This window comes from Sorangium sp. So ce693 (assembly GCF_051521375.1).
GTDB classification, from domain to species: domain Bacteria; phylum Myxococcota_A; class Polyangia; order Polyangiales; family Polyangiaceae; genus Sorangium; species Sorangium atrum.
In genome coordinates this window covers 11712293-11942978 of sequence record NZ_CP150347.1, presented here as the reverse complement: position 1 = coordinate 11942978, position 230686 = coordinate 11712293, and the positions used below count along the sequence as shown (strand labels likewise).

Annotated in this window: 152 protein-coding genes, 1 tRNA gene and 5 pseudogenes (2 of these 158 cut by a window edge); 79 read left to right on the top strand and 79 right to left on the bottom strand. The window is 70.0% G+C overall.

The features are described from left to right. The 10 genes and pseudogenes from WMF14_RS44545 to WMF14_RS44500 form a co-directional block, all read left to right on the top strand. On the top strand, positions 1 to 818 hold the 3' portion of the coding sequence (locus tag WMF14_RS44545) for a cyclic peptide export ABC transporter (RefSeq protein WP_437796541.1). The gene continues 979 nt to the left of window position 1, outside the view; 818 of the gene's 1797 nt are visible here — the last part of the coding sequence; the start codon falls outside the window, past its left edge; it ends in the stop codon at positions 816 to 818. Next, a complete protein-coding gene (locus WMF14_RS44540; protein ID WP_437796539.1) occupies positions 815 to 3199 on the top strand; it encodes a penicillin acylase family protein in 2385 nt (794 codons plus the stop codon). The genes WMF14_RS44545 and WMF14_RS44540 overlap by 4 nt, the downstream gene beginning before the upstream one ends. Positions 3200 to 3231: 32 nt before the next feature. Then, positions 3232 to 3453, top strand: coding sequence for an MbtH family protein (locus WMF14_RS44535; protein ID WP_437796537.1), 222 nt, complete (start codon positions 3232 to 3234; stop codon positions 3451 to 3453). Continuing rightward, on the top strand, positions 3450 to 4484 hold the full coding sequence (locus WMF14_RS44530) for a TauD/TfdA family dioxygenase (protein ID WP_437796535.1): 1035 nt from the start codon (positions 3450 to 3452) through the stop codon (positions 4482 to 4484). Before WMF14_RS44535 ends, WMF14_RS44530 begins: the two co-directional genes overlap by 4 nt. Before the next feature lie 9 nt (positions 4485 to 4493). Beyond that, a pseudogene (locus tag WMF14_RS44525) lies at positions 4494 to 12194 on the top strand (amino acid adenylation domain-containing protein); the annotation flags it as partial. After that, positions 12180 to 18557, top strand: coding sequence for an amino acid adenylation domain-containing protein (locus tag WMF14_RS44520; protein ID WP_437804407.1), 6378 nt, complete (start codon positions 12180 to 12182; stop codon positions 18555 to 18557). The pseudogene WMF14_RS44525 and the gene WMF14_RS44520, both read left to right, overlap by 15 nt. Positions 18558 to 18561: 4 nt before the next feature. Beyond that, on the top strand, positions 18562 to 26661 hold the full coding sequence (locus WMF14_RS44515) for an amino acid adenylation domain-containing protein (RefSeq protein WP_437796533.1): 8100 nt from the start codon (positions 18562 to 18564) through the stop codon (positions 26659 to 26661). 50 nt (positions 26662 to 26711) lie between these two features. Beyond that, positions 26712 to 30668 carry a non-ribosomal peptide synthetase gene (locus WMF14_RS44510; RefSeq protein ID WP_437796531.1) on the top strand — a complete coding sequence of 1319 codons (3957 nt, stop codon included), beginning with the start codon at positions 26712 to 26714 and terminating at the stop codon, positions 30666 to 30668. Next, positions 30665 to 31717 carry a TauD/TfdA family dioxygenase gene (locus WMF14_RS44505; RefSeq protein WP_437796529.1) on the top strand — a complete coding sequence of 351 codons (1053 nt, stop codon included), beginning with the start codon at positions 30665 to 30667 and terminating at the stop codon, positions 31715 to 31717. The genes WMF14_RS44510 and WMF14_RS44505 overlap by 4 nt, the downstream gene beginning before the upstream one ends. Positions 31718 to 31814: 97 nt before the next feature. Beyond that, complete coding sequence (locus tag WMF14_RS44500; protein ID WP_437804405.1) at positions 31815 to 33263, top strand: diaminobutyrate--2-oxoglutarate transaminase; 1449 nt, start codon at positions 31815 to 31817, stop codon at positions 33261 to 33263. A 218-nt stretch (positions 33264 to 33481) separates the two neighbouring features. Here WMF14_RS44500 and asnB read toward each other — a convergent pair whose 3' ends face one another. After that, positions 33482 to 35155: an asparagine synthase B gene (gene asnB / locus WMF14_RS44495; RefSeq protein WP_437796527.1), complete on the bottom strand. Its 1674-nt coding sequence runs from the start codon at positions 35153 to 35155 to the stop codon at positions 33482 to 33484. 485 nt (positions 35156 to 35640) lie between these two features. Between asnB and WMF14_RS44490 the strand changes: the two are divergent. Next, a pseudogene (locus WMF14_RS44490) lies at positions 35641 to 35792 on the top strand (diaminobutyrate--2-oxoglutarate transaminase); the annotation flags it as partial. Positions 35793 to 35915: 123 nt separating this feature from the next. On the opposite strand, the gene WMF14_RS44485 reads toward WMF14_RS44490, so the two are convergent. From WMF14_RS44485 to WMF14_RS44475, 3 genes are all read right to left on the bottom strand, one after another. After that, positions 35916 to 36812 (bottom strand): hypothetical protein, encoded by an 897-nt coding sequence (locus WMF14_RS44485; RefSeq protein ID WP_437796525.1) that lies wholly within the window; start codon positions 36810 to 36812, stop codon positions 35916 to 35918. 261 nt (positions 36813 to 37073) lie between these two features. Then, positions 37074 to 37556 carry a nucleoside 2-deoxyribosyltransferase domain-containing protein gene (locus WMF14_RS44480; RefSeq protein ID WP_437796523.1) on the bottom strand — a complete coding sequence of 161 codons (483 nt, stop codon included), beginning with the start codon at positions 37554 to 37556 and terminating at the stop codon, positions 37074 to 37076. Positions 37557 to 37640: 84 nt separating this feature from the next. Further along, on the bottom strand, positions 37641 to 38312 hold the full coding sequence (locus WMF14_RS44475) for an RNA polymerase sigma factor (protein WP_437796521.1): 672 nt from the start codon (positions 38310 to 38312) through the stop codon (positions 37641 to 37643). A gap of 112 nt (positions 38313 to 38424) precedes the next feature. Here WMF14_RS44475 and WMF14_RS44470 point away from each other — a divergent pair, with 112 nt between their 5' ends. Continuing rightward, positions 38425 to 39588 carry a hypothetical protein gene (locus WMF14_RS44470; protein WP_437796519.1) on the top strand — a complete coding sequence of 388 codons (1164 nt, stop codon included), beginning with the start codon at positions 38425 to 38427 and terminating at the stop codon, positions 39586 to 39588. Between the two features lie 63 nt (positions 39589 to 39651). Here WMF14_RS44470 and WMF14_RS44465 read toward each other — a convergent pair whose 3' ends face one another. Both WMF14_RS44465 and WMF14_RS44460 read right to left on the bottom strand, forming a co-directional pair. Then, positions 39652 to 42837, bottom strand: a complete 3186-nt coding sequence (locus tag WMF14_RS44465) for an efflux RND transporter permease subunit (RefSeq protein ID WP_437796517.1) — start codon at positions 42835 to 42837, stop codon at positions 39652 to 39654. A 7-nt stretch (positions 42838 to 42844) separates the two neighbouring features. Further along, positions 42845 to 43933, bottom strand: a complete 1089-nt coding sequence (locus WMF14_RS44460) for an efflux RND transporter periplasmic adaptor subunit (protein ID WP_437796515.1) — start codon at positions 43931 to 43933, stop codon at positions 42845 to 42847. Between the two features lie 315 nt (positions 43934 to 44248). On the opposite strand from WMF14_RS44460, the gene WMF14_RS44455 reads away from it, so the two are divergent. Next, a complete protein-coding gene (locus WMF14_RS44455; protein WP_437796513.1) occupies positions 44249 to 44881 on the top strand; it encodes a TetR/AcrR family transcriptional regulator in 633 nt (210 codons plus the stop codon). 297 nt (positions 44882 to 45178) lie between these two features. Next, positions 45179 to 46417, top strand: a complete 1239-nt coding sequence (zigA, locus tag WMF14_RS44450; RefSeq protein WP_437796511.1) for a zinc metallochaperone GTPase ZigA — start codon at positions 45179 to 45181, stop codon at positions 46415 to 46417. 98 nt (positions 46418 to 46515) lie between these two features. Here the strand turns inward: zigA and rpmG are convergent. Together rpmG and WMF14_RS44440 are read right to left on the bottom strand one after the other, a co-directional pair. After that, positions 46516 to 46656: pseudogene (rpmG, locus tag WMF14_RS44445) on the bottom strand (50S ribosomal protein L33); the annotation flags it as partial. Beyond that, positions 46608 to 46802 carry a hypothetical protein gene (locus WMF14_RS44440; RefSeq protein ID WP_437804459.1) on the bottom strand — a complete coding sequence of 65 codons (195 nt, stop codon included), beginning with the start codon at positions 46800 to 46802 and terminating at the stop codon, positions 46608 to 46610. The gene WMF14_RS44440 and the pseudogene rpmG, both read right to left, overlap by 49 nt. A 142-nt stretch (positions 46803 to 46944) precedes the next feature. Between WMF14_RS44440 and WMF14_RS44435 the strand changes: the two genes are divergently transcribed. From WMF14_RS44435 to WMF14_RS44420, 4 genes are all read left to right on the top strand, one after another. Further along, positions 46945 to 47811: a fumarylacetoacetate hydrolase family protein gene (locus WMF14_RS44435; RefSeq protein WP_437796509.1), complete on the top strand. Its 867-nt coding sequence runs from the start codon at positions 46945 to 46947 to the stop codon at positions 47809 to 47811. Positions 47812 to 47822: 11 nt separating this feature from the next. Continuing rightward, positions 47823 to 49328, top strand: coding sequence for an aldehyde dehydrogenase (NADP(+)) (locus tag WMF14_RS44430; RefSeq protein ID WP_437796507.1), 1506 nt, complete (start codon positions 47823 to 47825; stop codon positions 49326 to 49328). Next, a complete protein-coding gene (locus WMF14_RS44425) occupies positions 49325 to 51265 on the top strand; it encodes a YjhG/YagF family D-xylonate dehydratase (RefSeq protein WP_437796505.1) in 1941 nt (646 codons plus the stop codon). The genes WMF14_RS44430 and WMF14_RS44425 overlap by 4 nt, the downstream gene beginning before the upstream one ends. A gap of 466 nt (positions 51266 to 51731) precedes the next feature. Further along, positions 51732 to 54689, top strand: coding sequence for a sugar-binding protein (locus WMF14_RS44420; protein ID WP_437796503.1), 2958 nt, complete (start codon positions 51732 to 51734; stop codon positions 54687 to 54689). Here WMF14_RS44420 and WMF14_RS44415 read toward each other — a convergent pair. Next, positions 54677 to 54835 (bottom strand): annotated as a pseudogene (locus WMF14_RS44415) (SMP-30/gluconolactonase/LRE family protein); the annotation flags it as partial. The gene WMF14_RS44420 and the pseudogene WMF14_RS44415 overlap by 13 nt on opposite strands. Before the next feature lie 457 nt (positions 54836 to 55292). On the opposite strand from WMF14_RS44415, the gene WMF14_RS44410 reads away from it, so the two are divergent. From WMF14_RS44410 to WMF14_RS44395, 4 genes are read left to right on the top strand one after another with little or no spacing between them, the layout of a single operon-like run. Next, positions 55293 to 56489, top strand: a complete 1197-nt coding sequence (locus WMF14_RS44410; protein WP_437331230.1) for a sugar ABC transporter substrate-binding protein — start codon at positions 55293 to 55295, stop codon at positions 56487 to 56489. Positions 56490 to 56545: 56 nt separating this feature from the next. Continuing rightward, a complete protein-coding gene (locus WMF14_RS44405; protein ID WP_437796502.1) occupies positions 56546 to 58114 on the top strand; it encodes a sugar ABC transporter ATP-binding protein in 1569 nt (522 codons plus the stop codon). Continuing rightward, positions 58111 to 59166, top strand: coding sequence for an ABC transporter permease (locus WMF14_RS44400; protein ID WP_437796500.1), 1056 nt, complete (start codon positions 58111 to 58113; stop codon positions 59164 to 59166). The genes WMF14_RS44405 and WMF14_RS44400 overlap by 4 nt, the downstream gene beginning before the upstream one ends. Before the next feature lie 5 nt (positions 59167 to 59171). Next, positions 59172 to 60140, top strand: coding sequence for an ABC transporter permease (locus WMF14_RS44395; RefSeq protein ID WP_437796498.1), 969 nt, complete (start codon positions 59172 to 59174; stop codon positions 60138 to 60140). Here the strand turns inward: WMF14_RS44395 and WMF14_RS44390 are convergent, their stop codons facing one another. The 4 genes from WMF14_RS44390 to WMF14_RS44375 form a co-directional block, all read right to left on the bottom strand. Further along, positions 60141 to 61061 (bottom strand): SMP-30/gluconolactonase/LRE family protein, encoded by a 921-nt coding sequence (locus tag WMF14_RS44390; RefSeq protein ID WP_437796496.1) that lies wholly within the window; start codon positions 61059 to 61061, stop codon positions 60141 to 60143. A 149-nt stretch (positions 61062 to 61210) separates the two neighbouring features. Next, positions 61211 to 62110 carry a M20/M25/M40 family metallo-hydrolase gene (locus WMF14_RS44385; protein ID WP_437796494.1) on the bottom strand — a complete coding sequence of 300 codons (900 nt, stop codon included), beginning with the start codon at positions 62108 to 62110 and terminating at the stop codon, positions 61211 to 61213. Between the two features lie 103 nt (positions 62111 to 62213). Next, positions 62214 to 64718 carry a GH25 family lysozyme gene (locus tag WMF14_RS44380; protein WP_437796492.1) on the bottom strand — a complete coding sequence of 835 codons (2505 nt, stop codon included), beginning with the start codon at positions 64716 to 64718 and terminating at the stop codon, positions 62214 to 62216. A 433-nt stretch (positions 64719 to 65151) separates the two neighbouring features. Next, positions 65152 to 69408 (bottom strand): DEAD/DEAH box helicase family protein, encoded by a 4257-nt coding sequence (locus WMF14_RS44375; protein WP_437796490.1) that lies wholly within the window; start codon positions 69406 to 69408, stop codon positions 65152 to 65154. A gap of 195 nt (positions 69409 to 69603) precedes the next feature. Here WMF14_RS44375 and WMF14_RS44370 point away from each other — a divergent pair, with 195 nt between their 5' ends. Further along, on the top strand, positions 69604 to 70587 hold the full coding sequence (locus WMF14_RS44370) for a hypothetical protein (RefSeq protein ID WP_437796488.1): 984 nt from the start codon (positions 69604 to 69606) through the stop codon (positions 70585 to 70587). 371 nt (positions 70588 to 70958) lie between these two features. Here the strand turns inward: WMF14_RS44370 and WMF14_RS44365 are convergent, their stop codons facing one another. The 4 genes from WMF14_RS44365 to WMF14_RS44350 all read right to left on the bottom strand — a co-directional run bounded on the left by WMF14_RS44365 (position 70959) and on the right by WMF14_RS44350 (position 74216). Further along, positions 70959 to 71744: a hypothetical protein gene (locus WMF14_RS44365; RefSeq protein WP_437796486.1), complete on the bottom strand. Its 786-nt coding sequence runs from the start codon at positions 71742 to 71744 to the stop codon at positions 70959 to 70961. A gap of 158 nt (positions 71745 to 71902) precedes the next feature. After that, positions 71903 to 72769 (bottom strand): tyrosine-type recombinase/integrase, encoded by an 867-nt coding sequence (locus WMF14_RS44360; RefSeq protein ID WP_437796484.1) that lies wholly within the window; start codon positions 72767 to 72769, stop codon positions 71903 to 71905. Then, on the bottom strand, positions 72748 to 73299 hold the full coding sequence (locus WMF14_RS44355) for a helix-turn-helix domain-containing protein (protein ID WP_437796481.1): 552 nt from the start codon (positions 73297 to 73299) through the stop codon (positions 72748 to 72750). Before WMF14_RS44355 ends, WMF14_RS44360 begins: the two co-directional genes overlap by 22 nt. A 5-nt stretch (positions 73300 to 73304) precedes the next feature. Further along, positions 73305 to 74216: a DUF7227 family protein gene (locus WMF14_RS44350; RefSeq protein WP_437796479.1), complete on the bottom strand. Its 912-nt coding sequence runs from the start codon at positions 74214 to 74216 to the stop codon at positions 73305 to 73307. A 136-nt stretch (positions 74217 to 74352) separates the two neighbouring features. Between WMF14_RS44350 and WMF14_RS44345 the strand changes: the two genes are divergently transcribed. The 3 genes from WMF14_RS44345 (at position 74353) to WMF14_RS44335 (ending at position 78366) form a co-directional block, all read left to right on the top strand. Continuing rightward, positions 74353 to 75411: a hypothetical protein gene (locus WMF14_RS44345; RefSeq protein WP_437796477.1), complete on the top strand. Its 1059-nt coding sequence runs from the start codon at positions 74353 to 74355 to the stop codon at positions 75409 to 75411. Between the two features lie 345 nt (positions 75412 to 75756). Continuing rightward, entirely contained in the window at positions 75757 to 76869 is a 1113-nt protein-coding gene (locus WMF14_RS44340; protein ID WP_437796476.1) for a hypothetical protein, read from the top strand. Between the two features lie 483 nt (positions 76870 to 77352). Then, positions 77353 to 78366, top strand: coding sequence for a hypothetical protein (locus WMF14_RS44335; protein WP_437796474.1), 1014 nt, complete (start codon positions 77353 to 77355; stop codon positions 78364 to 78366). 859 nt (positions 78367 to 79225) lie between these two features. On the opposite strand, the gene WMF14_RS44330 is transcribed toward WMF14_RS44335, so the two are convergent. Further along, complete coding sequence (locus WMF14_RS44330; RefSeq protein WP_437796472.1) at positions 79226 to 82096, bottom strand: VapE domain-containing protein; 2871 nt, start codon at positions 82094 to 82096, stop codon at positions 79226 to 79228. Between the two features lie 327 nt (positions 82097 to 82423). After that, positions 82424 to 82627 (bottom strand): hypothetical protein, encoded by a 204-nt coding sequence (locus tag WMF14_RS44325; RefSeq protein WP_437796470.1) that lies wholly within the window; start codon positions 82625 to 82627, stop codon positions 82424 to 82426. A gap of 749 nt (positions 82628 to 83376) precedes the next feature. Between WMF14_RS44325 and WMF14_RS44320 the strand changes: the two genes are divergently transcribed. Next, positions 83377 to 83670: a hypothetical protein gene (locus WMF14_RS44320; protein ID WP_437796468.1), complete on the top strand. Its 294-nt coding sequence runs from the start codon at positions 83377 to 83379 to the stop codon at positions 83668 to 83670. Between the two features lie 15 nt (positions 83671 to 83685). On the opposite strand, the gene WMF14_RS44315 is transcribed toward WMF14_RS44320, so the two are convergent. Continuing rightward, the gene (locus WMF14_RS44315) at positions 83686 to 84546 is read right to left on the bottom strand and encodes a hypothetical protein (protein WP_437796467.1); all 861 of its coding nucleotides are present in this window, start codon (positions 84544 to 84546) and stop codon (positions 83686 to 83688) included. Positions 84547 to 84897: 351 nt separating this feature from the next. Between WMF14_RS44315 and WMF14_RS44310 the strand changes: the two genes are divergently transcribed. From WMF14_RS44310 to WMF14_RS44300, 3 genes are read left to right on the top strand one after another with little or no spacing between them, the layout of a single operon-like run. Then, on the top strand, positions 84898 to 85044 hold the full coding sequence (locus WMF14_RS44310; protein WP_437796465.1) for a ribbon-helix-helix protein, CopG family: 147 nt from the start codon (positions 84898 to 84900) through the stop codon (positions 85042 to 85044). A gap of 2 nt (positions 85045 to 85046) precedes the next feature. Further along, positions 85047 to 85184, top strand: coding sequence for a hypothetical protein (locus tag WMF14_RS44305; protein WP_437796463.1), 138 nt, complete (start codon positions 85047 to 85049; stop codon positions 85182 to 85184). An 11-nt stretch (positions 85185 to 85195) separates the two neighbouring features. Beyond that, complete coding sequence (locus WMF14_RS44300) at positions 85196 to 86491, top strand: hypothetical protein (protein ID WP_437796461.1); 1296 nt, start codon at positions 85196 to 85198, stop codon at positions 86489 to 86491. Positions 86492 to 86541: 50 nt separating this feature from the next. Here WMF14_RS44300 and WMF14_RS44295 read toward each other — a convergent pair whose 3' ends face one another. Both WMF14_RS44295 and WMF14_RS44290 read right to left on the bottom strand, forming a co-directional pair. Beyond that, on the bottom strand, positions 86542 to 87189 hold the full coding sequence (locus tag WMF14_RS44295) for a hypothetical protein (protein WP_437796459.1): 648 nt from the start codon (positions 87187 to 87189) through the stop codon (positions 86542 to 86544). Positions 87190 to 87240: 51 nt separating this feature from the next. Then, positions 87241 to 88356: a hypothetical protein gene (locus tag WMF14_RS44290; RefSeq protein WP_437796457.1), complete on the bottom strand. Its 1116-nt coding sequence runs from the start codon at positions 88354 to 88356 to the stop codon at positions 87241 to 87243. 130 nt (positions 88357 to 88486) lie between these two features. On the opposite strand from WMF14_RS44290, the gene WMF14_RS44285 reads away from it, so the two are divergent. The 5 genes from WMF14_RS44285 (at position 88487) to WMF14_RS44265 (ending at position 93781) form a co-directional block, all read left to right on the top strand. After that, entirely contained in the window at positions 88487 to 88846 is a 360-nt protein-coding gene (locus WMF14_RS44285) for a helix-turn-helix domain-containing protein (RefSeq protein WP_437796455.1), read from the top strand. Between the two features lie 512 nt (positions 88847 to 89358). Then, on the top strand, positions 89359 to 89481 hold the full coding sequence (locus WMF14_RS44280; RefSeq protein ID WP_437796453.1) for a hypothetical protein: 123 nt from the start codon (positions 89359 to 89361) through the stop codon (positions 89479 to 89481). 156 nt (positions 89482 to 89637) lie between these two features. Then, positions 89638 to 90495 carry a hypothetical protein gene (locus WMF14_RS44275; RefSeq protein WP_437796451.1) on the top strand — a complete coding sequence of 286 codons (858 nt, stop codon included), beginning with the start codon at positions 89638 to 89640 and terminating at the stop codon, positions 90493 to 90495. Positions 90496 to 90893: 398 nt separating this feature from the next. Further along, on the top strand, positions 90894 to 93302 hold the full coding sequence (locus WMF14_RS44270) for a hypothetical protein (protein ID WP_437796449.1): 2409 nt from the start codon (positions 90894 to 90896) through the stop codon (positions 93300 to 93302). Positions 93303 to 93304: 2 nt separating this feature from the next. Beyond that, positions 93305 to 93781: a hypothetical protein gene (locus tag WMF14_RS44265; protein WP_437796447.1), complete on the top strand. Its 477-nt coding sequence runs from the start codon at positions 93305 to 93307 to the stop codon at positions 93779 to 93781. 650 nt (positions 93782 to 94431) lie between these two features. On the opposite strand, the gene WMF14_RS44260 is transcribed toward WMF14_RS44265, so the two are convergent. The 32 genes and pseudogenes from WMF14_RS44260 to WMF14_RS44105 all read right to left on the bottom strand — a co-directional run bounded on the left by WMF14_RS44260 (position 94432) and on the right by WMF14_RS44105 (position 134903). Then, on the bottom strand, positions 94432 to 94722 hold the full coding sequence (locus WMF14_RS44260) for an ATP-binding protein (RefSeq protein WP_437796445.1): 291 nt from the start codon (positions 94720 to 94722) through the stop codon (positions 94432 to 94434). A 214-nt stretch (positions 94723 to 94936) separates the two neighbouring features. Next, positions 94937 to 95035 (bottom strand): annotated as a pseudogene (locus WMF14_RS44255) (DNA sulfur modification protein DndB); the annotation flags it as partial. A gap of 130 nt (positions 95036 to 95165) precedes the next feature. Continuing rightward, positions 95166 to 95399 (bottom strand): hypothetical protein, encoded by a 234-nt coding sequence (locus tag WMF14_RS44250; RefSeq protein ID WP_437796444.1) that lies wholly within the window; start codon positions 95397 to 95399, stop codon positions 95166 to 95168. Then, positions 95396 to 95695 (bottom strand): hypothetical protein, encoded by a 300-nt coding sequence (locus WMF14_RS44245; protein WP_437796443.1) that lies wholly within the window; start codon positions 95693 to 95695, stop codon positions 95396 to 95398. Before WMF14_RS44245 ends, WMF14_RS44250 begins: the two co-directional genes overlap by 4 nt. Further along, complete coding sequence (locus WMF14_RS44240) at positions 95692 to 96180, bottom strand: DUF6884 domain-containing protein (RefSeq protein ID WP_437796442.1); 489 nt, start codon at positions 96178 to 96180, stop codon at positions 95692 to 95694. The genes WMF14_RS44245 and WMF14_RS44240 overlap by 4 nt, the downstream gene beginning before the upstream one ends. 82 nt (positions 96181 to 96262) lie before the next feature. Then, a complete protein-coding gene (locus tag WMF14_RS44235) occupies positions 96263 to 96478 on the bottom strand; it encodes a hypothetical protein (protein WP_437796441.1) in 216 nt (71 codons plus the stop codon). Beyond that, positions 96475 to 97155, bottom strand: coding sequence for a hypothetical protein (locus WMF14_RS44230; RefSeq protein ID WP_437796440.1), 681 nt, complete (start codon positions 97153 to 97155; stop codon positions 96475 to 96477). The genes WMF14_RS44235 and WMF14_RS44230 overlap by 4 nt, the downstream gene beginning before the upstream one ends. 138 nt (positions 97156 to 97293) lie before the next feature. Then, the gene (locus tag WMF14_RS44225; protein WP_437796439.1) at positions 97294 to 98859 is read right to left on the bottom strand and encodes a YifB family Mg chelatase-like AAA ATPase; all 1566 of its coding nucleotides are present in this window, start codon (positions 98857 to 98859) and stop codon (positions 97294 to 97296) included. Between the two features lie 153 nt (positions 98860 to 99012). Beyond that, entirely contained in the window at positions 99013 to 99171 is a 159-nt protein-coding gene (locus WMF14_RS44220) for a hypothetical protein (RefSeq protein ID WP_437796438.1), read from the bottom strand. Between the two features lie 1556 nt (positions 99172 to 100727). After that, a complete protein-coding gene (locus WMF14_RS44215) occupies positions 100728 to 100976 on the bottom strand; it encodes a hypothetical protein (protein ID WP_437796437.1) in 249 nt (82 codons plus the stop codon). A gap of 4 nt (positions 100977 to 100980) precedes the next feature. Then, a complete protein-coding gene (locus WMF14_RS44210; RefSeq protein WP_437796436.1) occupies positions 100981 to 108078 on the bottom strand; it encodes a SpvB/TcaC N-terminal domain-containing protein in 7098 nt (2365 codons plus the stop codon). 9 nt (positions 108079 to 108087) lie between these two features. Then, on the bottom strand, positions 108088 to 117102 hold the full coding sequence (locus WMF14_RS44205; RefSeq protein ID WP_437796435.1) for a neuraminidase-like domain-containing protein: 9015 nt from the start codon (positions 117100 to 117102) through the stop codon (positions 108088 to 108090). Positions 117103 to 118419: 1317 nt separating this feature from the next. Further along, positions 118420 to 118746 carry a hypothetical protein gene (locus tag WMF14_RS44200; RefSeq protein ID WP_437796434.1) on the bottom strand — a complete coding sequence of 109 codons (327 nt, stop codon included), beginning with the start codon at positions 118744 to 118746 and terminating at the stop codon, positions 118420 to 118422. Positions 118747 to 118820: 74 nt separating this feature from the next. Further along, a complete protein-coding gene (locus WMF14_RS44195) occupies positions 118821 to 119942 on the bottom strand; it encodes an AAA family ATPase (protein ID WP_437796433.1) in 1122 nt (373 codons plus the stop codon). 210 nt (positions 119943 to 120152) lie between these two features. Then, positions 120153 to 121184, bottom strand: coding sequence for a recombinase RecA (recA, locus tag WMF14_RS44190; protein ID WP_437796432.1), 1032 nt, complete (start codon positions 121182 to 121184; stop codon positions 120153 to 120155). Positions 121185 to 121281: 97 nt separating this feature from the next. Next, a complete protein-coding gene (locus tag WMF14_RS44185) occupies positions 121282 to 121563 on the bottom strand; it encodes a hypothetical protein (protein WP_437796431.1) in 282 nt (93 codons plus the stop codon). Continuing rightward, the gene (locus WMF14_RS44180) at positions 121560 to 121976 is read right to left on the bottom strand and encodes a hypothetical protein (RefSeq protein WP_437796430.1); all 417 of its coding nucleotides are present in this window, start codon (positions 121974 to 121976) and stop codon (positions 121560 to 121562) included. Before WMF14_RS44180 ends, WMF14_RS44185 begins: the two co-directional genes overlap by 4 nt. Next, positions 121973 to 122473: an RNA polymerase sigma factor gene (locus WMF14_RS44175; RefSeq protein ID WP_437796429.1), complete on the bottom strand. Its 501-nt coding sequence runs from the start codon at positions 122471 to 122473 to the stop codon at positions 121973 to 121975. Before WMF14_RS44175 ends, WMF14_RS44180 begins: the two co-directional genes overlap by 4 nt. 590 nt (positions 122474 to 123063) lie before the next feature. After that, on the bottom strand, positions 123064 to 123453 hold the full coding sequence (locus WMF14_RS44170) for a DUF6573 family protein (RefSeq protein ID WP_437796428.1): 390 nt from the start codon (positions 123451 to 123453) through the stop codon (positions 123064 to 123066). A 21-nt stretch (positions 123454 to 123474) separates the two neighbouring features. After that, on the bottom strand, positions 123475 to 124644 hold the full coding sequence (locus WMF14_RS44165; protein WP_437796427.1) for a vWA domain-containing protein: 1170 nt from the start codon (positions 124642 to 124644) through the stop codon (positions 123475 to 123477). Positions 124645 to 124653: 9 nt separating this feature from the next. Next, a complete protein-coding gene (locus WMF14_RS44160; protein ID WP_437796426.1) occupies positions 124654 to 125772 on the bottom strand; it encodes an AAA family ATPase in 1119 nt (372 codons plus the stop codon). Positions 125773 to 125901: 129 nt separating this feature from the next. After that, complete coding sequence (locus WMF14_RS44155) at positions 125902 to 126840, bottom strand: hypothetical protein (RefSeq protein WP_437796425.1); 939 nt, start codon at positions 126838 to 126840, stop codon at positions 125902 to 125904. 125 nt (positions 126841 to 126965) lie between these two features. Continuing rightward, positions 126966 to 127703, bottom strand: a complete 738-nt coding sequence (locus WMF14_RS44150; protein WP_437796424.1) for a hypothetical protein — start codon at positions 127701 to 127703, stop codon at positions 126966 to 126968. Continuing rightward, positions 127687 to 127974 (bottom strand): hypothetical protein, encoded by a 288-nt coding sequence (locus WMF14_RS44145; RefSeq protein ID WP_437796423.1) that lies wholly within the window; start codon positions 127972 to 127974, stop codon positions 127687 to 127689. Before WMF14_RS44145 ends, WMF14_RS44150 begins: the two co-directional genes overlap by 17 nt. A gap of 162 nt (positions 127975 to 128136) precedes the next feature. After that, the gene (locus tag WMF14_RS44140) at positions 128137 to 128736 is read right to left on the bottom strand and encodes a JAB domain-containing protein (RefSeq protein WP_437796422.1); all 600 of its coding nucleotides are present in this window, start codon (positions 128734 to 128736) and stop codon (positions 128137 to 128139) included. A 28-nt stretch (positions 128737 to 128764) separates the two neighbouring features. Next, positions 128765 to 129115: a hypothetical protein gene (locus WMF14_RS44135; RefSeq protein WP_437796421.1), complete on the bottom strand. Its 351-nt coding sequence runs from the start codon at positions 129113 to 129115 to the stop codon at positions 128765 to 128767. Continuing rightward, entirely contained in the window at positions 129112 to 129261 is a 150-nt protein-coding gene (locus WMF14_RS44130; RefSeq protein WP_437778940.1) for a hypothetical protein, read from the bottom strand. Before WMF14_RS44130 ends, WMF14_RS44135 begins: the two co-directional genes overlap by 4 nt. Positions 129262 to 129862: 601 nt before the next feature. Continuing rightward, on the bottom strand, positions 129863 to 130012 hold the full coding sequence (locus WMF14_RS44125) for a hypothetical protein (RefSeq protein ID WP_437796420.1): 150 nt from the start codon (positions 130010 to 130012) through the stop codon (positions 129863 to 129865). A gap of 570 nt (positions 130013 to 130582) precedes the next feature. After that, entirely contained in the window at positions 130583 to 132931 is a 2349-nt protein-coding gene (locus WMF14_RS44120) for a hypothetical protein (RefSeq protein ID WP_437796419.1), read from the bottom strand. Further along, entirely contained in the window at positions 132928 to 133476 is a 549-nt protein-coding gene (locus WMF14_RS44115) for a hypothetical protein (protein WP_437796418.1), read from the bottom strand. The genes WMF14_RS44120 and WMF14_RS44115 overlap by 4 nt, the downstream gene beginning before the upstream one ends. Next, positions 133473 to 134657 carry a dsDNA nuclease domain-containing protein gene (locus tag WMF14_RS44110; RefSeq protein ID WP_437796417.1) on the bottom strand — a complete coding sequence of 395 codons (1185 nt, stop codon included), beginning with the start codon at positions 134655 to 134657 and terminating at the stop codon, positions 133473 to 133475. Before WMF14_RS44110 ends, WMF14_RS44115 begins: the two co-directional genes overlap by 4 nt. Positions 134658 to 134726: 69 nt before the next feature. Further along, on the bottom strand, positions 134727 to 134903 hold the full coding sequence (locus tag WMF14_RS44105; RefSeq protein ID WP_437796416.1) for a helix-turn-helix domain-containing protein: 177 nt from the start codon (positions 134901 to 134903) through the stop codon (positions 134727 to 134729). Between the two features lie 51 nt (positions 134904 to 134954). Between WMF14_RS44105 and brxE the strand changes: the two genes are divergently transcribed. The 9 genes from brxE to WMF14_RS44060 all read left to right on the top strand — a co-directional run bounded on the left by brxE (position 134955) and on the right by WMF14_RS44060 (position 152586). Next, entirely contained in the window at positions 134955 to 135521 is a 567-nt protein-coding gene (gene brxE / locus WMF14_RS44100) for a BREX-6 system BrxE protein (RefSeq protein ID WP_437796415.1), read from the top strand. A 21-nt stretch (positions 135522 to 135542) separates the two neighbouring features. After that, complete coding sequence (locus WMF14_RS44095) at positions 135543 to 136322, top strand: DUF1819 domain-containing protein (RefSeq protein WP_437796414.1); 780 nt, start codon at positions 135543 to 135545, stop codon at positions 136320 to 136322. After that, complete coding sequence (locus WMF14_RS44090; RefSeq protein ID WP_437796413.1) at positions 136319 to 136960, top strand: BREX protein BrxB domain-containing protein; 642 nt, start codon at positions 136319 to 136321, stop codon at positions 136958 to 136960. The genes WMF14_RS44095 and WMF14_RS44090 overlap by 4 nt, the downstream gene beginning before the upstream one ends. Before the next feature lie 8 nt (positions 136961 to 136968). Next, positions 136969 to 140592 carry a BREX system P-loop protein BrxC gene (gene brxC, locus WMF14_RS44085; RefSeq protein WP_437796412.1) on the top strand — a complete coding sequence of 1208 codons (3624 nt, stop codon included), beginning with the start codon at positions 136969 to 136971 and terminating at the stop codon, positions 140590 to 140592. A 3-nt stretch (positions 140593 to 140595) separates the two neighbouring features. Then, entirely contained in the window at positions 140596 to 142542 is a 1947-nt protein-coding gene (locus WMF14_RS44080) for a hypothetical protein (protein WP_437796411.1), read from the top strand. Beyond that, positions 142535 to 146254: an Eco57I restriction-modification methylase domain-containing protein gene (locus WMF14_RS44075; protein WP_437796410.1), complete on the top strand. Its 3720-nt coding sequence runs from the start codon at positions 142535 to 142537 to the stop codon at positions 146252 to 146254. The genes WMF14_RS44080 and WMF14_RS44075 overlap by 8 nt, the downstream gene beginning before the upstream one ends. 66 nt (positions 146255 to 146320) lie before the next feature. Continuing rightward, positions 146321 to 149173 carry a BREX-6 system phosphatase PglZ gene (pglZ, locus tag WMF14_RS44070; RefSeq protein ID WP_437796409.1) on the top strand — a complete coding sequence of 951 codons (2853 nt, stop codon included), beginning with the start codon at positions 146321 to 146323 and terminating at the stop codon, positions 149171 to 149173. Then, on the top strand, positions 149170 to 150480 hold the full coding sequence (brxD, locus tag WMF14_RS44065) for a BREX system ATP-binding protein BrxD (protein ID WP_437796408.1): 1311 nt from the start codon (positions 149170 to 149172) through the stop codon (positions 150478 to 150480). Before pglZ ends, brxD begins: the two co-directional genes overlap by 4 nt. A gap of 3 nt (positions 150481 to 150483) precedes the next feature. Further along, positions 150484 to 152586 (top strand): DEAD/DEAH box helicase, encoded by a 2103-nt coding sequence (locus tag WMF14_RS44060; protein WP_437796407.1) that lies wholly within the window; start codon positions 150484 to 150486, stop codon positions 152584 to 152586. Between the two features lie 369 nt (positions 152587 to 152955). On the opposite strand, the gene WMF14_RS44055 is transcribed toward WMF14_RS44060, so the two are convergent. The 4 genes from WMF14_RS44055 to rpe all read right to left on the bottom strand — a co-directional run bounded on the left by WMF14_RS44055 (position 152956) and on the right by rpe (position 156128). Further along, entirely contained in the window at positions 152956 to 153174 is a 219-nt protein-coding gene (locus WMF14_RS44055) for a hypothetical protein (RefSeq protein WP_437796406.1), read from the bottom strand. 411 nt (positions 153175 to 153585) lie between these two features. Continuing rightward, positions 153586 to 153672 (bottom strand) — tRNA-Ser (locus WMF14_RS44050). Between the two features lie 150 nt (positions 153673 to 153822). Beyond that, the gene (locus WMF14_RS44045; protein ID WP_437796405.1) at positions 153823 to 155418 is read right to left on the bottom strand and encodes a hypothetical protein; all 1596 of its coding nucleotides are present in this window, start codon (positions 155416 to 155418) and stop codon (positions 153823 to 153825) included. Beyond that, positions 155415 to 156128, bottom strand: a complete 714-nt coding sequence (gene rpe / locus WMF14_RS44040) for a ribulose-phosphate 3-epimerase (protein ID WP_437796404.1) — start codon at positions 156126 to 156128, stop codon at positions 155415 to 155417. Before rpe ends, WMF14_RS44045 begins: the two co-directional genes overlap by 4 nt. Positions 156129 to 156304: 176 nt before the next feature. Between rpe and WMF14_RS44035 the strand changes: the two genes are divergently transcribed. Beyond that, entirely contained in the window at positions 156305 to 156739 is a 435-nt protein-coding gene (locus tag WMF14_RS44035; protein WP_012240797.1) for a GNAT family N-acetyltransferase, read from the top strand. 184 nt (positions 156740 to 156923) lie between these two features. Next, positions 156924 to 157427, top strand: coding sequence for a cyclic nucleotide-binding domain-containing protein (locus WMF14_RS44030; RefSeq protein ID WP_272101903.1), 504 nt, complete (start codon positions 156924 to 156926; stop codon positions 157425 to 157427). 694 nt (positions 157428 to 158121) lie between these two features. On the opposite strand, the gene WMF14_RS44025 is transcribed toward WMF14_RS44030, so the two are convergent. Further along, positions 158122 to 158526, bottom strand: a complete 405-nt coding sequence (locus tag WMF14_RS44025; RefSeq protein ID WP_437796403.1) for a hypothetical protein — start codon at positions 158524 to 158526, stop codon at positions 158122 to 158124. A 218-nt stretch (positions 158527 to 158744) separates the two neighbouring features. Here WMF14_RS44025 and WMF14_RS44020 point away from each other — a divergent pair, with 218 nt between their 5' ends. The 3 genes from WMF14_RS44020 to WMF14_RS44010 are packed head-to-tail and all read left to right on the top strand — an operon-like array spanning position 158745 to position 161406. Then, positions 158745 to 159440: a YggS family pyridoxal phosphate-dependent enzyme gene (locus WMF14_RS44020; RefSeq protein WP_437796402.1), complete on the top strand. Its 696-nt coding sequence runs from the start codon at positions 158745 to 158747 to the stop codon at positions 159438 to 159440. After that, positions 159437 to 160021 carry a TlpA family protein disulfide reductase gene (locus tag WMF14_RS44015; protein WP_437796401.1) on the top strand — a complete coding sequence of 195 codons (585 nt, stop codon included), beginning with the start codon at positions 159437 to 159439 and terminating at the stop codon, positions 160019 to 160021. The genes WMF14_RS44020 and WMF14_RS44015 overlap by 4 nt, the downstream gene beginning before the upstream one ends. Further along, positions 160018 to 161406: a replication-associated recombination protein A gene (locus tag WMF14_RS44010; RefSeq protein ID WP_437796400.1), complete on the top strand. Its 1389-nt coding sequence runs from the start codon at positions 160018 to 160020 to the stop codon at positions 161404 to 161406. Before WMF14_RS44015 ends, WMF14_RS44010 begins: the two co-directional genes overlap by 4 nt. A 29-nt stretch (positions 161407 to 161435) precedes the next feature. Here WMF14_RS44010 and WMF14_RS44005 read toward each other — a convergent pair whose 3' ends face one another. Both WMF14_RS44005 and hpt read right to left on the bottom strand, forming a co-directional pair. Continuing rightward, complete coding sequence (locus WMF14_RS44005; RefSeq protein ID WP_272101909.1) at positions 161436 to 161768, bottom strand: tetratricopeptide repeat protein; 333 nt, start codon at positions 161766 to 161768, stop codon at positions 161436 to 161438. After that, positions 161765 to 162286 (bottom strand): hypoxanthine phosphoribosyltransferase, encoded by a 522-nt coding sequence (hpt, locus tag WMF14_RS44000; RefSeq protein ID WP_157907284.1) that lies wholly within the window; start codon positions 162284 to 162286, stop codon positions 161765 to 161767. Before hpt ends, WMF14_RS44005 begins: the two co-directional genes overlap by 4 nt. 162 nt (positions 162287 to 162448) lie before the next feature. Between hpt and WMF14_RS43995 the strand changes: the two genes are divergently transcribed. Then, entirely contained in the window at positions 162449 to 162895 is a 447-nt protein-coding gene (locus tag WMF14_RS43995) for an acyl-CoA thioesterase (RefSeq protein WP_437796399.1), read from the top strand. A 46-nt stretch (positions 162896 to 162941) separates the two neighbouring features. Here the strand turns inward: WMF14_RS43995 and WMF14_RS43990 are convergent, their stop codons facing one another. After that, complete coding sequence (locus WMF14_RS43990) at positions 162942 to 164240, bottom strand: hypothetical protein (protein WP_437796398.1); 1299 nt, start codon at positions 164238 to 164240, stop codon at positions 162942 to 162944. Continuing rightward, the gene (locus WMF14_RS43985; protein WP_272101912.1) at positions 164237 to 164992 is read right to left on the bottom strand and encodes an HAD family hydrolase; all 756 of its coding nucleotides are present in this window, start codon (positions 164990 to 164992) and stop codon (positions 164237 to 164239) included. The genes WMF14_RS43990 and WMF14_RS43985 overlap by 4 nt, the downstream gene beginning before the upstream one ends. A 217-nt stretch (positions 164993 to 165209) precedes the next feature. On the opposite strand from WMF14_RS43985, the gene WMF14_RS43980 reads away from it, so the two are divergent. Next, positions 165210 to 165602, top strand: a complete 393-nt coding sequence (locus WMF14_RS43980; protein WP_437796397.1) for a hypothetical protein — start codon at positions 165210 to 165212, stop codon at positions 165600 to 165602. A gap of 30 nt (positions 165603 to 165632) precedes the next feature. Here WMF14_RS43980 and WMF14_RS43975 read toward each other — a convergent pair whose 3' ends face one another. Together WMF14_RS43975 and WMF14_RS43970 are read right to left on the bottom strand one after the other, a co-directional pair. Beyond that, on the bottom strand, positions 165633 to 168608 hold the full coding sequence (locus WMF14_RS43975; RefSeq protein ID WP_437796396.1) for a carboxypeptidase regulatory-like domain-containing protein: 2976 nt from the start codon (positions 168606 to 168608) through the stop codon (positions 165633 to 165635). A gap of 108 nt (positions 168609 to 168716) precedes the next feature. Then, positions 168717 to 169979: a LeuA family protein gene (locus WMF14_RS43970; protein ID WP_437796395.1), complete on the bottom strand. Its 1263-nt coding sequence runs from the start codon at positions 169977 to 169979 to the stop codon at positions 168717 to 168719. Between the two features lie 178 nt (positions 169980 to 170157). On the opposite strand from WMF14_RS43970, the gene WMF14_RS43965 reads away from it, so the two are divergent. From WMF14_RS43965 to WMF14_RS43940, 6 genes are all read left to right on the top strand, one after another. After that, positions 170158 to 172452 (top strand): heme lyase CcmF/NrfE family subunit, encoded by a 2295-nt coding sequence (locus WMF14_RS43965; protein WP_437796394.1) that lies wholly within the window; start codon positions 170158 to 170160, stop codon positions 172450 to 172452. Beyond that, entirely contained in the window at positions 172449 to 173021 is a 573-nt protein-coding gene (locus tag WMF14_RS43960) for a cytochrome c-type biogenesis protein (protein WP_437796393.1), read from the top strand. The genes WMF14_RS43965 and WMF14_RS43960 overlap by 4 nt, the downstream gene beginning before the upstream one ends. Next, on the top strand, positions 173018 to 173893 hold the full coding sequence (locus WMF14_RS43955) for a hypothetical protein (protein ID WP_437796392.1): 876 nt from the start codon (positions 173018 to 173020) through the stop codon (positions 173891 to 173893). The genes WMF14_RS43960 and WMF14_RS43955 overlap by 4 nt, the downstream gene beginning before the upstream one ends. Next, positions 173890 to 175527, top strand: a complete 1638-nt coding sequence (locus tag WMF14_RS43950) for a carboxypeptidase-like regulatory domain-containing protein (RefSeq protein ID WP_437796391.1) — start codon at positions 173890 to 173892, stop codon at positions 175525 to 175527. Before WMF14_RS43955 ends, WMF14_RS43950 begins: the two co-directional genes overlap by 4 nt. A 30-nt stretch (positions 175528 to 175557) precedes the next feature. Further along, complete coding sequence (locus tag WMF14_RS43945) at positions 175558 to 176430, top strand: formylglycine-generating enzyme family protein (protein ID WP_437796390.1); 873 nt, start codon at positions 175558 to 175560, stop codon at positions 176428 to 176430. 150 nt (positions 176431 to 176580) lie between these two features. Continuing rightward, on the top strand, positions 176581 to 177822 hold the full coding sequence (locus WMF14_RS43940) for a CinA family nicotinamide mononucleotide deamidase-related protein (RefSeq protein ID WP_272101921.1): 1242 nt from the start codon (positions 176581 to 176583) through the stop codon (positions 177820 to 177822). A 39-nt stretch (positions 177823 to 177861) separates the two neighbouring features. On the opposite strand, the gene clpB is transcribed toward WMF14_RS43940, so the two are convergent. The 4 genes from clpB to dnaN all read right to left on the bottom strand — a co-directional run bounded on the left by clpB (position 177862) and on the right by dnaN (position 185989). After that, on the bottom strand, positions 177862 to 180471 hold the full coding sequence (clpB, locus tag WMF14_RS43935) for an ATP-dependent chaperone ClpB (protein ID WP_437796389.1): 2610 nt from the start codon (positions 180469 to 180471) through the stop codon (positions 177862 to 177864). A gap of 267 nt (positions 180472 to 180738) precedes the next feature. Next, positions 180739 to 183237: a DNA topoisomerase (ATP-hydrolyzing) subunit B gene (gyrB, locus tag WMF14_RS43930; RefSeq protein WP_437796388.1), complete on the bottom strand. Its 2499-nt coding sequence runs from the start codon at positions 183235 to 183237 to the stop codon at positions 180739 to 180741. 464 nt (positions 183238 to 183701) lie between these two features. Then, positions 183702 to 184862 carry a DNA replication/repair protein RecF gene (gene recF, locus WMF14_RS43925; RefSeq protein ID WP_437796387.1) on the bottom strand — a complete coding sequence of 387 codons (1161 nt, stop codon included), beginning with the start codon at positions 184860 to 184862 and terminating at the stop codon, positions 183702 to 183704. Continuing rightward, positions 184859 to 185989 carry a DNA polymerase III subunit beta gene (gene dnaN, locus WMF14_RS43920; RefSeq protein ID WP_272101925.1) on the bottom strand — a complete coding sequence of 377 codons (1131 nt, stop codon included), beginning with the start codon at positions 185987 to 185989 and terminating at the stop codon, positions 184859 to 184861. Before dnaN ends, recF begins: the two co-directional genes overlap by 4 nt. 754 nt (positions 185990 to 186743) lie before the next feature. Here dnaN and WMF14_RS43915 point away from each other — a divergent pair. Beyond that, on the top strand, positions 186744 to 188096 hold the full coding sequence (locus WMF14_RS43915; protein ID WP_437796386.1) for a serine/threonine-protein kinase: 1353 nt from the start codon (positions 186744 to 186746) through the stop codon (positions 188094 to 188096). Between the two features lie 24 nt (positions 188097 to 188120). Further along, a complete protein-coding gene (locus WMF14_RS43910) occupies positions 188121 to 188777 on the top strand; it encodes an ABC transporter ATP-binding protein (RefSeq protein ID WP_437796385.1) in 657 nt (218 codons plus the stop codon). 147 nt (positions 188778 to 188924) lie between these two features. Here the strand turns inward: WMF14_RS43910 and bioD are convergent, their stop codons facing one another. The 3 genes from bioD to zapA form a co-directional block, all read right to left on the bottom strand. Continuing rightward, complete coding sequence (gene bioD, locus WMF14_RS43905) at positions 188925 to 189575, bottom strand: ATP-dependent dethiobiotin synthetase BioD (protein WP_437796384.1); 651 nt, start codon at positions 189573 to 189575, stop codon at positions 188925 to 188927. 44 nt (positions 189576 to 189619) lie between these two features. Continuing rightward, complete coding sequence (locus tag WMF14_RS43900) at positions 189620 to 190774, bottom strand: aminotransferase class I/II-fold pyridoxal phosphate-dependent enzyme (RefSeq protein ID WP_437796383.1); 1155 nt, start codon at positions 190772 to 190774, stop codon at positions 189620 to 189622. Positions 190775 to 190851: 77 nt separating this feature from the next. Then, positions 190852 to 191181, bottom strand: a complete 330-nt coding sequence (gene zapA / locus WMF14_RS43895; RefSeq protein WP_437796382.1) for a cell division protein ZapA — start codon at positions 191179 to 191181, stop codon at positions 190852 to 190854. Positions 191182 to 191387: 206 nt separating this feature from the next. Between zapA and WMF14_RS43890 the strand changes: the two genes are divergently transcribed. After that, positions 191388 to 192002: a hypothetical protein gene (locus WMF14_RS43890; RefSeq protein WP_272101931.1), complete on the top strand. Its 615-nt coding sequence runs from the start codon at positions 191388 to 191390 to the stop codon at positions 192000 to 192002. 34 nt (positions 192003 to 192036) lie between these two features. Here the strand turns inward: WMF14_RS43890 and WMF14_RS43885 are convergent, their stop codons facing one another. Beyond that, on the bottom strand, positions 192037 to 192792 hold the full coding sequence (locus tag WMF14_RS43885) for a hypothetical protein (protein ID WP_437796381.1): 756 nt from the start codon (positions 192790 to 192792) through the stop codon (positions 192037 to 192039). Positions 192793 to 193051: 259 nt separating this feature from the next. Between WMF14_RS43885 and WMF14_RS43880 the strand changes: the two genes are divergently transcribed. From WMF14_RS43880 to WMF14_RS43840, 9 genes are all read left to right on the top strand, one after another. Continuing rightward, positions 193052 to 193390, top strand: a complete 339-nt coding sequence (locus tag WMF14_RS43880) for a DUF167 domain-containing protein (RefSeq protein WP_272101933.1) — start codon at positions 193052 to 193054, stop codon at positions 193388 to 193390. Continuing rightward, the gene (dapF, locus tag WMF14_RS43875) at positions 193387 to 194184 is read left to right on the top strand and encodes a diaminopimelate epimerase (RefSeq protein WP_272101934.1); all 798 of its coding nucleotides are present in this window, start codon (positions 193387 to 193389) and stop codon (positions 194182 to 194184) included. The genes WMF14_RS43880 and dapF overlap by 4 nt, the downstream gene beginning before the upstream one ends. Further along, a complete protein-coding gene (locus WMF14_RS43870) occupies positions 194181 to 196067 on the top strand; it encodes a diguanylate cyclase domain-containing protein (protein WP_272101935.1) in 1887 nt (628 codons plus the stop codon). Before dapF ends, WMF14_RS43870 begins: the two co-directional genes overlap by 4 nt. A 31-nt stretch (positions 196068 to 196098) precedes the next feature. Further along, on the top strand, positions 196099 to 197739 hold the full coding sequence (locus WMF14_RS43865) for a DUF4388 domain-containing protein (RefSeq protein WP_437796380.1): 1641 nt from the start codon (positions 196099 to 196101) through the stop codon (positions 197737 to 197739). Positions 197740 to 197895: 156 nt separating this feature from the next. Beyond that, entirely contained in the window at positions 197896 to 199008 is a 1113-nt protein-coding gene (gene ald, locus WMF14_RS43860) for an alanine dehydrogenase (protein WP_437796379.1), read from the top strand. Positions 199009 to 199024: 16 nt separating this feature from the next. Continuing rightward, positions 199025 to 200116, top strand: a complete 1092-nt coding sequence (locus tag WMF14_RS43855) for an isocitrate/isopropylmalate dehydrogenase family protein (RefSeq protein WP_437796378.1) — start codon at positions 199025 to 199027, stop codon at positions 200114 to 200116. A gap of 112 nt (positions 200117 to 200228) precedes the next feature. Then, positions 200229 to 203933: a response regulator gene (locus tag WMF14_RS43850; protein ID WP_437796377.1), complete on the top strand. Its 3705-nt coding sequence runs from the start codon at positions 200229 to 200231 to the stop codon at positions 203931 to 203933. Between the two features lie 111 nt (positions 203934 to 204044). After that, a complete protein-coding gene (locus tag WMF14_RS43845; RefSeq protein ID WP_437796376.1) occupies positions 204045 to 206354 on the top strand; it encodes a sulfatase-like hydrolase/transferase in 2310 nt (769 codons plus the stop codon). A 355-nt stretch (positions 206355 to 206709) separates the two neighbouring features. Further along, positions 206710 to 207471 carry a hemerythrin domain-containing protein gene (locus WMF14_RS43840; RefSeq protein WP_437796375.1) on the top strand — a complete coding sequence of 254 codons (762 nt, stop codon included), beginning with the start codon at positions 206710 to 206712 and terminating at the stop codon, positions 207469 to 207471. A 36-nt stretch (positions 207472 to 207507) separates the two neighbouring features. Here the strand turns inward: WMF14_RS43840 and WMF14_RS43835 are convergent, their stop codons facing one another. Beyond that, positions 207508 to 208353: an SOS response-associated peptidase gene (locus tag WMF14_RS43835; RefSeq protein WP_437796374.1), complete on the bottom strand. Its 846-nt coding sequence runs from the start codon at positions 208351 to 208353 to the stop codon at positions 207508 to 207510. A gap of 61 nt (positions 208354 to 208414) precedes the next feature. Between WMF14_RS43835 and acnA the strand changes: the two genes are divergently transcribed. The 5 genes from acnA to WMF14_RS43810 all read left to right on the top strand — a co-directional run bounded on the left by acnA (position 208415) and on the right by WMF14_RS43810 (position 216442). Beyond that, complete coding sequence (gene acnA / locus WMF14_RS43830) at positions 208415 to 211168, top strand: aconitate hydratase AcnA (protein ID WP_437796373.1); 2754 nt, start codon at positions 208415 to 208417, stop codon at positions 211166 to 211168. Between the two features lie 119 nt (positions 211169 to 211287). Further along, entirely contained in the window at positions 211288 to 212589 is a 1302-nt protein-coding gene (gene serS, locus WMF14_RS43825) for a serine--tRNA ligase (protein ID WP_437796372.1), read from the top strand. Between the two features lie 5 nt (positions 212590 to 212594). Continuing rightward, on the top strand, positions 212595 to 214793 hold the full coding sequence (locus WMF14_RS43820) for an ATP-binding protein (protein ID WP_437796371.1): 2199 nt from the start codon (positions 212595 to 212597) through the stop codon (positions 214791 to 214793). Positions 214794 to 214813: 20 nt separating this feature from the next. Then, positions 214814 to 215842: a hypothetical protein gene (locus WMF14_RS43815; RefSeq protein ID WP_272101946.1), complete on the top strand. Its 1029-nt coding sequence runs from the start codon at positions 214814 to 214816 to the stop codon at positions 215840 to 215842. Positions 215843 to 215992: 150 nt separating this feature from the next. After that, the gene (locus WMF14_RS43810; RefSeq protein WP_437796370.1) at positions 215993 to 216442 is read left to right on the top strand and encodes a universal stress protein; all 450 of its coding nucleotides are present in this window, start codon (positions 215993 to 215995) and stop codon (positions 216440 to 216442) included. Positions 216443 to 216458: 16 nt separating this feature from the next. On the opposite strand, the gene WMF14_RS43805 is transcribed toward WMF14_RS43810, so the two are convergent. Further along, positions 216459 to 217004, bottom strand: coding sequence for a chalcone isomerase family protein (locus WMF14_RS43805; RefSeq protein ID WP_437796369.1), 546 nt, complete (start codon positions 217002 to 217004; stop codon positions 216459 to 216461). A gap of 394 nt (positions 217005 to 217398) precedes the next feature. On the opposite strand from WMF14_RS43805, the gene WMF14_RS43800 reads away from it, so the two are divergent. From WMF14_RS43800 to WMF14_RS43790, 3 genes are all read left to right on the top strand, one after another. Then, positions 217399 to 218937 (top strand): vWA domain-containing protein, encoded by a 1539-nt coding sequence (locus WMF14_RS43800; RefSeq protein ID WP_437796368.1) that lies wholly within the window; start codon positions 217399 to 217401, stop codon positions 218935 to 218937. Between the two features lie 464 nt (positions 218938 to 219401). Continuing rightward, the gene (locus WMF14_RS43795) at positions 219402 to 220598 is read left to right on the top strand and encodes an aminotransferase class V-fold PLP-dependent enzyme (RefSeq protein WP_437796367.1); all 1197 of its coding nucleotides are present in this window, start codon (positions 219402 to 219404) and stop codon (positions 220596 to 220598) included. A 742-nt stretch (positions 220599 to 221340) separates the two neighbouring features. Beyond that, complete coding sequence (locus WMF14_RS43790) at positions 221341 to 222165, top strand: hypothetical protein (protein ID WP_437796366.1); 825 nt, start codon at positions 221341 to 221343, stop codon at positions 222163 to 222165. Positions 222166 to 222407: 242 nt separating this feature from the next. On the opposite strand, the gene WMF14_RS43785 is transcribed toward WMF14_RS43790, so the two are convergent. Continuing rightward, the gene (locus WMF14_RS43785) at positions 222408 to 222728 is read right to left on the bottom strand and encodes a hypothetical protein (RefSeq protein ID WP_272101952.1); all 321 of its coding nucleotides are present in this window, start codon (positions 222726 to 222728) and stop codon (positions 222408 to 222410) included. Between the two features lie 1582 nt (positions 222729 to 224310). Between WMF14_RS43785 and WMF14_RS43780 the strand changes: the two genes are divergently transcribed. After that, positions 224311 to 225951: a thiamine pyrophosphate-binding protein gene (locus tag WMF14_RS43780; RefSeq protein WP_437796365.1), complete on the top strand. Its 1641-nt coding sequence runs from the start codon at positions 224311 to 224313 to the stop codon at positions 225949 to 225951. A gap of 5 nt (positions 225952 to 225956) precedes the next feature. After that, positions 225957 to 226478, top strand: a complete 522-nt coding sequence (locus WMF14_RS43775; RefSeq protein WP_272101954.1) for a M17 family peptidase N-terminal domain-containing protein — start codon at positions 225957 to 225959, stop codon at positions 226476 to 226478. 26 nt (positions 226479 to 226504) lie between these two features. Here the strand turns inward: WMF14_RS43775 and WMF14_RS43770 are convergent, their stop codons facing one another. From WMF14_RS43770 to WMF14_RS43760, 3 genes are all read right to left on the bottom strand, one after another. After that, positions 226505 to 228571: an ATP-binding protein gene (locus WMF14_RS43770; RefSeq protein ID WP_272101955.1), complete on the bottom strand. Its 2067-nt coding sequence runs from the start codon at positions 228569 to 228571 to the stop codon at positions 226505 to 226507. A 551-nt stretch (positions 228572 to 229122) separates the two neighbouring features. Next, the gene (locus WMF14_RS43765; protein ID WP_437796364.1) at positions 229123 to 229935 is read right to left on the bottom strand and encodes a hypothetical protein; all 813 of its coding nucleotides are present in this window, start codon (positions 229933 to 229935) and stop codon (positions 229123 to 229125) included. A 62-nt stretch (positions 229936 to 229997) separates the two neighbouring features. After that, a protein-coding gene (locus WMF14_RS43760) for an AAA family ATPase (protein WP_437796363.1) crosses the window boundary here: on the bottom strand, positions 229998 to 230686 show its end. 1675 nt of this gene lie beyond the right edge of the window; only the last 689 of its 2364 coding nucleotides appear in the window; the start codon falls outside the window, past its right edge; the stop codon is at positions 229998 to 230000.

Genomic DNA, 230686 nt, shown 5'->3' with positions numbered 1-230686 from the left:
AGCGCATCGAGCTGGCCGGCGTCACGCACCGCTATTACCGGGAGAAGGAAGAGGGCAGCTTCCAGCTCGGGCCCATCGATCTGGCGTTCCGGCCCGGCGAGATCGTGTACCTCGTCGGCGGCAACGGCAGCGGCAAGACGACGCTGTCCCTCCTGCTGCTCGGGCTCTACGCGCCGGAGTCCGGCGAGATCCGGCTCGACGGCGCGGTCGTCGACGACGCGAGCCGCGATCGGTATCGACAGCTCTTCTCGGTCGTCTTCGCGGACTTCCACCTCTTCGAGCACCTGCTCGGCCTGAACGGCCCCGACCTCGACGAGCGCGCCCGGCGCCACCTCGAGCGGCTGCAGCTCGATCACCGGGTGCGCGTCGAGCAGGGCGCCCTCCGCGTGACCGGGCTGTCGCAGGGGCAGCGCAAGCGCCTCGCCCTCATCACCGCCTACCTCGAGGACCGGCCGTTCTACGTGTTCGACGAGTGGGCGTCCGACCAGGATCCCCAGTTCCGGAAGTTCTTCTACACGGAGCTGCTCCCCGAGCTCCGGGCGAGGGGCAAGACCGCCCTCGTCATCACGCACGACGACCAGTACTTCGCGCTCGCGGATCGCTGCCTGCGGCTCGACTTCGGCCGCCTGTCGGAGCTGCCCGCGACCGCCGCCGAGCCGCGATCGGCGCCGAGAGAGCACGCCGCGAGCCCCCGCGCCGACGAGGGCGGTCGGGCCCGCTCGGCGCAGATCCACCGCCTCCCCGTCGAGCGGCAGGCCGCGCTGGAGCCCAGCGCCAACGGCCATGAGGCCATCAGAGCAACGGAGCATGAAGCATGAAGCGTGACATTCGATCACTCCTCGCCTCGGCGCTCGTCTCGCTGGCGGCCGCCGGCTGCGCGGAGAGAGCCCCGGGCGTGACCCGAGCCCCGGCGCAGCGCGCCGGCAACGCGACGACGCTGTCCGGCCTGGAGGACACCGTCACCGTCACGTCCGATCGGCTGGGGATCCCCACGATCCGCGCCGCCTCCCGGCAGGACGCGCTCCGCGCCCTCGGCCTGATCACGGCGCGCGACAGGATGTTCCAGATGGACCTGCTCCGCCGCAGCAGCGGCGGGCGGCTCGCGGAGATCCTCGGGCGCGGCCTGCTGGAGGCCGATACCCGGCAGCGCCAGTTCGGCGTCCCGCAGGCCGCGGCGGCGATCCTCGCGCGCCTGCCGGAGAGCCAGCGCGCCGCGCTCGACGCGTACGCCGAGGGCGTCAACGCGTACCTCCGGAGCGCAGAGGCGCTGCCCGTCGAGTTCCAGAAGCTGGGCTATCGGCCCGAGCCGTGGCGCCCCGAGGACAGCGTCCTCGTCGTGCTGGGGATGTTCAACGCCCTCAGCGAGAGCGAGGACATCGAGCGGACGCAAACGGTCCTGACACAGAGCCTCCCGAAGGGCGTGATGCCCTTCCTGCTCGAGAGCGTCGACCCGTACACGAGGTCGCTGCTCGGCGCGCAGGCCGCCGCGCCTCCGCCGCTGCCGGCCGAGGCGCTGCGAGCGCTGGTGGCGCAGGGCCGGAATCAGCGCCCGCCGAGCCGACGCGTGCTCAGCGAGGACGCCGGCGAGGCGCCGATCGGGTCGAACGGCTGGGCGGTGGCCGGCAAGAGGACGCGGGACGGCCGCGCCATCCTCGCCAACGACATGCACCTCCAGCTCGGCGTGCCCAACATCTGGTATCGCGCCGAGCTCCGCTACGGCGAGCGCGAGGTCGCGGGCGTTGTGCTGCCCGGCGTGCCCGTGGTCATCGTGGGGACGAACCGCCATGTCGCCTGGGGGCTGACAAGCCTCCTCGGCGACGTGATGGACCTCGTGCGGCTCGAGACCCTCCCCGAGCGCCCGGGCGAGTACCGGACGCCCTCCGGGTGGAATCGGTTCGACGTCGCGCAGGAGACGATCAAGGTCCGCGGCGAGCCCGACGCGAGCGTCACCGTCCGCAGCACGATCTGGGGGCCCGTCGCGGCGCGGCCGCTCCTCGGAGCGCCGGTCGCGATCCGCTGGACGGCGCTCGATCCCGAGGGGGTCGACATCGGGCTCCTCGAGATGGATCGGGTCCGGAGCGTCGACGATGCCGTCGCCGTGATGAGCGCCGCCGGCGGGCCCGGGTGCAACGTCCTCTTGGCCGATCGAGCCGGCCGCGTGGCGTGGACGGTGACAGGGCGCATGCCCCGGCGCCGCGGGTTCGACGGCTCGGTCAGCGTCTCCTGGGCCGACGGGCGCGCCGGCTGGGACGGCTACCTGGCCCCCGCCACGTTGCCGCGCATCGTCGATCCGCCGTCGGGGTTCATCGTCAACGCCAACCACCGCATGCCGCTCGGCGAGGGCGCGCCGGTGCTCGGCCACGACTACGTGAACGGCTACCGCGCCTACCGCATCACCGAGCGCCTGCGCGAGGCGCGCCAGGTCGCCGAGGCGGACCTGTTCCAGCTGCAGCTCGATACGCGGGCCGAGTTCTTCGCCTTCTACCGCGACCTCGCGCTGCGCGCGCTCACCGGAGAGGCCCTGTCGAAGCGGCCGGCGCTCGCCGAGGCGCGGCGCGCGGTGGCCGCGTGGGACGGCCGGGCGGACGTGTCCAGCGTCGGGCTGCCGCTCCTCGTGCGGTTCCGGCGCGTCCTGGCCGACGACGTGTTCGCCGCGTGGCTCGGCCCGAACCGCGCCGCGGAGCCGGACCTCGAGCTCGCGCTGCCCGACATCGACACGCCCCTCCAGCGCGTCCTCGACACGCACGCGCGCTCGGCCGATCTGGCGCCGGCGCCGGCGGGCGGATGGGACGCGTTCGTCCTCGCGGCGCTGGAGAAGGCCGTGACCGCCGTGAAGCAGGAGAACGGCGGGCGGCCCCTCGACCAGCTCGAGTGGGGCGCGGTGAGCCGGGTGCGGATCGCGCACCCGCTCGGCGCGAGCCCGGAGCTCGCCGCGCTCCTCAACATGCCCGACGAGCCGCTCGCGGGGTGCGGCTTCTGCGTGCGCCTGGCGGTCCACGCGGTCGCCGCGAGCGAGCGGCTCGTCGTCTCGCCGGGCCACGAGCAGGACGGCATCCTGCACATGCCGGCCGGCCAGTCGGGCGATCCGCGGTCGCCCCACTACCGCGATCAGCAGCGCGCCTGGGTCGACGGGCGCCCGCTGCCGCTCCTGGCGGGGCCGGCCGAACACACGATCACGCTCGTTCCCGAGCGCCGCTGACGTCATCACCGCATCTCGAAACGGAGGAGTCCATGGCCAACGATGAACGCGAAGACAACACCATTTACAAAGTCGTCGTGAACCACGAGGAGCAGTACTCGATATGGCCCGAGTACCGCGAACCCCCCCTCGGGTGGCGCGACGCGGGCAAGACCGGCACGAAGGCCGAGTGCCTCGATCACATCAAGGAGGTCTGGACCGACATGCGGCCGCTCAGCCTGCGCAAGCAGATGGAGGAGGGCCGGCCGTCGTGACCGCCTCGAGCGCTCTGTCACAGGGCGAGGCGCCCGAGGGCGCGGCGCGGAGCGAGGCGGCAGGCCTGTCGCGATCGTTCTTCCCGGGAAGCGCCCTGCCGCTCGTCGTGAGCCCGCTCGGCCGCGGCGACGCGGCGAGCGTGCCCGCGCTCGCCGCGTCCATCCGGGCGTGCGCGGAAGAGGAGCTGATCCGGCACGGCGCGGTGCTGTTCCGCGGCTTTCCTGTCCGATCGATCGCCGACTTCCACGCCTTCGTCCGGCTCGTGACGCCGGAGCTCCTCGATTACACGTTCGGGTCGACGCCGCGCTCCCACGTGCAGGACAGGATCTACACGTCGACGGAGTACCCCGCTCACCAGCACATCCCCCTTCACAACGAGCAGTCGTACACGCTCGACTGGCCGCTCAAGATCTGGTTTCACTGCGCGCAGGCCGCGCCCGAGGGGGGGAGCACGCCTATCGCGGACAGCCGCGAGGTCTTCCGTCGCATCCCGGCCCCGATTCGGGAGCGGTTCGCGGCGAAGAAGGTGATGTACGTCCGCAACTACGGGAACGGCCTGGACCTGCCGTGGCAGAAGGTCTTTGGCACGGACGACCGGGCCGAGGTCGAGCGCTTCTGCCAGGCGGCAGGCATCGAGTGCGCGTGGAAGGCCGACGGCGAGCTGCGCACACGCCAGGTGTGCCAGGCCGTGGCCGCCCACCCGCGCACCGGAGAGCAGGTGTGGTTCAACCAGGCTCACCTGTTCCACGTCTCCAACCTGGACCCGGCCGCGCGGGAGGCGCTCCTCTCGATCTTCGCCGAGGAAGACCTGCCCCGCAACGCCATGTATGGAGACGGATCGCCCATCGAGGGCGCCGCGCTCGACGAGATCCGCGAGGTGTACAGGCAGCTCGCCGTGGAGTTCGCCTGGCGAGAGGGGGACGTGCTCCTCGCGGACAACATGCTGATCGCCCACGGGCGCGCGCCCTACCGCGGCCCGCGCAAGGTCCTTGTAGCCATGGCCGAGCCGTACCGGGCCAAAGCCTCCTGAGGTTCTTTCATGCGTGAGGATGTCTTCGTTTTTCCGATGAGCTTCGTCCAGGAGCGGCTGTGGTTCCTCGCCCAGCTCGAGCCGGAGAGCGCCTCTTACAACCTGGCCACCGCCGTGCGGCTCGCCGGGTCGCTCGACGTCTCCCTGGTGGAGCGGTGCGTCTCAGAGATCGTGCGCCGGCACGAGGTCCTGCGCACGACGTTCGACGTCGTCGACGGCCTGCCCTCGCAGATCGTCCACGCCGACGGGGCGCCGCGGATCGAGCGGATCGACCTCGGCGCGCTGCCAGCGGCGCAGCGGGACGCCGAGGTCCGGCGGCTGATCGAGCGCGAGGCGCGGCGGCCGTTCGACACGGCGAGCGGACCGCTCCTCCGGCTCACGCTCCTGCGGCTCGGATCGGAAGAACACATCCTCCTGTGGGTCGTGCATCACCTCGTCTTCGACGGGTGGTCCACGAGCCTCGTCCTCACGGAGTTCGCCGCGCTGTACACGGCGTTCTCCGCGGGCCGGCCCGCCGCGCTCGCCGACCTGCCGCTGCAGTACGCGGATTTCGCGCACTGGCAGCGCGAGCGCGTGGAAGGCGGGCTGCTCGAGGCCCAGGTGGCCTACTGGAAGAGGCAGCTCGATGGGCAACCTGGGCTGCTGGAGCTGCCCGCGGATCGCCCGCGGCCCGCGATCCAGCGGTTCCGGGGAGCGCGGCATTTCTTCCGGGTGCCGGGCGCGCTCGCCGGGGCGCTCGGGGCCCTCGCGCGGCGCGAGGAGACGACGCTGTTCGCGGTGCTGATGGCGGGGTTCCAGGCCCTCCTCGCCCGCCGCGCGGGGACATTCGATATCAGCGTGGGCACGCCGGTGACGAACCGGAGCCGGGCCGAGCTGGAAGGGCTGGTCGGCTGCTTCGCCAACACCGCCGTTGTCCGCGCCGACCTCTCCGGGGATCCGCCGTTCGCGGCGCTGCTCGCCCGGGTCACGGGGGCCGTGCGCGGGGCGCAGGCGCACCAGGAGGTGCCGTTCGATCAGGTGGTGGAGGCCGTGAGCCCGGTCCGGGACCTGAGCCACGCGCCGCTCTGCCAGGTGATGTTCGCGCTCCAGCCGGCGCGGCGGCAGCCCTTCGCGATACCGGGCATCGAGGTGCGCCTGCTCGATCTGGACGTGGGCGGCGCCCAGTTCGATCTCTCGCTCAACCTCGCGCCCGACGAGGACGGGCTGGCAGGCGCCCTCGAATACGACACGGACCTGTTCGACGCGGGCACGATCGCGCGGACGGCCGATGAGCTGCTGCGCCTGCTGGCAGGCGCGGCGGCGAGCTCCGCGACGCGCCTGTCGGAGCTGCCGCTGCTTGCGGCCGAAGAGCGGCGGCAGGTGCTCGAGTGGGGCACGGCGGGGGCGATCGGAGAGACGCCGCGCGCCGCGCACCGGAGGTTCGAGGAGCAGGCCGCGCGGGCGCCCGGGGCGACGGCCGTCGTCCACGAGGCGCAGCAGATCACGTACGGCGAGCTGGATCGGAGAGCCAACCAGCTGGCGCAGCTCCTCCGGCGGCGCGGGGTGGGGCCGGAGGTCCGCGTGGGCATCTGCCTGCCGCGGTCGATCGGGAGGATCGCTGCCGTGCTCGGCGTGCTGAAGGCGGGCGGCGCGTTCGTCCCGCTCGACCCCGATCTCCCCCGGGCGCGGATCGCCGAGGCGATCGGCGGCGCCGGGATCCGCGTGATGATCGCGCAGGGCGACGCGGCGGCCGAGCCGCCCCCCGGCGTCGACGTTGTCCACCTGGACGCGGCCTGGACGTGCGTGCTCCACGAGCCGTCCACACCGCCGGCCGGCGAGCCGGCGCCCGAGCAGGCGGCGTGCGTGCGCACGACCTCCGGCGCGGCGGGGACGCCCGAGAGCGTCGTTGTGCCGCACCGGGCGATCGCGGGCTTCGCCGATGGCGCGGCGGCGGCCTACGAGATCTCGCAGGGCGACCGGGTGCTGGAGCTCGCGTCGCCGAGCCTCGACGCGGGCGCGGTGGAGATGTTCGCGTGCCTCGCGCGGGGCGCGACGCTCGTGCTGCCCACAGAGGCGGCGCTCGAGTCGGCGTCCGGGCTCATTTCGGCGTGCGGAGCGTCGGGCGTGACCGTGGCGGTGCTGCCGACCCTCGTCTGGCACCGCGTCGTCGCGGGGCTCGACGAGGGCCTGGCGCTGCCGTCGTGCCTCCGGCAGGTCGTCCTCACCGGCGAGGCAGCCTTGCCCGCGCGCGTGCGCGCCTTCCGGGCGTCGCCGGGGGCCGCGCGGGTCCGGTTGCTGAACGCCTACGGCGCGACCGAGACCACGGCGACGGCGGTGGCGTGTGATCTGACGGCCGCGGACCCGCGCGACGGGTGGGCGGTCGCCGTCGGCCGGCCGCTCGCGGGCGCGCGGGCCCACGTGCTCGACCCCGCCGGTCAGCCGGTGCCGGCCGGCGTCGTCGGAGAGCTGTACCTCGGAGGCCAGGGCCTCGCGCGCGGGTACCTGGGGCGCCCGGATCTGACCGCGGAGCGCTTCGTCCCCGATCCCTTCGCCGATCAGCCGGGAGAGCGGCTGTACCGCACCGGGGACCGGGCGCGGTGGCGGGCCGACGGGCAGCTCGAGCTCGCCGGCCGCGTGGATCACCAGGTGAACCTGCGCGGCTTCCGGATCGACCCCGGGGCGGTCGAGGCGCGCCTCGCCGAGCTGCCCGGGGTGCGCGAGGCGGTCGTGATCGCGCGGCAGGACCGGCCGGAGGAGCGACGGCTCGTGGCGTACGTCGCGACCGGCGCGGACGCGGCGCCGGAAGAGCTGCGGCGCGCGCTGAAGGAGCGGCTGCCGGACTACATGGCGCCCTCGGCGCTCGTGGCGCTGAAGGAGCTGCCCCGCACGCCGCGCGGCAAGATCGACAGGCGCGCGCTGCCGGCGCCGATCGAGGAGAGCGGCCAGGCCACGACGCCGCGCACGGAGGCCGAAGCGACGCTCGCGGGGATCTGGGCGGAGCTCCTGGGAAGGCAGGCCGTCGGGGTCCAGGAGAACTTCTTCGAGCTGGGCGGCGACTCGATCCTCGCGCTCCAGGTCGTCTCACGCGCGCGGGCCGCGGGCCTCTCGCTCACGCCCCGGCAGGTCTTCCAGCACCAGACGATCGCCGGTCTGGCCGCGGTCGCGGCGTCGGGCTCGGCGCCGGCCGCGGACGCGCAGCTCGCGATGCCGCTCCCCGGCGACGCGCCGCTCACGCCCGTCCAGCGCTGGTTCTTCGAGCTCGGCGGGCCGAACCCGCACCACTGGAACCAGACGGTGCTGCTCGAGCTGCGGCGGCGGGTCTCGGTCGAGGCGCTCACGGCCGCGATCGAGGCGGCGGTCGAGCACCACGGCGCGCTCCGGCTGCGGTTCACGCGCGAGGAGGGCGGGTGGAGCCAGTACTTCGCGGACTCGCCCCCCGCGGCGGTCGCGCGGGTCGATCTCTCGGACCTGCCCGCCGAGGCGCAGCCCGCGGCGCTGGCCAGCGCCGCAGCGGAGCACCAGGCGCGCCTCCATCTGGCCGACGGGCCGGTCCTCTGCGCTGTGCTGTTCGATCTGGGCCCGGAGCGCCCCGGCCGGCTCCTGCTGGTCGCCCATCACCTCGTGATCGACGCTGTCTCGTGGCGGATCCTGATCGAGGATCTCCAGACCGCCTGCCAGCAGCACGAGCGTGGCGAAGCGATCCGGCTCCCAGAGGAGATCGTCTCGTTCGGTGAATGGGCCTGGCGCCTGTTCACGCAGGCCCAGTCCGAGGAGGTGACCCGACAGGCGGAGGCGTGGCTCGCCGCGAGCCGCCCCGCGAGGGCGCTGCCCGCCGACGATCCGGCCGGCGCGTCGCTCGAAGCGGACACCGTGTCGCTGACGCGGTTCCTCGACGCCGAGGAGACGCGCGCGCTGCTGCAAGCCGCGCCTGCGTACCGGCTCCGCGTGGACGAGGTGCTGCTCGCGGCGTTCGCCGGAGCGCTCGCGCAGTGGACGGGCGATCCCGCGGTGCTCGTCGATCTGGAGGGGCACGGGCGCGACGCGCTCGACGACCTGGATCTCTCCCGCACGGTGGGGTGGTTCACGAGCATCTACCCCGTCCGGCTGGAGATCCCGGCCGGCGCGGCGCCCGAGCGCGCGCTCAAGGCGCTGAAGGAGCAGCTCCGCGCGGCCCCGCAGGGCGGCGCCACGTACGGGATGCTCCGGTACCTGAGCGAGGACGCGCAGGCGGCGCGGCTCCGGGAGCGCGCCGCGGCGCAGGTGCGCTTCAACTACCTCGGGCGGTGGGACGATCTCTTCGCGTCGAGCCCGCTGTTCGCGCATGCGGAAGGCTACGTCGGGCGCAACCAGGATCCGCGCGCGCCGCGGGGCTACGAGCTGGAGGTCGACGCGGCCATCGTCGACGGGCGCCTCCGGATGATGTGGAGCACCAGCGGCGCCCGCTATCGGCCCGAGACGGTGGCGCGCGTCTTCGAGGACTTCGCGGCGCGGCTGCGCGCCCTCGTCGCGCGCGGCGTCGGCCCCGACGCCGGCGGCTACACCCCCTCGGACTTCCCCCTCGCGCGGCTCGATCAGGCGAGGCTGGACCGCCTGCTGGGGCCTGGCCACGACGTCGAGGACGTCTATCCTCTGAGCCCGCTCCAGCAAGGGCTGCTGTTCCATAGCCTGTGGGAGCCGGGCTCCGGCGTTTACGTCGAGCAGGTGACGTGCAGGCTGGAGGGGGCGCTCGACGTCGACGCGTTCCGCGAGGCCTGGCAGGCCGTGGCCCTGCACCACGGCGTCCTGCGCACGACCTTCGCGTGGGAAGGCGCCGACGAGCCGCTCCAGGTCGTGCGGCGCGGGGCGGCTGTGGCGGTCGAGATCGAGGACTGGCGCGGCGCGCGCGACGCTGGCGCCGAGGCGCAGCGGGCGCGCCTGGAGGCCCGGATCGAAGCGGATCGCGCGAGGGGCTTCGATCTCGCCCGGGGCCCGCTGATGCGCGTCGCCCTCCTGCGCGTGGCGGACGACGCCTACCAGTTCCTCTGGAGCCACCATCACCTCCTCCTCGACGGGTGGGCGGCGTCCCTCGTCCTGCAGGACGCCTTCGCCGCGTACGACGCCCTGCGCGCCGGCCGGCCGGCCGCGCTGTCGCCTCGCCCGCGTTATCGCGAGTACATCGGCTGGCTGCGCGAGCGGGACGCGAGCGCCGACGAGGGGTTCTGGCGGGGCGCGCTCGCGGGCTTCAGCGCGGCGACACCGCTCCCCCTGGAGCGCGTTCCGCCGACGGATGACGCGAGCGGCCACGGGGCGACGATCGTGTCGCTGCCGGAGCCGGTCACGGCGCGCCTCCAGCGCTTCGCGCAGCAGCACCGCGTGACGTTGAGCACGCTGGTCCAGGCCGCCTGGGCGCTCCTGCTCAGCCGAGCTGCCCGCACCGACGACGTTGTCTTCGGCGTCACGGTCGCCGGGCGGTCGGCCCCGCTCGCCGGGATCGACGCCATGGTGGGGATCTTCATCAACACGCTGCCGCTGCGCGTGGCCGTTCCGCAGGCGGCGACCGTCGCCGACTGGCTGCGCGATCTCCTGAGGACGACCACCGATCTCGGCCCGCACGAGCACACGCCGCTGGCCCAGGCGCGGGGCTTCAGCGCGGTTCCGGCGGGACAACCGCTCTTCGAGAGCCTCGTCGTCTTCGAGAACTATCCGACCGATCCTCGGACCCAGCAGGGGTTGCCCGGGCTCGCGGTCCGCGACGTCGCGTTCTCGGACCAGACGAACTACCCGCTCACCCTGGCCGCCCTGCCGGGGGCTCAGCTCCAGCTGCGCCTCTCCTACGATCGGCGGCGGTTCGACGAGGAGGTCGCCTCACGACTCCTCGGCTTCGTGGAGGTGGCGCTCCGGCAGATCGTCAGCCGCCCCGAGGCGCGGGTCGGAGAGCTGTCGCTCGTCGGCGAGCTGGAGTCGAGGCGCGTCGTGACGGCGTGGAACGCGACCGAGCGCGCGTATCCGGGCGAGCTGCACGTCCACGAGCTCTTCGAGGCGCAGGCGGCGCAGACGCCCGACGCGGTGGCCGTGATCTTCGGTGAGCGGCGGCTCAGCTATCGAGAGCTCAACGCGCGCGCCAACCGGGTGGCGCACGCGCTCAGGAAGCGCGGCGTGGAGCCGGACGTGCTCGTCGCCATCGCCGCGGAGCGCTCCGTCGAGCTGGTCGTCGGGCTGCTCGGCATCCTGAAGGCCGGCGGGGCGTACGTGCCCATCGATCCCGATTACCCCGCCGATCGGATCGCCTACATGCTCGAGGACGCGGCCGCGCCGGTCCTTCTGAGCCAGTGGCCCGTGGCCTCGCGCCTGCCGCCCCACCGCGCCCAGGTGCTGTGCCTGGACGTGGATCGCGCCAAGATCGACAAGGAGCCTGCCCAGAACCCCGCGGTGGCCGTCTCGCCGGACAACCTCGCTTACACCATCTACACATCGGGCTCGACAGGCAGGCCCAAGGGCGCCGGCAACAGCCACCGTGGCCTGCTCAACCGGCTCCAGTGGATGCAGGAGCGCTACGGCCTCACCCCGCAAGATCGGGTGTTGCAGAAGACGCCCTTCAGCTTCGATGTCTCGGTCTGGGAGTTCTTCTGGCCCTTGATGATCGGCGCCGGCCTCGTCGTCGCGAGGCCGGGCGATCACCGCGACGGCGATCGGCTCGTCGAGCTGATCACGCGGAACGGCGTCACCACGCTGCACTTCGTCCCGCCCATGCTCCAGGCGTTCCTGGAGACGCCTGACGTGGCCTCGTGCACGTCGCTGCGCCGGGTCATCTGCAGCGGCGAGGCGCTGCCGGCGGAGCTCGCGCGGCGGTGCTTCGAGCGGCTGCCGGACGCCGAGATCCACAACCTCTACGGGCCCACCGAGGCGTCGATCGACGTCACCTTCTGGGCCTGCCAGCGAGACGACACCTCCGCCTCGGTGCCGATCGGGTACCCCATCGCCAACACGCAGATTTACCTGCTCGACCGCCAGGGCCAGCCCGTGCCCGCCGGCGTCGCCGGCGAGCTCCACATCGGCGGCGTCGGCCTCGCCCGCGGCTATCACCGGCGTCCTGACCTGACCGCGGAGCGCTTCGTGCCCGATCCGTTCGGCTCCGCCCCCGGAGGGCGGCTGTACAGGACAGGCGATCTCGCGCGCCACAGGCCCGACGGAGCCATCGAGTTCCTCGGCCGCCTCGATCACCAGGTCAAGATCCGCGGCCTGCGCATCGAGCTCGGCGAGATCGAGGCGCGCCTGCTCCAGCACCCCGGCGTCGGCGAGGCCGTCGTCCTCGCCCGGAGCGAGGCCCACGGCGGAAAGCGCCTCGTCGCCTACGTCGCGGGCCGCGACGGCGCGGCGCTCGATCCGCAGTCGCTCCGCGCCTGGCTCGCCGAGGCCCTCCCGGCCTACATGGTGCCCGCGCCCATCCTCGTGCTCGAGCGGCTGCCGCTGTCGCCCAACGGCAAGGTCGACCGGCGCGCCCTCCCCTCCCCCGAGCAGCTCGAGGCGCCGGCCCATCGCCCCCACGTCGCGCCGCGGACCGAGCCGGAGCGCTTCCTCGCGGAGGTCTGGGCCGAGGTGCTGCGCCGCGAGCAGGTCGGCGTCGAGGACGACTTCTTCGAGCTCGGCGGGGACTCCATCGTCACGCTGCAGATCATCGCGCGCGCCGCGCAGCGCGGGCTGCGGCTGACGCCCAAGCAGATCTTCACGCGCCGCACGATCGCCGCGCTCGCCGGCGATCTCGCCGCGGCGCCGGCCGCGCCCCTGCCGCCCGCCCCGCCCGTCGAGATCGCGCCGTTCAGCCTCGCCCGGCTGGAGCGGGCGCAGCTCGACGCGTTGCTGCAGGCCGACGACGGCATCGAGGACGTCGTCCCCGCGTCCCCGGTGCAGCAGGGCATGCTCTTCCACTCGCTCCTCACGCCGGAGGACAGCCCGTACTTCAACCAGATCGTCTGCCGGTTCACGCAGGGCCTCGACGTCGAGGCCTTCTCGCGGGCCTTCGAGGTCCTCAGCGCGCGCCACGCCATCCTGCGGACGGGCTTCGTCACCGGCGTCGAGGAGCCGCACCAGGTCGTGCGGCGCGCCGCGCGCTTGCCCATCGAGGTCCTCGACTGGCGGGAGGTCCCGGAGGCCGAGCAGGCGGCGGCGCTCGAGCGCTTCCTCCGGGACGATCGCCGGCGGGGCCTCCGCTTCGAGGAGCCGCCGCTCCTGCGGGTCTCGGTGCTGCGCCTCCCGGAGCGCGTCGACCAGATCGTCTGGAGCGTCCACCACGCGCTGCTCGACGGCTGGTGTCAGGGGCTGATCCTGAAGGAGTGGCTGACCTATTACGACGAGGCGCGCCGCGGCGCGCTGCGCGCGCGGGAAGAAGCGCCGCCCTACGCGCGCTACGTCGCATGGCTCGAGCGGCAGGACATGGCGGCCGCCGAGGCCTTCTTCCGGGCTCACCTGAAGGGGCTGACCGCGCCGACTCCGCTGCCGGAGCGCGACGAGGCCGAGGCGGCGCCGGGCTTCCGCGAGCGCCACGCGCGGCTCTCGCCGGACGCGACGAGGGCGCTCCAGGGCTTCGCGCAGGCGCAGGGGGTGACGCTCAACACCGCCGTGCAGGCCGCGTGGGCGCTGCTCCTGGCCCGTTATAGCGGCGAGCCGGACGTGCTCTTCGGCGTCACCGTGGCCGGCCGCCCCGCCGACCTGCCCGAGGCCGGCTCCATCATGGGCGCGTTCATCAACTCGCTCCCGCTGCGCCTCCGCGTCGCCCCGGAGATGCGGCTCGGGGCGTGGCTCCGCCAGATCCAGGAGCTCAACCTCGAGCTGCGCCAGTTCGAGTACAGCCCGCTGGCGCAGGTGCAGCAGTGGAGCGACGTGGAGCGAGGGGCGCCGCTCTTCGAGTCGCTGCTCGTCTTCCAGAACTTCCCCATCGACGACGCCGTCGACGAGCACAGGAAGGCCCTCGGGATCGAGGTGAGCACGGCGGAGGCCTGGACGAACTACCCGCTCACCGTCTACGTGACCCCGGGGCGCGAGCTCTCGCTCTTGCTCTCGTTCGACGGGCGGCGCCTCGACGACGGCTCGGTCGCCCGCATGGCCGCGGCCCTGTGCGCGCTGCTCGAGCGCATGGCGGCCCAGCCCGGGGCGCGGCTCGCCGAGCTCGCGCTCCCCGACGACCCGGAGCTCTTGCGGTTCATCGCGGAGCGGAACGCGACGCGGCGGGACTACCGGTCCAGGCCGTGCCTGCCGAAGCTGCTCGCGGAGCAAGCCGCGCGGACGCCGGACGCCGTCGCGGTGACGTGCGGGCACGACCAGCTGACCTACGGCGAGCTGAACGCCCGCGCCAACCGGCTGGCCCACCACCTGCGCCAGCAGGGGGTCGGCCCGGGGACGCTGGTGGGCCTGTGCGTCGAGCGCTCGCTGGAGATGCTCGTGGGAGCGCTGGGCATCCTGAAGTCGGGCGGGGCGTACGTCCCGCTCGACCCGGCTTATCCGCGCGAGCGGCTCCGCGCCATGCTGGAGGACTCCCGCCTGCCGCTCCTGCTCACGCAGGAACGCCTGCTGCCGGCGCTGCCTGGCACCGGCGCCGGCGCCGGCGCGCGCGCGATCTGCCTCGATCGGGACTGGCCCGCCATCGCCGGCGCGCCGGCTCACGATCCGGCGCCGCGCGCGGGCGAGGAAGACCTCGCGTACGTCATCTACACGTCGGGCTCCACGGGTCGGCCCAAGGGGGTCATGGTCCGCCACGGGGGCGTCGCCAACTTCCTCCTGTCGATGCAGGAGCTGCTGGCGCCGCCGGCGGGCTTCGTGCTGCTCGCCACCACGTCCATCTCGTTCGATATCGCGGTGCTCGAGCTGTTCCTGCCGCTCCTGTCGGGCGGGCGCGTGGTGCTCGCCCACCGCGAGGACGTGGCCGACGGCGAGCGCCTCGCCGCGCTGCTCGGCGCGTCCGGCGCCACGTGGATGCAGGCCACGCCGACGGGCTGGAAGATGCTGCTCGACAGCGGCAGCCCGCGGCTCGCCGGCGTCACCGTCCTCTGCGGCGGAGAGGCGTTCCCGCGGGAGCTCGCGCGCAGGTTCCTCGACGCGGGCGTGTCGCCCTGGAACCTCTACGGACCGACGGAGACGACCGTCTGGTCGAGCCTCCACCGCGTGACGGCCGACGGGTTGATCCCGCTCGGGAGCCCGGTCGACAACACCGAGATCCACGTGCTCGATCGGCAGCTCTCGCCCGCGCCTTTCGGCGTGGCGGGCGAGGTCTACATCGGGGGCGCCGGCCTCGCGCGCGGGTACCTCGATCGGCCCGATCTGACGGCCGAGCGCTTCGTCCCGGACCCCTTCAGCCGGGAGCCCGGCCGCCGGCTCTACAGGACCGGCGACCTGGCGCGGCTCCGGCGCGACGGCGCGATCGAGTTCCTCGGGCGGGCCGATCATCAGCTCAAGATCCGCGGCCACCGGATCGAGCCAGGCGAGATCGAGGCGCAGCTGCGGGCGCACCCGGGCGTGCGCGACGCGGTGGTCGTGGCCCTCGAGGACGCGGGGCTCCTCCGCCTCGTCGCGTACGTCGTGCCGGCGCGCGGCGCGACGCTCACAGCGGACGGGCTGCGCGCATCGCTCCGGGAGCGGCTGCCCGAGCCCATGGTGCCCTCGGCGTACGTGTGGCTCGACGAGCTGCCGCTCACCCCGAACGGCAAGCTGAACCGGAAGGCCCTGCCCGCCCCGGGGCTCGCCTCCCGCGAGCAGGCCGGGAAGCCCCGCACCGCGACGGAGGAGGCCGTGGCCGCGATCTGGGCCGAGGTGCTCGGCCTCGAGGCGGTGGGCGTGGACGAGACCTTCTTCGAGATCGGCGGCAACTCGCTCCTGGCGACGCGCGTGATCGCCCGCGTCCGCGCCGCGTTCCAGGTGGAGCTGCCGCTCAGATCGGCCTTCGATCACCCGACCGCGGCGCGGCTCGCCCGCGCCGTGGACGACGCCGTCGGGCGGCGGCAGGGCGTGACGCTGCCGCCGATCACCCCGCAGCCCGAGGACGGCGCGCCGCCGCTCTCGTTCTCCCAGCAGCGCCTGTGGTTCCTGGCCCAGCTCGAGCCCACGGCGGCCTCGTACAACATCCCGGCGGCCGTGCGCCTCGTCGGGCCGCTCGACGTGGACCGGCTGCAGCGCGCGTTCGAGGCGGTGGTCCGCCGTCACGCGTCGATGCGCACGACGTTCGCGGAGATCGACGGCCAGCCGGCGATGATCGTCCGCGCGGAGCAGCCCGTCGCGATCGCGATCGTCGACCTCCGCGCCGCGCCCGGAGCGGATCGCGAGGCGCAGGCGCAGCGCGCGCTCGAGGCGGAGGCGAGCCGCGCCTTCGATCTGGTCGAGGGGCCGCTGTTCCGGATCACGCTGCTCCGCCTCGGCGAGCGCGAGCACGCGCTGCTCGTGGTCCTCCACCACATCGTGTCGGACGGGTGGTCCTTGAACCTCCTCGTCGACGAGGTGATGGAGCTCTACGCCGCCGACGCGGCGGGCCGCGCCGCGGCGCTCCCGTCGCTGCCTGTCCAGTACGCCGACTACGCCCGGTGGCAGCGCGCGTGGCTCGCCGGATCGGCGCTCGACCAGCAGCTCGCGTACTGGCGGCGGCGGCTCGGCGCGGAGCCGCCGGTGCTTCGGCTGCCCACGGATCTGCCGCGGCCCCCGGCGCGCTCGTACCGGGGCGCTCGCCACGCCTTCACGCTCCCGGGCGAGCTCTCGGCGGCGCTCGGCGCCCTCGCGCGCGGCCAGGGGGTCACCTCGTTCATGCTGCTCCTGGCCGCGTTCGAGGTGCTGATCGCGCGCTACAGCGGGCAGACGGACCTCTGCATCGGGACGCCGATCGCGGGCCGCACCCGCGTGGAGGTCGAGGGGCTCATCGGGCTCTTCGTCAACACGCTCGTCCTGCGGGCGGACGTCGGCGGAGATCCGAGCTTCCCCGAGCTGCTCGCGCGCGTCCGCGAGGAGGTGCTGGCGGCGCAGGCGCACCAGGACCTGCCGTTCGAGCAGCTCGTCCAGGCGCTCCGGCCCGCGCGGGACCTCGGCCACACGCCGCTGTTCCAGGTGATGTTCTCGCTCCAGGACGACCCGCGGGGCGCGCCGCCGCTCGACGACCTCGAGATCCGACGGCTCGACGTCGATCCCGGCAGCGCCCAGTTCGACCTCTCGCTCCACATGGCGGCGACGCCGGAGGGGCTGCGCGGCTCGTTCGAGTACAGCACCGATCTCTTCGAGGAGCGCTCGATCCGCCGCATGGCGGACGACCTCCTCACGCTGCTGGCGGGGATCGCCGCCCGGCCGACCTCCCGGCTCGGCGAGCTGCCGCTGCCGGAGCCGCGCGTCCCGGCGCACCCGGAGCCGCTCGAGGCCGCGCGCCAAGACGACGCCGCCGGCGCGGTCGGCGCAGCGGCGGACGCGGCGCCCGTCACCGCCGTCGAGTCGCGGCTCGCGGAGATCTGGGCCGCGGTGCTGGGCCGCGAGCGCGTCGGCCGCCACGACAACTTCTTCGAGCTGGGAGGCGACTCGATCCTGAGCCTTCAGGTCGTCTCCCGCGCGAAGCAGGCGGGCCTGCGCCTGACCGCCCGCCAGATGTTCCAGCACCAGACCCTCGCCGCGCTGGCGGCCGCCGCGGGCCTCGCCACGGACGCCGCTCGGGCGCCGGAACCGGACGAGGAGGGCGCGGCGGCGGGCGACGTCCCGCTGACGCCGATCCAGCGGCGGTTCTTCGCGCGCAACCTGCCGAACCCGCACCACTGGAACCAGGCGCTCCTGCTCGCCGTCGCCGAGCCGCTCGAGTGGCCGGCGCTGGAGGCCGCCGTGCAGGCGCTCCTCCGTCACCACGGCGCGCTGCGGCTGCGCTACGTGCCCGAGGAGCGCGGCTTCCGCCAGACGCTCGCGCCCTCCCACGAGCCCGCCGCCGTCGTCCACCAGACGGACCTCACCGGCGTGCCCGAGGCCGAGCAGCCGGCGGCGATCGAGGAGCACGCGTCCCGGTGGCAGGCCAGCCTGGACCTGACCGCTGGGCCGCTCCTGCGCGTCGTCGGCTTCGAGCTCGGCGCCGGCAGGCCGGGGCGGCTGCTGCTCGTCGCGCACCACCTGGTCGTCGACGGCGTGTCGTGGCGCGTCCTGCTCGAGGATCTGGAGGCTGCCTACGATCAGGCCCGCCGCGGGGCGCCGCCGCAGCTGCCCGACAGGACCACCTCCTTCGCGCGGTGGGCGGCGCGCCTCGACGCGGCGGCCCGGGACGCCGCCCTCCAGGAAGAGGCGGCCTTCTGGCTCGGTCTTCCCTGGGATCGCCTCGCGCCGCTGCCGGTCGACGAGCCGGCGGGGGATCGCGCGGAGACGGCCATGGCCACGCTCAAGATGGGCCTGAGCGGGCCGGAGACGCGGTCGCTCCTGGAAGCCGTGTCGGAGGCCTACCGGACGCGCATCGACGAGTTCTTGCTGGCCGGGCTGGCCCTCGCCCTCCAGCGGTGGACCGGCCAGCGGCTCTCGGCGATCGACGTCGAGGGCCACGGGCGCGAGGCGCTCGACGGGGAGGACCTCGACCTGTCGCGCACCGTCGGCTGGTTCACGAGCGTCTACCCGGTGCTGCTCGAGATCGCGCCGGGCGCTGCGCCGGGCGTGGTGCTGAAGGCGGTGAAGGAGCAGCTCCGCCGCGTCCCGCGGCGCGGCCTCCCCTACGGCGCGGTGCGGGAGCTCGGGACCGGGGCGATCGCGGATCGGCTGCGCCGCCTGCCCGCGCCCGGGGTCGGGTTCAACTACCTGGGGCAGTGGGACCAGGTGGTCGGCGCCGGCGCGCGGTTCTCGCTGGCCGCGGAGTCGCCCGGCGCCCAGCACGACCCGCGCAGCCCGCTCGCGTACGAGATCGAGATCGACGCGGCGGTGTACGACGGCCGGCTCGAGGCGACCTTCCGCTACAGCGCCGCGCGGTACCGGGAGGAGACGATCGCGGCGGTCAGCGCGCTGTGGCGCGACGCGCTGAGAGAGCTGATCGCGCACTGCCTGTCACCCGACGCCGGCGGCTACACGCCGTCGGACTTCACCGACGTCGCGCTCGCGGCGGATGAGCTGGACTCCATCCTGGAAGCCTTGGACTGACGCCATGACGAACAAGAAGAAAGACGTTGAGTCGATTCACTACCTCTCCCCGCTCCAGCAGGGATTGCTCTTTCACGCGGTCTCGGACCGCGCCGCGGACCCGTACTTCGTCCAGACGGCGTTCCTCCTGGAAGGGCGGCTCGACGTGGACGCGTTCGAGCGCGCCTGGCAGGCGCTCGCGGAGCGGCACCCGATCCTGCGCACCGCGTTCGTCTGGGAGGGCGTCGCGCGGCCCGTGCAGGTCGTCCGCCCGCGGGCGGCGATCCCGCTCGCGCGCCACGACCTCCGCGGGCTCGCCGCGTGCGAGAGGGAGCAGGCCTTCGTCGAGCTCATGGCCGCGGACCGGCGCGCCGGCTTCGACCTGCTGAAGGCGCCCCTCATGCGGCTCACGGTGGTCCAGGTCGAGGAGGAGGCGTTCTATTTCGTCAACAGCCATCACCACCTCTTGCTGGACGGGTGGAGCCTCGCCCTCTTGCTGAGAGAGGCGCTGTTCGTCTACAAGGCATTCGCGCAGGGCGCGGCGCCCGAGCTGCCGCGGGCGCGCCCGTACCGCGAGTACCTCGCGTGGGTGCAGGCCCAGGACGAAGGCGCCGCGGAGCGCTTCTTCCGCGGCGCGCTCGCCGGGTTCCGGGCGCCCACGCCGATCCCCCTGGAGGCTGCGCCGGCGGCGGCCGCGGCGGGCGCCGATGCGTTCCCCTTCGCCGAGCAGCTCCTGCGCTTCTCGCGGGCGGAGACGGAGGCGCTCGCGGCCTGCGCGCGCCGCCTGCGCGTCACGCTGAACACCCTCGTGCAGGGCGCGTGGGCTCTCCTGCTCTCCCGGCACAGCGGCGAGCCCGACGTCGTCTTCGGCGCCACGGTGTCGGGTCGGCCGCCGGAGCTCCCCGGCGCCGAGGCCATCGTCGGCGTGCTGATCAACACGCTGCCGGTGCGGGTCCGCGTGGACGAGCACGAGCCGCTCGCCCTCTGGCTCTCGCGGCTGCAGGACAGGAACAGCGAGCTGCGCCAGCACGAGTGGGCCCCGCTGTCCGACGTCCAGCGCTGGAGCGAGGTGCCGGGCGGGCGCTCCCTCTTCGACACGATCGTCGTCTTCGACAGCTACCCCGAGGAGGACGTGAGCGGCGTGCCCCTGGACGTCCGCGCCAGCGTCCTGCCCCGCCCCGGCGGCGGGCGCGTCGGCGACGCCCTGCTTACCGCCGGGCGCAACAACTACCCGGTGTCGCTCATCGTCGATCCGTCGCGCGAGCTCGGGCTCATCCTCTGCTACGAGCGCCGCCGCCTCACGCACGAGGCCGCGGCCAGCCTGCTCGGCCAGTGCCGGGCGCTGCTCGAGGCGATGGCGGCGCGGCCGCAGGCCCGCCTGGCCGAGCTGCCCCTCGTGGGCGCCGCCGAGCGGCGCCGCCTGCTCACCGAGTGGAACGCGACGGCCACGGCCTCCCCGCCGGCGGCCTGCGTCCACGAGCTCTTCGAGGCGCACGCCGCCGCGCGCCCCGACGCGCTCGCTGTCGCCTGCGAGGAGACGGCGCTGACCTACGGGGAGCTCGACCGGAGGACGAACCAGCTGGCGTGGAGGCTGCGGGCGCTCGGCGTCGGGCCCGAGGACCGGGTCGTCCTGTGCATCGAGCGCTCGGCCGAGATGATCCTCGCGCTGCTCGGCGCGCTCAAGGCCGGCGCCGCGTACGTGCCCGTCGACCCGAAGTTCCCGCGCGAGCGGCTCCGCGCCGTCGTGGAGGACAGCGGCGCGCGCGTCGTGATCACGCAGGAGCGGTGGGCCGGCGCGTTCGACGGGCCGGGGCCCGCGCTGCTCTTCCTGGACCGCGACGCGGGCGCCCTCGCGGCCGAGCCCGACGCGCCGATCGGCCGGACGGCGAGGCCCGAGAACCTCGCCTACCTCATCTACACCTCGGGCTCGACGGGGCGCCCGAAGGGCGTGGCCGTCGAGCACCGCCACCTCGTGAACTACGTGCGCGGCGTGCTCGCGCGGCTCCCCCTCGCCGAGGGCGGCGGCATGGCGCTCGTCTCGACCGTGGCCGCGGACCTCGGGCACACGTCGCTCTTCGGCGCGCTCTGCTCGGGCCGCGCGCTGCACGTCCTGTCCGAGGCGCGGATCTTCGATCCCGACGCGACAGCCGAGTACATGAGCCGCCACGGGGTCGAGGCGCTCAAGATCGTCCCGAGCCACCTCGCCGCGCTCCTCGAAGCCGCGCGGCCCGAGCGCGTGCTGCCGGCGCGCTGCCTCGTTGTCGGCGGAGAGGCCTCGAGCTGGGAGCTCATCGAGCGGATCCGGGCGCTCGCGCCGGGCTGCACCGTCGTGAACCACTACGGTCCCACCGAGACGACCGTTGGCTCGCTCACCTGGCAGATCGACCCCGCGGACGGCCGCTCCGGGGCGACCGTGCCCATAGGCCGGCCGCTCCCCAACACGCAGGCATATGTCCTTGGTGTAAATTTTGAGCCGATGCCGGTGGGCGTGCCCGGGGAGCTCTACCTGGGCGGGGCTGGCGTGACGCGCGGCTACCACGCTCGCCCCGAGCTGACGGCGGAGCGCTTCGTCCCGGATCCGTTCGGCGGCGTCCCTGGGGGCCGGCTGTACCGCACCGGGGATCGGGCGCGCCTCCTTGCGAACGGCGCGATCGAGTTCCTCGGGCGCACCGATCACCAGATCAAGCTGCGCGGCCACCGCGTGGAGCTGGGCGAGATCGAGGCGCGGCTGCGGGAGCAGCCCGAGGTGCGCGAGGCGGTCGTGGCGGCGCGGGACGGCGGCGGCGCCGTGCGCCTCGTGGCCTACGTGGTCGGCCGGGAGGCGGCGGCGCTCGACGCTGCGGCGCTCCGCGGCCGGCTCGCGCAGCAGCTGCCCGACTTCATGGTGCCCGCCGTGATCGTGCCGCTGCCGGCGCTGCCGCTCACCGCGAACGGCAAGATCGACCGCGCGGCGCTGCCCGAGCCGGAGCGCGCCGGCGCGCAGGAGGCGAGCGGCTTTGTCGCGCCCCGGAACGAGGTCGAGGCCACGCTCGCGCAGATCTGGGCCGACATCCTGCGCGTGGAGCGGGTCGGCATCCACGACAACTTCTTCGCCCTCGGCGGCGACTCCATCCGGAGCCTCCAGGTCATCGCGCGCGCCAACCAGCGCGGCATCAAGCTGAGCCCGAAGGCCCTGTTCGACCACCCCACGGTGGCCGGCGCCGCGGCCGTCGCGGTCTCCACCGCGACCCCGGAGAAGGCTGCCGTTGCCCCGGAGAAGGCGCCCGCACGCCCGGGGAACGCGGGTGGGCCGCAGGGAGAGCAGCGCGAGGCGACGCCCTCCATGTCGACGTCAACGTCGCCGTCGCAGACAACCTCTCTGCCAACATCGCAGTTCCCGCTGAGCGGCCTCACCGACGACGAGATCGCGCGCTGCCTGCCGGACGCGTCGGGGCTCGATGACGTCTACCCGCTCTCGCCGATGCAGGAGGGCATGCTCTTCCACACCCTCCTGAACCCGGGCTCCGGCATCTACCTGATGCAGCAGCACTATGTGTGGCACGGCGCGCTCGACGCCGATCTTATCGTCGAGGCCTGGCAGCGGGTGGTGGCGCGGCACCCCATCCTGAGGACCTCCTTCGCCTGGAAGGACCTCGAGCGGCCGGTCCAGGTCGTCCACCGCCATATCGACCTCTCCGAGGTCATCCACGTCCTCGACTGGCGCGATCAGACCGAGGCCGAGCAGGAGAAGCGCCTCGCCGAGGCGCTCGAGGCCGAGCTCGCCGCCGGGCTCGACATGACCCGCGCGCCGCTGATGCGGATCCGGCTGATCCGGATGAAGGACGACGCGTATCGCATCGTCCGGAGCTTCCACCACATCCTCACGGACGACTGGTGCTTCTCCGTGATGATGATGGAGTGCCTGTCGTATTACGAGGCCTTGAGCGAGGGCCGCTCGCTGGAGCTGCCCCAGCCGCGCCCGTACCGCGACTACATCGCCTGGCTCGCGCAACAGGACCTCTCGGCGGCCGAGCGGTTCTGGCGCGAGGAGCTCCGCGGCTTCGCGGAGCCGACGCCCCTCGGCGTGGAGCGCGCCGCCGAAGGCGGCGCGGCGCCGCTCGCCGGGGCCGGCATCAGCGACGAGCACGTCGAGCTGCCCCCGGCCGTGAGCGAGGCGCTCCTCCGCCTCTCGCACCAGCACGGGCTGACGCCCAACACCCTCGTGCAAGGGGCCTGGGCGCTCCTCCTGAGCCGCTACAGCGGCCAGCGCGACGTCGTGTTCGGCGTGACCGTGGCGGGCCGACCGACCGATCTGCCCGGCGTGGAGACGATCGTGGGGCTGTTCATCAACAGCCTTCCGCTCCGCGTCCACGTGTCGCCCGAGCAGCCGCTCCTCCCGTGGCTCAAGGGCCTCCTCGCCCACAACTACCGTATCCGCGAGTTCGAGTACCCGCCGCTCGTGCACATCCAGCGGTGGAGCGAGCTCCCCAAGGGACAGGCGCTGTTCAACAGCCTGCTCGTCTTCGAGAACGCGCCGAAAGATCCCCGCCTCGGGGAGCAGGTCGGCGCCGTCCGCCTCTCGTACGAGCAGGACCGGGTCCACACGAACTACCCGATGACGGTCGTGGCGTACCCGGGCGAGACGCTGGGGATCCGGCTCTCGTACGACCGGCGCTGGTTCGAGCGCGACGCCGTCGCGCGGATGCTGGGCCACCTGGTCCAGCTGCTGTCGGAGATGGCCGCCCGCCCGGAGGCCCGGCTTGGCGACCTCGCGCTCCTCGGCGAGCGCGAGCGCCGGCAGCTGCTGCGGGAGTGGAACGACACGACGAGCGCGGAGCCCGCCGCGCCGGGCTACGTGGCGCTCTTCGAGGCCCAGGCGCGGAGGACGCCGGATGCGGACGCGGTGACGTGCCGCGGGCGCCGGCTCACCTACGCGGCCCTGAACCGCGCCGCGAACCACGTGGCCCACGCGCTGCGGGCCCAGGGCGTCGGTCCGGACACGATCGTCGCCGTGCTGGAGTCGCGCGACATCGAGCTGGTCGTCGCGCTGCTCGGCGTGCTCAAGGCCGGCGGCGCGTACCTCCCGCTCGACCCCCACCAGCCGGAGCAGCGCATCGCCGGCGTCGTCGAGGCCAGCCGCGCGCCCGTGGTCGTGACCTCGGACGCGTGGGTCCCGCGGCTCGGGAAGGCGCTCGCGCACCTGCCGGAGGCGGCGCGGCCGCGGTTCGTGACGCGCGAGCGGCTCGCCGCGCAGCGCGGGCCTGCGCGCGTGCCCGTCGACGACCTCCCGCAGCTCGCCGGCCCCGGTCACCTCGCGTACGTGATCACCACGAGCGGATCGACCGGCGTGCCGAAGGGCGCGATGGTCGAGCACGCGGGGATGCTCAACAACGTGTGGGGCAAGATCCCCGCGCTGGAGCTCGGCCCCTCGGACGTGATCGGCCAGACAGCGTCCCAGTGCTTCGACATCTCGGTGTGGCAGCTCCTGACGGCGCTGCTCTGCGGCGGCCGCGTGCACATCGTCCCCGACGAGATCGTGGGCGATCCACAGCGCCTGCTGGAGGAGGCCGAGGCGCAGGGGATCACGGTCCTCGAGCTGGTCCCGTCGCTGCTCGCGGAGCTCGTCTCCGCGGACGCCGACGCGCCGCGCCTCCCGCGCCTCCGGTGGATGCTGCCCACCGGCGAGGCGCTCACGCCCGACCTCTCCCGCCGATGGTTCGCGCGGTACCCCCGCGTCCCCCTGATGAACGCCTACGGCCCGGCCGAGTGCGCCGACGACGTGGCGCTCCACGCGATCACGGCGGCCCCCGGGCCCGAGGTCGTCCACATGCCCATCGGCCGGCCCGTGCCCAACGTGAGGCTCCACGTCGTGACGGGCGGCGATCTCGCGCCCGTCGGCGTGACCGGCGAGATCTGCGTCGCGGGCATCGGCGTGGGGCGCGGCTACCTGAACGACCCCGCCAGGACCGCCGAGGTGTTCGTGCCCGATCCGTTCGGCGGCGCGCCGGGCGCGCGCATGTACCGCACGGGCGATCTCGGCCGGCGCCTCGCGGACGGCGCCCTCGAGTTCTCGGGGCGGCGGGATCACCAGGTGAAGATCCGCGGCTTCCGCATCGAGCTCGGGGAGATCGAGGCGCGCCTCGCGCGGCACCCGGAGGTCCGCGAGGCCGTCGTCGCGGTCCGGGAGGAGCGCGCCTCGGGCAAGCGGCTCGTCGCCTACGTCGTCGGCGAGGGCGGCGCGACCCCCGCGCCCGAGCGCCTGCGCGAGTTCCTGAAGGAGACGCTGCCCGACTACATGGTGCCGCCCGTCTTCGTCGCCCTGCCCGCGCTGCCGCTCACCCCGAACGGCAAGGTGGACCGCAAGGCGCTGCCGGCGCCCGAGGCGCCCGCGGTCGACGCCGGCGGCGCGGCGGCCGGCGCCCCGACGACGCCGACCGAGGAGGCCCTCGCGGGCATCTGGGCGGAGGTGCTTGGGCTCGAGCGGATCCCTGTCCATGCGGGCTTCTTCGAGCTAGGCGGGCACTCGCTGCTGGCCACGCAGGTCGTGTCGCGCGTGCGCAAGGCGCTCGGCGTCGAGCTGCCGCTCCGCAGCCTGTTCGACCACCCCACGGTGGCCGAGCTCGCCCGCGACGTCGATCGGCGGCGCGATCCTGCCGGGGGCGCGCCCGCGGCCGGGGCGCCGCCGATCGTCGCGGCGCCGCGGCAGGGGCCGCTGCCGCTCTCGTTCGCGCAGCAGCGCCTGTGGTTCCTGGAGCAGCTGCAAGGACAGCGGGGCCTGCTCACGATCCCGTTCGCGCTCCGGCTCACGGGCGCGCTCGACGCCGAGGCCCTGAAGAGGAGCTTCGCGTCGGTGATCGCCCGGCACGAGGTGCTGCGCACCGCCATCGTCGTCGATCGCGGGGAGCCCTGGCAGGCCATCCTGCCCCCGCAGCCGTTCGAGCTTCCGCTCGACGATCTCTCCGCGCTGCCCGCCGAGGTCGCGGACGCGCAGCTCTCCCGGCGCATCGACGCGGTCCTCACGGCGCCCTTCGATCTCCAGCGCCCGCCGCTGCTGCGCGCCCAGCTGTTCCGCCTCGGCCAGCGAGCGCACGTCCTCGCGGTGGCGCTGCACCACATCGCCGCCGACGGATGGTCGATCGCGCTCCTCGTGGACGACCTGATGGCGGCGTACCGCGCCCTGGGCGACGGCGGCGCGGCCCCGGAGCAGCCGCCGCAGGCGCTCCAGTACGCCGACTATGCGGCCTGGCAGCGAGCCCACCTTCCGGGCGCCGTGTGGGACCAGCAGATGGCCTACTGGCGGCAGCAGCTCGCCGGCAGCGCCACGGCGCTGACCCTGCCCCAGGCGCGGACCGCTCCGGCCCAGGAGCGGCGCGCCGCGCGCCTCGTGCGCGCGCTGCCGCGCTCCGCGGCGGAGGCGCTGCTGCGCGGCGCCGAGCAGCACGGCGCCACGCTGTTCATGGTGCTGTACGCCGCGCTCAACGTGGTGCTCCACCAGCAGACGGGGCGCGGCGATCTCCTGGTCGGGACGGACGTCGCCAACCGCCATGTCCGCGAGACGGAGGGCATGGTCGGCTTCTTCGTGAACCAGCTGGTGCTCCGCTGCCGCATCGACGGCGCCCTGCGCCTCACGGAGCTGCTCGCCGAGTGCAAGCGCACAGCGCTGGAGGCCTACCAGCACCAGGATCTCCCGTTCGACGCGCTGGTCTCGGACCTCCTGCCCCGGCGCGACGCGGACGGCGCGCCGTTCTTCCAGATCAAGCTCATCCTGCAGAACACCCCGCAGCGCGATCTCGAGCTCAAGGATCTCTCCATCTCCGAGCTCGAGCTCTCGCCGCGGGACGTCGAGGTCGACCTGCTCATCGCCGTCGACGCGCACGAGGGCGGGCTGCGCGTGGCCTACGACTACCGCGCAGACGTCTACCCCGCTGCCTTCATCGAGCAGCTCGCCGCCCTGTACGAGGCGGCCCTGGGGATGGTGAGCGAGCCGGAGGCGCGCACGGTCGCGGAGCTCGTGGAGGCGCTGAGCCAGCACCAGAAGGCGCGGCAGCAGCAGGCGATGGAGGCTGGCCGGGCCGCGCGCGAGCAGCAGCGCGCGGCGCTGGGGACCGTCCAGCGCAAACCGTTGGCTGTCCAGAAACCACAGTGAAAGGCCGACCGCTCACGGAGCGAGTCGCAGCGACGGAAAGGGAATCTCAGATGTCCAGCTCAAACACGGCACGGAGCGACGCCCTCATCGAGGGATTCGAGCTCTCCCCGGAGCAGGCGCGCTCGTGGCGGTGGCAAGAGGCCCATCTGGCGAGCGCTGTCCGAGCTGCCGAGTTGTGTCTCCGCGTTCCCGCCGGCACCGACGAGGCGCGGCTCGAGCGCAGCCTGGCGGAGCTCGTCGAACGTCACGAGATCTTGCGCACGGACTACCCGCAGCTGCCCGGCATGGCGCTGCCCGTCCAGGTGATCCAGCCCTCCCCGGCGATCCTCTGGAACGCGGCGGATCAAGGCAGCCCGAGCGGCGTCGCGGTGGCCCTCTCTGGATCGCCAGACGAAGGCGCGAGCATCCGGCTGCGCCTGCCAGCGGCGCACACCGACACAGCGGGCCTGCTGCGCCTCATGGCCGCGTGGGAGCGTGCCTATCGCGGCGAGGACCCGGGCGACGCCCCGCTGCACTATGCGGACTACGCCGCCTGGCGCAACGAGCTCAAGGGGAGCGATCCGCAGGCCGACGCGTTCTGGGAGGAGCGCCTCGCGACCCGGGCGCCCGCGCCGGCGCTGCCGCTGCGCGGCCACGCGCACGGCGGCGTCGCGCGCGTGGAGCTCGCCCACGTGCGCTTGCCGGTCTCACCCGAGCTCCAGGAGCGCTGGGCGCGCCAGGCCAGCGCGCTGAGCGTTCCCCCGGCGCTGCTCGCCCTGACCGCGTGGGTGACGCTGTTTCATCAGCATGGCGACGCCGATCGCCTCACGGTGGGTCTCGACTGGCAGCAGCCCAGCCGGGACCTCGGCGACGCGATCGGCCTGTTCAGCGAGCCGGTGCCGCTCACCGTGGACGCGCTCGGCGGCGCGACCGCGGAGACCCTCTGCGATGCGCTCCGCGCGCGCTGCGCGGAGCTCAGGGAGTGGCGCGATTACTTCCCGAGCACGGCGGACGAGGAGCCCTATCCGCTCGGCTTCCGCTACGTGCCGGCCGCCGGCGCCAGCGCGCTCGCGGCCGCCGGCTGGCGCGTCGAGTCCGCCGACAGCCCGACAGCGCCGCACCACCTGCTGCTGGAGCACCGGGAGGGAGGCCACGGGCCGGTCCTCACCCTGCATTACAACCAGGCGCTCTACGACGGCGCCACGGCCGCGCTGCTCGGCGATCAGCTGATCGCGCTGCTGGAGGAGGTCTGCCGCCACCCTGCCCGGCAGCTCCGGGAGCTCTCTGCCCTGAGCGAGGCGGAGCGGCGCCTGGTGACCGAGGTCTATAGCCGCTCCGAGCCGCTCTCCGCGGAGCGAGAGCGGGAGTTCGCGCGCATCGCCTCATTGCCTCACCTGGCCGCCTGCTTCGCCGAGCAGATCCTGCAGCGATCCGACCAGCCGGCGGTCAGCAGCGCGACGCGCAGCCTGAGCTACGCCGAGCTGGATACACACGCCACGCGGCTCGCGCAGAGCCTCCTCGGCCGCGGCGCGGCGGCGGGCACGCGGATCGCGCACTTCCTCCAGCGGGACGTCGACGCCATCGTCGCGATGCTCGCCATCCTGAAGGCCGGCGCGGTCTATGTCCCGATCGATCCGGACTACCCCGCGGCCCGCATCGCCTACGTGCTCGACGACTGCGGGGCTGACCTCGTCCTCACCCGCCGCGATCTCGTGGAGAGGCTGCCGGAGCCCTGGCAGGACGGGGCGAGGCTCGTGTTCACCGACGCCGCGCCGGAGGGCGGGGCGGCGCTCCCGTGGCCCGAGATCCTGCCGGAGCACGTCGCGTACGTCATCTACACCTCCGGCAGCACGGGCCAGCCAAGGGGTGTGCCCATCACCCATGCGGGCGCGCTCTACTCCCTGGCTGCCCGCGTCGCCTATTACCAGGACCCCATCCGTCGCTTCCTTCTCCTGTCCTCCTTCGCGTTCGACAGCTCGATCGCCGGGCTCTTCGGGACGCTCGCGCAGGGGGGTTGCCTGCGTCTGTGCAGCGAGATCGAGCAGAAAGACGCCGAGCGGCTCGCCGAGATCATCCGCGACGAATCCATCACTCACCTGCTGGCCCTGCCCTCCCTCCATCACCTGCTGCTGCACAGGCTCGCCGGCCAGCCCATCGCCCTGAGCACGGCGATCGTGGCCGGAGAGCCCTGCCCGCGCGCGCTTGTCGAGGCACACCACCGCGCCCTCCCCGGCACGCGCCTCTACAACGAGTACGGCGCCACGGAGGCATCGGTGTGGAGCACGGTCGGCGAGTGCGCAGCATCGCAGTCCGATCGTCCCGTGACCATCGGTCGTCCCATTCCTCATGGCCATGTCCATGTGCTCGACGAGCGCGGCCAGCCGAGCGCACGCGGGCTCAAGGGCGAGATCTGGGTGGGTGGACCGGGGCTGAGCCCCGGGTACCTGAATCGGCCCGAGCTCACGAAGGAGAAGTTCGTCCAGGTCTCGGGGGAGCGGCTCTATCGAACAGGCGACTACGCATCCTGGGATGAGCGCGGAGAGCTCGTGTTCCTCGGGCGCGGCGACGGCCAGGTGAAGATCCGTGGTTACCGGATCGAGCTGGGCGAGGTCGACGCCGCGCTGCGCCGCGTGACGGGCGCCGAGCAGGTCGTGGTGCTCGCCGATCGGGGCGAAGACGGCGAGGTCTTCCTCCGCGGCTTCGTCGAGGCGGCACAGCCGCTGGAGGTCGCGGCGGTGCGCCACGACCTCGCCAGGCTGCTGCCGGATCCGATGATCCCGGCCGACATCCAGGCGCTGCCCACGCTTCCTCGCACGGCCAATGGCAAGTTCGACCGGCAAGCGCTGCTCGCGCTCCGGCGCCACCGGCAGCGGGCGCCGTACGCCGCGCCGTGCACCGAGGTCGAGCGAGCGCTCGCCGCGCTGTGGGAAGAGCTGCTCGCGGTCGAGCTCATCGGCCGCGACGACGACTTCTTCGCGCTGGGCGGGCACTCGCTGCTGGCGGTCCGTCTGGTGCATCGGATCGACACCGAATTGCACGCCACGATCCCGGTCCGCACCGTGTTCCAGCGCCCTCGGCTCGAGGCCCTGGCGGCGTTGATCGAGGCGGAGGAACAGCCGTCTCGGCCGACCGTACCGATGGCGGCCGGATGCGTGGCGCGGGCGCCGCGCTCGAGCCTTGTGCCGCTCCGCGCCGCCGGGTCTCTCCCCCCGCTCTTCTGCGTGGATCCCTCGGGCCTGCGCGTCGGGGCGTACCAGCCGCTCGCCGACGCGCTCGGCGGGGATCGGCCCGTGTTCGGGCTCGATCTGGGCCCGGCGCTCGCGGGCGAAGGCCCCTCGTGCCGGCGCATCGTCGATCAGCTGGCCCGCGAGATCCGGCAGCATCAGCCGCGCGGCCCGTATCACCTCCTCGGGTGGTCGCTGGGCGGCGCGCTGGCGCTCGGCGTCGCCCGGGCGCTGGAGCAGCAGGAGGAGGCGGTCGCCTTCCTCGGCATCCTGGACACCCAGCCGCCCACGAGCCTTTACGCGGCGGGACCGCCGGACGTCGTGGCCGAGCTCGCGGAGTATGTCGACACCGACCGCAGGGCGGCGCTTCTCGCGCTCCCGGAGGCGGAGCTGCGGGCGCTGCGGGAGCAGCTGCAGGGCCGAGGCGACGAGGAGCGGGTGATGGCGGCGGCTGCATGGGCCCAGGCCCGCGGCTTTCTGCCGGACGGAGCGCAGACCGCCGCGCTCGCGCACCGCTACGCGCTCCTGCGAGACGCGGCGCTGTTCATGAACGAGCTGCCGCCGCGGTGCCTCCACGCGGCCATTCACGCGTGGTGGAGCGCCGAGACGCTCGAGCGCCACGGCGGCCCGCCCGTGGACTGGCAGCGGTACACGCGCGCCGCCGTGCACACCGCGACGGCCCCCGGCGATCACCTCGCGGCCCTGGAGGGGAGCGCCGTGCACGCGCGCCTGCGCGCCCTCCTGTCCGGCGCCCCGAGCGCGCCTTCGTCCGAACGCATCGATCTCACCACGGAGCGAGCATGAACTCTGGCAAGACTGCACCGATCCCGGCGCCGGGCGCCCCGCGCCGCAAGGCCATCACGGTGTCCGACAGCACGCTGGTCCGCGAGCGGATGTGGCACCCGGAGCGCCCGTTGCCGCTCGTGATCGAGCCGGCCGTCGCGGGCGTCGATCTCGTCGAGTGGGCCGCGAGGCACCGCGAGGCCCTGGAGCAGAAGGTCCTCCAGCACGGCGCCATCCTGTTCCGCGGCTTCACCTGCAAGACCGTCGAGCGGTTCGAGCAGACCATCGCGTCCCTCTCGCCCGGAGCCCTTGAGTACATGTTCCGCGCGTCGCCGCGCACGCGGGTGGGGGGCAACATCTACACGTCGACCGACTACCCGGCCGACCAGAAGATCTTCCCGCACAACGAGCACTCCTACTCGCCGCGCTTCCCTCTGCGGTTGTTCTTCTACTGCCATCAGCCCTCGGAGACGGGCGGCGAGACCCCCATCGGCTCCACCCGGGAGGTCCTCCGGCACATCCGCCCCGAGATCCGGGAGAAGTTCCGCCAGAAGAGGGTCCTGTATGTCCGCAACTACGGGGACGGCTTCGGCCTGCCCTGGCAAACCGTCTTCCAGACCGAGGATCGCGGCGAGGTGGCGTCCTACTGCGCCTCGGTGGGCATCCAGATCGAGTGGAAGCCGGACAATCGCCTTCGCACGACCCAGGTGGGGCCGGCGATCGTGCGCCACCCGCGCACCGGGGAGGAAGTCTGGTTCAACCACGCCACGTTCTTCCACGTGAGCACGTTGCCCCCGGACGTCCGCGGCTCGCTCACCGCGAGCTTCGTCGACGACGAGCTGCCCACGAACACCTTTTATGGCGACGGCAGCCCGATCGAGCCCGAGGTGCTGGAGGAGCTCCGGGCAGCGTACCTCTCTTCGCTCGTGAAGTTCCTCTGGCAGCAGGGAGACATCCTGTTCATCGACAACATGCTGTGTGTCCACGGCCGTGAATCCTACGGTGGCAAGCGCGCCATCCTCACGGGGATGGCAGAGGCGTACTACGCGAAGGATCTCGAGCAGAGCTAGCTCACGGCATCGGTCCGCGCGGGAGCGCGGCCCGCGTTCCACGGTCGAGGAGCGCGTGAATCAAGGGACGTTTCGCAACAGGGAGTACCCGATGAGTCTGTCTACAGCCTCCAGTTTCTCCGCGGTGGACCCGTTGACGCCGGCCTTCAAGGTGCCCCTCCACGCGGGCCTCGCCGCGGAGCTCGGCGAGCGCCACCGGCGGCGCGCGCTGTACGAGCTCGGGGATCACCCCCTGCTCGAGCGGCAGCGGCAGCACGAGTCGAACGCCCGCTCGTACCCGCGGCGGCTGCCGCTGGCGCTCTCGCGCGCGCAGGGCGTGTATGTGGAGGACGTCGAGGGGCGCGTGTTCCTCGATTGTCTGGCCGGGGCCGGCACCCTGGCGCTCGGGCACAACCACCCGGCGGTCACCGACGTCCTTGTGCGGACGCTGCACTCCGGCCTACCGCTCCACACGCTCGACATCACCACGCCGGTCAAAGATCGCTTCACGCAGGACGTGCTCGGCGCGCTGCCGGCGCCCTTTGCCCACCATGCGCGCATCCAGTTCTGCGGCCCCACGGGCGCGGACGCCGTGGAAGCTGCGCTGAAGCTGGTCAAGCTCGCGACCGGGCGCGGCACGGTGCTGGCGTTTCAGGGGGCGTACCACGGCATGACGCAGGGCGCGCTCACCCTGATGGGCAACCTCGGGCCCAAGGCGGCGCTCGGCTCCAGCCTGAACGGCGTGCAGTTCCTGCCGTATCCGTACGAGTACCGCTGCCCGTTCGGGCTCGGCGGCGGCGCCGGCATCGCGGCCTCGCTCGCGTACATCGACAACCTGCTGTCCGATCCGGAGGGCGGCGTGCCCAAGCCTGCTGCCATCATCGTCGAGGCGGTGCAGGGCGAGGGGGGCATGATCCCGGCGCCGGTCGCCTGGCTGAAGGGGTTGCGGGCGCTGGCGACGCGCCATGATATCCCGCTGATCCTCGACGAGGTGCAGACGGGCTTCGGCCGCACCGGGCGCATGTTCGCGTTCGAGCACGCCGGCATCGAGCCGGACGTGCTGGTCCTGTCGAAGGCGCTCGGCGGCGGACTGCCGCTCTCGGTCGTGGCGTATCACGAGCGCTTCGACACCTGGCGTCCGGGCGCCCACGCCGGCACGTTCCGCGGCAACCAGCTCGCGATGGCGGCGGGCTCGGTCACGCTGTCGGTGCTGCGCGCGGAGCGCCTGGACGCGGCGGCCGCGGAGCTCGGCGCGCGGCTCATGGCGCAGCTCATCGCGCTCGCCAAGGAGCACGCGTGCATCGGCGACGTGCGCGGGCGCGGCCTGATGATCGGCGTGGAGCTCGTGGATGCGGCCGCCGCGCCCGACGCGCTCGGGGCGCGCCCTGCCCACCGCGAGCTCGCCGGGCGCGTGCAGCGCGAGTGCCTGCGGCGGGGGATGATCGTGGAGCTCGGCGGCCGCCACGGCAGCGTGGTGCGGTTCCTGCCGCCGCTCGTCATCACGGCGGCGCAGATCGACGAGGCGGCGAGGATCTTCGGTCAGGCGCTGGCGGCGGCCCTTCCGTAGCCGAGCAGGCCCAGGCCTTTCTCGCGCGTCGCTCTTCGCCCGAGGCATTCCCTCGAATTTTATCGGGAAGATTCACAGGGAGACGCGGAAACGCGGAGTAAAACCCCATTCATCTCCCCGCCTCCCCGTCTCCCTGTTCAATTCCAGATAGAAGCGATGGAGAGACCCACCGCTTCGCCGAAGGGGAGACGACGAGATCTCCCCCAGGGCTCCTCCTCCTACAACGCCGCGTTATGGACGCCCGCCACCGCGCGCCCCGACGGGTCCGCCGCGGCGGCGAAGCTGGCGTCCCAGGCGATCGCCGCGGGCGACGAGCACGCGATGGACTTGCCGCCAGGCACCGTCTCCGCGCAGGCCTGCCCCGGGTAGAACTGCTCGAACAGGCTGCGGTAATGGTACGCTTCCTTGGTCCGCGGCGGATTGATGGCGAAGCGCCGCTCGGCCGCGGCCAGCTCGCGATCGCTGACCCGCGCCTCGGCGTACGCCTTCAGGCCGTCGATCCAGCCGTAGCCCACGCCATCGCTGAACTGCTCCTTCTGCCGCCACAGGATCTCCTTCGGCAGATAGCCTTCGAACGCCTCGCGCAGCACCGCCTTCTCGATGCGGCCTTTGCCGGCCATCTTGTGCCTGGCGTCCATCCGCATCGCCACGTCCAGGAACTCCACGTCCAGGAAGGGCACCCGCGCCTCCACGCCCCAGGCCATCATCGACTTGTTGGCGCGCAGGCAGTCGTAGCTGTGCAGCGCGTCCAGCTTGCGTATCAGCTCCTCGTGGAACTCGCGCGCGTTCGGCGCCTTGTGGAAGTACAGGTAGCCGCCGAAGATCTCGTCCGAGCCTTCTCCCGACAGCACCATCTTCACGCCCATCGCCTTGATGCGCCTTGCCAGCAGGTACATGGGCGTGGACGCCCGGATGGTGGTGACGTCGTAGGTCTCGATGTGGCGTATCACCTCGGGCAAGGCGTCCAAACCTTCCTCGAAGGTGTACTCGAACCCATGGTGAACCGTGCCCAGCGCCTCGGCCGCGACGGCCGCGGCGGCCAGGTCGGGCGAGCCCCTCAGGCCGATGGCGAACGAGTGCAGGCGCGGCCACCACGCCTCCGACGCGCCGTCGTCCTCCACCCGCTTGCGGGCGAAGCGCGCCGCCACCGCGGCCACCAGGGAGGAATCGAGGCCGCCCGACAGCAGCACGCCATACGGCACGTCGGTCATCAGCTGGCGGCGCACGGCGCGCTCGAAGGCCTCGCGCAGCTCTCGCCTGTCCACGCCGACGCCTTCCACCGCCGCGTAGTCGCGCCACGGCCTGCGGTAGTACTGCGTGACCTTGCGCGTGGCGCTGTCGTAGCAGTGGCCCGGCGGGAACTGCGCGACATCGGCGCAGAGGCCCGAGAGCGCCTTCATCTCCGACGCGACGCACAGCCTCCCCTCGCGGTCGTGCCCCCAGTACAGCGGGCACACGCCGATGGGGTCGCGCGCGAGGAGGGCGCGCTGCCGGCGCTTGTCCCACAGGGCGAAGGCGAAGATGCCGTTGATCCGGTTGAGGAACGCTCCCGGAGCGTCTTCCCGGTACAGCGCGTTGATCACCTCGCAATCGGAGCCGGTCTGGAAGGAATAGGGTTGCTCCAGCTCCTTTTTCAGCTCGCGGTGGTTGTAGATCTCCCCGTTGACGGCCAGCGCCAGCTCGCCGTCCGCGGAGCGCAGCGGCTGCGAGCCGCCGGCGGGGTCGACGATGGCCAGGCGCTCGTGCACCAGGATGGCGCCCTCGTCGACGTACACGCCGCTCCAGTCGGGCCCGCGGTGGCGCTGCCGCTGGGAGAGCTCCAGCGCCTGTCGTCGCAGGGCCTGCCGGTCGTCGCCGGGATGGAGACCGAAGATGCCGAAAATGGAACACATGGGTTGGCTCCTGAAGGATTGTGAATCGGTCGCGGCGTCGCGCGTTTCCTGGGTCGAAGACCCGAGAGACCCTCGTTCGTGGACGCGGGCTCTTCAGCGCGAAGGGCTCGATAGGCCGCCGGTCTGGCCGATAAGCCGCTCCCCGCGAGAACCGAGCTCACGAGGGGAGGCATCGCCGGAATCCAGCTCGATCGACCAGGGCAGCAGGAAGGTCGACACGCGTGCAAGCGGCCGCTCGAAGCGCGAGAGCGGCCCCGTGGCGCCGCGTGCACCCGTGGCCGAGCCTGAAGGTCGGAGCGTTGGGGTCGGGGAACCAAGCTGACGGCCATGCCCGACGGCTCCGGTAGCTCAGATGAAAATAGAAATCAATTTCATTTCGGCGTGGGATCCTGCTGCGACTGAATATTCCAGTCACACTTGGGGCTAAGGGCAGGCGGGCCGCGGATCTCGGTGGTCACGTGTCACGAGCGCTTCGACACCCGGCGCGCGAGTGCCTGCGTCGGGGGACGATCGTGGAGCTCGGCGGCCCCACGACAGCGTGGTGCGGTTCCTGGTGCCGCTCGTCATCACGGCGGCTCAGATCGACGAGGTGGCGAGGATCCTCGGTCAGGCGCTGGCGGCGGCTTCTCTGAACCTGTCGTTTGGGCGAGACAGCCGCCTCTTTCCTCGGTGTCTTCCACCGGCACGTGCGCCAGGTCAGGCAGCGCTCATCGACGTCGGCGGGTTTTGGCGTCGAGCTATCGAGGGTGGGAGCGCGTGTTCACGAGCCCGTCGTGGCGAGCAGCTCCCTGGCATCACTGACCACGGCGGCGCGGCGGATCCAGCGGTCCAGCTCGTCGAGGTCGGTGCTCGCAAGGACGCGCTCTCGCACCTCGGCGGGGACCTCCAGCCCGCGGGCCTCGAGGAAGGCGAGAACGTCGCGCGCCTTGGTCTTCAAGGTGCCCTCTCGCATCCCTTCCTCTCGGCCCTTCGCCACATAGCCGCGCGCGAATTCGCTCTGAAACTCGTATCCGGCCTTCATCATTGCCTCCAACCTCCGCCTCGCCGCTGCGTTCAGCGAGGATAGCACCAGGTCCCCGTAGACGGCCCGGCGCTCCTCATCGAGCTCGTCCGCCGCCTCGAAGAACGCCACGCCGATCGCCTCCGCCGCCTCGCTCTGTCCGTGCGCCATCGCCGAGAGCACGGCCACCTCGGGCGCCGCCTTCGCTTGCTCGGCGTCGGTGACGACCGGGACGCCCTGGGGCCCGAGCACCAGCGGCGTCAGCGTCCAGCCGGGATGGCCCGTATCGATCGGCCGCGCGCTCCAGCGCGCCATCTCTGCGTCGATCGTCACGACCAGCAGCTGGGTCGGGCAGCGGTGCCGGGCGCGCGTCTGGGTGACGTACACCGGCCAGACGTAGGGCTTGTCCGGGTCCACCCCGAGCTGAACCTTCACCACGATCGCCATCGCGGGCCGCTGCTGCTCACCGACCAGCAGCACGACGACGACATCGGCGCGGCGGTCGGACGGCACAATCTCGGTGAAATCGGAGGATTCGACGCGCGCCTCCGTGAAGGTCGGGACCGGATGGCCGAGCGCGTCGTGCAGCATCTCGGCGGCGAGCGTCGGCCGGTTCTTGAACAGCTCCACCAGGGCTTCATGGGTCACTGAGGGCATGGAGTCGTCTCACGAGTGGTTGCAGTCATGCTGGATTTGCGTGGTGCGCCAGGGTCATGCGGTGGGGCCCGCAGGAGCCGAGCAGCCACCTCCCACTCATGAATTCCGGGCAGCTCCTCGGATTCGTCACGCCGAGCGCCCGCGTGTGCTCCGACGGTCAGGGCATATGGGCTCCACGGGAAGGCTCGCGCGTACACGAGCGGAATCGGGCCCTCGACGGCTTCGAGGCGCTACCGACGATGCGTGGTGTTCACGCAGCGGCTACCGAGTTGAATCGCCGCAGCTGCGCAGGAGCGCGCCGCGCACAGCGCGCAGCCCCTCGGTCAAGCGCGCATAGCGCGGGATCGCGTACCGCTCGCACACGACATCCACGTTGCCCTTGCGCCAGAATCCCTCTGGACAGACGACATGCATCTTCCCGGAGCGCCCGAACAGGCCGAGCTCCAGCAAGCTGATCGGCGCCTTCGAGCCCGGCGCGAAGTACATCAAGATGACGTCCGCCTCCTCGAGCCCGCGGAGCTCCCATTGCACCTGCTCCACGAAGCTCGGGTTCTCGAGGCTTTGCGCCCAGCCAGGCTCCCACCGCTCCCGCCGCGGATTGAGGATCACCACGTCGAGATCCGCGAGCTCCTGCGCGACGCGCGCCTGCCACAGCTCGGCCTGGCCGTTGTCGATGGATCCGGCGAGGAACAGCTTCGGACCCGCCAATCCATCGAACGCCCGCGGCGCCAGCACCTCGATCATGGGGAACACCTCGCGGGTGAGAACACGTGGACGACGATCGCCATGCGGGCCGCTCCCCTCCCCCGCCCCGTAACCCGCAAACCGTCAGCCCGCTCCGCCGTGCCCGTGCCCGCAGCCTCGCTTCGGCTCGGGCTCGTCCTTCGCCTGCCGCAAAGGCACCGGGGCGCACGTGCAGTCGAAACACCCGTGCTCCGCGCAGCTCCCGCACGACGCGATCACCTGCTTGCGGAGGGCCTCGCGCGCGCGGAAGAGGCGCACCGCCGCGTTGTTCGCGGTGATCGACGCCTCCTCGGCGAACGCCTGCACCGAGAGCCCGTCGACCTCCACGCGCTGGATCGCGGCGGCGTACTCGGGCTTCAGCGTGCCGGCCAGCGCCCGGACGCACTGACAGACGGCGCGGTGCTCCACCTCGGGCTGGGCCGCCTCGTCGAGCTCGGCGGCCAGCGCGGCCATCGCCCGCTCCGACGCGCCCTTTCGCCGGAAATGGTCGACCACGGCGTTCCGGAGGGTTCGATAGAACCACGCCGTGGCCGACTCCTCGTCGCGCAAGCTGTCGATGCGCCCTATGCCCCGCACGAAGGCGTCCTGGAGGATGTCCTCGGCGATGGCGCGATTGCCCACCTTCCGTTCCAGGAAGCGCAGGAACTCCCGGTGGCTCTCCACGAGCGTCGCGACCGCCGAAGGCCGCGCGTCCTCGGCGCCTTCCCTCGACGTCTCGGCGCCCTCCGGGCCTCTCGCTGGCTCGCTCTCGCTCATGACGCACCAGGCTATCCACGAGGGCCGCCCTGCGCCACCGCGCCGCGGCACAAAGCGATGGCCAGCGTGACCGGCCGGGTCAGAATGTCCTCCTCTTCACCGGGAGGCTTGAATGACGCTTCAGAGGGTGCTCTTCCTGTCCAGCGTGGCGCTCCTGCCGGCCTGCTCGGATGCGGACGCCGAGGCCCCGGCCGCGCCGCGCTGCAGCGCATCGCCGGAGTGCGCCGCCACGCCCGCGACGCCGCTGTGCGACCAGGCGCGCGGCGAGTGCGTCGAGCTGCCGCCGGGATCTCCGATCGGCGTGAAGGATGGCAGTCCGTCCTCGGTCGCGCTCGTGTCCGTCTTCGAGCCGAACCGGCAGCGCGAGCCGACCGACCTCGCCTTCAACCCGGAGCGGCCCGAGGAGCTCTGGGTCGTCAACCGCAAGGACGACAGCGTGATCATCATCACGAAGCCCGGCGCGCCGGACGGCTCGTGGGTCCGCCTCCGCGACCCCGCCGCGGCGCACTTCATGGACCAGCCGCCCGCGCTCGCCTTCGGCCACCCAGGCACCTTTGGGGTCTGCGGCGACAACGACAACGGCGGCAACTACTTCATGGGCCCATCGCTGTTCTCGTCGGATCTCTCGATCTTCGCCACGGAGACGCCGGACGGCCTCGGATCGCACCTCGACATGCTCCACTCGAGCCCCTTCTGCAAGGGGATCGCGCACGAGCAGGCCAACGTCTACTGGGTCTTCAACGACTACGACAAGGCGCTCGACCGGTACGACTTCGCCCACGATCACGGCCCCGGCCACGACGACCACTCCGACGGCGAGATCTACCGCTATGCCGCCGGCGAGGTGCTCGGGGTCGACGCCACGTCGAGCCATATCTTCTACAGCGCCAAGGAAGAGCGCCTCTACGTCGCCGACACCGGCCACAAGCGGCTGCTCAAGCTGGATCCGACGAGCGGCGTGCCCGGCGCGAGCTTCGATGGGCAAGAGCCGGTCAAGGTGCGCAGGCACATGGACGGCGCCACGCTCATCGAGTTCGTCCCCCCGGGGACGCTCGAGGCCCCGAGCGGCCTCGAGGTCCACGAGGGCCTCGTCTACGTCACGGATCACGCGACGAGCCGGATCTACGCCTTCGACACGGCGGGGCAGGTGGTCCGCACCCTGGACACGGGCCTGCCCGCGGGCTCGCTCGCGGGGATCACCTTCGGACCGGACGGCAAGCTCTACCTCGTCGACACGCTGACGAGCCGCGTCTACCGCATCGATCCCATCCTCTGAGGCGGCGCATCGCGCGCCGCGCGCCGGCCGTGAGGGCCTCGGCCGCGCGGCGCCCCTACTCCATCACTCTCCGCCCGCTGGCGCGCTCGCTTCCGGCCCGCCGAGCAGGGCGTCCAGCTCGGCCTCGCCCTTGTCCTCCGCCGCCCTGCGCCGGCGGCGGCGGAGCCACTCGGCCGCGTCGTCGAAGAGCGAGTAGGCCACCGGCACCGCGAGCAGCGTGAGGACCAGGGAGAGCGACTGGCCGCCGAGCACGATGGCCCCCGTCGTGCGGTTCTGGCCCGAGCCGACCCCGTGCGAGAGCACGAGCGGGATCATGCCGGCCACGAAGGCGATCGTCGTCATGAGGATCGGGCGGAGCCGGTCCTTGTTCGCCTGCAGGATCGCCTGGAGCCGCGGCATCCCCTCCGCGCGCAGGTGGTTCGTGTGATCGATCTGGAGGATCGCGTTCTTCTTCACCACGCCGAAGAGGACGAGCAGCCCGAGCCCCGAGAAGAGGTTCAGCGACTGGCCGAAGAGCTTGAGCGAGAGCAGCGCGAACGGCACCGTGAGCGGCAGCGAGAGCAGGATCGTGATCGGGTGGAGCCACGACTCGAACTGCGCCGCGAGGATCAGGTACATGAACACGAACGCGAGCCCGATGACGACGACGAAGCTCGCCGCGGTGCGCGCCGTGTTCTTGGAGCTGCCCACGGGCTGCGCCGAGTAGCCCGCCGGCATCCGCTGCTCGGCGATGATCCTGTCGAGCGCCGCCTGCACGGCGGTGTCGCCGACGCCGGGGGCGGCGTTCGCGCTGATCGTGATCTGCCGGCGCCGGCCGAGGCGTCCGATCGACGAGGGGCCGCTGTCGGGCTCCATCGTGACGACGCTCTGGAGCGGGACGGCGCCGTGCTTGGACGAGGGCACCGAGAGGAACGCGAGGCTCTCGGCGTCGGCGCGGTGCTTCGCGTCGGCGCGCACGCGGACGTCGTACTGCTCGCCCGCCTCCGAGTACGTCGACACCTTGAGCCCGCCGACGAAGAGCTGGAGCGCGCCGGCCACGTCGGCCACCTGCACGCCGAGATCCGCGGCGCGGTCGCGGTCGATGGTCGCGCGGAGCTCGGGCTTGCCCACGACCAGGCTGTTGTCGACGTCCACGGCGCCGGGGACCTTCCGCAGCTCCTCGGTGATGCGCGCCGCGTACTCGCCCAGCCGGTCGAGATCCGGCCCCTGGATCGCGACCTGGATCCTCGCCGAGGACTGGCCGCCGGACGAGATCGCCTGCACCTCGCCGGCCGTGACGCGCAGCTCCTTCGGCAGCTTCGCGAGGATCTCCTCGCGCACCCGCTGCATGATGGCGAGCTGCCCGAGCGCGCGCTGCTCCGGGTCGACGAGCATCACGTAGACCTTGGCGACGTTCGCGGCTTGCTGATCGCCCTCGCCCACGGTCAGGAGCGTCCGGGTGACGCCCGGGAGCCGGCGCACGTCGCCGGCGATCCGCTCGGCGATGAGGCGGGTCGAGGTGAGGCTCGTCCCCTCGGGCGCGCGCATGTTGATCTCGAACTGCGCCTGGTCGTCCTCGGGGAGGAAGCCGGCGGGCAGCGTCTTCGCGATGGGCGCGCACGAGCCGAGCGCGACCGCCGAGGCGACGACGATCACCCAGCGGCGCTTCATCACCCACGAGAGCGCGGCCATGTAGGCGCGCTCGATGGGCCGGTAAAAGACGTCGACCGCGCGCTCGAGGACCGACGGCTTCGCGGGCGCGCCGTCACCTCCGTCACGCCCGGCGCGCGCGTGCCCCGAGAGCCACCGCGCGGCGAGCGAGGGCGTGAGGGAGAAGCTGACGATCAACGAGACCCCGATCGCGAACGCCATCGTGAGGCCGAAGCTCTTGAGGAAGCGCCCCACGATCCCGGGCATGAACGCGACCGGGATGAAGACCGCCATGAGCGACAGCGTGGTCGCGAGCACCGCGAGGCCGATCTCCTTCGTCGCGAGCACGGCCGCCGGGAACGGCTTCATGCCCTTCTCGTCGATGTAGCGGACGATGTTCTCGAGCACGACGATGGCGTCGTCGATGACGATGCCCACGGCGAGCGCGAGCGCGAGGAGCGTGAGGAAATTCAGCGTGAAGCCGGCGATCCACATCACCGCGAACGTCCCGACGACCGAGATCGGGATCGCGAGCGCCGCGATGAGCGTGCTGCGGGCGTTGCCGAGGAAGAGGAGCACCACCACCGCGGCGAGCAGGGCGCCGAGGACGAGGTGCTCCTTCACGGCGGCGATGCCCGTGCGGATCACGCGCGAGCCGTCGCGCACGACCTCGATCTTCGTCCCCTCGGGCAGCGAGCGCTGCACCTCGTCGAGGCGCGCCTTCACAGCATCGACGACGGCGACGGTGTTCTGTCCCGACTGCTTGACCACCGACAGGAGGACGGTGCGCCGCTCGTCGAGCTGGGCCCAGGTCTTCTCCTCCGCGCGGCCGTCCTCGACGCGGGCGACGTCCGAGAGGCGCACGGCGTGGCCCTCCTGCTCCCGGAGCACGATGCGGCCGAGGGCCTCGGGCGACTCGACCCGCCCCATCACGCGGAGCGTGAGGTCCTCTGGTCCGGTCTCGACGCTGCCGCCCGGCGTCATCAGGTTCTGCGCCGCGATCGCCCGCTGCACCTCGGCCGCCGTGATCCCCTGCGCCCGCAGGGCGATCGGGTCGAGCCAGACGTTGATCTGCCGGCTCTGCGCGCCGATCAGGCTGACCTGGCCGACGCCGGAGATGCTCTCGATCTGCCGGCGCACCCGCTTGTCGACGATCTCGCTGAGCTCGCGGATCGGCTGATCCGACGACACGGAGACGAGCATCACCGGGGCCGCGCCGAGGTCGATCCTGCTCACGATCGGCGGATCGATGCCCTTGGGCAGGCTGGGCAGGACGACGCTTATCTTGTCGCGCACCTCCTGGGCCGCGACGTCGGCGTTCTTCTCCAGCTCGAAGCCGACGACGACCTGGCTCACGCCCTGGGTCGACGTCGAGCGGAGGTCCTCGATGCCGCTGATGGTGTTCACCGCGCCCTCGATCCGGTCGGAGATCTCGGCCTCGACCTCCTCGGGCGCCGCGCCGTCGAGGCGCGTCGTGACGACGACGTACGGGACGTCGATGTTGGGGAACTGGTCGAGGCCGAGCCGGGTGTAGCCGGCGACGCCGAGGACCACGATGACGAGCATGAGGACCGACGCGAAGACGGGCCTCTTGACGCAGACGCGGGCGAGCCACTGCATGTCGACCTCACTCCACGGCTTGGCCGTTCTGGAGGGCCTCGGACGGGTTGATGACGATCGCTTCCCCTGCGCGGACGCCGCGGAGGACGGCCACGGCGTCGCCCTTCTCCACCCCGGTCTGCACGACGCGCTCCTCGATCCGGTGGTCGACGACGGCGAACAGGTGCGCGCGCCCGTCCCGCGGGACGATGGCGGACCTCGGCACCACAGGGCTGGGCGCCTCGGCCGTGGCGAGCGCGACGGACGCGAACATGCCCGCCCGCAGCGCGCCGTCGGGGTCCTGCACCTCGGCCTCGGCGACGAGGTCGCGCGTGGCCTCGCGGACCGCGGCGCCGATCCAGCGCACCGTGCCCGCGAACGAGCGCCCCGGGTACGCCGGCACGGTGAAGGTCAGCGCGCCGCCCGTCTTGACGGCCGCGAGGCTCGCCTCGGGCACGGTGAACCGGAGGCGCGGCGCGCCCTTCGAGACGAGCGCGACGACCCGGGAGTCCTGGCGGACGTACTCGCCGACGTCGACGAAGCGCTCGGCGACCACCCCGTCGAACGGCGCGCGGATCTGGCCATCGCCGACGCTCTGCGCGGCGGCGCGGGCGCGGGCGGAGGCGGCCGCGACCGAGAGCGGGGCGCTCCGGCACTGGTCGGCGATCCGGTCGTGCTCGACCCGCGAGATCGCGCCGCTCTCGAGCAGCGCCCCGTAGCGCTCGCACTCGCGCTTCGCCGTCTCTTCCTGGGCGCGGGTCAGCGCGGCGTTCGCCTGCGCCTCCGCGGCGGAGAGCGCGGCGGCGCGGACGTCGAGGCGCGCGAGCAGGTCGCCCTTCTTCACCTCGGCGCCGCGCTCGACGAACGTCTCCACCACGCGGCCGACCGCGTTGGCGGCGAGATCGGTCTCCCGATCCCCGCGCAGCGTGCCTGTGAGCGCGATGCTGCGCGGCATGGGCTGCTCGCGCACCTCCGCGGTCTCGACGCGGGCCTTCGGCCCGTTCGTCTCGGCGGCGGTGGAGGCGCTGGCCCTGGTCTCGCAGCCCGCCGCTGCGGCGGCGAGCGCGAGGAGAAGGAGGAGGCTCTGGGCACGGCCTGTCGTCGTGGTGTGGTTCAAGGGTCCCTCGGGGCAGCGTCGGTCGCGGAGCGGCCTGATCCGGGCGGAGCACGGCGCCGCGCGTGTCGGCGCACGCGCCGGTGCGCTGCGCCGTACGCTCGTTCCCCCGTGGCTCAGCGTCCGGCCCCACCGCGAGGACGCGCCGGCGCCCAGGCGATCGCAACCGACAGTTGCGATGGGTATAACATGGCCGAAGCCGACCGCAACCACTGGTTGCGATGATCGCAACGAAAGGGTGCGATAGCCCGCCACGCCGTGAACCCGCCGTGAAATTGGGCTGGCATGTGCCGCGCGGCGGAACTTCAATGGCGGCCGATGCAGGCGACGACGGCGAAGCGCACGGCGAAGCGAGGCTCCGCGAAGACGCGCGCGCTCGTGCGAGGCGAGCCTGTCGTGCGGGGCATCCTCGCCGCCACGCTGGAGGAGCTCGCCAGCGCGGGGTATCGCGCGCTCCGGATCGAGGACGTGGCGACGCGCGCGGGGGTCAACAAGACCACCGTCTACCGGCGCTGGCCGACGAAGGAGGACCTCGTGCGGGCCGCGCTCCTGTCGGTCACGGACGAGACGATCGTCCCGCCGAACACGGGCTCGCTCCGCGGGGACCTCGTCGCGCTCGGGCGCGCGATCATCGAGTTCCAGACGTCACCGGTGGGGCAGAGCCTCTTCCACGTGTTCCTGTCGGAGGGGCCCGACTCGGAGCTCATGACCATCGCCCGCTCGCTGCGCGCGGTCCAGGAGGCAGGGCTGCGGGCCATCATCGAGGCCGCGGTCGCGCGCGGCGAGCTCGCGCCGAGCGCGGATCCGCTGCTGCCGTGCGAGCTGCTCGCGGCCTATCTCCGGCACCGGATGCTCGCGGATCGCACGATCGTGGACGAGGCCCAGCTCGCTCACGTCGTCGATGTGATCCTCGTCGGCGTTCTGCGCCCGGACAGGCGGAAGCGGGCCTGAGCCGCGGGGGCGCGGGCGAGCGCGGCGACCTGCGCTGGGCGCGGCGATCGCCTCGGCCTCGGCGCACGGGTCCGCGGCGCGCCGGCCCGTGCGCGAGGTGTCCGGCGTACGTCTCGGCAACAGAAGATATTTTATTGCAAATGCAATTATGATTCATTAATTCGAGCCCACGCCAGAATCGCGCCCGGCCGATCGCGCCGCGGCCGCGGATGCGCCTCGTTCACCCCACGCCGCACGCGCGGCGGGCGTACCCGCACGCGCTGGAGCGCGCCGGCGCTGGCGAGAGAGGACCTCGACGTGACGCAAAAGCTCCCTGTGACCGTGCTGTCCGGCTTCCTGGGCGCCGGCAAGACCACGCTGCTCAACCACGTCCTGGCGAACCGCGATTCGCTGCGCGTCGCCGTGATCGTCAACGACATGAGCGAGGTCAACGTCGACGCCGCGCTCGTGCGGGGCGGGGGCGCGGCGCTGCGCCGCGTGGAGGAGCGGCTCGTCGAGATGTCGAACGGCTGCATCTGCTGCACGCTCCGGGAGGATCTCCTTGTCGAGGTGGCTCGCCTGGCGGCCGAGGGGCGCTTCGACTACCTGCTGATCGAGTCGACGGGCATCTCGGAGCCGCTCCCGGTCGCCGAGACGTTCACCTTCGACGACCCGGCGACGGGCAAGCGCCTCTCGGAGGTCGCGCGGCTCGACACGCTGGTCACCGTAGTCGACTCGCAGCGGTTCCTCTCCGACTGGACGAGCGCCGACGACCTGCGCGCGCGCGAGGCCGCGCTGGACGGCGACGACGAGCGCACGGTCGCGGATCTGCTCGTCGAGCAGATCGAGTTCGCGAACGTGCTCGTGCTCAACAAGACGGATCTCGTGAGCGATGACGAGGTCGAGCGGCTCACGGCGATGCTGCTGCACCTGAACCCCGGCGCCAGGATCGTCAGGGCGTGCCGCGGCCGGGTCGACCCTCGCGAGATCCTCGGCACCGGGCGCTTCGACTTCGAGGAAGCGGCGCGCTCGCCCGGCTGGATGCGGGAGCTGCGCGGCGAGCACGTCCCCGAGACCGAGGCGTACGGGATCGAGAGCTTCGTCTACCGCGCGGAGCGCCCGATGCACCCGGAGCGGCTCTGGGCCTTCCTCCACGGGGCGGCCGCCTGGGATGGAGTGCTCCGCTCCAAGGGGTTCTTCTGGCTCGCGACGCGCATGGACGTCACAGGCGCCTGGTCGCAGGCGGGCGGCGCCGCCTCGTTCGAGGCGGCCGGGCTCTGGTACGCGGCCTTGCCGGAGGAGGAGCGGCCGGAGGACGACGGGCCGGCCGCCGCGTGGCATCCGATCTGGGGCGACCGTCGGCAGGAGATCGTCTTCATCGGCGTCGACATGGCCCGAGAGGAGCTCACGCGCGGGCTCGATGCCTGCTTGCTCACGCCGGACGAGATGGCCGCGGGGCCTTCCGCGTGGAGCCGGTTCGAGGATCCCTTCCCGGCGTGGGAGGACGCGGGAGAACAGGAGAGCGAGGCTGGGCCGGCGCAGCTCCTCGGGTCGTGAAGCGCTTCACGCAGGCAGGCTGACTCGGCCTCGTGGGCGCGGTCATGCAGCGCAGTGCGCATACGCTGGCTGCATGACCGCAAGCGCTGGAGCTGCGATTACTTGCCAGCTCCCTTCGAGGTCTTCCCTTCCGTGAAGACCACGTGTTTGCGGACGATCGGATCGAACTTCTTCACCTGCATCTTCTCCGTCATCGTCCGTCTGTTCTTCGTCGTGTAGTCGCAGTGACCCGTCCCAGCAGGGCGGGCTGGCGCGCGAGGTAGGCAGCGCCGACGAGGGCGAAGCTCAGCGCCGGCCAGAGGAGGGCGAGCCCGGCGCCGCCGACCACGACCGCAAGCCACACGAGCGACGCGCTCAGCGCGATGAACAAGGAGCCGTAGCGCATCGAGCGGTCCGATCGTAGAGCCCGGGACGAGAGAAGTGTTGACGCGATTCCAGGATTGCATCGAGAGTGCGTGGGTGGACGCGCAGGGTGGCGCGCTCCTGGCATCGCGATCGACAGGGCGACTCTGTAGGGAGGTGCGGACATGAAGCTGTTTCGGTTTGCGGGCGGTGGCGGTGCTCGGCTCGGGATCGAGGACGAGCGGGGAGCGCGCCACGACCTCACGGCGGCATCCCCGGAGGCGTTCGCGTCCGTCGCCTCGTGGCTCGCCTTGCCGGATCCCCTCGGCGCGGTGCGCGACGCGCGCGCGCGCGCCGCGGCCCACCCCCTCCCGCCCGACGTCCAGCTGCTCGCCCCGATCGACGGGCAGGAAGTCTGGGCGGCGGGCGTCACCTACGAGCGCTCGCGCGCCGCGCGCAAAGAGGAGAGCGCCGGCGGCGGTGACTTCTACGACCGCGTGTACGAGGCCGAGCGCCCCGAGCTGTTCTTCAAGGCGACGCCCCGCCTGGTCGCCGGCCCGGGCGCGCCGGTGCGCATCCGGCGCGACTCGAGCTGGAACGTGCCCGAGCCGGAGCTCTCGCTCGTCGTGTCCGCGGCGGGCCGCATCGTCGGCTACACGGCCGGCAACGACGTCTCGTCGCGGTCCATCGAGGGCGACAATCCCCTCTACCTGCCGCAGGCGAAGGTCTACGACGGCTGCTGCGCGCTCGGCCCCGCCATCGTGCTCGCGGACGAGCCCGGGCTCGACCTGCGCGCGCTCTCCATCGAGCTCGCGATCCGGCGCCGTGGCGAGGCGGTGTTCGCGGGGAAGACCTCGACCGCGAGCATGCGTCGCTCGCCAGAGGAGCTCGTCGCCTACCTCACGCGCGAGCTGAGCTTCCCGGCGGGCGTCGTCCTCATGACCGGGACCGGCATCGTCCCGCCGGACTCGTTCACCCTGGAGCCCGACGATCTCGTGGAGATCACGATCCACGGCGTCGGCACGCTGGCGAACCCCATATCTCCACGTTGACAAGGCACCCCATGGAATTCCTCGCCCACGACGCCGCCACCGGGGAAGCGCTCGGCACCTACCGTGACGCAACCGCCGCCGAGATCGACGCCGCCGCCCGCGCCGCCGCCGCTGCGGCGCCCGCCTTCGCCGGCCTCGCGCCGGAGATGCGCGCCCGGCTCCTGGAGACGGCCGCCGACGAGATCATGGCGCTCGGCGACCCCCTGATCCAGACAGCGCACCGGGAAACCGGGCTGCCCGTCGCCCGCCTCGAAGGCGAACGCGCCCGCACCACCGGCCAGCTGCGCCTCTTCGCCGCCGTCGTGCGCGAGGGCTCCTGGGTCGATGCCCGGATCGATCCCGCGCTGCCCGACCGCAAGCCGCTCCCGCGCCCCGACGTGCGGCGCGTGCTGCGGCCGATCGGTCCGGTCGCCGTCTTCGGCGCGAGCAATTTCCCCCTCGCGTTCTCCGTTGCCGGCGGCGACACCGCCTCCGCCCTCGCCGCGGGCAACCCGGTCGTGGTCAAGGCCCACCCGGCGCACCCTGGTACCTCCGACCTCGCGGCCTCGGCCCTGCGCTCCGCCGTTCAGAAGGCGGGCCTGCCCGCGGGCGTGTTCGGCATGGTGCACGGCGCCTCGCCCGAGGTCTCGCTCGCGCTGGTGCGCCACGAGGCCATCCAGGCGGTGGGCTTCACCGGGTCCAGCCGCGCGGGCCGCGCCCTCTGCGACGCCGCCGCCGCCCGCCCGCGGCCCATCCCCGTCTTTGCCGAGATGAGCAGCGTCAACCCGCTGGTCGTGCTGCCCGGCGCGCTGCGCGAGCGCCGCGACGCGATCGCCGAAGGGCTGATCAACTCGTGCACGCTCGGCGTCGGCCAGTTCTGCACCAAGCCCGGCCTCGTCCTGGGGCTGGCCTCCCCTGAGTGGGACGCGTTCGCGCGATCGGTCGCCGACCGAGCCCGCGCCATCAAGCCTGGTGTGATGCTGCACGCCGGTATCCAGGAGTCGTTCGACCGCTCCGTGCGGGAGCTGAGAGGCGTGGAGTGGCTGACCGACGCCGGCGCGCGCGTCGCTCGCGTCTCCGCCGCCGACTTCGCGCGGGAGCCGCACCTCGCGCACGAGATCTTCGGACCGTACACGCTGCTCGTCACCGCTTCGGACCGCGGAGAGTTGCTTCGGCTCCTCGGCGCGCTCGACGGCCAGCTCACCGCCACGCTGCACGGGACCGCCGACGATCTCGCCGCCGCCCAGGACCTCGTCGATGTCCTCGGCCGCGTCGCGGGCCGCCTCCTCTTCAACGGCTACCCGACGGGCGTGGAGGTGTCGCCCGCCATGCACCACGGCGGGCCGTATCCGGCGAGCAGCGACGTGCGCTTCACGTCGGTTGGGACCGCGGCCATCCTCCGCTTCGCGCGCCCCGTTTGCTACCAGTCGTGTCCGCCAGCGCTGCTCCCGCTGGAGCTGCGCGACGAGAACCCGCTCGGGATCTCACGTCTCGTCGACGGCCGAGCCACCCGCGACCCCATCGCACCCCGCGCATGAGCCACGACCCGGTATTCGAGTCCGGCAGCGAGGCGATCTACACGCTGCGCACCACCGCGCCCGGACCGTCGGGGCGCCTCCCGCTCGGGGCCGAGCAGCTGCGCGCCATGTCCAGCGGCGAGCTGTTCGGCTGGACTCAGAATGCCGGGATGGGGTGGGATCCTGCGCGCCTGCGAGGGAAGCAGTTCCTCGTGCTCAGCACGCAGGGGGGGATCCGCGCGCCCGACGGCACGCCGATCGCGCTCGGGTACCACACGGGGCACTGGGAGGTCGGGCTGCTCATGGAGGAGGCAGCCCGCACGTTCACGGCCGGCGGGGCCATCCCGTTCGCCGGCTACGTCAGCGATCCGTGCGACGGGCGGACCAATGGCACCGTCGGCATGCTCGACAGCCTCGCTTACCGCAACGACGCCGCCATCGTCTTTCGACGGCTGATACGCTCGCTGCCCACCCGCCGCGGCGTGCTCGGCGTCGCCACCTGCGACAAGGGCCTGCCGGCCATGTTGATGGCGCTCGCCGGCACCCCCGACCTCCCCACGGTGCTCGTGCCGGGAGGCGTCACGCTCCTCGCGGAGGAGGCCGAGGACACAGCCAAGGTCCAGACCCTCGCGGCGCGTTACGCGCGCGGCGAGGTGAGCCTCGACTACGCCGCCGAGATGGGCTGCCGCGCCTGCGGTTCCCCCGGCGGCGGCTGCCAGTTCATGGGCACGGCCGCGACGAGCCAGGTGGTGGCGGAGGCGCTCGGCCTCGCCCTCCCGCACGGCGCGCTCAGCCCGTCGGGCGCCGAGATCTGGCGCGACCTCGCCCGCCGCTCCGCGCACGCGCTCATGGCCCTCGAGCGACGTGGGGTGACCACGCGGGACATCGTCACCGACGACTCGGTCCACAACGCCATGGTGCTGCACGCCGCCGTCGGCGGGTCGACCAACCTGGTGCTCCATGTGCCGGCGATCGCCCACGCGGCCGGGCTCCGGCGCCCCACGGTGGACGACTGGGCGCGCATCAACGCCCTCGTTCCGCGCCTCGTGGACGTGTTGCCCAACGGGCCGAAACACCACGCCACGGTTCAGGTCTTCCTCGCGGGAGGCGTCCCGGAGGTCATGCTCCATCTGCGCGAGCTCGGCCTGCTGCGGCTCGGCGCGCGCACCGTCAGCGGCCTTCCCCTCGGCGAGAACCTCGAGTGGTGGGAGCACAGCGAGCGGCGCCGGCGCCTGCGCGACAAGCTACGGCAGCTGGACGGCATCGACCCGGACGACGTGATCATGTCCGCCGGGAAGGCACGCGAGCGCGGCCTCACCAGCACGGTGACCTTCTTGCGCGGCAACCTCGCGCCCGAGGGAGCGCTCGTGAAGAGCACCGCGATTGCCCCCCAGGTGATCGGACCGGACGGCGTTTATCTGCACGAAGGGCCTGCGCGCGTGTTCGGCAGCGAGGACGCCGCGATCGAGGCGATCAAGACGGGCGCCGTGCAACCGGGTGACGTCATGGTGCTGATCGGCATCGGCCCCGGTATCGGGATGCCGGAGACGTACCAGATCACCTCTGCCCTCAAGCACGTGAAGGATGGGCACCGTATCGCCCTGGTCACGGACGGTCGTTTCTCCGGCGTGTCCACCGGGGCGTGCATCGGCCACGTCAGCCCGGAGGCGTGGGCGGGTGGACCCATCGGCCGCGTGCGCGACGGCGAGCGCATCCGGCTGCGGATCGACACGCGCACGCTGGAGGGGACGGTGGACGTCGTGGGCGTGGATGCAGGCAGCCTTGCCGCCCGTGCGCCCAATCCAGCCCTTCAACCGGACGGCCGAGTCAACCCGGATACGCGGTTGTGGGCTGCGCTTCAGGATGCCAGCGGCGGCAGCTGGGGTGGTTGCGTCTATGATGCGGAGCGCATCATCGGGCTCCTCGGTCGCGCCATCGCCGCGGAGCGGAGCTCCTGACGCGCACACCGAGGCAAGCGCTTCGTTTCGCACGCCCCGCTCGTTCGTGTTCGAGAGCCCCGCGCGGCTCGTCCACGAGGTGCCCGCGATCCCCTGGATGCTCCACCTCGGCGCCGGCGTGTCGTTTTGACGATCAGGCCACGCGGCTCCGCCCTCGGGCTGGAGGACACCGCGGGCCGATCAATTGGGATTGACGCTGGCCATGTGAGCGTTCACAATCGGCCAGTTCGGTATCCTTTGGCTTTGCCACGCATGGGTCGTCGCGAACATCGAGACCTGCGTCACCCGTTCGTTCTCGGCACCGACTCCGTGAATTCGCCAGCGTCTGCCTGAAGGTGGCGCTCCGCGCTGGCGTGACCGGGGGCGGCGCTGGATTGACTTCGATTCACGCTGCGATGCGCGACGAGAGGACGGGGGCACCGCTCTTCCCGCGCGCTCGTAGAACGCCCAAGAAGAGAAGAACACGATGACCAAGCAGGCCGTATCCTCCCTGGTTCTTTGCCTCATGGCGCTCTCGCCGGCCTGCGGCAACAATTCATCGCCGGGCGCTGGCACAGGCGGTGAGGCCAGCGGGGGCGGCGAAGCCGTGGGTGGAGGCACCGGCTCGGGAGGCGCAGACGGAACCTCCGGCTCGGGAGGCGCAGACGGAACCTCCGGCTCGGGAGATACCGGCGCCACCGGCGGCGGCGGCGCCTCCGACGGCGGGGGTCAGGCCGGTTCGGGTGGGGCAATCTCTCCCATCTCTCCCGTCGCATGCGAAGAGCTCACAGGCGTCGGTTCGGCGACCAGTATTTCGCTGGACGGCAACGACATCCAGAGCGGCAACGTCAACGGCCTCACATTCAAAGGCTTCGGTGTGCTCAGCGCGAACGGCACCAGCGAGCTTTTGATGGATTACAAGTCCGAGCACCCCGAGCGATACGCGGAGTTGCTCAAGGTCCTGTTCGGCGGGACGAGGCCCATCGTCACGCACGTCAAGATCGAAATGGGCAACGACCGAAACAACTCCACCGGCCCGGACCCGGCCACGATGCGGCTGGCAAGTGAAGCGGCAAACGTCAGGCGGAGCCCCGGCTTCCAGCTCGCTGCCGACGCCAAGAAGGTCAACCCCGACCTCAAGGTGAGCATCCTGCGCTGGAACGCTCCCGGCTGGGCAAACAACAACGACAAGGTGTACAGCTGGTACAAGAACACCATTCTAGCGGCGTATCGCACCTACGGTTATATGGTCGACTACGTCAACCCCGGCCTCAACGAACGTTCGCCGGACTTGACATGGACCAAGCAATATGCCGCTCGGGTCAAGGCGGACGCCGCAGGCTTCAACGACGCAACCGAGCGAGCGCTGTACAACAGCATCGAGGTCGTGATCTCCGACGAAGCCGGGATCGGCTCGTTCGGCGGCAGCATGGTGAGCGACGGCGCCCTGCGGGACGCCGTGTCGGTCGCGGGATACCATTACAACACCGACGACGACGGCGGAGGCAATTTCAAGAAGCTGGCGGAGCAATACGACAAAGAGATCTGGAACAGCGAGGCGCAGGCTACATTCGGCAACACGGCCTTCCGTCCCAACAACAACATGAAGGATCCCGCGGTGGCAGGCACCGGCATCGGCGGCATCAACGGCCCGCTGGAGATGGGCAACACCATCATCAAGGGATTCGTCAACTCCCGCCGAACTCACTTCATCTACCAGCCAGCCATTGGCTCCTTCTACGAAGGTGGACAATATTCCTTCAAGGAATTGATCAGCGCACGCGACCCATGGTCGGGCTGGATTCACTATGATGCAGGCCTGGACATCCTGAGGCATTTCAGTTGGTTTGCGAAGGCTGGCTGGGAAAGCCGGGACAGCACCGCGGGGATCTGGAGGGTGGTACCTCAATCCAGCGACACCGGCGCGACCGGCACGAACCCTGTCAACGGGCGCAACGGCACCCCCAGTTACATGACGCTCGCCGCCCCCGACAAGCGCAATTTCTCGACTGTCTTCGTGAACGACAGCGAGCGCGCGCAGACCTACAAGCTCCAGGCGGTCCACATGGGTTACACGGGCAACCCTCCCCTGGAGCTGTGGGAGACGCGCGCAGCCGACCCCGGGGCAGCCTTCAACAGCAACTACATGAAATACCGCTGTAACGTGTCCGCCGACGACAGCGGCATTTACACCATCAAAGTCGATCCGTATTCGATTTTGACTGCCACCACGCTGGAGAACAGCGGAAACGCAGAATACAATCAACCGTTGCCGGTAGAGGGCGCGCGCACCGTACTCGACACCGACGCGAGCGGCTCCGGTCGAAATACGTCGGACAAGGTTCTGTACGCCGACGGCTTCGACTACTCCGCCAGGACCGTCCCGGTGATCGGGTCAGGCGGCCAGATCACGGGGACCGAGAGCTATATAACCTCCCGCGGCGGCCCACAGAGCGCAATCCCCCGCTATGCCTGCGATCGCAACGGCGCGTTCGAAGCGTATCTCCCGAGCGGCTCCAGCAACTACATTCTGCGACAACAGGTAGATCGACCGACCATGGGGCTCGGAGGCACATGGAACGAGGGCAATCCGATCACCGGCATTGGAGACAACCGGTGGCTCGATTACAAGGCCAGCGTCGACGTCTCATTCGAGAACAGCAGCACCCAGAGCGGCAACAACTACGCCGCCATCGGAGCCCGGCAGCAGGGCGGCGGCAGCTCCCACTACATGAACGGCACTCCTTATTTTCTGAAGTTCTGGTTCGACGGCGGCTGGCAGCTGCTGGTCGACGGCATGTCCGTGGCCAGCGGGAATGCGGCCAGCGGCGCCGGCGGCGTGACGATCGATGGGTTCAATGTCGCTTACGACGCATGGCACAACATCGCCATTCAGGTCGTGGAGGACAGAGTGACTGCTTTTCTGGATGGTGTGATGCTTGCCACCTACACCGACTCCCGTCCCAGGCTCTCCGGTCGCGTCGATCTGGCCAGCGGCTATTACTTCACCCGCTTCGACAACCTGAAGGTGGAGACGGTCGATGGTCATGCCCCGTACTACTCCGAGCTGCTTGACGATCTGGAGATGAACGACCTGGCTTCGTCGCCGGCTCCGAAGCTGGTGTACGGTGGCGCGTGGGCTCATGAAAACGGCAAAGGCATGTACAATTACCAGCGTTCCCTTTCCACGAGCCGAGGGACGGGCTCCACGCTGAAATACACATTCACGGGGACTGGACTGGACATCCTGGGTCCGAACGATGGTTCGGCGAGGCTGGAGGTCACGGTGGACGGACGCGTCGTCAATCCTTCGGCCAGCGCGACGGCCTCCAAGGAGCTTTACCAGACATTTTCGCTCCGCGGGCTCGATCGTGGCGCACACACGGTCCAGGTCAAAGTGCTGGGCGGTACCTTGGTCGTGGACGCCGTGGGGGTTGTCTTGTAGCGGCGGCCGCGGCGCTCGCAGGAGACGAGGCGGCCCTGCAGGTCGACCGTGTGGCCGTTGGCGTTCATCGCGGGCTGGCGGAGCACCGAGACCGAGCCGTCGGTGTCGTCCCAGCGCAGCATGCGGTCGTTCGGGATGTCCCGCCAGCAGGAGGAAAACGGAGCACGTGACGTTTCATAGATCAACCATCGCGTGCAGCGTGGCTGTACGATGAGAACGGTCACAACGAGGATCTTGACTTCCGGATCGCGTTTCGATTTCCTAGGCCCAGAAACCAGAAGATCTCTCGTGGTAGGCCCCACGAGCGTCGCCGAACACGTCATTGAATTTTGAGGGCACCCGCGAAATCCGCGTGGTGCCCCGCGAATGACGCGCGACACCGTCGCTCGCCAGATGCGGATCGTTTGTACCCCAGTGCTTTTGCCGTGAGCATGCGGCGGCACACAGACATTGCCCTCGTGGTTCGTGAGGGCGAGAACGTGACGACGTGTGATGGGCCGTAGAGATCTCCATCCGACCACGTCTCTTTGCTCGAAAGGTAGCGGCACGATGTCGATTGGCCAGTTGAAGTCACGTGGATCGGCGCGGCGCGCAATGGCGGTGTTGAGCTGTGCGCTCGGGCTCTGGGGTCTCTCTGCCTGCAAAGACAAGCCCGACAGCGCTCCGGCCGCAGGCGGCTCTGCCAGCGCCGTGGCCTCAGGAGGCTCCGCCAGCGCCGCGGCCGAGCAGGCGCCGAGCGGGCACGGGCCCAAGATCGTTCCAGGGCCCGGCTATAACCCCGAGTGCTTCGCGCCGTGGAAGCAGGACACCAAGTATCTGCAGTGGACGGCGCGAAAGCCGCCGTTCCGCCTCGCGCTCGTCAACGGCTACGTCGGTAACGCCTGGCGCATCCAGATGGTCAAGACGGCCAAGGCCTTCGCCAAGGACCCGGCCATCGCGCCGCTGATCAAGGAGTTCAAGGTGGTGTCGACCGGCACCGACGTCGCGGCCCAGCTCGGCGCGATCGAGGACTTCATCAACCAGGGCTTCGACGGCATCGTCACGCTCGCCGTCAGCCCCGACGGCTTCGATCGCGTGATCCGGCTCGCCGACAAGAAGGACGTCATCCTGGTTCCGTTCGACAACGTGCTCGACACGGACAAGGTGATGCAGGTCAACGAGGACCAGCTGGCGATGGGGCGCCAGTGGGGCGAGTTCCTCGACAAGCAGCTCGGCGGCAAGGGCAAGGTGCTCGAGGTCCGCGGCCTGCAGGGCAACTCCGTCGATCGCGACCGCCACGTCGGCTTCCGCCAGGTCATGGAAGCGCCGGGGAAGAGCTACACCATCGTGGAGGTGGTGGGCAGCTGGGACGACGGCAAGGCGCAGAAGGCGGTGGCCGACGCGCTGGCCGTGCACCGCCAGTTCGACGCGCTCTTCGCGCAGGGCGGCTCGACGGGCGCCGTCCGCGCGCTGCTCGACGCCGGACACAAGCCGATCCCGGTCGCCACGGAGGCCGAGAACGGCGTGCGCAAGCTGATCGCGAAGCACCACGAACAGGGCATGAAGGGCCTGTCGCTCGGCCAGTCGCCGGGGCTCGCGGCCATCGCGATGAAGGCGGCGCTCGAGGGCCTGCAGGGCAAGGTGATGCCGCAGATGATCTCCGTGCCGATCCCCGCCGCCGATCACACCACGCTGAAGGACGGCGAGAGCTTCTTCTCCCAGCTCTCCGACAACTTCTTCACGCCCAACGAGTTCCCGCCCTGCGGGGTCAACATCTCGGGCGTGAAGATCATGAACGAGTCGGAATCCGACGTGAAGTAGACGTCGAGTAAACGTCAAGCAGACATGAAGTAGCGCCCCGCGGGCCCCCCAGCATCATGACCGAACCTGTGAGCCCTCCGCTTCTCGAGCTCCGGGCCGTCTCCAAGCATTACGGCGGAGTCACCGCCCTGAGCGGCGTCGACTTCGCCTGCGAGGCGGGGAAGGTGCACGCGATCCTCGGCGAGAACGGCGCGGGCAAGAGCACCCTGATCAAGATCATCGGCGGCGTGGTCAAGCCGAGCGCCGGGGAGCTCTTGCTCCACGGCAAGCCGGTCCGGTTCGACCACCCGATCGAGGCGAACGCCGCCGGCATCGTCTGCGTCTTTCAGGAGCTGTCCCTGATGCCGACGCTGACGGTGGCCGAGAACATCGGCATCTCCATGCCGACGAACCGCCTGGGGCTCTTCGATCGCAAGGCGCAGGTCCGCAGGGCCGAGGAGCTCCTGGCGCGCGTCGGCTGCGAGGGCGTGAACCCGAACGCCTGGGTGAGCGACCTGCCGCTCTCGCGCCGCCAGATGGTCGAGATCGCGAAGGCGCTCGGCAAGGACCCGCGGCTGCTGATCCTGGACGAGGCCACCTCCGCGCTGACCAACAGCGACGTCAAGAAGGTCTACGACCTCCTGGCCGAGCTCAAGGCTCAGGGCGTCGGCATGCTCTACATCTCGCACCGCATGCACGAGATCAAGGAGCTCGCGGACGTGATGTCCGTCTTCCGCAACGGCCGACACATCGAGACCTTCGCCAAGGGCAAGCGCAGCGACGACCAGATCGTGGAGCTCATGATCGGCCGTGACATGGGCCACGTCTTCCCGCCGAAGCCGGCGGCCCGCAGCTTCCCGGCGACGCTGCTCGAGGTGAGCGGCCTGAGCTGGGAGCGGCAGCTCGAGGACGTGTCGTTCAAGCTCGGCAAGGGCGAGATCCTCGGCATCGGCGGGCTCGACGGCCAGGGCCAGCGCGAGCTGTTGCTCAGCTTGTTCGGTGTGCTCAAGGATGTTCGCGGCGAGATCAAGATCGACGGCAAGCCGGTCAAGCTGACGAGCCCGCGCCAGGCCAAGGACCGCGCGCACGGCATCGCCCTCGTGCCCGAAGACAGGAAGACCGAAGGCCTGATGCTGCCGATGGCCATCGCCGCGAACCTGTCGCTGGCGTCGCTCGACAAGCTCACGAGCGGCCTGGTGATCGACCGCCGGCGCGAGGCCGCGCGCGTCGACGAGATGGTGCGCCGCATCCAGATCAAGATCGGCTCGCTCGACCACCCTGTGTCGTCGCTGTCCGGGGGCAACCAGCAGAAGGTCGTGCTGGCCAAGTGGCTGATGACGGAGCCGCGGCTGCTGATGCTCAACGATCCCACCCGCGGCATCGACGTCGGCACGAAGCAGGAGATCTACCAGCTGCTCCGCGAGCTGGCGGACGCCGGCACGTCCATCCTCTTCTACACAACGGACTACGACGAGCTGATCGGCTGCTGTGACCGCGTGCTGGTCCTCTACCGGAACCGCGTTCAGGGCGAGCTCGTGGGGCCCGACATCACCGAAAAGAACATCCTGGACCTGGCCCTCGGTCTGCGCGGCGGGCCTGAGCGCGCGAGGCGCGACGACGAACGCGCGCCATCGGAGGCACGATGAAGGACTGGAAGCTCCGCCTGCGCCAGAACCAGGGCCTCCTCGTGGCCGTCGGTCTGTGCATCTTGTTCTACGGACTCTACTCGCTGTCGCATCCCAAGGGCTTCAGCGCGTCGCTGGTGGGGCAGAACGCCAACGAATCGTTCGTTCTGGTCGCGGCGGCCATGGCCCAGACGATCCCCGTGCTGACCGGCGGCCTGGATCTGTCCGTGGGCGCGGTGATCACCCTCGTCAACTGCGTGGCCTCACACGTCCTTGCCGGCAGCGCGCTCACGATGGTCCTGGGCATCCTGCTGTGTCTGGCCGTGGGCATGGCGGCGGGCCTTCTCAACGGCTGCCTGGTCGTCTATGGCCGCCTGCAACCGATCATCGCCACGCTGGCCTCGGGCACGATCTTCCTCGGCGTCGCGCTGTTCCTGAGGCCGACGCCCGGCGGCCAGGTCGACGGCGATCTGGCGTTCGCGGCCACCTTCGATCTCAACGAGCTGCTGCAGGCCGCGGGCGCCGCCCCCCTCGACGGCGCGCTGGGCTTCGTCGGCACGATCCCGTCGCCCGCGATCTGGGTGGCGCTGCTCGCGCTGCTCTGGACTTACTACCGCCGCACCCGCTACGGCCTCGGCGCTTACGCCGTCGGCGCGTCGCAGGAGGCGGCGTACATGTCGGGCGTCCGCATCAAGCGCGTCAAGCTGGCCGCGTACACGCTGTCTGGGTTCTTCGCCAGCGTCGGCGGCCTCTACCTCGCGCTGCAGACGACGTCGGGCAACGCCGACATCCCACAGGCCGGCTCCTACACGCTGAACTCCATCGCCAGCGTCGTGATCGGGGGCACCTCGCTGTACGGAGGGATCGGCGGCGCCATCGGCTCGCTCTTCGGCGCGCTGGTGCTCCGCTCCGTCGCCTTCAACTTCCGCGTCTTCGACGAGGGCTCGGCGCTCGGCCTCCTCGCCAACCCGCTCTACCAGCCGCTGTTCGAGGGCCTCATCCTGCTCGCGGCCGTCTGCCTCGGCGCGCTCTGGGTCATCCGCGTGAAGAACCGGCTGCAGGTCTTCAGGTGAGCTCGATGCAACAGCCCCTCTCCCTCAAGAGCCGACTCGGCGAGATCGACAAGCCGACCTGGTACACGCTGCTGTCGATCGGCGTCGTCCTCGTGGGCGGCTCGATCGGCACGCTGATCACCCAGGGCACGCTGAGCTTCCTGAGCCCGTACTACATCCTGCAACAGCTGCAGATCGCGGCCTTCCTGGGCGTGGCCGCCACGGGCATGATGATCGTGATCCTGCTCGGTCACATCGATCTCTCGCTGCCGTGGGTGCTCACCTCGAGCGCCATGCTGGCCGCGGGGCTCGGCGGCTGGGCCGCGTTGCCCTGCGGCCTGGCCGTCGGCGCCGCCGCGGGTCTTTTGAACGGGCTCGGCGTCGCCTACCTGCGCGTGCCCTCGATGATCTTCACGCTGGGCACGAACACCGTGCTTCAGGGGCTGATGGTGCTCTACACCGGCGGCTTCGCTCCGCGCAGCGAGGCGCCGGCGTGGATGGAGGTCCTGGCCGTGGGCAAGACGCTCTCCATCCCGAACTCGCTGTTCGTCTGGATCCTTGTCGGCGGCGTCGGCACCTTCGTGCTGAAGAAGACAGCGCTCGGTCGCTACATCTATGCCGTGGGCAACCAGGAGCAGGCCGTCTACCTCTCGGGCGTCAGAACGCACTTCGTGCTGATCGGCGCCTTCGTGATGTGCGGCGTGTGCTCCGCCATGACGGGTATGCTGCTGGCGGGTTTTTCGCACAAGGCCTATCAGGCCATGGGCAACGACTACCTCATGCCGGCCATCGCCGCGGTGGTGATCGGCGGAACCAACATCATGGGCGGGCGTGGGACGTACCTCGGTACCGTCCTCGGCACCATCCTGATCGTGCTGCTCCAGAGCATGCTCAGCGTGCTGCAGATGCCCGAGGCCGGCCGCCAGATCATCTACGGCGCCGTGATCATCGCCATGCTGCTCGTCTACGGCCGGCAACATCAGGAGGGACGATGACTAGCGCCCGGCGCCGCGGGTGTTCAGGTAGACCGAATACAGCGAGGTCGTGCCGCAGATGAACAGGCGGTTGCGCTTGGCGCCGCCGAAGCAGACGTTGGACACTGTCTCGGGGATCAGCACCTTTCCGAGGAGCGCGCCGTCGCTCGCGTGGCAGTGCACGCCGTCGCCGGCCGACAGCCACAGGTTGCCGTGCACGTCGACGCGGAAGCCGTCGTACAGGCCGACCGGGCAGGTCGCGAACACCTCGCCGCCGGTCAGCGTGCCCTTCGCGTCGACGCGGAACTTGCGCACGTGGTGCGGGCCGCCCTTCACGTGCGTCGCGCCTGTGTCGGCGATGTACAGCAGCGACTCGTCCGGCGAGAAGGCGAGGCCGTTGGGCTGCACGAAGTCGTCCGCGACGACCGTGAGCGCGCCGGAGCCCGGGTCGAGGCGATAGACGCGCTGCGCGCCCTGCTCGCTCGGCGACGCGTCGCCTTCGTAGTCGCTGTCGATGCCGTAGCTCGGGTCGCTGAACCAGATGCTGCCGTCGGACTTCACGACCACGTCGTTCGGCGAGTTCAGCCGCTTGCCCTCGAAGTGCGACGCGAGCACCGTGCGCGAGCCGTCGTGCTCGGTGCGCGAGATGCAGCGGCCGCGGTGCTCGCAGGACACGAGGCGGCCCTGCAGGTCGACCGTGTGGCCGTTGGTGTTCATCGCGGGCTGGCGGAACACCGAGACCGAGCCGTCGGTCTCGTCCCAGCGCAGCATGCGGTCGTTCGGGATGTCCGACCAGACGAGGTAGCGCCCCGCTGGGAACCACGCCGGCCCCTCCGCCCAGCGGCAGCCCGTGTACAGCTTGTCGACGTGCACGTGCGGGAGCGCGAGCTTGCGGAAGCGCGCGTCGACCACCTCGAAGCTCGGGGTCAGCTCGATGACCATCGGGATCTCCTTTTACAATCCATCGGCCGGCGGATGGTACGTCGAAGCGGACGCGAGGTGTCCGCTCGTCGCCAGCCGGCGCAGCCTGGCGCCCGCGCTCGGCGCGTATCTCCTCGCGTCGAGAGCAAGATGGTTGCACAGCCGGGGGATCAGCCGGCGCGGGCCTGCCGCATCACCGTCGCGAGGACGAGCTGCGTCACGCGGCGCATGAAGCCGTAGTCGAGCGTCTCGGGGGTGTCCGTCGGGCGGTGGTAGTTCGGGTTGCGGAACTCCGCCGTGTCGGTCCAGAGCATGGCGGGGATCTTCGCCTTCCAGAACGGCGAGTGATCGCTCCGGTGGAGCACGGGGAGCCATTCCTCGAGGCCGAGGTAGACCTTGAGACCCACGACCGGCAGCTCGGGCACCATCGCCTCTGCCTGCTTCGCGGCGAGCTCCACGAGGTGGTTCGAGCGCTGGTTCGTGAGCAGCCCGATGAAGTCGCCGACGTCCGGCGCGCCGGGGACCGGGACCGGCATCCGCTGGGATCCCGGCTCGTGGCTCGCGTAGCCGACCATCTCCAGCACGTGCACGGCGGCGATCGGCCCTCCGCCCTGCGATCGATGCCGCGCCACGAACTCGACGCTGCCGAGCAGCCCGTCCTCCTCGCCGTTCCAGGCCACGAAGCCCACGGGCAGGGCCGGATCGAAGCGCGAGAACGCCCTCGCGCAGGCGAGCATCGCGGCGATCCCGCTCGCGTTGTCGTCGGCGCCGGGCGTGTCGGGCACGCTGTCGTAGTGCGCCCCGACGAGGATCATCGGGCGATCGACCGGATCCCGAGGCGTCGCGACCACGTTCCCGAGCTCGCCCTCGATCTCGACGGCGTAGCCCAGATCCTCCAGCGCAGCCGCGACGTGCTGCGCCGCGCGGCGGTTCTCCGCGCGCTGGCGGAACATGTGCCGCGGCCTCGCGAGCGCGACGACCGCGTCGAGCAGCTCCGCCTCGCTGACCGACGCGAGCGCGTCGATCAGGCTGCCGTGACCGCCCATGGCCTTCGTGCGTCTCAGCTCCATCGCGGGGGTCTCCTCCTGCTACCGGATGAGTGTAGCTGAGTTTCACTTCTCCCCTCGCCCCTCACCCCCCCCGGGTTCGGCCGCGGCAAAACGACCGCACGGGTCACCCGAGCGGGTGCACTTCGTACCTCGGAACGCTGATGATCCCCTCGTCGCTCACGAGGCCGCACAGCGCCGGGTCGAGCAGGACGTCGGCCACGCAGCGCTGCTCCGACCCGAGGGCCATCAGGCCGCCGATGAGCCGCACCCCGTGGCTGTAGTCGACGTAGGTGTCCTCGTGCGGCAGCCGCCGCCGGAGCGACGTGTCCAGCGACTGCCACGGCTTGCCGTCCGCCTTGTAGAAGCCGTAGATCGCCAGCCGGCGCGCGTAGTGGTGCAACCGGTTCGTCACCACGACGTCCTTCTTGTGTCCCGCCAGCAGCTCGCCGAGCTCGCCGACCCGGTGCTGCTCGATGGCCAGCTGGTGGTCACGAAAGCGCTCCACCCGGGTGCCGTCCTGGGGATCGAACGGGATGGCCGTCTGCTTCCGCGAGGCGGCATAGATGTCCTTCACGAGCTTCTTCGTCGGCAGCACGCAGCCGCACGCATCCGCGACGCGCTGGGCGGTGACGCCGGTGAGCGGCATGCGCAGGAAATCGGTGTCCGAGCCGATGGCCAGGTAGTCGGCGCACACGTACGCGACGCCCCGCTTTCCGGCGGGCGCCTCCACCGTGACGCGATGGAAGCGGCGCAGGAAGCCGGGCACGTTCCCCCGCAGCACCTCCTGGAGAAAGAGCTCCTCCCGCGCCGCGAGCGACAGGCCCCGGACCTGCTCGTAGAACGTCGTGCCGGTCAGCGCGCCCGGATCGCGCGGCGGCAGCCAGTCGAGGCCCGTCCCGTCGAACACGGATGCCAGCTGCGCGGACGCGGGCTGCGCCTGGCTCGACGCGAAGAACGCCACGGCGCCCCCGGCGTCGTTCGCCCGGGCCGCCGCGACCGGCTCGGGGGTGGCCGTCACCGTGAACCGGAAGCCGCTCTGCGCGAACGTGTAGCTGCGGGTGCCGGCCACGTCGTAGCCCGGAGTCGCCATCGCCGTCGACCCGCCCGCCGCTCCCTGGAGCTCTGCCTGCGGCCCCGCCGCGCGCACCGCGCCTCCCGCGACCGCCCCCCGGCCGACGACGCCCAGGAGCGCTCGGCCCAGCGCGCGCGGCAGCTCGAGGGCGCAGGGCGGGCGCGGCAGCGCGCGCTGCATGGCGTCGCGCGTCTCGGGCCCGACCGCGCCGGTCACGGGCAACCCCATCTCCTGCTGGAAGATCCGCGTGGCCGCCTCGGTCTCCTCGCCGAAGTCGCCGTCCGCGCCGAACCGCGGCAGGATCCCGGCGCGCCACATCAACAGGTGCTGTTGCCAGGCCTTCACCTCGGGCCCCTTTGCGCCGCGCGCGAGCCCGCCGCCGGGCGGCGCGGCGCCGTAGTCGAGGCCCGGTATCCGGCCCGCGTGCGTCCAGCCGCGGTCAAGGGCCGGGAACACCCCGACGCCATGCGCGGTGTCGCGCGCCTCGATGGTGCGCCCGTCGCCCAGGCTCATGGCCACGTGGGCGTGCTCGGGGCGCCCGCCCGCGAACGGGTCCGCCGAGAAGCGGAACAGCAGGGCGCCGCGGGTCGCGATCGCCGTGTCCACCGGCATGAGCAGCCGCGCCGCCTTCACGTGGCGCGCCTGCATCCAGGAGCCGTCGGGCATCGTGGGCTCGACGGCGAGCTGGGCGCAGCCCCACTCGATGAGCTCGGAGCAATCGAATGCGGAGGGGTTGGGATCGGTCAGCCGCACCTCGTGGCCGAAGATGTATCTGTCGTCCGCCTGCGAGAGCAGCTTCTGGCAGAGCGCGTCGGCCGTGGGCAGCGGCTCGGACGTCACGGACCCGGCCTCGAGCCGGGCGAGGCGCCGCAGCTCGCTCACCGTTCCATTGAACAGGTTGGCGTCCACTGTGTTGGTCCGGATGCCCGGCATCACGGCCCTGGCGGTGATCTGCCAGAACGACCACGCGGACCAGGGGTCCCATGCGCTGAGCGGCTTCTTGTGCGCCCAGTCCGCCCAGTCCTTCGGGTTGGCCGGGGGCCTCGCCCGCAACGAGTCGAGTCCGTAGGTATAGTTCGCGATCCAGAGCGGGCAGTCGACGAACTCGGAGCTGCCGCCGAGGCAATCGTGCCAGAAGTCATGGCGGGTATAGAGGATGACCGAGCGGCCCGGGTAGCGCGACTTCACCTCCTGGACGAAGCGGCGGGTCCACACCTGAAGAGCCAGGGTGTCCTGCGACGTCCAGACATGGCCGTTGTTGCCCGCGTGCTGCGTCTCCTCGAGATCGAGCACGATGTCGAGCTCTCCGGGCTCGAGGTCGCCGACGACGCTGCAGAGCTTCTGCGCCTGCTCGGCGGCGTCGAGGCGCGGCGATGCGTAGTGATAGTACCCCCGGAGGAGCCCGCAGCGCGCGGCCTCGGCGCGGTTGGTTGCGAACTTTCTGTCGACCCCCTCCGTCCCGTACGTCGCCCGGATGAAGACGAAATCGAGCCGTGAGGCGAACGCGTCCCACTCGATAATTCCCTGGTGGACCGAGACATCAGCACCGCTCAACATAGGCTCCCACCTCCCCCGCACGCGCTGAGCGCGGCCTCGTGTCCAAGAGCCGTGCCCTGCGTGCGCGCTCTTACGCTCATGTCGCGCCGCCCGGGTGACGTGATCCCCCGGGGTAGTTCAATTGCTATCGCGGGGCGGCGTGTCCGTCGAGCAAGGTCGCCTTTGCGGAGCGTACGTCCGTGCGGTCATGGCGGCTGTGCTGATGGCGGGGGCGGCACGATGGCCGAACCGGCTGGCCGCACGTCGTTATTATGCAGGAGCTACTGGCGCGGCGAAGGCGGGCAACGCGATAGCACGCCTCAAAGGAAGGAGTCCTGCAATAGCCGCTGCAGAAAGGTCAGGCATTGCGGACCGGGCATGGCGATCGGCACGGGTTGCGACGAGCTGCCAGGGAATGCGACGAGCCGCTGCGAGCCCGCCCTCCACGCCGCCATCACCCTTCGCCGGCCGTCGCAAGCACAAGCGCCCATCCCGTGTCGATCCACCGCGTCGATGCCCGCGGCGTCCCCTCGAGATAGCGCAGCCGATTGACCCGCTGTTCGTCCAGCAGTCCGCCGTTTTTCCTGACGTCGTCGCGCGCGACGATCACCCACGCGAGATCGGTCAGCGACACCGTCCGCTCCGCGAAGCCGCCCGGGCCACCGTCGATGCGCAGCCCACCTCCGTCGGCCCGGCCGACGATCCTGCACCGCCCGCCGTCCCGCTCCACGAAGGCGCCCGCGCCGGGCCGCCGGAGCAGCTCCTCCACGAGTGCCCGCGCGCGCTCGCGGGTCCCCGCCGGGAGCGATCGGGACACCGCGCGGCCTGATCCCAGGGCGCGGTACGCGGCATGGTCGATTCCCGGACAGGCCCAGAGCCCCTCCTCATCGAGGTAACGGGCCACGCCAAGGTATCGCCAGGCGGGCTCGCCGGGCGGCCGCGCGAGCACGAAGGCCGTCTCCCCAGGACGGCGCTCCTGGGCTGGCACCGGCGATCGAATGCGATCGGGCGTGACCAGCGCTCCGGGCGTCTCCAGACAGAAGAAGAGGTGACCGCCGACACGGCCGCTCCGCGGCGGCTCCTCCAGCCCGAACGCGCGGGCTGCGGCCTCGTCGTCCTCGAAGCGCTCGCCGGCGCTCGGGCCGATGTCCTCGGGGCAGACCACCTCGACCAGGAGCGCGATAGGCACCGTCTCGACCGTGGCCTCGTACGACGGCCCGTCTGGATTGTCCGAGCGGAGCCGCCAGCCCGACCGATCGCGCACGATCCGCTTGATCTGGTAGGCAAACCCCAGATCGCGATCGGGTACCTGAAGCAGCGCCACCCTACCGTCCAGCGCACCGTACGAGGCGCCGCGCGCAAACCTCATGATCAGCCAGTCCCCGTCGCGGATCGGACGCTGCCCGCCGTCCATCGAGTCGCCCGAAGCGCGCACCGCAAAGAGCCCATCGCCACGCGCGGCCACGATCGGGAGCCGCACCGTCTCGGCATCGGGAGAGAGCTCCGTCGGCGCGCCCGCGGCGCCGGCCGCCGCGCGTAGATCGGGGAAAGCGATGAGCGCGCCGCGCGGCGCCGTGGAGATCCCTTCGGGGCTCTCCGGCTCGACCCATAGCCCATCGGGCGAGCGGACGAAGCGCACGTGGAACGCCGTTCCGGGGCGGCCGGCGGCGAGGCCGAACCAGCGGCGCATCAGATCCGGGAGTTCGTTGCGCTGCGAGCCCACGCGGTGCGCGACGTTGCAGAACTCCTTCATGAAGCGGAAGCGCCACACCTCGCCGTCCGGAAGGCGGACGTCGACGTCCCCTGAAGGGCGGTCAGGACGGGCTGCGCGCGAGGGCAGCTTGAGGATGGGGTCGCGCTTGTTCCACAGCACCTTGGCCGAGAACGACGCGCCGGAGCCGTCCTCGCGGTGGCGCGCGCGGTACATGGCGAGCCGGTAGTCGACGAGCTCCCGCGTCATCGCGGCAAAGGCCTCCTCGTCGCCTGGAGGACAGGAGAGCTTCGAGACGAAGCGGTCCCCGTCGAGCGCGAACCAGCGGCGGCCTCGCGCGCCCGTCCACGCGGCGATGGGGTTCTCCTTCCAGTAGCTGACGAAGCGCGGCTCGTCGAATCTCCGGCCGCCGCCCAGCTCGGCCACGCCGTCGAGATCGCGGGAGAGCTCCGGAGAGCGGGCGAGAATGGATTGGCTCCTGCGCGCGAGCTCGACGATCGAGATCCCGTCGAAGAGGGCGCCCGTCTCGAGAAGCGCTTCGAGCGTGACCATCTTGTAACACTTGCTCATCGCGGTGACCTCGAGCTCCCGGAGCCACGCGCCGGCGGCGCGAAGGACCTCGAGCTCCAGCGTGCTGAGATCACCTTCGGAAGCCACGAAATCGAACCAGCCCTGGTGGGCTGGCCGCAGCGTGGCAGGCCGGTAGCCCATCCGGAACAGCTCGCCGGCCGTCGGGCGCTCGCCGCGCGCGTCGCGGAGATCGCGGTACGCGCGCTCCGCCTCGCTCTTCCCGCGGGCAGGAAGCAGGCTGAGCAAGAGCTCTTTGGCCTCGAGATCGAGGTCCACCGTGCAGCCCGGCGGCAGGCGCGCGGTGCGGATGCCGCCGAGGAAGTCGCGCAGATCGGACGGCTCGGAGCCGAGCGAGACCAGCGTCCGCACTCGGTCGAGAAAGACGCGGTGATTGCCCACGAAGTCGAGCACGGTGAGGCGCGCCTTCCCGCCCGCGACGCGCAGGCCGCGGCCGAGCTGCTGCAAGAAGACGACCGGCGACTCCGTGGGACGGAGCATCACCACGCGATCGACGTTCGGCAGATCGATGCCCTCGTTGAAGAGATCGACAGCGCACAGCGCATCGAGCTCGCCAGTGATGAGATCCGCCAGGGCCTCCTCGCGCGGCGCCGATTCCGGACCGGAATGGACCGCGGCGACGCGAACACCTCGGGCGGCAAGGAAGTCGCAGGCATGGTGCGCGTGCCGGATCGAGCAGCAGAACACGAGCGTGCGCTCCCCCGGGTGCGCCTGCCATGCGCGCCACATCTGCTCGAGGCGTCGATCCGTGTCGATGGCCTTCTCCAGCTCTCCTGGATCGAACCTCCGGTTCTGGAAGGTGACAGCGCGGTAATCGGTCTCGTCCCTCAGGCCGAAATATGCAAAGGGGACGAGCAGCTTCCGCTCGATGCCGGCGCCGATGTCCGCCCGGTAGGCGACGTGATCGTCGAACAGCCCGACGACATCCGCGCCGTCGGCGCGCTCGGGTGTGGCGGTCAGGCCGAGCAAGAAGGCCGGATCGAGCCGGTCCAGGATGGCGCGGTAGCTCGGCGCGGTGCCGTGATGGACCTCGTCCACGATGGCGTAGTCGAAGCTCCCCGGGGCGAGGCGCGCGAGGTGCTCGGGACGGGACAGCTTCTGCACCGAGGCGAAGACCACATCGCCGGCCAGCTCACCGGCGCTTCCGGCGCACCAGCCGAAGCGCGCAGCGCCGCCCCGCAGGAGGCGACGGAAGGTCCGGGCGGCCTGGACGAGGAGCTCCTCGCGGTGGGCGAGCACGAGGACGCGCGGACGGCGGCCGTGGTGCTCGGCCCAGGCCTCGACGTCGAGCGCGGCGAGGTACGTCTTGCCGAGGCCGGTGGCGAGCACCACGAGCGCGCGACGCCGCCCCTCCTCGGCGCGGCTCCGGTGAAGCGCGGCGAGCGCCTCGCGCTGGACGGGGTGCGGCGGAGGCGGGGGCTCGGTGGGCTCGGCGTCCTCCTCGCCGGGCGGCAGGCCCACAGTGGCCTGCCGCGCGCGTCCGGCGTAGCTCTCGACCCAGTCGGCCGTGAGCGGCCGGGCGCGGGACCACCAGCGCTCGAAGGCGTCGGCGGCGGCCCGGTAGGCGTCCGGATCGCGCTGGCGGTCGACGCGGAGGTTCCACTCAATGCCGTGACCGAGCGCGGCGAGGGAGATGTTGCTCGATCCGACGAACACGGCGCCGAAGCCCGGGCCCTCGAAGCGCCACGACTTGGGGTGGAACGAGCGGATCTTGCCGGGAAGCGTGTCGACCTCGACCACGCGCGCCTCGAAGCTGCCCCAAGTACTTTCGGCGCCCGAAAGGGCGGCGTTGCCGCCGGCCCAGTCGAGCAGCTCGGCGAGGGCCGTGGCTTGCGTGATGTGGAGGTAATCGCCGGTGACGAGCCGGACGCGAGCGCCGCGCGCGAGGGCCGCGAACACGTGGCTCTCCAGCACATCGAGGCCGCGCTCCTGGACGAAGGCCGAGACGATGGCGATGTCGGTCGCGCGCGCGAAGACCGGCGCGAGGTGGCGCAAGAAGGGGTCCTCGGCGCCGCCGGTCGCGAGCGGCGGCGCTCGCCCGGCAAGGTAGTTCCCCCGGCCCGGGATGACGTGGCGCACGCCGCCGCGCGGGTCGTCCACGTCGCCGCGGAAGCGCGGGATCACGTGGACGTGCAGGTGCATCACGGTCTGCCCTGCGGCCTCGCCAGCGTTGATCCCGACGTTGTAGCCGTCCGGGTGGAGCTCGGCGTCGAGGTCCCGCTTGACCATGTCGACCAGCTCGAAGATCGCGACGCGCTCCTCGGCGGTGGCGTCGAACCACGTCGGGACGAGCCGGCGCGGGACGACGAGCGTATGGCCGAGGCTGACCGGGAAGCGGTCGCGCAGCGCGAAGGCGAGCGCGTTGCTCGCCACCCAGGCGGACTCGGGGGCATCAAGGAACGGGGAAGTCACCGGCCGGGGGATCATACTTCGGAGCGGGCGCGAGGTGTCTTCTGGTCGCCGTCACGTGTTACTTCCCGAGGAGCTCGTTCATGGCTACCCCGGCAGCGGCGTGACGTCGCGGCGGAAGCACAGCATAAACAGCACGTGACTTTCCGAAAGGGAGCATGGCTGGGGATCGACGTCGGCTCATCACGGAGCAAGGTCGTGAACCTGTGCCTCATCGCATCCGACGGCACAGGAACCGTCACGGTGACGTTCGAGCGCGGTCAGGTTCGTGAGGCACCTGGGGATGCAAGATGGCCGGCGAACAACGCGGCAGGCTTCCTGGATCTCGCTCGCAGCACCTGGCTCACTCCAGCGGTCGAGCTGGGCGTGCGTAACATTCTCGATCGCTCAGCGCTGGTGCGGCAATGGTCGGCCCGCCTGTGCGACAAAGGTGGTGTGTACGGGGCGGCGGTGGATGCGCCCTGCGGTTTCGCGAGGCCAGGCGAGCAGCAACGAGACACCGAGTCGGTGGCAGTGAACTCGTTCAAGACCCCTGCCCGCACGGAGTTCCTGGCCCAGATGCGCCACTTCGCGACCACCGAGAGCGAAACGCCACTTCAGCAGCGATATTTCTGGAAGCTGGTCGGACTCGTCGTACTCCGCGACCTACTTGCGCGGGCAGGCGTATTGCCCTTTGAGGCTGGCGTCGAGCAGATAGCAACGCTTTGCATCGCGGGTTTAGTCGACGGAGGCCACGGAGCTCTCGAAGTCGAGGGGCCGCGTGCCGGCGAGGTGAGAGTCCGCGAGGCGTTCCCGAGCGACACCTATGCTCGCGCCAACGGTCAACGCGGCGTGCTCGCCGGCGATGCGCGGGCCTTGCTCGAGCGTCTGGCCGCCGTGACCTGGGATTTCACAGGAAACCAGCTCGGACGCGCCTCCAGCACTCCGACCAAGCAGATGCAGCAGCGCCTCGAAGCCCAGCGGGCGAGCGTGTCCTCCGAGCTTCGTCGAGGCGGCACCGTTCGGTCCATGGTTAAGATTCCCGGCGATCCAAGCTGGGCCGACCTCTGGGACGCATTCGCTTGCGCGTTCGTCGTCGCCTGTGAGGCACATGGTGCGGCCGTGTTCCTCGGCACCGATTCCCTGCGGCTCCGAGCCGAGGGCGCCATCCTCGCCCCCCGTGCCGGCCTCCCCTTCGAGTAGATGTCACATGACCTTGGGGACTGAAGAGGCGGAGCTCGGGTTGGTTTGGAAGCTCCCCGAGGAGTTCCATCCCAAGGCATGACGGCGAACACCATTCGCCACGTGTAAGTACTATTTCAAGAATTCAGCGGAGAAGAAGAGATTCGAACCCCTGGTTGAGTTGCCCCAACGGCGGTTTTCAAATACGATGGTTTTGGGGTCCTCCGCCGGCGAATTCGCGATAGATAGCAAGCACTTACGTATGACACAAAACCGCCGGACGCCCGCCTTGCCAGAAGTTTGCCAGAACTCGGCGGGTGTTCGTGATGCCTACCCTTCCCGTAGAGCCTCCAGACGATGCCCGCGGAGCCCGAGCCCCGGGAGCCAGCAGCTCATGCGTCGGGCGGCCTCCCCTGGCTCCGCAGCACGTTGCCCACGATGTCGCCCTCGCCGTAGACGCGGCCGTTGATCCGGACGACGCGGCTCCCCGAACCCATCGCCGCGCGTAGCTCGTTCGCGCCGTCCTGCGGAACGTTGACGAGGAACTCCGCCCCGCACGCGAGCAACGTCTCGTCCGACGGCCAGTGGTCCCCCTTCTTCTCTGCGGCGGCCTGCTCCGCTAGCGGCAGCACGCAGACGAGCTCGGCCTGGGCGTCCTCCTCATCGTAGCCCTCCATATTTTCATGGAACGCCTGAGCGTCGTCGGCGTTCCGAGCTACCACGAACCAGTCCTCGTCGTGGTCGTCGGTCTCGCACCAGTAGAGCTTCCACTTCGACCAGTACACGTCGACGCCGCTCCAGAACGGGGGCACCGTCCTCGACTCTTCCTCGTTCTCGTTCGTCTCGACGTCGTCCAGGAAGTGCGCCTCATCACCGGCGAGCCCCTGCGTGGGCAGGTGGTCGTAGGCGATGACGTCGCCAAGGCTTTGGTGGTTCACGAGCACGCCTCGGGCGAGGTTGCCGCGCGAGACCTCGACGAAGGCGTCGGCGTAGACGATGACCGGACCGAAGATGTCGGTAGCTCTCGCGATCTCGTGGAGCCGATCCCGACACCGCGCCGCAGCCTCGGCGACATCACGCGCCTCGACAACGATCTGGAAGGTCCCCTCCTCGTCGGTCTCGTTGTCGATGAAGTCGAAGCACCCGATGAAGAGGACTGCCCCGTTCTCGATGGTCATCGGTGACCCTCCTGCGCGTGCGCGTTGCCTCAGCGACCCGGACGCACTTGCCGGCGGAGGCGCGGCCCAGGATAGTCGTCACCCGACGTACCTCAAGCTTCACGGTGCCGTTGGGTGGGCTAGAAAGAGCGGCCGATCTCGGCGCGCTCTCCCCCGTGTCAGCGCGGGAGAAACTCGTGCCCCGTGGAGTCGGTCTCGAAGATCCGGATGTACCGCTCCGTCACCTGAACCGCACAGTGCCCGAGCCAGACGCTGACCTGCTTGATGCTCGCGCCGTTCTTGTGCATCGCGCTGGCCCATGCCCGCCGCAGGTCGTGGATCGAGAACTTCGGCAGCTTCGCGGCCTTGCGGACGCGCTGGATCTCGTTCCACACGGACTTGTCGTCGAGCGCGATCTTATCGCGAACGCCGACGAAGGCGAGCAAGGCGTCGATCGTGTTCTTCGAGACCGGGATGTCGCGGTACCGGTACCCCTTCGTGGTCCAGTTCCTCTTCGGCGTGATCGTCAACATGCCGCGCTGCACGTCGATGTCGCTGGGCTCGTAGTGGCGCGCCTCGTCGATGCGGATCGCGCTGCCCGCCGTGAGCCGGAAGAGCGCCGCGTACCCGAGCTTCGCGATCTCGTCGGCCTTCGCGAGGAAGATGTCGACCTGCTTCGGCGACAGCGCCAGGGCGTTCGGCTTCGGCCGCGGCTCGCGAAGCTTGAGCTCCTCGAAGTCCTCGTGCTTGAACGGGTTCTTGTCGATGTGCCCCTCACGCTTGGCGAACGCGAACATCCGCCGAATCGGCGTCAGGTCGCGGTTGACCGTCGCGGCCGACACCTCGGCCGAGCGCTCGCGAACGTAGGCCGACATCACCTTGAACGTCACCTGGTCCGTGCGCGTGATATTCTTCTTCTCCATCGCCTCGACGAAGAACGCGACACGATGGGCGTACGAGTTGGCCGTCTTCTTCGTGTGCCTCGGCGGCCGGCAGTGCTCGGCGTAGAGCATCGCGAGCGCGCTCAGGAGCGGCGGGTCAGGCACCGGAGCTCGCGCTTCAGCTCCTCCGCGTTCTGCGGCAGCGTCTTCTGACGCGCGCCGGGCGGCGAGTTCGTCGAGCTTGCGCTGGGCCTCGACGCGATCGGCCGTGCCGAGGGAGACCTCGCGACCGTTGAGCCAGCCGGTCCAGAACTTGTTCTTGCCGCGCCTTCTGGCGAGATGATGCTGGCCAAAGATGTGTTTCCGTTTCGGCATGGTGCAGTCCACTTCAAGGCCCCGATCCGCGAGACCTCGAGCATGTGCGTCACGCTCTCGGCGTCGACGCGGAGCTGTCGCTTGATCCGGTAGGCGACGAGCTCGCCGCGCTTGATGAGGCGGCGAACCGTCCGGGTGGACACGCCGAGAACGGCGGCTACCTCAACGACCGGAAGAAGATGCGGGAGACCGACGCTGCGAGCGCGGGCCCCTCTGTTGCTCTTATCCCGCGGCGCGACCGGGGCTTGCTCCCCAGGCGCCGCCGCGGCGAGTTGCGGCTCGCTCTCCTCGATGAGGGCGTGCCCGTTCATCTCGCTCATCTTCCTCACGTTCGATCCGCGCCCGACTTGTCGACGACGAGCGCGCGCGGCTGGACGAGGTCCTCACGCACTCGGCGGGCCGCCGGCCCGTGCGCCTCGAACGCGATGGCGACGTTACTCCTGGCCAGCTTGCCGGCGTCGAGGCAGAGCCTGCACTCCACGCACGGCTTGCCCCTCGTCTCAGCGGGGCACGGGACGATCTCCATGTTCGACCCCGGCAGGGCGAACGCCTTGTCGGAGGGGAACTCGTCGAAGACGATCGCCGCCGCGTGTCCCGCGGCACGCGCTGCCTGGATGTCCTGCGGCTGCTTCACCGACGCGACCACCGAGATTGAACGCCACGCATCGCGTGGCACCTCACGCCAAGCGTGCGTGAAGGACCAGACGGCGCCGCTGCGGTCACGCCGGCGGTCCGCAGCACCGGCCAGCAACCTGGCCCCCGCGGCGGAGCCGACGTCGCCCCCCACATGAAGCCGCAGGTCACGACCGCCCCGGGCGCCGCCTTGAGGGACTTGCCCCTTGTCGAAGGCGCTGTCGATGAAACGGATGTCCTCGGCGACCGCTTGGTCGTCCGTCAGACCCCGCGCCGCCGCGTCGAGCTTCCGGGCCGTGAAGCGAGCGAAGCCGGCCTCGGCGAAGCAGCCGCTGCCCTTGAAGGGGCACGTGGCGCTGCACGTGGCCACGATGGACACGTCGGTCGTCGACACGAACGGGCCGCGCGCGCGGGGACGCAGACGGCTCCCGGTCGGGAGGCGCTCGATGAGAGCCAGCTTCCGGTTGTAGCTCACAGGCACGAACCGCGAGGCCCCCGCGGCGCTCGGAGGAGGAGGGGGCTCGGTCGAGCCGTGGCGCACCAGCAGGTGCACCCGCATGGCTGCGCGCAGCGCGGCTGGTCCTGCAGGATGTCGAGGGCTCATCGCCTCGAACTTCCAGGATCATGCTCCGGCAGTCAGCGGTGCGCGGACGGTGGACCCGCAGGTCCACCAGGCGTGCGGAGCCCACCTCCGCCCTTCCGCGCGTGCTTGACGTACTGACGCTCTTGATCGCGCGCCGGTGCTGGAGGACAACGCCGCCATGCCCAAGAGGCCCTCGAAGCTGAAGCCTACTCGTCGCGCCGGCAAGCCGTCCGGTAGCGGAGGCCGGGATCGTGCCGTCACCGGGGTGAATGCCTCGTCCAGTCGTAACGACCGCCGGCAGAAGACGAAGCACGACGACACCCCGGGCCAGCGCAAACCGAAACAACGACCCCTCCACGAGCCGCCTCTCGAACCCGCCGCGAGCGTGAGCGACCAAGTAGTGCAGCCGGTGCTTGCACCAAAGGACCTGACTCCTGCGACTGCGCAACAGCAGGCAGAGGAGCTGCTCGAGAAGCTCGCTGGGGTCGCGTTCGGCTATTACCAAGCCGCGTTGGACGATATGTGGGTCCATCGTAGAGCAGCGCACATCGATCTACTGTACACCGCCAGAATCCTCCAAGCGGTCGCACGTGCAAACGACGGAGATGATGGCGTGTGGCTGGAAACACAAGCCCGGAGGGCCAAGGATTACCTGGACGAGCACCGCGATGATCCCCGTCCTCCAGATGCAAGATCTCGCCCGGTCCTGTCGTACGAGCGACCCGAGGCAGCGAACCATATGAAGCGGTTCGTAGTTCAGAAGCTCCAAAATTTCTCGGTCGATGGACGGGTGCCCTATCACTTGAGTTCTAAGGTGTCCGACCTGATCGCCGAGGTCATGGTCGGTAACCTGGTCGGCGGGGGAGCGGTCGAGCTTGCCTGGGAATTCCTCCCCGAGTTGCGACAGGATCTCGGCGATGATGCCTCTACACGCGCTCATGTAGCCCACGAGGTTAGCCGCATCATCAAGAACGCGGAGCCGTACGAGTTCGAGGCGACGGCCAAAGCCGTCGTGCGCAGGGTGCTTCGAGAGCTGGGCTATAAGTCCACCAAGGGCCTCTTCGACTTCGCGCGCAAGGCCGAAGCTCTGCAAGACGCTGGGCCGCGGCAGCGGCGATCTGTACGGGCGACCAAAGATGCAGACCAGGCCGCAGCGTGCACGCAAGCGACGGCGGAAACGTCCGACAGCACTCCGCCGTCCGAGCGGAACGCGTAGCCGCCGTCCGCCAGCGGAGCGGACAGCCTTGGGGCTCTCCGCTTACAAAGCGGAGAGCAGGGCGAACAAGCCGTCGATGATTTTCACGCCAGTCAGTCTCCATATCCTGCGGGGGAAATGCACTCAGCTCCCCGCCGGCTACAACCAACGCCGCCTGCTTGTTCAGCCCAGCACTGTGGGAACTGCGGCACTTCCGGCCTCCGAACGGTCGCCCTGAACTGCCCGAAGCGGGACTGCGGCGAGACGATCCTCGACAACACGACGGCCTCGGACGCAGAACTCCGGGCCGGGGCTACGCGTGAGCAGACGTGCCCCCGCTGTGGCACGTTCGGCGAACCGATCGAGATGATCGAGTGCCCCGGCTGCGCGAAACCGGTGCGGGCCGAGGCCGAGGTTACCTCGCCCCTCTGCGGTGAAGCGACGGGGCAGAGCGCCGGCCAGGCCGGGGCTGGCGTGCCGCAGATCGAGATCTCCGTCGACGAGGAGTTCTCGAAACTCATCCCGCCGCTCTCGCCGGAGGAACTTGCTCAGCTCGAGCGCCACCTCCTGACTGAGGGATGCCAGGATCCGCTCCTCGTGTGGGACGATGGGCAGCAGCGGCTCCTGCTCGACGGGCACAACCGGTACGAGATCTGCCGGCGCCATCGCATCCCCCACACCGTGCGGACCATCCATCTGTCCGACCGGGACACGGCGCGCACGTGGATCCTGGAACACCAGCTCGGCCGTCGCAATCTCACGCCGGAGGCTCAGGCGTACCTGCGGGGAAAGCTCTATCGCAGCTACAAGCGCCAGGGGGCCCGGACGGACCTGCCCGCTGGTCAGTCTGACCAGAGGTTCACGACGGCAGAGCAGCTCGCCGCCGCGCATCATGTCGGCGAGAAGACGATCCGACGGGATGCCCAGTTCGCCGAGCAGCTCGACCAGCTCGCCGAGGCCGTCGGCTCGGACATCAAGCTCGCGGTGCTCGCGCGCGACGCGAAGATCTCGCGCGCCGATGTTGGCCGGATCCTCAAGCTCGACTCGTCGATCCGTAACCGCATCGTCGCGCGGAGCCGGGAAGGCGAGCCGGCCGCTCGCCTGATCAAAGAGGCCTTGGCGGGCGCCGGCCCCCGCGAGCGGCCTTCTCCAGCTGCGTCTGCAGCCGAGCCGGCGGCGGATACGCGCCGCAGCGCCATCCAGCCTGAGGTGCTGACAGGCGCGACAATGATGCCGGTGGACGCCGAGGAGTCGCCTCTCACCACCGTGCTTCGCTCTGCCTGGCCCGAGAGCAAAGATGCTTTCGATGTCGTCGAGCAGCACTCAGTGGTTAAGGTGATCGGGGTACTAGCCGAGGTGGAGCAAGCTTTGAACCAGATTGCGCCTGGCGAGATCCAGGCCGCTATCCTGCTGTCGATCCGTGAGCGCCTCGAGAAGGTTCAGTTGGCCCTGCAGGTCCATGAGGCCGTCCATGGATGAGCTGATCGTGCCGACCACAGACGCCCGCTCGACTCCACACTTGGCGGGTCTATCTGTTCGCCGTTTTCCCCTTCTCGGCGTCCGGACGCGTCCGAGTTTCGCTCGGTGATGGAACCGGGGCGAGATGGCCACATGCGGATCAAGAGCTGGCTCGAGATGTACCATACGGTCTGGTTCAAGCTTCATGTGCATGTCCCTGAACTTTACCTCTGCAAGTGTGAGTTAGACATTGAGCCGCCTTGGCCGCGGGGCCGGTGTTCGTAGGCAAGCGTGCAATTGCCTCGGTAGCCCGACGGAGCCGATAGGGCTTATCCCAGTTCGAGCGTAGCTGCGGAGCATTGGTTATCCCGTTTCAAATAGTGACAGCACGCATCTTGGCTTTAGAAAAATATAGGAGATAGAGCCACTGTCACAGTGGACGATGAGAGCACGTAATCAACATCTATGACGCTGTTAGCGTCGCCACTTTTCATGGAGATCCGAATGGCCAAGAAAAGAGATTCCAGGAAGAACAAGGATGCGACGACTGGAACTGACGAGTCGCGCTCTGCGCGGATGCGCGTCCACACTGGCGCGGCTCCATCGGTTGAGAGAGCTGGTGCTCCGCAAGAACCCCTTGGATCCGCGGGCGAGCGGCTCTACACGCCCGAGGAGATCGGGGCCATGTATGGCATCACGGCCGACGAGGTCATGGCGATCGCCGAAGGGCTCGGCATCACCGGGGATCCTCGGTACGGCAGATGGGTCCCATCAGAATCCCCTCGCAGCAAGTCTGAAGAGCGGATTCCCATCTCTACCCACGTGGGCCCTGTCGCGCGCGCGAACGTCGAGCACATGCTGCCCCAGATCGACGATCAGATCAAGGAGTTCATCGTCAAGAGCGTCGAAGCGGGTCCGGGCTTCACGATTCTGGTGTACGATCCGACGAAGCCATTCACAGGGCAGATCCAGTTCGATGAGGAGCTCGAGCTCATAGCACATGCGGAAGGCACGCCGCTTGCCGCGTTGCTTCCGACGGAGACCGTTCTGGGGCTCCTCGAACACTTCGAGCGGACGCCGGACCTGCTGACGACGCTCGAGCAGTTGAAGGCGCCTAGGGATGGAACGCGAGTGCCCATCGTGCTGATAAATGGCCCTGTCCTCGGTTTTCACGAAGTCGTTCTGGTCCGTAACGACTTCGCGATGATTCCCGGTGTTGACGTGCAGCAGCTTCCAGGGTCCGATGGATACGAGCTCTCGCTCGCTGGAGTCATCAAGGCGCTCTGCGAAACTGACATCCAAGATGTCAATCCTGGGTGGCCCACCGAGCGGGTCCGCCGTGCCCGAGCAAGGGCGGTTGCTGCTATCGAGGCAGAGCGCGTGAAGCCCAGGCCGCGTTCGGTGAACGAGGTGCTCGTCGACACGTTCGGAGGCGATCGATTGCGACACGCGTTCAAGATCCGAGGTGCGGCGGGCGTCGTGGAGATGATTGACTCGGTTCTGCGCACGATCAACTGAGGTCCAAGACGGCCACAGAGCTACTGGCGCCCGACCAGTACTCCAAGACTAACATAGCGAGTCTCTCGTGAGCTCGGCCCTCGTGGAAGGGCGCGCTGGTCCAGCGTAAACGGGCGGTTCTGCGTCCCACGCCCGGGTCAGGCGCACCGGAGAATGGCCGGAGCGGCGCAGAACGACACTTTTTTGCGATGGCACATGCTGCCGTAGTCCGGTTCGTGACTGACATCCTGTGCCAGCCATCGCTGCCCCCAGACCACAAGTATGAGCATCTGCAATACGATACACCGCCGGGAACCATCACGCATGGAGCCGTGTGCCATCTTGGGCCATGGGGGAGACGCGCCGGTCGCGGTGTCGTTTTCCTGATCTCTTTCCGGGGTTGCGCCGCGAGGCCGAGGGGCTTTGCGGCTGGTTCTTCTTGCCGAGCGGTCCGGACGCCGGCGGGCGTTTCGTCGAGCGCCACATCGATCGTGCGGCCGGACCTCGATGCTGGATGCCGCGGCTTTGAGGCCGTCCACGCACGCTGCGTGGGCGCCCCCTAGGTCGCACGAGGCCGCCGGGAAGGTATCATGACGACGGAGGCGAGCTAGAGTGTGGCCCGCGGCGGCCGCACCTCCCATACTCCGGGCAGTTCCAGGACGCCCTCGCGTCGCTCGCTGCTGCGTTCGCCGACACACGCACCAGGCCCTTCGTCCTGCTCGGCGACCCACCGTGCGGCTTGGGGATGGCGCGGCGCGGCCCAGCGCGTGTTCCTCCACACACCGTTCCTCGCCTGCTCCCCCTGCGTCATGTGGCGTGCACGACGAGGACGTGCGCAAGCTACCGAACGTCGTGCGCAAGGGGGGGCGCCCGCTCGCCGTTAGTGCAGCCCCATGGTGGGCGCCTCCTTCGACGGGGGTCGCACACCCAGGAGCCGCGTGATGTTGGCGATCGATGCTGCGAGGAGCGCGGCGCCATCCATCCTGTCGATCTCGTTCACCCGGGTGGTGTTGACCTTGCCCTGGAGCCACGTGGGAAGCGGATGCCCCGCTGCTAGGAGCTCTTCGAGTCGGGTTATCGCCCCTTGAAGCATCTCCATGCCGCTGCGGGCACCCTCGTGCACATCATCGCTCGCGGGCACCGCCGGCTCAGCCTCGGTGACGCTGTTGTTGTGCTCGGTCATGGGTTTCCTCTCCTTGCTAATCATCGACGCCCCGGAGACCATGTTGGTCGTTGGGTCTATGAGCTCACACTTCGTACCCTCTGGCTTCGTGCGTGCCGGAGCGGGTTGGGAGTTCTGGAGGGCCGTCACTGATCTCTGAACAGGCTCCTGGGATGCGGCCGGCTCAGGGGCACGGATCGGCGGCCTGTTCATCCGCTCGGGCGCGGCGCTGTGATCGTCGAACTGGTGATTGATGTTCTGGTCGGTAATCTTCCGGGCGGCGACCCTCGCCTCGTGTTGAGCCCGTCGGTCAACGTACGTCTTCGACGACGTGACCGTCTCCTCCGGCTTCATGTCGACGTTCACCTTGTTGGCTTCAGGCTTGGCCGGCTCCGCGGCCGGGGGGTAGTAGAACTTGACCGAGGCGCCGTTGACCTTTTTGTTCGGGCCCTTGGCCCACCCGAGAGCGAGGAGGACCCTCCGTACTTCCTCGCGGTCCTTGGGGGTGTGCTGCGCGAGGGGTTTCTCGATGGCATTCAGCAAGATGTCCGCGACCCGCACGTACGGCTTCCCCTCGACGTACTGCGCCACCTCCTCGTCCCAGATGCCGCGCTGCATTCGGGCAACCTGCTCGGATTTGCAGAGGGCTTTCTCGGCGTCCTCCGCCCACCACCGCTCGCCGGCATCGAAGGCGGTCAGCGTCTCCGCGAAGAGCTGGTTCCGATCTGCCTCGAGAGCATCCTTGTTCACCTTGGTCACCTCGACAGGCCACCAGTTACGGTTGCCGCTCAGGTCGGTGAAGTACCCGTCCTCGCCGGGATTCACTGTGGCGATGAACGAGCACTGGCGTGGCTGTTCGGTCTCATTCTCCTCGTAGAGCCTGCAGTACCTGTCCGTCGAGCGGGAGAAGAACCCCTTGACGGCCTCCTCGTTCGTCTTGCTGAAGAGGCGCTTCACCTCCTCGAGCTCGATGATCCAGCTCCCCTTGATGGCGCGCAGAGCAAGCCGGTCCTCCAGGTTGCCCAGCATGCCAGCCTTAGCGAACGCACCGCCGAGAATCGTGGCGACCATGGACTTCTTGATGTCGCGAGCGCCCTCTAGGACCAGCGTATTGTCGAACTTGCAGCCGGGCTTCATGGCCCGCGCTACGGTCCCGACCATCCAGTAGCGTCCGACCATGCTGGTGTACGGGGTCCTGGCCACGCCGAGATACGTGGATAGCCAGGTGTCCAGGCGCTGCACCCCGTCCCAGGCCGGCAGGGCGCGGAGGTGGTCCTGAAGCGAGCTGAACTGACGCCTCGATGCGGCGAGCCTCACCGCCAGCTTCACGTCTGTGACTTTGAGGCGAGAGATTTCGTATGTCTTCTGGAGATAGACGGTGACTGCCGTGTAGTAGTGATCCTGCCAGGACCCCGACAGCTTGTACCCGTGGAGCTCGATCTCGTTACGAATAGCAACACTGTCGCGAAAGAAGTCGTAGCCGACGTGGACGAAGTTCGGGTCGTTGGCGAGAATGAAGTCGATGTTGGCCATTTCGGGCAGCACTCCTTCCTTCGAGCGCCTGAGCCTCATCGTCCAGGAGGTCGTCTCCGTCGACGGCGGAGGTTCGGGAGCACGGATCACCGGGAACGCGCCCTTCCCCCTTCTCGGAGGCAGGCCTGCTGCGGCGCGCGCGGCGGCGATCTCGTCCTCGGTGAACCTGCTGAGCCAATCCTTGGCCGTGAACCGATCGTGGCCGCAGCCTGTGTGCTTGCAGTCGATGGCGCCGATCTCCTGCCCCTCGTCCGGAAGGAAGAGCACCGTCGACCGCGACTCGAATGTGGATGAAGTAGAGTGCTCCTCCATGCAGGGGCACTTGATGGCGTACTCCCCGGGCCTGATCTCGGGCCCGAGCAGGTTGCGCGCGCTCAGGAGGAAATAGAACAATCCCGTGCCAGTACCCGACGGGCGCACGCACGGCGTGGTGTCGTACTTGGTCTTCGACGCGGCGGTTTTCTTCTGCCGACGCTTGTTCATGGTCTGCGCCGCCGCCTCATCCTCGGAGTTGGTCAGCGGGTTCCACAGCTCGATCGCGTTCGGGTCGCCGACCGTCACGCGCTCCTCAGGGCGCGCCGCCAGGTTCCGCTCCTCTCGGGCGATCTGTTGCTCCTCAGTCTCGCCTTCCGCCACGTGCTCGAGGCGGGTCGCATGGGGGAGCCGGAACAGCCGGGTCCAGTCCTTGACCGGGTCCGCGGCGATCTTGAAGCGACGCTTGAGATACGCCACCCAGGTCAGATAGAGGTGCGACCATTCCGCTGCATCGTTCTTGGAGGTGAGCACGAACGGCGTCAGACGGGCGACGATGCGGTACCCTCCGCGGGTGCGGTAGACGAAGACGTTGTGCTCCGCGCGCAGGTCGCGGATCTTCGCGCTCTCGTTCTCCCACCAGAGCGACGCGGCCATGAGCGGGTCGGCCTGGTTGATATCGCCATTGCGCTTATGAGAGGCGGGGTCGTCGACGTCGAAGACGGCCGCGACCATGCGCACGCTGCCGCCGAGCTCGGCGAGAGCCTCGCCCTCAAGAGCGGCGCTGTCGAGTCGACGCTCCACGGCCGGCGCTTCATACGCGCAGAAGTGAGCGTCGAAAGGATAGCGACGGGTGAGCGCCTCGCCGAGCGGTGTGGATCGCGCCAAGCCACCCTCCGCGTGCCCGGGCCAGGCCCGGATGCGCGTACCACGGAGGACAGGGACCAGGATGGTAGAAGGGTTGTCGACCGACATGATGCACTTGCACTTTCTGCGCGGGCTGATAGAATCAGTCCCGCACTTGCGAACCCGCCCGTGACTCAGCATCCGGGCGGGTTCTCTTTCTTTGCCCGCTGCCCATCGCGGCTTCGTCGGCCCACCTCTCAGCAGGTGGCCAACTCGAACACTCGGCTAGCCTTGCCGACCCTCCTTCCCGCCAAAGACGACCTCATGTAGGCGATCAATGCCGAGCCTGACCACGCCCGCGGCCGTGTCGCCGAGCCCCGTGGCGTCCATCAGCGCCATCAGCCTCTCCCGCGTACGCTCGTCGAGCTTGATGTGAAGGTCATAGTCCTTGCGGTTCCTCGGTGTACCGCGCTTGCCGATTCCGGGCATAGGGCACCTCGCGCAGAGCAACCCTAACCGAGTGGGAGCCGTGCGCAAGAAAATATCCAATCATACCCCTACGAATGTGGGAGTACAAAGGGAGTACAAGGTGCTCCGGCACCGGATCCGACGTGCAGCCTCTATTGGACCTCACTGACACTGGTCGCAGAGAGCGAGAACGTCTGCAAGGGTCGATAGCGCGGAGGCACAAGAGTTCCTCTGGGTGCCCCGTTTCCGGGCTCACCCCGAGCTCGTCAGCCGTTATGTGAGCATCCTGTCCTGGAACGTGCCTCACACGCTATCGCCCGTCTACACGCCGAGGGGGCACCGGAACGCGTACGCGCTGCCGCTCCGTCCCCACGCGCCGAGGGGGGACGTGGGGGTTGACGGTGCTGGGGGGCGTCAACCTACCGTCAACCCGATCAATCATCTTGTTTCAAAGGCTTTCTCACATCCGGTTGACGGGTTGACGGTAGGTTGAACGGAAATCTCATATGGCGGGTGGTACGGTTGGTCGCAGGGGTGAGAGCGAACCCATGTGTCTCTAGCAAAGATCCCAGCGCTCGCAGAGTCAACCCGTCAACCGCGCCCAGTTGGTCCCTGGTTTCAATGACCTATGAGGTTGGCGGGTGGGTGGATGGTCCGTTGACGGCACTAGGGCGGCAACCCAACCCTCGTTCCCTCTAGGCTCGTCGCCGGAGGCACGTCGGACTCTCGCCGGCGAGATCACCGCCCGGGGTGTGGCTGTGCAGGAGGCGGTGCGCACCCTTGCCCCGGCCCTCCTCGCCGCTGACCTTCCGGCGAACTACGTGGCCGATGTCGCCTTCGTGCGAGGCGGTGGGCCCGTGGTCCTCGAGCTCAACGCGCTCTACGCCGCCGGCTACAACGTGCCCGCCGCGCACGCCCTACCCGTCGCCGCGCTGGGCGCCGACCTCGCCCACCGCGCCGGATACGTCGCGTTGCCGTGGGCCGAGGTCCTCAACAGCGCTGCAGTACCCGCTGGCGAGCGCGTCGAGCAGAGTCCGACCGTGTCGCTCTTCGAGCGCCTATAGACGCTGCCCATCGAGCTATGCGACCGCGCGTGCGTGGAGGAACTCCATCGCAGCGTCGTACGCGTTCTTGAACGCGATGAAGCCGGCATTCGAGCCGCCCTGGTCGGGGTGATGGTGCTTGACGCCTCGCCGCCAGGCCGCCTTCACGTCCGCCTCGGTGCACGGCCATGTGAGCCCGAGCTCCCGGAAAAACCACGGCATGGCATCCGCCGCGTTTCTCGGTCCGGCCGCTGCCCTGGCCTCCGCCTGCGACCCGGGGGCCGCCCCACCAGCTTTCGCACGATGGCCATCGCGCGGCCGCGCGCGTCGCGCGGTCTCCGCCTCCCGCTGCCAGTATCGACGTTCTTGCTCCCACAACGGCCGGAGCCTCTCCTCCATACTCCGTCGGGCCTCCTCAACCAGCCGGACGCGCTGCTCGTGGGGGCGTTCTCCTGGACGCGGGTCCTGTGAGAGGCTCATCATGCACCACCACAACGTCTCGTCGGCAAGGGAAGGCTGCGGGATCATTTTGGCCAACTCGTCTCGGATCCATTCGTAGTGGTCGAGAAGACGCTCACCGTCGACCTCCTCGAGGTGCGCGATGGCCCGCAAGAAGTCCTGCTCGAAGTCTTGCCACCAAGCGACGCGCGCGGCCGGGTCGTTGATGTCGGCTATACAGCACGTCCGGATGCCCCGCGAGGAGCGCCACAGCGTCCGGTTCCTAGGTTTCCCGTTTTCGCGGTACGCCTGCTTCACGAGTGGGATGAGCGTCAGCCGGCCTGGCCCTGTGTGGACGCAGTAGGGATCGGCGTAAACACGGTCGGAGAGCGGAGTCTTTTTCCAGAAGATGAACATCGTCTTGCACCGTTGCGTGGCCTTGGCGACGACGCTCGCCAACCCCGTAGTTCCAGACGCGTGCGCTGCGCGCGTGATCGCTGATCTGTAGTTCCAACACTCTACCTCGAGCGATCGCCTTGCACCAGGAAAACGAGCGCGGCTTCCCGACAGGACGCCAGTAGACCGCCAGCGTAGTTCCGGTCGCTCGACGATCGCGTGCGCTCGCTGAGCTGTAGTTACTCGAAAGCTCGGTGACGCCGCGCCGCTCAGGCCTCTCCGTCGGGCGGTGCTTTGCGGAAATACCGCGTGCCGTGGTATCGTTTATCCACGTCACGAAAGGAGGCTGCGATGTGGGGCAGTCGGAAGGCGACCGGGCGCTTGCCGGGGAGGCCAAGGTCCATCGGAGGGCCGGTGATTCAACCCAAGATCACCCCGGAGGACGACAAGAAGCTGAGCGAGCTGGCCGCGCTGGAAGAGTTCGAAAGTAATCGCTCGTCTGTCGTGCGGGTAGCGATTCGAGAGCTTTATGAGCGCCGGCTTGGAAGGGAGGAGAAGTGAACATGGGTGACGAGAACGAGGAAGTGGATGCCAGTGATGAGCGAAGAAAGAACATCTTCTGGCTCGTGACGGCTCTCGGGCTGGGGATCGCGCTCAAGGGCGTGGTTCTGGTATTCGACCTGACTGGGGTTCTGAAGTGAGGAGGTTCGATATGGAGGAGAACGACAATGTCGCCATGGTGAAGCACAACACGGCCTTCGAGGGCCAGCAGCTCACCTTCTACAGGTTCCGTGACAAGGTCTGCGTCGTCGGCCAGGAGCTCGGAGCGGCCCTCGGGTACGCAGATAGATCGCTGGGGGCCAGGATTGCGGGCGAGTGGAAGAACGAGTTCATCAAGGAGAAGGACTACGGCATCCTCGAGGGCGAGGAATTGCGGGTGTTCAAGCGACTGGCTACGTCTGGCGTAGCCAGTCGCTCCAAGAGCCTGCTGGTGCTTTTCGAGCCGGGCGTCAACCTGGTCAGCTTGAAGACCGAGAAGGAGCTGGGCGTGAAGCTCCGCCGCCTCTTGGCCGACGAGGTGCTGCCGAAGCTGCTTCGAGGCGAGCCGATCCTGCCCGCGGTCCCGCCGCCCGCGAGCGCGTCGGTCATCCCCGCGAACGATGTCGAGGGGCAGCTTCGCCTGCTGACCCTGCGGCAGAAGGCGGCGCTCGAGATCTACGCCGCCGTCCCCGGCCTCTACAGCGAGGCGTTCCTCCGCCACAAGGTCGAGCACGCCGTCGCGCTCGTGGAGGGGCGGGCGCCGGCGATCGAGAATCCGCTACTCTCGGTCGAGGGGTACCTTCAGCAGCGGGGCGTCGACGCGAGGACGCGGAAGTCCAAGGCGCCGATCTTCGGCAAGAGGCTGAAGGCGCTCTACACCGAGGAGCGGGGTCGCGAGCCGCCGATGCAGTTCCGGGACGTGAACCACGCCGAGCGCACCGTCTGTTCGTATACTGAGGCCGATCGGCCCCTCTTCGATCGCGTGTTCGGGGAGATGTTCCCGGCGCCTGCCGACAGGCCGTTTGACATCAGCTTGCTCGTTGACGATGTGCCCGAGCCCATCCCGCGGCCGCCTCCGCCCCTGCCGTCTGGCGGGCAGAGGGTGGACACGGACATTGAGGGTTGGAGCCTGAGAGGGCTGCTGAAGCGGTTCAAGTCGGCGGAGATGGACGGCCTGACGACGACCAAGATCCGCGCCGCGGCCGTGGGCCTCGGCTTGCTCGACGATCTCCACTACGGGCACTGGAGCGAGATCAAGAACGAGCACGGCCGGACGGTGTCGAAGACGTGGCGCTACCACGAGAAGGCGGTTGGCTTGCTAGAGCCGACGCTGCGGCTGTACCTCCGGAACGTCGCCGGCGGGCTGGGGGAGCAGAACGCGATGGCGAGCGCCGTCGCGATGACCGGCAAGGTGGGCTCGGGTGCGACTGGGCGGTTGCCATTCAAGGCGATCCGCGCGCCCGGCTGAGCCCGTTTCCTTCGGGAGGCGACGAGCGATGTCCCTGTCTCAGCGGCCGGTCAGGCTCGGGCGCCGTAAAGAACGGGCTTCTTGACCCGTCCTCCCCCGAACCTGTCAGGCGGCAACAGCCACCGCTCGCGCCTTGGAAGGCGAGGGGACCGCCACGGCCTATGCGTCGCTCCTCCCTTCTTCAGCTGCGTCCGCGAACTTGGTCCCGGGTGTCTCTCGGCGATCGTCATCTCCGAGCGCGACGGAGGCCCCGCCTTGCGCGGCTTCGGCCAGAGGCTCACCCCGGCACGCGCGGCGAGCGTGAGGCCCAGCCGCTTGCGGCGGGCGAAGATGTTGCTCGTCGAGACGCCCGTCCTACGGGCGGTTTCCTCGAGCGTGTGGCCGGCGGAGCGGAGCGCGAGCATGCGCCGATCATCGGCCGAGAGCTCGCCGAGCGAGGCGTTCAGGTCGATCGCGGACAGAATGCGCTTCTTCGGATTACTGGTGGTCGGATCGGCGAGGCTGAGGCCGACCGGCGCCTCGTCCTCGTCGGAGCCGCGACGCTCATCCTGGCGGCGAAGTCGCCGAAGCGCAGCGCCTCGGCGTTGCCTTTTCCCGAAGTTGCGCGGGGCGCGGACGTCGCGCTTGCACTGGTACCCTCCGCAGGGAACGTGGTACCGGCTCGCGCCTGTCGCCCGCAGACCGCAGGAGTGGACCAAGATCGATCTTCTTCCCGCCGGTCAGCGCCGGCCGCGACCATGATGCGCGGCCTACTGGCCCGGGGTTCGCGTCAGGGTCAGCGCGATCTTGGCGGCGCGGGCCGGGTCGAACTTCTTGCAGCCGACGACACGACCGCCATGGAGATCGAGTCCCGTGATAGGTACGTCGAGCTTGATGCCTTCGACCGTGAGCCGGTCGCCATCGAGCGCGGCGCGCAGCGGCTTGCCTTGAAGATCGCTCCAGAGCTCGATGCACCTAGCCTGCGCGGCGGAGTCGAGGCGCACTCCGGTGGGGAGCGCGGGCTTGACGAGCACCTCGACCTGCAGGTTGTTGCCGTCGTTCGACGAGGTGGTCGTGAACGCCACATCGCCGGGCTTGTACCGTGAACTCGGCCCCGTGGAGACGACCATGAATTTCACGTCGGCGCCGGACTGTGCGACCGCCTCGAAGACGTTGCCGTCCTCGGCTCGCCATCGGCCGAGCAGGGGAGCGATGGGTGGCATCGTCGCGCTCGTCGTCGCGGTCGATGCATTTGTGGCTCCTGAAGACGTCGCGAGCGCATCCCGCACGACGTAGCGCCAGAGTCCGAAGCCGATCGCCACAACGACGAGCACCGCCGTCGTCCAACCCAGCGCTGTCCGGCGCTTGGACGCTCTCCATGCCCGCTCGAGCTCGGGGTTCGTGTCGAGCAGGGCGGCGCAGTGGTGGACGTACTGCTCGTACTCGGTGAGGCGCTGCACGAGCTCCTGCATGGGTCCGCGAAACCGAGCGTCACGGGCGAAGCCACCTGCGAGCTGCGAGAGAAAGTCGCCAACGCCCGAACCTTCGATGCCCAGGTAACCCTCGACGAAGCCGCCCAGGAAGCCTTGGACGAGCCCCGCGAGGCTGCTCTGGTGCTGGTTCCACACCTCGACCGCGCCCTGCTGGCAGATCGCCACGCGACCCAGCAGCTCGGTCCCATGGTTCACGGGCAGGATCCCGCGGACCATCTGCTCGCCGACGCCTGCGGCACGCGCCACCGCCTTCGTACCGTTCGCGAGCGCGGCGGCGAGCTGGTCGGCGCAGACGGAGTTCAGCATCTCGGCGACCTGTTGCCGGCGCAGCCTCTGCTCCGCCCAGTGGATCGGGGAGAGCGCGTTTTGCTGGAAGATCCCGCCGAGCGTCATCTGAATGTCCGCAGGTGCCCCCCGCTCACGGACCCTACCTGAGTGGGCGTTCACATCGATGGTGCCCTCTCAGTTCCTGTGATGTCAACTCGAGTGGGCGTACTTCTCCTGCCCGCCCTCTCAGGGCGGCATGGAGACGGAGCTCGCGAAGAAGATCGGCGCCGCCGCCCGCACAGCGCGCAAGGCGCGCGGGTGGAGCCAGGCCGACGCAGCCGAGCGCATCGGGATCAGCTTGGAGTTTTACGCCCGCATCGAGCGCGGACAGACGATGCCGAGCACGCCGACCTTGGTCGCGATGGGCCAGGCGCTCGAGGTCTCCCTGGACATCCTCACGGGGCGTGTGCGCGCACGGGAGCTGGCGGCACGACCCCGCCCGGCCCTGGAGGAGTCGCCCGAGATGCGGCGGCTGCTGCGCAGACTCCGACAGGCGAAGCCGAAGACCATCCGACTGCTGAACCTCATCGCCGCCGCGCTCGAGCGGTCTCGTTGAACGCGAGGCCCGTTGTCTCAGCCTCGGCTAGATGGTCGCGACCGTCGGCAACAGCGTGAGCTAGGTCGGGAGCCTCGAGCGCGGCCTGAAGCTGACCCACGTGGCCCTCGCGAATGCGCCCGGTGTGCCGTCGCGGAGTTCCTCCCCCAACCTCGGGCCAACCACTGGATCGAGGAGGCCATCACGATGGCGGTCTCTGAGCCGGAGCAGCGCCGACGCGTGGCGCTCGGGGTGCTGCAGGTGCTCGCAGCGCAGAGGTAGACGCTCGTCGTGTCCGACACGGGCATCACGAGCGCCCGCGTGCAGGCGCCCGTTCCAGGGCCTCTCCTCTCGGGAGCGCTAGCTCGCCCGTCCTTGCCCCCGTGCTGGCCGGTGCGGCCACCGCTGTCACAAGACCGCCGGCCGCCCCCTCGTATCCTCCGAGATCAGAGCACTTACCAGGGGGACGGGAGGTGACGCATCGCGGTTCGCGGTCATGCGCCTCGTTGCGGGGCTGGTGCAGGCTCGCTCCGGTGGCTCGTGCCGCGGCGCCCGAGAGCCGGCAGCTCGTCGCCGGTGCCGGGCTCAACGCCTACGCGCAGGCGCGCGGCCGGGCGCTCGAGGGGGCCGGCAGTGACAGCGTGCACCGAGCGTAGCGGCCGAGCGGCGGCAAGTTCTGCCACACGCATGCCGAGGGCATGCTCGGGATGTCGGACCCCACCATCGCGGACGGGACGGGCGCGCGCCCGTTCCCTCGCTGCTGACGCGCCGGTCGCGCCGCGGCAGCGCGTGGTGATAGGAGAAAGGTCTGCATGTCGAACCGCAGCCGAGCAACACGGGCAGCGACGAACTCTGGCGCGGGTGCTCCAGCTCGCGCCGGTGCAGCCGCCGCAGGGGAGCAAGATCCGTTCTACCTGCGCTCGATCAGCCCGCGCATCTACAACGCGTTCCACGCGCTCTACGAGGCGCTCCACGATGCCGCCGCTGACGACGCGATCGCGATGGAGCAGGACGAAGTGCGCCTGCAAGTTGGCGACGACCCCGAGGTGCTCATCGTCCGCATGAAGCAGCTCCAGCGGGCCGCGGAGGTCGTGAACGCCCTGCGCGTGGCGCTCGAGAAGGGGGCGGAGGTGTCCCTCGACGCGCCCTTCCGCTGGGCGCGGACGATCACCGGCGCTAGTCCCCCGGTCCACCCGAAGCAAAAACTCGCTCCGCAGAAGGACTTCCTGCTCCAGGAAGTCACGCACCGTATGCTCGCGCTCGCGCAGAAAGCGGAACCAACGCTGCGGCAGGAGATGAAGCTGAAGGATGCCGCGCGCGTCTTCGCCGAGCAGGCGATCATGCTCAAGAAGAACCGCCGCTCCGGGCGCTCGGCGGCCACAGACCGGCGTGCCCGAGGTCCCATCGAAGATCTCGCCTGGGTTATCGCCCGGCTGCCGATCGAGGGGCGCGCTCAGCCCGCGCTGGATGCGCTTCGGCAGGGTTCGATCGAATCGCGGGCTGCTGCAGTCACGCAGACACTCGTCGGCCTTGGCCCGAGCACCTGGGAAGATCCGGCGCGTGTCTTGGCGAACAGCTTCCGCGCGATGGGCATGCCGAAGGACGAGGCACACTCGTTCTTCAGCTATTGGGGGAAACGGGTGAAACGGCAGGAGCGGGACGGCGAGTAGCACCGTCAAGCTCGGGGGGACCACGCGCGTTGGTCCCCGGAACCTAGTGGGAGGCAGCGCCCGTGCGGCACCGTGCGCTCCCCATGAGCGACGCCAATCTTCCGAATACAGAGCACGGCCAATCGCCGCCCTCGCTCGCCCAGGCATCGGAGTCCGCCTCCGAGCAGCCCTCGCCGACGCATGCGACGCCGTCGACCAGCGCGGGCTCGACGAAGAACAAGATCTCCTGGCAGGTCGACGAGCTCCTCGAGCTCGCAGCTGGGGCCGAGCTGTTCCACTCGCCTGACGGGGTCGCCTTCGCGACGCCCAAGATCAACGGCCACCGCGAGACGTGGCGTCTCCAGAGCCGAGAGTTCTCGGACTGGCTCAAGCGCGAGTTCTACCTCCGGCATGAGAGCGTGCCCAACGCGCAGGCGATGCGAGCCGCTGTGGCAATGTTCGAGGCGCGTGCCCGATACGAGGGGCCTGAAGAGCCCGTGTTCATGCGCGTTGCCGAGAAGAACGGCGTCGCGTACCTCGACCTTGGCGACAGGGAATGGCGCGCCGCCGCGATCACGCCGCAGGGCTGGAGCCTCGTCGCGGACCCGCCGGTGAAGTTCCGGCGGACCCGCGGGATGCAGGCCCTTCCGGAGCCGGCGCGCAGCGGGCACATCGACGAGCTTCGCCGCTTCGTGAACGTCGACAGCGATGACGCCTTCCATCTGCTCGTCGCCTGGCTCGTGGGCGCGCTCCAACCGACGGGGCCCTTCGCCATCCTCGCGCTCCAGGGCGAGCAGGGCAGCGCCAAGTCGACGACGGCACGTCTGCTTCGCCGGTTGCTCGATCCTTCCACGGCACCGACGCGGCGCACGCCCCGCGACGGGCGCGATCTGATGATCGCGGCGCAGAACGCGTGGGTCTTGTCGTTCGACAACCTGTCCGGCCTGCCCGTGTGGCTCTCGGATGCGCTGTGCAGCCTCGCGACCGGCGGCGGCTTCTCCACCCGCGCGCTGCGTACCGATGACGACGAGGTGATCTTCAGCGCGACCCGGCCGCTCCTTTTGAACGGCATCGCCGGGATCACCGAGCGGCCAGATCTCGCCGACCGCGCCGTGAGCGTGTCATTGCCCCCGATCCCCGACGACAAACGGCAGGACGAGGCCACGCTCTGGACCGCCTTCGAGGAGGCTGCGCCGCGCATCCTGGGGGCCCTGCTCGACGGCGTGAGCGCCGCCCTCCGAAACGTCGGGACCGTCATGCTACCGACCAAGCCTCGGATGGCCGACTTCGCACGGTGGGTGACCGCTGCGGAGACGGAATTCGGCTGGGTGCCGGGGACCTTCATGGCCGCGTACAGCCGCAACCGGGCCGAGACCATCGAGATCACGCTCGAGACCGACGTCGTCGCGGTCACCGTGCGCGCTCTCCTCGCCGGATGCCCTGGTCGCCTCTGGGAGGGCAACGCGACGGCCCTGCACGCGGCTCTGCACAGCCTCTTGCCCGCGCATGCGCTACGCGCTGGGGACTGGCCCAAGGCCCCCAACGCGCTGACGAACCGGCTGAGGAGGATTGCGCCCGTGCTTCGTGCAGCCGGCATCGTGTACGAGGACTTGGCTCGCAACGGCAAGGCAGGCAGCCGCGGTCTCCGCCTCCGCAATACAGGTGCGCAGATGACCGTCAGCACCGTCCGCGAGTCGGTGGGGATGAGCGAGGAGGCTCCGCAAACGCGGCCTTCGTTCGTTCAGGCCGGTGGGGCTGACGGTCGTCTCCGACCCGCTGCCGGTTGCGACACCGATGATCGTCGGCTCGCAGCGACGGCCGAGATGCCCGATTCCAGCGGGGAAATGGGCCGCGCTGACGGTGCTGACGGTGCTGACGATCCTTCCGCAGGCGTCGTCGACGCCGCGCCCGAGGACACATCGTCCCGGGACCCGCAGGTCCATCGCGATGCGTCGAGCCTGCCCACTCTCGCAGCGGCGATCCGGGCATCCGAGAAGGTCGGCCTGAGCATCGCCGCGACCGGCCACGATATGCGGCGGGACCGGGCGTGTGCGGTTGCGATCGCCTTGCCGAGCGGCGAGATCCACGTCGTCGACTTGCGCGTGCCGCACGATGTCACCCCCGTCGTTGAGGCGCTCTGCGAGGTGCTCGTCATCGGCCACGACCTGAAGCCCGACCTCGCGCACATCGCCAACGAGTTCGAGCTGACGCCCAGTATGATCTTCGACACGAAGCTCGCGTGCGAGCTGCTCGACGCGGGCGTACATGGCGACGACGCGTCGTTCTTTGACCTCGCCCACGCGTGCGAACGAATCTTCGGTGCCCAGCTCCCGTCCGGCCGCTCGAAGATGGGGCCCATCGAGCGGCTCTCGGAGGAGAGCGCCACCCAGCTTGCCGCCGAGGTCAGGCCGCTTCTCGCGCTGGAAGAGGCCCTGAGCACGCAGCTCCAGCGCGACGGGCTCGACAGGTTCGCCGAGTTCGCGAACGAGCTGCTCCTGGCGGAGCTCTCGATCAAGTTTGACGATGAGGCGGCTGGTTCCACCCTACGGCAGGAGCTCCTGAAGGTGTGGACCGCGAGGCTGGCTACGCTTCAGAATCAGGTCTGTTCGTGGCTCGGCGTCGATGAGCCGGACGATGATGCAGAGGTCCTCAAGGAGCTTCACCGCCTGGGCGCCCCTGTCAAGCGTGTCGAAATCGAGGAGCTCGTTCCGTTCTTGCACATCCAGGCGGTCGGTTATCTCGTCCGCTATCGTCACCTGCGGGGCTTCGCCGCCGGTGCCAGCGAGCGTGGCCACGGCAGCGCCAGACGTATCGCCGGAGGTGCCTGACCGTGATCGCGGTGGCCCCAATGCTCTGCATCGGCACGACCACGCTCCGCCGGCGCGAGGGCAAGCTCTTCGAGCCTGTACCCCGTCAGGGGAGGCGCAAGATCCGGGTGTTCAAGCCTGAACAGGTGGAGGTACTGCGGGAGTCGCTCCGGGAGAAGACCCGGCTCGGCGCGAAGCCAGAGTTCGTCGGGCTCGAAGAGGTAGCGCGTCGGGCCGCGCGCTCCATGCAGACGATCCGAAGGCGCCTCGGGACGGAGCTGCCTCCTGGCCCGAAGCTCACCCAGGGGCCCCGCGCCAGGTGGGGGGTTCACGCCGAAGGAGGCGAAGCAGATCGTGGCGTGGGTGAAGCGGCACGTCCGGCGGAGGCGGCGAAGGGCGGAGGCAAGGTCCTCGGGATCGCCGACCTGATCCCCGACGAGGCCCACGGCCGGCGGGGGACCTGGCGGATCACGGTCGAGTTCGAGCCAGAACCGGCGTGACCGCGCCAATCACCCGGCGGACGACGGGGTCATGTGCGCGGGCTCTAGGCGGGCCGTGTGCTGGAACTCATTCGTTCCTCCCCCAGCATGTATCGCGGACAGCGTACGGATAGCAATGTTCATAAGCCTCCGCTCCGCAGTGACCCCAGCCTCCGATGTCACGTGCACGAGCCACGACCTCCCACAAACCCCAGCTGTCAGAACATGAAGCCAGGCAGTAGTTTACCGAATGGCTCGTGAAGCAACCGTAATCGTCTCCCTTCCCCCAGCACGACCAGCAATGGCCGAAGGTGATTGCCTCCTGGCTCTCTGCCACCGTCTCCTGATCCTCAGCCGACACATCCGCCTCCGGATCCACGCCCGCACAGGCACCGAACGCGGCAATCGAAGCGATCGCGAAAAGGAACTTGAAGAACTTGACGACCATTGCGCCTCCTGTACACCCGCAGCTTAGCTTCTGCGGCGTGCCGATTCTGTTGCTACCAAGTAATACTTATGGCGCACAAGTGGCTACGGCCTGAACGGAAGCACGAGCGCACGCCCAGCCCTTGCACTCCTCGGCGACGTTCACGTGCAACGCGCGTTCTGCCGCGTCTGGACCTCGACCTGCGATCTGGCGCCGGCGGGGCCGGGCTCGCCTGCCTCTGGGCTCACGTCGCTCCCGAGCTCTCGCCATCGCGGCGAGCGTCTACGCCCGCGTTCTTGACGCGGCCTGGGTGGCGGTGCGCCAAGCGCAGTTCGCCACCTGCATCGCGATCACGCGCGTCGCTCCGCAGATGAACCTCACAAACGGGTCCGCGCGAGGACATGGCCGAAGCAGGGGAGCGCGTATGTTCGGTCGTGGGCGGCAGGATGGTCCGTATGGGCCTGGGCCCTCCGGTTCGACCGGAGCCTGGTGCACCCACCAGGAGCACATTGTGCCTGTCCGCGACGGTGGTCATGGAGGGACCTTTGCCCAGTCGCAGGGCTTCTCGGACCTCGCCAAGTGGGCGACCGAGCGCGGCGCGCCGTCAGGCCGCTGCGCTGCCCGGCTCGTGGCGTTCGACGGTACCGCTGCCGAGGCAGATCCAGGGCTAAGCGGAGCGAGCTGACGTGGCTCGGTCGCCTCCACGGCCGGCTCGAAGCGGGGCAGCCCGTCGATGGCGCCACCAGGGAGGAGAAGGTGTAGTCGTTCGGGTTGCCGAGGATGTACGCCGCGATCTTCGGCACCCGCGCCTTGTACGGCGCCCGCTGCGCCCGAAGCTCGGGCGGCACCTTCGCGTCGATGGGCGCGTCTCGCGACGCCCGTCGTCTTCTTCGGCGGCTTCTTCATCGCGTGCCTCTTGTTGTCGTTGTCGCGCCAGCTGGCGGGCCCGAGGTTCCTCGAGCCCACCAGGAGCGCGGATCAGTGGAGCGCCAGCCGCTGATGGCGGCGCTCGATGGACTCACGCCACGACCCGACGAACCCGCGGCCCTTGCAGAGGGCGTGGGTCAGGATCACGGACATGCTTACGCGCGGGTTGAACCAGACGACGCGTCCGTCGTCGTCCCCCTGCCAAATCCTCCCGCCGCGCTCGCGGGCGTACATCACGGCGTTGTCGAACGTGTCGAACTCGATGACCCGGGCTCCCTCGGTCATGGCGCTCTCCGCGGGCGGGCAGGACGCGCTCGCTCTGCCGCAGCGCCCTCGAGCGAGTCGAGCTCGACCGACGCCATGGTGACGTACCAGTGCGCCCGGCAGCCCTGGCAGAGCCGATCAGTGTCGTAGGCCCAGAGCGGGCGCAGGTTCTTCCGGAACTTCCGCGCCTGCTCTTTCTTGAGGCACGAGACCGGCCCGGTGCACCGGAGCGCCTCGGACTTGCTCGTGCGGTCGGCGAGCTGCCGCACCCGCTTCGCCAACGCGGTGAGCTCCTTCGCGCAGGCTTCCGGCGTCACCGCACACCTCCCGAAACCTGCTCGTCGGTCCGGGCGGCCGGGGTGTTCGCCCTGAGCCACTTCACCCGCGAGCCGCAGCCGGCGATGCTGTGCAGGGGCTCCTCCGGCCGTGGCAGGTTGTGCCAGTGCGCTCCGTGCACGAGCGCGCCGGCGTACAACGTACCGGCGAGGATCACGAGCTGGGGCGACAGCTCGAACGACGGCAGGATCTGCCCGACCGTGCGCACGCCCCAGTCCTCCCGCTCGCGCTTGTTGTACAGTCGCAGGCTCCGATCGTACGGGCGGATCACCGCCTTCGGTGCGACCGCGCCGTAGAACGCCGACACGATGAGCACCGCGTCGCAGCTCTTCTCGGCAAAGTCGTACGCGGCCCGGAAGAGCGCCGAAGTGTAGAGCTCGCGCGCTGGCGCCGGCTGCATCTGCTTCGAGGCCGAGCAGCCCACGAGCGCAACGCGCGGGGCGCCCGGCTTCTTCTCCGTGAACATGGACCTCTCCCATCGCGCCGCGGAGCGGCGCGTGTGGAAGCGCGCCCGAGGGAAGCTCCCCCAAGCGCGCCACGTTGATGCTTCAGAAGAGCGCCGGCCCCGCTCCACGCGGCGGAAGAGCCTCGACGGTGAGCAGGTGCCGATCGGCGACTTCTTCTTCGGTTGCGCCGACGACCCGGACGCTGCTGTAGCCCTCGATTTCCTTGCGGCGGACGATGACGCGTTCGCCCGCTTCCGTGATGAGGTGCACCGCGCCGCCCAGTGCCGTCTCGATGCGGATGACGCGCAGCACCTTCACCGCGACCCCCTCGACGAAGAGCGCCGGCCTTGTTGCTCCTGCTCGCGCAGGCGCAGGCCGACCATCTTCGCGACCGCCTCGGCGCCCGCGTTGTCGACGGCCCGGATGAGCACGTCCTTCTCCGGCCGGGAGACGGAGACGCCGAGGAACAGCACCCCGTCCATCCGTCGAGCCTCTCGGATGAGCCCCACCACGGCGACGTCACCCCGGACGTGCGCCAGGTTGACGAAGATCGTGCCATCCGCTCCGACGGCGAACGGCGCCTGCGCGACCTTCCGGTTCACGAGGACGGTCCCGCGCCCGTGATCCAGGACTTCTGCGAAACGGCTCGTGCGAGCGACAGGAAGAAGTCCACGACCTCGTGGAGCAAGGGGAAGGGCGGCGGGCCGATCTCCTCGAACGGGTCTGGGATGTCGAGCACGCCCGTCCGGGCACCCGAGCATCAGGGCGTCGATCCAGTGATCCGTCTCGGCGAGCGGCACCACCCAGTAGCCGACGAGGCCGAGGTCAGCGAGCAGGTCCTGGTAGGACTTCATCATCCTGATCGCGAACTGGTGGTAGTAGCCCCACTGCGGGTCCGCGGCCGTGCATGCCCGAAGGAGCCTCCGGGTGAGGCAACGGCGAACGCGGTCCAGGACCGGCGGCGGCACGGTCTTCTTCTTCGCGAGTCTCAGCATTCAACCCTCCAACGAAGAAGACGGCGCGCAGGTGTACCTGCACGCCGCCTTCGGGCTTTCTTGTTGCTCACCAAAGCCGAGGCGATCTGCGCTGCTGTCGCGGGCCGGTTCCCTCCGGCCGCCGACGTGCTCGGCACATCACGCCGGGGGAGTGGCCGCGGGGCCCCGAGGCGGGAGCAGCACCGCATGCACCGCCTCTGCGATGTGCGCGGCCCGAACGCCGTCGCTCCCGTCGAGGTCCGCGATGGTGCGCGCGACCCGGAGCACGCGGCTGTAGGCCGCCGCGGAGAGGCCCAGCCCCTCGATGGTCTCGGCGAGGACACGAGCCCCGGCCGCGTCCGGTGTCGCGAGTTGCTCGAGCTCCCGAGGGGAGAGCTGGGCGTTGGTCCGCGCTGTCGCGCCGGTACGTGCTCGCTCCTCCTGCGCAGCGCGAGCCGCGATGACGCGCTTCTGCACCTCGCACGAGGGCTCGTCCTTCGATCTGTTCTGGAGCGCGGCGACGTCGACCGGCGGAAGCGCCATCTGAACATCGAAGCGGTCGAAGAGCGGGTCGCTCAGCCTCGCCCGGTAGGCGCGCAGGCGCTCCGGGGAGCAGACGCAGCGCCGCGCGCAGTCCCCCGCGAACCCGCAGGGGCACGGGTTGATGGCGGCGACGACGAGCGTCTGCGCCGGGAAGGTCGTGTGCGTGCGTCCCCGGGCGAGGGTGACGCGGCCCTCGGCCAAGGGCTGCCGCAGGGTCTCCAAGACGCTGCTCCGGAACTCGAGCAACTCATCGAGGAAGAGCACCCCGTGGTGGGCCAGGGAGACCTCGCCGGGCCGCACCGGCTCACCGCCACCCACGAGGCCAGCTCCGCTCACCGTGTAATGGGGCGCGCGGAAGGGACGCGCCCCTATCAAGCCGACCTCCGGCATGAGCAGCCCAGCAACGGAGTAGACGGAGGTGACCTCGATTGCCTCCTCGAGCGAGAGCGGCGGCAAGATCTCTGACATCCGCCGCGCGAGTGTCGTCTTCCCGGCCTCGGGCGAGCCCATGAGCAGGAGGTGATGTCCGCCCGCCGCGGCGATCTCCAGCGCCCGCCGCGCGGCATGCATCCCACGAAGGTCGCCCAGATCCGGCGCTGCTGCCGGGGGCACGATGGGGAAGGGCGGTGGCTCCCCCGCGCTCTCCAGGGGGGCGCCCTCGCGGATGTAGCGCGCGAGTTCGTCCAGGTTGTTGGCCACGAGCACTTGGATCCCGGGCACGCTCGCGGCCTCCCGGGCGTTCGCCCTGGGGACGATCGCTCGGGTGATGCCGTGGGCGATGGCCCCGCGCAGGCTCGGGAGCACGCCACGCACGGGCCGGATCGCGCCGCCGAACGAGAGCTCGCCGAGGACTACCGTGTCCCTCAACGCCTGCGTGGAGATCTGCCCCACGGCGGCGAGGATGGTGAGGGCCATCGGCACGTCGAACGTTCCGCTCCTCGCAATTTCCTCCGACCCAACACGGACGGAGACCCCGTGCTGGCGGAGATCCACGTTGAGCTGCTGCAGGGCGGCGAGGACCCGGATGCGGGTCTCCCTCTGGCGCGCTTCGCGGAGGCCGGTGATCTCGAAGTAGGCTGGCGTCTCTGTGATCGTTGTTCCGATGTGAACGATGTGCGCGTCGAGACCGCTCAGCGACACCGAAAGCGCGTCGGCATACGGCGCGTTCTTGGACTGCTTCATATTTCGACTCCGAAAAAGCCAGAGCGGCGCACGGAACGTCCCGCACACTGTCTGGGGCTGCTGCTCTGGTTGTGGTTTACGGGCGAGTGCTCCGCGTGCCCTTGAGCGCCTCTGCGGCCATCGCTCCGAGGAGGAGCCCGGCGACGCGCTCCACTACGACGACGGCCAGATTGCCTTCGAGGTGGCCGTCCCACGCAGGCCGGCGACGGCCGTGGCGGCGCCCTTCTTCGTCGCGCCCGTGGTGAGCACGCGGATGATGTACGGGACAGCGGCATCGGGGCTCTGAGGACCGAAACTGGACACGTTGGACATGAGGCCTCCTGTGCGCCCGAGCAGGCGAAGTGAGACAAGAACGGAGATGGATGAAGGGCAGACGCGGGCTCATGGATCAGCCCGCGAAGCGAACGGGTTCAGCTCATGCAGGCGAGGATCACCTGCGCGATCATCGTCAAAACGGCCGCCGTGATGCGTAGCGCCTTGATGAAGAACTTGGTGTTGTTCATGCGTGTAGTGCCTCCGCGAAGGAGCTCTCCTTCACAGCTCTTATTCCTGCACTTCGCGGCGTATTGCCTCACGGTGACGAGAGGCGCGACGGTCGCGCCGTTCACATGACGACAATGCGAACTGGTGCAGAGCGAGCTACCACGGCAGGGGACCCGTCACTCTTCCTGTTGGCTCGCGAGGCGCCCGTGTGGTCGGTTCGGCCAGGAGCGGCGAACGCATGCACGGCGGCAATTTACGCGGGACGCGCGCCGGGCAAAGTGCCGGCGCGATGAGCGCCGCGGATCTATCCTGTCACCATCGTGATCCGTCTGAGCCGCGAAAGTCTCTTCCGTGCGGACGTCACCGCGTTGGAGCGGCTCGCTAAGTGGCTCGGTTTGCCGGAGCCAAGGCGGTGGCATACGGAGCGCGAACGCAAGGCGAAGATCGTTGAGTCAATCGACCGGCACGAGAAGCGGCTCGCCAAGTGGAGAGCCAAGGCCGCGGGGGTCAAGATGGGTGGGCGGTAACTTTCTCCGGCACCGACAACGGGCGGCTGGTCGCCCCCGTCTTGGCATCGCGTGCCCGCTCTGCGGGCCGCGGCTCGCCCCAGGGGCCGCGGAGAGCCGATGAACTGAGCATCACCATCTTCTCCTAGGTGGCCCAGGACGAGCGACGGCAGATCGCTTCCCGGTGTCGAGCTGGCCAGGAGCGTGCCCGCCGGCAGGGCAAGCACGTCGGCCGTTCCCGAGCGATCGTGGATCTCGCTAAGGCCATCGAGCTTCGTGCCCAGGGCCTCTCCCTCCGGAAGACGGCCGAGAAGCTCGGCGTGTGGTCCTCGGTCCTCCATCGGGCGCTTCGAGCCCATGACGGAGGCGTCCCAGAAGTTTCGCTCGAAACCGGCTGCTCGATGCGCTGATTTCCCGGGAGATCCGAGGGGTCGATCAGGGGAACGCGGTGTGCCAAATGCTTCAGCTTCTGGAACACCGCCGCTGGGAACCTCTCCATTAGCCGCTCCGGGCGTTCACCATCGCCATCTTCGGCCCGCTTAAACTGGCGTATGGACATCTTTCGATGGCGAGGCTCAACACCAACAATGCCGGGCTGTCGAAGGGGCTCGACGCCGCGATACCCGGCGGATGATGCAGGTAGCTAGTACAACGCCCGGTATTTCAACGGGGAGCGACCCCATCAGGGCATACGACAGAAGATCCCGGCAGGCAGCGACCAGCCGGACAACTCGAATGGCCGCATCGTCAAGACACCCGCGCTCGGAGGGCTCCATCACACCTATCGTCGAGCGGCTTGACTCTGCGAAACTCCGACGGATGGCGCAGGTGGCCAGCACAAACCTGGGTTCGATTCAGCTTTTGTTCGATTCAGCTTTTTCATTCATGCTCAGCGCTCGAATGCCTCGCAAAGAGTCCCTCGAGCGCATCGCCGGCGAGGATTTTACCGGTACTCGTGAAGACCTCGACCTCCACACCTCTGTCGGAAAAGAACTCGACCTCCCACCGTTCGCCCGGCACCGCCACGAGCACCATGATCGACTCATCTCGGTTGTGTGCGAGGGTGTAGCTGATATGGCCAGCATCCAGCCGCTGCAGAAAGGAGAGCAACTCGTTCATCGCGTCCATTGCATTACCTATCAAACCGCTTGTCCGTGAGGAGTTTCCTGATGGTCCGGTACCCCGGTACATCCCGTTCGGCTTTCCTCGAGATGTCCGCCCAGCTTTCCTTGCGCACGTCGTTCCAGTTCGGTGAACCTTTTTCGAGCGGGGCTTGCGTAATGCTGCCCTTCTTTTCCTTCAAGATCTGCTCGACCGTCTTACCAGCATATTTGTGAGGCGGACGAGCCGGCCGTGCAGGAGCGGCGGGCTGTCCGGGAGCAGCGGGCTGCCCAGGAGCGTCATGCGGCGCCGGAGCATTCGGCGCTGCCGGTGCCGGGGGTGGCGGCGGGAGCGCCGGTGCCGGGGGTGACGGCGCCGGGGGCGGCGGTGCCGGGGGCGCCGGTGCCGGGGGTGGCGGCGGGGGCGCCGGTGCCGGGGGTGACGGCGCCGGGGGTGGCAGCGGAGGCGCCGGTGCCGGGGGTGGCGGCGGGCCAGACGAGCCTGCTGCTTGCGGTGCAGGCGGACGAGCGGAAAGGTGCTGCAGGACCGGAAACGCAGCGTATTGGCGTGGCTGGCCGAATGGGTTTCCGAACCCACTCACGGACGCCGCCGCCTTCGCATAGAGGTACATAAGACCCGCGTAGGCGCCCGCGAGCGAAACGTCTGCTAAGGCGAGCGGAGCCACGACGAACCCCGATCCAGTTACAGGAGCAGCGGTCGCCATTGGTCCAGAAGCCGCCCCTGTTGCCAGGCGAACACCAGAACGCGGAGCCTCCTCTATCACCTCCTCCGCAATCTTCTTGGCTGCTTGGTGCCCGTTCGGATCCGTCAGCCGAACCGGATTCCCCCTCACGTATGTATACAACCCGGGACCATCCACCATTCCCGCCGGATCCGCCGCCGTCCACCTCCCAAGCCAGCAGGCATAGTACCTCGCCCCGTGGTAGTAGAGCCCCGTCTCCTCGTCACGCTCCTTCCCGGTATACCGATACCGCCTCCGGCTCACCTCTGCGGCGCTGCTGGCCGACCAGTACGCCGTCGTCCCGAAGGGGTGGTACTCCTCGTAGCCGATCACGAGCCCTGCCCCGTCGACCTCCAGCGACGCCGACCCGAGGTGGTTGTCGAGCTGATAGCGCACCCGGGGCGTCACCGTGAACGGCCCCGAGGTGTCGACCGTCTTGGTCTCCACCATCGCCACCCGTCGCGCGCCATCCACCACGTGCAGCGTCTGTCGCTCGAGCATGAGCCCGGTCGCGTTGCGCTTGCGGTAGACCTCGTAGCCGCCGATGTAGATGCGCTCCTCGACGAGCCCGTTGTGCTCCCAGACCTTGCGCACGCGCTGCCCGGCCGCGTCGTAGGTGTAATACACGACTCCGCCGCCGTCGAGATCGGTGCTTCGCAGCTGGTCGCTCTCATCCCACGTGAGCGCTGCGATGTGCGGCATGGCCGTCATGTTGCCGTGGGCATCATGGACATACATCGGGCTGGACGGCTCGTCTTCAGGATCCCCGAAGGTGCTCTTAAGCCGGTTGCTCGTCATCTCATAGGAATACCGCCGGATCCAGGTTCCCGCGCCGGCCAGATGCTCCATCCGCTGGATGTTGCCGACGGCGTCGTAAAAGTACCGCTCGGTGTAGTTCCTGAGGGCCTGCGCGTCGTTCGCGTGGGGCAGCGCCTGAATCGGCAGGTCGTTCTGGTCGCGCTGCACGTCGGCGAGCCCACCCGCGTGCTCTCGTCCCGTCGCCTCGATCAGGCGATAGACCGCGTCGTAGATGTACTGCGCGTTCGGCGACACCACGGCGTTGTTGAAGAACACCGTCTGCTGAGCGCTATCGTTGATCTCGACGATGTTCCCGACGGGGTCGTACGTGTACGTGAGGTTCTGGAGAACGGCGCCATCCGAGCTGCGCGTCGTCCGGAGGCGCGCGAGCCGGAAGGTCAGCTGATCGTACGTGTACACCGTGGACGTGCCGTTGCCGTAGTCGATCCGCTCCCGCTGGCCCTTCGCGTCGTAGTCGATGTTGTCAACGAAGGTCGTCCATGCCGCCGCCCCCCGGACGCGCACCTGGATGCGCTCGAGCAGGCTCGCCTCGTTGTACGTGGGCTTGATCTCGCTCGCATCCGAGGCGGTCAGGCCATCCGGGGCGGTCAGGCTGGTCGGGCGGTTCAGCGCGTCATACGCCGTCTGCGTTCCGAAGCTCTCGACCTCGAGCAGCGGCTCGGCGGCGGCGGCGATGGCGGCCACATCCGTGAGCGCCGATAGCACCGACCAGTCGGCGTCACCGTGCACATCGCTGCGCAGCCGGCGCGACGCCTGCAGCAGATTGCCCTTGAAGTCGTACGCCTGGCTCGTCACCACACCCGCGCCATCATACACCTGGTGCGCCTGCCGGCGCAGGTTCAGGGCGGTCGCCTGCGGATGGGCTTCGCCATAGGCGTACCGCCGCGCGAGGCGCTCGCTCGCTGAGAGGGGTTGCACGTGCTCGAGGGTTATCCGGCGTAGCACGTCATAGGACCATCGGTAGCTGAACCCCCGGCCGTTCCAGGCGCGGAGCCGCTGCCCTGTCGCGTCCGCCAGCATCCAGCGCTCGCCGCTGTCCTGGCTCTGCTGGTAGAGAAGCTGCCCGCCTAGGCCGAAGCGGTGGCGCATCGCTGCGTTGCCGCGCGCGTCGGTGATCAGGAGCGGCTGCCCCTCAATGTCGAGGGTGGTCTGGGTGACGTACGGGCCGTCCGGACCGTTGTCCGCCACGGTTCGGAACACGCGCTCGAGCGCGTCCAGGTGGCTGACGGCCGGCGTGCCCGCGTGCGCAGCGGCGAGGTCTGCCGCGCGGCGCTCGGAGTCACCCGGCGGCAAAGCCCGGCGCGCGGCATACCAAGCGCTCTCCAGCACGGTATCATTGGGATCCTCCGACGTCTGCTGCCAGGCGTCGAAGGTAACCCTGGAGAAGGTGCCGTTGGGCAGATCGGTGCGGATGAGCCGGCCGAGCGGATCGTACCGCAGGATCGGGGTGACCCCCCACTCAACGAGCTCGGCTTCGTCCTCATACTCGTGGGTGGCGCTGAAAAATGGCTCGTACTGCTTGACGGGATTGCCCTTGTTGTCGAGCACCACGCGCCCGGTGCCCACCCAGCGCGATGCCGTGTGCGAAAAGACCAGGTTGCCCTGCGCGTCGTGCACGAGCGCGCCGCTCGGGTCGCGCGTCGGCACGAGCCCCGGCTCGGCCCGCACCTTGCGGAGCACCTCGTTGCCCGAGCCGTCGGAGTAGCTGTAGGTGTCGAGCCAGCGCGGGTTGCCTGCGCCGTGCTGCTCCCGGGCGCGCGCGTGCACCACGTTCGGCTTGCCGGTGCGGCGGAAGCGCTCCAGATCGTACGCGAACGTCTCCGTCGGATCGTCGAGCGTGTCGCCCTCGCCGGCGCCCGGCTTGCCCACCAGCGCCATCGCCGTGACCCTGCCGAGCGCGTCGAACCGCACCTCGCTCACGTTGCTGTTGGCGTCGGTGATCCCCGCGGCCGCGAGAACGCGGTAGTCGGGGACTGTAACGACGGTATTGCCGAGCGGATCCGTCGCCTGCGTCACGAGCAGGCGATAGCGATCGTAGACGAAATGCGACGCATTGCCGAACGGATCGACGAAGGTCCTCGTCAGGTAGAAATCGGCGGCCGAGGGCACCGCGTGCCCCGAGGACACCCAGAAGTCCGGGTCGCCGTCAAGCTTCAGGTAGCCGCCCTCGGTGAGGATGGCGTCCGTCACGCGCTCCCCGAACACCGACGTGACGAGAGAGGGTGTGATCGCCTTGGCAAAGCGCTCATAGACCAGCGCCCTGCCCTCCACCTGACCGAACGGCAGCGGTCCGGTGAGGTCGTCGCGCCAGTATCTCGTGCACGTGTGCTGAAGGAGGCGCTTCTGCAGGGAGCCGTCCGGCGTGCCGTCGTACGCGAGCTCTTCCGCGGCGTCGGCCGCGGCCAGCACCGCGTCGAACGAGAGCACGCGCTCCTGGTCGAGCGGCAGCCCGTGCAGCTCGTACGTCCGGCTCTCCAGGGGGACACCGATGCGGTAGGCGCCGCCCCCGCTCGGGATCAGGTGCGCCACCTTGTGCTCCGTCAGCGTTGCCTTCCCCTGCGCCTGCTCGGGGAACGCTGTCCGCGCCACCCGGCGACGAACCCCGATCTGCGCGACCCGCTTGACGGTGCCGTACTCATCGACCTCCAGCCTGAGCGTGTGCGTGATGCGCGGATCGCTCGCGTCACGCTCGTAATGGTGCTCCAGCGTCTCGCGCGCGTGGGCGAAGAACACGCCGTGCGCATTGCCCACGGCGGGCTGGAGGCGCTGGATCGAATGGCTGTGCTCCGTCACGAGGTACGGATGTGGTTCCTGCGCTGACCCATCGAGGGCATAGACTTCCTGGCGGAGGACGCGTCCCTTGAGCGCCCGGCACGCCTCACGCATCTCGCCGGCGCGCAGGCCGTCCGGAAGGGGCGGATCGCCCAGGCGGGTCGCAGCCCCATCGCCAGCGTAATACTCGCTCTCGTATTGCCGCGCGATCGTGCCCCTTTCGAACCAGGCGCCGGTATGGAACCACGTCTTCGTGCGCACCGGCGGCAGGTGCAGCTCGGGATCGGCGTTGGCCGGGGGCGGCGTGAAGCCTGCACCGCTGAAGGCCGAGAAGGACTCGGTGTCGAGCTGCTCGACCATGCCGAAGCCACGCATCTCCCGCTCCACGCCGTCGTAGTCGCCGTGATGGTACGCGTACGTCGTGACGAAGCGGTGCCGCGAGACCGCGTCGAACACCTCGACACGCTCGACGACGTGGACCACGAACGGGAGCCTCGTGACCCAGGGGTGGCCGGCCGCCCGATCGGCTAGGTAGAACTTCGTCGAAGGCGCATACGCGAGCCGCGTCTCGAGCCCCAGGTTGTTCTTCACCGAAGCCAAGAGATACGGCTTCTTGCCGCCGAGCAGATCGATGTACCGGAGCGGCGCCGCGACGGCGCCGGGCAGCGGGCTCGACCACACGAGGCACCCTGTCCCGGTGCCGAGCAGATCGAGCGCGGCGACGCTGGACAGCGAGCTCTGGTCGGGCAGCCGCGGGAGGAGAACCGGGGCCCCGAGCCCGTTGCCCGCCTGGTTCTCGTAGATGCGCGCCCCCTCGCGGTGAATGTAGAGGATGTCGGTGGTGCCCGACCCGTCGAGGTCGGCGAGCCGGATCCGGCGCGGGTCGAACTGGTCCGGCTCATCGAACCAGGGCGCTCGGGCCATCTCCACCTTCGCCCCGAACCGGCCATACCCCAGGTTGGGCCAGTAGCAGACGCTGCCGTTGCGGATGCGGACCAGATCGGTGAGCCCGTCGCCGCTCATGTCGGCGAGGAACAGGGTCTGGGTGCCGTCGGCGAAGACGAGCGCCGGACCATGATCTCCGTCGCGCGGCGCCGGGATCGTGATCGGGTTGTCGAATCCTCCTTTCGCGAGCGACGGATACCACACCATTACATCGCCGCGCGCGAGGAGGATGTCCTCGTGTCCGTCACCGTTCAGGTCGACGAGTTGGAGGTTCGGGTCCGACCAGTCGATCACCGGCTGGGCGGCAAACGGCACGAAAGGCGTCCAGGAGCCCTCTCGGGTCCGGTCGAAGTAGCCCGCCACGGGCCGCTCGAAGAAGACCATCTCCTTGTAGCCATCGCCGTCGAGATCCAGCACCTCTAGCCCACCGCTGCTCAGCGAAGGCCTCGTCGGCAAGGTGAGCGCCGGCCCGAGCTCCCCGCCGCCGAGGTTGCGCTTGTAGAACAGCGCCTCGCCCTGGCGCGCGAGCAGGCCGGGGAGCGCTTCGCCGTCGAGGTCCACCCAGGCATGCGTTCCCTGAAGCGCGCCGGCGAGATCCGCCGCGCTCGTCTTGTCGAGTTCTTTGACCGTCGTCTGGATCTCGGGGAGCGAGTAGCCGAGCTCGATCGGCGGATACGATTCCTTGGTAGGAACGAGCGTCTCCGGATCGCGGACATACCCGGTGTGCGTCACCGACGTGAGCCGGGTGAGGACCGGGCTGTCCGCATAGGTGAGCTCGGTGGCCTTGACCAGACAAGGGCCTGAACCGAGCTCCTCCATCGTGTGGAACATCAGCACGCGCCGGCAGAGCCGATAGGTGCGGATTTCGAAGCCGGCGCGGTAGGTGGAGAACGCGTCGGCCCGGCACGGCCAGGTGCCCGCGTCCTCGATCGCCGGCGCCTCGATGTCGTGCTCGCCGTAATCGAAGACGACGTCGAAGAGCATCGACGACGGGTCTCCCGGCGTCGTGTTGCCGTACCGGATCCGCTTCAGATAGCGGTTCACGATCGCCGAGGCCCCGGCGTGCCGGTGCGCCTCGTGAGGCCCGCCGCGCGTCACGCCGGCGAGATCTTCGGGCTTGTACTCGTACGTGATCACATTGCCCCGGTCGTCGCGCGTCTCCTCCAGGAGCCAGGAGAAGATGCGCCGCGGCGCCTTCGGATCGGCGATCCGCGCGCCCTCCGATCGCCCATAGATGCTGGTGACGTTGTCGCGGGTCGTCACCTTCCAGTACACCGCGCCGGTGGTCGGGTGCTGGCGCCGCTCGATGCGCGCGAACTCTCCCTCGATGCGCGGCCGATAGCCGTAGACGAATTCCTCGCCGTCCTCATCGCGGTGGCGCTTTCCGTCGTCGCCCAGCACGGGAACCAAATCCTCGGCGCCGGAGAGCACGAACACGTCCGACTCCTGCGCATCATCGTAGCGCGGCAGCCCTTTCTCGGTCTTGCGCGTGATCTGGGGCACGGACAGCCGCCACCCGATGCCAAAGGGGCCGCTCCCGGCGCCCGAGTCGTACACGAGCGAGAGCTCCGGGTGAAACCCGGATCGGCCGGGGCTCGTGGCGATCGGCACCGTCAGCGTTCCGGTGCCTATGGCGGCGCCGACGGAGAACGTCTCGCCGATGCCACGGATGGCGCCGCCTCCTTTCGGCAGGGTGGGCGTGGGCGAAGCGATCGGCCTGATGCCGCCCTCGTGGGCCCCGGTCGTTCGTGTGAGCCCGCGCTCGTTGGTCTCGGTCGTTCCCCATCGTGCGGGCGCTGGGAAAGTTCCGCGCTGGGCCTGAGGATCGTTCGTCGAAGATCGATGGCTCATGGTGCCCCCTCAGCCTGCCGTGTAGTGGACGATCAGGGCGATGTCGTCGATCTCGGCGGCGAGCTCCGTCGCAGCCTCGGTCGCCGAGAGCACCCACGTGCCAAGGGGTGCGTTGGAGCAGTCCTTCTCGTCGCGGAGCAGATCCTGGCGAACGGGCTGTTGCTGGTCGTTGAGGATGGGCGCTAGCTCGAAGTCGATGCGTTGAGCGGTGCCCGGAGGAGGCGTCAGCCCGAGAACGAAGGACAGGGCCTTTTGCGGCTTGAGCTTCACAACCGCCTCGACCCGGTGAATCTTCAGCTCCTTGCTCCGGAGCTGGAACGGAAACCGCTCCGGCCCCAGCGCAATGGGGAGCGTGCGATTGCCGGCCGGATCGAGGAAGCCCTGCCACGCCGAGGAGAACTCCTGGCGCAGGCTGATCAGGCGCGCGAGCGGCGTCTCCTCCGCGTTCTTGAGCCATTCATCGCGCGCGGCCCGCGCCGCATCACGGAGCGGCCCGCCGCCGTCGCGCGCCGTGTAGCGCAGGTGGATGACCACGTCGGAGAGGGTGTCGACATCGAACGCCTGCGTGTCCGCCGGCAACTCGATCTGCCAGTCGGAGATCGCCCCGGCGCCCTCGAAGGGCAAGTACCGCTCGTCCCGGAAGTTGAGCTCGAACGTCCCGCTGTCGTTCTGCGCATGGCTGGTCGCGATCGCCTGGACCCGCGTGAACCCCCAGGCGACATCCTGCTCCGACTGCGCGGCATAATCGGCGGGGTTCGTGGTGGTACGCACCCTGCTCGACATCAAGGTCAGTGTGCAATTGACCGAGGCGTAGGGCCCGGCGACGCAGGGCAGCGTCAGGCTGACGCTCTTGATGCGCCTCATGGTGTGTCCCGGGTAGTCCATGTCGAACAGCGCCTCGGGCAGCCTCACGACGCACTTTCCGGTCGCTTTGAGCGTCATGAGCGCGACCGGATCGTGCAGAAGCAACGACACGTGCTTGGTGAGCTCAAGCTCGCGCCGATCGTACTCCATGTAGGCCAGCTCCAGGCGCTTGAGGTCGAGGCTCAGGCGCTCGCCGGCGAGCAGGCCGCCGCGCAGGTTGTCCCACTGGCCGAACTGGATATGGGACGACGAGCTGACGCCGCGCTCGAAGCGGAAGGCCTTCTCGGCCCGCTTGGCCATGTCGTAGGCGAGCTGGAATGCCTGGGTGTAGACGGCGGCGACCTGTCCGGCCATCCAGTGGTAGAGTTGCTCGTTCGTGAACTTGTCGCGCAGGTAGGCGTGCGCCTCGCGGGACTGCTCGATCTGGAGATCGTGGGCCGCGAGCTCCTTCTCGGTGATCGCGACGCGCAGCTCGGCGGCGGCGATCTGCTTGTCGAGCTGCACGAGCTCGCGGGCGGCGAGGTCCTCCTGCAGCTTCCACTCGTCCCAGCGCCGCTCGTAGCTGCCGATCGTGGCGCTGACGGCGGCGGCCTCGCGCAGGAGCGTGACCGCGATGCTCGCCGCCTTGGTGCCGGCCTCCGACGACGCGCCCAGCTTGCTGCCGTCCACCGTGGTGGTGAGGGCCACGGGGCTGGAGATACCCGCGGCGCCAGCGGTCACCGTGGGCACCATGTGCGCGGCAGCCGCTCCGGCCATCGACGCCTCGGTGACGGCCTGGGTCACCGCGGCCGCACCGCTTATCGCCAGATGACCCGCCTCCCACAGGTTCATGTACGACACGTCCCGGTAGAACTGGTGGCGCCGGCTGACCCCCTCGCGCGACGCGCGCAGCGCGGCCAGCCCCTCGCGCGCCTCGTCCACCTGGCGCTCCTTGACCTGGCGCAGGGTGTCGAGCAGCTGCGCCTCGTGCCCGGCGCGCAGCACCGCGAGCGCCTCGGCGTCGCGCTTCTCGCGCGCAGCGAGCAGCGACGCACCGAGCGCCTTGACTTCGGCGCACAGTTCGCTGGCCTTCTGCAGCAACACCTGGAAGCGGTGGTGCGGCGCCGGCACCGCGACATCGTTGATCACGGTCGTGAGATCCACGCCCGCCGCGGCCGCCTGCACGAGCAGCGCCGGGTCGATCGGCGGCTCGTAGAGCGGCAGCTGCCGCACGACGCCCTCGATGTTCATGCAGTGGCGGATCTTGAACAGGCGATCGGCGACGGTATCCCAGTAGCCGAGGAGCTTGTCGTTCGGCGGCACGCAGAAGTAGAGCGTCGTCGGAAGGATCAGCGCCTCTCGATCGCCGCCCTCGTCGTCGTCACTTCCGGCGACATCGGCCGGGTCGACGAAGGCCTCGATCTCGACGAGCGCGTTCGAGAAGCTATCGAGCAGCGGCTCGAGCTCGCGATAGGTCTTGGGGGCAACGGTCGCACGCGGCGGGATCGCGCGCGGGCGCGGGCCGAGGATGCCGGCCGCCAGCACATAGAGCTGGGTCGCCTCGTTGATCGACTCGATCGTGTCCCGGCGGAAGAGCTGATCGCCCCACCGGATCAGGTTGTCGATGTACTTCATGACGACCGTCTTCTGGTAGGCGACGATCCGCATCCGCGCGAGGAGGTGCGGGTTGAACGGCTCGCGCCGCCAGGCCGCGATCTGGTTCCGGAGCTGCTGCGAGAGAGGGTCGCGCGGATCGAGCTCGCCGAGCAGTGTGAGGATGGAGTACAGGTGGGTGTTCTCGTAAAACGGGCGGAATTTCCAGAACCGCGCCGGCACCGGATCCGTCGATCCGGTGGTCGGGTCGAAGATGGCGTGGAACCAGCGCTGCGCCTCCTCGAAGCGCTGGTTTTCGCTCAGGCGATCAGCGATGAGCAGCGGCGCGTGGAAGAACAGCTCCCAGTTGTACGCGGAGTAAGCGCCGCCCCAGGAAAAATCGATGTCCTCGATGGGGTAAGGGTCGACGACCGCGTCGCCTGGGCTGTACACCTCCTCGAAGACCGAGCGGCTCTCGAGCTGCAGCGGCGGCGTGCGCCGCGACCAGTTGAGCAGGCCGTCGAGCACGCCATGGCGGCGCAGCTCGCTGATGAGCTCGCAGACATACGGGTGCTGGAACGTGGCGAAGCGCAGGTGGTGGCGCGGCATAGGCCGGAAGCTGTACATGGGCTCGGACGGCTCGTTCGCCCACTGCTCCACCTCGCGGCTCATGGCGAGGGTGACGCTCCTGAGGCCGGTCGGCGCCGTCGCGCGCATGCCAGGGAAGGCGAGATCGACCTGCTGCAATGGCGGCAGGGGCTCGGGCTCGGGGGTGACGAAGAAGCTGCGGGCGCTGTCCTCGTAGAAGAAGGGATCGTTTGCGAGGAAGTCTTCCTCCGAGTGCGGCAGGACGAGCCGGAACGAGCCCGGAGTCTTGTAGAGCACCGTGAGCACTTCGCCGCCCTCGGCGAGCTCCTTGTCCGTCGCCGATTTGACCCTGCCGGCCGGCGCGTACATCCGGCCGTCGTTCGTCCTCGAGGCCAACTCGCGCAGGGCCATCCGGTCCTGAATCGCCCGGCCGGGCCGCCGGCGGGGGATCAGGCGGTATTCGGAGGTGTAGTCGCTCAGCTGCCAGCTCCCACTGCAGCCCGAGAGCACGAACTCGCCGCGCACGAGGCTCGGGGACCAGGTGGGCGCGACATCGAGAATCGCGCTCAGTGAAACGAGGCATTGCACCACGAGCTCGCTGGGCTGGTGATTCCCGCCCGAGCGGGAGAAGGCCCGGAAGTGAATCGAGGCGTCGAAATCTGGCGGCGACGTCGATTTGAACAGGCGGAGCGGCGGTGTGTCCACGACGCGCCGTGCCGACCACTTCCCATCCTCGTACTCGCTGAATGCAAGCCTTACACGGATGTCGGCGCTGGGGGGTTGACCGTTCTGGTTCGTACCCTGATTGTCCTGCGGGACCTCCTCGAGCATGGCCCAGAAGAGCAGCAGCCGGTGCTCATGGACGACCGGGATCAGGTGCTCGCTCTGGATGTCGAGCTCGATCTTCTCCCACGGCGTCCAGGTCGCGCCGCGCACCAGGCGGCGGTAGAAATGGACGTGCGGCGCGCCGCGGGTGCGGGCGAAGACGTGCAGCACGTCGGGGGCGGAGTCCATCGCCATGAACACGCCTTCCCGCTCAGCCACCAAGCCCATCACCTCCAGCCGCGCGACCTGGTCGAGCTTCTCCAGGTAGCCCCGGAACGCGCGCTCGGCGCTGCGCTCGTCGAGATCGCTCTGCAACAGCTCGTTCTCGAGCGCCTTGAAGAACGGCGTCTTGTCGTCGCGCAGCTCGGGCTCGATCCAGTTCTCCGGGTACAGGAACACCTTGCGATTGGCCTCCCACACCCGGTAGCTCTTGAGCCACGTCCACTCCCGGGCCGCCTCGTCGCCGAGGACGACATCGCGCTCCAGGCGCAGCAAGGCGCGCTGGACGAAGAGCTGCACCGAGCCGATCGCCTGCTTGATGCGCGAGGTGAGCTGGCACGGGCTCATCTCGACGTCGACGAGGAGCTCGGCGAAGAGCTCGTCCGAGCTCGCATACCCCCGCTTCCAGACGAGCGTGTCCACGAGGGCCCCGCGCTGACGCTCGCGCAGCACGTCCCGCAGCGGCCGGGCCAAGGCCGACCACGCCTCTTCGCTGTACTTGGCCTTGACCGCATTGCGAATGCTGGCGGCCGTCGCCCGCGCGCCGGCGGGTGTCTGATCGACGCCGGCCCAGGGCGTTGCCTGTGCGGCGGACATGCCGAGGCGCTTGAGCAGGGCGGTGGCGTCGGCGAGCCGTACCAGCTGCTGATCGAGCCCGAGCGCTGCGAAGGTGGCCGTGAACCACCCACCCGGCCCGGCGAGCGACGACAGGTCCTCGAGCGGCCAGCCTGCCCGCCCGGCGATCTGGGCGAGCAGCTCGATCGGCTGCCCCTGCGCATCGACGCCAGTGGCGTGCAGGCGGAAGAGCTCCGCGAGCGCAGCCTTGCCAGCCGGCAGCGCATCGCGCACCCGCAGCAGGGCCGTGAGCCGCAGCCAGCCGTTGAACTGCGGCAGCTGCGGCGCGGCGGGCTCGACGGGCAGGGCGTTCAGGTCGAGCCACGCAGGGTCAATCACCCACGCCAGCTCGTCCGCGGTGAGCTTCAGCCGGCGGACCAGCGTGGCGATCTTCTCCAGGCGCGCGAAGGTGCGGCGCCGGTGGGTCTCGGACGGGGTGGGGCCGCCATCGAGCCCTCCGAGGAAGTCGGCGATCGCCTTGCGGTTCGGATCGACCTCGGCAACGAGGGTCTCCGTGAGGAGCCGCGCCGTCGTCGCCGCGTCCAGACGGAGCTCCTCTCCGAGCCGCTGGCGCACGAAGACCTCCGCCGAGAGCGGTTCGCCAGTGTCTGCGGGCGTGTTCGCGTCCTCGGGCGCATCCGCTGCGCTCCGGATCCGGGCGAGGCCGGCCGTGAGATCGGCGAGCACGGCATCGATGCGGGCCTGCTCAGGAACCAGGCCGCTCGCAAGCGGTGCCACATGACGCAGCACATAGTCGAGGGGAGCCACGCCGAAGCCCGTCGCGCGCACCGCGAGTGCCGCCTCGACGAATCGCCGTGTCACGTCCGGATCGGTCGTCGTGAGGACATCGCTCCCCGACATGGCGCAGAGCGCGAGGAGATCCCGCAAGGGCAGCTTGAGCGCCCGCGAAAGCGAGGTCGCCCGGAACAGCTTCGACAGGTTCGCGAGGTTCAGCAGGCCGCCGCTCACGACCGGCGGAGCATGGATGGCCGCCTGGCTCACGGCGCTGTCCGTGAGGAGCGCGAGATCGGCCGCGCTGAGGCGGAGCGCGGCGAGCACGGCAGGCGCGTGATCGGCGATCGGTTCGTCCGAGTCCGCGAGCTCCGAGCCGCTGCTGTTCAGGCGGAACGCCGGATCGACCGGGTTGACCACGGTCTTGTTCAAAAAGAGCCGCTCGTAGAGCGAACGATCCTCGGGCAGAGGACCCGAGCGTGTCTGGATCGGCCCCCACAGAACGAGCATCTCGAGCACGGGCATGCGCAGCTCGGTTTGCAGAACGGCGGCGCCCGCCAGCCTGAACAGCGTCTCGTCGCTGGTGCCGCCGCCCAGCACCGAGAGCGCCTGGTCCAGCTCGGCAACGGACCAGCCGAGCGCGCGGCGCAGCCGGGTGAAGCGGTTCATCCGGTGCAGCCCTTCGGGCTCCAGGGCCGAGACGCGCAGCTCCGATGTCTTGCACGTCAGCGGGTCCGCCCCGTCGGCCGCGCTGATCTCGAGCAGCCCATTCGGGTTGACGAAGCGCGTGTGAAGCAGGGCCGTGAGTTCATCGTAGGTGACCCCGAGGCGATGCATCAGCACGGCGACGTTCTGCAGCACCACGACCCAGCTGCCGCGGATCGGGTCCTCGCTCGCGCCAGTGGGATCGGGGATGGCATTCGCGCTTTCGGAAAGTCCCCAGTGCATCCACGGTTCAAAGGGCCCTGGAGCTCCGGCAGGTGGCGTCCCGGCGAGGAGCCTTCGGTCCTCCTCGGAGAGGCGGAGCCGCTCGAGCGCGATGTGGACGCCGTACTCGGCGGGATCGACGCCGTCCTCCCGGCGGAACACCTCCATCAGGTGAGCGCGGGGCACGCCCAGATGATCGAGATAGAGGCGCGCCTCTTCCAGCCCCTGGTTGAAGGGGAGCCGCCACGGATAGCGCTGCGCGGCGAGAAGCTCGTACGCTCTGTCGTAGACGACCTGTTTCGACGGTGGGGGCGGCTGAGGCTGGGCGGCGAGCTCGGGAGCCGTGCCCGCCGTCGCGATGTGATCGGGGAAGCCGACCACGGGCGAGAGCGAGGTGTTCGCGACGGCGTACTCCAGGATCTCGTTCACGAGATCCACGTAGGGAACGGACGTGTCCGCGTTCTCGCACGTGAGCTCCAGGCGGGCGATGTCCGGGCGCCGCTCGAGCAGCACGTCGCAGGCCGACTTGTGGGCGCTCGGGATCGTGGTGTCCTGCTGCTCGAAGAGGTTGTATCTCGTCTTCGATCCAGCGGCGGGCACACTGGCGGCCTGGCGCTCGAGGAGCTGCAAGAGGTCCACGAGGTAGGCGGCCGGGCTGTAGACCGACCGGCAGTGTCCGCAGGCGCAGAAATCCAGTGAGCCGAAGAGCGTCGGCCAGTCGGGAAAGCCCAACGCGACCTCACCCGTGAGCGGTTCAACCTGCGACAGCACGTACATCGTCGTAGCGTTGAACGAGGCATGATGGCGCGCCGCGAGCGCGTGGGAGCCACCGAGGACGCGATCCGCCGCCTGGTAGATCGCGGCCGCGCGATCCGACCCGATCTCGGTCGAGACGAGCCTGGAGAAGCGGGCGCGACCCATGCGGACGATGCTCTGCGCGGAGTCGAGCCCGTAGCTCATCAGCGTTTTGATCTCGGCGGCGGAGGATGTGAGCTTGAGCAGCCGCTCCATGCCCGCCAGCTGGGCCATCGTCACGGCAGGCTGCGCCGCGAAGGAGAGGGCGCTCGGGTTGAGGCTCAGGTGCTCCCGGAGCCGTCGATGCCCGAAGTCGAACTGCGCCTCGTTGAGGAAACGGACTGCGTCGCCGAGCGCTGGAGCGGCTGTGCGGAGGCGGCCGGCGAGGGCGGCTCCGGGAAAGGCCTTCTCCAGAGTCCGGGTCAGGACCGCGGCATAGTTCTGCCGCTTTTCCTGGAGTGTGGCGCCTGGTACGGTGGCGGGGACGCCCACGGGCGCCCCGTCGACCGTCTGGTCGAACAGGGTGAGCCAATCGGCCTCGTCGCGCCGCGCCAGATCACGCAGCGAACGCACCGTGCCGGACTGGAACTGCTCGTTCAGCTTCTTGATGAGCGGCACGTGGTGGCGAGTCACGGCCCCGAGCTGAAAGGTGCGCTGCGCGCCGGCGATGGCGTCCTGCGGCAAGCTCTTCGAATTGCGGAGCGTTCTCCAGAACGAGGGGATGTCCCCCTGGTGCTCCACATAGCGATCGAGCAGCAGGTTCCGCTCGCTCGATACCGGAATGGCGGTCGCGAGCATCTGATCCAGCGATCCTGCACCAGGCACACTTTCCTGGGACGCAACGCCTGCGACGAGGGGCTTGAGCTGCGCCAGCACCGCATCGATATCGGCCGGAAGCATCCAAGGGATAACTCTCTCCTCAGTGGCCCACGTGAGGGCTTCGCGCAGCGTCGGGAGGCCACGGGAGAGCAGGGCCGGCCGCTCCGCCGGCAGGCCCCACCGCAGAAGCCCATAGAAGATCTTGGGGTCGATGCTGGTCCCTTCGGCCATCCTGGCCGCGGCGGCCGCCAGCTCGAGCATCCGGCGATCCACGCCGGCGCTGCAGGCGGCCAGCGCGAGGCGGTCCGCATCGAGATTTTTGAGCTCCAGCGCGCCGAGGGTGGGCGCGACGGCGGCCATGAGGCGCTCGTACTCTGAGATCGCGCCGGGGTAATTGCCCGCGACGACCATGTCGACAACGGCCGTGGCCGGCGCGTGACAGACACGACGCGTATACAGCGTGAGGAGCGTCGCGCCGTTCTGCTTGCAGGCGCTCACCTCGAGGTCTGCGTGTGCCTTCGAGGCGCGTCCGAGCTGGCTCCGGGAATAGGCGATCCGGTAGTACCCCGCGGCGTCCGTCGCGCTGTTCCCGAGGAACTTGGGCGCAGGCGGATCGAGATTGCGATCGTAAGCGTGGACGATCATTCCTTCGAGCGGAGCGCCCCTTGAATCGGTGACCCGGCCGCGCACGCTCCAGGGCGCCGGCGCCGCAGCGCCCTTGGGTTTCGTGGGGTCCACCGGAATGCGCAGCGTCTGGTTGGGTCCGTTCTCGTGCCACATGATGGACGCTTCCGTGTCGATGAGCAGCTGGCTGCCCTGGTAGACACGAAAGAACGCCGATGCGGGGTGGGCGCCGAGGAGAGGGCGGAGCGCCGCCGCATCGAGCCCGATGGCGAACTCACCCAAAGAACCGGTCGTGACCGCGGCGACGACCTCGGTCGAGGCGGCCTTCAGCCAGACCTCGACCGTCACGCCCTGCAAGCCGGCTGCGCTGTCGCTGCCGGTGGGGCTGCGGCTGTCAACGACACGACCCACGACCGTGAGCTTCTGCTCGTTCTGTTCCATCATGTGATGATGACCTTCCGTAGAGGAATGGTGGGTTGATTCAAAGAACTCACCATCCGCAGGGCGGGTGAGTAAGCAATGCAGCGAGACTACACGGCGAGCGACAGCTCGCCATGCCGAAGAGCCATGTCATGATGACGTGAAGACGGCGTCCTGATAAGCCCGCGATTCTGCTTGGAATTCCATCGCCACAGGCCGACCCCTGGGCTCGGCCGTGCCCGCTGCGGCGTGGTGGAAGGCCTCCTGGAAGGCGCCCTCCACGGTCGTTTGGCTACCACAAGGGAATGGTCGAGAGCACGGCGGCTCCGCGCAGAAGGGGCGACGGCAATGGAGGAGCCATCACAGTCCCACGTGCAGGCTCCACCCATCCCGCCCGAACAGCGGTGCCACGACTTGGAACAACCCTGATGGATCCACGAACCCGCCCCACCCCACGAGAGACCTTCGTTGCTGGTGTTTCTTAAGTGGAGAAGGCTTGTCTATTTGTCGCTCCGAGATCAAGGCACGATCTCGTTGCAGCAAGTTTTCGACGTCTGCCGTACTCGGACCCGTGGAGGATGCGCCGATCCTATCGCGAGCGTCCTCTCGAGTTCGCGCGCGGTGCTCAACGCAAGCAATATGCCAAGGGGCGCCGTATCCATCCTGGCTCGTGGACGCTGAAGGCCTCTCGTTCGCAGCGGCTTCAATCTTGCAACCCCACACGCAAGGGGTGAGGCGGCGTCGGTTCGGTCATGAGGGCGGCGGGGAACCGGGATGGGGAGCGCGTCGGACGCGGCAGCCTTCGTCGTGTGCCCGATCCAACGGATCAGACCGACATGGGCAGGACCGGCGCAGAGCAGGAGGTGCGCGGTGTGGCGCACGTCGAGGACACGGGGTTTCGTGGCGGCCAGGCGGAGGGTGCGCGACGGCGGAGGCCAATGCCGCCATGCCGCGAGATGAGAGCGCGCCGACTCTCCGGCGGGCTTCTGGCGTCCCATGCCCACCGCAAAGGATCGGCTTCCCGCTCGGGGGACCGAGCGAAGCTCGCTTTGCCCTCACGCACACAGCGGGACAGCGCTATCCGTGCATCTGGCCATCAGGCCGGCCGAAGCCGAAGCTCGAAGCGTCACATGCTGAGCGGTATCACCTGATGCGAGGATACCGGAGCCGGACTCTACATCGAGGCTCGCACGGTATCGGGTGTCCGCTAAGGTATTTAGGACTTCTGGGCAATGGGTGCAACGAGGCGCTGGAGTGAGTGGGCCTCTTCAAGGAGCAACAAGGAGCTAAAAGGAGAACGGCAGAAGCCTCTGCCCGTCCTCCTACGCCTTGCGCCTGGGATCAGGCAGCGGCGTGCAGCTCGTCCATCACGGCGGCTTGGCAGCTTTCCATATAGCCCGAGAACCACTGCGCCAGCTCCTCAACGAGCTGCGCACCGCCGATGTCACCCCGCACGAGCCGACACAGGATCTCGTGCTGCTCCGTCACGCCCTCGTGGCCGAGCGCGAGCAGCCGCTCCTCGAGACGGCTCGCCGTGCCCTCGGGGAATCCGCAGACGATGTACAGCCGCCGGTAGAGACCGAACCGAGCGTACATTTTCACTACGGCTTCGGCCTGGATCTTGCTGATGTCGAGCACGAGCTGGGCGACGCGACGCAGAATGTTCATAGTCGTCCTCCTTCACGTTTCTTATCCCCGCGCGTGCTCCGAATTTGCGTTGGTGCCTAATGTGAGGCTTGCGCTCACAGGTTGGGCATCCCGCCGAGCGCGCCCGATAGCCACAGCCGCGAGAGCGTCATTCCCCTCTCTACGCACCTGGCCAGCGCGTCGCTGTACCCGACACGATCCACCGCTGTCGCCCCCCTTTTGTTCCGGTCCACGATGAAGAGGCGCACCCGGTCATCCCCGAGTTCGAGCGCGTCGAGCACCTCCGGCCGCTGCGTGACCATGAGCACCTGCGGCCGTCCGGGCTCGTTCAGCACGATGTGCTGCACCCGTTCAGCAACCCGGAGCGCCAGGCGCGGGCTCAGCGCATGGTCGGCGTTCTCGAAAGCCAAGACGGGCGGTCCTTGGGGGAGCAGCAGTAACATGAGCGTGTAGAGGATGAGCCGCGTGCCATCGTCGGCCGCGCCGGTAGAGATCCATCGCGCCTCGCGGCGCAGATGACGGTCAGCAAAGCTGACGCCCTCGTCCGACACATCCTCGGCCCACGCCGCGAGCCTGCGCACCTCGTCGATGATCCGTCGCCAGAGGACACGCTCTCGTTGCAGCTCGGGGGCGCACTCGAACAACACGCCCTTGAGCGACTCAGGGGAGGATCCGTGCGGGCTGTAGATGGCGAACAGATCCAGGGCACGGAGCAGTGTGCTGAGCGGCCCCGCGCCATGCGTCGCGCACACCAACGGAGCGATTCCGCAGTCATGCTCCGGCCTGATCGGGACGGCATTCCCCGTCTTCCGATGCAAAACCAAGCGCCCCACGTTGTGCTCTCGGGCGGCAAGTTCCTCGCCGTTCTCCATCAGTCGCTCACGGGCGAAGCTCCAAGACCACGACCAAGTCCTGGGTTCCTGGAGCCTGGCTTCGTAGCGGGCTTGCTCGGACCACGCCTCGATGATCACCTTCGTCTGCCGGCGCTCTGACGTCCTGAGGAGGGTGCGTTGCTGGGTCCGCGTCACCCGCACCCCGCGTGCGTTCAAGGCGTCCGGGTCCACCTGGCCCTGCGCAGCCGCACCGAGCAGCGCGATTCCCTCGAGCAGGTTGGTCTTCCCGGCGCCGTTCGGCCCGATGAACACGTTGAACTTCCCGAGCTCCAACGTGACATCCACGATCGTTTTGAAGCCCTGTATTCGGACTTTCTGGAACATGATCTTTCCTCGATTGCTGATGGGAGAGCGCGGCCTGCGCCGCGCGACGGGATCGGCGGCCGTGGCGGGGCAACTCCAGCGAGGGGCAGCCACCCGGCAAGAGCCCGCTCGCGTAGGGCGCTGACCTCGGGCGGGTGTGGGGGGCGGGGAGACAGCCCGCCGCCGAGCGCTACGGGCTGTCCACCTGCTCTTGTCATCGCTGCCGAGGGCTCAGGTCCCCGCGGCTTCGACCCGCTGGCGTGCCTGGGGCTCATGCCCAGCCGCCTCAACGCCGGCGCGCACAGCAGCGGCCAGCGTTCCGTTCGCGAGCAGCGCCTCACGAGCTCGATCGCGCCCGTGGCCGATGTGCTCGCCGCGGAAGGCCAAGTGCGCGCCGTTCTTCTGGATCACCCCTGTCGTGAGGCCGTGGTCGACGAGGTCGCCAGCGACGTCGATCCCCTTGCCCCAGCGGATGTCGAACTCCGCCTCCTTGAAGGGCGGCGCCAGCTTGTTCTTGACGATCTTGGCCCGCGTGCGGGCTCCGACCGTGTCGTCGCCCGCCTTGACGGTTCCGATCCGGCGCACGTCGAGGCGCACGCTCGCGTAGAACTTGAGCGCGTTGCCGCCCGTGGTCGTCTCGGGGCTGCCGAAGACGACGCCGATCTTGTGGCGGAGCTGGTTGATAAAGACCAGGGTGGTCTCGGTCCGGTGCGCGATGCCCGTGAGCTTGCGGAGTGCCTGGCTCATCAGCCGTGCCTGGAGACCGAGGTGCTGGTCGCCCATGTCCCCCTCGATCTCGGCCCTCGGCGTGAGCGCGGCGACCGAGTCGATGACGATGATGTCGACGGCCGAGGAGCGGGTCAGCATCTCGGCGATCTCGAGCGCCTGCTCGCCGCTGTCCGGCTGGGAGACGAGGAGCCGGTCGGTGTCGACGCCGATCGCACGCGCGTAGGTGACGTCGAACGCGTGCTCGGCGTCGATGAACGCCGCGACACCACCCGTCCGCTGGGCCTCGCGCATGGCGTGCAGCGTGAGGGTGGTCTTGCCGGACGACTCCGGGCCGTAGATCTCGACGACGCGGCCGCGCGGGTACCCGCCGACGCCGAGGGAGGCGTCGAGCGCGAACGAGCCGGTGCGGATGACCCGGATCTCGGGGATGTTGTCACCACTTCCGAGGGACATGAGGGCTCCCTTTCCGAATTGCTTCTCGATGGCACCGACCACGGACTGGACGGCGCGGGCCTTGCTGACATGAGCGTTCATGGGGAAGGTCCTTTGCTGGTGAGGGTATTGACGAGACAGGAGAGCGCGCCGCAGCAGACCGCGGCTGCGCAGGCGGGGGCCCTTGCGTCTGCGGTCGTCAGGGGAGGCCGCGCTCCGCAGCGTCGAGCAGGCTATAGATGGTCTCCGTCGCCTTCTCGATGCGGCGGCGCGCCTCGTGTCGGGAGAGAACGCGCTCCTGGACGGGGCGCGTGGCATCGTCGGCCGCGCTGAACCCCTGGTCCACTTGCTCCCGAACCGCCGTGATCCACTTGCGCATGTAGCTGGCATCGTCGAGTCGGATGGAGCCGTTCGGTGGCGGGCGTTCGGTATGGCCGTCCCATGTGTCGTCGTCCGCCGGGTACTGGCGAGTCTCTGTCATGGTGGATTGCCTCCAGAAGAGAGGGCACGGTGTGCATCGTGATGGCGGGGCGGAGGAAGCTGCTCGCCGTTCTCCAGCTGAGAGTGCACAGCCATTTCTCGCAGCACCTCGCCGGGCGCGCGTCCCTCGTTGTGCGCGATGATCTCGATGACCTTTTCCATCGGCTGCGAGCACAGCCGTGGTCTCCGCACGATGTGTGGCTGGATGCGGATCGGCGGGGCGCGCGGATCCGGCCAGCTGGGCGGCAACCAGGCGTAGGGGATGTCCCTGGGCCAGTCGCGCTCTTCCAGGAGCGCCGAGTGGTAGCCGCTCGACTCCAGGTAGGTCTCGATGTCGTGGGGAGATACGCACCGTGTGGCTGGCTTGCCGGGGAACGTGACACGCATGCGGTGCCTGGGATCTCCGAGGTTCATCGGTCCCCGTTTCGCTTGCGCATACGCGCGAGCAGCTTGCGAGCCCGGCGGAGCCGGCTGACAGCGGTTCCGCGGTGCAGGTGCAGCACGCCCGCGATCTCGGTGCCCTCATGACCCAGAGCCGCTAGGGCGAGCACCTCGCGCGCCCAGAGCGGCATCTGCCAGAGCGCGAGGAGCGCCTCCATCTCGGCGCGCGCCTGGAGTTGCGCCTCGAGATTCAGACCCACGACGTGGCGCAGAGGACCGAGCGGCTCGTGGTGCAGGACCTCATGACGCACGTACGCGCTCTCGAGGTAGTGCGTCGCCTGCCGCCACGCGACACCACGGAGCCACCGGCGAAGCACCTGCCGCGCGGTGGCAGCCGGGTCGGGACGATACCGGCCGGCCTCGATGGCCTTCCAGGCGCCCAGCACGACCGCCTGCGCGACGTCGGCGCTGTCGCGCGCGGGGACGCCGCAGGCGATGAGCGTGGCCACGATGAAGGGCCGCTCCGCCATGACCGCCGCGATGCTCGGTCGTGCCGGGGGATGTCGCGCGGCGGGTGCGCGGTGGGCCCCGTTCCGCCCGCGGCTCACCTACCCCTCTCGGAGTTCCGGTCGCAGTCGGCCATCCCGGGCGCGCTCAACCGGCCGGGTACCGGGACGCTGGCCTCCTGGGCCGCCCGCCTGGCCATGGCTGGCGACGAGCGACGCGGGTCGGCGGCGGTGTGCCGGACGCCTCGGACGCGAACGCCGATGACTCCGGACGGGCAGGAGCGTGAGCCGTACAGCCCCGACAGGTTGCGGAACGGGGCATGGAGCTGCCTCGGTTCGGCATCGGTCAGGAATGGCGGATGGGAACGAGGGCGCCGATGCGAAGGCGCACGGCTCCCTTGGCCCGCGGAGGGCGGGCGGATTACGATCAGCATGTCGGGACCTCGGACGCTGAGGTTTCGGCCACGTAGCCCGGGCGATTGCAGTCGCCGCGGGCTGCACTACTTCAGAGTGCGATGAGCGCGCTGCTGTGTCAGGGGAAGAGTTGGCAGCACGCGAGAGCTTGCAGGTGCGGTAGGAGTGCAGCTTCGGGACCAGCCCGAAGCTGCGTAGTCTCAATCCTCTTCTGGTAGCATGATGGTGATCACGGGCTCGGCGTTGTCGCCGGGACCGCAGACCGCCTTGAGCTGCACCGGCGAGGGCTTCGCGGAGTCGGTGACCACATACAGCGAGAAGATGATCTCGTTAGCTTCCGGTGCACGCAGGGCCGCAGCGCGGAACATCCAGAGCACATCCCACAATCGGCCACGCTCGTCGTTGCGGGCCCGCAGTGCAGCCGGAGTCAGCACGACATAGCGGTTCCAGACGGAGTGCGTCACGGCGACGGGAAGCTTGATCCCCATCTCCTGGGCCGTTGACGTCACGTCCATCAGGGTGCCATCCGCGATGGCCTGGGCGCGCGTGTACTCGATGACCTCGAACTCGAGTTCGTCGTTGTCTGGCATCTTGTTTTCCTCCGGTTGGGATTACGTGGCGCCGGCCAGAAGAGAGACGCTTTCACCCTGCGCGAGCTCTGCGCCACCGAGGCGTACGTAGTACGCGGCCTTTGCCCGGAGCGACGAGGTCTCGGGCACCTCGCACTCGATGGCCACCGTCCAGAGCCGCACCCCGAGCGCCAGCCCCTCGCGGAGCGCCGCTTCTTGAGCCGCCTGGTCCCCGTCCACGCCGTCGGTGACGAGGATGATGTCGGCGCCCTGATGGCCTCGCCGGGCGAGCTGCCGGACCTGCTGCACGGCCATGCCGAGCGCGAGGCCGATGGCTGTTCCCCCGCCGAGGAAGTGGCGCACCATCCGCAGCACGGCCTCCGTGTCGCCGGGCTTGATGGCCTGGACCACGGTGGAGGTTGAGTAGTGGACCACGGCGGCCGGCCGCTTCTCATCGAACGCGACGCGGCAGAGCGCGACGGTCGCGGCTTTCGCCCACTCGTTGCGCGCCGCGTGCATGCTCCCGGACTCGTCGAGCGCGATCACGAGCGGCCCCTTCGACTTCTTCGCTTCGCCACGCACGGCGTACTGGGCTGCCCGCCGAGAGGCGATCCGCTCCAGGACGACCGTCTCCAGGACGGGCTCCATGAGCAGCACCTGCTCGGCCGGCAGCAGACGGGACACGTCGTTGCCCTGCTCGACCGAGTAGACCTCTGCGGGCACGCCGTGGACCCGGCGGGCGCGGGCCCCTCGCAGCGCCGCGTACATGCGCCCAGCGAGGCGAGCGATGCGCTCGACCTGGTGGAGGTCCCCGTGGGCAAGCTCGACGTCGCGGGCGTGGGTCCACGCCGCGCTGACGTCCCAGCCGAACCCCCCGGCAAGATGCTCGGTGCGCCGGGCCTGCGCATCGAAGGCTGCCCACCTCTCCCGGGCGATGCCGCGTAGCTCGAAGGGCGACGCCCCTGGGGCCAGGGCCGGGAGGCAGCCCCACAGCCGCTCGAAGGCGTACGCCGCCGCGACGTCATCGGACGCGAGCAGCGCGGCGTGCTCCACCGGCGCGGTGTCCTGCACCGCCTCGGCGAAGGAGCCCGCGAGCGGCTCGCTCCCTGCCCCGACGATCGCGTTCCAGAGGTCCCCGGCGATCGCGGCGTCCTGGTCCGCTGCGACCGCCACAGCGCGGTGTGCGCGCCGAGCCTGGAGGAAGGTCCCCATCGCGACCTCCTACAGGGCGTAGCGCTTGGCCAAGTCGGCCTTGAGCGCGTCGTGGACCTTCTTCAGCTCATCGAGCTTCGGCTGAATGCGCGCCTGCGCCCGGCGGGACACGCCCTCCTTGAGCTGCTCCTGCACCCGCTTCGCCGCGTCGGTGACGTCGGCGGCGAGCTTGGGGAGCGCCTCCAGGTAGGCCGCCGCCTCCGTGGGCCGGTGGGCGTAGGCGCGCAGGGCTTCGTCCACGACCGTGATCGCCTTCGCCACCGCGCTCCTGTCCACCGTGTCGAGCACGGCGATGACTCGAGCGCGATCGTCGGGCTTCTGCCACAGGCCGTACCGGAGCACGGCGAGGTGATCGAGCTCGACGTCGGCGCAGTCGTCGAGCCAGGCGGCGGCCCGGAGCACGCGGGTGAGTGCGATCCAGCGCCGGTCGGAGACGACGATCCCGTTGACCTTGAGCTCGTTCCGGATCCGGAGGAGCTCCTGCACGATGCGCTCGGGCAGCGTCACCCGGTCGACGTCCGCCCGCGCCGCATCCCATTCGATGAGCTTGATCTGGGCCGAGGCCGTGTAGGCCGGCGGCGTCGCGACGAGCTGCATCCAGGTCGCGTCCGCCTGCACGTACTCGACCAGATCGCGCAGTAGAAAGCGGTCGTACACCGCCGCCAGGTTCTCGTCCTCGGGCAGCTCATTCGAGGCCCCGACCAGCATCCGCAGCGGGATCGGTCGTCCCTTGTAGAGCCGCTCGTTCATCGCCGACAGGAAGGCGTTGAGCACCGAGTCGGACCCCTTGAACACCTCATCGAGGAAGGAGCACTCGACCCCGGCGAGCCGGCCGTCAAGGTTGCGCTCCCAGAGGTCGTTCTTCAGGGCACTGAGCTTCACCGGACCGAAGTACTCGTCCTCGGTCCCAAACTTGGTCACGAGCGTCTGGAACTTCCGCGCGTCGGGGAAGCAGGACAGGAACCCGAAGAACAAGGCGCTCTTCGCCGTGCCCGGAGGACCCACGAGCAGTGCGTGACTGCCCGAGAGGGCAGCGAGCAAGATGCATTCGACGGCGTTCTCACGCTCCCGGAAAGCGGCAAGCAAGCTGTCGCGCACGGTCCGGAACCTGTGCCGCACAGAGATCATATCAACCGAATTGCTGATCGTGGACTTCATCATCACCTCGTGTGTCTGCGCAGCGGGCATGCTGCGCCGGTGCCTCGCCGCGGTGTCACCCACGGCGAGGCGTTTCCCCGTCCGGCAATCCCGACTCTCTCAGTCGTTGACCACGGGGATGGTGAACGACACGCCATCACCGCCGTCGAGCTGGAGCTGGAAGCTGTGCTGGAGCTCTTTGACCCGCGCCGTGATGCGGTCAGCGACACCGGCGAGGACGCCGCGGTAGAGCTCGGCCTTGGCCGTCAGCTCCTTGCAGAGCTCGACCCGCCGAGCGAGCGCGTTCTGGCGCATGCCTTCGGACGCCGCTTTGTCGAGGTCGGCGATGAGCTCCGCGACGTCCGCCTCCAGCGCGCCCTGCGCTGCCGCCCTGGCGACGGCAACGTTGTCGGGCGCGTCGTGCATCTCAATCCGGATGGGCTTCACGCCGAGTTGCTCGAGCCCCGGCCGGAGCCGTAGCCATGCACCGCAGGTGGACGGCGGCAGCAGGTAGAACCCGCCTCGATCCCGCAGCGGCACGCCCGAGAGCGCCTTGGCCGCCGCCACCATGGCGAAGGAGATGTCGCGCGTCTCCGCGTGCGCGACGAGGTGGTTTCCGTGTGCAGCCATGGCCTCGGCGTGCGCGAGGGCCTCGGCGATCGAGGGCGCGCCGTCGGGCGGCAGGCCCACGATGGTGCCCGTGTGCCGGTCGACCCGGCAGCGCGCACCGCAGACGTACTCGTCGCCGGCCTCGCCTTCGCGGGTCTTCTGCACGTAGATGCCCACCGCGGCGCTCGTGTCGCCCTTGGGCCGCGCGAAGGGCCGGACGAGGATGCCGGCCGGGCGCTTCACCTCGGCCGCGGCGCGCGACAGCGCGGTGGCCGGTTCCATGTCCGGGATGAGGTGTCCGAGCCCCTCGGTCGCAAAGACGAGGCGAGCTGCCTCGCGCGTCACATCGATCCGGTCGGTGTTCCAGGAGATGAGATCGCCGATGTGGCGACCTCCCGCGGCGGCGAGCCGCCGCTGGGCGCGCTCGAGCGTCGCCGGTGCGCTGTTCATCGTGTGGACTCCTTGTCGTGGAGAGTGCGTGTGTGGTGGCAGAGAAGAAGCGGGCGCTGCGCGGATCGACCCGCACGCTGCCCAGAGCAGAGGTCCACCGAAAGGACGATGGGCCGCGGTGATTGCTAGGCCGAGAACGCAGCTTCGGTGAGAGCGTCGGCGAGCCATCCTGTGCTACGAGCCGCAGCAGGCGCTGCGTTCGTGGGGCTCGGGCGTGCGGCGTCTTGGCTTCGGCGTCCCGGGGAAGCTGGAGCTGGTCGGTGCTTCTTGATAACAGGAGCCGGGATGCTGACGTTGAGGACGTGGGCGGACTCGCTGGCTGGCACCACCTGTGAGTAGAGGCTCAGCCCGCCACACCCCTGGCGCCATCGAAAGTGGAGTCCGGTCCGGTCCACCCAGCTCACCAGATCAGCGAACTGCCTCGGAAGAACCTCCGCGACCTCGACCAGCTTCTTGCGGGGCAGGTGTACCGCGAAGACACGGCTCACCAGACTGATGTGCTGGATCATCACATCGGCGAGCAGATCGCCGAGGAGGACGTTCGACTCCAGCAGCGCCGAGCTTTCCCGCCAGACTGCCGTCATGGAAAGCCGCTGGGCTGCCGCTAAAACGGCATCGCGACGGGCAGCCTGATGACGCAGCGTGCGGGCTTCAGCTCGGTGCTGGAGGAGCGCGCGAACCCGGGGAGCGGCTTCCTCGTCGGGCTGGTCGGCCAGTGCCCGGAGCTCGCTGGCATCGACGCCGAGCAGCGCCGCGAGCTCCTCGTCGTGCTCGGCGACGTAATCCCCGATGTTGTGCGACCCGGGCTCGAGCGCGCGAAGAACGCGCTCGATCCCTGCCAGGCCGCTACGCCGCCCGGCCATGAACGACCAGGCCCTCGTCGGGGTTCGTCGGCTCCGGGAGGTCCAGGTCCGGCGAGGGCACCGGAAGCTGGTCGGGCCGCTTCTTCGCCTTCACCAGGTCGCGGGCGAACTCGTGATCGGGGCTGTTGCCCAGCGCGGCGCGGCGCAGCCGCCGGGCGACGGCGAACGGATTCATGCTGCGCGGCACGCGCAGGGAGGTGGTGCCGAGCGACAGGAGCAGACGGCGCTCGGCCAGGGTCGAGGGGCGGAGAGTACGACCGTTGACGCGCATGAGATGTTCCTTTCTTCGAAAACGGAAAAGCGCCCGGAGCACGAGAGTTCGTGCCAGCGGGCGCCCTGAGGAATGTGACCTTGTAATGTGATGAATCGTCAGCGCAGCTGTGGACCGAGCACGGCTCGACGATGCAGTCGGTACGGTCTGTCGGCAGTCTTCTTACTGGATGATGCAGAGGTCGAGCATGGAGCTGAATCCTCCGCCGCGACCTCCAATGATGATGTGGTCGACCAGGGGAATGCTCACGAGGTCAGCAGCCCTCTTCATCGCCGTCGTGAGCGCAATGTCCTCCGGGCTGGGCATCGGATCCCCGCCCGGGTGGTTGTGCACGAGGACGAACGCGCTGGCGCCGGTACGGATGACCGGCCGCAGCGCGTCGGCGACGGTGAGCGCGACGCCGTGCCTCCCGCCCCGTGCCACTTCGAGCTCGGCCATGAACTCGTTGCGGCCGTTGAGCGCGATGCTGAGCATCACCTCGTGAACGAGCCCGCCCAGCCGGTCGGCGTAGATGCGGGCAATGTCCGCCGAGCAGGAGAACTTGTGCTTCGGCAGCGAGGGGTAGCCGCTACGGACGAGCTGCTGCAACGCCGAGACGGCGCTGCGCTGGACACTCGTGAGCCCGAGCCGCTCCAGCTCGTGCTCGCTCAGGTCTCTCCAGCCGCCTGCGGCGCGGGCGAGCCGGTCCGCGATGCGCCGGCTGCGCAGCACGGTGCGGAGCAGCTCGTCCTCAGGCGCGGCCAGGGCGCCCCCGAGCTGCACGCCTGGGCGCTGAGCCCCGAGGCCAGCCTCATCGCGGCCAGCCGGCATGGCCGTCGCGCCAGTAGGGCTCGTCGTCCTCGTCGAACAGGGACCGCTGGCCGTACGGGGAACCGTGGCGCGGTGTGCTGGGCGGCACGGACGGGCCCATGTGGATGCGTGGCGCCGGGCTCTGTCGCGCCGCGAGCATGAGGATCGGCCGGTTCCGGTCGACGATCAGGATGCCGGTGAACGCTGCGCCGTCGGCGCTGAAGAGCTCGACACCTGGAGGCGGGGTGGCCGCCTCCCGGAGCCAGTCGAGCATCTCCGCGGCCTTTGGCACGCGTCGGGGCAGACCGTGCCGGAGCAGCTCCAGCAGGGCCTCGCCGATCAACTCGCTCACCGCGACGGCCAGATCGCCTCCGACACGGCCGCGACCAGGAGGCCGGCGACCGCGGCGGCAGCGCCCTTCTTCACGGACTCGTTCGCGAACACGCGGATGACGTAGGAGGAGACAGCGGACGTGGCGTTCTCGTTGTTCTGGGACATGGGGATCTCTCCGGAGCGCCGACAAGGGCGTTATTCGATATGGACGGAATCTGGAAGGCGGCCCGGACGAAGGGTCGCGGTGGACACGGGCAGCGTGGGCGACTAGCCCACGCTGGCGAGGAGCACCTGCGCGGCCATCGCCAGGACCACCGCGGTGACGCGCAGCACTTTCACGAGGAGCTTGTGGTTCTTCATGGACGTGAATCTCTCGAGCGGAGACCTCCTTCATCAGTATTATCCCTTGTATTTCCAAATATTTGCGCCCGACGGTCCCTCGGCTGACCGTGCACGATGGCCACGAGACGCGACCCGGATGCGCCGCGCCTGAGGTATTCCCCCGGCAAGGAGCAAGTGATGCGAAAGGATGACCCCGAACCGAAGCCGAGCCGTACGGAGCGCGCGCTCCAGAAGATGACCTCGGCGCTCCGCTAAGGAGTGCGACAAGATCCGCGAGGCCCTCGCGTCCGCAGGAACCGACGACGCGAAGGCTCGGTATCGGCTGGGCGCCCTGGTGAACACCATCCAGGAGGACGCCGAGAAGTACGGGAAGCGCGGCGTGGAGCACGCTCGCCGTCGTGCTGGGCTACGACAAGACCCTGCTCTACTGGCACGCGAAAGTACCTGCCTGCTGATCGTCGAAGGAGCGCTCGGAGCTCCTTCGGCGGGCGAGCGTGACCGGGCTCCCGATCAGCTTCTCGCACTTGCAGCTCCTCGCGACGGTCACCAGCCCCAAGAAGCGCAACGACCACATCGAGGCCGTTCTTGCCGAGGGACTCTCGGTGCGCGACCTGAAGCGGCGCCTCGCTCACGCAGCGGCGAAGGCGTCGAGGAAACAGTCTTCGCAGCCTGACGTGGAGCACGCCCTTCGCGGCTTTCAGACGACGCTAGAGACCTGGACCGAGCGGGTGGATTTCGCCATGAACCGCCCGCCCAGACTCTCCTCCTGCAGCTCGGGGGCACCCCGCCACCACCCGACCTCGAGAAGGCAGCCAAGGGGGTCAGCATATTCCGCGCGCTGGCCGACTTCCCCCCGGCGAGGAGCTCGTCGAGGTGGTGTTCTCGGAGAGGGCGCGGCTACCACCGTCCGCCGCCCGGGTCCCGTCGTACGCGGGACCTTGGCTACCGTTCTTCGACGACTCCCAACAGAAGGCATGATCTGTTGCGAGTCTGGGGGTGGGCGGAGATGAACCCGCGGCGCATCGACCTGGCACGCCCCATACATGAGAAGGTGCCGGGCAGACGCAGCGTCGTCAGCCGCTCGCGGGGTTCCCGTCGATCCCGAACCGTTCGGGAATCATGGGAACGGGCGGGCCGGGCACCGCTAGATCGTCGGGGAATTCATCCGGAAATCGACGAAGAACTCATCAAGCACCCCCTGAGTTCCCAGGGAGTAGCGAGCCGCGAAGTCTCTCTCCGGGTTGGTCCCCCGGAGCAGTTCGTCGAGGTAGTCCCAGAGACGTTTGGCCTCTCGCTTTCGCACAGTGAACTTCACGTTGCCGTTGTCGATGTGGTGGACGAGCTTCGTTACATACGTCCCCCCGCTCCATCGGACAGTAACGTCCTTGCCGGGCCAGCTCCGACCTGCCGCAATGGCAGCACCGAGATCCGGCAGGAGCTTCGCCAAGCGCGCTACCTCGGCTGGATCGAGGACCATCATGACCTGCTCCTGTCGGCTGTGGAAATGGGCAGCCACCGTGAGATCAAGCTCCCGCGGTCCAGCGGGAGGAAGCGCCTCAAACGTCAACGCGGGGACTACTCCCTGGGTCCAGACTTCGCTGAGCTGGATTCGGTGCGCCCCCTTCAGACCCTTGAACGACCGGCCGCAGATAATCGACTGCGTGGCTGCGTTCGCCTTCGCAAGAGCGACAAACGGCTCGACGAGGTAGTTCTCCTTATTGGCGATCGATGTGCCGTCGGCCAGAGTCATGGGGAAGTCGATAAGTGCGAGGCCTGGGTAGTTGCGGTCCTCGCGACCGGAGAGTTTCAGCAGAGCGTAGTGATACGCGAGAAGGACCATCCCCACGGACGTTGCCCCGACGGAAGACCACGTCGCCTCGCCGACCAGAAGCTTGAAGGACCTGTCGTTGATCCGAAAGCGCAACGGCTCGTGCATCCACCGGCCGGCGTCCCCTTCGTTCAGCAGGTTCAGATACTCGTTGATGCCATCGGTAAGCTCCTGCGACATCTTCTCGAATTCAACCCCAGCGCTCTTCTCCTCGACGTGTGCGCCCGTCGTCTGCGCCTTCGCTTCTAGCGTGTCGATCTGCTCCGTGAGCTTGTCGCGCTGGTCGAGGGTCTCCTGGAGACGAAGGAGTTGAGCAATGCGCTCTTCGACCTGTCCAACACGTGTGGCCGTTGCCTCCAATCCCACGGGCGGAGCCGCCGCGAGCGCCGCTCTCACAGGGCGCAGGCGCACGTCGATTTCGGAGAGTGAGGCATCAAGACGCCGCAAGACGTGCGTCAACTCACTTTGCTCGGACTGGAGGCGCTTAACGAGATCATCCAATTCCTCGGTTTCCCCTTCGAGCTGCTCATGCTCGAAAGCAAGGCGCCGCGTTGCTCCGCGGCCCCCGCTTGTCGGCTCCCAGGCCAGATGCTGATGGCAAACGAAGCATGTGCCGGGAGCCACCCCCGCGGGTGACACCTTCTGATCGCAATGAGGACAACGCGTAACGCTGAGCGGCCGGAAGACTTCTTCGGCGACCGCAACACGCTTGATGCGAGTCAGCTCCGCGGAAATATTCGCGCGGTACGTCGCCAGCTCGCCAAGACGCTTCGCGATCGCAGCCAATGCTCCCGCCACACGCTCGTGCTCGGCGATCAGGGACACCCGCTGCTCGGCAAGCTGGAGATCGAGGTCCAAGCCCTGAGGGGAAGATCCGGCCTTCGGAGTTATTGCGTCGGCGAGGATCTCTTCCCGCTGGCGCCCAAGCCGCTCGACCTCTGCGCGCAGCCGCTCGATCCCGGCTGAAATCGAGTCTCGCGTCACTGCGTTCGAGAGCGAGGGATCGGTCAGTAAGCCCTTTGCCGCCTGCTGGAGAACGTCTTCGAACTGATCTCGTCGTGCCCGCAGACGCAGGAGGTCCTGGCGCAGCCGGATCTCCTCGCCGAGTTCCTCTGGGTAGAGCCGCTTCGCGGCACCAAGGAACTGCAGCAGGCACGCGTGTTGTTCTCGCTCCGGCTGCTTGTCCGCCAGGTCCGCCCAGAAGCGCTCTTCGCGGTAGACGTGTCGGAAGAGCATTCTCCAGCTCAACTCCGGCCACGTCGCACCGGAGTACGGGTTGCCTCTCGGGAACCGAACGAGTGGGACGCCGAGCTTCTTCTGCATCCATTCGGAGAACCCGCCCGATGCGATCCCGTCGCCATTGATGAAGACCTTGTGCTTGGCCCCGGCCTCCTTCCACCGTCGCTCCAACACGACTTCTTCGTCGGGCCCGATGTGCAAGCGGAGCCTTGCCGAATCGAACTTTCCGGCGATGCCTGCGCCAAGAGCGCCTTCCGGACCATCCGTATCTCCGAGGAGGAACGAGATGGTACGTAGCCACCCAGTCTTACCGGTGTCCTTGCTCCCGACGACGACGTTCACCCCAGGCCTAAGGTCAAGCTGATCGACCAACTCGTGGTGGGAAAACCGCTCGACGAGCCCAACTCGGACCGTGCGTGCGCTCATCGGATGACCTGCCCGCGAGAGAGTTTCGCTACCTCATCGTCAAAGACGCTGTAGACGAGCTTCTTGAGCCAGTCCCCACTCTTGCTGCCGAAGGCCGCTTTGACGTTCTTCATGTGCAGAACGATGTCGGAGTACGCGGAGGCCGCGGCGAGTTGTTTGGCAGCAGCGACGCCCGCGTTCGTCAAAGCGAAGATGAATGCACTCTTCTCCTTCTCGACTGTGATCAGCTCGCGTCCTTCCAGGTAGGCGAGGACCTGATAGTAGCGCGGGTCCCACGGCCCATAGTGGTGCCGTACCATGGCCGAGTCGTTGACCGGCGTGCCGGCGACGAGCGACATGTCGAGTTCCTTTGCCGCGCGCTCGAAGAACGCGGGATAGCGTACGAAGAAGTCGAGCTTGGCCACCTTCGTGAGACCGTGAATCTGCCCCTTGGACCCGCACACGTGGAGCAGGAGCAAGAGGCGAGCAGCGTGATACTCGACCACCTGGTCCGCATTCAGCGGACGTGCCGCTGGGTAGTGTGCAAGTTCGGCTGCGAGCTTCACGGCGTTGCCCTCGCGAGACGGTGGAGGCAACGGTTCATGATCTCGTACATGCAGCCGTAGAGAAGGCTGTTGGACGGTCGATGGCCGGCTAGGGTGTCGCGCATCTTGCGCAGTTCGTCCTGACACCGTTCGAGGAACTCCCGACTGTCGTCGGTGTACTTGCCCGAGTCGAGCGCGACCTTGAGGGCGTGCAGTGTTGCGACAACCTCCAGCTCGATCGTCTCTCGGTCGTCGGCTGGCAAGTATTTGGGAACGCGGGCTTCCGCAACGTAGTGGCGCCGCATTTCTTTCGCCCCCTCGATGAGCGAAGCGTCAATAGCCGCTTCGGTCAGCTTGGTCACGAGTGGCCCAGTCCCGCCCGAGTGTGTCGGATGCTGGATCCGCTTCGCACGTCCAAGGAGCCATTGCCGAAGAGCGTCGCGCAGGAGTCGCTTGTCAAGCTTGTGCGTTACAGCGTGGGCTAGCGCCGCGTCCTGTACCTTCGCGAACAGAAGGGCATACAGCTCGTCGCATTGGTCCGGTGCGAGGGACTCGCCAGCGATGTCGAGGACGCGATTGAGCTTGACGATGTTCTCGTTCTTGATGTCGTCCACCGTCGCTCGATGTTCCCATGTGGTCCGCTCGACCCAAAACCCCATCGAGTGACCGTTTGGCGAGTTGTGAGTGCCACCAAGCTGGTCCTCGATCGCCTTCGTTGCTGCGCCCAGGTCAGGGACGACCTGAGGAGAGGAGCGGGCCATGAGAGGTGTGCTGAGCACGTTGAGAACGGCCTCGGGAGCCCAGGTAGTGACGAGGCGAAAGCGACACGCCTCCTTGCCCCGGTCGTGGGCGAGAGACTTCTCGACAATGGAGGCCTTCTTCGCCTTCCCGTCCTTCGCCGGCTCGCGGGCGCACAGCTTGGCAACCGTCCACGCTTGCCCGAGGTTGTGCGCCTTCACCTGAACGAACTCGAATTCCTCCGCGCCGCCGACGCTCCACACGAGCACGATGTCGTCCTCAGCTTCGCACCAGACCTCGCTTGGCCCATGGGGCAAGAGCATGTCGAGGCACTTCGTCGCCGTGACATGATCTTGGTAGGCAAAGCCCTCGCGTGCCGTGCGCCCACCTTCTTCCAAGGGCGCCAGGTCGCGGTAGGAAGTCGTCGCAACGACGGGCGCGGGGGTCCCCGGCGGGTTCGTCATTCTGAATGTCCCCCCCAAGGTCACACTACGCCGCCCTCTCCTCCTCGACGACTTTCTTCCGAAACTTCATCACCTCGTCCCGCGTGTACATGCGGGACGAGGTGATCGGTGACGGCGTGCGGGGAATTTCCCGCTCTCGTCCCATCGGCGCATCGTCGGCAGGCTCATGCCGAGCAACTTAGCGGCCTCGGCGATCGTTATCAGACCAGCGGGTTCGAGTAGTCGGCGGCCTCGCACGCGCGACATACTAACCAACCTTGAACATGTGCGTCTAGCGGGCGTACTCTCGGCGGCCGCATGTCTACGCTGATCCCGGATGAAACGCTCGACGCGATCCTTGTGATTCAGCTCACAATTGCGTGGGCCGGCGAGGGTCGCTGCTCGCCAAGACGGCTCGGCTGGTGGGACACGGACTTGATCGACGACGCGGGCGGAGGCGACTTCTTCGCTCGCCTGCTCCCGCAGACGCACGCCTGGGCGTCGCTCGAAGCCGTCCGCGAGGTGGCCCGGCGCACGGACGCGAAGGCGCGCGGGAAGATGGCCGACGCCGACAGGATGCGGTCGCTCTACTTCCTGGGCTTCGAGGTAGACGAGCAGCTCGGCGAGCGTCTCGCGTCGCACAAGCGCTCGGGGAAGAAGCCCGCGGAGGCCCTGGCGCTTCCGCTACCGCTCACCGCCGACTTCTCGAAGGAGAAGCTCGTCGCGACCCTCCAGGGCGACGTGCCGTTCACGACGGTGCCGAACGGCCGCCAGTTGAAGGGGCAGCGCCCCGAGGCTCCCGACGTGCTCGTGAAGCGGATCGCTGCGGCTCTTGTCCCGCTCGCCGAGCAGTACCCGCTACCGTTCTTCAAGGTGGAGGGGTGACAGGGGGTGGAGGTCGTGCCCGTGATAAAGGACCGCGCGAGCGGCCGACCCGAACGTCCCGCCGAGGCGACGGAGGTCCACACGCGGATCCTCCGTCTCGCGCTCGGGATCGAGGAGTCGCGCTCGTACTGGGAGCACGTCGATCCCTCTGTCCCCGTCGCGGACCGCGGGCTCGTCGCGTTCGAGCACCGATGGTTCGGGAGCAAGAGCCTCGAACGGGTCCGCTTCCTCCTCTCGAACTTCGTGGACCGCTACGACGCCTTCCCCGAGGCGCTCGATGTCCTCCGGCGATGGCGCTCCATGGACGCGGCGACGCGGCAGGTCGTCTGCCACTGGCACCTCCAACTCTCCGACCCGCTCTACCGGCGGTTCACCGGGCAGTTCCTCGTCGAGCGGCGCGGGCTCCGCGACCCAAAGGTGGACCGCGAGGTGGTGCTCCGCTGGGTGAAGCACGAGTTTCCCGATCGATGGTCGGAGGCGACGCTCGTCCAGTTCGCGAGCAAGCTGCTCTCCGCGGCGTCTGAAGCCGGCGTCGTCTCCGCCAAGCGGGATCCACGCGCGCTCTTGATGCCCAAGGTACCCGACCTCGCGCTCGCCTACCTGATGCATCTGCTCCGAGGGCTCCGGTTCGCGGGCACGCTGACGGAGAACCCCTACCTCACGTCCGTCGGCCTGGCGGAGGGCGTCCTCGACCAGCGGCTCCGCTCGCTGCGGGGGATGACCTTCCGCCGGATGGCGCATCTCACCGAGTTCGAGTGGGAGGCCCCCACGCTGACTGCCTGGGCGGAGGCCGCGCTTTGACAACCGAGCCCTTCTTCCAAGAGTCCTCGCTCGACGAGGCCGTGGCTGCGCTCCGGCGCGATCTGCTCGCCGAGGACGGCCCGCAGATCAGCACGATGCGGAACTACCGCTTCGCGATCCTGCCGTACCGCCCGAAGGACGAGTTCAAACTCCGCCAGCTCATGCGCCGGCTCACCGACGAGCTGAGCGCCGAGGGGTGGGGCGTGTTGCCGATCTCCCTCCAGAAGATCCTCCTCGACCGCATCCGCGCGACCGGCCAGACGAACGTCGCGGCGCTCGTCAACCGAGAGCGACGCCTCTACGAGAAGGACCCCGAGCGAGCCCTCGCGCATCTGCGCGACAAGATCGCGCCCCACATCGAGGGGCCGGAGGGGATCGCGGCGGACGTGGCGAAGCTCATCACCGACTTCGCCGAGCAGAACCCCGATCGTGCGGACCGGACCCTCGTCCTCATCGGACGGGCCGGCGCCCTCTACCCGTTCTTCCGATCGTCCGCGCTCCTGAAGCACATCGACGGCAAGACGCGGAACATCCCCGTCGTGCTGCTCTATCCAGGCGAGCGCAAGGACACCACGGCTCTCTCCTTCATGGGCGAGCTGGACGCCGACCGCGACTACCGCCCCCGCATCTACCCGTGAGCCAGCACATGAAGATCCGAGACCTGTTCGTAGCCGATGTGACCCGGGACATCCCGCCGGTCGTGTACTTCCACGAGCAGTCGCCCGCGAAGCTCCAGTCGGAGGTAAGCGAGTACATCATCACGGGCGGCTATCCCGAGGGCGATCCGCGAGCGCATCGGGTGAAGTCGGGCATCCACGAGCAGTTCGTCCGGCTGCTCCAAGGCATCCAGCACGAGCTGACGAAGAAGGGCGGCCCCGAGCTGCCAGCGTCGTGGATCTCGGGCTTCTACGGCTCCGGTAAGTCAAGCTTCGCGAAGCTCCTCGGCCTCTCGCTCGACGGCGTGGTCCTCCCCGACAAGACGCCCCTTTGGACGGCGCTCTTGAACCGCGACGACTCTCCGCGTCGACAAGAGTTGGTCGAGGCCTGGAAGGCCATGGCCAAGCTCGTGAACCCGATGGCCGTCGTCTTCGACATCGGCGGCGTGGCGCGGGACAACGAGCACATTCACTCGGCCGTACTTCGGCTCGTGCAGTCGCGGCTCGGCTACTGCTCGAAGAGCAATCTCGTCGCCGACTTCGAGCTGCGCTTGGAGCGCGATGGCGAGTGGGACGCCTTCGTGCAGGCCGCCAAGAAGACTCTCGGCAAGGACTGGAAGGTCGCGAAGGAGGAGGAGCAGGCGGACGACCACTTCTCCCACGTGCTCCACGTGATGAAGCCAGATCGCTACCCTGAGCCGACGAGCTGGATCGACAGCCGGGCGGGCTCTCGCACCGGCTCCGGCACGAGCGTGCGCGAGGTCGTCGAGGCCATCGACGCGATGATACACGTCCGCGAGGAGAACAAGTCGCTCTTCATCGTCGTGGACGAGGTGAGTCAGTACGTCCACCAGGACGAGAGCCGGATGCTTAAGCTCCAGTCGTTCGTCTCGGAGCTGGGGCAGCGCCTCAAGGGCCGCGTCTGGCTCTTCGCGACCGGCCAGCAGAAGCTCGAAGACACGGCGGAGACGAACAACCTCGGCAAGCTCAAGGACCGCTTCCCGACGCACCTTCGCGTTCATCTCGGGACGACGAACATCCGCGATGTCGTCCACAAGCGGCTCCTCAAGAAGAAGCCCCACCTGGAGAGCACGCTGCGCGATCTTTTCCAAAAGCACCGGGGCGACCTGAAGCTCTACGGGTACGCCTGCGAAGAGATCACCGAGGAGGATTTCGTCGAGGTCTACCCGATGCTGCCCGGGCACATCGACCTCCTCATGCAGGTCACGTCGAACCTTCGCACGCGCTCGACCCGCGTGCAGGGCGACGACCACGCCATTCGCGGTCTCCTCCAGCTCCTCGGCGAGTTGTTCCGCGAGCAGACGCTCGCCGACGGCGAGGTGGGCTCACTCGTCACGCTCGATGCGATCTTTGAGGTGCAGCACTCGGCGCTCGACGCTGACGTGCAAACGACCCTCTCGCGCATCTTCAACGATCCCCAGGTGCGTGACGACGTTCTCGCCCAGCGGGTCGCGAAGGCCGTCGCGCTTCTGGAGCTGATCCAGGAGCAGACGCCGACGATGCCACCCCTCCTGGCGGCTTGCCTCTACTCCAAGCTCGGCGAGGGCAACCGCGTGCAGGCCGTGACCGATGCGCTGGAGAAGCTCCGGTCGTTGAGCCTGCTCTCGTACTCCGAGAAGCACGGTTTCAAGATCCAAAGCTCCGCCGGCCAGGAATGGCAGCGGGAGCGCGACGACATCGGCGTCGCGCAGGAGCAGATCAGCAAGATCGCTCAAGACGCGCTGAGGCACCTCGTGGGTTCGATGCAGGAGCGACCCCGGTGGAAGGGGCGCACGTTCCCGTGGACGCTGTGGTTCTCGGACGGACGCCAGGCGCACGACGTGAAGCTCCAAGACGCTCGGGAGGACTCGACCGTCGCCGTGGACTTCCGCTTCCTCAGCAAGAAGGAGGAGCGAGCCTCCACCCTCTGGGTGCCGAAGAGCGACCTGGACCAGCTCCGCAACCGCCTGCTCTGGGTCGTCGGCGAGTCCGGTGCGATCGAAGATCACGCTCGCCAGCTCGCGCGCTCGGATCGGATGCTCGAACGCTACCGACCCCGACGCGAGTCGCTCACGCGCGAGAAGCAGCGACTCCTCATTGAAGAGGAGGCGCGGTTCGACGAGCTGGAGGGCCGCGTTCGTGCCGCCGTCGCCGAGGCTTTCGTCGAGGGCACTCTCTACTTCCGCGGTCAGCAGCTGCGGCCCCGCGACACCGGGAGCGCGTTCGGTCCGGCCCTCAGCAGCCTGGCCATGCGTGTGCTCGCCGACCTCTACCCGCACTTCTCGGAGATCGCGATCTCGCCCTCGGAGCTGAACCAGCTCTTGGAGAAGGAGCTGACCGGACCGTCCACGAAGTTCATGGAGGGCGGGCTCGGCATCCTCGCGCTTGACGCCGGCAAGTATGTCGCCTCTTGCACGGGCCTGTACCCCACGCGGATCGCACAGGAGATCGAGTCAAACGGCGGTCTCTCCGGCCAGACACTCGTCGCCACGTTTGTGAGCCCGCCCTACGGCTACGCGCCCGATCTCGTGAAGGCGTGCTGCGCCGGCCTCCTTCGCGGCAAGAAGATCCGCATCCGCCCCCCGCATGGTGACGACATCACCTCGTACCAAGACCCCGGCGTGCGCGACCTCTTCACGCGCGATCGGGACTTCCGCCGGGCCGAGTTCTTCCCGGCCACGGATGGCGAAGTTACCGGGCGCGACCGCATTGCGATCCGGAAGCTCTTCCAGACCTACCTTCAAGTCGATCTGGAGCCCGACGACGAGCCGATCGCCGACACTACCTTCCTGCACTTCCCGCCGTACCGCGAGCGGCTCCGCGACATCGAGCGCCGCTTCGACGGTCTACCAGGTCGCCCGTCGGTTCCTCCTGCGCTTCAGAAGCTAGGGCGAGCCCTGGAGGACTGCTGCCGCTCACGGCTCGTGCAGAAGACCGTGATCGAGGTGAAGCGCAACCTCGATGTTCTTCGCGACGGCTTGGAGCAGCTCGGCGTGTGCAGCGCAGAACTGGCGCCCGATGCGATCGAGACGCTCAACAAGGCCGCTCGTGTTCGCGATCACGAACTTTCACAGCTCCGGGCGATGGAGGAGCTGGGTGGTCTCGAAGATGACGCAGCCGTCGTGACGAACCATCTGTCTGCCGATCGCCCGTGGCGCGAGGCGAGCCAGCTCAACCCCGCGATCGATCGCATCAAGGCCCGGTACGTCGAGGTCCGGCGGTCGCTCTTGAACCGGCAGAACACCGAAGCCGAGGCCGTCCGGAGCCGCGTGAAGACGCGCTCGGGCTTTGCGCAGCTCGACGCCGACCAAGCCCACCGTGTCCTTCGTCCCGTCGCCGAAGTGATCGTGGACACGACGCCCGAGGCCATCTCGCCGACCCTTGTCGAGGTCCGTGACCGCTTCGCGAGCCGCATCCATCACGCCGAGGAGCAAGCCAACGATCGGCTCGACGAGGAGTTGAGCAGGAAGACCGACAGCCAGGTCGTGAAGGTCGAGACGCACTTGCGAGGCCGAGAGGTCGCGAGCCGCGAGCAGCTCCAGGCCGTCTTCAAGGAGCTGGAAGACCGCATCGGACCTCTTCTCGACCAGGGCGCCCGCGTCCGCATCGTCTAAGCCATGCCGCTCACGCCCGATGCAAAGAAGCTCCTCGCCGAGACGCTCCGAGGGAGCGTACAGGACCCCGAGAAGGGGATCCGCTCGCGCCTCCTGCGGGCCACCCACGACGAAGCCGATCGCCTCTACCGCCTGTCGGTGCCTACTGGCGAGGCGGGGCTCGAGGAAGCCCACCGCCGCCGTCGAGAGCGGATCGAGTCGTGGATCGATGAGCGGGCCTGCGCGACGAAGCCGAAGAGCAAGGCCAGGCATTGGCACGAGATCGATCTCGCGCGAACGAAGCGCCCGGCGTTTTGGGAATACGCTCCTGATGAAACGCGCCCGTGGGTACACTTCATCAAGGGCGCTGACGCTCGTGCATGGTTCGAGCCCTTGTCGCATCTCGTACACTGGAATCGCAACGGTCTCCAACTGGGAACCTACGAGAAAAGTAAGTTTGGCCGAGAAGCCGACCGCTATTTCTCGCGCGGCGTGGCGTACTCCACGATTGGGGCGTCCTTTACCGCTCGTGCCCACCGGGACGCCAGCATCTTCAGTGACGCCGGTTCATCGGCGTTTCTTGCTGACGTTGCTACAGCGGTCTGCGTGCTGAACAGTTCGATGGCGCGACATGTACCGCAATCACTCAATCCGACTGTCAACTTTACGAACGGAGACGTTGAACGGGTGCCCATGGTTGGCGTCGCAGAGGCGCGGGAGGTCTTTGCGCGAATTGGTGAGGTGTTCGATGAGCACGAGGCAGCGAGCGAAGCGTCGCCGGATTTCGTTCGTCCTGGCCCTTCCGCATGGCGCTATGCGCAGGCGTGGGTCCAAACGGCGATCGATAGACCTGACGGCCATCCGCGGCCTGCGTTCGAGCCAGAACGAGATTACCCTCCGGCGGAAGCGTTCATCTCTTTTGCGCTCGGCGTGGTGCTCGCTCGCTTCGACCCGAGTCACGGGGGCGTCCGAGCAAGCGCGAGCGGCTCCGCACTGCCGCGAGGCTTGCTCGTCCTCTCGTCCGAGGGCTTTGACAGCCTCGACCACCCGGCTTGTGAGCCCTTGCATGTCGCATGGCGCGAGCACAACGTCGTCGGCCAAGACAAAGACCTGTGGACGTACTTGCGGAGGTCGTTCTTCACCTTCCACAAGAAGCTCTACGATGGTACGCCCATCTACTTTCCACTCTCCTCGTCAAAGAGGAGCTTCGTCGTACTCGCCTCCACTCACCGTTGGAGCGACACTCTCAGCGTCCTCCTTGCCGGCTACCTAGTGCCGACGAAGCGACGGCTCGACAGAGAGCTCGAGAACCTCCGTTTCGCCAAGGCGTCGGCGACCAACAAGGCGAACGCTGAGAACCGCTTCGCTGAGGTGCAGAGGCTGGCCGAGGAACTGGACGACTTCATCGTGAGGATCGCGGAGGTCGCGGAGAGGGGTCGACCCAAGCCCGATGGTAAGACCATCGAGCGAGCAATGAATTCACGTTTCGTGATGGTCATGGAGGACGGCGTGATGGTGAACGATGCAGCCTTGTGGTCGCTGTTGGAGCCACAATGGAAAGACCCCAAGAAATGGTGGTCGCAAGTTGCAAACGAGAGCGGCCCGAAGGCAACGCATTTCGACTGGTCCCACCTCGCGGCCCGCTACTTCCCGACCCGCGTGCGCAAGAAGTGCCAAGAGAATCCGTCGTTCGCAGTCGCGCACAAGTGCTTCTGGGCGCTGCACTCCGGGAAGGCGTACGCCTGGGAGCTGCGGCTCCAGGACGAGGTCGGCCCCAACTTCACGATCGACGAGCCGGGGTCCGCTGACGCCCGCGCCAGCTTCTTGAAGGAGCACGAGCGGGAGGCACGCGAGATCCTCGCCAAGGAGATGAAGCGGAGGGAGAGGCGGGACGCCAAGGGAGATGACGCGGACGCAGGGCCGCTGTTCGACGACGCGGATAGCCAGGACGCGGAGGAAGCAGATGCCTGAGATGGCGCCCGAAGCCATGGAGGCGCTCTCCTCCAGCGTCAGGCGTCTGCGGAAGCTGCTGGAGGGTGACCTCACTCGTCAGCTTGATCGACGGTTTCGGCTTTCGGTTCCCGCTGCCAAGGCTGGACTCGATGCGAAGGAACTCGCCCTGCGCAACCGGTTGGAAGGGTGGTTCGCCGAGCGCGCTCGGGCGCGTCGTGAGGGCGGGGAGGCCGGGTTCGATGCGCGCGCGTCGGTCGAGTCCGAGATGGCGTCGAACGCCCTCCTCCGGCTCTTCCTTCTTCGACAGCTTGAGGCCTGTGGCGTCTCTCGGCCCGCGGTCCTCACCGGCGGATGGAGCAGCAAGGGCTATCTGGAGTTCCGAAGCCACGGCCCTGGGCTAACTGATGGCCAAGGCAAGGACGACTACGAAGGGCTCGACTTCCTGCTGAAGCTCCTCTTCGAGGAGCTGGCGATCGACCTTCCGGGACTCTACGGCGAGCGGCCCCTCGACCGATACTTCACGCTCTCGCCCGCCGCGTTGCGCGAGATCGTCGCCGTCCTTAACGCGCCGGAGCTGGCTACAGCATGGCAAGACGACACGACCCTCGGGTGGGTGTACCAGTTCTGGAACGACCCGCAACGAGAGGCAATCGACGCGCGCATCGGGCCTCGGGGCAAGGTCGACGCCCACGAGATCGCGTCCAAGACGCAGCTCTTCACCGAGCAGTACATGGTGGAGTGGCTGCTGGAGAATAGTCTGGGTCGGATTGCCCTCGACATGCGCAAGGAACGAGAAGCGCGGCATTCCGACCAGCCGAAGGCACCGCCGCCCTGGCCGATGTTCGTCCACAACGCGGCGTCGCTCGATGGCGAGCTACCGTCACGCCTCGCGGAGCTTCGAGTCCTCGACCCGGCGTGCGGGAGCGGTCACTTCCTGGCCGGCGCCTTCGACCTGCTAGTGCCGCTGTATCGCGAGGAAGCGCGCGACGCCGGCAACGAGATGTCGGACGAGCAGATCGCGGAGAGCATCCTCCGCAACAACCTTCACGGCATCGACATCGACAGTCGTGCCGTTCAGGTCGCGGCTGCCGTGCTCTATCTCAAGGCGCGAAGACTCGCTCCACGGGGCCGCATCCCACCGATGAACTTGGTTTCGACCGCGTTCGATCTAGATGGGCTCGCTCCCGACGACCCTGCTCTTGCCGCACTTGCACGCGCGTTTCCGAGTGGTCGTGGCGACGTGACGGAGGCCGTGCGCGCTCTGCGTCACGTAGGGGTCCGAGGCAGCCTGATGCGGTTCCGCCACGAGCAGGCACCTCCGCTTCTCTTTGAGGAGTCAGACCCCAGCGTCAGCGTCGAGCGGTTCGTGACCAACCACACGGGCGCCGACGACCTTGGGGTCCGCTTCGACGGGACTCAACTCGCCGCGGGCCTCCGGTTGCAGCGTCTCTTAGTCGAGGGCCGCTACGACGTGGTGGTTTTCAACCCCCCGTACCTCGCTACGTCGAAGATCGACTTACCCACCTCCGTGCTGGTGGAGGCGTTTGGTGACAGCCCCGATCTGTTCGCCGCGTTCGTTCAGCGAGCCTTCGAGCTGTGCAAGCCAAACGGCCTCATCGCCTTCGTGGCGCTGTCGAACTGGATGTTCCTCAGCACCTTTCGCGACACCCGCGAGCGGATGCTCGCGGGCCACATCCTGCTTTTGGCGGACGTTGGAAAGGGCGCATTCCGCCGAGCGTCCAAGTTGATTCAGTCGGCGATGGTCGTCGCCTCGCCGAAGCATCAGCCCGAGAGCAAGTCCTTCGCCGCAAGGGTCGGCAGTCGCGATACCATCTCGACTTTGCAGACCGTAGAGATCGCAGACGCGCTCAAGAACGAGGCGAACTACACGCCGTTCGATCCTGGCGTGTTCGCGCGAGTAGAGGGAGCCCCGTTGCTCTTCTGGCTCGATCCGGCGTTTATGCGCCGGTACGGCGAGCTTCCAAAGATTGATGATGTCGCCGACTGCCAGGGTGGCATCGCAACGACCAACAACGAACGGTTCCTCCGCGCAATCTGGGAGGTGCCCCACCATCTCGCGAGGGCTGCAGCGACGGACCAACCCGGTCCGTTCCTGCCCTACCTGAAGGGCGCGGAGGGGCGGGAGTGGATCGAGCCGTATCGATGGGTGCTCCGGGCCGAACACCGCGCTCTTGAGCTGCGCGTCCTCCTCCCCAACGTCCGAGTCGAGCGCCCCTCGTTGCTCGGGGTTGCCTACACGACGATTGGCCACCGGTTCGGGACGCGGCTTCATACCGTTACGAGCGTTCGTGACGTGTCTGGTGCGTCCGTCTTTTCCGCGTCCGAGGTCACCGCTGAGGCTCTCGTCTGCGCGTTGAATCGGAGCGTCGTTCGGGATCTCGCGTCGGCGCTGAATCCGACGGTCAACTTCCAGCTTGGTGATGTGCGCCGATTGCCGTTCGATCCCGTGGAGGGGGCAGCCGAGGTCGTTGCCAGGCTGCGCGTCGCGTTCACGGGTCACGAACGTGGGAACGAGCTGTCGATCGACTATCGAGCCCCGGAACCGACGACTTGGGAGTCCACGCAGTCCTGGGCTCAGCGCGCGGTGGACCGCCCAACGGGCCATGCGCTGCCCGTCCCGAGCTTCGTCGAGGAAGCCCCCCAGCCGTGGCTTGCCGTCTCCCATGCCCTGGGGGTCGCTCTCGGGCGATTCGACGTGGGAGGTGGGATCGCGGAGTCAGGTGCCACTGGGCTTCCCGACGGGATCCTTCTTCTCGGTCCGGAGTCTCCGGCTCTGAACCACGAGGCGTGTGCGGCTCTGCGCCATGCGTGGCGGGTGGCTGGCGACAACATCGGCCGTGAAGGCGAACTCGGAGCCTACCTCCGGAAGAGCTTCTTCCCGGAGCACCGGAGTTTGTACGAGGGTCGGCCCATCCACTTGCCATTGTCGTCCGCGAAGCGGGCGTACGTCGCGTACGTCTGTGTCCACAGCCTCCGCTCCAACACGCTCTCCGTCCTCCTCGCCGAGCATCTGATGCCCGAGAAGCGGAGAATTGAAGGCGAGCTGACCGACCTGCGGGAAGCCCGTCAGGCGGGCCGCACAAAGGGAGCTACCGAGAAGCGGTTTACCGAGGTGCAGAAGCTCCTCGAAGAGCTGGATGAGTTCATCGCGAGCGTGACCGAGATCGCAGAGAAAGGTCCACCACCTCCCGACGACAAGACGACGAGGCGCGAGGTCGATGCACGCTATGAGATGGACCTCGACGACGGCGTATTGGTCAACAGCGCCGCCCTCTGGCCGCTTCTGGAGCCACAATGGAAGGAGCCAAAGAAGTGGTGGAAGGAGCTGGCGAACGGGCAGGGCAAGAAGGACTACGACTGGTCCCACCTCGCGGCCCGCTACTTCCCGACCCGCGTGCGCAAGAAGTGCCAAGAGAATCCGTCGTTCGCAGTCGCGCACAAGTGCTTCTGGGCGCTGCACTCCGGGAAGGCGTACGCCTGGGAGCTGCGGCTCCAGGACGAGGTCGGCCCCAACTTCACGATCGACGAGCCGGGGTCCGCTGACGCCCGCGCCAGCTTCTTGAAGGAGCACGAGCGGGAGGCACGCGAGATCCTCGCCAAGGAGATGAAGCGGAGGGAGAGGCGGGACGCCAAGGGAGATGACGCGGACGCAGGGCCGCTGTTCCAGGAAAGCGATCCGGGGCAGGACCTGGAGGAAGCTGATGCATAGCCCTGGCGTCCCGAGAGCAACGATCCGGGAACTCCGTATAGTTCAAACTGACCAGCGAGGGTCCGTATGAGTGGCCCCGTCTCGCAGGTCATCGAGCATGAGATCCTTGGCGAGCTTCGTCGCCAGGGCATCGTGATCTGGCTCGACAAGGACGCTCACTACTCGCGCCTCGTGGACAACCTCGCCGTCGCGCATGGCGCCGGTGCGTTCCCGTTCCCGGTCGTCGGCTTCCGCGGAAGCTTCCTCGACCTGCTCTTCAAGCTAGAGCCTTACGGCAGCGGTCTCGACAAGCAGCCGCTCCTCATCCACATGCCTGGCTTCACCGAGCAGTCGATCCGCGCGACGCCGGTGCTGGAGCTGTATGAGCCTGGCGTCAGGTTTCGGAAGGGCCTCGACACGTTGATCCGGGAGGCCGCTACAGCGCGTGTGGCTCCCGCGGAGGTCGAGAAGTTCGTGGCGAAGCAGCCGAGCCTCGAAGAGGCCGACGCCTGGCTTTCATCTGCGGTCTCACAGAGCACATTCGGGCTTGCCGCAGCGCTCGACGAGTTCGGGCCCCGGATGCTGGCCGAGGCTCTCGCCCAGCCCAGCTCGCTCGCACCCCGTGTGATGGCCACCGAGGAGGTCAAGACGCTTCGGAACTACATCCACCGGCTGACCGGCATGGACGAAGCGTGGGAGGCCTTCTACCCCGACACGGAGTCGAAGCCGCTCGACCGAGCGCTCCATCAGCTTGGTGCGTGGGCGCTTTCCGTGGAGTACGTCCACGACCTCCGCCGACCAGCACACGACGAGCGCCTACGCCGGCTCAAGTCTCTGTCCGCTCCCCTGGTGAAGGCGTGCTGCGATCTCGCGGCGCAGGTTCGTCGCGACAGCGGCGACGCTTACGCGCGGATCGCTGATGAGGTCGAGGGCTTCCTGACCGACGAGCTGGCTACGATGTCGCCCTACGACCTTGGGCAGATCGACACGTTCCGCGAGGAGGAGAATCGGGTCCTGATCGGAGCGGTCGATGCCCTTCGCAAGGGGGAATGGGCGAAGGCCAAGGCCTGGTGCGAGGTTCGCCAAGGAGACAAGTCGTTCTGGCTTCAGCGGGATCAGCTCCGACGCTGGGCGTGGAACCTCGTCGCCGAAGCCGCCGACTTCGGTTCGACCCTCGCACGGCACCCCAGGCCGCTGGCGGGCGCACGCAGTCTCGACGAGGCGGCCGAGCGGTACGCGAAGGACGGCTTCGAGGTGGATCGCGCACATCGTCGTTTCGAGCAGCGACGCCTCGCGCTTCTGGAGTCGCGCCTGCCCCACTACGGGGCCCTCCGCGAGGTCGCCACCGAGCTGAGGAGGGCTCATCGTGCGTGGGCCGACCAGCTCACGCGCGACTTCTCCAGCCTCTGCAAGGAGCACGGCTTCCTGCCGTCTCCAGAGCTGCGGCAGCGGAACCTCTTCGAGCAGGTGGTGTACCCGTTGACGCTCGCGAGCGAGAAGGTCGCGGTCTTCGTGATCGACGCTTTCCGCTTCGAGATGGCGACCGAGCTTGTCGAGGAGCTGAAGGGGGCGGGCACCGTCGTGGATCTGAAGCCACGACTCGCCGAGCTTCCGACAATCACGTCGGTCGGTATGAACGTGCTCGCGCCGGTTTCCCAGGGCGACAAGCTCACGGTCGCCGGCATCTTCCAGGGCTTCAAGACCGGCGAGTTCACCGTCCGCAAGCCCGAAGACCGGTCGAGGGCAATGGGGCTCCGAAGCGCAGGCAAGCCGGCCCTGCTCTTGGAACTCGCGGACGTGTGCGAGGCGAGAACGGCTGCCCTGACCAAGGACGTGAAGCCGCACCAAGTGATCGTCGTCCACTCGAAGGAGATCGACGACGCGGGCGAGGCGAACGTCGGGCTCCCGACCTTCGAGTCCACGCTGCGCCAGATCAAGGCGGCGTGGCACCACCTCCAGCTCGCTGGCGTGAAGAACTTCGTGTTCACCGCAGACCACGGCTTTCTGCTTCAAGACGAGACGACAGAGACCCGGCCTTTCGGGACGAAGCGCGATCCGCAGCGTCGTCACGTGCTCGACGAGCATCCGCGGGCCGAGGCGGGCATGGTGAACGTGTCCGTCTCCTCACTCGGGTACGACGGCCTCACCGGCTACCTCCTCTTCCGAGACGACACCGCGGTCTTCGCCACCGGAAACGCGGGCGCCACGTTCGTCCACGGAGGCAACAGCCCCCAGGAGCGAGTCATCCCGGTCCTCACCGTCACGCGGAAGCGGGTCGAGCAGGGTGGCTACTCGGCGTACGAGGTCGAGGTCGAACCCCTACCCGATGTGGTGGGCCTGCATCGGCTCAAGCTGCGCATCGTCTTCGCGAAGCAGACGACGACGAGTCTCGGATTCGCGGCGGCACGCGCTGTGGACCTGTCGCTCCGAGCGCTGGAGCGCGACGCCGTTCGCGTGGTCTTCAAAGACGTGTCCGGCCCCGGTACGCTCAAGACGGGGCGTCTCCAGGTCCCCGTAAGCGAGACCTGGACCGAGGTCTTCTTCGGGCTCGAAGGACCGACCGACGATCGCGTTCGCGTCCAGGTGCATCACCCCGACAACATCGAAAAGGTGAAGGGAGCCTCACCCGAAGCTTGGTACTCGGTGAGCGGCACGTCGGTCGGCGTCGTTATGAAGGCGTCGAAGCCGCCCTCGATCCCCCCGCCTGCCACTGAGGGATGGGCGGGCACCATCGCCGACGAGGGCATCCGCAACGTCTTCCTCCACATCGAGAAGCACGGCGTGGTAACCGAGCTCGAGGTGACCAGCCTGCTCGGATCGCCGCGAGCCTTTCGAAGATTCTCGTTGCAGTTCGAGGAACACCTTCCGAAGCTCCCGTTCAAAGTTCGGATCGAGACGGCAGAGGGCGGCAAGCGTTACGTGCGAGAAGGTGACCGATGACGAGCCAGCGAGACCGCGAGCACATCTTTGAACGTCTTCGCTCCGGGGTCGTGCCCGAGCGCGGGTTGGAAGCGTTCGCCGTCGGCATCGAGAAGCAGCGCGCCGAGATCAACCGGCTCCTCGGACTCGCCGCGTCGGGGGAGGGCGTCTTCAAGTTTCTCCGGGGCGGCTACGGCTGCGGGAAGACGTTCATGGCCCGGCTCGCTGTGGTCGACGCTCAAGCCAAGGGCTTCGCCACGAGCTTCGTTGTCGTCTCGGACAACGATCTCCACTTCAACAAGTTCGACGACGTGTACCGCAAGGTCGTCCAGGAGCTGGGGACCAGCTCGTGCCCGAGGGGCGCGCTCGGCGACATCATCGACCGCTGGATCGCCAAGGTGGAGAACGCGCTCATCGATGGAGGAGCCGACGAGAACGCGACCGACTTCGATCAGAAGGTCCAAAAGCGCATCGAAGAGGACATCACCTCGCTCACCGGCGGCAAGGCCCCCGAGGACCTCGGGCGGGTCCTGCGCGAGGTCTTCAAGTTGAAGCAGGCGGGGAAGGTGCGCGAGGCCGGCGCGCTCATGTCGTGGCTCGCGGGCAGCGAGAACGTCAGCGCCTCCGAGAAGAAGGCCGCCGGCATTAAAGGCGACATCACGAGCACCGACGCCATGGCCTACCTCCAGGGCGTGCTCGAAGTCGTGAAGGCCGCGGGCTACAAGGGCCTCGTCATCGTCATCGACGAGGCGGAGACGATCCTCCGGATGCGCGGTGACGTACGGGGGAAGTCGCTGAACGGCATCCGTCAGATCATCGACGCGGCTGACAGATTCAAGGGCGCCTTCTGGGTCTTCACGGGCACGCCGGAGTTCTTCGACACGCGGCGAGGCGTCGCTGGGCTCCAGCCGCTCCACGACCGCATCCGCTTCCAGGTCGAGGGCGGGCTCGTCTCGATGCGCCAGCCGCAACTGGAGTTGAAACCCTTCGACCGTGATCGTCTGAAGGACGTGGGTCTTCGACTCCGCGAGCTGTACCCGATGGGGGACCCGAACATCGTCGCGCAGAGGGTCACTCCCGAGGTCATCACCGCGAAGGTGGACGACGTGACCAGGGGCTTCGGCGGCGACGTGGGCATCGTCCCGCGACAGTTCCTCCGGAGCCTCGTGAACCTGTTCGATGTCGTTGCCGAGAACCCAGACGCGCAGCTCCCCGAGCCGCCGAAGACCGTCGTCGAGGAGCGCGCAGCCGAAGGGAAGAAGCCGCTGGAGTACGAGCCCGAGCCCAACGACGAGAGGGGCTACCCGGTCACCTCGGTGGAGTTCTAGCGCGTGTCTGCGTTCGCTCGCTTCCCTCCGAGGCTGCAGGAGGCGATCGTCTCGCGCCTCGGTTGGACTTCGCTCCGCCCCGTGCAGGAGCTTGCCAGCGAGGCGATCCTCGACGGCAAGAACGCGGTTGTTCTGGCGCCGACGGCCGGTGGGAAGACTGAGGCCTCGATGTTCCCGGCCTTGGCGAACCTGGTCGAGCGGGAGCCCGAGGGCGTGGGCGTGATCTACATCGCGCCCATCAAGGCACTGCTCAACAACCAGGAGGACCGTCTCGGGACGTACGCTGAGATGGTCGGCCTGCGTCGGTTCGTCTGGCACGGAGATGTGAACGACGCCGCGAAGCGAAAGTTCATCCGCGAGCCCGCGGAGATCCTGATGACGACCCCCGAGTCGCTGGAGGTCATGCTCGTCTCGCCGAGGTCCCCGGTGCAGCGGCTCTTCAAGGACCTGCGGTTCCTCGTGATCGACGAGGTTCACGCGCTCGCCGGGACGGACCGCGGGGCGCATTTGATGTCGGTCATCGAGCGGCTCGCGCCAGCGAGCCAAAACGACATCCAGCGGGTCGGGCTCTCGGCGACGGTGGGCAACCCCGACCAGATCCTCAGGTGGCTGAAGGGCTCGTCCGAGCGCGAGGGGGTCGTCGTAGACCCGCCGAAGGCTCTGGCGAAGCGTGACCTCTTCGTGGGCCTCTACGACAGCGTTGTGGGGCTCGCAGGGGAGGCCGCCGCTCGCGCATCTGGCAAGAAGAGCCTGTTCTTCTGTCAGTCGCGGGCTCTCACCGAGATGGTAGCCGAGCGGATGCGCGGTCGATCGATCGACGTGTTCGTGCATCACAGCTCGGTCTCGTTGGAAGAACGACGAGCTGCCGAGGAGCGGTTCGCGCACGGCACGAATGCGTGCATCGTCTGCACGTCGACGCTGGAGCTGGGCATCGATGTAGGCGACCTCGATCGCGTCTTCCAGGCGAACGCCCCGAGTACGGTCTCCTCGTTCATGCAACGTATGGGGCGGACGGGGCGGCGAGGCGGGACGAGCGCGAACACGACTTTCCTCTGCGAGGACTCCGAAGCCGTACTGCAAGCCATCGCGCTGATCGAGCTAGCACGCGAGGGCTGGGTCGAGCGCGTCGCCGATCAGCAACGGTGCTGGCCGGTCCTCGTCCACCAGCTCCTCGCCCTCACGCTCCAGCACGGCGCGATCAGCGCCGAACGCTGCTGGGAGCAGCTCACACGAGTGCCGGACTTCCGCGCGATCTCTCGGCCCGAGTTCGACGAGACGATCGAGCACATGAAGAAGGAAGACTTCCTCTTCGAGGCCGGGGGACTCCTCTCGATGGGGCAGAATGCCGAGAAGGCCTTCGGCAAGAAAAACTTCTTGGAACTGTACGCCGTGTTCTCGTCGCCGGTGCTCTACCGCGTCGTCACGACCGGTGGGCGCGACCTGGGGTCCCTCGAACAGAACTTCGTGGACCGGCTCGTCGAGGACATGTCCTCGTTCCTCCTCGGTGGGCGTGCGTGGACCGTCGAGCGCGTGAGCCACGACGAGCGGGTCGTCATCGTTCGAGAGGCTCCTGGAGGCCGCAAGCCGAGCTGGGGTGGGTTCGTCCCGCAGCACCTCGGGTTCGAGCTGTGCCAGAAGATGAAGCGGATCCTCACCGATGCCCACCGCTTCCCTTACGTTGACGAGCCTGGCTCGAAGCATCTCGACGAGAAGCGCGCGGACCTCGGCGACCTTCTCCGTCGCTCGGGGCACGCCGTGCAGCTCGACGGCAGCATCGCGCGCTGGTGGACCTTCGCGGGCGGCAGGATCAACCATACCCTCAAGTACGGCTTCGAGGTCGCAGCGGGATGGAAGGTCATCGCCGACAATTTCCAGCTCCGCATCGAGGGTGATGGCGTCGGCCACGAGAGCGTTCGTGCGGCGATCGGCAAGATGGCGTCGGCAACGTTCTGGGACACGCCGGAGGTTCGTCGAGCGGTGCTCGCCCGGTTGCCCGGCTACCGTCTCTCGAAGTTCCAGGACTGCCTGCCGGAGAAGTTCGCCCTGGAGGTCATCGAGAGCTACCTGATCGACGTGAGTGGCACGGTGCGGTGGCTGGCGAGCTAGTCAGCGCTTTCGAGGCGCTTGCCGCTCAAGCCGCCAGATGAAGGTTCGCCTCACTTCATCTCGCTCGACGCAGATGAATGCTCCGGGCGAGGCGTGGAGCTTGTAGGACCACGGCTTCGCGCTCTTCGGTCGTGCGACGATCCTCGCCGGTAGGTGGGTGTTCAGCTTCTCGAGCGGTCGCCCGGAGGAGGCGGGTTCCGTGCTGTAGCTTCAACAGTAGTCGAACCGGAAGGTCAGCGCCCGTCGCCGCATGAGCGCTGCGAGGACGCCGGCGAGGAGCGTGAACATCTCGTCGGACGCATCGACCATCAGGCATACCGGGCGGCACGACCAGATCGCCGCCGTGACGTCGTGCCAGAGTGCGCCCGATCACTCGCCCGTTGGCGCGTCGTCGACGTGAACGCAGAAGGTGAGCGAATCGACCGGCAGATCAAGCTCGCCGTCCTTCCACGCGACCACGCCCCGTGCGCTCCCGTCGCTGGCGCAGGCCGCGCGCTGGGGCTGCTCGCTGCTGACGGGTGCGTCGCTCTTCCAGATGGTGATGTAGTCGTTGACGGTGCTGCCGCTAAGCTTGTGGCGCAGCCCCACCTCTGGAGGTTCTCGAGCGCGGACGAGAGCGATGTCTGCCACACGCAGGCGCTCGCGGTGTAGCCGAAGCCCTCGTCGGTGGCCGGCGCCTGGCTTCTCGCTCGGAGCTGGGCTGGATGTGCGTGCTGCGGCAGTGCGCAGCGAGGTCGCCAAAGCTCGGGAGATCTGTGCCCCGAGCACGACGCATCCGGGCGATGCGTCACCAGGCCACGGGCTATCGAGAAAGCTCGTCGCAGGCGACCGTGAATCTGGGCCGCCCGCATCGTGAGCCAACTCACACAGCTAGACCCGGAACCAGGAACCTGCTGTGCCAGAAATTTGCCAGAACCTGCGTCCAGACCTGTCCGCGCCTGTCCGCTCCCGTCCACGTCCCGGACCGCGCCAACTACCCAACATCCTTGCAGAAACCAGCGGAGGAGAAGGGATTCGAACCCCTGGTTGAGTTGCCCCAACGGCGGTTTTCAAAACCGCTGCCTTCGACCGCTCGGCCACTCCTCCAAACATCCAGAACGACTCGTTTTTCTGCCTCTTCTACCGCCCCCTGTCAACGCCGCCCTGAGACCCGCCTCCTCCCCTGCCCTGCTCCGGGCAGCACCGGAACTCTCCATCCCCGGCCCCGGCGCTTCCGCCCCCACCGCCCTTCGCCCCCTACTTCTCCCTCCCCGCCGCCTGCGCCCCCGCCACCGTCCCGGTGCCCTGCCCCCCCACCCCGCCCTTCATCACCTCCGCCAGCCACTTCCCCGCGCCCTCGCACGTCCCCGCCGCGCTGACCTCCCCTCCCCCGCCTCCCCCGCGCCTCGCGTACGGCCCCGCCACGATCGCCACGTCGCTCCCTCGCGCCGCCCACGCGATCGGCCCGAGCGCCGCCCGCCGCCTGCACGCCTTCCCGAAGCGCCGCTCGATCACCTTCCCCGCCTCTGCCGCGTCGCCCGCGCTGTCGAACCGCAGCCGCCACGCGAGCGCGAACTCTTTCCGCGACGGGTCCTCCGGGTCATCCCTCCGCACCACCGCGAACCGATCCCCGCCCCACCCCGCCGCCGCGCCGATCGCGGCATCGCGGTGGGCATATGCCGCGAACGCGATGCGCAGCGCCTGCTCGCCCATCACGTCGTCGAAGACCACGCGGAACCCCGGGCCAAGCGCCGCGGCCGTCGGCACCGCCACCGCGACGGCGGGCTCCCGCGCGGCGAGCTTCTCGGGGTGGAGCAGCTGCTCGGTGGTCTCCGGCAGCGCGCGCCAGACCGCATCCACCGAAGCCCACCCGCCCTCGCGGCGCAGCGCCTGCACGAACGCGAAGCCGTCCGTGTACGGGGCGCCCAGCGACTCCTGCAGCACGAGCGGCGTGTCGCCCACGGACGACAGCGCCGTCGACATCGCCACGAGCTTCCGGAGCATCGACTCGTCGACCTGGAACGCCGAGCCGACCAGCACGTCGAACATCGCGCTCATCGCCTCGCCCTCGACGAGCGCGTGTGTGGCCGCCAGACGATCGCTGTCGCCGAGCTTGAAATCGAGGAGCCTCCCCAGCGAGAAGCTCTGGTCCTGGAGCGCGTGGACGAGCTCGTGCGCCAGCGTCTCCTCGGCCTCGGCCTCGCTGAGATCGTCGACGAGGTACATCGTCGCGTCCTCCGGCTCGTAGAAGCCCGCGATGCGGCCCTCGAGCAGGCGGTACATCCCGGCGGTGAAGTCGTAATCGGCGGGGATGAGCTCGAGCGCCGCGAGCACCTCGCGCTGGTGATCGAGCACGCCCTCGGGGATCTCTCGCTCCACGTGCGCGCGGACCCGCTCCAGGATCTGCCCGCGGGCGAGCACGCGGCTCCGCACATCGCGGCGCACGGGCAGGCCGCGCGCCTTCGCCACGCGCGCGAGCACGCGCGCGATCTCGCCGTCGCTCAGGCGAGCCGCGTCCTCGTCGAGCTCACCCGCATCAACCGGGCCTGCGGCCCCAGCCGGCCCAGGCGCGGCTGACGCCGCAGGAAGCGCCGCAGCCGAGGCCTGCGCTCGCGGCGGCGCCGCAGGCGCGGCGGCCGGCGCGCACCCGCCAAGCACAGCCGCCCCGACCACCCCGACCATCACAGCCCCCCCGACCGGCCCCGCCGCCGCAAGCCCCGCCGCCGCCACGAGCGCCGCGCCGCGCCCGCGGCCGCGCTTCGACGTCGCGCATGTCGCGCACGCCGCCCCCATCTCGCAGCGCCCCTGGCCCGCCGCGGCCGCCGCGGCAGCGTCCTCGACGCGCCGGGTCACGACGGCTCCCCGGCGGGCGCGCGGAGCGTGCGGATCGCCTCGGCATAACGCGCCACGCGCGCGTCGAACGGCAGATCCTCTCCCGGCGCCACAGCGCCGAACACCGCCGAGCCCGCGACGAGCGCCCGTGCCCCGGCGGCGATGACCTGCCCGGCGGTCGACGGGGCGACGCCGCCGTCGACCTCGAGCGCGATGTCCAGGCCTGCCTGGTCGATCGTCTGGCGCAGGCTCCGCAGCTTCGTGAGCGCCTCCGGGATGAACCGCTGGCCGCCGAACCCGGGGTTGACGCTCATCACCAGCACCAGACCGATATCCGCCATCACGTGCCGGATCGACTCCTCCGGCGTGTGGGGGTTCAGCACGACGCCCGGGCTCGCGCCTGCGTCCCTGATCTGCTGGAGCGTCCGGTGCAGGTGAGGCGACGCCTCGACGTGGACCGAGATGCGATTGGCGCCGGCGGCCGCGAATTCCGCGACGTAGCGCTCGGGCTCGACGATCATCAGGTGGACATCGAGGGGAAGACGCGTCGCGGCGCGGACCGCGCGAACCACGAGCGGCCCGATCGTGATGTTTGGCACAAACCGGCCATCCATCACGTCGACGTGGATCCAGTCGGCGCCGGCGGCCTCAGCGGCCCGTACTTCCTCGGCGAGACGACCGAAGTCAGCCGACAGGATCGACGGAGCGACGATGATTTTGTCGTGACGCACAGGGTAGCGCTAGCAGGCGTGACGCGCGGCGGCTAGCCGAGCATCCCACGAGCGCGCTTACGGGGAGGCCGGCGCGGCTGCTAGGCTGCGCAGGGTCTTCGCGACGCGTTCGTGTCGTGTGCGCGGACGCGGCAGATCGAGGGCAGGGGATCCGAACCGTTCGAGTGAGGTGATGCATGGAGACACGGCCGCTGACGAAGCCCGACTACGACCGGATCGTGGGCGAGATCGATCGGTGGTGGGCAGGCCCAACCAGCGCGCTCGCGCACCCGATCTTCTTCTACGAGCTCGGCAGGCTCGCGCGCGTGGTCGAGGATCGCGGGCTGCTCGTCGGCTTCCTGCTCGGGTTCAGGTGCCCGGACGCGGCGGTCGGGTACGTGCACCTCGTCGGCATTCACCCGGACTATCGCCGCCGCGGCGTCGGCAGGATGCTCTACGCGGCGTTCGAGGAGGACTGCCGCCGCGAGGGCTGCCGGCAGCTCAAGGCGATCACGACGCTGGGCAACGAGGGCTCCGTGCGCTTCCACGCCGCGGTCGGCTGGTCGGCGGCCGAGGTCGAGGACTACGCCGGGCCTGGGCGTCCGCGGATCGTGTTCACCAAGGACCTCTAGTGCGGCCTCTGGTGCAGATCGCGCGGAGCACGCTCGTGTTGCGGCGTACGCTCTCGACGGGGTACATCTCCTCGGAACCGCGAGGTGGAGCGATGCGAGAAGGCGGGCATGTTCGCGACGTGGTGGTAGGCGTTGTCGGGTCAGCCGACAGGACGGTCGCCGCGGGCGCCCTCGGTGCATCCAGGTGAGCCATCCCCCTGCGCTGATCACGCAGCTGCGCGAGATCGGGCTGTTCGGAGGCCTGGGCGACCACGTCCTCCAGGGCCTCGCCGACACGCTGGAGCTGCTCGATCTGGAGCCGGGCGCCGTCGCCTTTCGCGAGGGCGACAGCGGCCGCGAGATGTTCGTGCTGCTCTCGGGGGAGATGGAAGTGCTCAAGCGGTCGAAGCGCGACGTCGAGGCGCGCGTCGCGATCCTCGGGCCGAACGACTGGTTCGGCGAGATGTCGATCCTCGACGTGATGCCCCGCTCGGCGACCGTCCGGGCGATCGCACCGTCGCGCTTGCTGCGTGTCACCGCGCACGATCTCGACACGCTCTACCGGCGCGATCTCAAATCGTACACGCTGCTGGTGCTGAACATCGCGCGCGAGATGTCGCGCCGCCTTCGCGTGGCGGACAGCCTGCTCGCCGAGCTGGTAGCGAACATGCTCGACGAGTACGCGCGGCCACGGCGACCGGCGATCTGAGCCGGCGCCGCCGCGTCAGCCGACGTCGAGCGCTCTGCCGGCGGGCGCCGGGCCCATCCGTCGCCTCATCCGCCGTCTGGACCGATCGCTCCACCGGCGCCGGCTTCGCCACCCGCGCCACCCGCGCCGCCTGCACCACCGCTGCCGGCTTCGCCACCGGCGCCGGCTTCGCCGCCTGCGTCGCCCGCACCACCGTCGTTGGTTTTGCCACCCGCGCCACCCGCACCACCGCTGCCGGCTGGGCTGGTCGGTTCGCCCCCAGTGCTGGTTGAGCCGGTGCTAGCGCCGGACCCGGTGCTAGCACTGGACCCTGTCGGACCGGCGCCGCTCGAACCGGCCGCGTATGGCAGCAAGCCGCCGCCGCCCGCGCCTTCCTCTTGCCCTGGATCACCGGCGGCGACGCCCCCTCCTGCGCCGGTCGCGCCGAGGTCGTCGCAATCGCACCCGATGCCCCCCTCAGCGGGAGGCTCCGGCTGTGGATTGAAGACACAGCCCGCAAGGACGACCCCGAACACAAGGACGACAAGCTGGCGCATAAGCTCCCTCCTCATAGCACCCTGCGCATCTCCCTGCCCGCTTGCGCGGCGCCCTCGTCCGCGGGAACGCTGCTGCGTCGAGCGCGATCCGTCGGCTGCTTCTCGCTCGCTTTTAGCGCCGGGCCGACGCCGCCGTCACACCCGGGCCGCGTGCTCGTTCAGCCGCATTCCACGGCTCCAGCGCCTCCAGCGCCCCCCACACCGCAGGGTCCGCCGCCCGCGCCGCCCTGACCGCCCGCGCCGCCCTGACCGCCCGCGCCGCCCTGACCGCCCGCGCCGCCCTGACCGCCCGCGCCGGCCTCGCCCCCTCCACCGCCCTGAGCGCCCGCGCCGCCCTGGCCGTTCGCTGCGCCCCCATCGCCACCGCCCGCGCCCTCCCCGCTGCCAGTGCCGGTCCCTGCCGCTGTGTTGCCGGCGCCCGTGCCACCCGAACCTGAGCTGCCGACCGCCGCGCCGGTCGTCGATGACGCCGTGGTGGAGGGATCCTGGAACGGCGGTTCAGGCTGCGGGTTGAACGAGCATCCAACCGCGAGGAGCAGGGCGAGGAACAGCAGGCTTCGCATGGCGGGTGCGCCGAGTATGGCAATCAACATGCCACGTGAAAATAGCCGAAAAGCGCCTCGATCGCGTCGCTGTCGACGCGGTGCTCAGGCACACTCTGGCACGCCGCTCGGGCGGAGGGATCCGACATTTCCCTCCGCGCCGCGACCTGCGCGGACCCGTCCGCTGCAGGGCGTCCCCCTGGTGTCCACGGCGGCAGCTCGCGGTATCGTGCGGCGTGATGTCGGAAGACCTGGGGAACGTCGCGTCGCGGCTCGAAGAGGTGCGGCGCCGGATCGCGAGCGCCGTCGCGCGGGCAGGGCGCGGGCCAGAGGAGGTCCGGCTCATCGCCGTGTCCAAGGGGAAGTCCGCCGAGGCCATCCGCGCCGCCTACGCCGCCGGGCAGCGCGATTTCGGCGAGAACTACGCGCAGGAGCTCGTCGAAAAGGCCGAGGCGCTCGCCGATCTCGACGGGCTCGTGTGGCACGCCATCGGCCAGCTCCAGAGGAACAAGGCGAAGCTCGTCGCGCGCGCGGCGCACGTCGTGCAGTCGGTCGACAGGGAGGAGCTCGCCGTGGAGCTCGATCGGCGCGCGGCCGCGCTCAATCGCACCCTGGACGTCCTGCTCGAGGTGAACGTCGGCGGCGAAGCCTCGAAGGGCGGCTGCGCCCCCGGCGATTTCGCGCCGCTCCTCGGCGCGATCGCCCGGTGCGCCCACCTCCGGCCGATCGGCCTCATGACCATCGCGCCGTTCCTCGAGGACCCGAACGACGTCCGGCCGTTCTTCGCGCAGCTGCGCGCCCTGCGCGACGCGCACGGCGGTCGGGCCGTGCTGCCCGAGCTCTCGATGGGCATGTCGCACGATTTCGAGGCAGCCATCGCGGAAGGCGCGACGTGGGTCCGCGTCGGCACCGCCATCTTCGGAGCCCGCGGATGACGGCGAGGTCCGCCGCCTCGCGCCTCGGCTCGGCCATCCCCGCCGGCGGCGCCGCGCGCGGCGCCGCGTTGGCCACGTGCGCGCTGCTCTTGCTCGGGTGCGGGCCGGGCGCGATGCCCGCGTCGGTGCGCCACCCGCTCGTCGGCAGCGCCGCGCCGGAGTTCCACGCAGAGTCCACCGCGGCGGTCACCGTCGGCGTCCCCGGCACGCGGAGGACGCGGGTCACCGTGATCGACTTCTGGGCGTCCTGGTGCGCGTCGTGCAGCCGGACCATGCCCGCGCTCGACCGGCTCTGGCGCGAGCGCAAGGCGGACGGGGTGGCCGTGATCGGCGTGAACGTCGACGACTCGGAGGCCGCCGCGGAGGCCGCCGCCTACGAGCTCGGCGCGACGTTTCCCATCGTCGCGGATCTCGATCAGCGGCTCACCGGGACCTACGGCGTCGCGCAGGTCCCCCTCACGTTCGTGGTCGACGCCGCGGGCACCGTGCGCTGGGTCGGCCACGATCCGGCGAGCGCGCGCCGCGCCGTCGAGGTCCTCCTCTCGGAGCGCCCCGCGGGGGCGCGGTCGGTCTTCGAATGAGCGCGCCCCGGGGCGGCGGCGGCGCGCGACGGCGGCCCGCGGGCGACGAGCCGACGCTCTTCGACGCCGCCCGGCAGCGGGAGCCCGAGCTCAGGGGCACCGTGCCCCTCGCCGAGCGCATGCGCCCGCGCTCGCTCGAGGACATGATCGGCCAGGGCCACCTCCTCGGCGAGGGCAAGCTGCTCGCGCGCGCGATCGCGGCCGACCGGATCCCCTCCATGATCCTGTGGGGCCCGCCGGGCGCCGGAAAGACGACGCTGGCGCGCGTCGTCGCGCACACGACGAACGCCCGCTTCGTCCCCTTCAACGCCGTGCTGGGCGGCGTGCCGGAGCTCCGCGAGATCCTCGCCCAGGCGCGCACCGCGCGGTCTTACGAGGGCAAGCGGACGATCCTGTTCGTCGACGAGATCCACCGCTTCAACAAGGCCCAGCAGGACGCCTTCCTGCCGCACGTCGAGGACGGGACGATCACGCTCATCGGGGCGACCACCGAGAACCCCTCGTTCGCGGTCAACGCGCCGCTCCTCTCCCGTTGCAAGGTCTTCCGGCTCCAGGGCCTCGGCGCGTCAGAGCTCGTCGAGCTCCTGCGCCGCGCCCTCGAGTCGCCCGCCGGGCTCGCCGGCGCGATCGCCGCCGACGACGACGCGCTCTCGGCGATCGCGGCGCTCGCGCAGGGCGACGCGCGCAGGGCGCTCACCACGCTGGAGATCGCCGCGGACGAGGCGGCGCGCGCGGGCGCCCCCACGATCACGCGCGAGCTCATCGCCGGCACGAGCGAGCACAAGACGCTGCTCTACGACAAGGCCGGCGAGGAGCACTACAACGTCATCAGCGCCTTCATCAAGTCGATGCGCGGCTCCGATCCCGACGCCGCCATCTACTGGCTGATGCGCATGATCGAGGCCGGCGACGACCCGCTCTTCCTGCTGCGCCGGATGATGATCTTCGCCTCCGAGGACATCGGCAACGCCGACCCGCGCGCGCTGGAGATCGCCGTCGCTGCCGACGCCGCGTTCCGGCGCATGGGGATGCCGGAGGGGCTCTACCCGCTCACGCAGGCGGCGCTCTACCTCGCCACGGCCCCCAAATCGAACGCCTGCAAGACCGCCTGGCAGTCGGCGCAGGCCGCCGTGCGCGAGCACGGCGCGCTCCCGGTCCCGCTCACGCTGCGCAACGCCGTCACGCGGCTGATGCGCGACGAGGGCTACGGCGAGGGATACCGCTACGCGCACGACGAACCGGGCGGCGTCGCGCTGGGCGAGGCCTACCTCCCCGAGCCGCTCGCGGGCAGCCGGTTCTACGAGCCGACCGACCGCGGCTACGAGCGGACCATCGGCGAGCGCCTCCGCCGGAACCGCGGCGAGGGGGAGGGCAAGGGCGGCTGAGGCGCGGCGCCGGCCCAGCCGTCAGGGCGTCACGCGTCGTCGTCGTCGCCGCCGCCCGCGCCGGCGAGCGCCTGCTGGAGCTCGCTCAGCGCGTGCTGATCTCCCTTGCTGCGCGCGACCCCGATGCCGTCGGCCAGCCACGCGCGTCCCTCGTCGAGGCGGCCCGCCTTCACCAGCGTCGTCCCGCACATGAGGTACATCGGCACGTACGTCGGCTCTATCGCCCGGAGCGCGACGAACGTGGCGAGCGCGTCGTCGTGGCGGCCTTGCCCCGCGTACTCCAGCGCGAGCGCGTACCAGTGGAATGGATCCTTCGACCCGTCCCGGGTCATCTTCTCGAGCATCAGCAGCCGCTTGCTCACGTCGCCTCCACAACGCCGATGAACGGCAGGTTCCGATAGCGCTCGGCCCAGTCGAGCCCGTAGCCGACCACGAATTTGTCCTCGATCGTGAAGCCCAGGTAGTCGATCGGCACCTCGACCCGCGCGCGCGCCGGCTTGTGCAGGAGCGCGCAGACCTTGACGCTGTTCGGCATCCTCGTGCGGAAGAGCTGGAGCAGGTGCGAGATCGTGAGGCCCGTATCCACGATGTCCTCGATCAGGAGGATGTCCTCACCCTCGATCGGGCGGGTGAGGTCCTGCGTGATCTGCACGACGCCGGTCGAGGCCGTGCCCTCGCCGTAGCTGCGCACGCCGAGGAACTCGATGCGCACCGGGAGGTCGATGTGGCGCGCGATGTCGGCGGTGAACACGAAGCTCCCCTTGAGCACGGAGACGAGCACGAGCCGGCGCTCCGCGTAGTCCCGGGTGATCTGCGCGCCGAGGTCGCGCACGCGAGCGCCGATCTGTTCGGCGGACAGGAGCGTCCGGACATTCGCCATGCCGCCCGCTAACATCGCGGCGCCCGCGCCACCAGCGCCGAGGCGGGCTCTCTGTCGCCGCGCGCTCGCCGCGCGCCGCGATCCCATGTCGTGCGGAGGATGCCGCGCGCTCGCTCTGCTGCTGCCCGGGTCGAAACTGGGTTAGTCTCTGCGCCTTCCGCGATGCCGCTCCCTTCTCTGCCCGACGCGCCCCCGCACCTCACCTCGCGCACGCCCCTGGCCGTCCGCTTCTGCGAGACGGATCTCATGGGCATCGTCCACCACGCGAACTACGTCATCTACCTGGAGGCTGGCCGCATCGACTGGCTGAAGCGCCGCGGCCTCTCCTACGAGGAGATGGTGCGGCGCGACCTTCACCTCGCCGTCGCGGAGCTGCGGATCAAGTACCGCCAGGCCGCGCGGTTCGGCGACGAGCTCGTGGTCGAGACGACCTGCCGCGAGGTCCAGCGGGTCACCGCGCGCTTCAGCTACCGGATCCTCCGGGGCGAGGACGTGATCTGCGACGGCGACATCCTCCTCGCGTGCCTGGGCTCGAACCTGACGCTGACGCGGATCCCGGACGACATCGTCCAGCTCCTGGCGAGCCACGAGACGGCGGCCGATCGCTAGGGCAGGGGACGCCGACCTCGCTTCCGCCGCCGTCCGCCGCCCCGCTTCAGCCGCCGTCCGCCGCCTCGGCCCCGCTGCGCACGATGCGCGCCGGCATCTCGACCGTCTGCGGCGGCTCGATGCGCTCGCCGAGGAACGTGCGCCACTGGACGACGTAGCGCCCGCGCAGGGGCCCGATCACGTAGCGCTCGCTCGTCGGAGGAACGGCGACCGCGGGGATCCCGTCGACGAGCAGGTAGAGCAGCGCGTCGGTCTGGTTGACCGCGACGAACCCTTCGCCGGGCGCGCCCGGGTCGACGCTCGCGGGCAGCTGGAGCGGCTCTTCTCGGATGGCCGCGAGCTCGTCGCGCGTCAGGAAGACGCCGCCCTGCGCCGACGGGAGCCCGGCGGCGGCATACGCGGCGCTCGGGGGCGGCATGAGCATGTCGGTCGAGATCAGGTCCGTTCGCCGGGCGATCGACGTTACCTCGAACGCGACGCCGCCGCCGCCTTGCCAGGCATAACTCGCGTAGAGCGGCACCTCGCCGGCCACGCACTCGGGCGACTTCGGATCCACGCCGAGGATCTCCAGCAGCGCCCGGCAGAGCAGCGGCCCCCCGTCGCCGGCCTCGGGGACCCTGCCGAGCTCGACGTACAGCGCGCCGAGGCTCCCGTGCACCTCGACCTTGCGGACGTCGAGATCGAGCCGCTTGCCGTCGCCGACCGGGCGCGCCGAGCCCGTCGACAGCGGCGTCACGTCGACGCGCCGCTCGCCGAGGAGCGTGCGGAGCGCCCCCGGCGGCACGACCCGGTACTGGGTCAGGGACGGCCAGAGCAGCACCTCGCCGTACACGTCATGGCGCGCGCGGAGCTCGGAGCCCGCGGGCAGCGGGAGCGCCCGCGACGTGAACTGGACCCGCATCCGGCCCGTCTCCGCGAGCTCGACCTTCCACGTCAGCTCGGTGAGCTTCTGCGCCGCGTGGATCCCGGAGGACGCCACCTCGGGCGCCTTGGGAGGCTGCGGCACGTCGCGGAAGCGAAAGGCCGCCTCGAGCGTGACGCCGGGGAGCTCGCGGGGCGAGAGCGCGTCGTCCGGCAGGGGGGTGGCGGGCGAGAGCGGCAGCGGCGACTGCGGGCTCGCCTCGGACATGATGAGCCGGCCGTAGTCGTCGGCGATGATCTTCGCCGTCGCCTCGGCGACGGAGGCGTCGAGCAGGTCCGGCGTCTCGTTCGCGAGCGGCGCGGGGAGGATCTTCGCGTTCGGGCTCGCGCCGGCCTCCACGGGATCGACGGGCGCGTGGCGCGACGGCTCGCACCCGGCGGCGGCGAGCAGCAGGAAGGCCGCGGCGACGCGCGCGGCGATCACGGCTCCCGCTCGAACGTGTGGATCACCTGCACGCGCGCGTCGAGCGGCGGCGGGTCGGGCGCGCACTGCGTGTCCAGGAAGACCGCGGTGCAGCGGGGATGGCAGCCCAGGAGCAGGTTGCAGTTGGCCGCCTCGTTGTCGAACACCGCGATGACCTGCCCGAGCCGCGAGAGCTGCGGCGCGACGCTCCGCTTGAACTCGGTGTCGGGCATCTCGAACCTCGGCTTCACGACGAGCTCCGTGCCGATGATCCCGATGGGGAAGCCGAGATCGCGCAGGCTCGCGAACGAGCCGAGCGCCATGTTCGGCAGGTCGCGGCCGGTGAGGTACACGAGGGTCGCCCCCGCCGCGTGGCAGTCGCGCGCGTACTGGCTCGCGCCGGGCACCTCGACGTCGTGCCGGATGTGCGGATCGTTGAAGAAGCGGGCCCGCCAGAAATCGAACGCGTGCAGGTGGAGCGCCTCGTCGTCGATGCCGAGCCGCCGCAGGTTGTCCTGGAACCCGTACACGATGCCGTCGGGCGACGCGCGCTCGAGCAGGCCGGCGGCGTGCGGGTGCTTGCGGCGCCACTCCTCCGCCAGCTCGTGGAGGATCGCGACCACCCGCGGCCGGTTGTCCATGAGGGTGCCGTCCAGATCGAAGACGATCACGGGAGGCCCCTCCGACCGATCGGCCGCGCGCTCGACGATGGATCTCAGGAGCCGCGTCCGCTCGAGAGGGACGAGGCGCTTCTCGTGAAACAGCGTGCTCAAGGTCGTCGCGCCGCGGAAACGCGCGTCCTCCGCGCGGATCCTCAGGGCGGAACCCTAGCGCGAACTCGCCCTCCCCAGAAGCGGCGGCGCCCACCCCCTCGCCAGGCCCTGCGACCCTGCGTAAGTGTGCAGAAATATCCTACATTGTTGGCCTATCCATTCCGCTCTTCGTAGGATTTTCCAAATCAGGACCCCTCGAGGCTCCGAAGGAAGGCCCATGCAGAACCGCATCAAGACCGCTCTGGCCCTGGCGATGGCGACGACCGCCGTGGTGGGCTGCTCGAAGACCCCTCGCGATCGTCTGCAGGGGCGCTGGTATGGCGATGCCATCGAGAACGCCCCTGTGGATCAGCTCACCAAGGCGACCGGATGGGTGAAGGGAACGGCGCTCGAGTTCAACGGCAGCAAGGTGACGGTGACCGTGCCCGCGGAGACGCCGCGCAGCGGCACCTTCAAGGTGACGAAGGCGGACGGCGATCAGGTGACCGTCGCGTTCCTCCGCCCCGAGGGCGGGCTCGACGAGGCGGCGTTCCGCTTCACCGCGGATCAGACGCTGCGCTGGGAGATCGGCGACGGCCGCAGCATCGTGCTGACGAAGGCGAAGAACTGAGCTCGGCCGGCGCCGCGGGCGCCCGGCCGGCTATCGCCGCACCCGCTCCCTCCGCACCCGCGTGAGCCACCGCGCCTCGCCGCGAGCGCCGTCCCGCGCGAGCAGCACCACGACATCCTCCGATAGCGGCCCGGTGAGGCGCCGCCGCGCTTCCTCGATGGAGCGCACGTCGACGCCGTTCACGGACAGGAGCCGATCGCCGGGCTCGATGCCGGCCTCCTCGGCCTCGCTCCCGGGGGGCACCGACACCACGGTCACGGTCCTCCGCTCCTCGCCGAGCGTCACCGCCAGGCTCCCTGCGCCCTTCGGGTCTTGCCGCGCGGCGTCTCCCGGCAGCGCGATCCTCACGCGCTCGGTCGTCCTGCCGGCGCGGACCTGCACCGGCTGCGACTCGGCGCGCCCGAGATCCGCGCTGTACGCCTCGATCACCGCCGTGCCCTCGGGCAGCCCGCCGAGCTGGAACCGCCCGTCGCGGTCGGTGGTCACGACGCCCGGCGGCAGCGGGCCGAGCGGCAGGTACGTCGGCACGCGGTCGCGCGCCACGCGGGCCCCCGCCACCGCGTCGCCGCGCTGATCGACGACCTGGCCGGCGACCTCTCCCGCCTCGGACAGGTCGATGCGCCCGAGGTCCGTCGGGCGATCGGGATCGCCGGCGATCGTGACCCGCAGCGTCGCCGGCGCGTACCCGTCGCGGCTCACCGTCACGCGGAACTGGCCCGGCGCGAGGTCGGCGAGGGTGAAGGCGCCCTCCGCGTCGCTCGTGGCGCGGCGCGGCCCGGTCGTCGAGAACAGCGTGACCCGCGCGCCCTCGAGCCGCTCCCGCCCGCCGCGCCCGGTCACCGTGCCGGTGGCCTTGAGGGCGGCGCCCATCTCGAGCCGCAGCTCCTTCGGCGCGGCGTCGACCTGCTCGACGCGCGGGGACTTGCCGGAGCGCACAAGGCTTACCCGGAGCGGCAAGCCGGCGGCGTCGGGCAGCAGCGCGTCGCCGTCGTCGTCCGTGAACAGCGTCTTGCGGAGCGGAACGGCCACGTCGAGCGAGAGCACGCGCACCTCCGCGCGATCGAGCGGGTAGCCGCGATCGTCGGTGACGTGGATGGCCACCGCCTCGCGCACCTTCGGGAGGACGACCTCGATCTCCTTGCGGTCGCGCTCCGGGACCTCGACGACGAGCCGCGCCACGACGTCGCCCGGCGACTCGGCCCGGGAGACGGAGACGAGCACCTCGTCGGGGACCGCGGCGAAGGCGAACGTGCCGTCGTCCGCGGAGTACGTCACCCGCTCGAGCGAGCCGGCGATCGCGGCCAGCTCCACGCGCGCGCCGGCGACCGGCTTGCGGTCCTCCTCGAGGACGCGGCCCTCGAGCAGGCCGCCCTGGCGCATCACCACGCGCACGTGGGCCTCGCCGCCCGGCTGCAGGGTCACGATCTCGCTGGGCGTCTCGACGTACTCCGGGTGCCGGACGATCGCGTGGACGCGCCCGGGGGTGACGGGCTCGGCCCGGAACGTGCCGTCGGCGCGCGTGACCCAAGGCTCGCCCGACCGCACCGAGGCGCCCGGCAGGACCGCATCGCCATGCGGCAGGTCCGGGATGGGGCCCGGCATGACGCCGAGCTCGCCCGCGGGGACCAGCGGCGCCGGGCCGGGCAGGGCGCGCTCGAACTGCTCTTCCCTGAACTCGGACATCGCGGTGGTCTCGTCGATGGGCATCCCCTCGGCGTCGGCGCCCACGACCTCGATCGTCGCGCCCGGGACCGGGTAGCCGCGGTCGTCGACGACCTCGCCCACGAGCGCGCCGCCGCGGAGCAGGGGGATGCGCACCTCGGTGGCGCCTGCGTCGACCTGCACGGCGTTCCTCGGCACGAAGCCGGCCGCCAGGGCCGAGGCGCTCGCGTATCCCGGCGCGATGGGCCCGAGCGTCACGGACCCGTCGTCGCCCGTGCGGCCGTGCAGCGGGAACGCCGACAGGCCCTGCTCGACGAGCACGACGTTCGCGCCCTTCACGGCCGGCGCGTCCTCGCCGTCGCCGTCGGTCACGAGGAGCCGCACGTGGCGGCCGGGCCCGAGGACGAGCTTCACCTCCTTGCCCTCGCCGCGCCTCACGGGCACGGCCAGCGCCGTCGCGCTGACGGCGGCGCCGCGCCGGGCCTTGAGGTCGTACACCCCGTCGCGAAGCCCGGCGATCCTCGCGGCGCCCGTCGCGTCGGTGGTCGTGCTGCGCGCTGGCCAGAGGCCGGTGCCGGCGGCGAGCACGGTCGCGCCTTCTGCCGGCTGCCCCTCCGCGTCCACAACGCGGACCGTGAGGGCGCCGAGCCGCTCCATGCGGAGCCTCAGCGGCGCCGGCCCGGGCACGATGCCCGTCCGCACGGTGTCCTCGAAGCCGAGCGCCGACGCGCGGACGACGTAGGGCGCCGCCCCGAGCCGATCGAACCGCGCGCGGCCGCCCTCGGCGGTGGTCGCCACGAAGGGGAGGGGATCGGCGGTCGCCACCGTCACCTCGGCGCCGTCGATCGGGCGCTCGGCCTCGTCGACGACCAGCACGTCCAGCACCTTCGCGGGCCGCAGCACGAGGTCGACGGCGCGGGGGCCTGGCTCGAGCGCGACGCGGGTCGAGGCGCGCGCCCGCTCCGCGCCGTACGCCATGATCCAGGCCTCCCCGGACGGCAGCCCGGCGAAGCGAGCCTCGCCCGAGGGATCGGTCCTCTGCTCGCCGGCGAAATAGGCGCGGTCCTCGCGCATGGCGAAGACGCGCACGGTGGCGTCCTTCAGCGGGCGCCCCTGCTCGTCGCGCACGGTGGCGGTGAGCTCTGCCGCGCGCCCTTCCACCCACGCGGGCACCGGCGGCGCCGGGATCGGCGCCCCCGGCAGGAACCGCGGCCCCAGATCGCGCAGCGTGGTCGCAGCGAAGAAGCAGACCAGCGCGGCGAGCGCGGCCAGGACGGTATCGAGTCGCGACCGGCGATCGGCCCGGTCGGCTTCGGCTGCGGGTTGCTTGTCCTGCTCGGCCACGGCCTGGATTTCTACTCCGGATCCGTGAAAACGCCGAACGTCCAGGCGCCGTTCCCGCCGCCGTCGCCTGATCGCGCGACGCCGCGACGCCGCGCAGACGCCCCGGGATCAGGCCTGGCGGCCGCGGTGCAGCTCGATCACGGCCTGGATCTCCTCCTCGGACAGGATGTGGTCGGTGGCCTTGGCCTTCGCCAGGATGGCGTCGACGAGCTCCTTCGAGGGCTCGATCTTCCGCTGCCGGAGCCAGTAGTTCACGTTGGAGGCCCCGGACATGTAGCCCACGCAGATCTCCTGCTTTCGCCCGAACATGCCGGCGGGGACGCCGGAGTAGATCCGGTCGGCCATCCAGGCGTCGCCCTTCGACTCGGCCTTGATGATGGCCGCCGCGTGCACGCCGGTCGCCGTGCGGAAGGCGTCCCGTCCGACCAGGGGATAATTGATGGGCACCTCCCAGCCGACCGCCTGCGCGGCCGTCGTGCAGTACTCGAGGAGGTGGGTGAGGTCCTGGTGCTCGAGGAGGCCGAGGAGCTTCATGTTGAGCAGGATGAGCTCCATCGCGGCGTTGCCGACCCGCTCGCCGATCCCGAGGGCGGTGCCGTGCACCCGGTCCGCGCCGAACTGGAGCGCCCAGATCGCGTTCTCGAGCGCGAGGCCGCGATCGTTGTGGCCGTGCCAGTCGATGCCGACCGACGCCCCGGCCCCCGCGACGATGGCCCGCGTGAAGTTGATGAGGTTGCGAACCCCGTCCGGCGTCGCGTGCCCGACGGTATCGCACAGGCATAGCCGGGACGCGCCGTGATCGATGGCGACCTTGAAGAGCGTCGCCAGCACCTCGGGGCGCGAGCGCGTCGTGTCTTCCGTGACGTAGGCGACGGGGAGCCCGGCCTTCACGCCCGCGTCGATCGCCGCGGCGCTTCGCTGCGCGATGAGGTCGACGTCCCACGCCTCCGCGAGCTGGCGGATCGGGCTCGATCCGATGAAGGCGTAGATCTCCACAGGGATCCCTGCGCGCTGGGAGATCTCGATCATGGGCGTGATGTCCGAGACGACCGTGCGGCCTGCGCAGGCGACGCGGAGCGGCAGGTTGTTGTCGGCCACCTCCCTGCACATCCGGAGCACGTCCTCGAACGCCCGCTGCGAGCTGCCGGGCAGGCCGACATCGGCGATCTGGATGCCGATCTTGGCCATCAGGTGGAGCAGCTTGAGCTTGCGCTCGATGTTCGGGTCGGCGACCGATGGATTCTGCAGGCCGTCGCGCAGGGTCTCGTCGAAGAAGCCGATGTTCTCCGGAATGACCCGCCCGACGCGCCCCACCTCGTTCCAGTCGTAGATCAGCTCGGTCGGGCGGGTACCGGAGGCAGCGATCGCCATGCACTATTATAGTGCGCCGCGCTCGACCCCGGACCTGAAACGAAGCTCTTCCGGGCTCTCGACATGACGCACGGCGCAGGTGAAGACGCAAACGTCTTCGAGCACGCACCACGCACCACCCACCGCTGCGGTGCGCTGGCCCTGCGCGCCTGGCAAGCCTAAGCTTGCGGCCACGACGATGTGGCAATCCCTACCTGAGTTCGGGACCGGCGTCCTTTACGCCATTCTGGTGACCGCGGCGTACACCTTCGCCGTCGGGCTCGCGTCGGCGCGCGGGCGGCCGCGGCTGCTCCAGGCGGCGCGGCTCGGCGCGTACGGCACGATCGCGCTGGTCGGCCTCGCGGTGCTCGTGCTGGCGTACGCCTTCGTCAGCCACGATTTCCGCATCGCCTACGTCGCGCAGTACAGCGACAGGTCCATGAGCACGCCGTACCTCATCGCGGCGCTCTGGGGCGGGCAGGACGGCTCGCTGCTCTGGTGGATGTTCCTGACCGCGCTCTTCTCGGGGACCTGCGTCATCTGGCTGCAGCGCCGGTATCTGGAGCTCCAGCCTTACGTCATCGCGACGCTGATGAGCGTCCTCATCTTCTTCTCCGCGCTGATGATCTTCGCGGTGAACCCGTTCCGGACGAGCGTGGCGGGCGCCCCGCTCGACGGCAACGGGCTGAACTACCAGCTGCGCAACTTCTACATGATCATCCACCCGCCGAGCCTCTACATCGGCTTCACGAGCGCGGCGGTCCCGTTCGCGTTCGCGATCGCCGCGCTCGCCACCGGCCGGCTCGACAGCGAGTGGATCGTGGCGACGCGCAAGTGGATGCTCTTCTCCTGGCTGTTCCTCTCCATCGGCAACGTGCTCGGGATGCTGTGGGCCTACGAGGAGCTCGGCTGGGGCGGCCCGTGGGCCTGGGATCCGGTCGAGAACGCCGCGTTCCTCCCGTGGCTCACCGCGAGCGCTTACGTCCACTCGACGATGATCCAGGAGCGCCGCGGCATGCTGAAGGTGTGGAACGTCTCGCTCATCTGCGGGACGTTCTTCCTCACCATCTTCGGCACCTGGCTCACGCGGTCCGGCCTCATCGCGAGCGTCCACTCGTTCGCCCAGTCCGGCATCGGCATCTGGTTCGTCGGCTTCATGGCCGTGATCGTGGCCACGTGCACCGCGCTGATCGTCTACCGCCTGCCGCGGCTGCGCAGCGACGGGCAGTTCGAGTCGATGCTGTCGCGCGAGGCCGCGTTCCTCTTCAACAACTGGGGCCTCTTCAGCATCATGATCTTCATCGCGGTCGCGACGGTGTGGCCGCGCATCAGCGAGTGGCTGCTCGATCAGAAGTCGACGCTCGGGCCGACGTTCTACAACATGTGGCTGCCCCCGGTCGCGCTCGTGGTCTTCCTGCTCATGGGCGTCGCGCCGCTGCTCGGGTGGCGGAAGACGTCGCCGGAGCTCTTCCGGAAGAGCTTCCGCTGGCCGGTGCTGGTCACGGTCGTCACGACGGCGCTCCACCTCGTATTCGGGAAGCGGGTGGGCTTCGCCCCGTTCGTCGCCGTGGACCCGATCTACCCCGGCCAGCTCGGCGACGCGCTCGCGAAGCTCGCGTCGACCTACCCGTTCTTCACGGTGGCCATCGCTGCGTTCAACGTCGCCGTGGTCGTGCAGGAGTTCGCCCGCGGCATCGCGGCGCGGCAGAAGCGCGGGAAAGAACCGCTGTTCGCCTCCTTCTACAACCTGATCGCCAGGTCGAGGCGCCGCTACGGCGGCTACATCGTGCACGTCGGCATCGCGGTGATGTTCCTCGGGTTCGCCGGCCGCGCGTGGGGGGTCGACAAGGAGATCAGCCTCCACCCGGGCGAGTCCGTGCAGCTCGAGGAGTACCGCCTCACCTACGCCGGCCCGCGCATGGAGGTCGACAGCGAGAAGCGGATGGTCTTCGCCGACCTCGACGTCGAGCGCCACGGCGCGCCGGTCGGCCGGATCAGCCCGGCGAAGTTCATCTACAAGGCGTCCCCGGAGGCGCCGTCGACCGAGGTCGCGCGGCACATCACCGTCAAGAACGACCTCTACGTGATCATCGGGATGGCGAACCCTCAGACGAAGGTCGCTTCGTTCCAGATCCACGTGAACAACCTGATCTCGTTCATGTGGTTCGGCGCGGGCATCCTCATCCTGGGGGCGCTCGTCGCGATGTGGCCCGACATCGCGCTCGAAGAGGCCGGCGCGTTCGGCTATGTGCGGGCGGCGGGCTCCGTCACCGCGTCCGTCGTGTTCGCCTTCCTGCTCGCGGGCGGCCCGTCGCAGGCCTACGGGCACACCGTCCAGGAGGGGCTCGGGCGGCCCGTCTTGCTCGCGCCGGGCGCGGCGGACGGCGACGTCCGCGCCCCAGGCTCCGGCGCGTCGGTCGATCCCGGGCGGGCGCCCGCGATCGGTGCCATGCTCCCGACCGCTGTCGACTCGAGGCAGCCGGCGTTCGAATGAGCCGCACACGAAGACTCATCCAAGGCATCACCCTCCTCGTCGCGGGCGCCCTCGCCCTCGTCGTCCTGCTTCGCTCGCCGGAGTTCGCCCACGGGCAGCAGCTCGGGGAGGGGATGGAGCGCACGGGCGTCGTCGGCATCGCGAACGACATCGAGCGCAAGCTCTTCTGGAGCCTGATCTGCACGTGCGGCTGCCCGCGCGAGACCCTCGGGACGTGCACGTGCGGCACCGCGCACGAGCGCCGCGACCAGCTCCGCGCGGCGCTCGCGTCGGGGCTGTCGATCGAGGCCATCCAGGCCGCCTACGCCGAGCGCTACGGGGCGGAGGCGCTGGCCGTGCCGCCCAACAAGGGGAGCCAGCGGCTGCTCTACCTCTTCCCGCTCGGGGCCATCGTGGTCGGCGCGGGCATCGTCATCGCGACGCTGCGCCGATGGAAGCGGCGGAGCGACGAGGCGGGCGCCGCCGGCCAGCAGCCACCCGCGAAGGGCGTTGTCCCCGGCGCCCGTGACGATTACGACGACAAGCTCGACGAGGAGCTCAAGAGCCTGGACCGCGAAGACCGCGAATGAGCGCCGAACAGCCCGCCAAAAGCGCCGCCCCGGCCACGGCCGACGAGACCGTGACCAGGGGTACTGACTCGCCGCTGGAGCGGCAGATCATTCACTACGCCCGCTTCGGGGCGCCGCTCGTGGCGCTCGTCGGCGCCGGCATCGCGGGGCTCGTCGGTGGGCCGCCCGCGGCGATCCTCGTGCTCGCGGGCGGCGCGCTCGTCGCCGTCATCGCCATCTTCTGGGCGAGCCTCCGCGTGCTGATCGGGGAGACGCCGCTGAGCGGCGCCGACGCGTACGCGATCGGCGCGCCGCGCGCGGAGGAGGAGCAGAAGCAGGCCGTCCTGCGCGCGCTCAAGGACCTCGAGTTCGAGCGGAGCGTCGGGAAGATCAGCGATGAGGATTACGCCGAGCTCGTCGCGAAGTACCGCGCCGAGGCGAAGCGGCTCCTCCGCCTGCTGGACGCCGACGCGCAGCCGCGGCGCGAGCAGGTCGCGGCGCTCGTGGCGAGGCACCTCCGGCGCGCCGGGTTCCAGGACGACGGCGCGCCCAGGGAGCCGGACGAGGACGCCGGCGCGAGCGATCCGGAAGGCGCCGCCGCGGAGGCCAGGCCGGCGAAGCGGAGGCGCGCCAAGGCCAGGCCGCTGGAGAAGCCCGAGGGCGATCGGGAGCCGGCGGCGGACGGCGAGCGCGACGAGGCCGCGGCGACGGCGGAGCACGCGGCGACGCAGGGCGTGGCGTGCGGGGCGTGCGGCACGCTGAACGACGAAGACGCTGTGTTTTGCAAGAAGTGCGGGACGAAGCGCGCGGCGGACGCGCCTCAGGACGACCCGGCTGCGACGGACGACGCCGCCGCCAGCGCCGATGAGAACGACCGCAGGAGGGCTTCGTGATGCGCTGGACCGGGTGTACGGCGCTGGCCGCGATCGCCTCGCTGAGCCTGACCGCCGCGCAGGCGGTGCAGGCGCAGCCGGCTGCGTCGGCGCAGCCCGCGGCGGACAAGGCCGCTCCGGCGCAGCCCGCAGCTGGGAAGGCTGCTCCAGGGCAGCCGGCAGCCGGGAAGGCCGCGCCGGCGCAGCCCGCAGCGGCGAAGCAGGGGGAGAAGCCGGCGGCGCCGTCGGGCGGAGCCGCGCCTGCCGGCAGCGGCGCTCCTGCTGCGACCTCGACGGCCGCGGCGGCGGACGCGGGCGCGCCCGATGCAGCGGGCGCCCTTCCGCCGGGGCATCCCGAGGTGGGGCAGGGGCTGCCTTCGGGCCATCCGCCGGTGGGGAAGCCTCCCGCGGCAGACGCGGCCTCCCGGCGCGCCTCGGAGCAGCTGACGGGCCTGTTCGATGCGCCCGACGACACCGTCCAGGAAGACACAGGCCTTCCGCCCGGCGTCCTCGTGCTCACCGTACAGGACGCGGACGGGAACCCCGTTCCTCGCATCTCCGTCGATATCGACATCCTGCAGAGCTCGGTGTCGAGGGGCGACTCGCGCGAGCGCATGAGCCGAGAGACGGACGACGCGGGCACCCTCCGGCTCGAGAACCTCGCGATCGCCGGCGGCACGAGCTACGGCATCTCGATCACGCGCGACGGCGCGACGTTCTCGATCCCGCATTTCGGCCTCAGCGCCGAGGCCGGAAAGCGGGCCGTGCTCCACATCTACGACGCCACGCCGAACGTGAGCGGCCTGATGGTCGGGACGCAGGGCATCATCTACCTCCAGCTCCGGCAAGACTCGATCGCGGTGGAGCAGCTGTTCCAGGTCTACAACCTCGGCCGCGTCGCCTGGCTGCCTGACGAGACGTTCGCGCTCCCGCGCGACTACAAGGCCTTCAACAAGAGCGAAGGCATGGGCGAGGAGATGCGCTTCGACGAGGTCAAGGGCACCGGCGTGGCGCTGCGCGGCACCGTGAGCCCCGGCCGGCATGAAGGGCAGTTCCGCTGGCAGGTCCCGCTCCATGACGAGGAGCGGCAGACGATCCGCATCGAGCTGCCGCCGCGCATCGCCCAGATGCGGGTGATGGCCGAGGCGTCCAAGTCGATGACGCTGAACGTCGCCGGCTTCCCCGCGGCCCAGCGCACCCAGAACCGGGACGGGAAGAAGATCCTGATCACCGAGATGCAGGGCACCCGCACGGACGGCGGGATGAAGGTCATCGAGATCACGCTCGGCGGTCTGCCGACGCCGGGCGTGGGCCGGTGGATCGCGCTGCTGCTGGCCGGCGCGACCGTGATCGGCGGGACCGCGTTCAACCTGGTCCGGCGGCGCGACCAGGACCGCGGGCCCGACGACGAGGAGCGGCGGGAGCTGCTCGAGGCGCGGAACGCGCTGCTCGACGAGTTCGTCGAGCTCGAGCGCGCGCGGAAGCGGGGCGACGTCGGTCCGAAGACGTACGATCGCGTCCGTGCCGCGCTCCTCGACGCGCTCGCGCGCATCGTGGCCATGATCGAGGCCAGGCCGGCGCGCGGGAAGGCCGCTGGCGCGCGCGAGCCGGCCGGCGCGCTCAAGGCCGACGCCGCCGGATCGCCGCGCTCCTGAGGGGTGCGGGCAGCACCGGACGCCGGGCGGATGCCGGGGTGGAAGGCTGGTCTCGCCGCGGGCGCGGCCCTCCTGATCGGCGCCGTCGTCGCGCTCGCCTTCCGTCGCGCGGAGCCGCCGGCGCGCTGCGCGCCGGGGATGGTCGCGCTCGGCCCGAGGTGCTGCGGCGAAGGCCAGCGCCTCGATGATGCCGGCCGCTGCGCAGGCGCGCCGAGGCGCTGCAGCGCCGGCCTCACGGTGACCGCCGCTGGCTGCGTCGCGCCGAACGCAACCGTCCGCATCGCCGCGGGGACGCTGCGCCTCGGGCCAAGCGACTGGGAGGCGCAGGGCATCGTCGACCCGCGCGCGGTGTTCGTCCCGGCGTTCTCGCTCGACGCGTTCGAGATCACCGAGCAGCGCTACGCGGCTTGCGTCGAGGCCGGCGCGTGCGCCCCGCTCCCGCTGCGCGGCGAGCCCGGGGTCCCCGTCACAGGCGTCACCCTGGCCGAGTCGGCTCGGTACTGCGCCTTCGCGGGCGGGGCGCTCCCCTCGCGTGATCAGCTCGCCTTCGCCGCGGCGGGCGACTCGGGCCGGCGGTACCCGTGGGGAGACACCGGCGCGGTCTGCCGGCGCGCCGCCTTTGGCCTGCGAGCGGGCCCGTGCGGATGGGGCGCGACGGGCCCCGAGCTCGCCGGCTCGCGCCCCGACGGCGCCGCCGTGCATCCGGGGGGGCGGGTGTTCGATCTGGCCGGCAATGTTGCCGAGTGGGCGGCCCCCGATGCCCTCGAGGGCGAGTTCTCGGAAACTCACGGCGGATCATGGACGGATGGGGCCGCAGCCGCGCTTCGCACCTGGAATCGTCGGCTTGTCCCGGTATCCACCCGAGCCCCGGATCTTGGCTTCCGGTGTGTCTATCCACCGTAGCGCTCGCAAGCGCGCCCCGCTCGGCGGCGGGCGCGGTGGGGAGGGGGGACAAACCCACGTAGGGGGACAAACCCACCTCGCTTTCCGACCGCAAAACAATCCGGAAACGCGCTCCGGCGGCGCCGGATGGAGTTAGAGTCCCGAGTCCCAATGGCTGTCGCGCTTCTCTCGATCGGGACCGAGCTCACCCGGGGCGAGATCATCAACACCAACGAGGCCTGGCTCGCTGCCGAGCTCACCGCAGCGGGCTTCACGGTCAGCGAGTCCAGCACGGTCGACGATGACGTCGATCGCATCGTCGCCGCGGTCCGCCAGCTCGCGAGCGCGCACCGGCTGGTGATCGCCACCGGCGGCCTCGGCCCCACGACGGACGACCTCACCGCGCAGGCCGCGGCGCGCGCGACGGGCGCCGACCTCGTGCGCGACGAGAGCACGCTGCTCGCCATCCGCCGCCGCGTCGAGGCCCGGGGCAAGGTGATGAACGCGGGCCACGAGAAGCAGGCCGAGGTCCCCGCCGGGTCGGAGATCCTTCCGAACTCATCCGGCACCGCGCCCGGCTTCGGCATCCACCTTGGCGAGTCGACCGTGTTCTTCCTCCCGGGTGTGCCGCGGGAGATGAAGAGCATGTTCACCGAGCAGGTGCTGCCGCGCGTGCGGCCGGCTGCTCCGAACAACACCTTCCAGGTCCGCCTTCGCACCTACGGTCTGCCCGAGGCGACGCTCGGCGAGCTCCTGAAAGGCGTGGAGGAGGCCCACCCCGGCATCACGCTCGGCTACCGCGTGCACTACCCGGAGGTCGACGTGAAGGTCCACGCCCGCGCCGCCACGCAGTCGATGGCGCACGAGCTGGCCTTGAAGGCGACGGCCGACGTCCGTGAGCGGCTCGGCACCGCCGTGTACGGGGAGGGGGGCGACGCCTTCGCGGAGATGGTCGGGCGCTCCGTGCGCGCCCGTGGCTGGCGGCTCGCCGTGTCGGAGTCGTGCACGGGCGGCTTGATCTCTCACCTCCTCACCAGTTACCCGGCGAGCGACTACCTGGTTGGCGCCGCGGTCACCTACGCGAACAGCGCCAAGACGCGGCTGCTCGGCGTCGCGGAGGACACCCTGCGCGGCCACGGCGCGGTGTCGGCCGAGGTCGCCGCCGAGATGGCGCAGGGCGTCCGCCGCCTCTGCGAGGTCGACGTCGCCATCTCCGTGACCGGCATCGCCGGTCCGACGGGCGGCACCGCGACCAAGCCGGTTGGCCTCTGCTACTGGGCTGTATCGCACCCTGGCGGCCTCGTCGTGCGAGACCGCGTGTTCTCGGGGGATCGCGAGGAGGTCCAGCTCGGCGCCGCCTACGCCGTCCTCGACCTCCTCCGCCGCATCGCCGGCAATCTCCCTGAGCGCTGACGCAGGCCCAGCGCTGATGCAGGCGCGGGCCGGCGAGCGTCAGTTCGGCGCTGCGCGCGTGAAGGTGAGCCCTCCGGCCCCGCGGTCGATCCGCACCGTGTCTCCCTGCTTGAACTCGCCGCCGAGGATCCGCTTCGCGAGCTCGTCCTCGATGCTCCGCTGGATGGCGCGCTTCAGCGGCCTCGCGCCGTACTGCGGATCCCACCCCTGCTCGATGAGGTAGCCCTTCGCCTCGGACGAGATGGTGAACAGCAGCCCGCGTCGATCCAGGCGCTTTCGCAGCAGGTCGAGCTGGATATCGACGATCTGCTCCATCTGCTCGCGCGCCAGCCGCCGGAACACGATGAGATCGTCGAGGCGATTCAAGAACTCCGGGCGGAAGTGCTTCCGCACCTCCTCGATGACGGCCCTCCTCACGAGCTCGGCCTTCTCGTCCGCCGGCAGGTTCGCTCGCTCCTCGATCGCCGCGGCCGCCGGCGTCCCGAGGTTCGATGTCAGGATGATGATCGTGTTCTTGAAATCGACCGTGTGCCCCTGGCCGTCGGTCAGGCGACCGTCGTCGAGCACCTGGAGGAGCGTGTTCCAGATGTCCGGGTGGGCCTTCTCGATCTCGTCGAACAGCACCACGCTGTACGGCCGTCGGCGCACCGGCTCCGTGAGCTGGCCGCCCTCCTCGTAGCCGACGTACCCGGGCGGCGCGCCGATCAGGCGGGCCACCGCGTGGCGCTCCCCGTACTCGCTCATATCGAGCCGCACCATGGCCTTCTCGTCGTCGAAGAGGATCTCGGCGAGCGCGCGCGCGAGCTCGGTCTTGCCGACGCCGGTCGGCCCGAGGAACAGGAACGATCCGATCGGCCGGCGCTCGTCGCCGAGCCCGGCCCTCGAGCGCCGGATGGCGTTCGACACCGCGCGGAGCGCGTCCTCCTGCCCGACGACCCGCCGGCGCAGCTCCTCCTCGAGGCGCAGCAGCTTCTGCATCTCGCTCTCGAGCATCTTGGAGACGGGGATCCCGGTCCATTTCGAGACGACCGCGGCGATGTCCTCGTCGGTGACCTCCTCCTTCAGGTAGCTCTGCTTCGACTGCACCTGGGAGAGGGTGGCGCGGATCGACTCGAGCTGCTTCTCGATCTCCGGGATCTTGCCGTAATGGATCTCCGCGGCGCGCCCGAGGTCTCCGGCGCGCTTCAGCCGCTCCTCCTCGAGCCGGAGCTCCTCGATCTGCGGCTTGAGCCGGCGCAGCTCGGAGATGAGCTCCTTCTCGCGCATCCACTGCGCCCGCATCGCGTCGCGCTGCCCCTGGAGCTCGGCGATCTCGCGCCGCACCTCGTCGAGGCGGACCTTGCTCGCCTTGTCGCTCTCGCGCTTGAGCGCCTGCTCCTCCATCTGCAGCTTGAGCAGATCGCGCTCGACCTGATCGATCGGCGTGGGCAGGCTATCGATCTCCATCCGGATCTTCGACGCCGCCTCGTCGACCAGATCGATCGCCTTGTCGGGCAAGAAGCGCTCGGTGATGTACCGGTTCGACAGGACGGCGGCCCCGACGAGCGCCGCGTCCTGGATGCGGATCCCGTGGTGGACCTCGTACTTCTCCTTGAGGCCTCGCAGGATGGCGATCGTGTCCTCGACGCTGGGCTGCGTGACGAGCACCTGCTGGAACCGCCGCTCCAGCGCCGCGTCCTTCTCGATCCGCTTGCGGTACTCATCGAGGGTGGTCGCGCCGATGCACCGGAGCTCACCGCGCGCGAGCGCCGGCTTCAGCATGTTGGCCGCGTCCATGGCGCCCTCGGCCGCGCCGGCGCCCACCAGCGTGTGGAGCTCGTCGATGAACAGGACGATGCGGCCGTTCGAGCCCTCGATCTCCTTGAGCACGGCCTTGAGCCGATCCTCGAACTCCCCGCGGAACTTCGAGCCTGCGACCATGGCGGCGAGATCGAGCGCGGCGATGGTCTTGTCCTTGAGCGACTCCGGCACATCGCCCGCGACGATGCGCTGCGCGATGCCCTCGACGATCGCCGTCTTGCCGACGCCGGGCTCGCCGATGAGCACCGGATTGTTCTTGGTGCGCCGCGAGAGCACCTGGATGACGCGCCGGATCTCCTCGTCTCGCCCGATCACCGGATCGATCTTGCCCTGTCGAGCGAGCTTCGTGAGATCCCGTGTGTACTTCTCGAGCGCCTGGAACTTCCCCTCGGGGTCCCGGTCCGTCACGCGCTGATTGCCGCGCACGGCCGCGAGCGACGAGAGGAGCTTGTCGTACGAGAGCCCCGCTCGTTCGAAGATCGATTGGATCTCCTTGTCGGCCTTGATGCCGGCGAGCAGGACGTGCTCTGTCGAGATGTACTCGTCCTTGAGCGCCTTCGCCTCGTCTTCGGCCTTTTGCAGGACCGTGAGCGCGCGCCTCGACAGGTTCGGCTCGGCGCCGCCGCTGACGCGAGGATAGGTGTCGATCTTCGCGTCGAGGAGGCGCAGCACGCCCGCCGGATCGGCGCCTGCCTTCTGCACCAGAGGCGCGCCGACGCCGCCGTCCTGGCTGACGATCGCCCGCACAAGGTGCTCGGGATAGAGCTCGGGGTTTCCCCGACGGCTGCCGAAGTCGACAGCCTCTCGTATGGCCTCTTGGGCCTTCGTCGTCATTCGCTCGATTTTCATGGCCCCTCGAAGCTAAGGCGGGTGCCCCGCCTAGCAAGGGGACGGCCAGGCAAGCGGCTTGCCAAAAACGCTGAAGGGCGCTGATGGGACGCCGAAGAGGCGCTGAAGGGATGACGAGCGAACAGGGCAGGTGAGCGATGCAGCGGCAGCGCCGTGTCAACCCCCCGGCCATGCGCCTCGAGCGAGGGGCTCGACGCACGCACGCCCAGGCGCGGGGCGCAGGAGCCGCGCCGGGCGCGCAGGAGCCGCGCGCCCTGGCCGTGGGGCTCAGATATCGAGGTTCTTCACGTTGAGCGCGTTCTGCTCGATGAAGTTGCGCCGCGGCTCGACCTGATCCCCCATCAGGATCGTGAAGAGCTCGTCCGTCTTCACCGCATCGTCGATGCGGACCTGGAGGAGAGTCCGAGCGTCCGGGTTCATCGTCGTTTCCCACAGCTCGTCGGCGTTCATCTCGCCGAGGCCCTTGTAACGGCTGATCGAGATGCCCTTCTTGCCGCGCTCCTCGATGTACTCGACGAGCGACTCACCGTTCTCGAGGGTCTCCTCGCCGCTCGAGGTGCGCGCCCGGTACGGGGGCGCGCCGATGGACCGGAGGTCCTGCTCGATCGACCAGGCTTCCTGGTACTCCGGCGAGTTCACCAGATCCCAGTCGATGACGCTCTTTCGTGCGCTCGCGCCCGGGCGCGGCACGACCTCGATCCGGCTCGTCCCGTGCTCCGTGTCCCGGGGCGTCGACAGCGTGAGCGGGAACAGGTCCGGATAGCGCTGCTTCAGGTAGGCGCGGAGCTCGTCGGCGGCCGCGGCGACCTTCTTGGTCTCGCGCAGATCGTCGCGCCCGAGCCCGCTCGACCGCAGCAGCGCCGCCACGATCCGCGCGTCACAGCGCTTGTCGATGTTGGAGAGCACGGCGCGGAACCGCTTCAGCCGCTGCGCCAGCCGGTAGAGCGGCTGGCCCGCGATGCCCGTCTGGGCGCCGCTGGCGACGATCTCGAGCCCGTCCACGGCGTTGCCCACGAGGAACTCGTCCAGGGCGCCCTGGTCCTTCAGGTACAGGTCCCGCTTGCCCTTGCGCACGCGGTAGAGCGGCGGCTGCGCGATGAACAGGTACCCCTTCTCCATGATCTCCGGCATCTGCCGGAAGAAGAAGGTCAGCAGCAGCGTGCGGATGTGGGAGCCGTCGACGTCGGCGTCCGTCATCAGGATGATCTTCTGGTAGCGGAGCTTGTCGATCTCGAAGCCGCCAGCGTCGTTGATCCCACAGCCGAGCGCGGTGATCAGCGTGCCCACCTCGGCGGAGCTCAGCATCCGGTCGAGCCGCGCGCGCTCGACGTTCAGGATCTTCCCCTTCAGCGGGAGGATCGCCTGGAAGTGCCGGTCGCGCCCCATCTTGGCGCTGCCGCCGGCGCTCTCGCCCTCGACGATGTAGATCTCGCTCTTCTCCGGGTCCTTGGACTGGCAGTCGGCGAGCTTGCCCGAGAGCGAGGTCACGTCGAGCGAGCCCTTGCGGATCACCTCGCGGGCCTTGCGGGCCGCTTCGCGCGCCTTCGCGGCGACGACCGCCTTCTCGATGATCTTCTTCGCGCTCTGGGGGTTCTCTTCGAAGTACTGCCCGAGCTTGTCGCTGACGGCGGCCTCGACGATGCCCTTGACCTCGCTCGACACGAGCTTGGATTTCGTCTGCGAGTCGAACGACGGATCAGGGTGCTTGATGCTGAGCACGCACGTCAGGCCCTCGCGGGCGTCCTCGCCCTGCAGGCCTTGCTTCAGCTCCTTGAAGAGGTTGTGCGCGCTCCCGTAGTTGTTGATCGTCTTCGTGAGCGCGGCGCGGAGCCCGGTGAGGTGGGTGCCGCCGTCCTTGTTGTGGACGTTGTTCGTGTAACAGAAGATGGCTTCCGTATAGGAGCCATTCCACTGCAGCGCGACCTCCACGCCGACCGGCGGAGCCGCGGAGCTGCCGCGGCCGTTCGCGCCGTCGCCCGTGGCGCCGACCTCATGCTGCGACACGAAGCTGATCACGTCGTCGTGAATCGGCTCCTTGGTCTTGTTGAGCAGCGACACGAACTCGGAGATGCCCCCCTTGTACTCGTAGGCTTCCGTTCTCCCGTCAGGGCGCTGGTCGTGGAGGTGGATGATGAGCCCGGCGTTCAGGAACGCGAGCTCACGCAGGCGGCTCGCCAGGATGTCGAAGCTGAACTCGACCGTGCTGAAGACGACCGGATCGGGCTTGAAGGTGAGCTTCGTCCCCGTCTTGTCCGTCACGCCGATCCCCTTGAGCGGCGCCTTCGGCACGCCCCGGGCGTACTCCTGAAACCAGAGCTTTCCTTCGCGCTTGATCTCGAGCTTCAGCCATTCGGAGACGGCGTTCACGGCGCTCACGCCGACGCCGTGCAAGCCCGCAGAGACCTTGTAGCTGGAGTTGTCGAACTTGCCGCCGGCGTGGAGGACGGTCATGACGACCTCTGCCGCGCTCACGCCCTTGGCGTGCATCCCGACCGGGATCCCGCGGCCGTTGTCCTCGATCGACACCGAGCCGTCGAAGTGGACGGTGACCCTGATCTCCGTGCAGGCGCCGGCGAGGTGCTCGTCGACCGCGTTGTCGACGGCCTCCCAGACCAGGTGGTGGAGCCCCGATCCGTCGTGCACATCGCCGATGTACATGCCGGGTCGCTTTCGCACCGCTTCAAGGCCTTCGAGCGCCGTGATGCTGTGGGCGTCATACGACGCCTTGGTGAGGTCGGTCGGCTGGCTCAGGGTGGGTTCCGTCATCTCGGTCCTGGTGGCGCGCCCGCCGCCTCTCACCGGGGGCGCAGAGCGGCGGAGGCCGCTCGGATTGCCGGAGTTCTTGCAGTGGAGGGGCCGGCTCGATGGCAGCTCGTCTGGTGAGACCCGGGCGCCGCGGCCGCGGCGCCGGATCGATTCCGGGGCCATGAGCGTTCACGCGCGGACCGCTCGTCGATGCCCCGTAAAGACTGCGGAAATGTAGCCGAAATCAGGGGCTCGGGCAAGCGTTTCGCCGGGTCCGGAAGCCTCGTAACACCGTATTTTCGGTGCCCATCGCGGGCGCGTCCGGAGCATCCCAACTCGCGCGCTCCGGGGCCGGGATCAACGCGTTTGCCGGCGGTCGCGGCGCGGTCGGCTGACGTTCGTCGCGCGCGCCGGGCGCCGCGCGCCGGGCGTCGCGCGCGTCCGGCAGCCAGGCGGCAGCCCGGCGCGCCCGCGACGAACGAACGTCAGCCGACCGCGCCGCCTTCGACGTGAAAATCGCGCCGCTCCGAGGAAGGTACGCCCGGCGTGACGATGAGATCGCGCCGCGTGGTCGTCAGGAATACCTGTCCGCGCGCCATTCCGAGGAACATGAACAGCGCCGCGGTCCGGTCGGGATCGAGCTCGCTCGACACGTCGTCGAGCAAAAGGATCGGTTCTACGCCCCGGACGGAAGCAATGGCAGCGGTCTCGGCTGCTTTGAGCGCGAGCGTGAGGGCCCTGTGCTGGCCCTGCGAGGCGACAACGCGGGCGGGATGGCCGTCGAGCTCAAGCACCAGGTCGTCGCGGTGGGGACCGAAGCCCGCGCTCGGCCGGTGCGCGTCGCGGCGGCGATGCTCGCGCAGCGCCTCGCGCGCCTGCTCGGCGGCGCCGCTGCCGCCCGGCGCGTACCGCGCGGCCAGCGTCAGGTTGGGCGCGGCGATGCGGGCGAAGGCGTTCGTGAGCTCCGGCGCCAGCGCCTGGACGGCCGCCTCGCGGGCGCGGGTCAGCGCCGCGCCGTGGAGGGCGCAGAGCGCCTCGAACGCGTCGAGCTCGGGGCTCGCCTGGGACTGCGCTCCTCCGCCGCGGTGGAGCAGCTCGTGGCGCGCGCGGAGCGCCTGCGCGTAGCGGGCCCGGTGGTCGGCGCTCTGCGGGTCCATGAAGAGCGCCAGGCGATCGAGCAGCGTGCGCCGCGCGCTCGCGGGCCCGGTGGACAGCGCGAGCTCCTCCGCGTGGAAGGCGACGACCGGCGATCGCGTCGCGAAGCTCGCCAGGCTCGGGGGCCGGTTGCCGTCGATCCGCACGACGCACCGCTTGTGCTCCACGGCGGCGGTCTGCTCGCGCGCGAGCGGCTGCAGCGCGTCCCGTCGCTCGACGAAGCGCGCGCGCGCGCTCGCGATGGGGGCGCCGTGGCGGACCAGCTCGGCCAGCCGGTGGGTACGGAAGCTCCTCGAGGTCGCGGCGAAGTAGATCGCCTCGAGCAGGCTCGTCTTTCCCTGCCCGTTGTTGCCCGCGATCACGTTGATGCGCGGCGCGGGCTCGACATCGACGCGACCGAGGTTCCGGAACTCGCGGATGTGGAGCCGCTCGAGGAGGAGGCTCGGGGAGCGCTTCTCCAGCTCGTCCAGCTCGTCGGAGGGCGCGCTCAAATCCGCATCGGCATGATGACGGCGACGTAGCTCTGCTGGTTCGACTCGCTGCCGGGCCGGATCACGGCGGGGTCGAGCTCGCCGGAGATGCCGAGGATGACCTCCTCGTCGTCGATCGAGGCGAGCACGTCGAGGAAGTACTTCGCGTTGAAGCCGATGGTGACCTCGGGTCCGCTGTAGTCGACGGCCACCTCGTCGAAGCCGGCGCCTGTGTCGGGGCTCTCGCTGGTGATCCGCAGCGTCCCCGGCGCGATCGACAGCTTGACGCCGCCGGTGCGGTCGTTGGCGGCGAGCGCGATGGCGCGGAGGGCCTCGGCGAACGCGACGCGGGGGGCGCGGACCGAGCGCTCGGTGACGGACGGGATGACCTGCTGGTAGGGCGGGAACTGCGCGTCGACGAGCTTCACCGAGAACTGCATCCCGGCGATGTTGAAGAAGGCGTTCGGCCCGCTCTGGGTGATGGCGACCATCGGGGTCTCCTTCTCGGCGCGCGCCTCTTCGGCGAGGCGGCGGAGCTCCGTGATCGCCTTGAGCGGGATGAGCATGGTGGCCGTCGCGGAGCTGCCCGACACGGTCGCCTCCATCTTGGAGAGCCGATGGCCGTCGGTGGTCACCATCCTGACGCGATCGCCGGCCCACTCGAACAGGGCGCTGTTCACGTGGGCGCGGGTCTCGTCGGTCGAGATCGAGAAGTGGGTCCGGGTGATCAGGAGCGCGAGCTGCTCGACGGGGAGCTCCAGCGACGGCGCATCCTGCGCCGGGGCGGGCAGCTGCGGGAACTCCGAGCCGGGGAGCCCGGGGAGCGTGTAGCGCCGGGGCGATCCCACGGCCTTGAGCGACGTATGCGCGCCCTCGGTGGTGGTGATCTGGATCGGGCCATCGGGCATGGCCTTCACGCGCTCCAGCAGGTCCCTGGCGGGGACCGCGACGGTGCCGCCGGTCTTGATGTCCGCGTGGGTCTGGCCGGTGACGCCGAGGTACAGGTCGGTCGCGGCGACGCGGACCGCGTTGCCCTCGGCGGCCAGCAGGACGTTGGCGAGCGCAGGCATGGCGCTCTTCTTGTCCGCCACGCCTTGGCAGCGCGCGACGAGGCGAAGCAGATCTTTCTTGGGGATCACAAGGTCCATAGCCGACTCCGGAGCCGCTCCCTTTAGCAGGGTTATCGCCCGGGGGTGCGCCGGAAATGAGCGCTCGCGTGACCTTGCGCAACGCCTCTTTCTTCCATGAAATAGATAGATAAAGACATCGTCTTCGTCGTAGGCGCTGTGGAGGGCGGGGATAACTCAGAATGCGCAACGAATCCAATGAGTTAGAAGCGGACGCCCTGGGGTAAATGGACCGTCCTCAGGGGTAGGTGGACAGGGGAGAGCTGGCGGATGGCCGATCTCCCCCGTTTTGCCCCCAGGGTTGCCGGCGGGGTTATCCCCAAGGATCCCCCAGGGGGCGTGCGGGGTGATGTGGAACCGAGCGCTGCCCGCGTGCTCTGCCCGATGCGCTGTGCAGTTCCGAGCGGCACCTGGATGGAGTATTTCAAATTGTACGGACTTGAGTTCGGTGCGGTGTATCCACTGCGGTAGCCACCACGATCTCGCGGTGGTCGTGTGTCCGGCGACCGGGCTGGTCGTCGCTCCGAGCGATGCGCCGCCCTCGCGCCCGGGCCCTCGCGCTGGCGTGGCTCCGTTGCAGCCGATTCCTCGGCCAGCAGCGCGTCCTCCGTCGAGGGTGGCGCCGCCGTTGCTGAGGTGGCCGGCGGGCGTGGCACCGAGCTCATCGGTGCGTGGCGCGCTGGCGCCGGGTCCAGAGCAGCGGGCGATCGCGCCGCGCGCTTCGTCGTCTCCCGCGGCGGGCTCGCGGACGCCGGCGTGGCCGAGGAACCCCGGCGTGAGCCCGACCTCTTCCGGGCGCTCGCTGCTCGGCCACGTGATCGGCGACAAGTACGCGGTCACCGCCATCATCGGGGAGGGGGGGATGGGCGCTGTGTACGAGGCGGAGCACCTCCAGATCGGGCGGCTGGTCGCCGTCAAGGTGATGCATCCGCGGGAGACCCAGAAGCGCGAGGCCATCTCGAGGCTGGAGCACGAGGCTCGTGTCGCCGGACGGATCGGTCATCCCAACATCTGTGAAGTGTACGACATGGGGTGGCTCCCTGACGGCAGCCCCTACCTCGTGATGGAGCGCCTCCATGGGGAGACGCTGGCGCAGCGGATCGCGCGCTGCGGTGTCGTTCCGCCGAACGAGCTCGTCGACATCATGCTTCAGGTGCTCTCGGCGCTGGTCACCGCGCACGATCGAGGGGTCGTCCACCGTGATCTGAAGCCAGAGAACATCTTCCTCTCGGAGCGCGCCGGCATGTTGCCGGTGGCCAAGCTGCTCGATTTCGGCATCTCCCAGGCCCCAGGCGTGGATGGGGTGATGATGGATCTGACCCGCACCGGCATGGTGATGGGCACGCCGTATTACATGGCGCCCGAACAGGCACGGGGCGACGCGGAGCTTGACCGCCGTCTCGATCTGTGGGCTGCGGGCGTGATCCTGTACGAGGCGCTGACGGGCCAGCGCCCGTTCGTGGCCCGCAACTACAACGCGTTGCTCGTCCAGATCCTCACGCTGTGGCACCGGCCGATGACGGAGCTCGATCCGACGATTCCGCCCGGCCTCTCTCGCCTCGTGGATCGCGCCCTGGCGAAGGCGCGGGATGAACGATTCCAGAGCGCGCGGGAGTTCCTGGAAGCGCTGCGGCGGTTCAAGAACCAGGTGCCGGTGTCACAGAAGCGCCAGGCGGTGGAGCGCGTCGCCGTTCGCAATGTCGTCGACGAACAGTCCGACGACGGCACGATGATGTTCGCTCGGCTCGGAGAGGGCGAGAAGGGGAGTGACCCTGGCAGGGTCGTCGTGGCGGGCGATCGCGGCGTGGAGGCAGCGGCGAGGAAGGAACCGCAGACGGCGGACTGCAGCACAGGGCTGCAGGTCCCTCATCGCGCGCGGTCGCTGCGGTCGTCCGATGGCAGCGCTGTGCGCAGGCCGAGCGAGCCGGTCGCGGAGACGGGTGACGGGCAGTCTCGGGAAGATGAGTCGGAAGATCGACCGACGATTCCGTCGTTGAGCCCGCTCGAAGCGGAAGCGGAGCTCTCCGACGATTCCGAGGCGACTGTCGTTGATCCGCCAGCGTTCCCGGAGGACATCACCACGGTCGTTCAGGGCGAAGGTCGCGCTCGAGGCGGCGACAAGAGCTGACGGGAACGCGAGCGCAGGAGCGAGGTGAGCGCTGTGAGGACGATCGAGCGCGTGGTGGCCCGTGGCGTCGTGAAGACCTACGGAGCGACGGCGGCGTTACGCGGAGTGAACGCGACGATCGAGGCAGGGCGATTGACGCTCATCGAGGGGGCGAACGGGTCCGGCAAATCGACGCTGCTCGGGATCCTCGGGACCGTGATCCGTCCCACGTCGGGCGCTGTGAGCTACGAGCCGCTCGGCGACGATGCCGGGATGGCTCGCGGCACCATCGGCTGGCTGTCCCACGAATCGCTGGCGTACCCGGACCTCTCCGGTCGGCAGAATGTCGAGCTGGCGGCCGGCTTCCACGGGCTCGACGCGCACGAGGCGTGGCGTCATGCCGAGGAGCGCTTCGAGCTCGGGAGCTTTGCGCTAAGGCCGCTCCGCACGTGTTCGCGTGGCCAGCGGCAACGAATCGCGCTCGCGCGAGCGCTGGTGCACCACCCGTCGCTGGTGCTGCTGGATGAGCCGACCACGGGCCTGGACCGCGGCGGCGTCGCGCGACTCCTCACGGTCGTGGAGGCGGAGGTCGAGCGAGGGGCCGCGGTGGTCGTGGTGTCCCACGAGCCAGAGATCTTCCGAGAGCGAGCGGCCGCCCGTCTGGTGCTGGAGCGGGGTCGCGTCGTCACCCACGCTCCCTGACGGCGCGCACCGACCTTTCGGAAGTCCCGCGGACCCGCCGAGCGTGTTCTCGGACCGGAGCTCAGGACCAGGTACTCGGGTCCGGTAGCCCGGCTTGATTTCTCACGACGTCGAGGCTGGCCACCCCTCGAACGTGACGACGTCTCGTCAGGACAGTGCGAGGCGCGCCAGGGCGACCTGCGCCGCGGCGAGTGAAGCCGGGGCGGTTGGAGCCGCGCGCGGCATCACAACCGCGCCGGAAGCGATGCCGAGCGCGGCGAGCTCCCCCGCGTTCGTGCCAGTCGATGCGTCGGGCGCTGCCGGCGGGTTCAGCACGATCACGGCTGGCGGAAGATCAGGAGCGAGCGCACGGAGGGCGAGCGTGCAGCAAGCGACCTCGTGAAGGATGCCTAGCCGGTCGAGGCCGATCAGCACGACGGCATCGGGGGAGAGTGCGCGCACAAGGTCTGCGTTCGTCAGTCCTGGTCCGAGCGGGGAGAGGAGCGCGCCGGCGCTCTCCACGATGGCAAGGGGAGCTGGCTGCCTGTCGACCCACGCGCCGGCGACCTCCAGCGAGATGGCGCGTCCGCAACGGCGCGCTGCCAGGTGAGGGGAGAGCGGCTCAGCGAAGCGGTAGGGTGCTGGCTCGGGTTGGACCGAGCTGACGAGCGCCAGGTGTTCGGCGTCGGTCGTCGAGGTGCCGTCGACGCCCGACTCGATGGGCTTCAAGCCGCAGACCTTGTTGCCGCGAGCTGCCAGCGCTGCGACCAGCGCGACCGACACGTGTGTCTTGCCCACCCCGGTCCCGGTTCCGACCACCGCGACCCGGATCCGTCCTGTTTCACGTGAAACAGGATGCCCCCTCATCGCATCGCCTCCCGGAACCCTGCGAGGGCACGCTCGACGTCCGACTCGGAGAGCGACGCGTTCGCCACGATACGGAGCCGCGACGTGCCCGCCGGCACCGTCGGCGGCCGGATCGCCTGGACGAGGACGCCCTCGCTCGCGAGGCGTCGAGACATCTCCACCGCGGCCCCCGTCGACTTCAGAATCCAGGGGAGGATCGGGCCCGAGGAGCCAGGAAGCAGCTCGGCCCCCAGCGCCTGCAGACCGGAGCGAAGCCGGCGGGTGAGCAGCGCCAGGCGCGCCCGAGCCGGGTCGTCCGCGGCGGCGCGGCGGACCCGCTCCACTGCAGCGAGCGCCACCACCGGGCTGATGCCTGTCGAGTAAACGAAGCTCCTGGCGCGGTTCCACAGGTAAGTTCGCAACGTCGAGGAGCCCGCGACGAAGGCGCCGTGGAGTCCGAGCGACTTGCCGAGCGTGCCGATGAGCACGTCGGGGCGAACCCCGGCCTCGGCGCAGAGGCCAGCGCCGCGCGGTCCGAAGACACCCAGGGCGTGCGCCTCGTCCACGATCAACGCGGCATCATGGCGATCACAGAGCTCACGCAGGCGGCGGAGGTCGGGGGTGTCGCCATCCATGCTGAAGAGCGATTCGGTCACCACCCACCGGCGGCGGGCGCCCCTGGCCCGCACGAGAGCGCCCTCGAACGCCTCCACGTCGACATGGCCCACGACCTCGACCGTCGCTCCCGAGAGACGGCATCCGTCGATGAGCGACGCATGGTTCAGCGCGTCCGACACGACGACATCCCCCAGCCTGGCCAGCGCGGCGACGGTGCCGACGTTGGCCGCATACCCTGAGGAGAACAGCAGCGCCGCCTCCGAGCTCAACCAAGCGGCGATCTCCCTCTCGGCCATCAGATGGGCCTCGTGGGTCCCGCTCACCAGGCGGGACGCCCCCGCACCGCTCGCGGTTCCGACCTCGGAAGGCAAGGCGAGCCCCGCGTAGCCGAGGTAGTCGTTGGAGCACAGGACCAGCATTCGCGCCGGAGCCGGGGCAGCCGGAGGCGTGCGCAGCAGGCCGGCACGCTCCATCTCGGAGAGCTCGTCCTGGAGATGGCGAAGGGCGTTCACGCCTCCAGGCGCGGGGTTGAGGGCCTGGAAAGCTTCATCCATGGGTGCGGGCATGCCATCTCCAGTCAGCGGCAGGGGCCGATCGGCAGGACCGCCCCGCCATGTATGGGCACTCCAGCTCAGCGCGTGCTGTCGTTCGCTCCGCTGGATGAGGGCGACTCCGGACCGGCGCCGAGGACCGCGTCGACCCGCTGCAGGATACGGCCAAATGCGTCCCGCGCGCGCCCTGCGATCGCCGACGCCCGGGTCCGCTCCTGCTCGAGATCGTGCGCGAGCGCGATGGCGGCGAGCAACATGGCCTGGGGGGTCACGGCGCGGCCGGCGGGCACAACCGTAGCGAGCTTCTGATCGACGATCGCGGCGAGCCGCTGGAGCTCCTCGTCGCTCGCGGACGTCACCACACGGTAGGTCTGACCTCCTACCCGTAGCTGCACTGTGCGGCGCGCCATTGCCCCCGGACGCTACCATGAACGCCAGCGGGCGCGCAGGGCGGGCTGCGCGGTGCGAACGGAGCGACTCACCCGCGACGGATGCGACGGACGGGACACACGCGACGCACCGAAAACGAACTCAGGACATCCTCACGCAGGGCGCAGGCTCCGTGCCGCAGAATTCAGGCGCGCTCCCCGCCAGCGCCCTGTAGCATGGCTCCATCATGGCCACCGCGGGCCGCCCAGCTGCCTTGGTTGCCGCGCTCCTCGGAGCCCTTCTCCTCCACGGCACAGCCCGCGCCGAGCCCCAGGCGAGCGCCGGCGTCACCGTCGGCCTCGCCGGCGTTGGCCTCGATCGGCAGCTGTGGGACTCCACGGTCTTCCACGTCGGACTGCGCGGAGATGTCCTGTTCGGCCGCGCTGCCAACGCCGACTTCGGCGTCGGTCCCTACGCCGAGGTGCTCACCCACGCGTTCGATGAGATCCAGACCGGCGCGGGGGTCTCCGTGCTCGCGCCCATCCACGACACGTTCCCCCTGGTCCTCTCCACCGGCGCCTACGGCCGGTGGAGCGGCGATGCCCGTGGCGTGGAGCCAGGGATCGCCGCCGCCATTTTCTGGGGCGGACGCAGCTACAACTTCCACTCGCGCTACGGGATGAGCACAGGGCTGCTCGCCCAGGTGCGGTTCGGGCTCGGCGGCTCGAAGGAGACCGCCGTCGTCCTCGCGGCGCAGCTCGATCTCGCGCTGCTCGCCCTCCCGTTCGTCTACCTCTTCGAGGCTGCGAAAGGGCCGTCACCCGAGGCAGCCCCGGTGCGCCGCGCCAAACCGGCGCCCTGAAGGCGCCTCGATCCGGCGCCTGCTGGGGAGCGCTCTACAGGCCGAAGCTTGCGATGTGATCGGCGCAGGGCTGACCGAGGTCGCGACAGTCCTGAGGGCCCCGGGCGCCAGGGCAGGCACCCTCGAGCTCCTTGGCGTCCTCGCACTCCTCGTTCGCGGAGCTGGAGCAGCAGTCCGGCGGCGACGTGTCGACGCACCGGCTGCAGGCGAAGCAGACCCTGACGGGGTAGGTCCACTCCTTGGTCTCGACCTCCTGGCCACCCAGCGTCCTGCCGCGCAACACCACCGTCGCCCACACCTGGATGTCGCGCCGGAGCTGCGCGGCCTGCACGCGCAAGGTGTCCATCGTGGCGCCGTCGATCAGGAGGACCTCGGTGCAGTTGTAGCCGGGGTCGCCGGACGTGCTCGGGTCGACCGCGCCGGTGATCGGAACGACGTATCCCGGCGTCACGTCGTTGCCCTCGATGTCGGCGACGCGGACCTCGGCCTCGTAGAGCTGGACGCGGGACGTCTCCGTGCGGAGGACGTCCGGGTCGCCGCGCTCTACGATCTGGTTGCCCACCAGGAGCATCGCGCTGTGGCTGCCCGCATAGGCCGAGTCCACCGCGTCCTCGGTCCAGAACGGTTCGCTGGGACCGCAGCTCACGGTGCAGTCCCCCGTCTCTGCCATCCGCATGCGGATGAACAGGCTGCTCTCGTTGTCGGCGCATGCAGACCCGAGCAGGCCACCCGACGTCGCGAGCAGCGCGAGCGCGCACAACCTCCTCGCGAGGCCTGGCGTTGCGTTCACGGACCCTTCTCCTTCATCAGTCATGTCCAACGCCTCCACCGCGGAAATGAACATCGGCAGCGAACAATGAGAGCCGCCGATGCAAGTCGACCTGCCGGATCGTACTGCGCGAGCCGACCCACGGCCGGGGCGAAAAGAGTAGCGGGTCAGGCCGCCGACCGGCAAATTCGCGATGGCCGTCGCCGCCCGAAGAGCGACATCACCCCGCCTCGCGGGAACCACGCGTGAGCTCCAGATACGCTACGATGCCGCCGGCCAGATGAGCAAACCCGAGGAGAGCGGCGCCGTCGGCGAGTGGAGTCGCCTCGCGATCACCGAGCGCGCCGAAGGTGTCCGCATCTCGGTCCAGGTGCGCCCGAAGTCGTCGCGCTCGGCCATCGTCGGGGTGCGCGAGGGCGCGCTCGACGTGTCGTTGACCGCGCCACCCGTGGATGGCGCCGCCAACGCGGAGCTCGTCAAGCTGCTCTCGCGCGCGCTCGACGTGCGCCAGAGCGATGTCCAGATCGCCCTCGGCGCGAGCGGCAGGAGCAAGGTCGTCGCCGTCCGCGGGCTCAAGGAAGCCGAGGCGCGAAAGCGGCTCGCCGGGGCGAAGCGATGAAGGAAAACGTCGTCCGGTTCGAGAAGTGGGAAGGTCTTGGCAACGACTTCATCCTGGTCGAGGCGGTCCCGATGACCGCCGAGGCCGCGCGGCGCCTCTGCGACAGGCGCTTCGGCATCGGCGCCGACGGCGTGCTCGTGATCGATCGCGAGCAGCCGCGCATGCAGGTCTGGAACGCCGACGGGAGCCGCCCCGAGATGTGCGGCAACGGGATCCGCTGCGTCGCGGCCTACCTCGTCTCCCGCGGCACCCCTCAGAAGGCGCTCACCATCGCGACCGACGCCGGCGACAAGCGGTGCGAGGTCACACGGGCGGGCGATCGCTTCGACGTGCTCGTCGGCATGGGCCGGGCCCGCATGGGCGAGACGCTCGTCGTCACAGCGCTCGGCGCGGAGCACCGGTTCGCCACCGTCGACGTCGGCAACCCGCACGCGGTGACGTTCGATCCCTACACGGAGGACGCGATTGATGAGCTCGGGCCGATCGTCGCGACCACGCCCGCCGAAGGCGTCAACGTCGAGTTTTGCCGCGTTCGACCTGCCGAGCACGGCGAGGCAGCGCGCATCGACGTGACCGTCTGGGAGCGCGGCGTGGGCCGCACGCTCGCGTGCGGCACGGGCGCCTGCGCCGCAGCGGCCGCGGCGTGCGCGCAGGGCCGCGCGCCGTACGGAGCACCGCTCCGCCTGGCGCTGCCGGGCGGATCGCTGCGCATCACCGTCGCGCCCGGATCCCTGGAGCTGCTCATGCAAGGCCCGGCGCGCCGGGCGTTCTCGGGCGAGGTGGTGATCGCGTGACCGCCTCGCTCGAGGGGGTCTGGAGTCCTGGCCGGGCGCCGGCCCACGAGTTCTCGCTCAAGGTGCTCGCCGTCATCGCCGACGAGGCGACGCGCACGCTGTTCTCGCGCGTCATCACGTCCGATGAGCTGCTGCTCGCCGGCGATCTCGCCGAGGGGATCGTCCTTGCCGAGACCGCCGCGCCCGACATCGCCTTCATCGACGTCGGGCTCGGGGACGGGGCCGGCCTCGCCATGGTCCACCACCTGAAGGCCCTCGCGTCCGAGGCCACCGTCTTCGCGCTGGCGACGAGGGCGGAGCTCGAGGCGGGCGCCCATGCCGTCGCGCTCGGCGGCGCTGGGCTCTTCCTGCTGCCCCTCGGCGGGGACGAGGTGCTGAACGCGGTCGGCTCGGTGCGCCTGCGCTTCGCCGAGCGGGCTCTCCGGATGCAGCTCGAGCAGGAATCCGCGCGCAGCGCGCGCGCGGCCGGGTGGATCGCCCGCTTGGCCGAGCTCGCCGACGCGCGCGACCGCACGGCGGCGGCCCAGCAGCTCGCCGAGGTGTTCGTCGAGGCGACGGGCGCGGCGGCAGCCGCCGTGTACCTGACCGCCGGAGAGCGCTCCAGCGAGCTGGTCCGCTCCGCGGCGATGGGGCCGCTCGAGCGCGCGCCCGCCTACGGGACCGAGACCGACATCCTCGATTTCGCCCGGCGCGAGCAGCTCATCGTCGTCCCGCTGGCGCTCCGCAAGCTCGCCGCAGGGCACCTCCTTCTCCAGAAGGAGCCTGGCCGCAGCTCTGCGTTCCCTTCGGTCAGGCGCCCGGACAGCGCCGCCTCGACCCCGCGGCGCGCCCCCCTCCTCGACGGCCTGGTCAAGCTGCTCGCAACGCAGGCGACGACGGCGCTCGCCCTCCTCGGCGAACGCGAGCGCTCGACGGGCGGCGCAGCGATGAAGGATCCGGCGTCGAGCGCTTACTCGTTCGCCTACTACGTCGATGTCGCCGGCCGGGAGATCGACAAGGCCAGGCGGTACGGCCGCCGGTTCACGATCGCGACCATCGTGATCGAGCCTGACGCGGCAGCCGCACCGGAGCGCCCAGGCGACCTCGCCTTCTGGAGGATCACGCCGGCGCCCCCTGCCAACACGCACAACCCGGGTCAGGTCGTCGAGCACCTGCTCCGCGCCGTGCGCGACACCGACATCCTGGCCCGCGTCGATGAGAACGAGTTCCACCTGCTGATGCCCGAGACGGCCGCCCTGGAGGCTCACGCCTGCCATCGACGGATGCTCTCCAACGTCGCCGAGAGCGAGAAGCGGGCCGGGTACCTTCCGAAGGGGCTGCTCGTCGGCGTCGCCACGTTCCCCCATGACGGCCAGAGCCTCGCTCAGCTGCTCCGCATCGCCCGGCGGCGGGCCGACGCCACCAAGTCCTCGATCGTCCATCGCATCCCTCAGGATCGGCGGAGCATGGGCGAGATCATCAACCTCCTCTTCCGGGAGTCCCCCGCGCCCGGTGGAGCTTCCGCGATCTCGGCGCCCCGCGCGCTCGATCTGTCGGTGTCCGATACGATCCTGCTCGCGACGTCGGTCGTCAGGAACGCGCTCCGCGGGGGCGCGGTGTTCGTGCTGGTCGCTCACCACGACGGGCTGAGCCTGGGAGCGCAGGTCAAGGCGCTGCTGGCCTCGCCGCGCGACGACGTGGTGGTGCACACCGTCGATCTCCGCTCCTCGCCTGGGTGCGACGACATCGAGGCGCTCTGTGTCCTCGCGGAGCACGGCGCGTATGCCCTGATCGGGCGTAACCAGGGGGGCTTCGTGAAGGGTATCCACGCCGCCGATCCGCTGCTCGCGGACTTCCTCGCGGAGCGGCTCGGCCGCGCGGCCGGGTTGCGGGTCTTCGGCTGACTCGGAGGGCGCCGATCCAGTGTCTCGCAGGGTGCTGTTGGTTGATTCGGACGTGGACGCGCTCGGCGCGCTCGCGTCGGCGCTCAGGGCGCGTGGTCTCACCGTGACCAACGCGAACGGCGCGTTCGAGGCCGTGGAGCAGGCGTTCAAGCGCCGGCCCGACGTCGTGCTCGCCGCCAGGGCGCTCGACGAGGACAACGCGCTCGCGGACGCGTTCGCCGCCGTCCCCGACCTCGCCGATACCCCCATCCTCTTCCTCGTCGACGGCGCCGAGGGCGATCTGGGCTTCGACGAGGTCCTGCGCGGCGACGTCGATCACATCGTCTCGCGGATCACCGAGGCGTCGCCGCGCGGCTCCAAGCCGACGGTGCCGCAGGAGATCCGTGGCGATCTCGAGCAGGCCCCGCTCGTCGACCTGCTCCAGCTGCTCGCGATGAACCGCCGGAGCGGCACCCTCGGCATCACCACGCCGACCGGGGCAGGGGAGCTCCGGCTCTCGGCAGGAGAGGTGATCGATGCCGTCTACCGCCGCCTCGAGGGCGAGAAGGCGCTTTATCGGCTGCTCGGAGAGCGGGACGGACACTTCGCGTTCTCGCCCGGCGAACCGGCGAGCGCGCGCCGCATCATGGCGCCGACCTCGCGTCTCCTGATGGAAGCGCTCCGCCAGGTCGACGAGGTCCAGCGCCGGCGAGCCGAGCTCGCGCCGGCCGGTGAGGCCTTCCTGGTGACCGAGCCCGCGAGCGACGATCTCGACCTGTCCCCGCTCCCGGACCACGAGACGTTCAGCGTCGACGCGACCTTCGGCGACAGCGCCGCGGCGGACCGAGCGAGCGCCGCACCCCTGGCGAACGCCATGAGCTCGGTGCCCGACTTCACCGCCGCGCCGATGCCGGCGAGCGACGTGAAGGGCAACCGCGTCGGGTCGATGCCGCCGCCGCCCACGCTCCGCGCGGCCGAGCCGGCCGCGTTCCGGCTCGACGCGCTCCGCACCCCGACGACGTCGCCGCCGGCGCCCCTCGGGGAGCCCGCGGAGCGCACCGCCGTGGCCGAGAAGCTGACGGCGCTGCTCCAGATGCCGCACAACCTCGACGAGCTGCTCGACGAGATCAGCGGGCCGGATCTCCTGATCCTCGAGGTCCTGATGGAGCTGACGGCCTCCGGGAAGATCCGCCGCATCTCGCTCGCCGACCTCACGACGCCGTTCGCGCCGTCGGAGCACCTTCCGGTCCTCCGGTCCCTCGTGACCCGCCTGGCCCGGCCGGGCTTCGCGCCGCCGCCTCACCTCGTCATCGCCGCGAGCACGCGCCGTATGGCGACGCTCTCTCATGCGGTCCGCCGCATCGGAGACGCCGTCGTCCCCGCCGAGCCTCCGCCGCAGGCGGCGATCCCGAGGCCGCTCGGCGTGATCCGGCTCGGCGACGCCGTCGAGCTCGCCCTGGTCGGCCTCCCCATCGAGGAGAGCTTCGCGCCGGCCTGGCCGCTCGCCCTGCACGGCGCGGCCGCGGTCGTCCGGCTCGGCGATGGCGGGGAGGACGCGCTGGCGGCGCACTGCGAAGCGCTGGAGCTCCTGCTGCTCGACGCAGAGGCCATGATGGGGCCGCTCGATCTCGCCTCACCGGGACAGATCACGCTGCTCGTCCGCGCCGCGCTCGAAGCCGCCGCGGGCGTGTGACCGGCCGACGAAAACGTCGCTTTAGAACGGATCTTCCGGGTTTCTCACCTCGGAAACCGGCGTTCGACTCGGCGGCTCACGGCGTTGCGAGAACAGGTTTCTGCTATCGTCGCACACGCCTCGCTTCAGCAGTCCGGCGAGGAGAGGAGCGCGATCGTGCTTATCGGAGTCCCCAAAGAGATCAAGACACGTGAGTACCGCGTCGGCATGACGCCCGCGGGAGTCCGGGCCCTGGTCGGGCACGGGCACAAGGTCCTCGTGGAGACCGGCGCCGGCGAAGGCAGCGGGCTCTCCGACGAAGCCTACGCACGCGCGGGCGCGCTCATCGCGAGGTCGGCAGCAGAAGCGTGGAGCGCCGACATGGTCGTGAAGGTGAAGGAGCCGCTCCCCGCCGAGTACGGCCACTTTCGCCCGGGTCTCCTCCTCTATACCTACTTGCACCTGGCCGCCGAGCCGGATCTCACCCGGGAGCTCGCCAAGCGAGGCGTGACCGGCGTCGCGTACGAGACCATCCAGCTCGAGGACGGCTCGCTGCCGCTGCTGCGGCCCATGAGCGAGGTGGCCGGCAGGATGGCCGTTCAGGTCGGCGCCTCGTGCCTGGAGAAGGAGCGGGGCGGCAAGGGCGTGCTCCTCGGCGGCGTGCCGGGGACGCGGCGCGGCCGCGTGGCGATCCTGGGCGGCGGCGTTGTCGGCCGGAACGCAGCGACCATCGCGGTCGGGATGGGGGCGCAGGTCACCGTGCTCGATGTCCGCGCCGAGACGATGAGCTACCTCGAAGACGTGTTCGGCGGCGCGATCGAGACGCTCTACTCCAACGCGGAGAACATCGAGACGATGTGCGAGCGCGCCGATCTCGTGGTCGGCGCGGTGCTCGTGCCCGGCGCCAAGGCGCCCCAGCTCGTGACTGAAGAGCTCATCCGACGCATGGAGAAGGGGACGGTCGTCGTCGACGTCGCCGTGGATCAGGGGGGGTGCATCGCGACATGCCGCCCGACGACGCACGACAACCCGACCTACGAGGTCCACGGGGTCGTTCACTACTGCGTCGCCAACATGCCCGGCGCGGTCTCGCACACGAGCACCTGGGCGCTCACGAACACGACGATCGGCTACGCGGTGGCGATCGCCAACCAGGGCATCGTCGCCGCGGCCAAGGCCGACAGGGCCGTGGCCCTCGGGATCAATACCCACGGCGGCCACGTGACCTACGGCCCCGTCGCGGCGGCCCACCGGCTGGAGTACGTGCCGGTCGAACGCGCGCTCGGCTGACCGGGAGCGCGATCTCGTGGCAGCCAGAAAAAACAAGAAAATAGCGATTATCGGTGGTGACGGTATCGGCCCGTCCGTCATCGATGAGGCGAAGCTGCTGCTCGAGCTCTATCAGGCGCGAGCAGGGCTGCCGATCGACCTCTGGGAGCTCGATCTCGGCGCCGATCGGTACCTGCGCGACGGGACGACGTTTCCCAACCAGATCCAGATCGCCATCCAGCGCGAGTGCTCGGCGGTGCTCCTCGGCGCCCTGGGTGATCCCCGCGTGCCCAACCTGGAGCACGCGCGCGACATCCTCTTCGGCATGCGCTTCGGCTACGACCTCTACGCCAACGTGAGGCCCGTCCGCGCGCTGTCGGACCGGCTGGTGCCGCTCAAAGGCCGCACGGCGAAGGACATCGACTTCGTCGTGTTCCGCGAGAACACCGAGGGGATCTACGTCGGGATGGGCGGGCAGTTCAAACGCGGCACCCCCGACGAGGTCGCGATCAACGAGGACGTAAATACGAGGAAGGGCGTCGAGCGGATCATCCGCGCGGCCTTCGACTACGCGCGGGCGAACGGCCGGACGCGGGTCACGATGGCGGACAAGTCGAACGCGATGCGGCACGCGCACGAGCTCTGGCTGCGCGTCTTCCACGAGGTGCGCGCCCAGTATCCGGAGATCCAGTCGAACCACGTCTACGTGGACGCCCTCTGCCTGTACGTCATCCAGGATCCCGCGCAGTTCCAGGTGATCGTGACGAACAACCTGTTCGGCGACATCGTGACCGACCTCGGCGCGGCGCTGCAGGGGGGGCTCGGCATGGCGGCGAGCGCGAACGTGCACGCGTCCGATCCGGGGCGGGTCGCGCTGTTCGAGCCGGTGCACGGGTCGGCGCCGCCGCTCGCCGGCAAGGACATCGCGAACCCGTTCGCGGCGATGCTCACCGCGGGGCTGCTGCTCGCTCACCTCGGGTGGCCCGAGGAAGAGCGCCGCATCGAGCGCTGGGTCTCCCAGGCGCTCGACAAGGGGATGTGTACGGTCGATGTGGGCGGCACGCTCGGCACGCGCGCCGCCGGCGCGTGGGTCCGGGAGCAGATCGCCGCCGAGCTGGGACCGCCGTGAGGTGACCCCGGGGCGCCCGCGCGCGGCCGGCGCGGGGGCTCGATCGCCGAGAAGTTCGGGTGTCCGATCCTCCTGTGATACGGGACCGCCAATGGGCGTAGGATCGAGGGCAGTGGAGCACGCGGGGCCGCGCAGCAATGCAGCGAGCGAGTCTCGGCACGAGCGGCTGGGCGGAGCGCGCGCCGAGTTCGTGGCGAACCTGGGTCGCCGCGTGGCGGAGCTCCGCGAGATGGTCCGGCGGATCGAGGCAGACGGGGATGCGCCGCGGCTCGTCGAGGAGCTGAAGCGGCGCCTGCACTCGCTCGGCGCGGGGGCGCGCCTCCTGCGCTTCGCGCGCGTCGCCGAGCGGCTCGCCGAAGGGGAGTCGCAGCTCGCCGCCGCGAACGGCGCGCGGCTCAGCGGCGAGGCCGCGGCGGCCCTGCGGAAGCTGCTCGAGGAGCTGCCCGCCCTGGCCTGGGGGCAGTCGGCCATGGGCGAGCAGGCGCCGCGCGCCGCCGAGCCGATCGAGCAGGCGTCGGCGCCGCCCCGCGCGCGCGCTGCCGCGGATCCGCCGAACGCCCGCGGCGCCGGCGCGCGGCCGAAAGCCTCAGACGCGGCCGCGGCCAAGGGCCAGGCCACGACGTGGATCGCGGGCGTGAGCAACGGCCGCGCCCTCGCCCCCGAGCCGCTCTCCCTCGACGACGAAGAGGAAGCGCGCGCGTCCTCGACGCGCGGCGTGGAGCAGGCGCCCCCCGCCGAGGCGCCGGAGGCCGCGCCGGCCGCGTCGATCGACGCGCCGATCACGGTCCTCGTCGTGGGCGCCGCGCCGCTCGCCGAGGCGCTCGACGCGGCGAGCGCCGACGCCGGGCCGTCGTTCGAGGTGGAGCGGACCGACGACGTGGAGACGGCCATCGATCTCGCGCGGGCCTTCGCGCCGGATCTGGTCCTGCTCGACGCGGACATGCCGGGCGCGCGCGGGCTCGCGGAGGCGCTGGCCGCCGATCCGCTGACCGACCTGGTCCCCGTCGTCGCCGTCGGCCGCTTCGCGCGGCCGGAGGACGCGGCCCCGTACGTGGCGCTCGGCGCCGCGCGCGCGCTGCCGAAGCCCGTGTCGCCGGACGCGCTCCGGCGCGCCGCCGCGGAAGCGGCGGCGGCCTGCGTGCGCGCTGAAGCCTCGCGCGCCGTGCGCGGGCCGTTCGGGGCCGTCAGCCTCGACGAGCTCGGGGCGCGCCTCGCCGCGGAGCTGCGCCGCGGCCTCTGCGACGCCGCCGAGCCGAGGAGCCGCGGGGCGCACGTGGATCTCGGCGACGGCGCGGAGGTCCTCGCGGCGCTCTGGGGCGCGGTGGCGCGCATCCGCGATCTCGTGACGATCCGCTCGCAGGGGGGCGTGCGCTTCTCGCCGAACGGGCCGGAGGGCGCGCTGCCGCTCGCCCCGTGGATGATCGCGCCGAGCACGCCCGAGGGCGAGCGCTCGCGGCTGCACAGCGAGATCCGCGCGAAGTCGCCGGCGCGCACGATCAGCGCGTCGCTCGCGTCGAGCGCGGCGCCGGGCGACGCGGCGCTCGACGCCCTCGACATCGTGGTGGCGGACGACGATCCGGCGGTGACGTGGTTCCTCGCCGGCGTGCTCCGGGCCGCGGGCGCGAACGTGCACGAGGCGCACGACGGCGCGCGGGCGCTCGACCTCGCGTACCAGACGACGCCGGACCTTGTCGTGAGCGACGTGCTGATGCCGCGGCTCGACGGCTTCGCCCTCTGCCGCGCGCTCAAGCGCGACGTCGCGCTGCGCGACGTGCCGGTCATCCTGCTCTCCTGGAAGGAGGACCTGCTCCAGCGGCTCCGCGAGCTCGGCGCCCAGGCCGACGGCTACCTCCGCAAGGAGGAGAGCGCGGCGGCGTTCGTGCAGCGGGTGCACGAGGTCCTGCGGGGCAGGCGGCGCGTCGCGGAGCGCATCGCGACGGGCGGAGAGGTCCGCGGGCGGCTCGACGGCATGACGACGCGGACGCTGCTGTCGCTCTCGTGCGCGCGCCGGCCCGACGCGCTCGTGTCGGTCCGGGACGCCGCGTTCCTGTACGAGGTGCTGCTCAAGGACGGCCGCCCCGCCGGCGCGACGCGGACGGCGCAGGACGGGACGTTCCACCGCGGCCCCTCGGTGCTCGCGGCGCTCCTCGGCGTCGGCTCCGGCCGCTTCGTCGTGGCGCCCGCGCCGGAGAGCGAGCTCGCCGCGCCGCCGCGCCCCGGGTTCGAGGGGACGCTCGCGGAGCAGCTCCTGCCCGCGATCGCGGCGGCCCGGGCCGCCCAGCGGCTGTTCCACGGGCCGCCGTTGATGCAGGTCGAGCGCGTCGTCCTCGACCTGGAGGGGATGGGCGCGACCGCCGACGCGACGCCCGAGCCGGCGCGCTCGCTCCTGAGGGCGCTCGCCCGGGGGACGTCGCCGCGATCGGTCATCACCTCGGGGGAGTTCGCCGCGAGCCTCGTCGAGGACGTGCTGAACGACGTCGCGGCGCGCGGCGGCGTGCGTCGGGTGATCGGCCGCGAGGGAGACGACCTGCTCGCCCCGGCCGTGGCCTACGAGGAGGAGACGCTCCGCGGCGTGCGGCGCCTCCCGGAGCGGGCCGCCCCGGTCGTGGCGCTGCCGGCGGAGCTCGCCGGCGACGTCGCTGCAGCGTCGTCGCGCGCGTCGGTCGAGCTCACCGACGACCAGCTCACGGTGGTGCCCGGCTCGGTGGCGCCGAGATCGGCCATGCCGGCGCGCGGCTCGGCGGCGCCGAGCTCGGCGGTGTCGGGGCCGAGCTCGGCCATGTCTATCCCCGTGCTGTCCGTGGACGGCGAGGACGAGGACACGGCGTTCGCGAGCGCGCGCGAGGAGGAGGCGAGCGCGCTGGTCAGCGCGCGGGTTCCGAGCGATCTCGCCAGCGCGCTGGTCAGCGCGCGGGTTCCGAGCGATCTCGCCGAGATTCGAGGCGATGTGGTCAGCGTGCGCGCGGCGCGGAGCCCCCAGATGGAGGCCGCTGCGCTGGCGGGCGTGACGCCGGCCGTGCCCGGCGTGGCGCCCGCGCCCCGCAGGCCGGAGGCCACGCTGCCCGCGCTGGAGTACCCGAAGCCCGAGCGGCTGCTGACGCTGGGCTCGCTCCCACCGCCGCCCGTCGTCGAGGAGCCGGCGCCCGCGGCGCTCAAGGTCCCCGCGGCGCCGCCCGCCGCGCGGCTCGCGGCCCCCGCTCCGGCGCCCGCCCTCGACGAGTCGCCCACGCCGCGCCGCGTGCGCCGGCCGTCGGCCTACGTGCCGACGCCGCAGCCGCCCGCCCGCGACAACCGCACGACGATGTGGGTCCTCTTCGCGGTGGCGGCGTTCGTCTTCGCGGTGGCCGCGCGGTTGTCGCGCGATCACGAGCTGCAGGGCGCTCCGCCGCCCCCAGAGCAGCCGGGCCCGGCAGCCGCAGAGCCCGCGACCGCTGCCGCGGCCGGCGCTGCCGCGCCTGCCGCCGCCGGCTCGTCGAGCGTGGTCGCGGCGGCGGTCGCCGCCACGCCGGCCGCGGCTGCCGCGGGGCCGATCGGCGAGACGACGGCCAACCCGGTGCTCCCCGAGACGCTGCCGCTGGCCGCCGAGCACAAGGTGCCCGAGGGGCAGGGCATGCTGGAGGTGATCGCCGGCGCGGGCGACACGCTCTTCGTCGACGGCCGGAAGGTCGGCACCGGCAGCGTCAAGCTGCCGCTCGCGCCCAAGGACGGCGCCTACGAGATCCGGGCGAAGCTCCGGGACGAGGAGCGGGTGCGGTTCGCGGTCGTCAAGGCCGGCCGCCTCACCCGGCTCCGCGTCGCGCCGCCGTGGCGCCGCTGAGCGCGCCGCGAGCGCTCCTCCAGGCAATCGAGGAGCCCACGCTCGCCCCGGGGTGCCCAGCCACAGGCAGGGAACCCCGCTCGTGGTAGAGGACGCCCCGTGCGCGCCCGCGTGATCCGAACCCGCCGTTCCGCTTCCGCTTCCGCTTCCGCGCTCACGCTCGTCTCCGCCGCGGCCGCGCTCCTCTCCGGTTGCACCGGGTGCGAGTCGTCGACCCGGGATCTGCCCGCCGGCGCCCCGGCCACGGCGTCCGCGAGCCCGCAGGCGGCGCCTCCGCCGCCGGCGCGCGACGTCGTACACCTCATCGACGAGCTGCCCAGCTGCGATCTCGAGCACCGCGGGCTCCTGTTCGATACCGGCGCGAACGCGCTCATCGGCCGCTTCGCGTGGCAAGGGACCGTGCCCACCGGCATCCAGGCGGTCGAGCACGATGGATCCACCTGGGCGCGGATCTCGGAGCGGCAGATCAAGCTCACGTTCGTCCTGCCGTCCGCGAGCCCCATCTTCGTGTCCGCCCGGGCCGTCGGGCTCACCTCCAAGTACGCCACCGTCTCCCTGGACGATCAGCTCCTCGGAACGCTCCGCCTCCAGCGCGACCAGATCCGCATCGCCTCGACCCCGACCACCACGCTCCCCGCCGATCCCGGCCTGCACACCCTCACGCTCCAGTTCTCCGGCCGGCTCCGCCAGGGGGAGTCGTTCGCCGACGTCGACTGGGTGCGCGTGGGCATCCCCGACGAGGACCCGGCCACGTACGGCCCCCCGACCCTGCGGGACGTCGTGGCGCCCGCCGCCGCCCTGTCGGGCGTCCCCCACAGGTCCATCGCGCTGCGCGCGCCGGGCGCGGTCCGCTGCGCCTTTCGCCCTTCCAGGGTGACCCGCCTCCGCGCCGCCATCGGCGCGCTGGGCTCAGGAGAAGGCGACGCCGAGATCCGCGTCCTCCGCGACGGCCAGGAGCCGCTCGTGATCCATCGCGTCCACGTCGAGGGCGGCGACAAGGCGGCCTGGACCGACGTCGAGCTGCCGCTCGCGCCCTTTGCCGGGTCCCTCATCTCCCTCGAGCTCCGCGCCGCCGCCGCGGCCCGCGGCGGGCGCATCCTCTTCGGCGACCCCGTCCTCGCCGGATCGCCGGAGCCTCCTCCGTCCGTGCCCGCCGCGCGCGCCGTCGTGATCGTCGCCATGAACGGGGTCGAGCGGCCCGATCTGCCCCCCTGGAGCGGTCGTCCGGAGCCGCACCTCGCCACGCTCTCGGAGCTCGCGACGTCGGCGACGACGTTCGATCACCACCGGGGGCCGAGCACGGTCGTGTCCGCCGTGGCCGCGTCGCTGCTCACCGGTCTTCCGCCGCCGGCCCATACCGTCGCCGACACCGGGGCCCGCCTCCCTGCCCATGTCACCACCATCGGCGCCATCGCGAGCGACAGCAGCATCCGCACCGGGTTCTTCACCGGCGTCCCCACCACTTTCCGGGCGTTCGGCTTCGGGCCCGGCTGGTCCCGGGTCCTCGAGCATCCCCCGACGAGCGGCGAGCCAGCCACCACCCCGATCGACGCCGCCGCCGCCTGGATCAGCGAGACCGTCCGTCAGGACGCTTCCAACCGCCTCCTCGCGTTCGTCCACGCGCGCGGCGGCCATCCGCCCTGGGAGGTCAGCCCGAAGGAGCTGAACGCCCTCAAGCCCGCCGATTACGCCGGCCCCGTCGAGCCGCGCCGCGCCGCCCAGGTGCTGGCCAGGCTGAGGAGCCGGCGCCGCGATGTGCTCAGCCCCGAGGATCGCGACCGGATCCGCGACCTCTTCTCCATCGCCCTCGCCGGCCAGGACCGCGCCCTCGGCAACCTCATCGGGACCCTCAAGGCCGCTGGCCTGTGGGACGACACCCTCTTCATCGTGACAGGCGATCTGGCCAGCGGGCGCTCCGACGCCGCGCTCTACGGCGAGGGCATGGACCTCCAAGAGCCCGTCCTGACGCTCCCGCTTTATGTCCACTTTCCCGGTGATCTGTACGCCGGCCAGCGCGTCGCTGCCCCGACCGAGATCATCGACGTCGCGCGCACGGCGATCGCCGCCCTCGGCCTGTCGTTCGCCCGCAAGCCGCTCGGGAAGGATCTGGCGGCGGTCGCCTCCGGCCTCGAGGGCGTCGAGCGCGGCCCCCAGATCGCCGCCCTCGGCGATCGTTACTCCACCCGCTGGGGCAACCTCGTGCTTTCGGGTCGACTCGGCGTTCCCCCCTTTCTCTGTGACCTCGACGTGGACCCGACCTGCGCCTTCAACCGTCGCGAGGTGATGCCCCTCGCCACCGTGTCGCTCTTCCGGCGCACCGTGACGTTCGACCTGTCCGTGCGCGCGCCCGCGGCGCAACGGGAGCCGGCCACGATCGACGCGGAAACGGCGGCCGTGCTCAACGTATGGGGCGCGAACTGAGGCGCGCGCGATCGACGCACGCCCGCGCCTGCGAGCCGGGGAGAGCCCGCTGACGGCGCCCGGCGGCGCGCCGGCGCCCTGCGCGGGCGAAGGCGTCCGCGACATCGCGCAGGCCGCGCGCGATCACGCTCCAGCGGTGCCATGACGCCTCGCTGCGCGGCAGCACGCCCCGCGTCGCGCGCGCCGCGGCGCCCCCGCGCGGGTTGGCCGATCGACGTACGCCCGCGCCCGCGCGTGCGCGTCGTGCGCTCGCTTCGCGCGCGGAAGGCGCCTGGCATGCTTCGCGCAAACCCCGCAGACCGCACAGGCCAAGCGCCTCGACGGCGCTTCATCATTCCGTGAGAGGAGTCCCCGCATGAAGGCGACCGACCTATTGAAGGAGCATCACCAGGAAGTCGAAGAGCTCTTCGAGCGCATGTCGCAGGCTGACAACGACGAGATCAGCGCGCTCCGCGACGAGCTCGTGGCGACCCTCGTGAGCCACTCGGCCATCGAGGAGGAGCTCTTCTATCCCGAGAGCCGGGAGGCGCTCGGCGCCTCCCCCCTGATCCCGACCTCGTACGAGGAGCACGCGCTCGTCGACGTCATGTTGCAGAAATTGCTCAGCGCCGAGCCGGGTGACGAAACCTTTCACGCCAGGCTCGACGTGCTGAAGGAGCTCGTGCAGCACCACGTCGAGGAAGAGGAGAAGGAGCTCTTCCCCCAGGTCGAGAGCGCCATGGGCGCCGAGCGCCTCGAGGAGCTCGGCAGCCGCCTGGCCATGCGCTTCGGCCAGGTGCGCGAGAGCGACGTCGAGGCGCTCCTCGCTCGGAACGTCGCGAAGAGCATGCCCGCCGCCGGCCGCCGCGCGCGCGCAGCGAAGCCGCAGGCGCGCAAGGCGGCGGCCAAGCGTCCACCCGCGAAGCGCGCACCGAAGCGCGCGTCGACGCAGCGCGCCGAGCCGGCGCGGGGGGCGCAGAAGGGGCGCCGCACCGCCGCGACCGGACGGAAGAAGGCGGCGGCCACGCCGCCCGCGAAGACCGGGCGAGCCGCGCCCGCGCGCAAGGCGAGCCGGCCGGCGAAGACCAGCCGCACGGGCCGCAAGGGCGGTCGCGCGAGCAGCGCCTCCGCGCGCTGACCGTCACGAGCGCACATCAACGTACGTTGCCGCAGATCAGCGGCGCGAGGTCCGGCCGGAGGGGACGGCGGGCCTCGCGCCGCCATCGAGATCGAACAGCGGAAGCGTGCCGCCGGCCTTCGGAGAAGCGGCCTTCGGGGCGGCGGTCTCCGCCGCGAGCTCCTGCAGCAGGGCGGGGTCGTCGTGGGCGACCGAGTTGACCCGCGGCGAGACGGCGCGCGCCGCGAGGGCGCCGCGAGGCGCCGGTCGGAGCAGCGCCTCGGCCCGATCCGCGTCCACGCCGTCACCGAGGCCGAGCCAGAGGTCCACGTCCCCGGGGCCCAGCAGGACCGGCATCCGGTCGTGGATCGGCGCGACGTCGGCGTTCGCCTCGGTGGTCAGGAGCGTGAAGCGGAGGTCGGGCTCCCCCGTGTCGGCGTCCTTCGCCCGCTGGTACAGCCCCGCCAGGCGGAGCAGCCCGCCCTCCGCGGGGTGGAACCAGGTGGGCCGCCGCGCGCCCTTGGGCCCGGTCCACTCGTAGAAGCCGTCCGCCGGCACCACACAGCGGCGCGCCGCGAACGCCTCGCGGAACGTCGGCTTCGCCCGCGCGCTCTCCGCCCGCGCGTTGGCCAGGAGCGAAGGCCCGGCGCCGCCCCTGGCGAATCGACCCAGGAAACCCCAGGTCGCCGCCACCAGCGCGCGCCGGCCGTCCCGAGCGCGCAGCACCGGGTGGACGGTCGCAGGTGCGATGTTGAAACGAGGCCGAAACCTTGCCGCTATCTCCGGATCAGCGGCAATCGACCGAGCCGGACCGCCACCTGCTCGGCCCGCGCCAGAGGAGGACTCGAGCAGCGCGATGAGGGTCGCAAAGTCCGGAACGGCGAGGGTGAAACGCGCGCACATAACACTAGATTAGCGGCTTCGGGGCGCCTACAAGGGCGCTCCGGACGTTGGAGGAGGCCGCATGGTCGACAGCTTTGGCACCAAGAGCACGCTGACGGTTCAAGCCGAAACATACACCTATTACAAGCTCACCTCGCTGGCGCAAGGCGGCGCGTCGATCGACAAGCTCCCCTTCTCGCTCCGCATCCTCCTGGAGAACCTCCTCCGCCACGAGGACGGGCGCGTCGTGCGCAAGGACCACGTGGAGGCCGTCCTCAACTGGGACCCGAAGGCCCGCCCCTCGCAGGAGATCGCGTTCCACCCCGCGCGCGTGCTGCTCCAGGACTTCACCGGCGTCCCCGCCGTTGTCGATCTCGCCGCCATGCGCGAGGCGCTCGCGAAGCTCGGCGGCGACTCGCTCAAGATCAACCCGCTCCAGCCCGTCGATCTCGTGATCGACCACTCGGTCCAGGTCGACCGATTTGCGTCCTCGACGGCCGTGAAGGTGAACGCGGCGCTCGAGTTCGAGCGCAACGAGGAGCGCTACGCGTTCCTCCGCTGGGGGGCGCAGGCGTTCACGAACTTCCGCGTGGTGCCGCCCGACCAGGGCATCTGCCACCAGATCAACCTGGAGTACCTCGCGGGCGCCGTCATGCGGCAGGGCACGCTGGTCTACCCGGATACGCTCGTCGGCACCGACTCGCACACCACGATGATCAACGGGCTCGGGGTCGTCGGCTGGGGCGTCGGCGGCATCGAGGCCGAGGCGGCGATGCTCGGCCAGCCGCTGTCGATGCTCATCCCCGAGGTCGTGGGCTTCAAGCTCCACGGCAGCCTGCCCGAGGGCGCGACCGCGACCGATCTCGTCCTCACGGTGACGCAGCTGCTGCGGCAGAAGAAGGTGGTCGGGAAATTCGTGGAGTTCTACGGCCCCGGCCTGAGCGCGCTCTCGCTCCCGGACCGCGCCACGATCGCCAACATGGCGCCCGAGTACGGCGCCACGATCGGCTTCTTCCCCGTCGACGACGAGACCATCGCGTACCTGCGCTTCACCGGCCGGCCCGCGCAGCTCGTCGCGCTCGTCGAGGCCTACTACAAGGAGCAGGGGCTGTTCCGCACGGACAGCACCCCGGACCCCGTCTTCAGCGACACCCTCTCGCTCGACCTCGGCGACGTGGTGCCGTCGATCGCCGGCCCGAAGCGGCCGCAGGACCGCGTCCCGCTGCGCGACGCGAAGCGCACCTTCCGCGCCTCGCTCCAGGGCATGCTCGAGAAGGAGTTCGCCGCGGCCGACGCGCCCGCGGTCAAGGCGTTCCTCGAGGAGGGAGCCGGCAACGCCGCCGCGCGCGTCCCGGCGCTCGAGAAGATCATGCGCCCTGCGGAGATCACCGAGGGCGACACGCGCTACACGCTGCGCCACGGCTCGGTCGTGATCGCCGCGATCACGTCCTGCACCAACACGTCGAACCCGGCGGTCATGCTGGGCGCGGGCCTGCTCGCGAAGAAGGCCGTCGAGCGCGGGCTCACGGTGAAGCCGTGGGTGAAGACGTCGCTCGCCCCCGGGTCGAAGGTCGTCACCGACTACCTGCGCCAGGCGGGGCTCCTGCCGTACCTCGAGGCGCTCGGCTTCCACATGGTCGGCTACGGCTGCACGACCTGCATCGGCAACTCCGGGCCGCTGCCGGACGTGATCGGCGACACGATCCGCAACAACGATCTCGTCGTGGCGAGCGTCCTGTCGGGCAACCGCAACTTCGAGGGCCGCATCAACCAGCACGTGCGGATGAACTTCCTCGCCTCTCCGCCGCTCGTCGTCGCGTACGCGCTGCGCGGCGACGTCGACGCCGACCTCTTCAAGGAGCCGGTCGGCACGGATCGCAACGGCGAGCCGGTGTACCTCAAGGACATCTGGCCGAGCTCGGCCGAGGTCAACGAGGCGATCCGGACGGCCGTGCGGCCCGAGCAGTTCCAGGTGCAGTACGAGAACGTCTTCGCCGGCGACGAGGAGTGGCAGAAGCTCGCGGTCCCGGGCGGCCAGACGTTCGTGTGGGACGAGGGCTCGACCTACGTGCGCAGGCCGCCGTTCTTCGAGGGCCTGTCGAAGGATCCGGCGCCGCTCACCGACATCCGGGGCGCGCGCGTGCTCGCGCTGCTCGGCGACTCGGTGACGACCGACCACATCTCCCCGGCCGGCAACATCGCCAAGAACAGCCCCGCCGCGAAGTACCTGGTCGAGCACGGCGTCGCGCCCGCCGACTTCAACTCGTACGGCGCCCGCCGCGGCAACCACGAGGTGATGATGCGCGGCACGTTCGCGAACATCCGCCTCAAGAACGCCCTGCGCCCCGGCGAGGAAGGCGGGATCACGGTGCACCTGCCCGACGGCGGGAAGACCACGATCTACGACGCGGCCATGCAGTACAAGGACGAGGGCGTGCCGCTGCTCGTGATCGCCGGCGCCGAGTACGGCACCGGGTCGTCGCGCGACTGGGCGGCCAAGGGGACCAAGCTGCTCGGCGTGCGCGCGGTCATCGCGAAGAGCTTCGAGCGCATCCACAGGTCGAACCTGGTCGGCATGGGCGTGCTCCCGCTCGAGTTCGCGCCGGGCGAGGACGCGTCCACCCTCGGGCTCACCGGGCGCGAGGTGTTCGAGATCGACGGCATCTCGAACAACCTCACGCCGGGCAAGAAGCTCAACGTCGTCGCGACCGGGGAAGGCGGGGCGAAGAAGACCTTCACCGTCACCGCGCGCATCGATACGCCGAACGAGGTCGACTACTACCAGCACGGCGGCATCCTCCAGTTCGTGCTGCGCAGCCTGGGCGCCAGCGCCTGACGCGTCTTGCCACGCCGCTCCTCGCCGCTCCGCCCGGCGGGGAGCGGGCCCATCTTTGAATGCGGAGCGGCGCGTCGCGGCTGCTGACGCGCGTGCAGGCTTCGGCTAAACCCTGGGGTATGCTCGATCCTCGCTACGTCGCGGAGCACCTCGATGAGGTGCGCGCGGCGCTCGCTCTTCGCTCGCCCGCCGCCGCCGCCAGCCTCGGAGACGACTTCGCCTCCACGGTCAGCGCGAGGCGCTCCAACATCCAGGAGCTCGAGCGGTGGCAGGCGGAGCGCAACGCGGCGAACGACGCGATGGCGCGCCTCGACAAGAAATCGCCGGAGTTCGCGCAGAAGCGCGACGAGCTGAAGGCGCTGTCGACGCGGATCAAGGAGGCCGAGCAGGTCGTCTCCGAGCTCGAGAAGCGGATGACCGAGCAGCTCTCCATCGTGCCCAACCTGCCTGACCCGTCGGTTCCCGTGGGCGCGGGGGAGGAGGGCAACGTGGTCGTCCGGACGTGGGGCGAGAAGCCGACCTTCTCGTTCGCGCCGAAGTCGCACTGGGACATCGGCACGGCCCTCGGCCTCCTCGACTTCGAGCGCGCGGCGAAGCTCTCGGGGGCGCGCTTCACTGTCCTGATGGGCGCCGCCGCCCGCCTCGAGCGGGCGCTGATCTCGTTCATGCTCGACCTGCACACGCGCGAGCAGGGCTATCTCGAGGTGCTGCCGCCCTTCCTCGTCAAGGACACGGCGCTGTTCGGCACGGGCAACCTGCCGAAGTTCGCCGAGGACCTGTTCAAGACGCAGAAGAGCGACCCGGAGAGGGCGTACGACCTGTACCTCATCCCGACGGCCGAGGTCCCGGTCACGAACCTCCACGCCGACGAGATCCTGGACGGCGCGTCGCTCCCGATCGCGTACACGGCCTACACGCCGTGCTTCCGCAGCGAGGCGGGCAGCCACGGGCGCGACGTCCGCGGGCTCATCCGGCAGCACCAGTTCGACAAGGTCGAGCTCGTGCGGTTCTCGGCGCCGGAGGACTCCGCTCGCCAGCACGAGCTGCTCACAGCGCACGCGGAGGAGGTCCTGAAGCGGCTCGGCCTGCACTACCGGGTCTCGGCGCTCTGCACCGGCGATCTCGGCTTCGGCTCGCAGAAGACGTACGATCTCGAGGTGTGGCTGCCCGGCCAGGGGGTGTACCGCGAGATCTCGAGCTGCTCGAACTTCGGCGACTTCCAGGCGCGCCGCGCCCAGATCCGCTACCGGCCCGAGCCGAAGGCGAAGCCGCGCCTGGTCCACACGATGAACGGGTCGGCGCTCGCGGTGGGGCGGACGGTCATCGCGATCCTCGAGCAGTACCAGCAGGCGGACGGCACGGTGGTCGTGCCGGAGCCGCTCCGGGCGTTCATGGGCTGCGAGGTCCTCCGCGGCAGGTAACGGCGATGGCAGCGGACGAGGAAGCCAAGCGTGAGCTTCCGGAGGCGCGGAGCGCGCGCAACGGAGGGGACGGCGAGCGGCGCTCGCAGATCCCGGAGTCGTGGGGCGCGCGCGGGGGGGACGGCGAGCGGCGCTCGCAGGTCCCGGACTCGCGGGGCGCGCGCGTCGGGGGGGACGGCGAGCGGCGCTCGCAGATCCACGGGCCGCCGACCAACGCGGAGACGTCGATGGCGCTCGCGCGCCGGCGGCTGCTGGACCTCTGCAAGCGGCACAAGGACGAGCTCATCGACGACTGGATCGAGAACGTGCTGGCGCTGCCGCCGGAGCGGGGCCGGTACACCGATCGGCCCGTGGGCGAGGTCACGGAGAACGTGCGCTCCTGGCTCGCCGCGTTCACCAGGATCCTCGAGGACGGCAGCGAGACGCTGCTCGACGAGTTCATCACGCACCTCGTCGAGCAGCGCTACGCGACCGGGTACTCGATCAGCGGTCCCCTGATCGCCGCGTCCGAGTTCCGCACCGCGGTCGCGGGCGTGCTCGACACGACGCACGACGACGCCGAGGGGGACGGCTCGTCCTCGATCGACGTGCTCCGCGCCGTCGACGCGCTGCTGCTCCAGTTCGAGCACCGCTTCGCCGAGGCGTACGCCCAGCGCTCGCTGTTCGCCTCCGAGGAGCGCTACCGCGAGATCGTCGAGCTCTCGTCCGACGTCCTCGCGACGATCGACCAGGAGGGCATGCTGACGCGGCTGAACGTGCGGTTCGAGGCGCTCTTCGGTCACTCGCGGCAAGCGTGGATCGGCCGGCCGATCACCGCGCTCGCGGTCGCGGCGGACGTGCCGGCCCTGCGCACGCTCGTGCTGTCGGCGTCGCGGGCCGAGGCGCCGCGGGAGGCCACCATCCGCTGCGGGACGCGCGCCGGCCTGACCAAGGTGATGACGGTCCGGATCACGCGGCTCTACGGCGAGGACGCCTCGCTCGCGCTCATGCGCGACGTCACCGAGGAGGTCGCGCGCCGCGCGCAGATCCTCCACAGCGAGAAGCTCTCCTCGATCGGCCAGGTCGCGGCGAGCGTCGCGCACGAGCTCAACAACCCCATGGCGTGGGTGATGGCGAACCTCGAGCAGATCCGGAGCGGGGCGCACAAGCTCGTCTCGGCGGCGCGCCCGGTCGCCTCGGGCTCGTACGAGGACCTGCTGCGCGCCATCGACCTCATCGATCGCTCGTGCCACGAGGCGCTCGCCGGCGTCGAGCGGATGCGGGACATCGTGACGGACCTCAACCTCTTCTCGAGCAGCAGCGAGCGCAAGCCCGAGCGGGTCGATCTCGTCGACGTGATCGAGCTCGCGCTGCGCATGACGGGCCCGCAGCTCAGCCAGCTCTGCCGCATCGAGCGCAGCTACGGCGAGATGCCGCCGTTCGTTGGCTATCCGGGCAAGCTCTCGCAGGTGTTCGTGAACCTGTTCATCAACGCGGCGCAGGCGATGCCGAAGCGCCCGCGCGACGAGAACATGGTGCGCGTGACGACGCGCTTCGACGCCGGCGTCCACCACGTCGAGGTGGAGGACAACGCGCGCGGGATGACCCCGGAGGTCGTCGAGCGGATCTTCGACCCGTTCTTCACGACGAAGGAAGAGAGCGCGCGCCCGGGCATCGGGCTCTGGGTGTCGCGCAACATCGTCGAGGAGCAGCACGGCACGATGACGGTGTTGAGCACGCCCGGCGTCGGCACCGTCTTCACGATCCGCCTGACCGGCCTCAACCCGACGGATCTGCCCGCGCCGCGGCCGCCGCCGGAGCCGCCGCGCGCGTCGCCGCGCGGGACGATCCTCTTCGTCGACGACGAGCCGATGCTGCTCAACGCCTTCGCGCGCGCGTTCGAGGAGCGGCACGAGGTGCTCGTGGCGAAGAGCGGCCACGAGGCGCTCGACCTCCTGCGGGACCGCGGCGGCCGGATCGACGCGATCGTCTGCGATCTCCTGATGCCGCAGATGAGCGGGATGGCCCTGTACGACGAGATCGGCGAGCGGTTCCCGCAGCTCTTGCCGAAGATGGCCTTCATGTCGGGCGGCGCCTTCACGCCGAGCGCGCGCGAGTTCGTGGAGCGGGTGGACAACCCGAAGATCGCGAAGCCGATCTCGCTCGACGATCTGGAGCGGGTGATCGGCGATCTTCTCAGCGGCGGGTCAAAGCGGGGGCACTAGGCTGGAGGAGCGGGGGCTCGATGGCGCGCGCGAAGGCGAGGACGATCCGGGAGCGGGCGAACCACGCGCGTTACCGGCCGGGGCAGCGGGGCGGCTTCTACGAGAGCTTCTTCCAGCGGGCGAACCACCCGACGCGCCCGCTCGCCTTCTGGATCCGGTACACGCTGTTCAGCCCGGCCGGGAGGCCCGAGGCCGCGGAAGGTGAGCTCTGGGCGGTCTACTTCGACGGCGAGTCGGGGCGCCACGTGGTCGCCAAGCGCGAGGTCCCGTTCGCCGGGCGTTGCTCCTTCGCCCGCGACAGCCTGTCGGTCGCCATCGACGGCGCCCGCCTGAGCCTCGGCAGGCTCACGGGCGCGGCGGGCGAGGGGGAGGACGCCATCACCTGGGACCTCGCGTACGAGGGCGGCGGGGAGCCTCTCCTGCTGCTCCCCGCGGCCCTCTACGGCGCCCCGCTGCCGAAGGCGAAGGCGCTGGTCGGCGCGCCGATGGCCGTCTACAGCGGCCTCCTCCGCGTCGCCGGGCGCGGGGTGGACGTCTCGGGCTGGGTGGGCAGCCAGAACCACAACTGGGGGACGAAGCACACGGACCTCTACGCCTGGGGGCAGGTCGCCGGGTTCGACAGCCACCCGGACAGCTTCCTCGAGGTCGCCACGGCCCGACTGAAGGTCGGACCGTTCTGGACGCCGAACATGACACCGCTGGTCCTCCGGCACCGCGGCGAGGAGATCGCGCTCACCTCGCTCGTCCAGTCGGTCCGCGCCGACGCCTCGTTCGACTACTTCACCTGGCGCTTCCGGACGGAGACCGATCGGCTGAGCGTCGACGGGCAGATCTCCGGGTCCGCCGGCGATTTCGTCGGCCTGGCCTACAGGAACCCTCCCGGCGGCGTGAAGCATTGCCTGAACACCAAGATCGGGGCCTGCACCGTCACCCTGCGGCGGAAGAGCCTGGGCCGCGAGGTGGGGATCGAGACCCTGACGACGGCGCGGCGCGCGGCGTTCGAGATCCTCACGGACGACCGAGGCCATGGCGTAACGATCCGGGCCTGATCCACGCTGGACGCACGGTCCGCCGTGCTCGACGCAGGCGGCCGGGCCGGCGCGAAGGCGCGGGGCGCCGCCGCCGAGCGATGCGCTGCGCGTCCGGCGCCAGGTCGGCTAAAGAAGGTGCGGTACGTCACCGCATGAAAGGCGGACGCCATGAGTCTCAAGCACCCCCGGACCATCCTCGTTGCACTGGACAGCTCCCCCAAGGCGTCGCTCGTCCTCGCGGAGGGCGTCGACCTCGCGCAGAAGCTCGGCGGCAAGCTCGTGCTCGTGCGCGGGATCGGGCTTCACCACAGCCTGCCCGCGGAAGCGCTGAACGAGTCGCCGACCCGCGTCCCCGAGATCCTGGAGCGGAGCGACCGCGAGGAGCTCTCGCAGCTCGCGCGCGACGTGCCGCCCGAGCTCCTCGCCAAGGTCGTGATCCACGTCGGCGTGGCCTGGGAGGTCATTTGCCGGACGGCCGACGAGGAGAACGCGGATCTCATCGTCATCGGGTCGCACGGCTACTCGGGCATCGACAAGGTGCTCGGCACGACGGCGGCGAAGGTCGTGAACCACACGAACCGGTCGGTGCTCGTGGTGCGCGACAAGCCGTCGGACTGACGGGGCCTCGCCTGCCTCAGCGGAGCCTGGCGATGAGGGCGTCGCTCAGCGTGGGCTGATCGATCTTGCCGAGCCAGATCCGCCAGGTGGCCTTCATGAAATCGACGCCTGCCACGGTCGCCGTCCCGCCGCCGGCGACTGTGACGGTGGTCGTCTTCGCGCCCGGGTCGTACGCGATGGTGACCTCTGCTCCCGCCTTGAGGTCTCCCTTGAACGCCGCCACGAACCTCTCGATCTTCGGCGTGTCCGTGTATCGGTTCAATGCATAGGCGTCCCGCAGCGCCTTGACGATGCTCGCGCGGTCGACGTCGCGGAGCATCGTCCACACGAACTTCTTCCCCGTGTCCATGTCGATGACAGCCTCCTTGGACTTGGTGGCGGGGAGCTGATCCATGTAATGGCTGATCCGATAGACATCGATGTTGACCACGCCGATGGTCCTCACGCGGACGCCCGTGCCGGTGAGCGTGTAGCCCGGCAAAGCAAGGAGGCCCCCGACAGCGAGGAAGACCGCCGCGAACGCGGCGAGGAGAGCTGGAGATTTGCTGCGCGCGAGTTGCATCGGATCGACCTCCTCCGGCATCGCCGCTCCGTGCGGCGCATCGTGTCTGGGCGCCGCGCTCCGGCGATCGCCTGTCGATGGTCGTGAATGAGCAAGACCTGAACCATCGACAGAGGGACGTCGGGAGTCGCGGATCTCGCGAGATCTCGAGATGTGCCCTGGAGTCAGGCAGGGACGACCCATGGATGTGTGCTCGGAGGGGGCTCCGGGCGCGGAGCGGCGGCGTTTCGCCGGTGCGAGCGCCGGCGGTGGTGCTGCCGGCGCGGGCTCTCCCGGAGATCTTTTTTCGGCCCGGTCCGTAGAAGCCGCGCGCTGCGGGGTCCGGGAGATCGCGGCGGAGGGACGCGGTCCCCCCGTGGGCCGCGCCATGGCTTGCGGCGGAAGGAGCTTCTCGATGCGGACGATGCTCGCTGGATTGCTGATGGGATGGGCGGCTCTGGGCTGCACGGCCAGCGCGGCGGCGCCTCCGGGCACGAGCGCCGCGGCGGTGGCGGCCGCGTCGGGCGCAGCGGCGCGGGAGGACGCGACGAAGGGGGAGGAGGCGAAGCGGGTCGCCGTGGCCGTGGCCCCGACGGCGCCGGCCGAGCCCTCTGCGGCGGCGGCCGAGGCGCCGTCGTCCCGCCCGGAGCCGCGGCCTTCGGGGAACCAGGGCGTGTGGATCGGCGCCGCGGGCGCGAGCGACTTCGTGCTGCCGGGGAGGCGCGAGACGCAGCTCGGCGTGTGGATCGACGTCCCGGCGGCGCGCGCGGCCCGCGGACAGCAGCGCGCGCCGGCGGCGGTCGTGCTGCTCGTGGACGCCTCCGGCTCGATGCAAGGCCCCAAGATGGAGAACGCGCGCGCGGCCGCGCAGGCGTTCGTCGACAGGCTCCCCGACGGCGACCTCGTCTCGGTCGCGTCGTTCGCCGACACCGCGCAGGCGCGCGTCTCGCCCACCGTGCTCGGCCCGTCGACGCGCCCCGCGGTGGCGCGCGCCATCGCCGCGCTCGGCCCTGACGGCAGCACCAACCTCTTCGCTGGCCTCCAGCTCGCGGAGCAGCACGCGCTCGCCGCGCCGTCGACGCACGCCGTCCGGCGCGTGGTGCTCATCTCGGACGGCCAGGCGAACATCGGGCCTTCCTCTCCCGACATCCTTGGAGCGCTCGCCCAGCGCGGCGCCGCGCACGGGGTGCAGGTCACGTCGATCGGGGTGGGGGCCGACTACGACGAGCGCACGCTCAACGCGCTCGCCATCGGCTCCAGCGGCCGGCTGTACCACCTCACCGAGGCGCGCGAGATGTCCTCCGTCCTCGAGCGCGAGCTCGCCCTGCTCCAGACGACGGCGGCGACGGGCGCGTTCGTCGAGATCGTCCCGGCGCCCGGCGTGGAGCTGCTCGACGTCCCCAACGAGCGCACCGAGCGCTCCGGGGACGCGCTCCGGGTGCTGCTCGGCACGATGTTCGGCGGGCAGCACCGCGAGATGCTCGTGCGGGCGCGGGTCACCGCGCCGGCGGCCGGCTCGCACCCGCTGGCGAGCGTGCGGCTCCACTTCCGCGACGCCGAGAGCGGCAACCTCCCGCGCGTGCAGGAGGTGGTCGCCAGCTATGATGTGACGAGCGATCCGGCCCTCGTCGCCGCGCACCAGAACGAGAAGACCCAGACGATCGCCGCGGTGATGGAGGCGGGCATGATGCAGCTCGACGCGGCCCAGGAGGTGAGCGCGGGCAACTTCGGCGCGGCCGAGGCGAAGCTCGCGGCAGCGGAGGACCGGCTCCGGCAGCAGGCGGCGCGTGCCCGGTCGGACAAGGAGAAGGAGCGCGCCGTCCAGGCGGCCTCGGCGCTTGCGAGCGCGCGGAAGACCGCGCGCGCGGCCGCGGCGGCCCCGCCCTCGCCCGCGGCGCGGCGCATGGAGGCGCTCGAGATGAACAGCGCCTCCCCGGTCTGGTCGGGCCGCTGATCCGGTACACCCGCCGAGGCGTGCGGCTGGCGCCTGCCCGTCGCCGCTGGCGCCTGCCTGTCGCCGCTGGCGCCTGCCTGTCGCCGCTGGCGGCTTCTCGTCGCTGCTCCCTGCCCGTCGCCGCTGGCGGCTTCCCGTCGCTGCTCCCTGCCCGTTCATGACAAGCCGTCATGAGCTGGCAGGTGCGGTGTCCATCATGAGCTGGCAGGTGCGGTGTCCATCATGGGACCGAAGATGCGATGTCCGTCGTGGGACGGCCGGACGCGATGTCCATCATGGACGGGTTGACCGGCTCTGCATGGCCGCCAGCATCCGGTCATGGTTGATCCATGATTCAACATTGACGGTACAGTCCATCATGGATTGGACGCTGCACCTCGCGTGCCCCTCGACAGGGGTCGGGGCCCGCGAGACATTGTTCCGGGCCCTCCGGCACGTCGCCTCCTCGGGGCCCGCTCCTCGCCATGAACCCGAACGCCTTCCCGGAGTCGCGCGCCGCCGCCGTGCGCGAGCTCTGGTCGCTCGACCCGGCCGTCACCTTCCTGAACCACGGCTCATACGGCGCCTGCCCGCGCGCGGTGCTCGAGGCGCAGCAGCGCTACCGCGATCGGCTCGAGCGTGAGCCGGTCCGGTTCTTCCTTCGCGAGCTGGAGCCCTTGCTCGACGCGGCCCGAGGCGCGCTCGCCTCCTTCGTCGGCGCCGACCTCGACGACCTCGTGTTCGTCCCCAACGCGACCGTCGGGGTCAACACGGTGTTGCGGTCGCTCTCGCTGCGGCCCGACGACGAGCTCTGCATCACCGATCACGGGTACAACGCCTGCAACAACGCGGCCGAGGCGGTCGCGGCCCGCGCCGGTGCGCGTGTCGTGGTCGCGGCGGTGCCGTTCCCCATCGAGGCGCCCGAGCAGGTGGTCGAGGCGGTGCTCGCGCGCGTGGGGCCGCGGACGCGGCTCGTCCTCGTCGACCACGTGACGAGCCCGACGGGGCTCGTGTTCCCGGTCGCCTCGCTGATCGCCGCGCTCGCGGAGCGCGGCGTCGACGTCCTGGTCGACGGCGCGCACGCGCCCGGCATGGTGCCGCTCGATCTACGCGCCCTCGGGGCGGCCTACTACACAGGCAACTGCCACAAATGGCTCTGTTCGCCGAAGGGCGCGGCGTTCCTCCACGTGCGGCGGGACAGGCAGGGCGCGGTCCGCCCTCTCTCCATCAGCCACGGCGCCAACTCGCCGCGCACCGACAGGTCGCGCTTCCTGCTCGAGTTCGACTGGACCGGCACGGCCGACCCCAGCGCGGCGCTCTGCGTCGCGGACGCGCTCCGCGCCATGGCCGCGCTCGTGCCCGGCGGCTGGCCCGCGCTCCAGGCGCACAACCGGGAGACGGCGCTCGCCGCGCGCGACCTCCTGTGCGAGGCGCTCGGCTGCATGCCGCCGAGCCCCGACGCGATGATCGGCGCGCTCGCTACGGTGCCGCTCCCCGACGCGCCGTCGTCCCGGCTGCGCCTCGATCCGCTCCAGGACGCGCTGCTCGAGCGGTGGGGGATCGAGGTGCCGGTGTTCGCCTGGCCCGCGTCGCCCCGGCGGCACCTCCGGATCTCGGCCCAGATCTACAACGACAGGCCGCACTACGAGCGGCTCGCGGCCGCTCTCGCCGCGCTGCTGTAGCGGCGCGCGGGAGGGCCCGGCCTCGCGCGCTGCTCCGCGGCGGGGTGCCGCGCGGCGCTCGCCTCTGCCTCCGGGTCGCCCCGTGCCCGTCTCGCTGCGGGATGGCACGGGCGCTGTGGGCACGGGCGGCCGCGGGACGGCGCTGGCCGCCGGAGATGCGTCCAGCGCTCGCCCGAGCAGAGCGCGTCTGCCTGCCGAGACGATAGGATGCGCGCTCCAAGGAGACACGATGCCACGTCGAATCCTGGTCTTGTCCTCGCTTTCCTGGCTGGCGGCGACCCTCGTGGTCGCGTCGTCTGCTGCGCAGCCCGCGACGTCTCGCCCGGCAGCTAGCCCTGCGCCCTCCGCGTCGGCGGGAACGCCTCCGGCGCCGGGCACACCGCAGCGACCAGCGACGCCGCAGCCGCCCGCGACGTCGGCGCCGGGCACACCGCAGCCGTCCGTGACGCCGGCGCCGGGCGCACCGCAGCCGTCCGTGACGCCGGCGCCGGGCGCACCGCAGCCGCCTGCCTCAGGCGCACCGCAGCCGCCCGCGACGCCGTTGCCCGGCGGGCCACCGCAGCCCCCGGAACCCGGCGCGCCCGGAGCGGGCGCACCTGAGCCAGACGCCTCGCCGCTCGCGCCGGCAGAGGCGCAAACCGCGCCGGGAGCAGCCGGGCCGCCCTCGGACTCGGCGCCGCCGGACCGGAAGGCGGGCGGGCCGGAGGCGGGCCGCAAGGGCAGCACGCCGGCGTCCTGGGCCGTGTCCCTCTCGGACGCCGAGCTGGGGCCGCCGCCCGGGCGCGCGTCGGGAGGCGGCAGAGCGATCGACGAGGGGATCGTCCCGCTGAGCCGGCGTGGCGCGATCGGCCTGGAGACCTCCTCGTTCACCGGCGGCGACGGCGAGGTCTCCGGGCTTTCGGTCGCCCTCTTCGCCCGTATGCCGTTCGCCCCGCACACGTTCCTCGATGTCCGACTCCCGTTCGGGCTCGCGATGGCCGAGCGCACCGACGCCGTGCTCGGCAACGTGACGCTCGGCGCCCATCACGTCGCCCGCGTCGGCCGGACGTTCTGGCTCACGGTAGGCGGCGACGTCGGGCTGGCGACGCTCTCGGGCAAGACCCACGACCACGCCAGCTACGAGCCCGTCAGCGCCAGCCGGGCGTACTGGGATCTCCACGAGTACTTCCCGAGCATCCTCCCCATCCACGCGCGCCTCGGCGCCGAGGCCCACGTCGGCTCGCTGATGATCGGGCGCTTCCAGCTCGAGCCGGTGCTCTACATCCCGCTCGGCCGCAACAAGGAGTACGAGGTCGCGATCCAGCACGCCGTCGAGCTCCAGATCGGCCACGGCATCGGCGGCGGCGTGCGCGTGCAAGGGATGGCGCTGCCCACGTTCGACAACGTGAGCATCCGGCACGCCGTCGCCCGCAATCTCTACGTCCTGGCCATCGAGCCTTTCCTCGCGATCGAGCGCAACCTCGCGTTCCTCCGGACGGGCCTGCTGCTGCCCTTCGACGAGGAGCTCGGCCCGCCGCTCGACCACACATGGGGCTTCCACTTCACCGCCGGTGTCCACGTCGACTGAGGCGCGCGGCCGAGGCGCCCGGCAGCAGGCCGCGCCTGCCTGGCGGCCGAGCCCGCAGCGCACGGACCCGCCCCCCGCTCTACAGCGGTTTCCGCCCACCTCTGCACCATGCACAGCAGAGCGGCGGTCTCCCGCACAGGAGACGGGCCCAGATCGGCGTTTTCGGCGCGCAAGCGCACTCCGGTGCGCTGAGCACCGAAAACGTCGAGGTGGGCCCGTATCCGAAGCGGGTGACCGTCGCTCTAGGCGCCGCGCGCGCGGCTCGCTTCGCCGATCGCGTGGGTGATGTGCCCCTCCAGCTCGCCCGCGGGCAGCTGCTCGGACTCCACGACGACGAGGCGCGCGCCCGCGTCCTCCGCGAGCAACTCGAAGGTCTTCGGCGCACGATCGTGCAAGTGGCTCGGCAAGACGATCGCCAGCGGGCGGAGGCGGACGGCCACCCCCCACGCCGAGGCCGCATCGCAGGAGCGGACGAGGAAGCGAGCCCGCGCTGCAACCCTCCGGCAACGAGCCAGAAAATGGGGGCTGCAGTCGAGCGCCAGCACCATGGGTATCCGGATCAACTGACTGCTACTAGGGGGCTCCGACATAGGACGATGCTACTCCAGCGAAGCGCGATTGCGCGTCCTCTTATCCCGCATAACCGATACAGAGCCTTCCCGAAATAAAAAAACAACAAGCTCGCCAGCTCATGTAAGCAGTCACGCGTGATTTTGGTGTATCGGGTAACGTTCTGTGAGCGCAGGATATTTGAAATGAACGCTGCGAGATGGGGAGGCGCCAGCGCACGACAGCCCCCGCGGGACCTCGCGCAAAATCGCCGAGAATTCGGGCCTCCCTTGCGCTGCAACAGGAGCGCGTGATGCCCTGAGCGATCGCGTAGTAATGAAATGATGCACCATGGACGGAGAAGGTCCCGGCGCACACCAGTGAAAGCAACATGGCGATCGGATGTCAGGAATGCCCGGACGGGTGAAGTCAGCGCACACGTGGTAGACGCCGCTCGGGACGTAGGTTGTGAAGGCAGCGTCCACGAGACCGTCGCACAAGATGGCTCGTGTTCACCCCTGATGCTGCCCAGATCGCCGCAGCGGCTCGACGCCTCCCGCCGGTCGAGGTCGGCACGCCGCAAAGGAGTTGGCGAGCACACGTAATGGAGATCGTGTGTCGTCGCCGCGCGGCGGGCGAGCCCCGGCAACGCGGCCATCGGCCGGAGCCGCCCCCCGGTGCCTGCTGCCCTCTCCGGCCGCGCGCCAGGCGTCGCGACAGGGCGCGCCGCGCGCTCCCTGCGAGGGCTCGGTGAGCTCGACACGCCCTTTGTTGGCAACCACCCAGTGCTCGCCGAGCGCCGCAACGGCCATGAACCGGTTACGTTCCTCACAGGAGCTCGGGGGCGCGGCTTATCGAGTCCCCTTCGAAATGTTTCCGGCAGGTTGCGGGGAACGCCGGCGGCGGAGGTGGTCGCCGGCGGCACGATCGCCGCGTCGGCAGAGGACCGGGCCGTCTCCCACGCCGGCGGCTGCAGGGCAGGAGCACCGGGGAGAGGTCGAGAGAGGTGGCGGTGTCGAGCTGGCACCTGCAATAAGGTTCCAACTATATCATCTCGTGGCCGGGATAGAAGAGAACAGCGTCGGGTACGTGATCGCAAAGGCGTCGGCCGTTGCGGTGGGGCGCCGACCTCGCATCCAAGGTCGGAGTCGATGCTGTAGCGGAGCTGTATTTTTACAGCGACGTCCTGCGAAGGGGGGTTATCCTTCTCGGCGGTCGGATAGCCGAGCTGATCGGACGATAGCGTGGATCACCCGTCAGGGAGGCGGCGCCGCGCCAGCAAGCGGGTGGTGCCCTGATCCCGAGAGAGCTCAGACGAGGTCGGGAGGTTAGGAAGAACACTTGCCTACCACCCGGAACATGAGGGTTTCGGGCGGACACGACCCGCCAGCTCCTGTGATGTTGAGGAGTGGACACCTCGACGCGGCGCCGCAGCGCGACGGCCATGGGGCCGACGGCGCGTGACCCGGGGCTCGGCCCCGGGGCGCCGACTCGGGGCGCCGAGCGGCCGGGCGGGCGACGTGGCCAGGGCGATGCGCGCTCGCGCCCGGGCGGCGCCGCGAACCGACCGCTCGCCGGCAGGACGCTGGGTCGCACATGGTATATGCCGGCGCCATGGCGCAGGTGCACGGCGGCAGGCTCGTCTCGAAGGCCCTGGCGAGGCACGGGGTGACGCACCTCTTCACCCTGTGCGGCGGGCACATCCAGGCGATCTACGACGGGTGCCTGGATGACGGCATCCGGGTGGTCGACGTGCGACACGAGCAGACCGCCGGACACGCCGCCGACGGGTACGCGCGGGTGACCGGAAGGCCGGGGGTGTGCGCCGTCACCGCGGGGCCGGGCGTCACGGACGTGGTGACGGCCGTCGCCAACGCCCAGCGCGCGGGCGTCCCGATGGTCGTCATCGGGGGCGCCGGCCCGCGCGCCCTCGCGGACATGGGCTCGCTGCAGGACATGAACCACGTCGAGCTGATGCGCCCCATCTCGAAGTGGAGCGTCTCCGTCCCATCGACCGATCGCATCCAGGAGTACGTGGACTCGGCCTTCCGCGTCGCCCAGGCGAACGTGCCAGGCCCGGTCTTCCTCGAGATGCCGCTCGACCTGCTGATGAACTACGCCGGCGACGACGCGCCGGCCACCGCGCCCACGGCCCCGCCTCGCCCCGGGGGAGACCCGGCCGCCGTCGCGCGGGCCGCGGCCATGCTGAGGGAGGCCGAGCGGCCCATGTTCATCGTCGGGAGCCAGCTCCGGTGGTCGCCGCGGCGCGACGCGCTGCGCCGCTTCGCCGACGCGGTGAAGGCGCCCTTCTACCTGAACGGCATGGCCCGCGGCGCCCTGCCCCACGCGCACCCGGGGCTGATGAGCCGCTCGCGCCGCTTCGCGCTCTCGCAGACCGACCTCTGCGTCGTGCTCGGGACCCCCTTCGACTTCCGCCTCGAGTACGGCCGCGCCGTCAGCCCGGCGGCCAAGGTCGTCCAGATCGATCTCGACGGGAGCGAGCTCGGCAGGAACCGCCGCGTCGACCTCGGGATCGACGGGGACAGCGGCGTCGTCCTGGAGCAGCTGCTCGCGGAGGTGCCCGACAAGACGGCCGCGGCGTGGCTCTCGGCCGTGCGCGAGGCCGAGGAGCGATCGCGCGCGAAGATGCTGGCGGAGATCGCGAGCGACGGCGACCCGCCGAACCCGCTGCGCGTCTGCGCGGAGATCGGCAGGCGCCTCGGCAAGGACGACATCGTCATCGGCGACGGAGGGGACTTCGTGGCGACGGCCGCGAACGTGCTGAAGCTCGAGTGGCCGCAGCTCTGGATGGACCCCGGCCCGCTCGGGACCCTCGGGGTGGGGCCGGGCTACGCGATGGCGGCCAAGCTCGCGCGGCCGGAGGCGAACGTGGTCCTCGTGTACGGCGACGGATCGTTCGGCTTCCACGCGCTCGAGTTCGAGGCGATGGTGCGCCAGGGCATCCCCGTCGTGAGCGTGATCGGGAACGACGCGGCCTGGACGCAGATCCGAAGGGGCCAGGTGGAGCTCTACGGCGAGGGCCGCGCGCCGGCGACGTCGCTCGACTTCACCCGGTACGACCGCGTGGTCGAGGCGCTCGGCGGCTTCGGGGCCTGCGTGGAGCGCGTCGAGGAGCTCGGGCCCGCGCTGGACGAGGCGTTCCGGTGCGGCAGGCCCGCTTGCGTCAACGTGAAGATCGCGAAGAGCGACTTCCGCAAGGGCGCGATCAGCGTCTGATCCACGTGGAGCTACGGTTCATCTCCCCCGACCTGCAGAGCCTCGACGAGCTCGACTCGGAGGTGCTCGCGTGCGCCCCGTTCAGCGACGCGCGGCCGGTCCACGGCGTGGCCGGCCTCTGCGACTGGCGGCTCGGCGGCCGGATCTCCGAGCTGAGGCGGCAGGGCCTGATCACCGGCGAGCTCGGCGAGGTCGTCATGATCCCGTGCAAGCCGCGCATGGCGTTCGACAAGCTCGTCCTGTTCGGCGCCGGCCGGCGCGACGCGTTCGACGAGGCGATCTTCCGCGAGATCGTGCGCGGGATGCTCGCCACGATGGGCGGGCTCTGCACGCGCGCCGCCGTGGTGGAGCTCCCGGGGCGACACGACGGGCTCATCCCGGCCGAGCAGGCGGCCGACGCGCTCCTCGACTGCGCGGGCAGGGAGCGCGGCGACAACGTGTGGACGCTGGTGGAGCGCGCCGAGGGCAGGCAGCAGATCACCCAGCACATGATCGAGCAGCGCCGCAGGGTCCGGCGGGCGCTGTAGCCGCGCGGCGCGCGGCGCGGAGGACGTCAGGAAGGCTCCTTCGGCAGGTCGACGGTGAAGGTCGCCCCCTCGCCCGGCCGGCTGTCGACCTGGATCGTCGCCCCGAGCGCGTCGGCGATCTGCCGCACGATCCACAGCCCCATGCCGAAGCCGCTGTAGTTCTCGCTGGAGACGGCGCGCTCGAAGCGCTCGAAGATGCGGGCCTGCTGCTCCGGGGCGATGCCGATGCCGCGATCCCGCACCGTCAGGCGGGCGCGGTCCGCGAGGTCCTCCAGCGTGACGTCGATGGGCTTGCCGGCGCCGTACTTGATGGCGTTCGAGAGGAGGTTCGTGACGATCTGATCGAGCCGCAGGCGATCCCACCGGCCGACGATCGAGGCGGGGGCCGACAGGTTGACGGGGCAGCCGGCGGCGCAGAGCTCCTCGCGGAACCGCTCCAGCGCCTCGTTCACCGTGGCCGCGAGATCGACGTCCTCGAGCTCGATCTGCAGGCGGCCCGCGGAGATGCGCGAGATGTCGAGCAGGTTCGTGATGAGCCGGGCGAGCCGCTCGACCTGGCGCTTGATCATCTCGAGCCGCGGCGTGGCGCGCTCGGCGGTGAGCCCGCCGCGCTTGCCGGCGCGCAGGAGGCCGTCGACCTGCAGCTGCATGGGCGTGAGCGGCGTGCGGAGCTCGTGCGAGGCGATCGTGAGGAAATCGTCGCGCGCGCGCACAGCGAGCTGCGCCTCCCGGTAGAGCCGGGCGTTGTCGACGGCCAGCGCCGCGCGCCGCGCTAGATCCTGCGCGAGGTCGAGATCGACGGCGTCGTAGCGCCGGTGCGTCGAGGCGAACGAGAGCGTGCCCAGCGTGCGGCCGCGCGCCGTCAGCGGGACCGTGAGGTGCGAGGCGAGCGAGAGCGAGCGCAGCGCCTCGTAGTGCGCCTGATCGAACGAGATCGCGCGGACGAACGAGTCGGTCACCTTGGGGATGAGCTCCGGCTGCGCCGTGCGCAGGACCCTGCCGATGCCCCGCCCGGCGGAGTCGGCCGTGATCCTGCCGAGGAGCTCGGTCGCCATCGCCATCGACGGATCCGCGTGGGCGGTCACCTGCCGATCGATAGCGCCGGACTCGTCCTGCAACAGGAGCACGCAGATCGACGCGAAGTCGGGGAGCGCGACGCGGACCACGCGCCGCAGCGTCTCCTCGAAATCGAGCGACTCGCCGAGGATCTGCCCGGCGGAGACGAGGATGCGCTGCGCCTCGTGGACGCGGCGGCGCTCCGTCACATCGCGGGTGACCTTCGCGAAGCCGCGCAGCTGCCCGGCCTCGTCGAAGAGCACGCTGATCACCTCGTTCGCCCAGTAGCGGGTGCCGTCCCTGCGGACGCGGTAGCCCTCCTGGATCGAGCGGCCGGTCTCCACGGTGGACTCGAGCTCTGCGGCGGGCCTGCCGAGCTCGACGTCCTCCGGCGGGAAGAGGACCGAGCAGTGGCAGCCGATGATCTCGTCGGCCCGGTAGCCGTTGATGCGCTCTGCGCCCGGGTTCCAGCTGGCGATGCGGCCCGCGGGGTCGAGCATGAAGATGGCGTAGTCCTGGACGCCCTCCACGATGAGGCGGAAACGCTCCTCGCTTTGCTTGAGGCGCCGGTCGGCGCGCGCCTCTGCCGCTTCCATCTCCCGGCGCAGGAGGAGCTCGCGCATCCTGCGGTTCTCGTCCTCGTAATGCTTCCTGCGCAGCTGGGCGCGCAGGCGCGCTTTGAGCACCGTGAGCTCGCCCGTCTTCGTCACGAAATCGTCGGCGCCGGCCGAGAGGGCGTCGAGGATCGCCTTGTGGTCGTCGCGGCCCGTGAGCATCAGCAGCGGGATCGGCCGCCACGAGGCGTTCGCTTTGATGCGGAGGCACGTGGCCGGGCCCGATAGACCCGGCATCACCATGTCGAGCAGAATGCCGTCGATGCGCGCCACCGTGAGCCGCGCGAGCGCCTCTTCCCCTGAGTGGGCGAGCACCGGCAAGTAGCCTTCGTCGCGCATCGCCGCCGCGACCTGGTTCAGGTACGTGGGGCTGTCGTCCACGATCAGGATGCGGTGGGACGGCGTGTCCGACGGGCGGTTCACGAGAGCCTCCGGGGCGGGCTCCTGTGAGCGAGGGCAGTCGCCATGACGGGGCGCGTGGGGCTGGTTGAACCGGTGCAGCACCCGCCGATCACCCCCCGTGGCGCCTCCACCCTCATTGGCCACCCATACAGGTTGGCATGCGTTCTCCCCCGGTCGACGCGAAAAGGCTACCTGGCCCGATGCACTTTGCGTACAGCATCCTATTTCTACCAGCCGCCAGGCGCTCGCAACGTTGCGTCCCCCACCGCCATCCGAAATCCCTGGGGAAGCGCACACAATGCGCGCTGTGGGCTTCGAGCGCCCGGAGCCAGCAGAGGGGGGCTTCCCGCGTTACAAACCAGGGAAATGACGCTTGACAAGCGGCGTGACGATCCGAGTTGCGCCTGACTCGAGCGACTCGAGATCCGCGCTTGGCGAGTCGCGCCCTCGCGGCGGCGCGCCGGCGTCGAGGAGGGAGTGAGCGCGCGGCGAGGAGCGGAGCTCATCACCACTCTGGCTCCTCGGCGAGGCCAGGCCCGGGCGGCGCGGAAGGTAGGAAACGCGCGGATCCGTCAGCCCTCGTCGATGAGCTCGATCATCGTGGCTCGGGCGGGTCCGCCCGCGGGAATCCAGCGGCAGAGCTCGTCGACGCCGACGTCATCGACCACCCGGCGGAGCTCCGCGCGCGCGGCGGCGGGCTCGCCGAGCGCGGTGAGCGCGTGCGCGCGGGTGATGCGGTAGCGCTGGCGCACCTCGGTGGGCTCTTCCCGCTCGCCATCGCGGAGGCCGACCAGGGAGAGCGCGCCCTCGACGTCACCCGTGCGCACGAGCACCGCGGCACGCGCTCCCCGCACGAGCGGCCGCGCCGACGCTGGCGCGCGCTGCTCGTCCAGGTCCGGGAGGAGCCGCCGGGCGGACTCGATGTCGCCAGCGCAGAGCTGCCATTGGGCGAGGTTGCTGATGACGAGCACCCGGACCTGCGGAGGTATCCAGTCGCGAGGCACGTCGCGCAGCGAGGCGGCCGCCGCCTTGTAGCTCCCCTCCCAGGCGAGCGACTGACCGACGGCCTGGGCCGCAAAGGCGTAGATGATCCGCGGATCGCCGAGCTCGGTCGGCGGCATCGAGGCGCGATCCGCGCGGCGCGCGGCCGGCTGCCCCGGACGCGGGAGCCGAGGCGCGGGCGCCTCGCGCGAGGATCGACCGGGCCTCGCGGCGATCAGCCGCCGGACGTCGCCGCCGAGGAGGACAAGCAGCGCGATCACGGCGGCGGCCGCGCAGGCGGCGCCGAGCGAGAGCGACCCGCCACGCCACCGGGCGAGCGCGCCCCACGCCAGCAGAGGCGCCGCGGCGCCGGCCGCCGCGAGCAGGATCGGCCGTCGCATCATCGGCGGGCTCCGGCGCGGATCGGCGCGGGGTCGGCCGTGCGCTTCGGTGCCATCGGTCCTCTTCAGCGCTCCCTGAGCACGCGCCGAGGATCCACGCTCGTCCCGCTCCTCAGCGTGTCGGCGATCGCCTGGTGGAAGCGCTCGAGCCGCTGGTCCGCCGCGTGGAACACGGTCCCCTCCGGGTACCTCCCGTCCGCGTCGGCGACGCCCGCAGGGACGCCGGTGATGATCTCGATGCCCTCCTCGACGGAGCTCACCTCGAACACGTGGAAGCGGCCGGCCTCGATCGCCGTCACGACGTCGCCCCGCAGCATGAGCGCGTCGCGGTTCGCGCTCGGGATCAGCACGCCCTGCTCGCCCGTCAGGCCCTTGGCGGCGCACAGATCGAAGAAGGCCTCGATCTTCTCGTTGATGCCGCCCACGGGCTGGATGCTCCCCTGCTGATCGATGCTGCCCGTCGCGGCGAGCTCCTGCCGGATCGGGACGCCGGAGAGCGCTGACAGGAGCGCGTACAGCTCGCTCGACGAGGCGCTGTCGCCCTCGATGGGCTCGTACGTCTGCTCGAAGACGAGCGAGGCGCCGAACGAGAGCGGGCGGTGCTGGGCGAACCGGGCCGCGATGAAGCCCGTGAGGACCAGCACGCCCTTGCTGTGGAGCGGGCCGGACATCTCGACCTCGCGCGCGATGTTCACCGGGCCCTCGAGGCCCGGGTAGACGACCGCCGTCACCCGGCACGGGCGGCCGAACGTCT

What these genes read in the sequence shown, in the direction of transcription:
- WMF14_RS44540 (WP_437796539.1), top strand. Translation starts at nt 815, where the DNA reads ATGAAGCGTGACATTCGATCACTCCTCGCCTCGGCGCTCGTCTCGCTG.
- WMF14_RS44535 (WP_437796537.1), top strand. Translation starts at nt 3,232, where the DNA reads ATGGCCAACGATGAACGCGAAGACAACACCATTTACAAAGTCGTCGTG.
- WMF14_RS44515 (WP_437796533.1), top strand. Translation starts at nt 18,562, where the DNA reads ATGACGAACAAGAAGAAAGACGTTGAGTCGATTCACTACCTCTCCCCG.
- WMF14_RS44510 (WP_437796531.1), top strand. Translation starts at nt 26,712, where the DNA reads ATGTCCAGCTCAAACACGGCACGGAGCGACGCCCTCATCGAGGGATTC.
- WMF14_RS44505 (WP_437796529.1), top strand. Translation starts at nt 30,665, where the DNA reads ATGAACTCTGGCAAGACTGCACCGATCCCGGCGCCGGGCGCCCCGCGC.
- asnB (WP_437796527.1), bottom strand. Translation starts at nt 35,155, where the DNA reads ATGTGTTCCATTTTCGGCATCTTCGGTCTCCATCCCGGCGACGACCGG.
- WMF14_RS44485 (WP_437796525.1), bottom strand. Translation starts at nt 36,812, where the DNA reads ATGCCCTCAGTGACCCATGAAGCCCTGGTGGAGCTGTTCAAGAACCGG.
- WMF14_RS44480 (WP_437796523.1), bottom strand. Translation starts at nt 37,556, where the DNA reads ATGATCGAGGTGCTGGCGCCGCGGGCGTTCGATGGATTGGCGGGTCCG.
- WMF14_RS44475 (WP_437796521.1), bottom strand. Translation starts at nt 38,312, where the DNA reads ATGAGCGAGAGCGAGCCAGCGAGAGGCCCGGAGGGCGCCGAGACGTCG.
- WMF14_RS44470 (WP_437796519.1), top strand. Translation starts at nt 38,425, where the DNA reads ATGACGCTTCAGAGGGTGCTCTTCCTGTCCAGCGTGGCGCTCCTGCCG.
- WMF14_RS44465 (WP_437796517.1), bottom strand. Translation starts at nt 42,837, where the DNA reads ATGCAGTGGCTCGCCCGCGTCTGCGTCAAGAGGCCCGTCTTCGCGTCG.
- WMF14_RS44455 (WP_437796513.1), top strand. Translation starts at nt 44,249, where the DNA reads ATGCAGGCGACGACGGCGAAGCGCACGGCGAAGCGAGGCTCCGCGAAG.
- WMF14_RS44440 (WP_437804459.1), bottom strand. Translation starts at nt 46,802, where the DNA reads ATGCGCTACGGCTCCTTGTTCATCGCGCTGAGCGCGTCGCTCGTGTGG.
- WMF14_RS44435 (WP_437796509.1), top strand. Translation starts at nt 46,945, where the DNA reads ATGAAGCTGTTTCGGTTTGCGGGCGGTGGCGGTGCTCGGCTCGGGATC.
- WMF14_RS44430 (WP_437796507.1), top strand. Translation starts at nt 47,823, where the DNA reads ATGGAATTCCTCGCCCACGACGCCGCCACCGGGGAAGCGCTCGGCACC.
- WMF14_RS44425 (WP_437796505.1), top strand. Translation starts at nt 49,325, where the DNA reads ATGAGCCACGACCCGGTATTCGAGTCCGGCAGCGAGGCGATCTACACG.
- WMF14_RS44420 (WP_437796503.1), top strand. Translation starts at nt 51,732, where the DNA reads ATGACCAAGCAGGCCGTATCCTCCCTGGTTCTTTGCCTCATGGCGCTC.
- WMF14_RS44405 (WP_437796502.1), top strand. Translation starts at nt 56,546, where the DNA reads ATGACCGAACCTGTGAGCCCTCCGCTTCTCGAGCTCCGGGCCGTCTCC.
- WMF14_RS44400 (WP_437796500.1), top strand. Translation starts at nt 58,111, where the DNA reads ATGAAGGACTGGAAGCTCCGCCTGCGCCAGAACCAGGGCCTCCTCGTG.
- WMF14_RS44395 (WP_437796498.1), top strand. Translation starts at nt 59,172, where the DNA reads ATGCAACAGCCCCTCTCCCTCAAGAGCCGACTCGGCGAGATCGACAAG.
- WMF14_RS44390 (WP_437796496.1), bottom strand. Translation starts at nt 61,061, where the DNA reads ATGGTCATCGAGCTGACCCCGAGCTTCGAGGTGGTCGACGCGCGCTTC.
- WMF14_RS44385 (WP_437796494.1), bottom strand. Translation starts at nt 62,110, where the DNA reads ATGGAGCTGAGACGCACGAAGGCCATGGGCGGTCACGGCAGCCTGATC.
- WMF14_RS44380 (WP_437796492.1), bottom strand. Translation starts at nt 64,718, where the DNA reads ATGTTGAGCGGTGCTGATGTCTCGGTCCACCAGGGAATTATCGAGTGG.
- WMF14_RS44365 (WP_437796486.1), bottom strand. Translation starts at nt 71,744, where the DNA reads ATGACCATCGAGAACGGGGCAGTCCTCTTCATCGGGTGCTTCGACTTC.
- WMF14_RS44355 (WP_437796481.1), bottom strand. Translation starts at nt 73,299, where the DNA reads ATGAGCGAGATGAACGGGCACGCCCTCATCGAGGAGAGCGAGCCGCAA.
- WMF14_RS44350 (WP_437796479.1), bottom strand. Translation starts at nt 74,216, where the DNA reads ATGAGCCCTCGACATCCTGCAGGACCAGCCGCGCTGCGCGCAGCCATG.
- WMF14_RS44340 (WP_437796476.1), top strand. Translation starts at nt 75,757, where the DNA reads ATGATCGAGTGCCCCGGCTGCGCGAAACCGGTGCGGGCCGAGGCCGAG.
- WMF14_RS44335 (WP_437796474.1), top strand. Translation starts at nt 77,353, where the DNA reads ATGGCCAAGAAAAGAGATTCCAGGAAGAACAAGGATGCGACGACTGGA.
- WMF14_RS44325 (WP_437796470.1), bottom strand. Translation starts at nt 82,627, where the DNA reads ATGCCCGGAATCGGCAAGCGCGGTACACCGAGGAACCGCAAGGACTAT.
- WMF14_RS44305 (WP_437796463.1), top strand. Translation starts at nt 85,047, where the DNA reads ATGGGTGACGAGAACGAGGAAGTGGATGCCAGTGATGAGCGAAGAAAG.
- WMF14_RS44300 (WP_437796461.1), top strand. Translation starts at nt 85,196, where the DNA reads ATGGAGGAGAACGACAATGTCGCCATGGTGAAGCACAACACGGCCTTC.
- WMF14_RS44290 (WP_437796457.1), bottom strand. Translation starts at nt 88,356, where the DNA reads ATGACGCTCGGCGGGATCTTCCAGCAAAACGCGCTCTCCCCGATCCAC.
- WMF14_RS44285 (WP_437796455.1), top strand. Translation starts at nt 88,487, where the DNA reads ATGGAGACGGAGCTCGCGAAGAAGATCGGCGCCGCCGCCCGCACAGCG.
- WMF14_RS44275 (WP_437796451.1), top strand. Translation starts at nt 89,638, where the DNA reads ATGTCGAACCGCAGCCGAGCAACACGGGCAGCGACGAACTCTGGCGCG.
- WMF14_RS44260 (WP_437796445.1), bottom strand. Translation starts at nt 94,722, where the DNA reads ATGACCACCGTCGCGGACAGGCACAATGTGCTCCTGGTGGGTGCACCA.
- WMF14_RS44250 (WP_437796444.1), bottom strand. Translation starts at nt 95,399, where the DNA reads ATGACCGAGGGAGCCCGGGTCATCGAGTTCGACACGTTCGACAACGCC.
- WMF14_RS44240 (WP_437796442.1), bottom strand. Translation starts at nt 96,180, where the DNA reads ATGTTCACGGAGAAGAAGCCGGGCGCCCCGCGCGTTGCGCTCGTGGGC.
- WMF14_RS44230 (WP_437796440.1), bottom strand. Translation starts at nt 97,155, where the DNA reads ATGCTGAGACTCGCGAAGAAGAAGACCGTGCCGCCGCCGGTCCTGGAC.
- WMF14_RS44225 (WP_437796439.1), bottom strand. Translation starts at nt 98,859, where the DNA reads ATGAAGCAGTCCAAGAACGCGCCGTATGCCGACGCGCTTTCGGTGTCG.
- WMF14_RS44220 (WP_437796438.1), bottom strand. Translation starts at nt 99,171, where the DNA reads ATGTCCAACGTGTCCAGTTTCGGTCCTCAGAGCCCCGATGCCGCTGTC.
- WMF14_RS44215 (WP_437796437.1), bottom strand. Translation starts at nt 100,976, where the DNA reads ATGGACGCGATGAACGAGTTGCTCTCCTTTCTGCAGCGGCTGGATGCT.
- WMF14_RS44210 (WP_437796436.1), bottom strand. Translation starts at nt 108,078, where the DNA reads ATGAGCCATCGATCTTCGACGAACGATCCTCAGGCCCAGCGCGGAACT.
- WMF14_RS44205 (WP_437796435.1), bottom strand. Translation starts at nt 117,102, where the DNA reads ATGATGGAACAGAACGAGCAGAAGCTCACGGTCGTGGGTCGTGTCGTT.
- WMF14_RS44200 (WP_437796434.1), bottom strand. Translation starts at nt 118,746, where the DNA reads ATGAACATTCTGCGTCGCGTCGCCCAGCTCGTGCTCGACATCAGCAAG.
- WMF14_RS44195 (WP_437796433.1), bottom strand. Translation starts at nt 119,942, where the DNA reads ATGTTCCAGAAAGTCCGAATACAGGGCTTCAAAACGATCGTGGATGTC.
- recA (WP_437796432.1), bottom strand. Translation starts at nt 121,184, where the DNA reads ATGAACGCTCATGTCAGCAAGGCCCGCGCCGTCCAGTCCGTGGTCGGT.
- WMF14_RS44185 (WP_437796431.1), bottom strand. Translation starts at nt 121,563, where the DNA reads ATGACAGAGACTCGCCAGTACCCGGCGGACGACGACACATGGGACGGC.
- WMF14_RS44180 (WP_437796430.1), bottom strand. Translation starts at nt 121,976, where the DNA reads ATGAACCTCGGAGATCCCAGGCACCGCATGCGTGTCACGTTCCCCGGC.
- WMF14_RS44175 (WP_437796429.1), bottom strand. Translation starts at nt 122,473, where the DNA reads ATGGCGGAGCGGCCCTTCATCGTGGCCACGCTCATCGCCTGCGGCGTC.
- WMF14_RS44170 (WP_437796428.1), bottom strand. Translation starts at nt 123,453, where the DNA reads ATGCCAGACAACGACGAACTCGAGTTCGAGGTCATCGAGTACACGCGC.
- WMF14_RS44165 (WP_437796427.1), bottom strand. Translation starts at nt 124,644, where the DNA reads ATGGGGACCTTCCTCCAGGCTCGGCGCGCACACCGCGCTGTGGCGGTC.
- WMF14_RS44160 (WP_437796426.1), bottom strand. Translation starts at nt 125,772, where the DNA reads ATGATCTCTGTGCGGCACAGGTTCCGGACCGTGCGCGACAGCTTGCTT.
- WMF14_RS44155 (WP_437796425.1), bottom strand. Translation starts at nt 126,840, where the DNA reads ATGAACAGCGCACCGGCGACGCTCGAGCGCGCCCAGCGGCGGCTCGCC.
- WMF14_RS44150 (WP_437796424.1), bottom strand. Translation starts at nt 127,703, where the DNA reads ATGGCCGGGCGGCGTAGCGGCCTGGCAGGGATCGAGCGCGTTCTTCGC.
- WMF14_RS44145 (WP_437796423.1), bottom strand. Translation starts at nt 127,974, where the DNA reads ATGCGCGTCAACGGTCGTACTCTCCGCCCCTCGACCCTGGCCGAGCGC.
- WMF14_RS44130 (WP_437778940.1), bottom strand. Translation starts at nt 129,261, where the DNA reads ATGTCCCAGAACAACGAGAACGCCACGTCCGCTGTCTCCTCCTACGTC.
- WMF14_RS44125 (WP_437796420.1), bottom strand. Translation starts at nt 130,012, where the DNA reads ATGTGGTCGTTGCGCTTCTTGGGGCTGGTGACCGTCGCGAGGAGCTGC.
- WMF14_RS44120 (WP_437796419.1), bottom strand. Translation starts at nt 132,931, where the DNA reads ATGAGCGCACGCACGGTCCGAGTTGGGCTCGTCGAGCGGTTTTCCCAC.
- WMF14_RS44110 (WP_437796417.1), bottom strand. Translation starts at nt 134,657, where the DNA reads ATGACGAACCCGCCGGGGACCCCCGCGCCCGTCGTTGCGACGACTTCC.
- WMF14_RS44105 (WP_437796416.1), bottom strand. Translation starts at nt 134,903, where the DNA reads ATGTCGCGCGTGCGAGGCCGCCGACTACTCGAACCCGCTGGTCTGATA.
- brxE (WP_437796415.1), top strand. Translation starts at nt 134,955, where the DNA reads ATGTCTACGCTGATCCCGGATGAAACGCTCGACGCGATCCTTGTGATT.
- brxC (WP_437796412.1), top strand. Translation starts at nt 136,969, where the DNA reads ATGAAGATCCGAGACCTGTTCGTAGCCGATGTGACCCGGGACATCCCG.
- WMF14_RS44080 (WP_437796411.1), top strand. Translation starts at nt 140,596, where the DNA reads ATGCCGCTCACGCCCGATGCAAAGAAGCTCCTCGCCGAGACGCTCCGA.
- WMF14_RS44075 (WP_437796410.1), top strand. Translation starts at nt 142,535, where the DNA reads ATGCCTGAGATGGCGCCCGAAGCCATGGAGGCGCTCTCCTCCAGCGTC.
- pglZ (WP_437796409.1), top strand. Translation starts at nt 146,321, where the DNA reads ATGAGTGGCCCCGTCTCGCAGGTCATCGAGCATGAGATCCTTGGCGAG.
- brxD (WP_437796408.1), top strand. Translation starts at nt 149,170, where the DNA reads ATGACGAGCCAGCGAGACCGCGAGCACATCTTTGAACGTCTTCGCTCC.
- WMF14_RS44035 (WP_012240797.1), top strand. Translation starts at nt 156,305, where the DNA reads ATGGAGACACGGCCGCTGACGAAGCCCGACTACGACCGGATCGTGGGC.
- WMF14_RS44025 (WP_437796403.1), bottom strand. Translation starts at nt 158,526, where the DNA reads ATGCGAAGCCTGCTGTTCCTCGCCCTGCTCCTCGCGGTTGGATGCTCG.
- WMF14_RS44020 (WP_437796402.1), top strand. Translation starts at nt 158,745, where the DNA reads ATGTCGGAAGACCTGGGGAACGTCGCGTCGCGGCTCGAAGAGGTGCGG.
- WMF14_RS44015 (WP_437796401.1), top strand. Translation starts at nt 159,437, where the DNA reads ATGACGGCGAGGTCCGCCGCCTCGCGCCTCGGCTCGGCCATCCCCGCC.
- WMF14_RS44010 (WP_437796400.1), top strand. Translation starts at nt 160,018, where the DNA reads ATGAGCGCGCCCCGGGGCGGCGGCGGCGCGCGACGGCGGCCCGCGGGC.
- hpt (WP_157907284.1), bottom strand. Translation starts at nt 162,286, where the DNA reads ATGGCGAATGTCCGGACGCTCCTGTCCGCCGAACAGATCGGCGCTCGC.
- WMF14_RS43995 (WP_437796399.1), top strand. Translation starts at nt 162,449, where the DNA reads ATGCCGCTCCCTTCTCTGCCCGACGCGCCCCCGCACCTCACCTCGCGC.
- WMF14_RS43980 (WP_437796397.1), top strand. Translation starts at nt 165,210, where the DNA reads ATGCAGAACCGCATCAAGACCGCTCTGGCCCTGGCGATGGCGACGACC.
- WMF14_RS43970 (WP_437796395.1), bottom strand. Translation starts at nt 169,979, where the DNA reads ATGGCGATCGCTGCCTCCGGTACCCGCCCGACCGAGCTGATCTACGAC.
- WMF14_RS43965 (WP_437796394.1), top strand. Translation starts at nt 170,158, where the DNA reads ATGTGGCAATCCCTACCTGAGTTCGGGACCGGCGTCCTTTACGCCATT.
- WMF14_RS43960 (WP_437796393.1), top strand. Translation starts at nt 172,449, where the DNA reads ATGAGCCGCACACGAAGACTCATCCAAGGCATCACCCTCCTCGTCGCG.
- WMF14_RS43955 (WP_437796392.1), top strand. Translation starts at nt 173,018, where the DNA reads ATGAGCGCCGAACAGCCCGCCAAAAGCGCCGCCCCGGCCACGGCCGAC.
- WMF14_RS43945 (WP_437796390.1), top strand. Translation starts at nt 175,558, where the DNA reads ATGCCGGGGTGGAAGGCTGGTCTCGCCGCGGGCGCGGCCCTCCTGATC.
- WMF14_RS43940 (WP_272101921.1), top strand. Translation starts at nt 176,581, where the DNA reads ATGGCTGTCGCGCTTCTCTCGATCGGGACCGAGCTCACCCGGGGCGAG.
- clpB (WP_437796389.1), bottom strand. Translation starts at nt 180,471, where the DNA reads ATGAAAATCGAGCGAATGACGACGAAGGCCCAAGAGGCCATACGAGAG.
- gyrB (WP_437796388.1), bottom strand. Translation starts at nt 183,237, where the DNA reads ATGACGGAACCCACCCTGAGCCAGCCGACCGACCTCACCAAGGCGTCG.
- dnaN (WP_272101925.1), bottom strand. Translation starts at nt 185,989, where the DNA reads ATGGACCTTGTGATCCCCAAGAAAGATCTGCTTCGCCTCGTCGCGCGC.
- WMF14_RS43900 (WP_437796383.1), bottom strand. Translation starts at nt 190,774, where the DNA reads ATGGATGAAGCTTTCCAGGCCCTCAACCCCGCGCCTGGAGGCGTGAAC.
- zapA (WP_437796382.1), bottom strand. Translation starts at nt 191,181, where the DNA reads ATGGCGCGCCGCACAGTGCAGCTACGGGTAGGAGGTCAGACCTACCGT.
- WMF14_RS43890 (WP_272101931.1), top strand. Translation starts at nt 191,388, where the DNA reads ATGGCCACCGCGGGCCGCCCAGCTGCCTTGGTTGCCGCGCTCCTCGGA.
- WMF14_RS43880 (WP_272101933.1), top strand. Translation starts at nt 193,052, where the DNA reads ATGAGCAAACCCGAGGAGAGCGGCGCCGTCGGCGAGTGGAGTCGCCTC.
- dapF (WP_272101934.1), top strand. Translation starts at nt 193,387, where the DNA reads ATGAAGGAAAACGTCGTCCGGTTCGAGAAGTGGGAAGGTCTTGGCAAC.
- WMF14_RS43840 (WP_437796375.1), top strand. Translation starts at nt 206,710, where the DNA reads ATGAAGGCGACCGACCTATTGAAGGAGCATCACCAGGAAGTCGAAGAG.
- WMF14_RS43835 (WP_437796374.1), bottom strand. Translation starts at nt 208,353, where the DNA reads ATGTGCGCGCGTTTCACCCTCGCCGTTCCGGACTTTGCGACCCTCATC.
- acnA (WP_437796373.1), top strand. Translation starts at nt 208,415, where the DNA reads ATGGTCGACAGCTTTGGCACCAAGAGCACGCTGACGGTTCAAGCCGAA.
- serS (WP_437796372.1), top strand. Translation starts at nt 211,288, where the DNA reads ATGCTCGATCCTCGCTACGTCGCGGAGCACCTCGATGAGGTGCGCGCG.
- WMF14_RS43820 (WP_437796371.1), top strand. Translation starts at nt 212,595, where the DNA reads ATGGCAGCGGACGAGGAAGCCAAGCGTGAGCTTCCGGAGGCGCGGAGC.
- WMF14_RS43815 (WP_272101946.1), top strand. Translation starts at nt 214,814, where the DNA reads ATGGCGCGCGCGAAGGCGAGGACGATCCGGGAGCGGGCGAACCACGCG.
- WMF14_RS43810 (WP_437796370.1), top strand. Translation starts at nt 215,993, where the DNA reads ATGAGTCTCAAGCACCCCCGGACCATCCTCGTTGCACTGGACAGCTCC.
- WMF14_RS43805 (WP_437796369.1), bottom strand. Translation starts at nt 217,004, where the DNA reads ATGCAACTCGCGCGCAGCAAATCTCCAGCTCTCCTCGCCGCGTTCGCG.
- WMF14_RS43800 (WP_437796368.1), top strand. Translation starts at nt 217,399, where the DNA reads ATGCGGACGATGCTCGCTGGATTGCTGATGGGATGGGCGGCTCTGGGC.
- WMF14_RS43795 (WP_437796367.1), top strand. Translation starts at nt 219,402, where the DNA reads ATGAACCCGAACGCCTTCCCGGAGTCGCGCGCCGCCGCCGTGCGCGAG.
- WMF14_RS43780 (WP_437796365.1), top strand. Translation starts at nt 224,311, where the DNA reads ATGGTATATGCCGGCGCCATGGCGCAGGTGCACGGCGGCAGGCTCGTC.
- WMF14_RS43765 (WP_437796364.1), bottom strand. Translation starts at nt 229,935, where the DNA reads ATGATGCGACGGCCGATCCTGCTCGCGGCGGCCGGCGCCGCGGCGCCT.